The 195,343-nt window shown below is 71.2% G+C and carries 163 protein-coding genes, 5 tRNA genes and 1 pseudogene (1 of these 169 running past the window's edge); 50 read left to right on the top strand and 119 right to left on the bottom strand.

Features of this window, described 5'->3' with window-relative positions:
- From ACZ66S_RS33355 to rimP, 5 genes are all read right to left on the bottom strand, one after another.
- A protein-coding gene (locus tag ACZ66S_RS33355; protein ID WP_031052658.1) for a DUF503 domain-containing protein crosses the window boundary here: on the bottom strand, positions 1 to 282 show its 5' portion. The gene continues 12 nt to the left of window position 1, outside the view; 282 of the gene's 294 nt are visible here — the first part of the coding sequence; the start codon lies at positions 280 to 282; its stop codon lies off the left edge, out of view.
- A 136-nt stretch (positions 283 to 418) separates the two neighbouring features.
- Complete coding sequence (infB, locus tag ACZ66S_RS33360) at positions 419 to 3,553, bottom strand: translation initiation factor IF-2 (protein ID WP_469905305.1); 3,135 nt, start codon at positions 3,551 to 3,553, stop codon at positions 419 to 421.
- Positions 3,554 to 3,716: 163 nt separating this feature from the next.
- A complete protein-coding gene (locus ACZ66S_RS33365; RefSeq protein WP_469905306.1) occupies positions 3,717 to 3,998 on the bottom strand; it encodes a YlxR family protein in 282 nt (93 codons plus the stop codon).
- Positions 3,999 to 4,088: 90 nt separating this feature from the next.
- Positions 4,089 to 5,087, bottom strand: a complete 999-nt coding sequence (gene nusA, locus ACZ66S_RS33370) for a transcription termination factor NusA (RefSeq protein ID WP_469905307.1) — start codon at positions 5,085 to 5,087, stop codon at positions 4,089 to 4,091.
- 2 nt (positions 5,088 to 5,089) lie between these two features.
- Positions 5,090 to 5,587: a ribosome maturation factor RimP gene (gene rimP / locus ACZ66S_RS33375; protein WP_053848424.1), complete on the bottom strand. Its 498-nt coding sequence runs from the start codon at positions 5,585 to 5,587 to the stop codon at positions 5,090 to 5,092.
- A gap of 176 nt (positions 5,588 to 5,763) precedes the next feature.
- Between rimP and ACZ66S_RS33380 the strand changes: the two genes are divergently transcribed.
- From ACZ66S_RS33380 to ACZ66S_RS33390, 3 genes are read left to right on the top strand one after another with little or no spacing between them, the layout of a single operon-like run.
- Positions 5,764 to 6,297, top strand: a complete 534-nt coding sequence (locus ACZ66S_RS33380; RefSeq protein WP_469905308.1) for a hypothetical protein — start codon at positions 5,764 to 5,766, stop codon at positions 6,295 to 6,297.
- Entirely contained in the window at positions 6,294 to 6,773 is a 480-nt protein-coding gene (locus ACZ66S_RS33385; protein WP_469905309.1) for a ferritin-like domain-containing protein, read from the top strand. Before ACZ66S_RS33380 ends, ACZ66S_RS33385 begins: the two co-directional genes overlap by 4 nt.
- 28 nt (positions 6,774 to 6,801) lie before the next feature.
- A complete protein-coding gene (locus tag ACZ66S_RS33390) occupies positions 6,802 to 7,698 on the top strand; it encodes an aminoglycoside phosphotransferase family protein (RefSeq protein ID WP_469905310.1) in 897 nt (298 codons plus the stop codon).
- Positions 7,699 to 7,740: 42 nt separating this feature from the next.
- Here the strand turns inward: ACZ66S_RS33390 and ACZ66S_RS33395 are convergent, their stop codons facing one another.
- The 7 genes from ACZ66S_RS33395 to ACZ66S_RS33425 all read right to left on the bottom strand — a co-directional run bounded on the left by ACZ66S_RS33395 (position 7,741) and on the right by ACZ66S_RS33425 (position 17,033).
- Positions 7,741 to 9,444, bottom strand: coding sequence for a proline--tRNA ligase (locus ACZ66S_RS33395; RefSeq protein WP_469905311.1), 1,704 nt, complete (start codon positions 9,442 to 9,444; stop codon positions 7,741 to 7,743).
- A 73-nt stretch (positions 9,445 to 9,517) separates the two neighbouring features.
- On the bottom strand, positions 9,518 to 10,048 hold the full coding sequence (locus tag ACZ66S_RS33400) for a GNAT family N-acetyltransferase (protein ID WP_469905312.1): 531 nt from the start codon (positions 10,046 to 10,048) through the stop codon (positions 9,518 to 9,520).
- A gap of 25 nt (positions 10,049 to 10,073) precedes the next feature.
- On the bottom strand, positions 10,074 to 10,922 hold the full coding sequence (locus tag ACZ66S_RS33405; protein ID WP_469905313.1) for a GNAT family N-acetyltransferase: 849 nt from the start codon (positions 10,920 to 10,922) through the stop codon (positions 10,074 to 10,076).
- A gap of 218 nt (positions 10,923 to 11,140) precedes the next feature.
- Entirely contained in the window at positions 11,141 to 12,298 is a 1,158-nt protein-coding gene (ispG, locus tag ACZ66S_RS33410) for a flavodoxin-dependent (E)-4-hydroxy-3-methylbut-2-enyl-diphosphate synthase (protein WP_469905314.1), read from the bottom strand.
- 170 nt (positions 12,299 to 12,468) lie between these two features.
- Positions 12,469 to 13,761: a M50 family metallopeptidase gene (locus tag ACZ66S_RS33415; protein ID WP_469905433.1), complete on the bottom strand. Its 1,293-nt coding sequence runs from the start codon at positions 13,759 to 13,761 to the stop codon at positions 12,469 to 12,471.
- 8 nt (positions 13,762 to 13,769) lie between these two features.
- Positions 13,770 to 15,026 carry a 1-deoxy-D-xylulose-5-phosphate reductoisomerase gene (gene dxr / locus ACZ66S_RS33420; RefSeq protein ID WP_469905315.1) on the bottom strand — a complete coding sequence of 419 codons (1,257 nt, stop codon included), beginning with the start codon at positions 15,024 to 15,026 and terminating at the stop codon, positions 13,770 to 13,772.
- Positions 15,027 to 15,101: 75 nt separating this feature from the next.
- Positions 15,102 to 17,033 (bottom strand): acyl-CoA dehydrogenase family protein, encoded by a 1,932-nt coding sequence (locus tag ACZ66S_RS33425; RefSeq protein ID WP_469905316.1) that lies wholly within the window; start codon positions 17,031 to 17,033, stop codon positions 15,102 to 15,104.
- A 451-nt stretch (positions 17,034 to 17,484) separates the two neighbouring features.
- Between ACZ66S_RS33425 and ACZ66S_RS33430 the strand changes: the two genes are divergently transcribed.
- Both ACZ66S_RS33430 and ACZ66S_RS33435 read left to right on the top strand, forming a co-directional pair.
- The gene (locus ACZ66S_RS33430) at positions 17,485 to 18,498 is read left to right on the top strand and encodes a LacI family DNA-binding transcriptional regulator (RefSeq protein WP_424877807.1); all 1,014 of its coding nucleotides are present in this window, start codon (positions 17,485 to 17,487) and stop codon (positions 18,496 to 18,498) included.
- Positions 18,499 to 18,589: 91 nt separating this feature from the next.
- Entirely contained in the window at positions 18,590 to 20,638 is a 2,049-nt protein-coding gene (locus ACZ66S_RS33435; protein ID WP_469905317.1) for a glycoside hydrolase family 31 protein, read from the top strand.
- A 104-nt stretch (positions 20,639 to 20,742) separates the two neighbouring features.
- On the opposite strand, the gene ACZ66S_RS33440 is transcribed toward ACZ66S_RS33435, so the two are convergent.
- The 7 genes from ACZ66S_RS33440 to ACZ66S_RS33470 form a co-directional block, all read right to left on the bottom strand.
- On the bottom strand, positions 20,743 to 21,456 hold the full coding sequence (locus tag ACZ66S_RS33440; RefSeq protein WP_469905318.1) for a glycoside hydrolase family 12 protein: 714 nt from the start codon (positions 21,454 to 21,456) through the stop codon (positions 20,743 to 20,745).
- A gap of 39 nt (positions 21,457 to 21,495) precedes the next feature.
- Positions 21,496 to 23,718 (bottom strand): glycosyl hydrolase family 95 catalytic domain-containing protein, encoded by a 2,223-nt coding sequence (locus ACZ66S_RS33445; protein WP_469905319.1) that lies wholly within the window; start codon positions 23,716 to 23,718, stop codon positions 21,496 to 21,498.
- On the bottom strand, positions 23,715 to 25,697 hold the full coding sequence (locus ACZ66S_RS33450) for a beta-galactosidase (protein WP_469905320.1): 1,983 nt from the start codon (positions 25,695 to 25,697) through the stop codon (positions 23,715 to 23,717). Before ACZ66S_RS33450 ends, ACZ66S_RS33445 begins: the two co-directional genes overlap by 4 nt.
- The gene (locus tag ACZ66S_RS33455; RefSeq protein ID WP_469905321.1) at positions 25,694 to 27,895 is read right to left on the bottom strand and encodes a WD40/YVTN/BNR-like repeat-containing protein; all 2,202 of its coding nucleotides are present in this window, start codon (positions 27,893 to 27,895) and stop codon (positions 25,694 to 25,696) included. Before ACZ66S_RS33455 ends, ACZ66S_RS33450 begins: the two co-directional genes overlap by 4 nt.
- A 121-nt stretch (positions 27,896 to 28,016) precedes the next feature.
- On the bottom strand, positions 28,017 to 28,943 hold the full coding sequence (locus ACZ66S_RS33460) for a carbohydrate ABC transporter permease (RefSeq protein ID WP_469905322.1): 927 nt from the start codon (positions 28,941 to 28,943) through the stop codon (positions 28,017 to 28,019).
- Positions 28,940 to 30,001 carry an ABC transporter permease gene (locus tag ACZ66S_RS33465; RefSeq protein WP_469905323.1) on the bottom strand — a complete coding sequence of 354 codons (1,062 nt, stop codon included), beginning with the start codon at positions 29,999 to 30,001 and terminating at the stop codon, positions 28,940 to 28,942. Before ACZ66S_RS33465 ends, ACZ66S_RS33460 begins: the two co-directional genes overlap by 4 nt.
- A complete protein-coding gene (locus tag ACZ66S_RS33470) occupies positions 30,001 to 31,680 on the bottom strand; it encodes an extracellular solute-binding protein (RefSeq protein WP_469905324.1) in 1,680 nt (559 codons plus the stop codon). Before ACZ66S_RS33470 ends, ACZ66S_RS33465 begins: the two co-directional genes overlap by 1 nt.
- A 327-nt stretch (positions 31,681 to 32,007) precedes the next feature.
- Here ACZ66S_RS33470 and ACZ66S_RS33475 point away from each other — a divergent pair, with 327 nt between their 5' ends.
- Positions 32,008 to 34,845, top strand: a complete 2,838-nt coding sequence (locus tag ACZ66S_RS33475) for a glycoside hydrolase family 3 C-terminal domain-containing protein (RefSeq protein ID WP_469905325.1) — start codon at positions 32,008 to 32,010, stop codon at positions 34,843 to 34,845.
- 97 nt (positions 34,846 to 34,942) lie between these two features.
- On the opposite strand, the gene ACZ66S_RS33480 is transcribed toward ACZ66S_RS33475, so the two are convergent.
- From ACZ66S_RS33480 to ACZ66S_RS33490, 3 genes are all read right to left on the bottom strand, one after another.
- Positions 34,943 to 36,388, bottom strand: coding sequence for an aldehyde dehydrogenase family protein (locus ACZ66S_RS33480; RefSeq protein ID WP_469905326.1), 1,446 nt, complete (start codon positions 36,386 to 36,388; stop codon positions 34,943 to 34,945).
- A 94-nt stretch (positions 36,389 to 36,482) separates the two neighbouring features.
- Entirely contained in the window at positions 36,483 to 38,135 is a 1,653-nt protein-coding gene (locus ACZ66S_RS33485; protein WP_469905327.1) for a PucR family transcriptional regulator, read from the bottom strand.
- 141 nt (positions 38,136 to 38,276) lie between these two features.
- The gene (locus tag ACZ66S_RS33490) at positions 38,277 to 40,412 is read right to left on the bottom strand and encodes an ATP-binding protein (protein ID WP_469905328.1); all 2,136 of its coding nucleotides are present in this window, start codon (positions 40,410 to 40,412) and stop codon (positions 38,277 to 38,279) included.
- 253 nt (positions 40,413 to 40,665) lie between these two features.
- On the opposite strand from ACZ66S_RS33490, the gene gabT reads away from it, so the two are divergent.
- Together gabT and ACZ66S_RS33500 are read left to right on the top strand one after the other, a co-directional pair.
- A complete protein-coding gene (gene gabT / locus ACZ66S_RS33495) occupies positions 40,666 to 42,000 on the top strand; it encodes a 4-aminobutyrate--2-oxoglutarate transaminase (RefSeq protein WP_469905329.1) in 1,335 nt (444 codons plus the stop codon).
- Between the two features lie 153 nt (positions 42,001 to 42,153).
- Complete coding sequence (locus ACZ66S_RS33500; RefSeq protein WP_469905330.1) at positions 42,154 to 42,969, top strand: phosphatase PAP2 family protein; 816 nt, start codon at positions 42,154 to 42,156, stop codon at positions 42,967 to 42,969.
- Between the two features lie 56 nt (positions 42,970 to 43,025).
- Here the strand turns inward: ACZ66S_RS33500 and ACZ66S_RS33505 are convergent, their stop codons facing one another.
- The 8 genes from ACZ66S_RS33505 to ACZ66S_RS33540 form a co-directional block, all read right to left on the bottom strand.
- Positions 43,026 to 44,831, bottom strand: coding sequence for a chitinase (locus ACZ66S_RS33505; protein WP_469905331.1), 1,806 nt, complete (start codon positions 44,829 to 44,831; stop codon positions 43,026 to 43,028).
- Positions 44,832 to 44,934: 103 nt separating this feature from the next.
- The gene (locus ACZ66S_RS33510; protein WP_280849043.1) at positions 44,935 to 45,390 is read right to left on the bottom strand and encodes a hypothetical protein; all 456 of its coding nucleotides are present in this window, start codon (positions 45,388 to 45,390) and stop codon (positions 44,935 to 44,937) included.
- A gap of 119 nt (positions 45,391 to 45,509) precedes the next feature.
- Positions 45,510 to 46,928 (bottom strand): NAD(P)/FAD-dependent oxidoreductase, encoded by a 1,419-nt coding sequence (locus tag ACZ66S_RS33515; RefSeq protein ID WP_469905332.1) that lies wholly within the window; start codon positions 46,926 to 46,928, stop codon positions 45,510 to 45,512.
- A gap of 36 nt (positions 46,929 to 46,964) precedes the next feature.
- Complete coding sequence (locus ACZ66S_RS33520; RefSeq protein ID WP_469905333.1) at positions 46,965 to 47,765, bottom strand: ABC transporter permease; 801 nt, start codon at positions 47,763 to 47,765, stop codon at positions 46,965 to 46,967.
- Positions 47,766 to 48,695: an ABC transporter permease gene (locus tag ACZ66S_RS33525; protein WP_469905334.1), complete on the bottom strand. Its 930-nt coding sequence runs from the start codon at positions 48,693 to 48,695 to the stop codon at positions 47,766 to 47,768.
- Positions 48,695 to 49,861: an ABC transporter ATP-binding protein gene (locus ACZ66S_RS33530; RefSeq protein WP_469905335.1), complete on the bottom strand. Its 1,167-nt coding sequence runs from the start codon at positions 49,859 to 49,861 to the stop codon at positions 48,695 to 48,697. The genes ACZ66S_RS33525 and ACZ66S_RS33530 overlap by 1 nt, the downstream gene beginning before the upstream one ends.
- On the bottom strand, positions 49,858 to 51,105 hold the full coding sequence (locus ACZ66S_RS33535) for a polyamine ABC transporter substrate-binding protein (protein ID WP_469905336.1): 1,248 nt from the start codon (positions 51,103 to 51,105) through the stop codon (positions 49,858 to 49,860). Before ACZ66S_RS33535 ends, ACZ66S_RS33530 begins: the two co-directional genes overlap by 4 nt.
- Before the next feature lie 54 nt (positions 51,106 to 51,159).
- Positions 51,160 to 52,695: a gamma-aminobutyraldehyde dehydrogenase gene (locus ACZ66S_RS33540; protein ID WP_469905337.1), complete on the bottom strand. Its 1,536-nt coding sequence runs from the start codon at positions 52,693 to 52,695 to the stop codon at positions 51,160 to 51,162.
- A gap of 211 nt (positions 52,696 to 52,906) precedes the next feature.
- On the opposite strand from ACZ66S_RS33540, the gene ACZ66S_RS33545 reads away from it, so the two are divergent.
- A complete protein-coding gene (locus ACZ66S_RS33545) occupies positions 52,907 to 53,476 on the top strand; it encodes an NADAR family protein (protein ID WP_469905338.1) in 570 nt (189 codons plus the stop codon).
- A gap of 43 nt (positions 53,477 to 53,519) precedes the next feature.
- On the opposite strand, the gene ACZ66S_RS33550 is transcribed toward ACZ66S_RS33545, so the two are convergent.
- The gene (locus tag ACZ66S_RS33550; RefSeq protein WP_469905339.1) at positions 53,520 to 54,158 is read right to left on the bottom strand and encodes a DUF4190 domain-containing protein; all 639 of its coding nucleotides are present in this window, start codon (positions 54,156 to 54,158) and stop codon (positions 53,520 to 53,522) included.
- A gap of 730 nt (positions 54,159 to 54,888) precedes the next feature.
- Here ACZ66S_RS33550 and ACZ66S_RS33555 point away from each other — a divergent pair.
- The 3 genes from ACZ66S_RS33555 (at position 54,889) to ACZ66S_RS33565 (ending at position 58,109) form a co-directional block, all read left to right on the top strand.
- The gene (locus tag ACZ66S_RS33555; RefSeq protein ID WP_469905340.1) at positions 54,889 to 55,941 is read left to right on the top strand and encodes an adenosine deaminase; all 1,053 of its coding nucleotides are present in this window, start codon (positions 54,889 to 54,891) and stop codon (positions 55,939 to 55,941) included.
- A gap of 142 nt (positions 55,942 to 56,083) precedes the next feature.
- Positions 56,084 to 56,779 carry a glycerophosphodiester phosphodiesterase gene (locus ACZ66S_RS33560; protein WP_469905341.1) on the top strand — a complete coding sequence of 232 codons (696 nt, stop codon included), beginning with the start codon at positions 56,084 to 56,086 and terminating at the stop codon, positions 56,777 to 56,779.
- A 184-nt stretch (positions 56,780 to 56,963) separates the two neighbouring features.
- The gene (locus tag ACZ66S_RS33565; protein ID WP_469905342.1) at positions 56,964 to 58,109 is read left to right on the top strand and encodes a serine hydrolase domain-containing protein; all 1,146 of its coding nucleotides are present in this window, start codon (positions 56,964 to 56,966) and stop codon (positions 58,107 to 58,109) included.
- On the opposite strand, the gene ACZ66S_RS33570 is transcribed toward ACZ66S_RS33565, so the two are convergent.
- The 4 genes from ACZ66S_RS33570 to ACZ66S_RS33585 all read right to left on the bottom strand — a co-directional run bounded on the left by ACZ66S_RS33570 (position 58,102) and on the right by ACZ66S_RS33585 (position 62,148).
- Entirely contained in the window at positions 58,102 to 58,638 is a 537-nt protein-coding gene (locus ACZ66S_RS33570; RefSeq protein ID WP_469905343.1) for a hypothetical protein, read from the bottom strand. The two genes, ACZ66S_RS33565 and ACZ66S_RS33570, sit on opposite strands and share 8 nt — an antisense overlap.
- Positions 58,639 to 58,696: 58 nt before the next feature.
- Positions 58,697 to 59,122, bottom strand: a complete 426-nt coding sequence (locus ACZ66S_RS33575) for an SRPBCC family protein (RefSeq protein WP_469905344.1) — start codon at positions 59,120 to 59,122, stop codon at positions 58,697 to 58,699.
- Between the two features lie 140 nt (positions 59,123 to 59,262).
- Positions 59,263 to 60,456, bottom strand: coding sequence for a polyamine ABC transporter substrate-binding protein (locus ACZ66S_RS33580; RefSeq protein WP_469905345.1), 1,194 nt, complete (start codon positions 60,454 to 60,456; stop codon positions 59,263 to 59,265).
- Positions 60,457 to 60,708: 252 nt separating this feature from the next.
- Positions 60,709 to 62,148 carry a gamma-aminobutyraldehyde dehydrogenase gene (locus ACZ66S_RS33585; protein WP_469905346.1) on the bottom strand — a complete coding sequence of 480 codons (1,440 nt, stop codon included), beginning with the start codon at positions 62,146 to 62,148 and terminating at the stop codon, positions 60,709 to 60,711.
- A gap of 169 nt (positions 62,149 to 62,317) precedes the next feature.
- On the opposite strand from ACZ66S_RS33585, the gene ACZ66S_RS33590 reads away from it, so the two are divergent.
- From ACZ66S_RS33590 to ACZ66S_RS33620, 7 genes are all read left to right on the top strand, one after another.
- Entirely contained in the window at positions 62,318 to 62,848 is a 531-nt protein-coding gene (locus ACZ66S_RS33590; protein WP_123991894.1) for an Lrp/AsnC family transcriptional regulator, read from the top strand.
- A gap of 19 nt (positions 62,849 to 62,867) precedes the next feature.
- Complete coding sequence (locus ACZ66S_RS33595) at positions 62,868 to 64,232, top strand: aspartate aminotransferase family protein (protein ID WP_469905347.1); 1,365 nt, start codon at positions 62,868 to 62,870, stop codon at positions 64,230 to 64,232.
- 199 nt (positions 64,233 to 64,431) lie between these two features.
- Positions 64,432 to 65,172, top strand: coding sequence for an ABC transporter ATP-binding protein (locus tag ACZ66S_RS33600; RefSeq protein WP_469905348.1), 741 nt, complete (start codon positions 64,432 to 64,434; stop codon positions 65,170 to 65,172).
- The gene (locus ACZ66S_RS33605) at positions 65,154 to 66,512 is read left to right on the top strand and encodes a hypothetical protein (RefSeq protein WP_469905349.1); all 1,359 of its coding nucleotides are present in this window, start codon (positions 65,154 to 65,156) and stop codon (positions 66,510 to 66,512) included. Before ACZ66S_RS33600 ends, ACZ66S_RS33605 begins: the two co-directional genes overlap by 19 nt.
- Before the next feature lie 85 nt (positions 66,513 to 66,597).
- Entirely contained in the window at positions 66,598 to 67,017 is a 420-nt protein-coding gene (locus ACZ66S_RS33610) for a VOC family protein (RefSeq protein ID WP_469905350.1), read from the top strand.
- A gap of 37 nt (positions 67,018 to 67,054) precedes the next feature.
- The gene (locus ACZ66S_RS33615) at positions 67,055 to 68,176 is read left to right on the top strand and encodes an LOG family protein (protein WP_469905351.1); all 1,122 of its coding nucleotides are present in this window, start codon (positions 67,055 to 67,057) and stop codon (positions 68,174 to 68,176) included.
- Positions 68,177 to 68,317: 141 nt separating this feature from the next.
- The gene (locus ACZ66S_RS33620) at positions 68,318 to 69,016 is read left to right on the top strand and encodes an LAETG motif-containing sortase-dependent surface protein (RefSeq protein ID WP_469905352.1); all 699 of its coding nucleotides are present in this window, start codon (positions 68,318 to 68,320) and stop codon (positions 69,014 to 69,016) included.
- Between the two features lie 88 nt (positions 69,017 to 69,104).
- On the opposite strand, the gene ACZ66S_RS33625 is transcribed toward ACZ66S_RS33620, so the two are convergent.
- From ACZ66S_RS33625 to rpsB, 9 genes are all read right to left on the bottom strand, one after another.
- Entirely contained in the window at positions 69,105 to 70,130 is a 1,026-nt protein-coding gene (locus tag ACZ66S_RS33625) for an ABC transporter ATP-binding protein (RefSeq protein ID WP_469905353.1), read from the bottom strand.
- Positions 70,130 to 71,731 (bottom strand): ABC transporter permease, encoded by a 1,602-nt coding sequence (locus tag ACZ66S_RS33630; protein WP_469905354.1) that lies wholly within the window; start codon positions 71,729 to 71,731, stop codon positions 70,130 to 70,132. Before ACZ66S_RS33630 ends, ACZ66S_RS33625 begins: the two co-directional genes overlap by 1 nt.
- Before the next feature lie 44 nt (positions 71,732 to 71,775).
- Positions 71,776 to 72,852, bottom strand: coding sequence for a thiamine ABC transporter substrate-binding protein (locus ACZ66S_RS33635; RefSeq protein ID WP_469905355.1), 1,077 nt, complete (start codon positions 72,850 to 72,852; stop codon positions 71,776 to 71,778).
- A gap of 126 nt (positions 72,853 to 72,978) precedes the next feature.
- On the bottom strand, positions 72,979 to 74,085 hold the full coding sequence (gene rlmN / locus ACZ66S_RS33640) for a dual-specificity RNA methyltransferase RlmN (RefSeq protein WP_469905356.1): 1,107 nt from the start codon (positions 74,083 to 74,085) through the stop codon (positions 72,979 to 72,981).
- 260 nt (positions 74,086 to 74,345) lie between these two features.
- Positions 74,346 to 75,515 (bottom strand): phosphatidate cytidylyltransferase, encoded by a 1,170-nt coding sequence (locus tag ACZ66S_RS33645; RefSeq protein WP_469905357.1) that lies wholly within the window; start codon positions 75,513 to 75,515, stop codon positions 74,346 to 74,348.
- Positions 75,515 to 76,072 (bottom strand): ribosome recycling factor, encoded by a 558-nt coding sequence (gene frr / locus ACZ66S_RS33650; protein WP_469905358.1) that lies wholly within the window; start codon positions 76,070 to 76,072, stop codon positions 75,515 to 75,517. Before frr ends, ACZ66S_RS33645 begins: the two co-directional genes overlap by 1 nt.
- A gap of 148 nt (positions 76,073 to 76,220) precedes the next feature.
- Complete coding sequence (pyrH, locus tag ACZ66S_RS33655; protein ID WP_020120963.1) at positions 76,221 to 76,979, bottom strand: UMP kinase; 759 nt, start codon at positions 76,977 to 76,979, stop codon at positions 76,221 to 76,223.
- 188 nt (positions 76,980 to 77,167) lie between these two features.
- A complete protein-coding gene (gene tsf / locus ACZ66S_RS33660; RefSeq protein ID WP_123991877.1) occupies positions 77,168 to 78,004 on the bottom strand; it encodes a translation elongation factor Ts in 837 nt (278 codons plus the stop codon).
- Between the two features lie 134 nt (positions 78,005 to 78,138).
- Positions 78,139 to 79,068: a 30S ribosomal protein S2 gene (rpsB, locus tag ACZ66S_RS33665; RefSeq protein WP_469905359.1), complete on the bottom strand. Its 930-nt coding sequence runs from the start codon at positions 79,066 to 79,068 to the stop codon at positions 78,139 to 78,141.
- A 272-nt stretch (positions 79,069 to 79,340) separates the two neighbouring features.
- Here rpsB and ACZ66S_RS33670 point away from each other — a divergent pair, with 272 nt between their 5' ends.
- The gene (locus ACZ66S_RS33670; RefSeq protein WP_469905360.1) at positions 79,341 to 79,913 is read left to right on the top strand and encodes a M23 family metallopeptidase; all 573 of its coding nucleotides are present in this window, start codon (positions 79,341 to 79,343) and stop codon (positions 79,911 to 79,913) included.
- A 145-nt stretch (positions 79,914 to 80,058) separates the two neighbouring features.
- Here the strand turns inward: ACZ66S_RS33670 and ACZ66S_RS33675 are convergent, their stop codons facing one another.
- From ACZ66S_RS33675 to proS, 18 genes are all read right to left on the bottom strand, one after another.
- Positions 80,059 to 80,616, bottom strand: coding sequence for a TetR/AcrR family transcriptional regulator (locus tag ACZ66S_RS33675; protein ID WP_469905434.1), 558 nt, complete (start codon positions 80,614 to 80,616; stop codon positions 80,059 to 80,061).
- A 105-nt stretch (positions 80,617 to 80,721) separates the two neighbouring features.
- Complete coding sequence (gene whiG, locus ACZ66S_RS33680) at positions 80,722 to 81,564, bottom strand: RNA polymerase sigma factor WhiG (RefSeq protein ID WP_053848449.1); 843 nt, start codon at positions 81,562 to 81,564, stop codon at positions 80,722 to 80,724.
- A gap of 243 nt (positions 81,565 to 81,807) precedes the next feature.
- Positions 81,808 to 82,965 (bottom strand): DNA-processing protein DprA, encoded by a 1,158-nt coding sequence (dprA, locus tag ACZ66S_RS33685; protein WP_469905361.1) that lies wholly within the window; start codon positions 82,963 to 82,965, stop codon positions 81,808 to 81,810.
- Positions 82,962 to 84,587: a YifB family Mg chelatase-like AAA ATPase gene (locus ACZ66S_RS33690; protein ID WP_469905362.1), complete on the bottom strand. Its 1,626-nt coding sequence runs from the start codon at positions 84,585 to 84,587 to the stop codon at positions 82,962 to 82,964. Before ACZ66S_RS33690 ends, dprA begins: the two co-directional genes overlap by 4 nt.
- A gap of 1 nt (position 84,588) precedes the next feature.
- Positions 84,589 to 84,951 (bottom strand): YraN family protein, encoded by a 363-nt coding sequence (locus ACZ66S_RS33695; protein WP_383547143.1) that lies wholly within the window; start codon positions 84,949 to 84,951, stop codon positions 84,589 to 84,591.
- Positions 84,952 to 85,063: 112 nt separating this feature from the next.
- Positions 85,064 to 85,372 (bottom strand): DUF2469 domain-containing protein, encoded by a 309-nt coding sequence (locus tag ACZ66S_RS33700; RefSeq protein ID WP_003965949.1) that lies wholly within the window; start codon positions 85,370 to 85,372, stop codon positions 85,064 to 85,066.
- Between the two features lie 56 nt (positions 85,373 to 85,428).
- A complete protein-coding gene (locus tag ACZ66S_RS33705; protein WP_469905363.1) occupies positions 85,429 to 85,935 on the bottom strand; it encodes an NUDIX hydrolase in 507 nt (168 codons plus the stop codon).
- The gene (gene lepB, locus ACZ66S_RS33710) at positions 85,925 to 86,698 is read right to left on the bottom strand and encodes a signal peptidase I (RefSeq protein ID WP_469905364.1); all 774 of its coding nucleotides are present in this window, start codon (positions 86,696 to 86,698) and stop codon (positions 85,925 to 85,927) included. Before lepB (ACZ66S_RS33710) ends, ACZ66S_RS33705 begins: the two co-directional genes overlap by 11 nt.
- Positions 86,699 to 86,820: 122 nt before the next feature.
- Positions 86,821 to 87,792 (bottom strand): signal peptidase I, encoded by a 972-nt coding sequence (gene lepB / locus ACZ66S_RS33715; RefSeq protein ID WP_469905365.1) that lies wholly within the window; start codon positions 87,790 to 87,792, stop codon positions 86,821 to 86,823.
- Positions 87,680 to 88,774 (bottom strand): signal peptidase I, encoded by a 1,095-nt coding sequence (gene lepB, locus ACZ66S_RS33720; protein ID WP_469905366.1) that lies wholly within the window; start codon positions 88,772 to 88,774, stop codon positions 87,680 to 87,682. Before lepB (ACZ66S_RS33720) ends, lepB (ACZ66S_RS33715) begins: the two co-directional genes overlap by 113 nt.
- Entirely contained in the window at positions 88,767 to 89,462 is a 696-nt protein-coding gene (gene lepB, locus ACZ66S_RS33725; protein WP_469905367.1) for a signal peptidase I, read from the bottom strand. Before lepB (ACZ66S_RS33725) ends, lepB (ACZ66S_RS33720) begins: the two co-directional genes overlap by 8 nt.
- A 45-nt stretch (positions 89,463 to 89,507) precedes the next feature.
- Positions 89,508 to 89,858, bottom strand: a complete 351-nt coding sequence (gene rplS, locus ACZ66S_RS33730; protein WP_053848457.1) for a 50S ribosomal protein L19 — start codon at positions 89,856 to 89,858, stop codon at positions 89,508 to 89,510.
- Between the two features lie 132 nt (positions 89,859 to 89,990).
- Complete coding sequence (trmD, locus tag ACZ66S_RS33735) at positions 89,991 to 90,824, bottom strand: tRNA (guanosine(37)-N1)-methyltransferase TrmD (protein ID WP_469905368.1); 834 nt, start codon at positions 90,822 to 90,824, stop codon at positions 89,991 to 89,993.
- A gap of 3 nt (positions 90,825 to 90,827) precedes the next feature.
- Positions 90,828 to 91,370, bottom strand: coding sequence for a ribosome maturation factor RimM (rimM, locus tag ACZ66S_RS33740; protein ID WP_469905369.1), 543 nt, complete (start codon positions 91,368 to 91,370; stop codon positions 90,828 to 90,830).
- Between the two features lie 93 nt (positions 91,371 to 91,463).
- On the bottom strand, positions 91,464 to 91,703 hold the full coding sequence (locus ACZ66S_RS33745; protein WP_007384965.1) for an RNA-binding protein: 240 nt from the start codon (positions 91,701 to 91,703) through the stop codon (positions 91,464 to 91,466).
- Positions 91,704 to 91,705: 2 nt separating this feature from the next.
- Positions 91,706 to 92,134 (bottom strand): 30S ribosomal protein S16, encoded by a 429-nt coding sequence (rpsP, locus tag ACZ66S_RS33750; RefSeq protein WP_469905370.1) that lies wholly within the window; start codon positions 92,132 to 92,134, stop codon positions 91,706 to 91,708.
- A gap of 254 nt (positions 92,135 to 92,388) precedes the next feature.
- Positions 92,389 to 92,991, bottom strand: coding sequence for a hypothetical protein (locus ACZ66S_RS33755; RefSeq protein ID WP_020138752.1), 603 nt, complete (start codon positions 92,989 to 92,991; stop codon positions 92,389 to 92,391).
- Between the two features lie 261 nt (positions 92,992 to 93,252).
- Complete coding sequence (gene proS, locus ACZ66S_RS33760) at positions 93,253 to 94,668, bottom strand: proline--tRNA ligase (protein ID WP_469905371.1); 1,416 nt, start codon at positions 94,666 to 94,668, stop codon at positions 93,253 to 93,255.
- 200 nt (positions 94,669 to 94,868) lie between these two features.
- Here proS and ACZ66S_RS33765 point away from each other — a divergent pair, with 200 nt between their 5' ends.
- Positions 94,869 to 95,726 (top strand): SAM-dependent methyltransferase, encoded by an 858-nt coding sequence (locus ACZ66S_RS33765; protein ID WP_469905372.1) that lies wholly within the window; start codon positions 94,869 to 94,871, stop codon positions 95,724 to 95,726.
- 129 nt (positions 95,727 to 95,855) lie between these two features.
- Here ACZ66S_RS33765 and ffh read toward each other — a convergent pair whose 3' ends face one another.
- The 5 genes from ffh to nsdA form a co-directional block, all read right to left on the bottom strand.
- The gene (gene ffh / locus ACZ66S_RS33770) at positions 95,856 to 97,409 is read right to left on the bottom strand and encodes a signal recognition particle protein (protein WP_469905373.1); all 1,554 of its coding nucleotides are present in this window, start codon (positions 97,407 to 97,409) and stop codon (positions 95,856 to 95,858) included.
- 84 nt (positions 97,410 to 97,493) lie between these two features.
- On the bottom strand, positions 97,494 to 99,941 hold the full coding sequence (locus ACZ66S_RS33775) for a [protein-PII] uridylyltransferase (protein ID WP_469905374.1): 2,448 nt from the start codon (positions 99,939 to 99,941) through the stop codon (positions 97,494 to 97,496).
- Positions 99,942 to 99,967: 26 nt separating this feature from the next.
- The gene (locus ACZ66S_RS33780) at positions 99,968 to 100,306 is read right to left on the bottom strand and encodes a P-II family nitrogen regulator (RefSeq protein ID WP_289940149.1); all 339 of its coding nucleotides are present in this window, start codon (positions 100,304 to 100,306) and stop codon (positions 99,968 to 99,970) included.
- Complete coding sequence (locus tag ACZ66S_RS33785) at positions 100,303 to 101,634, bottom strand: ammonium transporter (protein WP_469905375.1); 1,332 nt, start codon at positions 101,632 to 101,634, stop codon at positions 100,303 to 100,305. The genes ACZ66S_RS33780 and ACZ66S_RS33785 overlap by 4 nt, the downstream gene beginning before the upstream one ends.
- Positions 101,635 to 101,946: 312 nt before the next feature.
- Positions 101,947 to 103,452, bottom strand: a complete 1,506-nt coding sequence (gene nsdA / locus ACZ66S_RS33790) for a transcriptional repressor NsdA (protein ID WP_469905376.1) — start codon at positions 103,450 to 103,452, stop codon at positions 101,947 to 101,949.
- A 433-nt stretch (positions 103,453 to 103,885) separates the two neighbouring features.
- Here nsdA and ACZ66S_RS33795 point away from each other — a divergent pair, with 433 nt between their 5' ends.
- A complete protein-coding gene (locus tag ACZ66S_RS33795) occupies positions 103,886 to 104,542 on the top strand; it encodes a bifunctional DNA primase/polymerase (protein WP_469905377.1) in 657 nt (218 codons plus the stop codon).
- Positions 104,543 to 104,625: 83 nt separating this feature from the next.
- Here the strand turns inward: ACZ66S_RS33795 and ftsY are convergent, their stop codons facing one another.
- Positions 104,626 to 105,822: a signal recognition particle-docking protein FtsY gene (gene ftsY / locus ACZ66S_RS33800; protein ID WP_469905378.1), complete on the bottom strand. Its 1,197-nt coding sequence runs from the start codon at positions 105,820 to 105,822 to the stop codon at positions 104,626 to 104,628.
- A 221-nt stretch (positions 105,823 to 106,043) separates the two neighbouring features.
- On the opposite strand from ftsY, the gene ACZ66S_RS33805 reads away from it, so the two are divergent.
- Both ACZ66S_RS33805 and ACZ66S_RS33810 read left to right on the top strand, forming a co-directional pair.
- On the top strand, positions 106,044 to 107,015 hold the full coding sequence (locus tag ACZ66S_RS33805; RefSeq protein WP_469905379.1) for an LLM class flavin-dependent oxidoreductase: 972 nt from the start codon (positions 106,044 to 106,046) through the stop codon (positions 107,013 to 107,015).
- 9 nt (positions 107,016 to 107,024) lie between these two features.
- The gene (locus ACZ66S_RS33810; RefSeq protein WP_469905380.1) at positions 107,025 to 107,309 is read left to right on the top strand and encodes a hypothetical protein; all 285 of its coding nucleotides are present in this window, start codon (positions 107,025 to 107,027) and stop codon (positions 107,307 to 107,309) included.
- A gap of 117 nt (positions 107,310 to 107,426) precedes the next feature.
- Here ACZ66S_RS33810 and ACZ66S_RS33815 read toward each other — a convergent pair whose 3' ends face one another.
- The 4 genes from ACZ66S_RS33815 to ACZ66S_RS33830 form a co-directional block, all read right to left on the bottom strand.
- Positions 107,427 to 108,845, bottom strand: a complete 1,419-nt coding sequence (locus ACZ66S_RS33815; RefSeq protein ID WP_469905381.1) for a sugar porter family MFS transporter — start codon at positions 108,843 to 108,845, stop codon at positions 107,427 to 107,429.
- 168 nt (positions 108,846 to 109,013) lie between these two features.
- A complete protein-coding gene (gene smc / locus ACZ66S_RS33820) occupies positions 109,014 to 112,583 on the bottom strand; it encodes a chromosome segregation protein SMC (protein WP_469905382.1) in 3,570 nt (1,189 codons plus the stop codon).
- A 220-nt stretch (positions 112,584 to 112,803) separates the two neighbouring features.
- Positions 112,804 to 113,007 carry a hypothetical protein gene (locus tag ACZ66S_RS33825; protein ID WP_016432419.1) on the bottom strand — a complete coding sequence of 68 codons (204 nt, stop codon included), beginning with the start codon at positions 113,005 to 113,007 and terminating at the stop codon, positions 112,804 to 112,806.
- Between the two features lie 382 nt (positions 113,008 to 113,389).
- A complete protein-coding gene (locus ACZ66S_RS33830; protein ID WP_469905383.1) occupies positions 113,390 to 113,671 on the bottom strand; it encodes an acylphosphatase in 282 nt (93 codons plus the stop codon).
- Positions 113,672 to 113,843: 172 nt separating this feature from the next.
- Between ACZ66S_RS33830 and ACZ66S_RS33835 the strand changes: the two genes are divergently transcribed.
- Both ACZ66S_RS33835 and ACZ66S_RS33840 read left to right on the top strand, forming a co-directional pair.
- Complete coding sequence (locus tag ACZ66S_RS33835; RefSeq protein WP_469905384.1) at positions 113,844 to 114,923, top strand: CAP domain-containing protein; 1,080 nt, start codon at positions 113,844 to 113,846, stop codon at positions 114,921 to 114,923.
- An 87-nt stretch (positions 114,924 to 115,010) separates the two neighbouring features.
- Complete coding sequence (locus ACZ66S_RS33840) at positions 115,011 to 115,412, top strand: winged helix-turn-helix transcriptional regulator (protein ID WP_469905385.1); 402 nt, start codon at positions 115,011 to 115,013, stop codon at positions 115,410 to 115,412.
- Here the strand turns inward: ACZ66S_RS33840 and mutM are convergent.
- The 8 genes from mutM to ACZ66S_RS33880 all read right to left on the bottom strand — a co-directional run bounded on the left by mutM (position 115,385) and on the right by ACZ66S_RS33880 (position 123,742).
- Positions 115,385 to 116,245: a bifunctional DNA-formamidopyrimidine glycosylase/DNA-(apurinic or apyrimidinic site) lyase gene (mutM, locus tag ACZ66S_RS33845; RefSeq protein ID WP_469905386.1), complete on the bottom strand. Its 861-nt coding sequence runs from the start codon at positions 116,243 to 116,245 to the stop codon at positions 115,385 to 115,387. The genes ACZ66S_RS33840 and mutM overlap by 28 nt on opposite strands.
- Before the next feature lie 108 nt (positions 116,246 to 116,353).
- A complete protein-coding gene (gene rnc / locus ACZ66S_RS33850; RefSeq protein WP_469905435.1) occupies positions 116,354 to 117,166 on the bottom strand; it encodes a ribonuclease III in 813 nt (270 codons plus the stop codon).
- Between the two features lie 19 nt (positions 117,167 to 117,185).
- The gene (gene rpmF / locus ACZ66S_RS33855) at positions 117,186 to 117,359 is read right to left on the bottom strand and encodes a 50S ribosomal protein L32 (protein WP_006139588.1); all 174 of its coding nucleotides are present in this window, start codon (positions 117,357 to 117,359) and stop codon (positions 117,186 to 117,188) included.
- Positions 117,360 to 117,361: 2 nt separating this feature from the next.
- Positions 117,362 to 118,024, bottom strand: coding sequence for a YceD family protein (locus ACZ66S_RS33860; RefSeq protein ID WP_469905387.1), 663 nt, complete (start codon positions 118,022 to 118,024; stop codon positions 117,362 to 117,364).
- Between the two features lie 132 nt (positions 118,025 to 118,156).
- Entirely contained in the window at positions 118,157 to 119,251 is a 1,095-nt protein-coding gene (locus ACZ66S_RS33865) for an ATP synthase F0 subunit B (RefSeq protein WP_469905388.1), read from the bottom strand.
- Between the two features lie 57 nt (positions 119,252 to 119,308).
- The gene (gene coaD, locus ACZ66S_RS33870) at positions 119,309 to 119,788 is read right to left on the bottom strand and encodes a pantetheine-phosphate adenylyltransferase (protein ID WP_020138732.1); all 480 of its coding nucleotides are present in this window, start codon (positions 119,786 to 119,788) and stop codon (positions 119,309 to 119,311) included.
- Positions 119,789 to 119,814: 26 nt separating this feature from the next.
- Complete coding sequence (gene rsmD / locus ACZ66S_RS33875; protein WP_469905389.1) at positions 119,815 to 120,417, bottom strand: 16S rRNA (guanine(966)-N(2))-methyltransferase RsmD; 603 nt, start codon at positions 120,415 to 120,417, stop codon at positions 119,815 to 119,817.
- A 94-nt stretch (positions 120,418 to 120,511) separates the two neighbouring features.
- Complete coding sequence (locus ACZ66S_RS33880; protein WP_469905390.1) at positions 120,512 to 123,742, bottom strand: helicase-related protein; 3,231 nt, start codon at positions 123,740 to 123,742, stop codon at positions 120,512 to 120,514.
- Positions 123,743 to 123,910: 168 nt separating this feature from the next.
- On the opposite strand from ACZ66S_RS33880, the gene ACZ66S_RS33885 reads away from it, so the two are divergent.
- Both ACZ66S_RS33885 and ACZ66S_RS33890 read left to right on the top strand, forming a co-directional pair.
- Positions 123,911 to 125,746, top strand: coding sequence for an HSP90 family protein (locus ACZ66S_RS33885; protein WP_469905391.1), 1,836 nt, complete (start codon positions 123,911 to 123,913; stop codon positions 125,744 to 125,746).
- On the top strand, positions 125,746 to 128,679 hold the full coding sequence (locus tag ACZ66S_RS33890) for a tetratricopeptide repeat protein (RefSeq protein ID WP_469905392.1): 2,934 nt from the start codon (positions 125,746 to 125,748) through the stop codon (positions 128,677 to 128,679). Before ACZ66S_RS33885 ends, ACZ66S_RS33890 begins: the two co-directional genes overlap by 1 nt.
- A 44-nt stretch (positions 128,680 to 128,723) precedes the next feature.
- Here the strand turns inward: ACZ66S_RS33890 and ACZ66S_RS33895 are convergent, their stop codons facing one another.
- The gene (locus ACZ66S_RS33895; protein ID WP_469905436.1) at positions 128,724 to 130,430 is read right to left on the bottom strand and encodes a DAK2 domain-containing protein; all 1,707 of its coding nucleotides are present in this window, start codon (positions 130,428 to 130,430) and stop codon (positions 128,724 to 128,726) included.
- A gap of 257 nt (positions 130,431 to 130,687) precedes the next feature.
- Between ACZ66S_RS33895 and rpmB the strand changes: the two genes are divergently transcribed.
- From rpmB to ACZ66S_RS33910, 3 genes are all read left to right on the top strand, one after another.
- Positions 130,688 to 130,873, top strand: a complete 186-nt coding sequence (gene rpmB / locus ACZ66S_RS33900) for a 50S ribosomal protein L28 (RefSeq protein WP_003993230.1) — start codon at positions 130,688 to 130,690, stop codon at positions 130,871 to 130,873.
- 228 nt (positions 130,874 to 131,101) lie between these two features.
- Positions 131,102 to 134,101, top strand: coding sequence for an AfsR/SARP family transcriptional regulator (locus ACZ66S_RS33905; protein ID WP_469905393.1), 3,000 nt, complete (start codon positions 131,102 to 131,104; stop codon positions 134,099 to 134,101).
- Positions 134,102 to 134,136: 35 nt separating this feature from the next.
- Complete coding sequence (locus tag ACZ66S_RS33910) at positions 134,137 to 135,342, top strand: FAD-dependent monooxygenase (RefSeq protein ID WP_469905394.1); 1,206 nt, start codon at positions 134,137 to 134,139, stop codon at positions 135,340 to 135,342.
- On the opposite strand, the gene thiD is transcribed toward ACZ66S_RS33910, so the two are convergent.
- On the bottom strand, positions 135,317 to 136,129 hold the full coding sequence (gene thiD, locus ACZ66S_RS33915) for a bifunctional hydroxymethylpyrimidine kinase/phosphomethylpyrimidine kinase (RefSeq protein WP_469905395.1): 813 nt from the start codon (positions 136,127 to 136,129) through the stop codon (positions 135,317 to 135,319). The genes ACZ66S_RS33910 and thiD overlap by 26 nt on opposite strands.
- Complete coding sequence (locus tag ACZ66S_RS33920; RefSeq protein WP_469905396.1) at positions 136,126 to 137,094, bottom strand: thiamine-phosphate kinase; 969 nt, start codon at positions 137,092 to 137,094, stop codon at positions 136,126 to 136,128. Before ACZ66S_RS33920 ends, thiD begins: the two co-directional genes overlap by 4 nt.
- Positions 137,095 to 137,300: 206 nt before the next feature.
- Here ACZ66S_RS33920 and ACZ66S_RS33925 point away from each other — a divergent pair, with 206 nt between their 5' ends.
- On the top strand, positions 137,301 to 137,534 hold the full coding sequence (locus ACZ66S_RS33925; RefSeq protein ID WP_003997603.1) for an Lrp/AsnC family transcriptional regulator: 234 nt from the start codon (positions 137,301 to 137,303) through the stop codon (positions 137,532 to 137,534).
- Positions 137,535 to 137,554: 20 nt separating this feature from the next.
- Positions 137,555 to 138,037 carry a DUF3515 domain-containing protein gene (locus ACZ66S_RS33930; RefSeq protein WP_469905397.1) on the top strand — a complete coding sequence of 161 codons (483 nt, stop codon included), beginning with the start codon at positions 137,555 to 137,557 and terminating at the stop codon, positions 138,035 to 138,037.
- Between the two features lie 33 nt (positions 138,038 to 138,070).
- Here ACZ66S_RS33930 and ACZ66S_RS33935 read toward each other — a convergent pair whose 3' ends face one another.
- The 3 genes from ACZ66S_RS33935 to ACZ66S_RS33945 form a co-directional block, all read right to left on the bottom strand.
- Positions 138,071 to 139,228 carry a D-alanine--D-alanine ligase family protein gene (locus ACZ66S_RS33935; RefSeq protein ID WP_469905398.1) on the bottom strand — a complete coding sequence of 386 codons (1,158 nt, stop codon included), beginning with the start codon at positions 139,226 to 139,228 and terminating at the stop codon, positions 138,071 to 138,073.
- Between the two features lie 82 nt (positions 139,229 to 139,310).
- Entirely contained in the window at positions 139,311 to 140,321 is a 1,011-nt protein-coding gene (locus ACZ66S_RS33940) for an NAD(P)H-dependent glycerol-3-phosphate dehydrogenase (RefSeq protein WP_469905399.1), read from the bottom strand.
- Complete coding sequence (locus ACZ66S_RS33945; protein WP_469905400.1) at positions 140,318 to 141,082, bottom strand: lysophospholipid acyltransferase family protein; 765 nt, start codon at positions 141,080 to 141,082, stop codon at positions 140,318 to 140,320. The genes ACZ66S_RS33940 and ACZ66S_RS33945 overlap by 4 nt, the downstream gene beginning before the upstream one ends.
- 154 nt (positions 141,083 to 141,236) lie before the next feature.
- On the opposite strand from ACZ66S_RS33945, the gene cofC reads away from it, so the two are divergent.
- Both cofC and ACZ66S_RS33955 read left to right on the top strand, forming a co-directional pair.
- The gene (gene cofC, locus ACZ66S_RS33950) at positions 141,237 to 141,875 is read left to right on the top strand and encodes a 2-phospho-L-lactate guanylyltransferase (protein ID WP_469905437.1); all 639 of its coding nucleotides are present in this window, start codon (positions 141,237 to 141,239) and stop codon (positions 141,873 to 141,875) included.
- A 9-nt stretch (positions 141,876 to 141,884) separates the two neighbouring features.
- Complete coding sequence (locus tag ACZ66S_RS33955) at positions 141,885 to 142,076, top strand: hypothetical protein (RefSeq protein WP_053850552.1); 192 nt, start codon at positions 141,885 to 141,887, stop codon at positions 142,074 to 142,076.
- 73 nt (positions 142,077 to 142,149) lie between these two features.
- Here ACZ66S_RS33955 and ACZ66S_RS33960 read toward each other — a convergent pair whose 3' ends face one another.
- From ACZ66S_RS33960 to leuC, 4 genes are all read right to left on the bottom strand, one after another.
- Positions 142,150 to 142,797, bottom strand: a complete 648-nt coding sequence (locus tag ACZ66S_RS33960; RefSeq protein WP_123763305.1) for an HU family DNA-binding protein — start codon at positions 142,795 to 142,797, stop codon at positions 142,150 to 142,152.
- 137 nt (positions 142,798 to 142,934) lie between these two features.
- Positions 142,935 to 143,165, bottom strand: a complete 231-nt coding sequence (locus ACZ66S_RS33965) for an SCO5555 family protein (protein ID WP_469905401.1) — start codon at positions 143,163 to 143,165, stop codon at positions 142,935 to 142,937.
- Between the two features lie 265 nt (positions 143,166 to 143,430).
- Positions 143,431 to 144,024, bottom strand: coding sequence for a 3-isopropylmalate dehydratase small subunit (gene leuD, locus ACZ66S_RS33970; protein WP_469905402.1), 594 nt, complete (start codon positions 144,022 to 144,024; stop codon positions 143,431 to 143,433).
- A gap of 5 nt (positions 144,025 to 144,029) precedes the next feature.
- A complete protein-coding gene (gene leuC / locus ACZ66S_RS33975; protein WP_469905403.1) occupies positions 144,030 to 145,454 on the bottom strand; it encodes a 3-isopropylmalate dehydratase large subunit in 1,425 nt (474 codons plus the stop codon).
- Between the two features lie 191 nt (positions 145,455 to 145,645).
- Between leuC and ndgR the strand changes: the two genes are divergently transcribed.
- On the top strand, positions 145,646 to 146,362 hold the full coding sequence (gene ndgR / locus ACZ66S_RS33980) for an IclR family transcriptional regulator NdgR (RefSeq protein WP_007384919.1): 717 nt from the start codon (positions 145,646 to 145,648) through the stop codon (positions 146,360 to 146,362).
- Between the two features lie 287 nt (positions 146,363 to 146,649).
- Here the strand turns inward: ndgR and ACZ66S_RS33985 are convergent.
- From ACZ66S_RS33985 to ACZ66S_RS34030, 10 genes are all read right to left on the bottom strand, one after another.
- Positions 146,650 to 146,722, bottom strand: a tRNA-Glu gene (locus ACZ66S_RS33985).
- A gap of 39 nt (positions 146,723 to 146,761) precedes the next feature.
- A tRNA-Gln gene (locus ACZ66S_RS33990) sits at positions 146,762 to 146,833 on the bottom strand.
- 21 nt (positions 146,834 to 146,854) lie between these two features.
- Positions 146,855 to 146,927, bottom strand: a tRNA-Glu gene (locus ACZ66S_RS33995).
- A gap of 62 nt (positions 146,928 to 146,989) precedes the next feature.
- A tRNA-Glu gene (locus ACZ66S_RS34000) sits at positions 146,990 to 147,062 on the bottom strand.
- A gap of 40 nt (positions 147,063 to 147,102) precedes the next feature.
- Positions 147,103 to 147,174 (bottom strand) — tRNA-Gln (locus ACZ66S_RS34005).
- A 91-nt stretch (positions 147,175 to 147,265) separates the two neighbouring features.
- Positions 147,266 to 148,000, bottom strand: coding sequence for an HAD family hydrolase (locus ACZ66S_RS34010; protein WP_469905404.1), 735 nt, complete (start codon positions 147,998 to 148,000; stop codon positions 147,266 to 147,268).
- Positions 148,001 to 148,050: 50 nt separating this feature from the next.
- Positions 148,051 to 148,713: a DUF4241 domain-containing protein gene (locus ACZ66S_RS34015; protein WP_469905405.1), complete on the bottom strand. Its 663-nt coding sequence runs from the start codon at positions 148,711 to 148,713 to the stop codon at positions 148,051 to 148,053.
- 117 nt (positions 148,714 to 148,830) lie between these two features.
- Positions 148,831 to 150,345: a glutamate--tRNA ligase gene (gene gltX, locus ACZ66S_RS34020; RefSeq protein ID WP_469905406.1), complete on the bottom strand. Its 1,515-nt coding sequence runs from the start codon at positions 150,343 to 150,345 to the stop codon at positions 148,831 to 148,833.
- Positions 150,338 to 151,123: a fumarylacetoacetate hydrolase family protein gene (locus ACZ66S_RS34025; protein ID WP_469905407.1), complete on the bottom strand. Its 786-nt coding sequence runs from the start codon at positions 151,121 to 151,123 to the stop codon at positions 150,338 to 150,340. Before ACZ66S_RS34025 ends, gltX begins: the two co-directional genes overlap by 8 nt.
- A 129-nt stretch (positions 151,124 to 151,252) precedes the next feature.
- Complete coding sequence (locus ACZ66S_RS34030) at positions 151,253 to 151,435, bottom strand: hypothetical protein (protein ID WP_469905408.1); 183 nt, start codon at positions 151,433 to 151,435, stop codon at positions 151,253 to 151,255.
- Positions 151,436 to 152,001: 566 nt separating this feature from the next.
- On the opposite strand from ACZ66S_RS34030, the gene ACZ66S_RS34035 reads away from it, so the two are divergent.
- The 8 genes from ACZ66S_RS34035 to ACZ66S_RS34070 all read left to right on the top strand — a co-directional run bounded on the left by ACZ66S_RS34035 (position 152,002) and on the right by ACZ66S_RS34070 (position 162,714).
- Positions 152,002 to 155,868, top strand: coding sequence for a sensor histidine kinase (locus ACZ66S_RS34035; protein ID WP_469905409.1), 3,867 nt, complete (start codon positions 152,002 to 152,004; stop codon positions 155,866 to 155,868).
- A gap of 9 nt (positions 155,869 to 155,877) precedes the next feature.
- Positions 155,878 to 156,291 carry a roadblock/LC7 domain-containing protein gene (locus tag ACZ66S_RS34040; RefSeq protein WP_003993189.1) on the top strand — a complete coding sequence of 138 codons (414 nt, stop codon included), beginning with the start codon at positions 155,878 to 155,880 and terminating at the stop codon, positions 156,289 to 156,291.
- A gap of 110 nt (positions 156,292 to 156,401) precedes the next feature.
- Positions 156,402 to 156,800, top strand: coding sequence for a DUF742 domain-containing protein (locus ACZ66S_RS34045; protein WP_003973454.1), 399 nt, complete (start codon positions 156,402 to 156,404; stop codon positions 156,798 to 156,800).
- The gene (locus ACZ66S_RS34050; RefSeq protein ID WP_007384912.1) at positions 156,781 to 157,356 is read left to right on the top strand and encodes a GTP-binding protein; all 576 of its coding nucleotides are present in this window, start codon (positions 156,781 to 156,783) and stop codon (positions 157,354 to 157,356) included. Before ACZ66S_RS34045 ends, ACZ66S_RS34050 begins: the two co-directional genes overlap by 20 nt.
- 402 nt (positions 157,357 to 157,758) lie before the next feature.
- Positions 157,759 to 161,049: a sensor histidine kinase gene (locus ACZ66S_RS34055; protein WP_469905410.1), complete on the top strand. Its 3,291-nt coding sequence runs from the start codon at positions 157,759 to 157,761 to the stop codon at positions 161,047 to 161,049.
- Positions 161,050 to 161,059: 10 nt separating this feature from the next.
- On the top strand, positions 161,060 to 161,473 hold the full coding sequence (locus tag ACZ66S_RS34060) for a roadblock/LC7 domain-containing protein (RefSeq protein ID WP_004983065.1): 414 nt from the start codon (positions 161,060 to 161,062) through the stop codon (positions 161,471 to 161,473).
- Positions 161,474 to 161,573: 100 nt separating this feature from the next.
- Positions 161,574 to 162,152, top strand: coding sequence for a DUF742 domain-containing protein (locus ACZ66S_RS34065; protein ID WP_469905411.1), 579 nt, complete (start codon positions 161,574 to 161,576; stop codon positions 162,150 to 162,152).
- Entirely contained in the window at positions 162,133 to 162,714 is a 582-nt protein-coding gene (locus ACZ66S_RS34070; protein WP_009314218.1) for a GTP-binding protein, read from the top strand. Before ACZ66S_RS34065 ends, ACZ66S_RS34070 begins: the two co-directional genes overlap by 20 nt.
- A gap of 151 nt (positions 162,715 to 162,865) precedes the next feature.
- Here the strand turns inward: ACZ66S_RS34070 and ACZ66S_RS34075 are convergent, their stop codons facing one another.
- The 3 genes from ACZ66S_RS34075 to ACZ66S_RS34085 all read right to left on the bottom strand — a co-directional run bounded on the left by ACZ66S_RS34075 (position 162,866) and on the right by ACZ66S_RS34085 (position 167,198).
- Positions 162,866 to 163,057 carry an acyl-CoA carboxylase subunit epsilon gene (locus ACZ66S_RS34075; protein ID WP_037712356.1) on the bottom strand — a complete coding sequence of 64 codons (192 nt, stop codon included), beginning with the start codon at positions 163,055 to 163,057 and terminating at the stop codon, positions 162,866 to 162,868.
- 57 nt (positions 163,058 to 163,114) lie between these two features.
- Positions 163,115 to 164,710 (bottom strand): acyl-CoA carboxylase subunit beta, encoded by a 1,596-nt coding sequence (locus ACZ66S_RS34080; RefSeq protein ID WP_469905412.1) that lies wholly within the window; start codon positions 164,708 to 164,710, stop codon positions 163,115 to 163,117.
- 151 nt (positions 164,711 to 164,861) lie between these two features.
- Positions 164,862 to 167,198, bottom strand: a complete 2,337-nt coding sequence (locus ACZ66S_RS34085; protein ID WP_469905413.1) for a polysaccharide lyase 8 family protein — start codon at positions 167,196 to 167,198, stop codon at positions 164,862 to 164,864.
- Positions 167,199 to 167,332: 134 nt separating this feature from the next.
- On the opposite strand from ACZ66S_RS34085, the gene ACZ66S_RS34090 reads away from it, so the two are divergent.
- On the top strand, positions 167,333 to 167,887 hold the full coding sequence (locus tag ACZ66S_RS34090) for a YceI family protein (RefSeq protein WP_469905414.1): 555 nt from the start codon (positions 167,333 to 167,335) through the stop codon (positions 167,885 to 167,887).
- Between the two features lie 15 nt (positions 167,888 to 167,902).
- Here ACZ66S_RS34090 and ACZ66S_RS34095 read toward each other — a convergent pair whose 3' ends face one another.
- On the bottom strand, positions 167,903 to 168,028 hold the full coding sequence (locus tag ACZ66S_RS34095; RefSeq protein ID WP_469905415.1) for a hypothetical protein: 126 nt from the start codon (positions 168,026 to 168,028) through the stop codon (positions 167,903 to 167,905).
- A 1,471-nt stretch (positions 168,029 to 169,499) separates the two neighbouring features.
- Here ACZ66S_RS34095 and ACZ66S_RS34100 point away from each other — a divergent pair.
- Positions 169,500 to 170,282, top strand: coding sequence for a serine protease (locus tag ACZ66S_RS34100; RefSeq protein WP_469905416.1), 783 nt, complete (start codon positions 169,500 to 169,502; stop codon positions 170,280 to 170,282).
- Positions 170,283 to 170,354: 72 nt separating this feature from the next.
- Here ACZ66S_RS34100 and ACZ66S_RS34105 read toward each other — a convergent pair whose 3' ends face one another.
- The 9 genes from ACZ66S_RS34105 to ACZ66S_RS34145 form a co-directional block, all read right to left on the bottom strand.
- Positions 170,355 to 171,758, bottom strand: a complete 1,404-nt coding sequence (locus tag ACZ66S_RS34105; protein ID WP_469905417.1) for a hypothetical protein — start codon at positions 171,756 to 171,758, stop codon at positions 170,355 to 170,357.
- A gap of 49 nt (positions 171,759 to 171,807) precedes the next feature.
- The gene (locus ACZ66S_RS34110; RefSeq protein WP_469905418.1) at positions 171,808 to 174,819 is read right to left on the bottom strand and encodes a glycoside hydrolase family 3 protein; all 3,012 of its coding nucleotides are present in this window, start codon (positions 174,817 to 174,819) and stop codon (positions 171,808 to 171,810) included.
- 216 nt (positions 174,820 to 175,035) lie between these two features.
- Positions 175,036 to 176,640, bottom strand: a complete 1,605-nt coding sequence (gene cimA, locus ACZ66S_RS34115) for a citramalate synthase (RefSeq protein WP_469905419.1) — start codon at positions 176,638 to 176,640, stop codon at positions 175,036 to 175,038.
- A 331-nt stretch (positions 176,641 to 176,971) separates the two neighbouring features.
- Complete coding sequence (locus ACZ66S_RS34120) at positions 176,972 to 177,577, bottom strand: TetR/AcrR family transcriptional regulator (RefSeq protein WP_469905420.1); 606 nt, start codon at positions 177,575 to 177,577, stop codon at positions 176,972 to 176,974.
- 15 nt (positions 177,578 to 177,592) lie between these two features.
- The gene (locus tag ACZ66S_RS34125; RefSeq protein WP_469905421.1) at positions 177,593 to 178,609 is read right to left on the bottom strand and encodes an agmatine deiminase family protein; all 1,017 of its coding nucleotides are present in this window, start codon (positions 178,607 to 178,609) and stop codon (positions 177,593 to 177,595) included.
- 17 nt (positions 178,610 to 178,626) lie between these two features.
- Positions 178,627 to 180,336: an urease subunit alpha gene (locus tag ACZ66S_RS34130; protein WP_469905422.1), complete on the bottom strand. Its 1,710-nt coding sequence runs from the start codon at positions 180,334 to 180,336 to the stop codon at positions 178,627 to 178,629.
- Between the two features lie 319 nt (positions 180,337 to 180,655).
- On the bottom strand, positions 180,656 to 181,351 hold the full coding sequence (ureA, locus tag ACZ66S_RS34135; RefSeq protein ID WP_469905423.1) for an urease subunit gamma: 696 nt from the start codon (positions 181,349 to 181,351) through the stop codon (positions 180,656 to 180,658).
- Positions 181,352 to 181,507: 156 nt separating this feature from the next.
- Positions 181,508 to 182,596, bottom strand: a complete 1,089-nt coding sequence (locus ACZ66S_RS34140) for a branched-chain amino acid aminotransferase (protein ID WP_469905424.1) — start codon at positions 182,594 to 182,596, stop codon at positions 181,508 to 181,510.
- Positions 182,597 to 182,852: 256 nt separating this feature from the next.
- On the bottom strand, positions 182,853 to 183,896 hold the full coding sequence (locus ACZ66S_RS34145; RefSeq protein WP_356594191.1) for a 3-isopropylmalate dehydrogenase: 1,044 nt from the start codon (positions 183,894 to 183,896) through the stop codon (positions 182,853 to 182,855).
- Positions 183,897 to 184,038: 142 nt separating this feature from the next.
- Here ACZ66S_RS34145 and ACZ66S_RS34150 point away from each other — a divergent pair, with 142 nt between their 5' ends.
- The gene (locus ACZ66S_RS34150; RefSeq protein WP_469905425.1) at positions 184,039 to 185,595 is read left to right on the top strand and encodes a purple acid phosphatase family protein; all 1,557 of its coding nucleotides are present in this window, start codon (positions 184,039 to 184,041) and stop codon (positions 185,593 to 185,595) included.
- A gap of 51 nt (positions 185,596 to 185,646) precedes the next feature.
- Here the strand turns inward: ACZ66S_RS34150 and ACZ66S_RS34155 are convergent, their stop codons facing one another.
- Entirely contained in the window at positions 185,647 to 185,778 is a 132-nt protein-coding gene (locus ACZ66S_RS34155; protein ID WP_020121043.1) for a hypothetical protein, read from the bottom strand.
- Between the two features lie 362 nt (positions 185,779 to 186,140).
- Between ACZ66S_RS34155 and ACZ66S_RS34160 the strand changes: the two genes are divergently transcribed.
- Complete coding sequence (locus tag ACZ66S_RS34160) at positions 186,141 to 186,914, top strand: maleylpyruvate isomerase family mycothiol-dependent enzyme (protein ID WP_469905426.1); 774 nt, start codon at positions 186,141 to 186,143, stop codon at positions 186,912 to 186,914.
- Positions 186,915 to 186,968: 54 nt separating this feature from the next.
- Here ACZ66S_RS34160 and pruA read toward each other — a convergent pair whose 3' ends face one another.
- Positions 186,969 to 188,600: an L-glutamate gamma-semialdehyde dehydrogenase gene (gene pruA / locus ACZ66S_RS34165; RefSeq protein ID WP_469905427.1), complete on the bottom strand. Its 1,632-nt coding sequence runs from the start codon at positions 188,598 to 188,600 to the stop codon at positions 186,969 to 186,971.
- 39 nt (positions 188,601 to 188,639) lie between these two features.
- The gene (locus ACZ66S_RS34170; protein WP_469905428.1) at positions 188,640 to 189,566 is read right to left on the bottom strand and encodes a proline dehydrogenase family protein; all 927 of its coding nucleotides are present in this window, start codon (positions 189,564 to 189,566) and stop codon (positions 188,640 to 188,642) included.
- 145 nt (positions 189,567 to 189,711) lie between these two features.
- Here ACZ66S_RS34170 and ACZ66S_RS34175 point away from each other — a divergent pair, with 145 nt between their 5' ends.
- Positions 189,712 to 191,055: a PucR family transcriptional regulator gene (locus tag ACZ66S_RS34175; RefSeq protein ID WP_469905429.1), complete on the top strand. Its 1,344-nt coding sequence runs from the start codon at positions 189,712 to 189,714 to the stop codon at positions 191,053 to 191,055.
- A gap of 116 nt (positions 191,056 to 191,171) precedes the next feature.
- Here the strand turns inward: ACZ66S_RS34175 and ACZ66S_RS34180 are convergent, their stop codons facing one another.
- Positions 191,172 to 191,744: a TetR/AcrR family transcriptional regulator gene (locus ACZ66S_RS34180; protein WP_469905430.1), complete on the bottom strand. Its 573-nt coding sequence runs from the start codon at positions 191,742 to 191,744 to the stop codon at positions 191,172 to 191,174.
- 76 nt (positions 191,745 to 191,820) lie between these two features.
- On the opposite strand from ACZ66S_RS34180, the gene ACZ66S_RS34185 reads away from it, so the two are divergent.
- Positions 191,821 to 193,344, top strand: a complete 1,524-nt coding sequence (locus ACZ66S_RS34185; RefSeq protein WP_469905431.1) for an MFS transporter — start codon at positions 191,821 to 191,823, stop codon at positions 193,342 to 193,344.
- A gap of 62 nt (positions 193,345 to 193,406) precedes the next feature.
- Here the strand turns inward: ACZ66S_RS34185 and serA are convergent, their stop codons facing one another.
- Positions 193,407 to 194,996, bottom strand: a complete 1,590-nt coding sequence (serA, locus tag ACZ66S_RS34190) for a phosphoglycerate dehydrogenase (RefSeq protein WP_069766168.1) — start codon at positions 194,994 to 194,996, stop codon at positions 193,407 to 193,409.
- A 230-nt stretch (positions 194,997 to 195,226) separates the two neighbouring features.
- A pseudogene (locus tag ACZ66S_RS34195) lies at positions 195,227 to 195,343 on the bottom strand (ketol-acid reductoisomerase); the annotation flags it as partial.

Here is a 195,343-nt window from a genome sequence, read left to right on the forward strand (position 1 = left end):
GCTGTGGAGCCTGCGTCGAACCGAGAGCAGTTCCACCTCGGGCCGCGCGGCGACCAGCCGCTCGCAGCGGTCCAGTACGTCGGTGAGGTGTCCCGTGTCCCCGGACACCACCGCCAGCCCGATCTCGGCCCTGCGGTGGAGGTTCTGGTTGCCCGTCTCCGCCGCGCTCACCGCGTACTTGCGCTGGAGCTCGGCCACGATCGGACGGACGAGAGAGCGTTTCTCCTTCAGCGAGTGCACGTCACCGAGGAGCAGGTCGAAGGACAGAGTCCCCACATACATGTGTGTCCGGATGTCCCGCCGGTTCGGGGTACGGGCGCCACGCTTCGACGCCGATACGGGAACCGTACACGCAACGGCCGGGGCCGATCGACGGATATTACGTCCGCCGACCGGCCCCGATCGCGTGCTGTGCAGGTCAGCCGCGCGGCTTCTCGCGCATCTCGTACGTCGCGATGACGTCGTCGACCTTGATGTCGTTGAAGTTTCCGAGGTTGATACCGCCCTCGAAGCCTTCGCGGATCTCGGTGACGTCGTCCTTGAAGCGACGCAGACCCTCGATGTTGAGGTTCTCCGCGACCACCTTGCCGTCGCGGATGAGGCGCGCCTTGGTGTTGCGCTTGACCTCGCCGGAGCGGATGAGAACACCCGCGATGTTGCCCAGCTTGGACGACTTGAAGACCTCGCGGATCTCCGCCGTACCGAGCTCGACCTCTTCGTACTCCGGCTTGAGCATGCCCTTGAGGGCCGCCTCGATCTCCTCGATCGCCTGGTAGATGACCGAGTAGTACCGGACGTCCACGCCCTCGCGCTCGGCCATCTGCTGCGCACGCCCGGCGGCGCGCACGTTGAAGCCGATCACGATGGCGTCCGAGCCCATCGCCAGGTCGATGTCCGACTCCGTGACCGCACCGACGCCGCGGTGCAGGACGCGGATGTCGACCTCTTCGCCGACGTCGAGCTGGAGCAGGGAGGACTCGAGGGCCTCGACGGAACCAGAAGCGTCACCCTTGATGATGAGGTTGAGCTGCTGGACCTCGCCGGCCTTGAGCACCTTGTCCAGGTCCTCGAGCGAGACGCGGCGCGTGCGCTTGGCGAAGGCCGCGTTGCGCTCGCGGGCGGCGCGCTTCTCGGCGATCTGGCGGGCCGTACGGTCCTCCTCGACCACGAGGAAGTTGTCGCCGGCACCCGGGACGTTGGTCAGACCCAGCACCTGGACCGGCGTGGACGGACCCGCCTCGGCGACGTTGTTGCCGTTGTCGTCGAGCATGGCGCGGACGCGACCGTAGGCGTCGCCCACGACCATCGTGTCGCCGACCCGCAGGGTGCCTCGCTGGACGAGGACCGTCGCCACGGCACCGCGGCCGCGGTCGAGACGGGACTCGATCGAGATGCCCTGCGCGTCCTGGTTCGGGTTGGCCCGCAGGTCGAGCGAGGCGTCCGCGGTCAGGACGACCGCTTCCAGCAGGGAGTCGATGTGCAGACCCTGCTTGGCGGAGATGTCGACGAACATGGTGTCGCCGCCGTACTCCTCGGCCACCAGCCCGTACTCGGTGAGCTGACCGCGCACCTTGGTCGGGTCGGCGCCCTCGACGTCGATCTTGTTGACCGCGACGACGATCGGGACGTCGGCCGCCTTGGCGTGGTTGAGCGCCTCGACCGTCTGCGGCATGACGCCGTCGTTGGCCGCGACGACCAGGATCGCGATGTCCGTCGACCGGGCGCCACGGGCACGCATGGCGGTGAACGCCTCGTGACCCGGGGTGTCGATGAAGGTGATCGCGCGGTCCTCGTCGTTGACCTGGGTCGAGACCTGGTAGGCACCGATGTGCTGGGTGATGCCGCCGGCCTCGCCCGCGATGACGTTCGTCTTGCGGATGGCGTCGAGGAGTCGGGTCTTTCCGTGGTCGACGTGACCCATGACGGTCACGACCGGCGGACGGACCACCAGGTCCTCGTCGTCGCCCTCGTCCTCGCCGAACTCGATGTCGAAGGACTCGAGCAGCTCGCGGTCCTCCTCCTCGGGGCTGACGATCTGAACCGAGTAGTTCATCTCGCCGGCGAGGAGCTGCAGCGTCTCGTCGGAGACGGACTGCGTGGCCGTGACCATCTCGCCGAGGTTCATCATGACCGCGACGAGCGACGCCGGGTTGGCGTTGATCTTCTCCGCGAAGTCGGTGAGGGACGCACCGCGCGACAGGCGAATGGTCTCGCCGTTGCCGCGAGGCAGCATCACGCCGCCGACCGACGGGGCCTGCATGGCCTCGTACTCCTGGCGCCTCTGCCGCTTCGACTTGCGACCGCGACGCGCGGGACCGCCGGGACGACCGAAGGCGCCCTGCGTGCCACCACGGCCACCGGGACCACCGGGACGACCGCCGAAGCCGGGACGACCGCCGCCGCCACCGCCGGGACCACCCGGACGGCCGGCGAAGCCGCCGCCACCGCCACCGGGACCACCCGGACGGCCGGCGAAGCCGCCGCCACCGGGACCGGCCGGACGACCGGCGAAGCCGCCGCCACCCGGGCGACCGCCGCCGCCACCGGGACGACCGCCGCCACCGGGACCACGGCCACCGGGGCCACCGCCGCCGGGACGCGGGCCGGCAGCCGGACGCTGCGGCATCATGCCGGGGTTGGGACGCGGGCCGCCGGGGCCGCCGCCGGGACGGGGACCGCCCTGCGGACGGGGCATGCCGCCCGGGGTGGGACGGGCGCCGCCCGGAGCCTGCGGACGGGGACCGCCCGCCGCGCCCTGGGGACGGGGACCGCCCTGGCCCTGACCCTGCGGACGCGGGGCGCCGCCGGGACGCTCACCGGGGCCACCCGGGCCGCCGGGGCGAGGGGCGCCGCCCGGACGGGGCGCCTGCGGGCGCGCCATGCCGGTGGAGCCACCAGAGGTGAAGGGGTTGTTGCCCGGACGGGGACCGGCCGGACGGGCACCGGGGCGTGCGCCCTGGCCCTGCGGACGCGGGGCGCCGGGGCGGTCGCCGCGGTCACCACGACCCTGGCCGCCACCCTGACCGGGAGCACCGGCCGGACGCGGGGCGCCCGGACGCGGGGCCTGACCGGCCGGACGCGGAGCACCGGGACGCGGGCCGGAGCCCTGTCCCTGGCCCTGCGAGGCCGGGGCGGCGGGAGCCGACGGCGGTGCCGTGAACTCGGGCGTGGTCGGAGCCGGGGACGCCGGGGCGGGCCGCGGCGCGGGCTTCGGGCCCGGAGTGGGACGGGGGCCGGGAGCAGCCGGGGCGGCGGGAGCCGCGGGCGTCTCGGCGGCGGCCGGCTTGGGGGCCGGCGGGCGCGGGGCGGCCGGACGGGCGGCCTGCGCGGGAGAGGGGGCTGCCGGACGAGCCGGGGCAGCCTTGCGTGCGGGGGCGGGCTTGCCGCCTCCGTTGCCCTGCTGGAGGGCGTCCGTCAGTTTGCGGACGACGGGCGCTTCGATGGTCGAAGACGCCGAACGGACGAATTCACCGAGTTCCTGGAGCTTGGCCATGACGACCTTGCTCTCAACCCCGAACTCCTTGGCGAGTTCGTATACCCGGACCTTAGCCACTTCGCTCCTTTTAGGTCCGGGTTGCGTCCGGACCGTCGCTACTTCATGGGCGTACTCATCGCGTGCTCATCGAGTGCTCATCGCAATCTCGACCTACTTCCAACTCGCGGGGTACCTGGGCCGCGCGGGGGCTCCGCGCGACGCTTCTTACGGTGTTGCCTGCTCAGCAACTGTCTGTCTGCTCGACGTGCCGGCGCAACGCCTTTGTGTCGAGCGCTCCCGGGGCGCGCAACGCCCGCGTGAACGCCCGGCGGCGTACCGCCTGGTCGAGACAGACCAGGGCGGGGTGGATGTACGCACCCCGGCCGGGCAGCGTACCGCGAGGATCAGGGACGCATGCGTCCTTGATCGCCACGATGCGCAGCAGATCGGTCTTGGCCGCTCGCTGCCTGCATCCCACACAGGTGCGTTCAGGGCATGCGCGGGCGTGCGTCCGGCCAGACACTCTTAAGTCTACCTCCCCGCAGCGACCTCACCCCTTGGGGGCAGTGATCGAACGGTTGTTGTCGTGATCTAAGCCACGGACGGCTTGGATCTATTCCCCCGCGCCGTCGGCGGTCTGCTCGGTGTCCGGACGGATGTCGATCCGCCAGCCGGTCAGCCGGGCCGCGAGCCGGGCGTTCTGCCCTTCCTTGCCGATGGCGAGGGAGAGCTGGTAGTCGGGGACGGTCACCCGCGCGGAGCGGGCCGCCATGTCCACGACCTCGACCTTGGAGACCCGGGCCGGCGAGAGGGCGTTCGCCACCATCTCGGCCGGGTCGTCCGACCAGTCGACGATGTCGATCTTCTCACCGTTGAGCTCGCCCATGACATTGCGCACGCGGCCGCCCATGGGGCCGATGCAGGCGCCCTTGGCGTTCAGGCCGGAACGAGTGGAGCGTACGGCGATCTTGGTGCGGTGGCCGGCCTCGCGGGCGATCGCGGCGATCTCGACGGAACCGTCGGCGATCTCCGGCACCTCCAGTGCGAAGAGCTTCTTCACCAGGTTGGGGTGCGTGCGGGAGAGGGTGACGGACGGACCGCGCACCCCCCTCGCCACCCGGACGACGTACGACCGGAGCCGCATCCCGTGCGGGTAGGTCTCGCCGGGGACCTGCTCCTGCACCGGCAGGATGGCCTCCAGCTTGCCGATGTCCACCAGGACGTTCTTCGGGTCGCGGCCCTGCTGCACCACGCCCATGACGATGTCGCCCTCGCGCCCGGCGTACTCGCCGAGCGTCGCGTCGTCCTCGGCGTCGCGCAGCCGCTGCAGGATGACCTGCTTGGCGGTGGTGGCGGCGATACGGCCGAAGTCGGACGGGGTGTCGTCGAACTCCCGGGGCTCCTGGCCCTCTTCGAGGTCCTCGGGGTCTTCCTTCGCCCACACGACCACGTGCCCGGAGTCCCGGTCGAGTTTCACGCGCGCGTGGCGGTGGCTTCCCTCGGTGCGGTGGTAGGCGATGAGGAGGGCCGACTCGATCGCCTCGACCAACAGGTCGAAGGAGATCTCCTTCTCCCGTACCAAGCCCCGCAGGGCACTCATGTCGATGTCCACGGCTACGCCTCCTCTTCGTTCTTGTCCTTGCGGCTGAACTCGACCTGCACGCGCGCCTTGTCGAAGTCGGAGAAGGCGAGTCTGCGGGCGGTGGCCTTGCGGCCCTTCACACCGGGCACCTCCAGGTCGAGACCCTCGTCGTCGACCTTCAGGATCCTGGCGACCAGTTCCCCGCCCTCGGTGAGCTGGAACTTCACCAGCCGGTCCACGGCCCGCTCGAAGTGGCGGTGCTCCTTGAGGAGGCGTTCCGCGCCCGGGGTGCCGACCTCGAGGGTGTACTCCCCCGCGCCCATCGCGTCGGTCTCGTCGAGCTTCGCCGAGAGCGCGCGGCTCACATCGGCGATCTGGTCCAGATCGGCTCCGGTGTCGGAGTCGACGACCACGCGCAGCACCCGCTTCCGTCCGACGGAGTCCACTGCGATCTCTTCGAGATCCAGGCCCTGGGAGGTGACGAGCGGTTCCAGGAGCTCTCGCAGCCTCTCGCTCTGGGTGGTGCTCATCCGGGTGACTCCTCGGCCGCGTGTGCTGTTGTGGGTAGGTCGCGTGTCTGGTCAAAGGGTATCCGGTCGCGGAGGGTGTTGCCGTCCAGGTGACCGCGGATGCGCGGGTACCGTGATCGCCGGCGGGCCCGACCTCCCGCCCGTGTGTTCGTACGAGCTTCCTGAGGACGTCTGCCGTGCCGTACCCGCCTCCGTCGCGCGTCCCCTCGGGGCCGCGGAGAAGATCCCTGCTCGCCTCGGTCGCCGGGGGCGCCCTCCTCGTGGGGTGCTCCGACGGGACCGGAAGCGGTGAGGAGGGCACCTCCGGCAGCCCGTCCCTCGCCCAGCGGGTCCGCGTCCAGGCGGCCCGGGACAGCCGGGGGCTCGTCGGACGGTACGACGCCGTCCTGGCCGCCCATCCGGCGCTCGCGGAGCGGGTGGGGCCGTTGCGGGCGGAGGCCCTGCGGCATGTGGAGGCGTTCGGGGAGGGAGTCTCCGCGACCTCCTCACCGAGTGCTTCGAGCAGCGCCTCGCCCGCGCCCTCGCCCTCGACCGTCGTGCCCGCGGCCGAGGGGGACGCCCTCGCCCGGCTGGCCGCCGCCGAGCGCGAGCTCGCCGACCGTCGGGCCAAGCTCCTCCTGGAGGTGCCGGGTGAACTGGCCCGGCTGCTGGCCTCGGTGGCGGCGGCCGGCGCCGCGCACGCCTATCTGCTGACGGAGGGTGCCCGATGAGCGAGAAGCAGGAGCTGGAGGCCCTCCAGAAGGCGCTGGCCGCCGAGCACGCCGCCGTCTACGGCTACGGCGTCGTCGGCGGCCGGATCCGGGAGGAGCGGCGCGCGGAGGCCAGGGCCGCCTACGACGCCCACCGGGCCCGCCGGGACGGTCTGGAGCGCGCGGTGCGGGACCTGGGCGGGAGGCCGGTGGCGGCCGCCGCGGCGTACGCGCTGCCCTTCCCGGTGCCGGACTCGGCCGCGGCGGTACGGCTCGCCGCCGAACTGGAGGACCGGCTGGCCGGGGTGTACTCCGACGTGGTGCGGGCAACCGGGGGCGGGCGGCGGAGCACGGCCGCCGGGGCGCTGCGGGAGGCCGCGGTGCGAGCCGTGCGCTGGCGCGGCGGGAGCGTAGCCTTCCCTGGGCTCGCCGAGCGGGCGACCACGGGGTCGTCCTCGTCCCCGGCCGCTGTTTCCACGGCGGCCCCGTCGGCGTAACGCGGTATGGGAAGGGAACGACTCGCGCATGGCTTTGGAACCGCCTCAGCGGCTGGTGCGGGCGCTCGGCGAGAGCGTGCCGGACGCCGACGACTGGGTGGGCCGGCTGCCCGGGACCGCCGAACAGGCCGTCGCGCTGCGCGAGTTGACCGTGGAGCGGGTCCAGGTGCCCGGCGGCCGCAGCAGCCTGGTCGTGCTCGTGCGGCGGCCCGACGGGACGCCGGCCGTGCTCAAGCTGGCCCCGCCCCGGGCCCGGCCGGAGAGCGAGCGGGCGGCTCTCGCGCACTGGGACGGGCGGGGGGCCGTACAGCTCGTGGAGCCGTTCGTCGCCGAGGGGGTGCTGCTCCTCGAACGGCTGCATCCCGATGTCTCCGTGCGGTCGCTGCCGGAGGCGAAGGCCCTGCTGGAGGCGGCCGGGACCTTGCGGCGGCTGTGGGTGGAGCCGCCCGACGACGACGCCCATGTCTTCGAGACGGTGGCCGAGCGGACCGGGCGGCAGGCCGCGGCGATGAGGAGTGCTTCCGCCGAGGTGGCGAGTCTGGTGAGCGCGGCTCTCGACGCGCGGGAGTCGCTGCTGGCCGCGCCGCCGGAGGAGCGGTTGCTGCACGGCACGTTCCGGCAGAGCAAGGTGCTGGCGGGCACCCGGTCCCCCTGGCTGGCCGTGGGGCCCGACCCCGTGGTCGGCGAGTGCGCGTTCGACCTCGCCCGGCTGGTGCGGGACCGGGTCGAGGACCTGATCGCCTCGCCCTCGGGAGCGGCGACGACCCGTCGGCGGATCAAGCGGCTCGCGGAGTCGCTGGAGGTCGACCAGGAACGGCTGCGGGGCTGGACGCTGTTCCGGGCCGTGGAGTCGGGGGTGCGGGCGCTGCGGGTGGGGCGGCCCCGGGACGCCGAGCTGCTGCTGGAGTTCGCCGGGTGGCTGTGAGGCGGCGCCGGGTACGCCGCCCCACCCTGTGACGCTGCTTCCCTAGGCGGTCAGGCGGGCGATCGCCTCGTCCACCGTCAGCTCCTCGCGCTCACCGGTGCGGCGGTCCTTGAGCTCCAGGACCCCCTCGGCCGAACGGCGGCCGGCGACCAGGATCTTCGGTACGCCGATCAGCTCGGAGTCCGTGAACTTCACGCCCGGGGAGACGCCGGCCCGGTCGTCGACGAGGACCCGAAGGCCCGCCTCGCGCAGCTTCTCGGAGACGTCGAGGGCGAGTTCGATCTGAAGGGCCTTGCCGGCGGCGACGACGTGCACGTCGGCCGGGGCGACCTCGGCGGGCCAGCACAGGCCCTTGTCGTCGGCGGACTGCTCGGCGAGGGCGGCGACCGCGCGGGAGACGCCGATGCCGTAGGAGCCCATGGTCACGCGGACCGGTTTGCCGTTCTGGCCGAGGACGTCGAGCTTGAGGGCGTCGGCGTACTTGCGGCCGAGCTGGAAGATGTGGCCGATCTCGATGGCGCGGTCCAGCTTGAGGCCGGTGCCGCACTTCGGGCACGGGTCGCCCTCCTGCACGACCACGACGTCGACGTACTCGTCGACCTCGAAGTCACGGCCGGCGACGACGTTCCTCGCGTGCGTGTGCTCCTTGTTGGCGCCGGTGATCCAGGCGGTGCCGGGGGCCACGCGCGGATCGGCGATGTACTTCAGCTTCTCCTGACGGCCCTGGGGACCGACGTAACCGCGCACGAGGTCGGGGCGACCGGTGAAGTCCTCCGCCGTCACCAGCTCCACGGCGGCGGGCGCGAAGTGCGCCTCGACCTTGCCGAGGTCGACCTCGCGGTCGCCGGGGACGCCGACGGCCACGATCTCGCCGTCGACCTTCACGAGGAGGTTCTTGAGGGTGGCGGAGGCCTCGACGCCGAGCTGGGCGGCGAGGGTCTCGATGGTGGGGGTGTCCGGGGTCGGGATCTCCTCGAGGGCCGGGACCGAGGAGCCGTCCACCGGCTTCAACTCGTACGTGATCGCCTCGGTGTTGGCCGCGAAGTCGCAGTTCGGGCAGTCGGCGAAGGTGTCCTCGCCGGCCTCGGCGGGGGCGAGGAACTCCTCCGACTTGGAGCCGCCCATGGCGCCGGCGGTGGCGGCGCAGATGCGGTAGTCGAGGCCCAGGCGCTCGAAGACCTTCTGGTAGGCCTGGCGGTGCAGGGCGTAGGACCGGGCGAGGCCCTCGTCCTCGGTGTCGAAGGAGTAGGAGTCCTTCATCAGGAACTCGCGGCCGCGCAGGATGCCGGCCCGCGGGCGGGCCTCGTCACGGTACTTGTGCTGGATCTGGTAGAGGATGACCGGCAGGTCCTTGTAGGAGGACGCCTGGTCCTTCACCAGCAGGGTGAAGATCTCCTCGTGGGTCGGGCCGAGGAGGTAGTCGCCGCCCTTGCGGTCCTGGAGGCGGAACAGCTCGGCGCCGTACTCCTCCCAGCGGCCGGTCGCCTCGTACGGCTCACGCGGCAGCAGGGCGGGGAGCAGCACCTCCTGGGCGCCGATCGCGTCCATCTCCTCGCGGACGATCCGCTCGACGTTGGCCAGCACCTTCTTGCCGAGCGGCAGCCAGGACCAGATGCCGGCGGCGGTACGGCGGACGTACCCCGCGCGCACGAGCAGCTTGTGACTGAGGACCTCGGCGTCCGCCGGGTCGTCGCGCAGCGTCTTCGCCATCAACTGGGACATGCGCTGGACCGGTGCGTTGGCCATGATTCTCGTACTCCTGCCGGAAAAGGGTGATGGCTAGGAGGTTAGCCGGGGGGCCTGTGCCGGTGGAAATCGGTCAGCGGCGGCGCAGCGGCAGGGGGGCGCCCATCACGGCGTACGGCTTCGGGGCGCTCGGGAAGAGGACCTGGCGGGCCAGGTCCTGGTAACCGAGGGAGTGGTAGAGGCCGCGGGCCGGGCTGTCGGTGTCGATCGCGGAGAGGATCGAACGGGGCTGGCCGGCGCCGTCGGTGATGGTGGTGATCAGGGACCGGCCGATGCCGCGGTTCTGGTGGTGCGGGTGGACGTGCAGCTCGGTGATGACGAAGGAGTCGTCGAGCCACATGTCGTTGTGCCGGGCGCGGAGGTAGGGCTCGACGACGGTGGACCACCAGTGGGTGCGGTCGTTGGGCATGCCGTACACGAAGCCGACGAGGGCGCCGCCGACGGTCGCGCCGAGGGCTCGCGCGCCCGGGTAGGTCATGTGGCGCAGCACGATCTGGCGGCGGACCGCCACCTCGTCGGCACCGAGGCCGAAGGCGATGGCCTGGACCGCGAGGGCCTCGTCCACGTGGGCGGACAGGTCCAGGGGGCCGATGACGAGGTCCATGCGGGGAGCGTACAGGCAGGTGCGCTCAGAAGAGGACGCTCATGAAGGCGCCCACCTCGTTGAAGCCGACCCTGGTGTACGTCCTTCTCGCCGCCGTGTTGAAGTCGTTGACGTACAGGCTGACCACCGGGGCCACGTCCGCGAGGGCGTAGCGCAGCACCGCGGCCATGCCCGGGGCCGCCACTCCCCTGCCCCGGTACTCGGGGGCCACCCAGACGCCCTGGATCTGGCAGGCGCGGTCCGTCGCGGCGCCGATCTCCGCCTTGAAGACGACCTTGCCGTGTTCGTCGAGGCGGGCGAAGGAGCGTCCGGAGCCGACCAGTTCGGCGACACGGGCCTGGTAGAGGAGGCCGCCGTCGCCGGCCAGCGGGGAGACCCCGACCTCCTCCGTGAACATCGCCACGCAGGCCGGCATGATCGTCTCCATCTCGTCCTTGCGGACGCGGCGGACGTACGGGTCCGGGGCGACGTCGGTGGGCATGCGGTCGGTGACCATGAGGGGCTGGTGGGCGCGGACGTCGCGGGCCGGGCCCCAGCTCGGTTCCAGCAGGCGCCAGAGCTGGGCGGTGGGTTCGGCGGGGCCGACGATGGAGGAGCAGCGGCGGCCGGCCCTGCGCGCCCTGTCGGCGAAGGCCCGGACGGCTCGCGGGGTCGCGCAGATCGGGACGAGGTTGGCGCCGGCGTAGCAGAGGGACGTGAGCATGCCGTCCTCGTACCAGCCCCACATCTCGCCGCCGAGCCGCCACGGGTCGAGGCCGGCGACCTGGACCCTCGACGTCACGAAGGCGTTCGCGACCGGCTCGCGGTCGAGGACGGCGAGCGCGGCGTCCAGGTCGCTCGGTTCGAGGACCCGGGAGGTCGTCTGGGTCAACACGGGCGGGGCCTCACACTGGGGTCTGCTGATCTCCGCACTGTACCTGCGGAAGCTGAGCCGTGCCGACCTGTGTTCGGGTGCCGTTTCTCTTCCGGTGACTGTCGACTGGGGTTGCCGTGCCTGGGGGCTGCGCCCCCAGACCCCCATCGGCCCGAAGGGCCTCGTCCTCAAACGCCGGACGGGCTGAAATGCCTGGACCGGCGTGCGAAGACCGCCCGTCAGCCCGCCACCGACACTGACGGCTCGCCCGACTCGACGCCCGCGTCCTGCATCTGTTCGGCCAGCTTCAGGGCCTCTTCGATGAGGGTCTCCACGATCTTGGACTCGGGGACGGTCTTGATGACCTCGCCCTTGACGAAGATCTGGCCCTTGCCGTTGCCGGAGGCGACGCCGAGGTCGGCCTCGCGGGCCTCGCCCGGGCCGTTCACCACGCAGCCCATGACGGCGACGCGGAGGGGGACCTCCATGCCGGTCAGGCCCGCGGTGACCTCCTCGGCCAGCTTGTAGACGTCGACCTGGGCGCGACCGCAGGACGGGCAGGAGACGATCTCCAGACCGCGCTGCTTGAGGTTCAGGGACTCCAGGATCTGGTTGCCGACCTTGACCTCCTCGACCGGCGGGGCCGAGAGGGAGACGCGGATGGTGTCGCCGATGCCCTGGGACAGCAGGGCTCCGAAGGCCACCGCGCTCTTGATCGTGCCCTGGAACGCCGGGCCCGCCTCCGTGACGCCGAGGTGCAGCGGGTAGTCGCACTGCGCGGCGAGCTGCTTGTACGCCTCGATCATGACGACCGGGTCGTTGTGCTTGACGGAGATCTTGATGTCCCGGAAGTCGTGCTCCTCGAAGAGGGAGGCTTCCCACAGGGCGCTCTCGACCAGGGCCTCGGGGGTCGCCTTGCCGTATTTCTGGAGCAGGCGACGGTCCAGGGAGCCCGCGTTCACGCCGATGCGGATCGGGGTGCCGTGGTCGCGCGCGGCCTTGGCGATCTCCTTGACCTTGTCGTCGAACTGCTTGATGTTGCCGGGGTTGACGCGGACCGCGGCGCAGCCGGCCTCGATGGCGGCGAAGACGTACTTGGGCTGGAAGTGGATGTCGGCGATGACCGGGATCTGGGACTTCCGGGCGATCGTCGCGAGGGCGTCGGCGTCGTCCTGCGTGGGGCAGGCCACGCGCACGATCTGGCAGCCGGAGGCGGTGAGCTCGGCGATCTGCTGGAGGGTGGCGCCGATGTCGGACGTACGCGTCGTCGTCATCGACTGCACGGAGACGGGGGCGTCGCCGCCGACCGCCACAGACCCGACCTGGATCTGCCGGCTCTTGCGGCGCTCGGCAACCCTGGTCGGAACGGACGGCATGCCGAGAGAAATCGCAGTCATCTGCTGTGCAACCCCAAGTCGTGGATCAAGGTCCAGGTCCCGTCAGCGGCGGGCTCCAGGCTTCGAGATTACGGCACGGGCGCGGGCACGAGCACATCGCCGAGGTCAAACCCACTCAATCGAAGGCGGCCCGGCGTGAAGCACACCGGGCCGCCCGCAACGCCGCATGACTAGGAGATTCTCACCGGGTTAACGACGTCGGCGATCAGGACGAGGATCGTGAAGCAGATGAAGATCCCCGCCACCACGTAGGCGACCGGCATCAGCTTCGCCACGTCGAACGGGCCCGGGTCCGGGCGCTTGAGCACCTTCGCCAGGTTGCGGCGCAGCGACTCCCACAGGGCGCCCGCGATGTGGCCGCCGTCCAGGGGCAGCAGCGGGAGCATGTTGAACAGGAACAGGGAGAGGTTGAAGCCGGCCACCAGCATCAGCGCCATGGCGAGTTGCTGGGTGGGCGGGATGTCCAGGGTGAAGATCTCGCCGCCGACCCGCGCCGCGCCGACCACGCCCATCGGGGAGTCCGGCTCGCGCGGGGCGTCGCCGAAGGCCGCGTTCCACAGGGCGGGGATCTTGCCGGGCAGGGCGGCGAGGGAGTCGACGGCGTCGCCGACGCGGTCGCCCATCCAGACCACGGAGTCGCCGAAGTCCTGCTTGACGATGCCGGTGGCGGCGCTGAAGCCGAGGAAGCCGGCGGTGACGTACTCGCCCTGGACGTACTGGCCGCTGGAGTCCTTCTTGGCGACCTGGTTGCTGGCGATCTTCGCCGTGAGGGTGACGTCCTTGCCGTCGCGCTCGACGACGATCGGGACGGTCTTGTCGGGGTTGGCCCGGATGAGGTCGGAGAGCTTGTTCCAGTCGTCGGTGCGCACGCCGTCGAAGGCGACGATCCTGTCGCCCGCCTTGAGGCCGGCGGCCGCGGCCGGGGAGGCCGGGTCGGAGGCCTTGCAGTTCTCGCGGTTCTGGCTCTGGGCGATGACGCACTTGGAGACCGAGCTGACCGTGTTGGTCTGCTGGGAGATGCCGAAGCCCATGAGGACGGTGAGGAACAGGGCGACCGCGAGGACGAGGTTCGCGAAGGGGCCCGCGAACATCACGATGACGCGTTTCCAGGGCTTGCGGGTGTAGAAGAGGCGCTTCTCGTCGCCGGGCTGGAGCTCCTCGAAGGCGGCCGAGCGGGCGTCCTCGATCATGCCCCGCCAGGGCGAGGTGGAGCGGGCGCTTATCCGGCCGTCGTCGCCGGGCGGGAACATGCCGATCATGCGGATGTAGCCGCCGAAGGGGACGGCCTTGATGCCGTACTCCGTCTCACCCTTCTTCCGCGACCAGACGGTCGGGCCGAAGCCGACCATGTACTGCGGCACGCGGATGCCGAAGAGCTTGGCGAAGGACAGGTGCCCCAGCTCGTGCCACGCGATCGACACCAGGAGGCCGAAGGCGAAGAGCACTATGCCGAGGATGAACATCAGGGTCGTCATGCACGGGCCTCCGCCGTCTGTGCCGTCAGTTCCCGGGCCCGGGTCCGCGCCCAGGTCTCCGCTTCGAGGACGTCCGCGACGGTGAGCGAGGTTCCCCCGCGCGGGGTGCCGTGCTCGTCCACCACCCGGGTCACGGTCTCCATGATCCCGTTGAACGGCAGTGCGCCGGCCCGGAAGGCCTCCACGCACTCCTCGTTGGCGGCATTGAACACCGCCGGGGCCGTGCCCGCGAGCTGTCCGACGTGTCTCGCAAGGTTGACCGAGGGGAACGCGTCGTTGTCGAGCGGGAAGAACTCCCACGTCGACGCCTTGCTCCAGTCGAAGGCGGGCGCCGCGTCGGGGACCCGCTCGGGCCAGCCGAGGCCGATGGCGATCGGCCCGCGCATGTCGGGGGGCGTCGCCTGGGCGATCGTGGATCCGTCCGTGAACTCAACCATCGAGTGGACATACGACTGGGGATGCACGACCACCTCAATGCGGTCGAAGGGAATGTCGTAGAGGAGGTGCGCCTCGATGACCTCCAGGCCCTTGTTGACGAGGGTCGCGGAGTTGATCGTGATGACCGGGCCCATGGCCCAGGTGGGGTGGGCGAGGGCGTCCTCGACGGTGACGTTCGCGAGTTCTTCCTTCGTACGGCCGCGGAAGGGGCCGCCGGACGCGGTCACGACCAGTTTGCGCACGTCGGCGCGGGTCCCGGAGGCCAGGGCCTGGAAGAGGGCCGCGTGCTCGGAGTCGACGGGGATGATCTGCCCGGGCTTGGCGAGGGCCTTGACCAGCGGGCCGCCCACGATGAGCGACTCCTTGTTGGCGAGCGCGAGGGTGCGGCCCGCCTCCAGGGCGGCGAGGGTGGGGGCGAGTCCGATGGAGCCGGTGATGCCGTTGAGCACGGTGTGCGCGTCGGAGGCGGCGACCTGTGTGGCCGCGTCCGGTCCCGCGAGGATCTCGGGGAGCGGTTCGCCGGTGCCGTAGCGCGCCTTCAGGGCTTCCGTCAGCTCCGGTACGACGTCCTCGCGGGCCACGGCGACGGTCCGCGCCCTCAGCCGGTGCGCCTGCTCGGCGAGGAGCGCGACCCGGCCGCCGTTGGCGGACAGCGCGGTGACCCGGAACCGGTCGGGGTTGCGCAGCACGAGATCGATGGCCTGGGTGCCGATCGAGCCGGTGGAGCCGAGGATCACCACGTCCTTGGGGCCGTCGCCCGCGAGAGGGTCGTAGACCAGGTGCGGATCGGCGAGAGGGGCTGGACTGTCGCTCATTCCTCCATTGTGGCCGTAAGGGCGGTGTAGGAGGACAGCGCGTCCCCCTCTCGGGGGGCGCGCTGTCGTGCGGGGTCAGCGGACGGGGCGGTGGACGTTCTCCTTCTCGGAGGGGCCGGGGGTCGCGTCCGCGATCCAGACGCCCTCGCCCGAGGGGTCGACGATGCCGTCCTCCAGCCAGGCGTAGGTGCCGGAGAGCACGCCCTTGACGACCTTGCGGTCCTGGTCGTCGGTGTTGTGCCACAGGCGGCCGAAGAGTTCCTCGACGCGCAGGCGGGACTGCTCGCAGAAGGCGTCGGCGAGCTGGTAGGCCTCGCGGCCGTGGGGTTCGGTGGTGTAGAGGAGTTCGGCGCGCACGCAGGCCGCGCTCATCGCGAAGAGCTCGGCGCCGATGTCGACGATCCGGCCCAGGAAGCCCTGCTTGCTCTCCATGCGGCCCTGCCAGCGGGACATGGCGTAGAAGGTGGAGCGGGCGAGTTTGCGGGCCGTGCGTTCGACGTAGCGCAGGTGCGTCGAGAGGTCGACCTCGCGTTTGAACTCGGCGTAGGAGTTCGGCAGTTGGCCCGGGCCCGCGACCAGTTTCGGGAGCCACTTGGCGTAGAAGACACCCGCGTTCGCGCCGGCCCTGGCCTTGTCGCCGAGGGACTTCTCCGGGTCGATGAGGTCGCCGGCGACGGACAGGTGGGCGTCGACGGCCTCGCGGGCGATCAGCAGGTGCATGATCTCGGTCGAGCCCTCGAAGATGCGGTTGATGCGCAGGTCGCGCAGGACCTGTTCGGCGGGGACCGCCTTCTCGCCGCGGGCCCGCAGGGACTCGGCGGTCTCGAAGCCGCGGCCGCCGCGGATCTGGACGAGTTCGTCGGCGACGAGCCAGGCCATCTCGGAGGCGTAGAGCTTGGCGAGGGCGCCCTCGATGCGGATGTCGTTGCGGTTCTCGTCGGCCATCTGGGAGGACAGGTCGAGGACGGCCTCCAGGGCGAAGGTGGTCGCCGCGATGAAGGAGATCTTGGAGCCGACCGCTTCGTGGTGGGCGATGGGCTTGCCCCACTGCTCGCGGGCCGCGGACCACTCACGGGCGATCTTCAGGCACCACTTGCCGGCCGCCACGCAGGAGGCGGGCAGCGAGAGGCGGCCGGTGTTGAGGGTGGTCAGGGCGATCTTGAGACCCTGGCCCTCCTTGCCGATGAGGTTCGCGGCCGGGACCCTGACCTGGTGGAAGCGGGTGACGCCGTTCTCGATGCCGCGCAGGCCCATGAAGGCGTTGCGGTTCTCGACGGTGACACCGGGTGAGTCGGTCTCCACGACGAAGGCGGTGATGCCGCCCTTGTGGCCCTCGGACCTCGGCACACGGGCCATGACGACGAGGAGGTCGGCGACCACGCCGTTGGTGGTCCACAGCTTCACTCCGTCGAGGACGTAGTCGTCCCCGTCGGGCACGGCCGTGGTGGCGAGGCGTGCCGGGTCGGAGCCGACGTCCGGTTCGGTCAGGAGGAAGGCGCTGATGTCGGTGCGGGCGCACCGGGGCAGGAACTTCTCCTTCTGCTCCTGGGTGCCGAACAGCTTGAGCGGCTGCGGTACGCCGATCGACTGATGGGCCGAGAGCAGCACGCCGATCGCGGGGCTCGCGGAGCCCGCGAGGGCCAGCGCCTTGTTGTAGTACACCTGGGTGAGGCCGAGGCCGCCGTACTTGGTGTCGATCTTCATGCCGAACGCGCCGAGCTCCTTGAGGCCGGCCACGACGTCGTCGGGGATGCGGGCCTCGCGTTCGATGAGGGCGCCGTCCACCTTGGTCTCGCAGAAGTCGCGGAGCGCGGCCAGGAACTCCTCGCCGCGCCGGGCGTCCTCCTCGGGGGGCATGGGGTGGGGGTGGATGAGGTCGAGCCGGAACCGGCCGAGGAACAGTTCCTTGGCGAAGCTGGGCTTGCGCCAGTCCTGCTCACGGGCGGCCTCCGCCACCTCGCGGGCCTCGCGCTCGGTGACGACGGGCTGGGTGGACGGTGCGGACATCGGGCTCACCTCGTCGTGAATCGGGATCTTGGGGGCCGTATGGTTACCGACGGGTGCTACCCGATCGTATGTACCTGATCCGGGGCGAGGTCACCACCCCTCGCGCGGCCGTTCGGCCCATGTCGACGAAATGCGGTCAGGTGTCCAGCGGGTCGCCCGCCGGGTTGTCGGATGGCTGCGGGTGCGTCGTGGCCGGTCGCGCAGTTCCCCGCGCCCCTGGGGGGTTGCAGTCGCCGTTGCCCCGAAGGGCCGTCGGCGGAACAGGGGCCCGGCCTGGAGGTACGGTGCCCATCTCGTCGGCGGCCGTCTGCGGTGCGCTCCGGAGTGTCTGTCGAAGCGCTTCGACAACCTATGGACACCTACTCGCGGGGAAGCTACTGTCGAACCACCCCCACCCGCCCTTGTTCGTACTGCGCACTGTCGAAGCGCTTCACAAAGCTTGGAGAGCTGGATGGTCACCCTCGCCGAGGTCGCCCAGCACGCCGGAGTCTCGGCGAGCACGGTGAGCTATGTCCTCAGTGGCAAGCGGTCCATCTCGACGAGCACCCGGCAGCGGGTCGAGGAGAGCATCCGCGAGCTCGGCTACCACCCGAACGCCGGCGCCCGCGCCCTCGCCAGCAGCAGGTCGAACATCATCGCGCTGATGATCCCGCTCCGCACCGACATGTACGTGCCGGTGATGATGGAGATCGCCATCGCGGTGGCCACCACCGCCCGGACCCACGGGTACGACGTCCTGCTGCTCACCGGCGAGGAGGGCCCCGACGCGGTCCGACGGGTCACCGGCAGCGGGCTCGCCGACGCGATGATCCTGATGGACGTCGAACTCGACGACGAGCGGCTGCCGTTGCTGCGCGGCACCGACCAGCCGTCCGTGCTCATCGGCCTCCCCGCCGACACCTCCGGACTGACCTGCGTCGACCTCGACTTCCGGGCCACCGGCGCGCTGTGCGTCGAGCACCTCGCGAAGCTGGGGCACCGCGACATCGCTGTCATCGGTGAGGCGCCCGCGGTCTACGAACGGCACACCGGTTTCGCCGAGCGCACCCTGGACGGACTCCGGTCGCGCGCGCAGGAGTTGGGCGTACGCCTGCTGCACCGGCCGTGCGAGGGCGGGTACGACGCGATGGCCGTGACCCTCGCCCGCATCCTCGACGAGCGCCCGTCCACCACGGGCTTCGTCGTGCAGAACGAACAGGCCGTGGAGCCGCTGCTCGCGCTGCTGCGCCAGCAGGGCCGGGCCATCCCCGAGGACGTCTCCGTGGTCGCGATCTGCCCCGAACAGGTCGCCGTCCAGGCCTCGGTGCGGCTGACCTCGGTCGCCATCCCCGCCCAGGAGATGGGCCGGCACGCCCTGGAGCGTCTTGTAGCCAAGCTGGAGGGTCGCGGTGAGGACGAAGTCGTCCTGATCGAGCCCGAGTTGACGGTCCGGGCGAGCACCGGCCCGGCCCCTTCGGCGTCCTGACGCCTCACCCACCGGACCCCACACACCTCACACCCCGCGTCCCGTTCCTGTGCGGCACGCCCCTGTCTGCATTCCTTCAGGAGCACTCCTCGTGAATCAGCCTGCCGAAATCCAGCCCAAGGTCAGCCTCGCGCAGTCCTCCCCCACCGTCGGCACGTTCCGGGAGCGGGACGGCGCGCTGGAGTGGAGCGGGCGCCAGGAGACCGTGCGCGTCGAGCCGTGGGGCCCGGACGCGGTGCGGGTGCGGGCCCGGCTCGGCGGACCCGTCCTGGAGGGACTGCCGGGCGCCCTGCTCGACGAACCGCCGGCCACCGAGAGCACGGTCAAGATCGGTGACGGGGAGGCCCAGTTGACCGTGGGCGCGCTGACCGTCCACGTCGACGCCGAGGGACAGCTCCGCTTCCTGCGCACCGAGGACTCCGCCGAGCTGCTCGCCGAGGCCCGCGCCCACTTCTGGTGGCCCGGCTCGCGCCTGTACACCGCGGTCGGCAACGGCCACCACCGCCTGGAGCAGCGCTTCGCCGCCTACGACGACGAGAAGCTGTACGGGCTCGGCCAGCACCAGCACGGCAGGCTGGACCAAAAGGGCCTGGTCCTGGACCTGATCCAGCGCAACGCCGAGGTCGGCATCCCGGTCCTCGCCTCCAGCCGCGGCTACACCCTGCTGTGGAACAACCCGGCGATCGGCCGCGTGGAACTCGCCCGCAACGGCACCCGCTGGGTGGCCGACTCGGCCCGCCAGATCGACTACTGGATCACCGCGGGCACCCCGGCCGACGGTCAGCGCCGCTACAGCGCGGTGACCGGCCGTACCCCGATGCTGCCGGAGTGGGCGGCCGGCTTCTGGCAGTGCAAGCTGCGCTACCGCACCCAGGACGAACTCCTCTCCGTGGCACGGGAGTACAAGCGCCGCGGGCTGCCGATCTCCGCGATCGTCTGCGACTTCTTCCACTGGACGCACCTCGGCGAGTGGAAGTTCGACCCGGCGGAGTGGCCCGACCCGGCGGCCATGGTCCGTGAACTGGAGGAGCTGGGCATCAAGCTGGTGGTGAGCGTCTGGCCGTCGGTGTCGCCGCTCAGCGAGAACCACTCCCTGATGGAGCAGCGCGGGTGGTTCATCGGCACCCAGTACGGCCCGATGGCGCACGCCGACTGGCCCGACAAGGGGGTCGCCTCGACCGTCCAGGTCGCCTTCTACGACGCGACGAACCCGGAGGCCCGGGAGTTCATGTGGTCGCGTGTGAAGGAGAACTACCTGGAGCCGTACGGCATCACGGCGTTCTGGCTGGACGCCTGCGAGCCGGAGCTCAAGCCGGGCTTCCAGGAGAACCTGCGCTACTGGGCGGGGCCCGGCCTGGAGGTCGGCAACATGTACCCGGCCGAGAACTCCCGCGCCTTCCACGAGGGCCTGAGCGCCGCCGGCGAGGAGGTCGTCACCCTCAACCGCTCGGCCTGGGCGGGCAGTCAGCGCTACGGGGCCGCCCTGTGGTCCGGTGACATCGGCACCGACTTCCCGACCCTGCGGCACCAGATCGCGGCCGGCCTCAACACCGCGATGTCCGGCATCCCCTGGTGGAACACCGACATCGGCGGCTTCCACGGCGGCGACCCGGACGACCCGGCGTACCGGGAGGTCATGGTCCGCTGGTTCCAGTTCGGCACGCTGTCCCCGCTGATGCGGCTGCACGGCTTCCGTGACCCGGGCATGCCGCTGGGCCCGGACATGACCGGCGGCCCGAACGAGGTGTGGTCGTACGGCGAGGAGGCCGGCGCGATCCTGGAGAAGTACCTGCGGCTGCGCGAGCGGCTGAAGCCGTACGTCCTGCGGGTGATGAGGGAGGCCCATGAGGAGGGGCTGACCCCGATGCGGCCGCTGTTCCTGGAGTTCCCGGAGGACCAGGCGACGTGGACGGTCGACGACGCCTACCTGTTCGGCCCGGATCTCCTGGTCGCGCCGGTGCTCACCGCCGGTGCGACGGCTCGTACCGCGTACCTTCCGGCGGGGGCCGTCTGGACCGACGCGTGGACCGGGGAGACGTACGGGGGCGGCAGGACGGTGACGGTTGCCGCGCCGCTGGACCGGATTCCGCTGTTCCTGCGGGACGGGGCGCGGTTGCCGATTCAGGACGAGCCGCGCTAGGTCGTTCGTCGGGTGCGGCGCCGTGGGGGCCGGTCGCGCAGTTCCCGGCGCCCCTGAAGGGGGTGGGGTCGCGCGGGGATTCCGCGCGACCCCACCCCGCGCCGTCAACTGCTGCTGACGGTCAGGTTGTTGGTGGTGAAGTTCAGTCCGCCGGACGAACTGGTGATCTCGAAGCCGAACTGCACGTCCCCGATGGTCTCGTTGCCGAACCAGCCCTTGGTGTCCTTGATCCACTTCAGGATCGGGAGGATGTTGACACTGCCGGAGCTGGAGTTGGAGGTGCGGATGAAGGAGAAGACCTCGTTCGCGCCGTTGCTGCCCTTGTAGACGGTCCAGGTGTGGCCGCCGAGCGTCACGTTGCCCTGCGAGGTGCCGAGCGGGCCGACGGCTCCGGTCTTGTTGACCCAGAGCATGATCTCGTAGTCGTAGTCGGTGTCCCAGATGTCGTACGACGTGTTGTACGCGCCGGACGAGGGGACCGTGACGTTGTAGTTGCTGGAGAGCGATCCGAGCGAGGTGATCGACTTGTTGATCACCTTCTTGGAGTCGGGGTAGGACTTGATGCCGCCGGTGTTGGGGTGGTTGGCGTTGACGCCCCAGTTGGTGCCGGAGTTGGCCCAGATGCACTGGCTGCCGGCGCCCGAGCCCCAGATGTTGTTGTAGAGCGTGTAGCCGTTCAGGGTCGTGTTGCCCCACTGGTCGCAGGTGCTCCAGACGGCGGCGGACGCGGGGGCGGAGGCGAGACCGACGAGGGCGCCGACGGCCATCGCCGGGGCCAGCACCGCCGTGGTGATCTTGCTCAGGGTGCTCTTTGCCATGGTGTCCCTTTCCATGGGTGGGGGGATGTGCGGGGGTGGTTACCACGCCTCCAGACGGAGGACGTGGTCCTCCCCGGCGACGAGTTCGAAGGGCTCGGCGCCGGAGGAAGTCCGGAGTTCGACGCGGTGGGTGCGGGTGGGGCGCAGCACCGCGGTCGCTTCGGTGGGGCTCCAGGTGAGGTCGAGGTCGGCCCCGAACCTGGTGCGGACGCCCCGCAGTTCACCGCGGGGGCAGTCGGCGGGAACCGCCGGGAGCAGTACCAGCCGGTCCGGTGTCGACTGCACCAGCATCTCGACGACGACGGCGGGCAGGGTGTGGGCGGCGTCCGCGTTGTAGACGTCCCGGCCGGGGTAGTGCGCGCTCATCAGCGAGTCGTGGAAGAAGTCGCCTCCGAGGACCTGGCCGAGGGCGTGCGCGACCCGTTCGCCGTCGCGCAGCCGGGCCGCGACGAGGGCGTGGTGCAGGTGTCCGTGGGCCGAGTCGTTCTCGGAGCCCCGGAGTTCGAGGGCGCGGTGCGCCGCCTCGGCGAGTTCGGGGGTGTCGTACGGGGTGATCTCGTCGAGCGGCCAGACGCCGTACAGGTGGCTGAGGTGGCGGTGGTCGTAGGTGTCGTCGAGGCCGGGCCAGGCCCATTCGGCGAGGGCTCCGTCGGCGTTGACGCGGTGCGGGGGGAGCCGGTCGGCGAGGGCCCGCCAGGCCTGCGCCTTCCCGGGGTGGTAGGCGGCGGCCGTGCGCAGGGCGTGCCGGGCGGCGGAGAGGTCCATGGCCGCGTTGACGGCGCCCCAACTGCCGTTCGCCGGGCGGTTCTCGGGTGAGTAGGAGGGCACGACGACGACATGGCCCCCGGCGTCCGTGCGGGTGAGGAAGTCCTCGTAGAACAGGGCGGCCTCGGCGAGTGCGCGAGCGGTGCGCGGGTCCTGCTCGCCACGGGTCTCGTCGTGGTCGACGAGCGGCTTGAGCAGCCAGTCGGCGCCCGCGGTCCACAGGTGAAGCGGGTACTCCCGGCTGAAGTGGTACGTCAGCCCGGACTCGCCGTCGGAGTGCGGCGGGGCCACGATGCCCCGGGTGCCGAAGATCTCGCGGGCGTTGTCCTGCCAGTCGGGTATCTGCCGGTCGACCAGGGCGGCGAGGGCTTCGGTGACCTCGGGGAGGGCGGCGCTCGCGGCGGAGGCGGTCTGGAGGTTGAGGTTAGCGTCGTGGGTGAACGCCCCCGACCAGGCCGTGTTCCAGTCGCCGGTCCACAGGCCGGTGAGGCGGGGCGGGAGGAGGCCGCTCGCGGAGAGCAGGTGGTAGCGGCCGGCGGCGAAGAGGCGTTCCAGCAGCGCCGGGCTCTCCGGCTTCACCAGCAACTGCGAGCCGGGAAGGGCGCGTTCGGCGGGGTCGGCGCCGAGGTCGAGGGTGACGCGCGCGTAGGCGGGCCGGTGCACGCAGACGTGCCGGTCGAGGAGCCGGGCGTAGGCGTCGGACGCGGACTCCGCCTCGGACGGCACCTCGGGCTCGGGGACCAGCTCGCGCAGGGCCTCGACATGGGGTGCCGTGTCCAGCTCGCCGGTGTGGCGTACGACGCGGGTCAGCAGCAGGACGGACTCGGCGCCGGTGATGTGGACGCCGGGCGTGACGAGCGCGGTACGGGCGCCGCCCGTGGGGACGACCAGGGTGATGCCGGTGTAGCGGCGGTCGCTGCCGGGGTGGCGGACGCGCAGGGTGAGCAGGGCCCCGTCGGCGGCGCGGACGATGCTCTGGCCGACCAGCAGGGTGTGGGGGGCGCCCGGGAGCCGGTGGTCGAGCGAGACGACCAGGTCGGCCGCCTCGACGTGCTGGACGATGACGTCGTCCGCGCGGGAGACGAAGACCCGGCCGTGCCCCTCCCCGCACTCGGTGTCCAGGACGCCGGTGGTGAAGTCGACGGACCGGCGGTAGCCGCCGGTGGCCGTGCGCGGGCGGCGCAGCCGGATCTGGAAGGCGGGGTGGAAGGGCTGCACCCACTGGAGTGGGCGGCCGTCGGTGAAGTCCTCGGCCGCGTCGAGCTCGCCCGCGAGCAACCGGTCCTGGAGTGCGGGGAGTTCGGCGGCCAGGCGGGGCGGGCGGGCATGCTCGGCACCGTTGGGGCGGACGAGGGTGTGGTGGGTGACGACGACCCGCTCGTCGCCCGGGCCGCCGAAGAGGAGGGCGCCGTGGTGGCCGTTGCCGCTGAGGAAGCCGTCCTCCCAGCGCGCGGCCGGCCGGGGTTCCCAGGTGCCGTGGACGGGTCCGTCGGTCATGGCCGGAGCACCGCCGCTCCGTGGCGGCCCAGGACCACCTCGTCGGTGACGGTCCTCCCGGTCAGCAGGTCGAGGTGGGTGCCCGGCACGGTGACGGTCACCGTGCCGCGTCCGTGGTGGAGGAGGAACAGCAGGTCGCCGCGGCGGACGGCTTCGACCTGGTCTGGCAGGGCGTCCAGGACCGGCCGGACCCCGGCGTCGGCGGCGATCCCGGCGAGCAGACCGCGCAGCGCGTCCGGTTCGGGGAGCGTGGAGAGGTACCAGGCGCGGCCCCTGCGCAGCACGGCGGGCAGCCCGTCGAGCTCACCGCCCTGGTAGGCGGCCTCCGTGGTCCCGTCCGCGCTCTTCTCGATCTCCTCCGACCACAGCGTGCCGCGGAACGCGCCGGAGGGGCCGTCGCACTCGGCGTGCTCCCCCGCGTCCAGCGGCCACCACTCGTGCAGGACGCGGATGCCGAACAGCTCGCGCAGCCTGGCGTCCATGCCGCCGGGGCGTACCCGGTCGTCCTCGTCGGCGACGCCGGTGAGGAAGCCGGAGACGAGGGTGCCGCCCTGGCGGACGTACGCGAGGAGGTTGTCGATCGTCTGGTCGGTGAGGGCGTAGAGCTGGGGGACGACGACCAGCCTGTAGGCGGTGAGGTCGTGTCCGGGGTGGGCGAAGTCGGTGGTGAGGTGGGCCTCCCACAGGGCGCGGTGCCAGGCCCGGAGCACGTCCGGGTAGTCGACCTCGCGGGAGAGCCGGCCCTCCTGGGCGCCGGCCCACCAGGCGTCCCAGTCGTGCAGGACGGCGATGTCGTTGTCGGTGTGACTGCCCGTCACATGCGGGGACAGTGCGGCCAGTTCGGCGCCGAGCTGCTTGACCTCCTGGTAGGTGCGGCCCTCCTCCCCCGCGTGACTGACCATCCCCGAGTGGAACTTCTCGGCACCCTGCCGGGACTGGCGCCACTGGAAGTAGCAGACGGCGTCGGCGCCGCGGGCGACGGCCTGGAGGGACCAGAGCCGGTTCAGGCCCCGGGGCTTGGGATGGTTCACACCCCGCCAGTTGACCGGCCCCGCGGCCTGCTCCATCAGCATCCAGGGGCCGCGCGCCTGCGAGCGGGTCATGTCCTGCACGAGGGCGCCCTGCTGGGCGCCCAGCGGATCACGCGGGTCGGGGTAGAGGTCGACGGAGACGACGTCCTCCTCCGCGGCCCAGCGCCAGGCGTCCTGGCCGACCCACAGCGGCATGAAGTTGCTGGTCACGGGGATGTGCGGAGTGGCCCGGCGCACGATGTCCCGCTCGGCGACGCAGCACTCCAGGAGCATGTCGGAGGTGAACCGCTTGAAGTCCAGCACCTGGGTGGGGTTCTTCATGTAGTGGGCCTGGCGGGGCGTGTGGATCTCGGCCCAGTCGCCGTAGCCCTGGCTCCAGAAGGCGGTGCCCCAGGCGGAGTTGAGGGCGTCGAGGGTGCCGTAGCGGCCCTGGAGCCAGGTGCGGAAGCGGGCGGCGGCCTGGTCGCTCCAGTCGTAGGTGCAGTACTCGTTGTTGATGTGCCACATGGTGAGGGCCGGGTGGCCGCCGTAGCGGGCGGCGAGGTCCTCGGTGACGGCGGCGGCGTACCGCCGGTAGGTGGCGCTGGAGTGGGAGAAGTGCTGGCGGCCGCCCCAGTGCTCGGTGCGGCCGTCCTCGGTGACGGGCAGGGTGTCGGGGTGGAGGTGGCCCATCCACGGCGGCGGCGAGGCGGTCGGGGTGGCGAGGACGACTCCGACGCCGTTCTCGTGCAGGAGGTCCATCAGCCGGTCCAGCCAGCCGAAGTCCCGCTCTCCCGGCCGCGGTTCGAGCTTCGCCCAGGAGAACACGCCGAGGGTGACGGAGTTGACGCCGGCGGCCCGCATCAGCCGGACGTCCTCGTGCCAGGTCTCCTCGGGCCACTGCTCGGGGTTGTAGTCGCCGCCGAAGAGGATGCGGCCGCGGGTGGCGTCCTGGAGGCCCGGGCTCACGCCGGCTCCCCGTACTGGATGCCCCGCCCGTTGGTGGCGATGTAGACGCGGCCGTACAGCCGCGGGTCGGCGGCGATGGTCGCGCCGATCCAGCCCCACTGGTGCCGGTCGTCGTTGACCCGCACCCAGGTCCTCGCGGCGTCGTCGGAGCGGTACACGGCGGTGATCGTCTCCGTGGAGCCGACCTGGTAGACCGCCGGGTAGTCGGCACCGTCGGCGGCCTTGCCGAAGGCCAGGGTGTACGAGGCCCAGCAGCTCGGCACCTTGGTGAAGGTCGCCCCGCCGTCGGTGGACCGGTACAGGCCGTTCCCCTTGGTGCTCAGCCACAGGTCGCCGGAGCGCCCCGGGGCCGCGGCGAGCTGGAACTGGCTGTCGCCGGAGGGCAGTCCGCCCGCGCGCCCGGCGAAGGTGAGCCCGCCGTCCGTACTGGCGAACAGGGTCCCGGTGTCGGTGTCGTACGCGTAGAAGCGCGCCGGGTCGGCCGGGTCCGCGAGCGGGGTGGCGCCCTTGGGGAAGGTGGCGACCTCGGACCAGGTCGCGCCGTTGTCCGTGGAGCGCTGGGCCGGGTACTTGGTGCCGTCCCAGTGCACGAAGGTCCACAGCAGCACGCTGCCGTCGGCGTTGGTGGCGATCGGCCCCGGCGCGTCCTTGGCGAGGGCGGGCTGGGCCGGGAAGGGGGCCCAGGTCCTGCCGCCGTCGTTCGAGAAGGCGCCGTTGCCGTGGTCGCCGAAGCCGGTGCGCACGACGTACGACGGCTCGGCCGCGGCCTGCGCGAGTCCGGTCGCCGACCCGAACACCGGGTTGGAGGCCATCCCGCGCGAGGGCGAGGCGGTGAGCCGCTCGTGGTACATGACCCCGACGTCCCCGAGCCCGCTGAGCAGGTGCGCCTCGCCGGTCGGGGGCGAGAGGAGGTGCCGTACCGAGGTCTCCTCCAGGCCGCGGATCTGCGGGGCCCAGTGCCTCAGGTCCCGGGTGCCGTAGAGGGTGGCGCCGGTGCCGTGGACGATGTGCCGGGAGTCGTACGGGTCGACGGCGAGGGCCTGGATCCACCAGCCGAACTTGGGCTTGTCGGCGCCGAAGGTGAGGAACGGGGTCTCGGACACGTCGAGCACCGCGGTGTCCTTGAGGGAGGTCCAGGTGCGGCCGCCGTCCGTGGTCCGGTACAGGGTGTCGACGGCGGCCCAGCGGTTGTTGGTGGAGACGACGACCGTGCCGGGGCGGCGGGCGTCCACGGCGGCCCCGCCGTACCCGAAGGTGTCGGGGGAACCGTCGCTCGTGGTCCCGCCCGGCTGCACCGGGGTGACGTCCGTCCATCTGCCGCTCGTGGTGGCCAACTTGTGCACACTGCCGTCGGACTGACCGTTGGGGCCGGGGGCGTCGGCGTAGGTGACGTACAGCTCGCGGGTGTGGCAGTCGTACGCGGCCCGGATCGGTACCTTGGCGCTCCTGCCGGAGGGCTGTCCGGGGACGGCCTCCCAGGTGGAGCCGTCGAGGGTGCGGTAGAGGGTGGCGGTGGTGCCGTCGGAGTCGCCCCAGCCGGCGTACAGCGTGCGTCCGGCGGCGACGAGCAGGGTGACGCCCTGGCCGCCGCCGGTGGGAGTCCCGGGGAAGCCGGTCGCGGCGGCCCAGGTGGCGCCCCGGTCGGTGGACCTGAGGAGCCCGTCATGGCGGGTCCCGAGCCACAGGGTGTCGCTGTCCCGGGGATCGACGAGCAGCCGCTCCCCCGTCCCGCGTCCGTCCTCGTTCCCGCCGAGCTTCACGGAGAGGTCGGTCCGCGCCCAGGTGGCGCCCCGGTCCTCGGAGCGCAGCACGGCCCCGTTGCCGGCCCAGGACTGCGCGTAGGTGCCGAGCGCGAGGTAGACCCGGTCGGGGTGGGCGGGGTCGACGGCCATGGCCTCGACCCCGAGCAGGTTCCAGTCGTCCCACCCGAGGTCGTCGTTGAGCGGGGTCCAGCGCGCGCTCCGGTCGTCCCACCGGTAGGCGCCGCCGATGTCGGTACGGGCGTAGGCGAGCCCGCGGACGGACGGGTGGAAGAGGACGCCGGTGACGAATCCGGTGCCGCCGATGACGACCTGGCGCCAGCGGTAGGAGGGGGTGGCGGCCTCGGCGGTCCCCGAGAGGGACGGAAGAGCGGTGATCGCGGCGGCGGCCGCGGTCCCGGCAAGAACAGCACGCCGGCCAAGTCTGGACGCAAGCATGACAAACCTCGCTCTGAACTAGGGGAGAGTGAGCCCACCAGGGGCGCGGGGAACTGCGCGACAAGCCACAACGAACCAGCGGCCGCCGACCGATCGACGCCCCCGGTCGGTCAAGCGCAGGTCACCCCTTTACCGCGCCCGTCAACATGCCCTTCTTGAAATGCCGTTGCACGAACGGAGAGGCCACCGCGACGGGGATCAACGCCAGCACCATCACGGCCATCTGCAGCCCGAGCGACGACAACTGCCCCGTACGCACCGCCTGTTGCAGCCCGGTCGGTGCTTCCGTGTTCTTCTGCACGAGCTGGATGAGCACGTTCTGCAGCGGCATCATCGACTGGTCGCTCAGGTAGATCGACGCGTTGAACCAGGCACTCCAGTAACCCACCGCGTAGAACAGCGAGATCACGGCCAGCACCGCCCGGGACAGCGGCATGATGATGGTCAGCAGGATCCGCAGGTCCCCGGCCCCGTCGAGCCGCGCGGACTCGGTGAGTTCGGGCGAGATCCCCATGAAGAAGGCCCGCAGCACCAGGATGTTGAAGACACTGACCGCGCTCGGCAGGATCAGCGACAGATAGGTGTCCGTGAGCCCCAGCGACTGCACCAGCAGATACGTCGGGATCAGGCCGGCCCCGAAGAACATCGTCGCCATCATGGTCACCAGGAAGAAGCGGTGCCCGAGACTTCCCGGCCGGGACAGCCCGTACGCCGCCAGCACCGACACCGCCATCGAGAACAGCGTGCCGACGAGGGTGACCCCGACCGACACCATGATGGCCCGGCTGACCTGCCCTCCGCTGAGCAGTTCCCGGTAGTTGACGAACGTGATGCCCTGCGGGATCACGACGAGGCCGCCGACCCGGTCGATCACCGGCTTGGGAGAGAGGCTGGTGACGATGACGATCCACAGCGGACCGAGCACGCCCAGGCAGCACAGGAGCAGCAGACCGCTCTTGGCGGTGACTCCGGCCCTGCTCGGCTCCTCCTCCCACACCGGGCGGGCGGGAGCCCTGAGACTGCGGACGAGCTGCGTGTTGAGGCTCACTTCTGGTACACCCCCTGCTCGCCCAGCAGGTGCGCGAACTTGTTCGCGGCCAGGACGAGACACACTCCGATGACTCCCTTGACGAGGCCGACCGCGGCCGCGTAGCTGAAGTCGCCGTTCTGGATACCCATGTTCCACACGTAGGTGTCGAGGACCTCGCTGGCCCCGGCCCCGACCGCGTACCGCTGGAGCAGGAACTGCTCGAAGCCGACGCTGAGCGCGTCACCGACCCTGAGGACCAGCAGCAGGGCGATCACCGGGCGCAGCGCGGGCAGCGTCACGTGCCACATCCGGCGCCAGCGCCCGGCGCCGTCCATGGCGGCGGCCTCGTACAGGTCGGTGCTGACGGCGGCCAGCGCGGCGAGGAAGACGATGATCCCCCAGCCGGCGTCCTTCCACACGGCCTGCGCGGTGACCAGGTACTTGAAGAAGCTCGCGTTCGTCATCAGGTCGAAGCCGCTCCAGCCGTGGTTCTCCAGGGTCTGGGCGATGATGCCCGCGCCGCCGAAGATCTGCTGGAAGACGGTGACGACGAGGACCCACGAGAAGAAGTGCGGGAGGTACATGATCGCCTGGGCCACCGCCCGGACCCGGGGCCGGACCACGCTGTTGATGAGCAGCGCGAGGGCGACGGGGACCGGGAAGAACAGCACCAGTTGGAGCACGAACAGCACGATGGTGTTCTTCGCGGCGCCCCAGAACAGCGGGTCGTCGACCATCCGCGAGAACTGCTCGACGCCGACCCAGGGGCTGTGGAAGATCGCGGTGACGCCGTTGCTGGAGACGTAGGGGTCGTAGTCCTGGAAGGCGACGACGTTGCCGAGCAGCGGGACGTAGTTGAAGAGCAGGAGCAGGGCCATGACCGGCAGCGTCATCAGGATGAGCGTGCGGTCCCGGCGCAGCCGGACCCGGAAGGGGATCCTGCCCGCCTTGGCCTGCTTGCGCGGCGCCCGCTCCGTCGCCGAGGCGGCGACCGCGGCGCCGACCGCGGCCGTCGGTTCCTCGACGGCCGCGGGGGGTCGGGTCCCGTCGGGCCGGCTCCCGGCCGTGAGAGACATCAGTTGGCGCTGCCGTTCTTGTCGATGAGCTGCTTGTACCAGTCGCGCAGTCGGTCGCCGCCGGAGGACTTCCAGGTGGAGATGGCGGCCTGGACGTCCGACAGCTTGCGGTTGCCGCGCACGTAGTCGATCTCGAGCTGCTCGAACTGGCTGGAGAGGCTGGCGTAGCGGGTCGGCTCGACGATGTTCATGCCGAAGGTGGACGTCTTCTTCATGAAGGCGCCCATCCGCTGCTGCCACTCGACCTGCTTGCGGGCGACCTCGGGGAAGTCGGGGTGGGCGAAGTAGGCGGCCGGCGCGGCCAGCATCACCCAGGCGTTGAGCACCTCGGAGTTGCCGAGGTCGTTCTTGACCGGGACGCCGTCCTTGACCGTGTAGTGGGTGCCCTCGACGCCGTAGTCGACGAGCATCCGCTCCTTGGTGCCGTAGGGCGCGGCCGAGAAGTCGGCGGCGGCCAGGGCGTTCTCGATGGTGGTCTTCGAGGCGCCCTTGCGGATCATCGACCAGATGGTGGCGGGCTGTGAGGCCCACAGGGTCGGGTCGCCGCCGTCGGCGCCGTAGATGTCGATGACGTCGATCTCCAGGTCCGGGTTGGACTGGGCCTGCTCGGAGACCTTCCCGTACCAGTCGGCGACGTTGGTGTTCCAGACCAGGATCTGTCCGGCGGTGAAGCGCTGGCCGGCATCGCCGGTGCGCGCCTTGTCGTCGGGGTGGACCACCCCCGCGTCGAACAGCTTGCGGACCCACTCCAACGCCTCGAGGTACTCGGGCTGTTCGATGCGGTACGTCAGTTTGCCGTCGTCGCCGGTGTTCCAGCCGAGCGTCCCGGAGGGGCGGACGCCGAAGTTGTTCCACGCGGACCAGGTCATGTCACCGCAGGCCCACACCTTGGCCCTGGCGCTGGTGGCCTCCTTGGCCCAGCTCAGGAACTCGTCGGGCGACTTGGGCACCGCGTACCCCTTCTTGTCGAAGAGGTCCTTGCGGTACAGGGGCGCGATCCAGTTCGCGGTGGCGGCCGGCATCGGAATGCCGCGCAGCGCACCGCCGAAGATGCCCATGCGCCAGGCATCGGTGGGGATCGCGGCCAGGTTCGGGTACTTCTTGACCTTGTCGCCCGCCAGATAGGGGCTGAGGTCCATGAACTTCGCGGTGACGGCGTTGGAGATCTTGCCGACCAGCTCCCAGCTCGGCACGACCACCATGTCCGGTATGGAGCTGGAGGCGAGGACCGCGCCGAGCTTCTCGCCGTAGGTGTTGCCGTCCTGGTTCTGCCAGGTGATCTTGGTGCCCGCGGCGGTGTCGAGGGCCTTGTAGTAGGCGCAGCCGGCCTTGGGCGGGGAGCCCCAGAAGGGGGACATGATCCTGATGGAGGCGCCGGTGCCGAGCTTCTTCGGGACCGAGGTCCGCAGGGCCGCGAGGTCGACCTTGCCGGTGTAGCCGGCGGCCGAGCCGTTCTTCGACGGGAGGTCGGGGCTGGCGACCGAGCTGGACACGAACGCCGGGAGCAGCTTGTCCGCGGCCTTGCCCGATGTGGTTCCCTCGCGCGATTCGCTGTCCGAACCGCCGCAGGCGGCAAGCAGCGGCATCCCTCCGGCCACCGCGGCGGTGGCGACCGCCGTCGAGGCGAGGAAGCTTCTCCGGCTCGGCCCGGAGGAGGCGGAAGCGGCGTTCGGCGTCATTGCGTCAACCCTTCATGGCGCACCAGGACACCCGGCGGTGGAGCCGTCGGCTGCGGTGTCTTGAGTGGAACTGGCTGAGCTGAAGCGATGCCTCGACCTGTGCGACGGAATCCGTAGTCGAAGCGCTTCGATGTTGCTGCGAGGTTAAGTGAACACCCGGGGGTGCACAAGGGTCGATCCCAAGATTCCTCCGCGGTGCAGGAGGTGACCTTTTCTTATGCACCGCTTGAAGTGGCGGTGCTGATCCCTTGACACCCACCCCGGTGTCGAATGAGCATCGAAGCGCTTCGAAAGCATCGCACCGATCCATCGCAAGGGGATCCCCACGTGACCGCACACCCGCCGCACACTCCGCCGTTTCGCGATCCGCACCTGCCCTTCGCGAAGCGCATCGACGACCTGCTGTCGCGGCTGACCCTCGACGAGCGGATCGGTTTCCTGCACCAGTTCGCGCCCCCCGTCGAACGGCTCGGCATCGCCGCGTTCCGCACCGGCCAGGAGGCACTGCACGGCGTCGCGTGGATGGGCCCGGCGACGGTGTTCCCGCAGGCCGTCGGCCTCGGCGCGACCTGGAACACCGAACTCGTACGGCGGATCGGCGAGGCGGTGTCCAAGGAGGTCCGGGCCATGCGTGCCCGGGACGACCGGGTCGGCCTCAACATCTGGGCGCCGACGGTCAATCTGCTCCGCCATCCGCTGTGGGGCCGCAACGAGGAGGGCTACTCGGAGGACCCGAAGCTCACCTCGGCCATCGCCACCGCCTACACCCACGGGCTGCGCGGCGACCACCCCACGTACTGGCGCACGGCCCCGGTGCTCAAGCACTGGCTGGCCCACAACAACGAGACGGACCGGGCCACTTCGTCGAGCTCGGTGCGGCCGCGCGTGCTCCACGAGTACGACCTGCGCGCCTTCCGCGAGGCGGTCGAGGCCGGCGCGGTGGCCGGTGTGATGCCGGCGTACAACCTGGTCAACGGCCGCCCCAACCACGTCTCGCCGTATCTGCGCGAGCACCTGCGCGCCTGGACCGACCAGGAGCTGCTGGTCTGCTCGGACGCGGGCGCGCCCTCCAACCTGGTCGACCACGAGCACTACTTCGACACCCACGAGGAGGCCACCGCCGCCTCCCTGCGGGCCGGCGTCGACAGCTTCACCGACCACGGCACGGACAGCTCGCAAATGATCGCGCGCATCCAAGGGGCCCTCGACCAGGGCCTGTTGACGGAGGCCGAGATCGACATCGCGGTCCGCCGGCAGCTCTCGGTCCGCTTCCGGCTCGGCGAGTTCGACCCGGAGCACGACCCGCACGCCGGCGTCCGCGACTTCGACACCCCGGCGCACCGGGCGCTGGCCCAGGAGGCCGCCGAGCAGGCGATCGTGCTGCTCAGGAACGACGGGGTGCTCCCGCTCGCCCCGGACACCCGGCTCGCCGTGGTCGGTCTGCTCGCCGACGAGTGCAAGCTCGACTGGTACAGCGGCACCCTCATGCACCGCTCCACCCCGCTGGAGGGGCTGTACGAGCGGTTCGGCGCGCAGCGGGTGGAGTTCGCCGAGGGCGTGGACCGGGTCCGGCTCAGGACCTCCGCCGGGACGTTTCTGCACGTCCTGACCGGCGAGAACGGCGAGGACGAGGTGCGCGGCGCCGAGGGCGCCCTGGACCCGGCGCTCCTCGCGGGCCGCACGGACCTGCCCCCGCTGACGACGGACGCGACGGGCACCGAGTTCGCGCTGATCGACTGGGACGAGGGCGTCCTCACGCTCCGCGCCCCCGACGGCCGCTACCTCTCCGTCGCCGAGGACGGGTACCTGCGCGCTTCGGCCGACCAGCCCGGGGGCTGGGTCGTCCAGGAGACCTTCCGCCTGGAGCAGCACGGCAGCGGTCACCTCCTCAGGCACATCGGCACAGGCCGCCACGTCGCAGTCGCCGCGGACGGGGTGAAGGTTGCCGACGAGAACCCGGAGACCTTCGAGCTGATCCTCGTCGAACGTGGTGAGGACGCGGTGACCCGTGTTACCTCCGACGCCGACGTCGTCCTGGTCGTCGCGGGCAACGACCCCCACATCAACGGCCGCGAGACCGAGGACCGCGCCTCCCTGCGGCTCCCCGCCCACCAGGAGCGCCTGCTGCGGGCGGCGCGCGCCGCGAACCCGCGGACCGTGCTGGCCCTGGTCTCGGCCTACCCGTACGCGGTCGACACGGCCGGCCTGGCCGCGGCCCTGTGGACGGCCCACGGCGGCCAGGCGGCCGGCACCGCCCTGGCCCGCGTCCTGGCCGGTGACGTCTCCCCCGCCGGCCGCCTCCCGCAGACCTGGTACGAGAGCGACGCCGACCTGCCCGGGCTCCTCGACTACGACGTCATCGGCAGCCGCCAGACCTACCTGTACTTCGAGGGCACGCCCCTGTTCCCGTTCGGCCACGGGCTGTCGTACACGACCTTCTCGTACGGCGACCTCGTCTCCCGTACGACGGAGAGGGCGCTGCACGTCTCGTTCACGGTCACCAACACCGGTGACGTCACGGCCGACGAGGTCGCCCAGCTCTACACCCGTGCGATCGACCCGGCGCTGCCCCGCCCGCGCCGCGAGCTGCTGGCCCACCGGCGGGTGACGCTCGCCCCGGGCGCCGAGGTGGAACTGTCCTTCGAAGTCCCGCTGCGCGCCTTCGAGTTCTGGGACGTGGCGCAGGGCAGGTGGCGGCTGGAGCCGGGTCCGTACGAGCTGCTGGCCGGTGCCTCCAGCGATGACGTCCGGCTGCGGACCACGGTGACCCTCGACGGTGAGCCCGGCGCGCCGCGGCCCGTGCTCCGACGGGGCCTGGCGGGCGCCGACTTCGACGAGCACAGCGGGGTCGAGATCGTCGACCGGACGCGGACGGCGGGTGACGCGGTGACGGCCGCCGAGAGCCTTACCGGTGAACTCGTCTACCGGGACTGCGACTTCGGCACCGGCGTCACCCAGGTGACGGTGACGGTGTCCGGCGCGGGCGCGGCCGAACTGTCGCTGGACGGCGGTGCGGTGCTCGCCTCGTGGGAGGTGACGGAGTCCGAGTCGGGACCGTACGACTACAGCATCCTCGGCGCCGGGCTCGTCGCCGAGGGCGTGCACGACGTGCGTCTCAGGCTGCGCGGCCCGTTGCGACTCGCGCACGTCGGCTTCTCCGGTTGAGGGTCCGGAGCGGCCGACACCCAAGAAGGGGCCCGGCACCGGAAGGCATCGGTGCCGGGCCCCTTCGAGGAGCCTATATGAAAATGGTTCCCATGAGCTAGAGCGCGAGCCCGGTCAGCACCAGCACCCGCTCGTACGTGTAGTCGTCCATCGCGAACTTCACGCCCTCGCGGCCCACACCGGACTGCTTGACGCCGCCGTACGGCATCTGGTCGGCTCGGTAGGAGGGCACGTCGCCGATGACGACACCGCCGACCTCGAGGGCGCGGTGGGCGCGGAAGGCGGCCTGGAGGTCGTGGGTGAACACGCCCGCCTGGAGGCCGTACTTGGAGTCGTTGACCGCGGCGAACGCCTCGGTCTCGCCGTCCACCTTCTGCACGGTCAGGACGGGGCCGAAGACCTCCTCGCAGGAGATCGTCGTGTCGGCCGGGACGTCGGCGAGGACGGTCGGCGCGTAGGAGGCGCCGTCGCGGTCTCCGCCGGTGAGCAGGGTGGCGCCCGCCTCGACGGCCTGTTTCACCCAGGCCTCGACGCGCACCGCCGCGTCCTCGCTGACCAGCGGGCCGACGTCGGTCTTGTCGTCGGCCGGGTCACCGGTGACCTGGGCCTCGACGGCGGCGACGATCCGCGGGAGCAGCCGGTCGTACACCGACGCCTCGGCGATCACCCGCTGCACGGAGATGCAGGACTGGCCGCCCTGGTAGTTGGAGAAGGTCGCGATGCGGGTCGCGGCCCAGTCGAGGTCGGCGTCGGAGGCGAAGTCGCCGAGCACGACCGCGGCGCCGTTGCCGCCCAGCTCAAGCGTGCAGTGCTTGCGCGGCACCGAGTCCATGATCGCGTAGCCGACCTTCTCGGAGCCGGTGAAGGAGATGACGGGCAGCCGCTCGTCCTGGACGAGGGCCGGCATCCGGTCGTTCGGGACGGGCAGGATGCTCCACGCGCCGGCGGGCAGCTCGGTCTCCGCGAGCAGCTCGCCGATGACCAGCCCGGAGAGCGGGGTCGCCGGGGCCGGCTTCAGGATGATCGGCGCGCCGGCCGCGATCGCCGGGGCGATCTTGTGGGCGCACAGGTTGAGCGGGAAGTTGAAGGGCGCGATCCCGAGCACGACCCCCTTGGGGAAACGGCGGGTCAGCGCGAGACGACCCTGGCCGCCGGCGTCGGTGTCGAGGCGCTGGGCCTCACCGCCGTTGAAGCGCCGGGCCTCCTCCGCGGCGAACCGGAACACGGACACGGCTCGGCCGACCTCGCCCCGGGCCCACTTGATCGGCTTGCCGTTCTCGGCGGAGATCAGTTGCGCGATCTCCTCGGTGCGCTCGACGAGCCTGCGGCTGACGTGGTCGAGGGCGGCGGCGCGGACGTGGGCGGGCGTGGCGGCGAACTCGTCCCGTACGGCGTACGCGGCGGCCACGGCCTCCTCGATCTGCGCGTCGTCCGGCACGGCGACCTTGCCGACCAGCCGGCCGTCCCACGGGGAGGTGACGTCGAAGGTGTCCTCGCCGGTGACCTGGCGGCCGGCGAGCCAGAAGGCGTGGGTGGAAGTCATGTCCCCACGGTAGGGCCGGGAGGGCGGGATCGAATTTGTCCGGGGTGTACCAGTGGGGCACTCGGACACTCCGGTTCGGCGCTCCCGGCGGCGCCTACTCCGCCGCCGTCGCCTTCAGCGCGAGCCACAGCTCCATGCGCACGTCCGGATCGTCCAGGGAGCGGCCCAGGATCTCCTCGACGCGGCGCATCCGGTAGCGCAGGGTGTGCCGGTGGACGCCCAGGTCGGCGGCGGCCGCGTCCCACTGGCCGTGCCGGGAGAGCCAGGCCCGCAGCGAGGCGACCAGGTCGCCCCGGCCGGTCGCGTCGTGCTCGTACAGCGGTCGCAGCAGGCCGTCCGCGAAGGCCCGCACCGCGTCGTCGGCGAGCAGCGGCAGCACCGATCCGGAGGCGAGCTGTTCGTGCTCGACGTACACCCGGCCCCGCCGGCGGGCGACCGAGAGCGCCTGCTCGGCCTGCTTGTAGGCGGCCGCGGCGGTGATCGGTCCCGCGGGGGCCGAGACGCCGACGACCAGTTCGGCCTCGTCCGCGGCGCCCGCCTGGGCCCGCGTCCGCGCCGCCTCCCGCGCCAGCGCGTACTCCGCGCACGCGGTGACGGCGGCCCCGCCGTCCGCGGCCAGCACCACCAGCCGCTCCCCCTCCGGCACCGCGAGCACGCTCTCCCCGGCGCGGGCCGCCGCGGACTCCACCGTCTCGGTGAGCGTCCCGAGCGGATCGCCGTCGGTGCCGACGGCCGCGGCGAGCGCGGCGGCGGACGGGACCCGGGCGGGGCTGTCGGCGGCGATCCGCACCGACGACACGGCGACCGTCTCGGCCACGACCAGCCGGAAGGGCGCGTCCAGGAGCCCGCCGTACAGGTCGCCCGCCACCGTGCGCGCGTGCTCCGGCTCCCCCGCGAGCAGCATCCGCAGGACGGCCGTCCCGATCCGCTGCTCGGCGGCGTGCAGGGAGCGGGAGCGCTCGGTGGTGAGCGTCAGCAGGGCGATCGCCGAGTGCACCGCGTACCGCTCCGCCGTGCCGAGCGCGGCGGCCGTCCCCACCGCCAGGGCGGCCCGGGGGCGCCGGCCGGTGCCCAGGGAGTGCAGCTCGACGCGGTCGTCGTTGTCGACGGTGCCGCCGACCACGGAGGAGGCGGGCGCGGGCCGCTCCCGCAGCCGCTCCACGTCGGCGGTCAGCCGGGCGGCCCGGCGGCCGGCCCACTCCGGGGCGGCGGCGACGACGGCGCCCGAGGCGTCGTAGAGCGCCGCCCAGCCGTCCACCTGGGAGGCGAGCGCGGCGAGCAGCCCCTCGGGGCCGTCGGTCAGGGCCTGCCGGGTCAGTTCGCGCTGGGCGGCGAAGCCCGCGGTGACGGACCGGTACTGGTCGGCCGCGATCGCCGCGGACACGGCCTTGCTGATGGCGAGGAAGGGGGTGCGGCGCGGGACTTCGAGCAGCGGGAGCCCCTCGTCGCGGGCGGCCTCGACGAGGGCCGCGGGGATCTCGTCGTAGTTGACCCCGACGGCGAACCCGAGGCCCACCACCCCGGCCCCGGCCAGCCGCTTCACGTACCGGCGCATGGCGTCCGGGTCCTCCGCGTCCAGTTTCAGCGCGGTGATCAGCAGCAGCTCGCCGCCCTCCATGTAGGGGACGGGGTCGGCGAGCTCGCTGACGTGCGCCCAGCGCACGGGCACGTCCAGCCGGTCCTCGCCCGCGCGCACGGTCAGCTTGAGCGCGGAGTGGTGGACGAGCGAGGCGAGGGTGGGGGGCATGGGGCCTTCAGGGCTCGGGACTGCGCAGCTCGGGACTGCGGAGCTTTGGACTGCGGGGCGGAGCGATCGCAGCGATCTTTTGGCCGCCGTGTATGAACGGCCTGTGACGATTCTGCCTCACCGTACGGTCCTCGGGTCACGTCACCCGCGCAGATCCACCAGCAGCGGCGGCGCGTGCTCCCCCGTCACCGTGGTCAGCGACAGCACCGCGTGCCCGGGCGGCACCCCGTGCGCCAGCTCGGACGCGGACCAGCGCTCCCGCTCGACCTGCCGCACGGTCACCGCCCGCGCGGTCGGCGCCTTGCCGGTGATGACCCGGCGCACCGCGTGCAACGCCTTGCCGGCCGGGGTCTCGGCGATGATCTGCCGGTCGGTGACGTCCCGCGCCTCGATCCACTCCTTGCCCCACACCTCGGCGAAGTCCTGACCGTCCCACGGGGTGAGCCCGGACAGCGCCATCCGGCACCCGATGGCACCGAGCAGGGGCCCGCGCAACGGCCGCGGCACGTCGTCCAGGGTCCGCAGCGTCAGCACCACTCCCGCGTTGCCGGACCGCAGCCGCTGCACGCCCCGCACGGCCTCCGGGGTCACGACACCGGTGGCGTCGTCGACGACCAGGCAGGCGAACAGCGACCGGTCCTCGCGCACCGCGACACTCGCGGTGAACTGCGCGAGCACCAGCCGGGCCAGGATCCGGGAGGCGTCGGCGTGGCCGCGCTGGGGCAGGTCGATCCGGACCCGCACGGGATGGTCGAGGGCCTTCAGCGAGAACGGCCGCGACCCGCCGGCCGAGTCCTGGGCAGCGCTCTGGAAGAACGTCGCGAAGGCGGGCCGGTCCAGCAGCGCGACCCGGTCCGCGAGGATGCCCCCCACGTCCCCGGGATGCCCCATCTGCCGCTCCCGCGCGTCGAGTTCCCGCAGCAGCGACTCCTGCCCGGAGTCCTCCAGGCCCTTGCGCAGCGCGGCCAGCGGCCCGGGCGCGCCGTCGAGCAACTGCCGCAGCTCCGGTACGGAGGGGAAGCGGCCGTGAACCGCCCGGAACGGCCCGAGAAGCTGGGCGAGCACGGTGGTCGACCGGCGCGTGTCGCCCCCCTGATGCGGCTCGGCGAGGTCCCCGACGAGCGCCTCGGCGAGCACGGCCGCGGCTTCGTCCGGATCGGTCGTCCCGCCGTACAGGTCGAGGTCGTACACCGACTCAGGATTCCCGATCTGTACGACGACGTCGTAGGCGTCGGCCGGCCCGAGCCCCGCGCCCGCGGCACCGACCACCACGACGGCGGCCCGCCCGGCGAGCGCGTGCAGGCACAGCGACTCGGCGATCGGCCTGACGACGGTCCCGGTCTTCCCGGACCCGGCCGGGCCGACGGCCAGCAGCGAGGTCCCGAGCAGCTCGGGCCCGAGCCCCAGCCCGGCCCCCCGGTAGGCGTACGGGTTGCGGGCGTCGTCGGCGGTGGTGCCCAGCCGCACCTGGCCCGTGAGGAGATCGTGCCGGGCTAGCCGCGCGGGCAGGTCCCGCTCCCCGGACGGGTGCACACAGGCGGCGGCGCCCTCCTGGAGCACGGCGCTGGTGAAGGTGGCCAGGCTGAACCGGCCGCCGCGCACGCCCTGCCAGGCCCGCTCGATCCGTGCGTGGTCGACGTCCCGCATCGACCCGGCCCTGGCCTCGGCGGCCAGCCGCTCCGCGGCGGCCACGGCACCGGCGGCACGGAGCTCGGGGTACTCGGCGGGGTCCTGCTCGGGGGTGGGGGGCGGCTCGTGGGCCGGGGCGGCTCGTCGCCAGGCGGGGGGTCCGAACCGGCGCCAGACCTCGCCCCAGCGGCCGAGCTTGCCCACGACGACCATGATGATCAACGCGACGAGCACCTCGTAGCCCTTGTAGAGCACGGCGGTGCCCGTCCGGCCCAGGTCACCGTCGGCACCGCGCCAGGAGTCGGGCGTGAACAGGGTGAGCGGGACCCACCACCAGCCGCCGACATAGCCGTTCTGGAGCAGCGACCAGACGAGCCAGCCGACGAGGAACGCGATCAGGGCACCACTGATCAGTTGCCGGCCGGGGATGAATTCCGGTTCCGCCTCCGGCCGGGGCCGGTGTCCGAACCGCCACACCCCGGGCAGGGTCTCGGGCCGCGGCGCCCGCAGCCAGGTCAGAAACGCCGAGTCGGCGGACTGCGGCGGCACCCCGGGCGCCCGGGACGGCATCGGCGGCATCGCCCCCCGTGCCCGCGGCACAGGATTCGCATGCGTGCCCCGCGCGTCCTGCGTCCCGTCGCTGTCCATCGCCCCTGCTCCCTGACCAGCCGTTCCGTCCACCGTCAGCGGCCAATCTAACGCGCCCGCAAGGGGAGTTCACCGATTGCGGGGCCGAGCCGTCACCCCGTCCCCGAAACCGGCTATGTCCACCACGGACAACCCGTTCCCGCGACAACGCCCACATGGAGCATGCCCACCCCCCGCCCCCCGTCCTAGCCTGCGAGAAAAGACTGGACACAGTCCGCGAAAATCTCCGCCCGCAACACCCCAGGAGCCCCTCATGACCGCACTTCCGCAGGAGCGCCGCGTCGTCACCGCCATCCCCGGACCCAAGTCGCAGGAGCTGCAGGCCCGCCGGGTCGCCGCGGTCGCGCAGGGTGTGGGGTCCGTGCTGCCCGTCTTCACGGCGCGCGCGGGCGGCGGGATCATCGAGGACGTCGACGGGAACCGGCTGATCGACTTCGGTTCGGGCATCGCCGTGACCTCGGTCGGCGCCTCCGCCGAGGCCGTCGTGCGCCGGGCCTCCGCCCAGCTCGCCGACTTCACCCACACCTGTTTCATGGTCACCCCGTACGAGGGCTACGTGGAGGTCGCCGAGGCCCTCGCCGAGCTCACCCCGGGTGACCACGAGAAGAAGAGCGCCCTGTTCAACTCCGGCGCCGAGGCCGTCGAGAACGCCGTCAAGATCGCGCGGGCGTACACCAAGCGCCAGGCCGTCGTCGTGTTCGACCACGGCTACCACGGCCGCACCAACCTCACCATGGCGCTGACCGCGAAGAACATGCCGTACAAGCACGGCTTCGGCCCCTTCGCGCCCGAGGTCTACCGCGTCCCGGTCGCCTACGGCTACCGCTGGCCCACCGGCCCCGAGAACGCCGGCCCCGAGGCCGCCGCCCAGGCCATCGACCAGATCACCAAGCAGGTCGGCGCGGAGAACGTGGCCGCGATCATCATCGAGCCGGTGCTCGGCGAGGGCGGCTTCATCGAGCCGGCGAAGGGCTTCCTGCCGGCGATCAGCCGGTTCGCCCAGGACAACGGCATCGTCTTCGTCGCCGACGAGATCCAGTCCGGCTTCTGCCGCACCGGCCAGTGGTTCGCCTGCGAGGACGAGGGCATCGTCCCGGACCTGATCACCACCGCCAAGGGCATCGCCGGCGGTCTGCCGCTCGCCGCCGTCACCGGCCGCGCGGAGATCATGGACGCGGCGCACGCGGGCGGCCTCGGCGGCACCTACGGCGGCAACCCGGTCGCCTGCGCCGGTGCGCTCGGCGCCATCGAGACGATGAAGCAGCTCGACCTCAACGCGCGGGCGAAGGCGATCGAGGCCACGATGAAGGCCCGGCTGACCGCCATGCAGGACAAGTTCGACATCATCGGCGACGTCCGGGGCCGCGGCGCCATGATCGCCATCGAGCTCGTCAAGGACCGCGCGACCAAGGAGCCGAACCCGGAGGCCACCGCCGCGCTCGCCAAGGCCTGCCACCAGGAGGGCCTGCTGGTCCTGACCTGTGGCACCTACGGCAACGTCCTGCGCTTCCTGCCGCCGCTCGTCATCGGCGAGGACCTTCTCGACGAGGGCCTCGACATCATCGAGCAGGCCTTCGCCCGCATCTGACGTCACCGGGATTCCGGGGCTGCGGTGGCCGGTGGCAGAGGGTGTGAAGAAGGTGTGCGAGGTGGTGGTGAGGTTGGGATTCCGCCTGTCGTACGCCGTCGCCCTGCCGTAGGTTCTACCCAGATGAGAGATACACCCCGCCCACAGGGGACTGTGGGTGACATCAGGCCGGGGCCTCCCCAGCTTCGACCTGGTCGTGCCCTCGCGCACACACATGGAGCCTCTGGCTCCGGATCTCCTCACCGATCGGACAGTCGCCCGCCCCAAACCCCCCGGGGCGGCCGACGAACCGATCTGATCGGCCGCCCCGGAACCACCCCCCCTGTTCCGGGGCGGCCGGCCTTCCTCACCCTCCTTCTCGGAGTCCCGGCCCTCCTCTTCGCCCTGATCACCTGGCAGGTCGTCGAGGACGGGCCGTTTCTGCGTGTGGACGAACGGGTCAGCGCCGCCCTGCGGCACCCGGACCGCCTCGGCAGCGGCCTCTCCGACCTGGGCAACATCCAGGTCGCCGTACCCCTGCTGGTCGTGGCACTGGCGTACGTGACCTGGCGGCACCGGCGCGCGGGGACGGACCGCTGGTGGCTGCCGGCCACCGCGGGCGCCCTTCTGATGGCCCTGGTCCCGGCGGTCGTGGTCCCCCTCAAGATCTGGACCGACCGCTCCGGCACCCCCGTGGTCCCCCCGGGCACCGGCTACTTCCCCTCCGGCCACACCGCCACCGCGGCCGTCGCCTACGGCACCGCGACCCTCTTCCTCCTCCCCCTCCTCCGGGCCGCCCGCGCCCGCCGGGCCCTGGCCCTCCTCTGCGCGCTGCTCGTCCTGGCCGTCTCGTACGGCCTGGTCCGCCGCGGCTACCACTGGCCCCTGGACGTCCTGGCCGGCTGGTGCCTGTCGGCCCTGCTCCTCGGACTGCTGGTCACGGTCGTCAGGCGGTACGGCACGAAGCCGGCGCAGGACGAGACGACGTAACCGGCGGCCGGTACCCGCGGGAAGCACCGTGCCCGACGAGCAGGACCGGGTGACCGTCAGCCGAAGTAGCCGTCGAAGGTCTTCTGGAACTCCCCGCCGGAGAAGCGGTCCCAGTTGATCGACCAGGTCATCAGGCCGCGCAGGGCGGGCCAGGTGCCGTGCGTGGTGTACGAGCCGCAGTTCGTCCCGCGGGTCAGGCAGTCGAGGGTCTTGGTGACCTCCGCCGGGGAGACGTAGCCGTTGCCCGCGTTCACCGAGGCGGGCATGCCGATGGCGATCTGGTCGGGGCGCAGCGCCGGGAAGACGTTCGCGGGGTCGCCGGCGACCGGGAAGCCGGTGAGGAGCATGTCGGTCATGGCGATGTGGAAGTCCGCGCCGCCCATCGAGTGGTACTGGTTGTCGAGGCCCATGATCGGGCCCGAGTTGTAGTCCTGGACGTGCAGCAGGGTCAGGTCGTCGCGCAGGGCGTGGATCACCGGGAGGTAGGCGCCGCAGCGGGGGTCCTGGCCGCCCCACTTGCCGGTGCCGTAGTACTGGTGGCCCATCTGCACGAAGAAGGTCTCCGGGGCCATCGACAGCACGAAGCGGGACCCGTACTTCGCCTTGAGCGTCTTCAGGGCCGAGATCAGGTTCACGATCACCGGCGTCTTCGGGTTCCTGAAGTCCGTGTCGTCGGCGTTCAGCGAGAGGGAGTGGCCCTCGAAGTCGACGTCCAGGCCGTCGAGGCCGTAGGTGTCGATGATCGAGGAGACCGAGGAGACGAAGGCGTCCCGGGCCGCTGTCGTCGTGAGCTGGACCTGGCCGTTCTGGCCGCCGATCGAGATGAGCACCTTCTTGCCCGCCGCCTGCTTCGCCCTGATCGCCGCCTTGAAGTCGGCGTCGGACTCGACGTTCGGGCACTCCGTGACCGGGCAGCGGGTGAAGCGGATGTCGCCGGAGGTGACCGAGGTGGGTTCGCCGAAGGCCAGGTCGATGACGTCCCAGCTCTCCGGGACGTCGGCCAGGCGCGTGTAGCCGGCGCCGTTGGCGAAGCTCGCGTGGAGGTAGCCGACGAGGGCGTGGGTAGGCAGGCCGGTGGAACTGCCCGCTGCCGTGGTCGCGTTGACGGTGGTCGATCTCGCCGACTCCCCCGCGTCGTTGACCGCCGCGACCTGGAAGCCGTACGCCGTCGAGGGCGCGAGGCCGCTCACGGTGACCGAGGTCCCGCTCGCCGTCTGGACCCTGACGCCGTCCCGGTAGACGGCGTAGCCGGTGGCGCCCGTGACCGCCGTCCAGGACAGGGCCACGCTGGAGGACGTGACCGTTCCCGTCCGCAGGCCCGTGGGGGTGGCGGGCGGCTGCCCCACGTCGACGCCGGGACCGATGAGGGACACGTCGTCCGCCTGGTACGCGCCCGTCCCGTACCAGCCGTGCGTGTAGAGCGTGACCTTGGTGGTGGCCGGCCCGGTGCGGAAGGTCGTGGTGAGCCGCTGCCAGTCAGGGGCCGACTGGGTCCAGGTGGAGACGTCCGTGGTGCCGGTGCCGCTCGCGCCGAGGTAGACGTAGGAGCCCCGGACGTGTCCGGCGAGCGTGTACTGCGCGTCGGGCCGCACGGTCACCGTCTGGGCGCACTGGGCGTAGTCGCTGCCGGCCGGGGTCGCCTGCAGCGCCGAACTCCCACTGTGCACAGGGGTGTTGACGGTCGTACCCGCGGAGCAGCTCCAGCCGTCGAGGCCCGCTTCGAAGCCGCCGTTGCGCACTAGGTCCGCGTCGGCCGCACGGGCGGCCGACGAGAGCGCGGTGACACCGGACAGCGCCAGCAGAGCGGCGGTCAGGGCGGCGAGGACGGGCCTGATGAGCGTGTTGGGTCCGGTGCGTTCCACAAGGGCCTCCGGGCATGGGGGAATTGGAGGGTGGAGCGCGCCCAACTTGGTCCAGACCAATACGGGTTGTCAAGACCCTTCACCACGGCTCGCGGCCGTTCCCTCAGCCGTCGCCCTCCGTCGCCAGACCCGCCGCCGCCTCGTGCATCGCCAGTTCGAGCAGTGCCGGGTCGACGAGCACGCCGGAGCCGTCCGGTGGGACCAGCCAGCGCACCCCTCCGCCGGCCACCCGGCCCGGGTACGGCACGACGATCCACGTACCGGCGCCGGCCGTGCGGATGCCGGTGCCGAGCCAGCGGGCCGCGGTGCCCGGCGGCACGAAGAACCCCATGCGGGCGTCGCCGAAGTCCACCAGCACCGGGCCGAGCTGGTCGAGGATGCGGGTGAGGACGTCGAGCGTCGGATAGCCGAGCTCGCCCGGCAGGATCAGTACGTCCCAGGCCTTGCCGGCCGGGAGCAGCGCCACCCCGAGGGGATTGCGCTCCCACTCCCAGCGGCAGGCCTCGGGATCCGGTGCGACGGATGCCAGCCACTCGACCGCCGTCTTCGCCCCTGTCATGAGAAGACCTCCCTCTCTCTCGTCGACGCTGTTCGCGTCACGAGGGAGAGAGGGTTTCCCGGCGGGCATTACGCGGGTTCTGACCACCCGTTGGGGTGAATCAGATCACATACGATCGTTCAGCTATCGAATCCCAGACCGAGCTTGTCCATGGTGCGCAGCCACAGGTTGCGCCGCCCGCCGTGCGCGTCGGCGCGCGCCAGCGACCACTTGGTGAGGGCGATGCCGGTCCAGGCGAAGGGTTCCGGCGGGAACGGCAGCGGCTTCCTGCGGACCATCTCCAGCGAGGTCCGCTCGGTGCGCTCCCCGGCCAGCAGGTCCAGCATCACGTCCGCGCCGAACCGGGTGGCCCCGACGCCGAGGCCCGTGTAGCCGGCCGCGTACGCCACCTTGCCCTGGTGGGCGGTGCCGTAGAACGCGGAGAACCGCGAGCAGGTGTCGATCGCACCGCCCCACGCGTGCGTGAAGCGAATCCCCTCCAACTGCGGGAAGCAGGTGAAGAAGTGCCCGGCGAGCTTGGCGTAGGTCTCCGGGCGGTCGTCGTACTCGGCCCGCACCCGGCCGCCGTACGGGTAGACCGCGTCGTAGCCGCCCCACAGGATGCGGTTGTCCGCGGAGAGCCGGAAGTAGTGGAACTGGTTCGCGGAGTCCCCGAGCCCCTGCCGGTTCTTCCAGCCGATCGCGGCGAGCTGCTCCTCGCTCAGCGGTTCGGTCATCAGCGCGTAGTCGTAGACCGGCACGGTGTACGCCCGGACCCGCTTGACCAGGTTGGGGAAGATGTTGGTGCCGAGCGCCACCTTCCGGGCGCGCACGGAACCGTAGGGCGTGCGTACGGCCATGCCGGCGCCGTACGGCTTCAGATCCAGGGCGGGCGTGTGCTCGTGAACCCGCACACCGAGCCTCAGGCACGCCCGCTTCAGGCCCCAGACCAGCTTGGCCGGGTTGAGCATGGCCACGCCCCGGCGGTCCCACAGCCCCGCCTCGAAGGTCGGCGAGGCGACCTGTTCGCGCACCGCGTCGGCGTCGAGGAACTCGACCCCCTCGGCGAGACCCTTCCCCTGGAGCTCCTCGTACCAGTCGCGCAGCTCCCAGGCCTGGTAGGTCTCGGTCGCCACGTCGATCTCACCGGTGCGCTCGAAATCGCAGTCGAGGTCGTGCCGGGCGACCGCCTTCTCGATCTCGTCGAGGTTGCGGGCGCCCAGCTCCTGAAGCTTGTGGATCTCGTCGGGCCAGCGGGTCAGCCCGTTCGGCAGACCGTGGGTGAGGGACGCGGCGCAGAAGCCGCCGTTGCGGCCGGAGGCGGCCCAGCCCACCTCACGGCCTTCCAGCAGGACGACATCCCGCTCGGGGTCGCGCTCCTTGGCGTTGAGCGCGGTCCACAGCCCGCTGTAACCACCGCCGACGACCAGCAGGTCGCAGGTCTCGGCGCCGGTGAGGGCGGGCTCGGGGTGGGGCCTGCCGGGGTCGTCCAGCCAGTACGGGACCGGCCGGGCTTCGGAAAGTGCCTTCGTCCAACGGCTCATGGCGCTCGGGGCCATGATTTCAACTCCCTACAGGGGATTCTGCGAAAAGGCCTATGCCTTTTGCTTGTTGCGGCGGTTGCTGACGACCATCGAGGTCAGCACCAGAAGGACGGCGACGAGGAACATGGTCGTGCCGATGACGTTGATCTGCACGGGCGTTCCGCGCTGTGCCGAACCCCAGACGAACATGGGGAAGGTGACGGTCGAGCCGGCGTTGAAGTTGGTGATGATGAAGTCGTCGAAGGAGAGCGCGAAGGCGAGCAGCGCGCCCGCGGCGATCCCGGGTGCGGCGATCGGCAGGGTGACCCGGACGAAGGTCTGGAAAGGACCGGCGTACAGGTCCTGCGCGGCCTGCTCCAGCCGTGGATCCATCGACATCACGCGCGCCTTGACCGCCGTCACGACGAAGCTCAGGCAGAACATGATGTGGGCGATGAGGATGGTCCAGAAGCCCAACTGCGCGCCCATGTTGAGGAACAGGGTGAGCAGCGAGGCCGCCATGACCACCTCGGGCATCGCCATCGGCAGGAAGATCAGCGAGTTCACCGCGCCGCGGGCCCGGAAGCGGTAGCGCACCAGGGCGAAGGCGATCATCGTGCCGAGGACGGTGGCGCCGATCGTCGCCCAGAACGCGATCTGGAGGCTGATCGACAGCGAGCCGCACATGTCGGCGACCCCGCAGGGGTCCTTCCAGGCGTCCGTGGAGAACTGCTGCCACTCGTAGTTGAAACGCCCCTTCGGCTTGTTGAAGGAGAACACCGTGACGACGACGTTCGGCAGCAGGAGATATCCGAGCGTGATCAGTCCCGCGATGACGACGAGATGACGCTTGAGCCAGTTGACGAAGGCCATTTAAACCAGATCCTCCGTGCCGGACCTACGGATGTAGAAGGTGACCATGAAGAGAATCGCGGCCATCAGGATGAAGGAAAGGGCCGCGGCCGTCGGATAGTCCAGGATCCGCAGGAACTGCGTCTGGATGACGTTGCCGACCATGCGGGTGTCCGTGGAGCCGAGCAGGTCGGCGTTCACGTAGTCGCCGGCCGCGGGGATGAACGTCAGCAGCGTCCCGGAGACCACACCCGGCATCGACAGCGGGAAGGTGACCCTGCGGAAGGTGGTGACCGGCTTGGCGTACAGGTCGCCCGCCGCCTCGTGCAGCCGCCCGTCGATGCGCTCCAGCGAGGTGTACAGCGGCAGGATCATGAACGGCAGGAAGTTGTACGTCAGACCGCAGACCACCGCGAGCGGGGTGGCCAGGACCCGGTCGCCGGTGGTCCAGCCGAGCCAGTTGGTGACGTCCAGGACGTGCAGCGTGTTGAGGGCACCGACGACCGGACCGCCGTCCGCGAGGATCGTCTTCCAGGCGAGGGTGCGGATCAGGAAGCTGGTGAAGAACGGCGCGATCACCAGGATCATGATCAGGTTCCGCCAGCGGCCCGCGCGGAAGGCGATCAGGTACGCCAGCGGGTACCCCAGCACCAGACAGAGGATCGTCGCGGCACCGGCGTACAGGATCGAGCGCAGGAACTGCGGCCAGTAGTCGGCCAGCGCGTCCCAGTAGGTGGCGAAGTGCCAGGTGACCGTGTAGCCGGTCTCCAGGGAGCCCGTCTGCACGGACGTGGAGGCCTGGTAGATCATCGGCAGCGCGAAGAAGACCAGCAGCCACAGGATGCCGGGGAGCAGCAGCCAGTACGGGGTGAAGCGGCCCCTTCTGCGCGGGGGCTTCTTCTCGGGCGCGGTCGGGGAGAGCGGCGGGGGCGCCTCGGTGAGCGTCGCCATCAGACCGTCGCCTCTTCCTGGATGCCGGCGTCGATGTCCTGGGCGGCGTCCAGTCCGAAGGTGTGCGCCGGGTTCCAGTGCAGGACGACCTCGGCGCCGGGCACGAGCCGGTCGTCGCGGTCGATGTTCTGGGCGTAGACCTCGAACTCGGGGCAGACGGGGCTGTCGATGACGTACTGGGTCGAGACGCCGATGAAGGAGGAGTCGGCGATCTTCCCGGTGATCCGGTTGCGGCCGTCGGGGATCTCGCCGGCCTCGTCGGCATGGGTGAGGGAGATCTTCTCGGGCCGGACGCCGACCAGCACCTTGCCGCCGGTCGTGGTCGGACCGGAGTAGCGCGCCTCGGGCAGCACCAGCTTTCCGCCGCCCGCCCTCAGCACGATCTCGCCGCCGCTCCTGGTGTCGACCTCGGCCTCGATGAGGTTGGAGGTGCCGAGGAAGTTGGCGACGAAGGTGGTCTGCGGGTTCTCGTACAGGTCGGTGGGCGAGCCGAGCTGCTCGACGCGGCCCGCGTTCATCACGGCGACCGTGTCGGCCATGGTCATGGCCTCCTCCTGGTCGTGCGTGACGTGCACGAAGGTGATGCCGACCTCGGTCTGGATGCGCTTGAGCTCGAGCTGCATCTGACGGCGCAGCTTCAGGTCGAGGGCACCGAGCGGCTCGTCGAGGAGGAGCACCTTCGGGGTGTTGATCAGCGCCCGGGCCACGGCGACGCGCTGCTGCTGGCCGCCGGAGAGCTGGTGCGGCTTCTTCCGCGCCTGCTCCCCGAGCTGGACGAGCTCCAGCATGTCCTCGACCTGCTTCTTCACCGACTTGATGCCACGGCGGCGCAGGCCGAAGGCGACGTTCTCGAAGATGTCGAGGTGCGGGAAGAGGGCGTACGACTGGAAGACGGTGTTCACCGGCCGCTTGTAGGGGGGCAGCCGGGTGACCTCCTGGTCGCCGAGGTGCACGGTGCCCGTGGTGGGCTCCTCCAGGCCGGCGATCATGCGCAGGGTGGTCGTCTTGCCGCAGCCGGAGGCGCCGAGCAGGGCGAAGAAGGAGCCCTGGGGCACGGTCAGGTCCAGCGGCTGCACGGCGGTGAAGCCGTTGTCGTACGTCTTGCTGATGCCGGCGAGGCGGACGTCGCCGCTGCCCTCGGTGTTCTTGTTCGTCACGGTGATCACGCCCCAGTCAGCTTCGCGAACTTCTCTTCAAAGGCCGTCTCTTCCTTCGCGCTCAGGGAGCGGAAGGCGTGGGACTTCGCGGCCATGGCCTTGTCGGGGATGATCAGCGGGTTGTTCGCCGCATCCGCGTCGATCTTCTCCAGCTCGGGCTTCACACCGTCGACGGGAGACACGTAGTTGATGTACGCGGCGAGCTCGGCGGCCTGCCGGGGCTGGTAGTAGAAGTCGATGAGCCGCTCGGCGTTCGTCTTGTGACGCGCCTTGTTGGGGATCAGCATGTTGTCGGTCGACGTCATGTAGCCGCTGTCCGGGATGACGAAGTCGATGTCCGGGCTGTCCGCCTTGAGTTGGACGACGTCACCGGCCCAGGCGACACAGGCCGCGAAGTCGCCGCTGGTCAGGTCGGAGGTGTAGTCGTTGCCGGTGAAGCGGCGGATCTGCCCCTTGTCGACGGCCTTCTGCAGGCGCGCGACGGCCGCGTCGTAGTCGTCGGTGGTGAAGTTCGCCGGGTCCTTGCCCATGTCGAGCAGGGTCATCCCGATGCTGTCGCGCATCTCCGACAGGAAGCCGACCCGGCCCTTGAGCTTGGCGTTGTCGAGCAGGTCGGAGATCGACTTCACCTCCTGGCCGTCGAGCGCCTTCTTGTTGTAGGCGATGACGGTCGAGATGCCCTGCCACACATAGGAGTACGCCCGTCCCGGGTCCCAGTCGGGATCGCGGAACTGCGCGGACAGGTTGGCGTAGGCGTGGGGCAGGTTGGAGGCGTCCAGTTTCTGGACCCAGCCCAGCCGGATGAGCCGCGCGGCGAGCCAGTCCGTCAGCACGATGATGTCGCGCCCGGTGTCCTGCCCGGCCGCCAACTGCGGCTTGATCTTCCCGAAGAACTCGACGTTGTCGTTGATGTCCTCGGTGTACTTGACCGAGATGCCGGTCTGCTTCTTGAACTGGTCGAGCGTGGGGTGGTGCTTCTCGCTCTCGTCCACGTCGATGTACTCGGTCCAGTTGGAGAAGTTGACGGTCTTCTCCTTGGCCGAGTGGTCTTCCGCGGAGACGCCGCCCTGGGTGTTGCCGGCCGCGGGGATGCCGCAGGCGCTCAGCGTCCCGAGGCCGCCGACCGCGAGCGCGCCGCCCGCGGAGGCGCGCAACAGGGATCGCCGGGTCATGGCGGCCCGGCCGTTGCGGAAGCTGCGCCGCATGGCGGCCACTTGGGCCGGCGACAGGCGGTCGGGCTCGTACTGCTCCATGCGCTGGTGCCCTTTCGGGAAAGTGGGCGGCCGCGGGTCGGGCGGCCTGTACGGCTATCGGTCCCCGAAGATCGTGCGGTGCCAGTCCTTCCTGACGACCGCCGTATTGTCGAACATAACGTGCTTGAGCTGGGTGTACTCCTCGAACGAGTACGCTGACATGTCCTTGCCGAAGCCGGACGCCTTGTATCCGCCGTGCGGCATCTCGCTGATGATCGGGATGTGGTCGTTGACCCACACGCACCCGGCCTTGATCTCCCGCGTGGCCCGGTTCGCCCGGTAGACGTCCCGGCTCCAGGCGGAGGCGGCGAGCCCGTAGGGGGTGTCGTTGGCGAGCCGGATGCCCTCGTCGTCGCTGTCGAACGGCAGGACCACGAGGACCGGTCCGAAGATCTCGGACTGGACGATCTCGCTGTCCTGGGCGGCATCGGCGACGAGCGTGGGCCGGTAGTAGGCGCCCTTGGCGAGTTCGCCCTCGGGCACCTCACCACCGGTCACCACGCGCGCGTAGCCGCGCGCACGGTCGACGAACCCGGCGACCCGGTCCCGCTGGACGTGCGAGATCAGCGGCCCGAGATCGGTGCCGGCGGCGAAGGGATCGCCCAGCCGGACGCTCTCCATGAGGGCGGCGGTCCGCTCGACGAACGCCTCGTACAGCGGCCGCTGCACGTACGCGCGCGTGGCGGCCGTGCAGTCCTGCCCGGTGTTGATGAGGGCGCCCGCGACGGCCCCGTTGGCGGCGGCCTCCAGATCGGCGTCGTCGAAGACGACGAAGGGGGCCTTGCCGCCGAGCTCCAGGTGCAGCCGCTTGACGGTGGCGGTGGCGATCTCGGCGACCCGCTTGCCCACAGCGGTCGATCCGGTGAACGAGGTCATGGCCACGTCGGGATGCCCGACCAGCCGCTCCCCCGCCTCCTTGCCGGTCCCGGTGACGATGTTGACGACACCGTCGGGGATCCCCGCGTCGGTGGCGGCCTGGGCGAAGAGAAGCGAGGTCAGCGGAGTGATCTCGGCGGGCTTCAGCACGATGGTGTTGCCCGCGCCGATCGCCGGGAGGATCTTCCAGGCGGCCATCTGGAGCGGGTAGTTCCAGGGCGCGATGGACCCGACGACACCGATGGGTTCACGCCGCACGTACGACGTGTGGTCCGCGGAGTACTCACCGGCGGACTGCCCCTGAAGATGACGGGCGGCTCCGGCGAAGAACGCGGTGTTGTCGATGGTGCCCGGAACGTCGAACTCCCGGGTCAGCTTCAGCGGCTTGCCGCACTGGAGCGACTCCGCGCGGGCGAAGTCCTCGGCACGGTCGGCGAGCACGGCGGCGAACCGGTGCAGGGCGTCGGACCGCTCGCCCGGAGTGCTGCCCGCCCACCCGGGGAAGGCCGCCCGGGCCGCTGCGACGGCGGCGTCCACGTCCTCGACGCCCGCCAGCTCATAGGTGAAGACCTCCTCACCGCTCGCGGGGTCCACGACCGCGTGCGTACGACCGGAGGTCCCCCTGGTGAGACGTCCTCCGATGAACTGCGCGCCCTCGGCGAACCGCTCTTGGGCCGCGAACCGGTCCGGGATGGCACTGCCCGGGTTGTGCATGTCGCTCTCCTCCGCCGTCATCCCGCGGTTGCCGCGGACGGGTGGCGTAGCTCCAGCTCGATTTGAGTGCCGATCCTGACAGAGCAATGACACTCCTACAAGTGATTCCGTTGTTGCCTTTCGGTTACGCGACGGAATCTGTCGACCAGGTGTCGAGTCGCCCCGGAAAAGGAAGGACGGAGTGTCAGTGGTTCCTGCCAGACTCGCGTGCATGGGGAGAGTCACGGGGAAGATCGATTCACAGGATGCCCTGGTCAGGCAGGTCCGGGCCGGAGCCACCATCAAGTATCTGTACTTCTGGGGCCACCGCCCGCGTCCGGACGGCCGGGTCGGCGCGAGCTGTCTGAGCCAGTGGTGGCCGTCACCGTTCGTGGTGGACGGGGTGAGCTACGCGACCGCCGAGCACTGGATGATGGCGGGCAAGGCGCGCCTCTTCGACGACCCGGAGGCCGAGCGCCGGATCCTGGCGGCCGGCTCGCCGGCTCAGGCCAAGAACATGGGGCGTCTGGTCAAGGGCTTCGACGAGCAGGTCTGGCGGCGCGAGCGGTTCGGGATCGTCGTCGAGGGCAGCGTCCACAAGTTCGCGGCCCACGAGGACCTGCGGGGGTTTCTGCTGAACACCGGCGACCGGGTGCTGGTGGAGGCCAGCCCGGTGGACCGTGTGTGGGGCATCGGGCTCGCCGCGGACGACGAGGCGGCGGGCAACCCGGAGCGCTGGCGGGGCCCGAACCTCCTGGGCTTCGCCCTCATGGAGGCCAGGGACCGCCTCAGAAACGCATGAAGGGGACCACCTATCCGGTGGCCCCCTCATCCGCGCTCCGGCACTACCCGACCTGAACGGCCGCCACCGTGCCGAGGGAGCCCTCGTAGTAGTCGGGGTCGTCGTCCTCCGAGTTGATGGCGGCGGTGAATGCGATGGCAAGCAGCACGATCACCGCGATCCCGAGGATCGTCCCGATGATCCCCATGATGAACCCGGCCTGCGCCTGCCCGTGGTTGGTGGCCTCACCCCGCTCGGCCCGCTTGCGCCCCTTGACCCCGAACACGATGGCGAGCACCCCGAGCACCAGCGAGAGGACGCCGTACATGCAGAACAGGGCGCAGGACAGGATGCCCAGCACCATCGCGGCGACGCCCATGCCGTTCTGCGGCGGCACCGGCGGCGCCCAGCCGCCGTACCCCTGCGGGCCCGCCGGATAGGTGGGGTAGCCGTAGCCCACGGGAGCGCCGGGACCCTCGGGCCCGATCGGCGGGGGCGGCACCGGGGCGGGCCCGGCGGGGTAGCCGTACCCGGGAGTCGGGGCGGCGGGAGGCGGGAACCCGTATCCGTCCGGCACGGACGTCACAGTGGCCTGATCATGCACGGAGGGCGACGGCGGCGAGGGGTTCTTCTCCAACGAGGGCCCACCCTCCGGGGGCGCCCACGGATCCCTCTCCCCACCCGACTGCGTTCCGTCCGCCATGTCCACGTCCCCCTAGATCGTTGCTGCGGCCATGTTACGCGGCCGCTGCGTTGGGCTTGGGCGGGGCGCCTACGGAAGTGCCGGGGCGGGTCGTCGGGGCGAGTGCGGGTCCGTCGCGGCTTGTCGCGCAGTTCCCCGCGCCCCTGAGGGGTTGCAGTCACCTGCGCTACGACGGACCGCACACCACGACCGGCCGTCGGGTGCGGGTCCGGTGGGGGCTTGTCGCGCAGTTCCCCGCGCCCCTGGGGGGTTGCGGTCACCGGCGCCACGACGGACCGCACACCACGACCGGCCGCCGGATGCGGGTCCGTCGTGGCTGGTCGCGCAGTTCCCCGCGCCCCTGGGTGGGGCATGTGGACGCTCGTGCAGACGCGTACGGCGGTGAGGGGACGGGGTGGGGGGTGTCCGCCCGCAGCGGCCGGCGTCCGTTACAGAGCACCACTCAAGGGACCGAGGCGCCGGACCGAGGACGGATACCCCCCACCCCGGCACCGACCCCCAACACAACCGCACGCGCTACACACGCCCTCACCGGGCCGAAACGGGCCGCCGCAGGCATTCAGGGGCGCGGGGAACTGCGCAGAACGCCCGCCCCCACCCAGCCGCACACGACCGACAACCCACCCCCCTAACATGTTCCGCATCGATCAGCCGATCACCGCGCCGCACAGCACAACCCAGCACAGCCAGACAGACCCCCGTGCCCGGCGCCCAGCCAGGGGAGGCCCCCATGACAACCACCGACCGCGAGCACAACCACCTGCACACCTTCATCGCCGGCCTGCCCAAGGCCGAACTCCACGTCCACCACGTCGGCTCCGCCTCCCCCCGCATCGTGTCCGAACTGGCCGCCCGCCACCCCGACTCCAAGGTCCCCACGGACCCCGAGGCGCTCGTCGACTACTTCACCTTCACGGACTTCGCCCACTTCATCGACGTGTACCTCAGCGTCGTGGACCTGATCCGCACCCCCGAGGACGTACGGCTGCTCACCTACGAGGTGGCGAGGGACCTGGCCCGCCAGCAGGTCCGCTACGCGGAGCTGACGATCACCCCGTTCTCCTCCACCCGCCGCGGCATCGACGAGCGCGCGTTCATGGAGGCGATCGAGGACGCCCGCAAGGCGGCGGAGTCGGAGTTCGGCACGGTCCTGCGCTGGTGCTTCGACATCCCCGGCGAGGCCGGTCTGGAGGCCGCCGAGGAGACGACCCGCCTCGCCACCGACGACCGCCTGCGCCCGGAGGGCCTCGTGAGCTTCGGTCTCGGCGGACCCGAGATCGGCGTCCCGCGCCCCCAGTTCAAGCCGTACTTCGACCGGGCGATCGCCGCCGGCCTGCGCTCGGTCCCGCACGCCGGCGAGACGACCGGCCCGGAGACGGTGTGGGACGCCCTCACCCACCTGCACGCCGAGCGCATCGGGCACGGCACGAGCTCCGCCCAGGACCCGGCGCTCCTCGCGCACCTCGCCGAGCACTGGATCCCGCTGGAGGTGTGCCCCACCTCCAACATCGCGACCCGGGCCGTCCGCACCCTCGACGAGCACCCGATCAAGGAGTTCGTGAAGGCGGGTGTGGTCGTCACGATCAACTCCGACGACCCGCCGATGTTCGGCACGGACCTGAACAGCGAGTACGCGGTGGCCGCGAGGCTGCTGGACCTCGACGAGACGGGCCTGGCCGCACTCGCGAAGAACGCGGTCGACGTGTCGTTCCTCGACGAGCCCGGCAAGACGAGGATCAGGGAAGAGATCGACACCTACACCACCACCTGGCTCACCCCCTGACCGCACGACCCCACCGACCCCGCACGACCACACCGACCCCGCACGATCCACCGACCCCACTGACCCCGCACCGCTCCCATGGCTCCCGCCGGGGCCCCGCACCCCGTCACGCCCCGCCTTCCGCCCGCCCCACAATGGGCGCATGCAGAAGCTGACGGCCGTGGCACACCGCGGCGACCCCTACCGCGTCCGTGAGAACACGATCGACTCCCTGCGTGCCGCGCTCGACCGGGGCGCGGACGCGGTGGAGGTCGACGTACGGCTCACCAGGGACGGCGTACCGGTCCTGCTCCACGACGACACGCTGAAGCGGCTGTGGGAGCACGACCGCCCCCTCCGGTCCCTCTCCGCGGACGAGGTGCGGGGCCTCACGGGCGGGCGGGTGCCGACCCTCGCGGAGGCCCTGGAAGCCACGGACGGCCACCGCCTGATGCTCGACCTGCCCGGCACGCGGGAGGTACGGGTCGCCCGCCGCGTGATCGACGTGGTGCGCGAGTGCGGTGCCGGGGACCGCGTCTACTACTGCGCCGACGCCACCGCGATGCTCGCCGTCCGCGCGGCCGACCCGGCCGCGGAGATCGCACTCACCTGGACGTCCTCGGCGCCCCCGCGCCCCGTCCTGCTGGACGCGGTCGGGCCCCGCTGGCTCAACTACCGCTTCGGCCTGCTCGACCGGGACCTCGCGGACCGCGTGCACGCCGACGGCTACCTGATCTCCGTGTGGACGCCGGACACCCGCCGTTCGATGCGCCGCCTGGCCGCCCTGGGCGTCGACTCGATCACGACGAACCGGGTGGACGTCCTGTGCGCGCTGAGAGCACAGGCGAACGGCGGCTAGCGCCCCCACACTTTTTCGCCCCCTAGGGGCAGCCCCCTTACAACTCCCCTGATTGCAGCCGGAGTTGCTCAGGGCTCGACCAGGGGCCGGGCCCTTCTCGGTGACGATCCCGCCCCCTCGGCGGCCCCGCAGGATGATCACGCACATCCCACATCCCACATCCCCCATCCCCAGGAGCCGACCCATGCGTGACATCCGTCGCAGAAGCATCCTCGCCGGTGCCCTCGCCGTGCCCCTGACCGCCGGCCTTCCGACCGCGTCCGCGACGGCGACCACGGCCACGCAGCAACCCTCCGCGCCGGACGCCGACGCCCTGGGCGCGGCGCTCGCGGGGCTCCCGGACGCGAACGCCACCGCGGCCCTGGTCCGGGTCGGCGGCGCCGACGGCCGCTGGCGCGGCAGCGCGGGCGTGCACGACCTGGAGAGCGGGCGGCCCGCCGATCCGCACGCCCGCTTCCGGGCCGGTTCGACGACGAAGGTGGTCACGGCGGCGGCCGTACTGCGACTGGCGGCCGAAGGGCGGATCGGCCTGCACGCGCCGGTCCGGCACCTCTTGCCCGGTCTCCTCGGCAGGCAGTTCCGGTCGGTGACCGTGCGGCACCTGCTCAACCACACCAGCGGCATCCCGGCGGGCGAAGGGCTCGGCACCACCTTCGAGGAGGTGTACGCCCACCGCTTCGACACGCTCAGCCCCCAGCGGGTCGCCGCGTCCGCGGGTGCGAAGGAGCCGGAGTTCAGCCCGGGAAGGCAACAGCACTACCTCAACATCAACTACACCTTCCTGGGCCTGCTGATCGAGAGGGTGACCGGGCGGTCGTACGCCTCCGAGGTCAACCGGCTGGTGCTCGCTCCGGCCGGGATGCGGGACACGTACTTCCCCGGCACCGACCCGCGCATCCTCGGCCCGCACAACCGGGGTTACCAGGCGGTGACGAGGGCCGACGGGACGACGGAGTTCCTGGACGTCACGGAGTGGAACCAGACGGACCGGTTCGCGGCCGGGGACATGATCTCCACGACCGCGGACCTGGAGCGGCTGCTCACCGGGCTCCTCCGGGGGCGGATCGTCCCACGGCCCCACCTGCGGGAGGTGTTCTCCGTCCCGTCGGACATCCCCGGAGCGAGCTACAGCGCGGGCGGCCTCCAGCGCTTCGAGTCCGGCGGCCAGGTCTACTGGGTCAAGTCCGGCGGCCGGTACGGCTACAACTCGGCGATCGCCGGCACCCGCGACCTGAGCCGCACGCTCGTGTACTCGGTCAACTCCACCGACGCGAAGAGCGAGGACGCGAACCCGGTCGTGGTCAGGATCATCACGGCGGCGCTCAAGTAGCGGGCACGGCGGGGGCGTCGGGGGCGTCAGGCACCGAACCGTACGGCGCCAGCGCCTCCAGCCGCTTGATCCTGCGCCGCACGACGTACAGCGGGAGCACGCCGAGCACCCCGAACGACATGTCGATCACGCTCCACCAGAACGGGATGCCCCGGATCGGCCCGCAGATCAGGGCGAGCGGGATGATCCCGGCGCAGGCGATCATCCCGAACTCGACGACCCAGACGTTGCGGACCGGGTCGCGGTAGGGGCCGTAGAACGCGACCGCGATGACCAGGTGGGCGAAGGCCAGCCAGTCCGTGCCGTAGAGGAGGAAGGGGTAGTCGGAGTCGGCGGTGTCGAGCCCCCGCCGGACGCGCGAGATCCAGTCCATGAGCGCGTCCGGCGCGGGGAGGTGCCGCAGCACGGCCTCGGTCCAGCGCAGTTCGTGGACCAGCGGGAAGGCCGTGGCACCGCTGAGCACCAGGCAGACGACGAAGAAGGCCAGCCATGCGCGGATGCCCCTGAGTTGGGCGGCTCTGTCGCTCATGGCAGCAGCGTACGCCTGGAATTGAACATGTTCAAAACATGGTGCGCGGGGTCCGGTGTCAGCTCGCCGCCGCCGTCTCGGCCAGCTTCTGGAACTCGCCGAGGTCGTAGTTGGCGAGCGCCGAGTCGAGGTTGGTCAGCGCGCCGAGGTGCTCGATGAACCCCTTCGGGTCGTACTCGATCTGCAGGGTCACCCGGCTCGTGGTGTCGGTGAGCCGGTGGAAGGTGACCACGCCCGCGTGGTGCACCCCCTCCACCGTGCGCCAGGCGATGCGCTCCTCCGGGACGACCTCGGTGAGCTCGGCGACGAAGTTCTTGTCGGCGCCGGGGAGTTGGAGCTGCCAGGCGAAGCGGCGCTCGTCCATGCGCTCCACCAGGCGTACGTGGCTCAGAAACGCCGGCCACCGGGTCACATCGCTCCACAGTGCCCAGGCGACAGCGACGGGAGCCTCGATGTCGACCGTTTCCACGAGGGACGCGGACATGCGGCACCTCTCCTTCCGATCAGCCGGGAAACGGCCCGGCGGTTGGGGGTGCGAAGCGGATACCCCCGTCGGAACGGCACACACGGCGCAAGGACGGTCGGCCCGCGCACCGGAGCCGCCGCCCTCGACCCGCCCGGCGCTCACAACCCCACGATCGCGTTCCACCGCTTGGCGTACTCGCCGCGCTCCGCGGACGTGATGTCCCGTGCGATCACGAGCCGTTCGCGCATGTCGCCGTCCGGGAAGATCAGCGGGTTCTCGGCGAGGGCCGCGGTCTCCGCGTCCTTCGAGGCGGCCAGGACGTCCCGGGCGGCGGGGACGGGACAGACGTAGTTGACCCAGGTGGCGAGTTCCGCGGCGACCTCGGGGGCGTAGTAGTGGTCGACGAGGCGCTCCGCGTTGGCCTTGTGCAGGGCGCGGTCGGGGATCATCAGGGAGTCCGACCAGAGCTCCGCGCCCTCCTCGGGTACGACGAAGCGGATGTCGGGGTTGTCGGCCTGGAGCTGGATCACGTCCCCGGAGTAGGCCTGGCAGGCCAGGACGTCACCGGTGACGAGGTCCTTGGTGTAGTCGTTGCCGGTGAAGCGGCGGATCTGGCCGTTGCGCACGTGCCGCTCGACCTGGTCGCAGACCTCGTCGAAGTCGTCCGCCGTCCACTTCCTGATGTCGACGCCGTTGCCCTGCATCAGCAGCGCGAACGCCTCGTCGAGACCGGAGAGCAGGGTGACCCGGCCCTTGAGGTCGTCCGCCCAGAGGTCCTTCACGTGCCGGATCTCGCGGCCCAGTCTCCTGCGGTCGTACGCGATGCCGGTGATCCCCGACTGCCAGGGCACGGTGGACCTGCGGCCCGGGTCGAAGGCGGGCGAACGCAGCAGCGGGTCCAGGTACTCGGTGACGTTCGGCTGGTTCGCCCGGTCCATCTCCTGGACCCAGCCGAGCCGTACGAACCGCGCGCACATCCAGTCGCTGACGACGATGAGGTCGCGGCCGGTCTGCTGGTGGTTCATCAGCGCGGGGCTGATCTTGCCGAAGAACTCGTCGTTGTCGTTGATCTCCTCGACGTAGTCGACGGATATGCCGGTCCGCTTCCGGAAGGCGTCCAGCGTCGGCCGCCGCGTCGAGTCCTCGTCGTCCGTGTCGATGTACAGCGGCCAGTTCGCCCAGCTCAGCCGCTTGTCGGTGGCGGAGCGATCGGCGACGGCCCGGTCCCCCGCGGCCACGTACGCGGCGGGCACCCCGCACCCGGCGAGCCCGCCCAGCACCGCCCCACCGCCGAGCGCGCGCAGCAGGTTCCTACGGGAGAGCGGGGCCGATGTCCTCGATGTGAGTGGCATGGCCGCAGCATGTCGCCCCGCCCCACACCCCCACAATCGACGCAGCGTCAAGCGACCCGCAACACGCCAGACACCCTGTCGACCGAACCAAGACGGGACGCACCTCAGGGGCGCGAGGAACTGCGCGACCAGCCCCCACGCACCCGCAGCCGAAAGAAGCGGGACCCACCCCAGGGGCGCGGGGAACTGCGCGACAAGCCCCCACTCACCCGCGGCCCACAACCCACCGCAGCTCCCCGCACCCCAAAAGACCTACGCGTCCAACGAAGTCATCACGTGCTTGATCCGCGTGTAGTCCTCGAACCCGTACCCCGACAGATCCTTGCCGTAGCCCGACTTCTTGAACCCGCCGTGCGGCATCTCCGCGACCAGCGGAATGTGCGTGTTGATCCACACGCACCCGAAGTCCAGCTTCTTCGACATCCGCATCGCACGGCCGTGGTCCTTGGTCCACACCGAGGACGCGAGGGCGTACTCGACCCCGTTGGCCCACGAGACGGCCTGCTCCTCGTCCGTGAAGGACTGGACCGTGATGACGGGCCCGAAGACCTCGTTCTGGATGATCTCGTCGTCCTGCTTGAGCCCGGACACGACGGTCGGGGCGTAGAAGTACCCCTTCTCACCGACCTGGTGACCGCCGGCCTCGACCTTGGCGTGCGCCGGCAGCCGCTCGATGAACCGGGAGACCTGCTTGAGCTGGTTGGGGTTGTTGAGGGGACCGAAGAGCACGTCCTCGTCGTCCGGCTGCCCGGTCTTCGTGTCGGCGGCGGCCTTGGCCAGCGCCGCGACGAACTCGTCGTGGATCGACGACTGCACCAGCACGCGCGTGGCCGCCGTGCAGTCCTGCCCGGCGTTGAAGAAACCGGCCACGGAGATGTCCTCGACGGCCTTGGCGATGTCGGTGTCCTCGAAGACGACGACCGGCGCCTTGCCGCCCAGCTCCAGGTGCACCCGCTTGAGGTCCTTGGCCGCGGTCTCGGCGACCGACATGCCGGCCCGCACCGACCCGGTGATGGACGCCATGGCCGGCGTCGGGTGCTCGACCATCAGCCGACCGGTCTCGCGGTCACCGGTGACGACGTTGAAGACGCCCTTCGGCAGGATCCCGCCGATGATCTCCGCGATCAGCACGGTCGACGCGGGGGTCGTGTCCGACGGCTTCAGCACCACCGTGTTGCCGGCCGCGATGGCCGGCGCGAACTTCCACACGGCCATCATCATCGGGTAGTTCCACGGCGCGACCTGCGCGCAGACACCCACCGGCTCACGCCGGACGATGGAGGTCAGGCCCTCCATGTACTCACCGGCCGAGCGGCCCTCCAGCATCCGCGCCGCACCGGCGAAGAAGCGGATCTGGTCGACCATCGGCGGGATCTCCTCGGACCGCGTGAGCCCGATCGGCTTGCCGGTGTTCTCCACCTCGGCCGCGATGAGTTCCTCGGCCCGCTCCTCGAACGCGTCCGCGATCTTCAGCAGGGCCTTCTGCCGCTCGGCGGGGGTCGCGTCGCGCCAGCCGGGGAAGGCGGCGGCAGCGGCGGCCATCGCCGCGTCCACGTCCGCCTGCCCGGACAGCGGCGCGGTCGCGTACGCCTCACCGGTCGCGGGGTTGACCACCTCGGTGGTCCGCCCGTCGGCGGCGTCCCGGAACTCACCGTCGATGTAGTTGCGCAGACGACGCAGCTCGGTGCTCACTGCCGACCTCCTGGGGGGTTGAAACTGTCCACTCACTGAGACACCCACCCTAATCGCCAGCCCCACGTTTTCAACACCCCCGATCCCGCCAAGGCTGCGAAATCCGCAGGTCTCAGTCACGTAAACAACGAATTTCATCGCCTCGACCTTGCGAAACCGACGAGACGTCGTGCACAGTGAGCTCGTGGCCAGTCGAAGCGCAGACCCCAGGGACTCCCGCGAGTCCAGGAGCGAGTCCAGGAACGGCAGCAGCCCGAACCTGGACGCCGTCTCCCTCGCCATCATCGAGCAGCTCCAGGAGGACGGCCGCCGTCCGTACGCCGCGATCGGCAAGGCCGTGGGCCTGTCCGAGGCGGCCGTGCGCCAGCGCGTCCAGAAGCTGCTCGACCAGGGCGTGATGCAGATCGTCGCCGTCACGGACCCGCTCACCGTGGGCTTCCGGCGCCAGGCGATGGTGGGCATCCACGTCGAGGGCGATGTCGAGTCCGTGGCCGACGCGCTGACCTCCATGTCCGAGTGCGAGTACGTCGTGATGACCGCCGGCTCCTTCGACCTGATGGTGGAGATCGTCTGCGAGGACGACGACCACCTGCTGGAGGTCATCAACCGCCGCATCCGGGCCATCCCCGGAGTGCGCTCCACCGAGAGCTTCGTCTATCTGAAGCTCAAGAAGCAGACCTACATGTGGGGAACCCGATAACCGTGAGGACCCGATAACCGTGAGCTCCAAGGACCTCAGCCGCACCGCGTACGACCACCTGTGGATGCACTTCACCCGCATGTCCTCGTACGAGAACTCCCCGGTCCCGACCATCGTCCGGGGCGAGGGCACCTACATCTACGACGACAAGGGCAGGCGCTACCTCGACGGTCTCGCGGGCCTGTTCGTGGTCCAGGCCGGCCACGGCCGCACGGAACTCGCCGAGACCGCGTTCAAGCAGGCGCAGGAGCTGGCGTTCTTCCCGGTGTGGTCCTACGCCCACCCGAAGGCCGTCGAACTCGCGGAGCGCCTCGCGCAGCACGCGCCCGGCGACCTGAACAAGGTCTTCTTCACCACCGGTGGCGGTGAGGCCGTCGAGACCGCCTGGAAGCTCGCCAAGCAGTACTTCAAGCTCACCGGCAAGCCGACCAAGTACAAGGTCATCTCCCGTGCGGTCGCCTACCACGGCACCCCGCAGGGCGCCCTGTCCATCACCGGTCTGCCGGCCCTGAAGGCCCCCTTCGAGCCGCTGGTCCCGGGCGCCCACAAGGTCCCGAACACCAACATCTACCGCGCCCCGATCCACGGCGACGACCCCGAGGCCTACGGCCGCTGGGCCGCCGACCAGATCGAGCAGCAGATCCTCTTCGAGGGCCCGGACACCGTCGCCGCCGTCTTCCTGGAGCCGGTGCAGAACGCGGGCGGCTGCTTCCCGCCCCCGCCCGGCTACTTCCAGCGGGTGCGCGAGATCTGCGACCAGTACGACGTGCTGCTCGTCTCCGACGAGGTCATCTGCGCCTTCGGCCGCCTCGGCACCATGTTCGCCTGCGACAAGTTCGACTACGTCCCGGACATGATCACCTGCGCCAAGGGCATGACCTCGGGCTACTCCCCGATCGGCGCCTGCATCATCTCCGACCGCCTGGCCGAGCCGTTCTACAAGGGCGACAACACCTTCCTGCACGGCTACACCTTCGGCGGCCACCCCGTGTCGGCCGCGGTGGGCCTCGCCAACCTCGACCTGTTCGAGCGCGAGAACCTCAACCAGCACGTCCTCGACAACGAGGGCGCCTTCCGCTCGACGCTGGAGAAGCTGCACGACCTGCCGATCGTCGGCGACGTCCGCGGCAACGGCTTCTTCTACGGCATCGAGCTCGTCAAGGACAAGGCGACGAAGGAGTCGTTCAACGACGAGGAGACCGAGCGCGTCCTGTACGGCTTCCTCTCCAAGGCCCTCTTCGACAACGGCCTGTACTGCCGTGCCGACGACCGCGGCGACCCGGTCGTCCAGCTCGCCCCGCCGCTGATCTCCAACCAGGAGACCTTCGACGAGATCGAGCAGATCCTGCGCGCGACCCTCACCGAGGCCTGGACCAAGCTGTAGTCCTCGACGCCCCCGGCGATTCAGCGGCTTATACGGCCCGGAGTGCACCCGTCCGAGTGACTGGCACGCACCCCGGGCCGTGTGCTGTACGGCGTCCCGCCCCCGCCTCCTTAGCGTGCCTGGTAACCGATCGGCCCTGCTTTCGTTCCCCCGCTCGGGGGATTGCAAGGCACAACGGACCAGAACGAGGTGTACGCCCATGGAGGCCCCGCCGGACAACGATGTGCTCTGGGCACGCTCCCTGCACTTCACCCACCGCGACGGCTCGCCCGCGCTCCAGGGCGTCTCCCTGGGCGTGCGCGAGGGCGAGATCCTCGCCGTCAGCGGGCCGCGCGGCAGCGGCAAGACCGCACTGCTCAGATGTCTGTCGGGGCTCACCCCGGCCCAGCGCGGCGAGGTCTGGTTCAACAGCGTGCCGGTGCACACCATGGGTCCGATGACCCGTGAGCGCCTGCGCCGCGACCGCTTCGGCTGGATCGACCCGGCCCCGGCGCTCGTCCCCGAGCTCAACGCCTGGGAGAACGCCGCCCTCCCCCTCATGCTGCGCGGCACCGGCCGCCGGCGTGCCCGCACGGCCGCCCTGGAGTGGCTGGAGCGCCTCGACATCGGCGACCGGACCCGCTGCCGCCCGCACGAGCTGACCCAGTCCGAACGCCAGCGGGTCTGCGTCGCCCGCGCCCTGGCCCCGGCCCCGTCGGTGCTGTTCGCGGACGAACCGACGGCCCCGCTGCACCGGGCGGACCGCGCGCACGTCCTGCGCACGCTCACCACGGCCGCCCGCTCCCACGGCATCACCGTGGTCCTGGCGACGCACGACCCCGACACCGCAGCCCTGGCGGACCGCACGGTCACCCTCCTGGACGGACGCCGGGTGAAGACCGTGCACCTGCCCCCGATGGCCGACTCGGAAGGCCGTACCGCGTGCTCGCTCTCCGTCTGACCCGGGGCGCCCGTCCCGCCGTGCACCTGCGCCGCCTTCTGGTGGCGCTCGCCTCGGCGGGCACGGGCTTCCTCCTCCTGTGCACCCTCGGCCACGCGATGAGCCACCCCGAGGACCCCTCGGGCTCCGTGCTGCGTCTGGCGTGGTGCCTGACCCCGCTGGCCGCGACCGTCCACTTCGCCCTGGCGGTCGCCCGGACCGACCCGGGCACCCGGCCCCGCCCCGGTCTCTCGGCGATCGGCCTCGGCCCGGGCCGCCTGATGGCCGTCACCGCCACCACGACGGCCCTGTCCTGCACCCTCGGCTCGATGCTGGCGCTGCTCTTCTTCCTGCATCTGCGGGGCGACCTCACCGGCATGCCCTTCGACGGGGCGGCCGCCGACTTCCTGGCGGCGGACGCCCCCCTGCCCCTGCCCGCCGCCCTGACCCTGCTGGGCCTGGTCCCGGTGATCGCGTCGGTGACGGTGGGACTCGTCCTGCGGCCACGGGACGACAGGCCGGCCCCGGCGAGGCGGGAGGCACGGTCGTACGGACGCTTCGGGGCGTACGGCAGGACGACGGCGAGGGAGCCCTTCGGGGCGTACGGCCGTCTCCGCGCGCGCCGGGCCGCGGGTGAGCCCGCCACCCGTGAGGCGGCTCCCACGGCCACCGGGGCGGGCGGGAACACCGCCGTGGCGGCACCCGCCGAGGACGACCGGACCGAGAATCCCGGCCCGGCGGTCCTGCCCCCGCCCCGGGAAGCGCCCAAGGGCCTGCCCTGGGGCATCGCGGTCCTCGCCGCGGGCCTGGCCGTGGAGGCGTACGCCAACCGGCAGGGCGGCACCCCCGACGCCCCTCTCCCCGGCGGTCTCGCGGGCACCCCCTCGGTCCTCGTCGGCTGGCTGCTCACCGCCGTGGGCCTGGCCGTCGCCGGCCCCGGGCTCACCCACCTGTGCGGCCGTCTCCTCCAGTCCACCCGGCCCGGCGCCCTCCGCCTGCTCGCCGGACGCGTCCTCATGGCCGAAGCCACCCGTATCGGCCGCCCCTTGGGCATCGTCTGCGCGGTGGCCTCCGGCGCCTACGCCATGACGACGCTGTACGACCCGACGGGCCCCGAGGTGGGGCCCCTCACCACGCTCGGCCTGCTCCTCGTGACGAGCTGCACGCTCGCCACCCTGCTCACCGCCGCCGTGGAGGCGAAGCAGGCGAGGTCGGACACCACGGCCGCGCTCGTCCGGCTCGGCGCCCCGGCGACGATGCTCCGCAGCGCGGCGGCCCTGCGCGCCGGCGCCCTGCTCGCCCTGTTCGGCCCGCTGACCCTGGTCGTCGCCGAGCTGGCGGCCCTGCCGCTGACCGGCTGAAGAAAAGTCCCGCGGCGGCGATGAGTTGTGCCGCCCCCACCCGTCTACCCCTGCGTACCGCACGCACCCGATGGGAGAGACTCCGATGACCGCGCCCGCCTACCAGCAGATGATCTTCATCAACCTGCCCGTGAACGACCTCGACGCCTCGAAGAAGTTCTACACGGAGCTCGGCTACCCGCTCAACGAACAGTTCAGCGACGACAAGGCCGCCTCCGTCGTGATCAGCGAGACGATCGTCGCGATGCTGCTCACGAAGCCCTTCTACGCGACCTTCACCAAGAAGGAGATCGCGGACGCGACCAAGACCAGCCAGGTGCTGCTCTGCCTGAGCGCCGAGAGCCGCGCGAAGGTGGACGAGCTGGTCGAGAGGGCCGTCGCCGCGGGCGGCACGGCCAACGACGACGTGCAGGACCAGGGCTTCATGTACGGCCGTTCCTTCAACGACCTGGACGGCCACGGCTGGGAGGTCGTCTGGATGGACCCGGCGGCGATCCAGGGCTGATCCCCGGGGCCGGGATCCGGCGTGCGAGCATGGGCGGGTGCAGACGAGCCCCGCCCACGCGGCACACCACGACGACCGTGAGATCGAGACGCTCGAGGAGTTCGACGCGGTCGTGCCGGCCCGCGGCACCCTGGCCGGTTTCCGCGTCCAGTCCGTCGATCTGACGGACCGGACAAGGGAGTTGCTGGCCACCGACACCGCCGGCGCCGTCTTCCTCGGCTGCCCGATGCGGGAGAGCGCGGCGGAGAAGCTCCGCACGGACGGCGCACTGGTCTTCCCGCCCGTCCCGCACCTGCCCTTCGACCCGTACCGCGGACTGCTCTACGCCCCGGACGAGTTGTTCGACGGGCTGGAGAAGGGCTACGAACAGACGCCCGACGCCCTCGCCTACGCCTGGTTCCAGCGGACCAAGGCCGACGGCGACATATACGCGTCGATGCTCCGCTCGATCCACGACGACGCCGTCTCCGACGCCCTGGACGAACTCCTGCGCGGCACCAGGGTCGTGGGGGTGATGGGCGGCCACGCGATGGCCCGCGGCACTAAGGAGTACGCCGGTGCCGCGCGCCTCGGCCGCGAACTGACCCGCGCCGGGCTCACCGTGGCCACCGGCGGCGGACCGGGCGCGATGGAGGCCGCCAACCTCGGCGCCTACGCGGCCCCCTTCGAGGACGACATGCTCGACGAGGCGTGCCGACTGCTCGCCCTGGCCCCGTCGTTCACGCCGTCGATCAGCGACTGGGCGCGGGCCGCCTTCGAGGTCCGCACCCGCTGGCCCCGGGGCGGGTGTTCCGTCGGCATCCCGACCTGGTTCTACGGCCACGAGCCGCCGAACGCCTTCGCCTCGCACATCGCCAAGTACTTCGCCAACGCCACCCGCGAGGACGGCCTGCTCGCCCGCTCCAACGCGGGTGTGGTGTTCCTGCCGGGCGCCGCCGGCACCGTGCAGGAGATCTTCGACAACGCGACGCCCAACTACTACGAGTCGCGCGGCGAACCGACTCCGATGGTGCTCGTGAACCGCGCGCACTGGACGGAGAGGCTGCCCACCTGGCCGCTGCTCCAGGCGCTCGCGCGGGAGCGGTCAATGGAGGCCCGAATCGCCCTTGTTGACCGGATCGAGGACGCTCCGGGGGCGCTGAAACGTCTCGCTGAGTAATAAGAAGGCAAAGCCAACGGTTGTAAGGCGCCTACACGTTGACACTTCTTATGCAGCGCTTATAGACCTGTGAGACTCCTGGGGATGGTGATGTCACATCACCACCTCGTCAACCCCCCGCATTTGCGCACCCCGTGAAGGATGAACGTGGCATTCACGCCCATATCCCGCCGCACCTCCCGCGCCGCGCGCTTCCTCGGCGTCGCCGCCGCCTCGACCGCGATCGCGCTCGGCGCCTCCGGCAACGCGTTTGCCTGCAACATCAATGAGTTCTCCGCCGAAGCCAAGTGCGACGGCGACAAGGGTGTCATCACCGTCACCGACGTGGACAGGGCCGGTGTCGAGGCCACTGTCTCCGTGTACCTGCAGAACAACGGCGCCGACGCCAAGAAGGTCGGCGAGCAGACGGTGAAGGGCTCGAAGAACGGCACCACCATCACCTTCGAGGAGGACTGGGCGCCCAACGCCGAGTACCGCATCCACGTCGAAGCCCTGCCGTACATCAAGGGCGAGGACATCAAGCCCAACCTGACCACCCCGGCGACCGCCTGCAAGACCGAGGACACGCCGACCCCGACGCCCACGCCCACCCCGTCGGACTCCGCCAGCACCCCGGCCGAGGAGTCCCCGACCCCGACCCCGTCGGCCTCCGAGAGCACCACCGCTCCGGCGCCCGCCGAGAGCAACGCCCCGTCGCCCGCGGCCGGCGACTCCAACCTCGCCGAGACCGGTGCGAACTCCAACACCGGCATGATCGCGGGCATCGCCATCGCCCTCGTCGCCCTCGGCGGCGGCGCGGTGTTCTTCGGCCTCCGCCGCCGCGGCGCCGGCAGCCGCTGACCCCGCACCCGAACACCGTCGTGGCCCGTCCCGGACTCCGGGGCGGGCCACGGCCGTTCCGTACGGGGTGCTCGGTGCAGGCCCGCCGTCAGCCCAGCACGACGATGTCGTCGGCGTCGAACTCCACCCCGACCACGTCGCCCACCCCCGGTGCCGTGCGCAGCGGGCACGCGGCCTCCAGGCGGGGGCCGTCGCCTTCCGTGGGGTGCAGGTGGACGGCGACGTGCGTGCCCTTGAAGGTGCGTGCGGTGACCGTGCAGCGCAGCCCCTCGTCGGCGGCCACGAGCCGTACGCCCGCGGGCCGCACCAGTACGCTCCGGGCCCCCTGGGCGGCTCCGGAGGGCACCGGCACCTTGCCCCACGCCGTGTCCGCCGTCTCGCCCGTCACCGTCCCCTCGACCACGTTCTCGAAGCCGAGGAAGCGGGCCACGAACTCGTCCGCCGGCCGCTGCCACACCTCCAGAGGCGTGCCGGACTGGGCGATCCGCCCGTCCCGCATCACCACGACCCGGTCGGCCAGCGCGAAGGCCTCCCCCTGGTCGTGGGTGACCGCGAGCACGGTGGTGCCCAACCGCCCGAACAGCTCCCGCAGTTCGACGACCAGCCGCTCCCGCAGCGACCGGTCCAACTGACCGAGCGGCTCGTCGAGCATCAGCAGCCGGGGCCGCGGGGCGAGCGCCCGGGCCAGCGCGACCCGCTGCTGCTCACCACCGGAGAGCGAGGCGACGGCCCGTCGAGGGGCGCCCGGAAGGCCGACGAGGTCGAGCAACTCCCGCACCCGCTCGTCCTGTTGCGTCCGTGAGACCCCGTGCATGCGCAGTCCGAAGGCCACGTTGGCGCCCACGTCCCGCTGCGGGAACAGTTGGTGGTCCTGGAACATCAGCCCGACCCCGCGCTTGTGCGCGGGCACCCCGCCCTGGTCACGCCCGTCGAGCAGCACCCGCCCGGCGTCCAGCGCCTGGAGCCCGGCCACGACCCGCAGCAGGGTCGACTTGCCGCTCCCGCTCGGTCCGAGCACGCACACGATCTCGTGCTCGGCGACATCGAGACCGACCCCGTCGAGCACGGCCCGCCCGCCGAACCGGACCGTCGCGTCCGCAAGGCTCAGCAGCATCAGAACTCCCCGGTCCGGTCGGTCCGCAGCCGTTCGAGGACCAGCAGCGCCACCGCGCACACCACCATCAGGATCGTCGAAAGGGCCATCGCCTGGCCGTAGTTGAGCTCCCCGGCCCGCCCGAGCAGGCGGGCCACGGCGACCGGCAGCGTCGGGTTGTCCGGCCGCGCGATGAACACGGTCGCGCCGAACTCGCCCAGCGACACGGCGAAGGCGAAGCCCGCCGCGACCAGCAGCGCCCGCCGCACCATCGGCAGGTCGACCTCCCGCCACACCCGCCACGGCGAGGCCCCGAGCACGGCCGCGGCCTCCCGCAGCCGGTGGTCCACGGCCCGCAGCACGGGCAGCATGGTGCGCACCACGAACGGCACCCCGACCAGCGCCTGCGCGAGCGGCACCAGGATCCAGGACTGCCTGAGGTCCAGCGGCGGCTCGTCGAGGGAGATCAGGAACCCGAACCCGACGGTCACCGCGGACACCCCGAGCGGCAGCATCAGCAGCGCGTCGAAGCCCCGTACGAACCGACCCGCGTCCCGCCGCGTCAACGCGGCCGCCGCGAGCCCCCCGACCAGCACCGCGATGCCGGTCGCGGCGAGGGCGTACTCCAGCGAGTTCCCGACCGCCTCGATCGGGGCGACGAGGAAGACCCCGCCGTCGCTGTGGGTCAGCGCCCGGTAGTAGCCGAACCCGGGGGCGTCGAGGGACCGCTGGACGAGTACCGCGAGCGGCATCACGAGGAGTACGGCCGCGCAGCCCACGACCCCGGCCAGCAGCCCCCACTCCCCCGCCCCCCGCGGCCGCCGGGCGGTGACGGACGCGTCCACGAGCCGCAGCGCGGTCTCCCGGCGCCGTACGGTCCACGCGTGCAGGGCGAGGACCGCGCCGACCGCGACGAACTGGACCAACGTCAGCACGGCGGCCGTGGACAGGTCGAAGATCTCGGAGGTCTGCCGGTAGATCTCCACTTCCAGGGTCGAGAAGGTCGGCCCGCCGAGGATCTGCACGACACCGAAGGAGGTGAAGGTGAACAGGAAGACCATCAGCGCGGCGGCGGCCACGGCGGGCGCGAGCGCGGGCAGGGTGACCGACCGCCAGGCCCTGAGCCGGGACGCGCCCAGCATCCGCGCGGCCTCCTCCTGACGCGGGTCCAGTTGGGCCCACAGGCCGCCCACGGTCCGTACGACGACCGCGTAGTTGAAGAAGACGTGCGCGAGCAGGATCGCCCACACCGTGGTGTCCAGCCGTACGCCCCACAGGTCGTCCGTGAGGCCGCCCCGTCCGACGAGTGCCAGGAAGGCCGTACCGACGACGACCGTCGGCAGCACGAAGGGGACGGTGACCACGGCCCGCAGGACCTGCTTGCCGGGGAAGTCGAAGCGCGCGAAGACGTACGCGCCGGGGAGCGCGATCAGGAGCGTGAGCGCCGTGGAGGCGAGCGCCTGCCAGGTGGTGAACCACAGCACGTGCCGGATGTCCGGCTGGGCGAGGACGTCGGTGATCCGGCCGACCTGCCAGGTCCCGCCGGCCTTGAGCCCCCGGGTGACGATCGCGGCGACCGGATAGGCGAAGAAGACGGCGAAGAACGCGACGGGCACGGCCACGAGCCCGAGCCGGACCGCCGCGTTCGTGAAGCCCCGGCGGGGCCTTACCTCAGTACGAGCGAGGTCCACGACTTGACCCAGTCGTCACGGTTGTCGGCGATCCTCGCCGGGTCCATGGTCTCGGGGTCCTTGGCCTGCGGACCGTACTGCGTGAACTCGGCGGGCACCTGGGCGCCCTCGACGACCGGGTACACGAACATGTTGAGCGGCATGTCCTGCTGGAACTCCTTGGTGAGCAGGAAGTCCAGGAACGCCTTGCCGCCCTCGCCGTTCTCGGCGTTGCTCAGCAGCCCGGCGTACTCGGTCTGCCGGAAGCAGGTGCCGTCGGCGACGCCGGTGGGCGCGGTCTTCGGCTTCGGGTCGGCGTAGATCACCTCGGCGGGCGGCGAGGAGGCGTACGAGACGACGAGCGGCCGGTCGGCCTTGGCCTTCCTGCCTCCGGCCGACCCGGAGAACTCCTCGTTGTAGGCCTGCTCCCAGCCGTCGACGACCTTCACGCCGTTGGCCTTGAGCTTCTTCCAGTAGTCCTGCCAGCCCCCGTCCCCGTACTTCGCGGCGCTCCCGAGCAGGAAGCCGAGGCCCGGCGAGGAGGTGGAGGCGTTCTCGGTGACGAGGAGGTTCCTGTAGGCGGGCTTGACCAGGTCGTCGTACGACGTCGGCGGCTGGAGCTTGTGCTCGGTGAACCAGGCCTTGTCGTAGTTGACGCAGATGTCGCCGGTGTCGACGGGCGTGACCCGGTGCTTGTCCTGGACGACCCGGTACTCGGCCTTGATCCGGTCGGCGCCCTTCGCCTCGTACGACTGGAAGAGCCCGTTGTCGAGCGCGCGGGAGAGCAGGGTGTTGTCGACGCCGAAGAAGACGTCGCCCTGCGGGTTGTCCTTGGTGAGGATGGCCTTGTTGACGGCCTGCCCGGCGTCGCCGTCCTCCAGGACCTTGACCTTGTAGCCGGACTTCTTCTCGAAGTCGGCGAGGACGTTCTTGGAGACGGCCCACGAGTCGTGGCTGACCAGGGTGACCGTCTTGGAGTCGGAGCCGCCGCTGTCGTCGGACGAGGATCCGCACGCGGACAGCGTGACCAGGCCGAGGCCGACGACGGCAGCGAAGAACTTCTTGTTGTTCACGGTGATGACCGAACTTCCTACCCAGAATGACCTGGGCGAGGTTCAGAGGGTCTGCGGCCCGATCGCCGCACTCTCAGCGCTGTCGCGCTCCCCTGTCGGATATGAAGATGTACGTACAGGCAAAGATTACCGCTCGGTGGCCGCGAGCTGACCACAGGCCCCGTCGATCTCCTGACCACGGGTGTCCCGGACCGTCACCGGCACACCATGGGCGGCGATGGCCTCGACGAACGCCTTCTCGTCCTCGGGGCGGGAGGCGGTCCACTTGGACCCGGGGGTCGGGTTCAGCGGGATGAGGTTGACGTGCACGGGCTTGCCCCTGAGGAGCCGCCCGAGCCGGTCACCGCGCCACGCCTGATCGTTGATGTCGCGGATGAGCGCGTACTCGATGCTGAGCCGCCGCCCGGACTTCTCGACGTACTCGAACCCGGCGTCGAGGACCTCGCGCACCTTCCACCGTGTGTTCACGGGGACAAGGGTGTCGCGCAGCTCGTCGTCGGGGGCGTGCAGGGAGATCGCCAGCCGGCACTTGAAGCCCTCGTCGGAGAACCGCTGGATGGCGGGGACGAGGCCGACGGTCGACACGGTGATGCCGCGCTGGGAGAGCCCGAGCCCGTCGGGGGCGGGGTCGGTGAGGGCGCGGATGGCTCCGACGACCCGCTTGTAGTTGGCGAGCGGCTCGCCCATGCCCATGAAGACGATGTTGGACAGCCGGGCCGGCCCGCCCGGAACCTCTCCGTCCCGCAGCGCCCGCATCCCGTCGACGATCTGGTGCACGATCTCGGCGGTGGACAGGTTGCGGTCGAGCCCGGCCTGCCCGGTGGCGCAGAACGGGCAGTTCATCCCGCATCCGGCCTGCGAGCTGATGCACATGGTCACCCGGTCCGGGTACCGCATGAGCACCGACTCCACGAGCGTCCCGTCGAACAGCCGCCACAGCGTCTTGCGCGTGGTCCCCTGGTCGGTCGACAGATGCCGTACGACGGTCATGAGCTCGGGAAGCAGCGCCTCCTGAAGCTTGCCGCGCGCGCCGGCCGGGATGTCCGTCCACTCCGCCGGGTCGTGCGCGTACCGCGCGAAGTAGTGCTGCGAGAGCTGCTTGGCGCGAAACGGCTTCTCCCCGATCCCGGCCACGACCTCCTTGCGCTCGGCAGGAGTGAGATCAGCGAGATGCCGCGGCGGCTTCTTGGCTCCGCGGGGGGCGACGAAAGTGAGTTCTCCGGGTGCAGGCATAACCCTTCCAGTGTGGCAGATCATCGCCGGGAGCCCAGGCCGGAGCGGGGTGGGGGTGGTCACCTGGGGGTGCGGACTGTCGCTTTGGTCGGCTTCGGACGCGTATCAGGGGCTGAGCAGTGCCTCGCACCACACGGCAGATCACCGCAGTAGCTGCGGTCTCCCTCCCAGCGCGCTCTCCCCATGCACCGCACCCCAACGACACGGCCCCCGCCCCGAGAGCAGGGCGAGGGCCTTGAAGCCGTACAGGCGGAGGGAGGTCAGCTCGAGCCCACGAACAGGACCAGGAGCAGCCATACCACCGGTGCCGTCGGCAGGAGGGAGTCCAGGCGGTCCATGATGCCGCCGTGGCCCGGCAGGAGGGTGCCCATGTCCTTGATGCCGAGGTCCCGCTTGATCATCGACTCGCCGAGGTCACCCAGCGTCGCGCTGGCCGCGACCGCCAGACCGAGCAGCAGACCCTGCCACCACGCGCCGTCGTCGATCAGGAACTCCATGCACAGCGCACCCGCGGCCATCGCGAAGGCCACCGCCCCGACCAGGCCCTCCCGGGTCTTGCCGGGGCTGATGCGCGGCGCGAGCTTGTGGGTGCCGAAGCGCCAGCCGACCGCGTACGCGCCGGTGTCGCTGACGACGGTCAGCAGCAGGAAGGTCAGGACGCGCGCGGCCCCGTCCTCGGCCGTCAGCATCATCGCGACGAACGTGGCCAGGAACGGGACGTAGAACGCGGCGAAGACGCCCGCCGTGACGTCCCTGAGGTAGCCCTCCGGCGGTTCCGTCATCCGCCAGACCAGGACCGCGAGTGCCGTGAGCGCCATGGCGACCCAGGCACCCTCCGCGCCCCGGACGTACCCCGAGACGACCATCGCGGCCCCGCCGAGCGCCAGCGGCACGAGCGGCGCCCTGATGCCCTTGCGCTCCTCCAGCCGCTTCGTCAGCTCCCACAGCCCGACCACGACGGCGACCGCTATCACGCCGACGAACGCGGCCTTGACGAAGAACAGCGACGCGATGATCACGACACCGAGTCCGACGCCGACCCCTATGGCCGCACCCAGGTCCCGCCCCGCGCTCTTCTTCTGCGGCGCGGGCGCCGGCTGCGAGGAGTCGGGCATGGGCTCCGGATTCTGCGTCTGCGGTGCCGCCGCGTAGGGCTGCGCCGATGCGGTGTGGTCACGGAACGCCCCGTGGTGGGACGCCTCGTCGCGGAACAAGGGACCGCTCAGCCGAGCGGCCCCCCGGTCGTCATCCTGGTCGTCGCCGTACCGGGGTTCGGCGGGTCCGTCGGGCACGATGGGCATGGGCCGAGTGTGCTGCGCGTCATGCGCGTCGTACGCGGGACCCGCCGGGGCAGCCCCCTGGACAGGCCCCTGGTCGGACGGCCCCCAGTACCCGGCGTGGGGCGGCGTCGCCCAGGAAGAGTCGTTCATCAGACCTCGAGAAGCTCCGCTTCCTTGTGCTTGAGGAGCTCGTCCACCTGAGCGACGTACTTGTGCGTCGCGTCGTCGAGCTCCTTCTCCGCACGGCGGCCCTCGTCCTCGCCGACCTCGCCGTCCTTGACGAGCTTGTCGATCGCGTCCTTGGCCTTGCGGCGGACCGCGCGGATGGACACGCGCGAGTCCTCTGCCTTGCCCCGGGCCACCTTGATGTAGTCGCGGCGGCGCTCCTCGGTGAGCTCGGGGAACACCACTCGGATGATGTTGCCGTCGTTGCTGGGGTTGACGCCCAGGTCGGAGTCGCGGATCGCCTGTTCGATGTTGCGCAGCGCGGACTTGTCGAACGGGGTCACCACGGCCATGCGCGGCTCCGGCACGGAGAACGAGGCCAACTGGTTGATCGGCGTCGGCGCGCCGTAGTAGTCGGCCACGATCTTGTTGAACATCGCCGGGTGCGCACGCCCGGTGCGGATCGCGGCGAAGTCCTCCTTGGCGACCACGACGGCCTTCTCCATCTTCTCCTCGGCCTCGAGGAGGGTCTCTTCGATCACCACTTGCTCCTGCGTGTCTTGAGTAGGCCCGGCTGCTGTTCCATGTGCGTGGGGGCGGCGGCCGGCTGCGTCGCGTCTTCTTCCTGCACGGTTCCCGACCGTCAGGACATTGTCCATCCCCCGGTCAGGGACCGGGCACATCCCCGGGTCAGTCCCGGCTGCCCTGCTCACCCACAAGCGTGCCGATCTTCTCACCCTTGACGGCTCGCGCGATATTTCCCTCCGCCAGGAGCTCGAACACCAGGATCGGGAGCTTGTTGTCGCGGCACAGCGTGACGGCCGTCGCGTCGGCGACCTTCAGGTCCCGGGTGATGACCTCGCCGTATCCGAGGGAGTCGAACTTGACCGCGTCGGGGTTGGTCTTCGGGTCGGAGTCGTAGACCCCGTCCACGCCGTTCTTGCCCATGAGCAGCGCCTCGGCGTCGATCTCCAGGGCGCGCTGGGCGGCGGTGGTGTCGGTGGAGAAGTACGGCATGCCCATACCGGCGCCGAAGATGACCACGCGGCCCTTCTCCAGGTGGCGCACGGCGCGCAGCGGGATGTACGGCTCGGCGACCTGGCCCATGGTGATGGCGGTCTGCACCCGGCTGTCGATGCCCTCCTTCTCCAGGAAGTCCTGGAGGGCGAGGCAGTTCATCACGGTGCCGAGCATGCCCATGTAGTCCGAGCGGGCGCGGTCCATGCCGCGCTGCTGGAGTTCGGCACCGCGGAAGAAGTTGCCGCCGCCGATGACGACGGCGATCTCGGCGCCGTCCCGGACGACGGCGGCGATCTCACGGGCGATCTTGTGCACCACATCGGGGTCCACACCCAGGCCCCCGCCACCGGCGAACGCCTCTCCGGACAGCTTCAGCAGAAACCGGCCGCGTACTTTGCCGTCGTCGCTCTTCTGGGCCTTGGTGGTCATGGGGATCCCGCCTCTTTCACCTGTTGCACATACGAAGAAGGCCACTGCCGATGGGAACTGGTTCGCATCCCATGCGCGGCAATGGCCTCCTCGTCAGATCTGCTGTCGTCCGCCACGCGCGTGCGTGGCGGCGTACCGGACGACTGCTGACGACCCTATCGGGCCCGCGCGTCGCTCGCGGTACGGACTCAGATGCCGACCTTGATACGCGTGAAGCGCTTCAGGGTGACACCGGCCTCGTCCAGGACCTTCTGGACGGACTTCTTGTTGTCGAGCGCGTACGGCTGACCGAGCAGCGTGGCGTCCTTGAAGAAGCCGTTGAGGCGACCCTCGACGATCTTCGGCAGGGCGGCCTCGGGCTTGCCCTCGGCGCGGGTGGTCTCCTCGGCGACGCGACGCTCGGACTCGACGACCTCGGCCGGCACGTCCTCCTTGGAGAGGTACTTCGGCGCGAAGGCGGCGATGTGCTGGGCAACACCGCGGGCGACCTCGGCGTTCGGCTTGTCCAGCTCGACGAGGACACCGATCTGCGGGGGCAGGTCGGGCATCGTGCGGTGCATGTACGCGGTCACGAAGCCGTCGGCGAACTGCGCGAAGCGGTCCAGGACGATCTTCTCGCCGAGGTTGGCGTTGGCCTCGTCCACGAACGCCTGGACGGTCTTGCCGGCCTCGATCTCGGAGGCGAGCAGGGCCTCCAGGTCGGCCGGGGAGGTCGCGGCGACGTGCTGCGCGATCTGGTTGGCCACGGCCTGGAACTTCTCGCCCTTGGCGACGAAGTCCGTCTCGCACTTCAGCTCGACCAGGACACCGGAGGAGTTGTCGTCGGCGATGATCGAGACCACGGCGCCGTTCTCGGCGGAGCGGCCCTCGCGCTTGGCGACGCCCTTCTGGCCCTTGATCCGGAGCGCCTCGACGGCCTTCTCGACGTCGCCCTCGGCCTCGTCCAGCGCCTTCTTGCAGTCCATCATGCCGGCGCCCGTGAGCTCACGGAGCTTCTTGACGTCGGCGGCGGTGTAGTTCGCCATGAGTCTGTGAATCTTTCTCGAAGTCGGGAGATCTGCCCGATCCACGATCCACAGGAAGATGTGGATCGCGAACCTATGGGTGAACGGCGGGAGCGAACCGGATGTCGGCCGCTCCCGCCGTCAACGCTGACTGATCAGGCCTGCTCGGCCTCGGCGGCGGGAGCCTCGGCAGCGGCCTCGGCCGGAGCCTCGGCGGCCGGAGCCTCAGCAGCAGCCGGAGCCTCAGCAGCCGGGGCCTCAGCGGCGGGCGCCTCGGCAGCAGCCTCGGCGGGAGCCTCCTCGGCCTTCTTCTCGCCGCCCTCGAGCAGGTCGCGCTCCCACTCGGCGAGCGGCTCGCCCGCGGCCTTCTCGCCCTTGTCACCGGTGGCGACGCGCGAGCGGCTGATGAGGCCCTCGGCGACGGCGTCGGCGATCACACGGGTGAGCAGGGTGACGGAGCGGATCGCGTCGTCGTTGCCCGGGATCTTGTAGTCGACCTCGTCGGGGTCGCAGTTGGTGTCGAGGATGGCGACGACCGGGATGTTAAGCTTCCGGGCCTCGCCGACCGCGATGTGCTCCTTCTTGGTGTCCACGATCCAGACGGCGCTGGGCACCTTCTGCATCTCGCGGATACCACCGAGGGTCTTCTCGAGCTTGGCCTTCTCACGCGAGAGGACCAGGAGCTCCTTCTTGGTCAGACCCGAGGCGGCGACGTCCTCGAAGTCGATCTGCTCGAGCTCCTTGAGGCGCTGCAGACGCTTGTAGACGGTCGAGAAGTTGGTGAGCATGCCGCCCAGCCAGCGCTGGTTGACGTAGGGCATGCCGACGCGGGTGGCCTGCTCGGCGATGGCCTCCTGCGCCTGCTTCTTCGTGCCGACGAACATGACCGTGCCGCCGTGGGCGACGGTCTCCTTGACGAACTCGTAGGCGCGGTCGATGTACGACAGCGACTGGAGCAGGTCGATGATGTAGATGCCGTTGCGCTCCGTGAAGATGAAGCGCTTCATCTTCGGGTTCCAACGACGGGTCTGGTGACCGAAGTGGACGCCGCTTTCCAGCAGCTCCCGCATCGTGACGACGGCCATGGCCGTTCTCCTTGGTTTTCTCGGTTGTACCGCGGGAACCGGAGGGCTCCCGCGCCTGACGCCCGCGACGCGCCTTGCCGCAAAGGACCGAGAGGCGCTGACACCGACCGCGTGACGGCCTGATGTCGGGGCGTGCGAAGTCGACCCGGTGACCCGGATCGCCAGAAGAAGTGTACGGGACCGGCGGGGCACCGGGTGACGCCGCTGTCCACAACCCGGGAGTACTCCACAGGGCCCGGCCGTTCCGTGTCCGGTTGCGGCACGGTTCGGGGATGCGAGCGAAACGATGTGCGGGTCCGGTGCTGGGGTTGCTGCTGCTGGTCCTGGCGGTGCTGCCGCCGCGTCCGCCGACCCCGGCGACCCCGCTGGAGCCGGCGGGCACGGACGCCTCGGTGCCGGTGGTGGGGCGTACCTGGCCGGTGGGCGCCCGCCCCGCGGTTTTGCGCGGCTGGGAGCCCCCGGCGACGGTGTACGCCCGCGGCCACCGGGGCGTGGACCTGGCGGCACCCGCCGGCACCCCGGTAAGGGCGGTGGCGGCGGGCCGGGTGTCCTTCGCGGGTCGGGTGGCGGGCAAGGGAGTGGTCTCCGTGGAACTGACGGGCACAGGCCTTCGAACAACCTACGAGCCGGTGACGGCGTCGGTGAAGAAGGGCGACGAGGTGGAGGCGGGTGAGGTGGTAGCAACGGTGGACCCGACGGGTTCCCACTGCTCGACGACGTGCGTCCACTGGGGCCTGCTGAGAGGCGAGACCTACCTGGACCCGCTGTCGCTGCTGCCGCCGTGGCTCCTGCGCAGGGGCCCTTCCAGGCTGCTGCCGGTACTGGGGGTGCCCTTGCCGGCCTGAGCTCCGGGCTCTCGGCGAGACGGCTCGGCGGCAGGCACCTCAGGGGCGCGGGGAACTGCGCGACCAGCCACGACGGACGCGCACCCGGCAGACTCCCTCAGCGCCCCGTCTCCCTCAGCCCGTCTCCCTCAGCGCCCCGTCTCCCTCAGCCCCGCACGCCCCGCAGCGCCATCGAGACCGCGGCCTCGGTGATCACGCCCGGCTCCTCCGCGGCTCCCAGCTCGATCCGCCGCACCGCCGCGTCCACAACCCCCTGCACCAGCATCGCCGCCAGCCGGGGCTGCTCGTGCCCCATCTCGGCGAGCGCCTCGACGATCATCGCGACCAGCCCGCCGTGCGCCGCCCGGATCTTCTCCCGAGCCCCCGCGTCCAGCTCGCTCGCGGAGATGGCGACGACGGCCCGGTGCCGCCGGTCCCCCACCAGCGCGAGCTGCTGCCGCACATACGCCTCGACCTTCGCCTCCGCACTCCCCGCCGCGGCCATCGCCGCCGACACCTCCGCGGCCCACACCGGGAAGTCGACCGCGCACAGCTCCTCGACCACGGCGGCCCGCGAGCGGAAGTACTCGTACACGGACGACCGCGCGAGTCCCGTCCGCTCGGCGAGAGCCGGGAAGGTCAGCGCCTCCGTCCCGCCCTCGGACAGCAGAGAGCGAGCCGCGTCCAGCAGGGCGGCTCGCTGCATCGACCGGTGCTCGGCCACGGAGGCCGCTCGAATCCTTGGCACGTCAACCACTGTACGGACGGACCACTGCCGACGGGAGTCACTCCCTCCGACCGACCCCGGCCGGAAAGCTGTCCGGCCAGGTCAGCGCCCGAAACTGGCCAGCTTCGCCCGCAACTGGAGCACGGACTTGGTGTGGATCTGGCTGACCCTGCTCTCGGTCACTCCCAGGACGTTCCCGATCTCGGCGAGCGTGAGGCCCTCGTAGTAGTAGAGGGTCACGACGGTCTTCTCCCGCTCGGGCAGTGTGTTGATGGCCCGCGCCAGGAACCGTCTGAGCTCGCGGTCCTCGGCGACCTCCACGGGGTTGTCCGCGGCGGTGTCCTCCAGCGTGTCCATGAGGCTGAGCCGGTCGCCGCCCTCGCCCCCGACATGCAGCAGCTCCTCCAGCGCCACCACGTTGGCGAGCGACAACTGGCTGAAGACCGCGTGGAGATCGTCGACCGCGATGCCCAGCTCGCCGGCGACCTCCCCCTCCGTCGGCGTCCGCCGCAGCCGCGCCTCCAGGGTCGCGTACGCCCGCTCGACGTTGCGCGCCTTCTGCCGCACGGACCGCGGGATCCAGTCCAGCGCCCGCAGTTCGTCGATCATCGCGCCCCGGATGCGGGTGATCGCGTACGTCTCGAACTTGATCTCCCGGTCGACGTCGAACTTCTCGATCGCGTCGATCAGCCCGAAGACCCCCGAGGAGACGAAGTCCGCCTGCTCGACATTGGGCGGCAGACCGACGCTCACCCGCCCGGCGACGTACTTCACCAGCGGTGAGTAGTGCAGGATGAGCTGCTCGCGCAGCCGCTCGTCTCCCGTGGCCTTGTACGACCGCCACAGTTCCTCGAGCGTCGAGGGAGCGGGCGGCCGCACGCTGCCACCGTCACGGGCGGCCGCGGGGATCGCCGCCCGGTCGGACCCGGAAGTGTGCTGGGGCATTCGTCGCCTTGTGCCGTTCTGCTGTGAAGTACGCGTTGTACGTGGAGTGCGTCGGAATCCCCGTGAGCGTAGCGTGACTGAAGAGTCGCAGTGCGCAAACAGCGTGCCGGGACGCACCCGCGGACACGTGCCGCGGACCCCTTCCGCGCGACACGACCGTCGCGCTGTGTGATCAACGGAACACCCCAACTGCGGTAATTCCCAAGGGCTTCGGGGTTAGCCCGGACGGCCGAACACGCACGGTCAACACAGCCCACGACCGCCCCGGACCGAGATCATCGCCTGGCGTGTCAACTTCCAGCCGTCGCCGTGTCGTTCGACGTAACCAAGTGCACGGAGTTCGTACAGTCTCGCGACGGCGTCGTCCCGTGTCGTCTGCGCACCGCGCGCGATCTCGTCCGCTCCGGCCTCCCGTCGTCCGGGCAGCGCGGACAGGACCCTGCGGGCCGCCGGCTCCAGCAGGTCGCGCGGCAGCACGGGGCCGCGCCGGTCGGGGGCCAGCTCCCCCATGTCGCCGACCAGTTCCACGACTTCCGCGGCGTCCGTGACCAGTGTGGCGTCCCCGCGCAGCAGCTCGTGCACCCCGCCGGACAGGCTGCTGGTGGCCGGCCCTGGCACCCCCATCGTGTGACGGCCCAGCCGCTGGGCCGCCCGGGCGGTGACCAGGGAACCGCTGCGGTGGGCGGCCTCGACGACCACGGTGCCCCGGGTGAGGGCGGCGATCACCCTGTTGCGCAGCACGAATCTGCTGGGCGTCGGATGATCGCCGGGCGGCAACTCCCCGACCACCAGGCCCTGTTCCGCGATCCTGGTGATCAACTGGGTGTGTCCGCGCGGATAGGGCCGGTCGACCCCGCAGGCCAGGACGGCGACGGTGGCCCCGCCCGCGCCGAGCGCCCCGCGGTGGGCGGCGCCGTCGACCCCGTAGGCCCCGCCGGACACGACGACCCACCCCAGCTCGGCGAGGCCGGTGGCGAGGGTGGCCGCCATGTGGGCGCCGTACTCGGTGCAGGCCCGGGCCCCGACGAGGGCGACGGATCTGAGCGCCCACATCCGCAGGCTGGGCCGCCCCCGTACCCACAGCCCGAGCGGCCGGGCGTCCCCGAGGTCGTCGAGCTGTCCCGGCCACTCGGCGGCGCCGGGGACGACGAACCGCGCGCCTGCCTCGTACGCGACGGCGAGGTCCCGGCGCGGTTCGGCCACCCCGGCTCTCGCCCTCAGTCCGCTCCACCGCCTCTCGCTCACCCCGGGCAGCGGATCCCCGCACCCGCGGAGCCGCCGGGCCACCTCCCGCACGCCCCGCTCCCGGATCCACCGCCCCGCGGCCTCGTCGCCGGGCTCGACGACCCGGGAGAGGAGGACGCGGTCGAGGAGTTCGCCGTCGGGTTCGTCGCCGGTCATGTCAGCGCCCCGATGGCCATGGGCACGCCCCGGGGCACCCCGGTGCGCAGTTGCAGCGCCAGGGCGACGTCCGTCGCGTCCGGGCGGTCGTGTCCGACGAGGTCCGCGACGGTCCAGGCGACGCGCAGGACCCGGTCGAGACCGCGGGCGGTCAGCACGCCCCGTTCCAGATTGCGCTCGGCCTCGTCCATCGCCCCGGACACGGCGTGCCAGCGGCTGCGCAGCTCGCGTCCGGGCACCTCGCTGTTGGATCGCCACGGGGTGCCGGCGAAGCGCACGGCCGCGCGTTCCCTCGCGGCTCGCACCCGGTCCGCGACCACGGCGGTGGACTCGCCCCGGGAGCCACGTCCGGCCAACTGGTCCCGCGTGACACGGTCCACCTGCACCCGCAGGTCGACCCGGTCGAGCAGCGGACCGGAGAGCCGGGCCTGGTAGCGCCGGACCGCCGAGGGCGGGCACTCGCAGAAGTCGTCGGTCTGCGAGAAGCGGCCGCAGGGGCACGGGTTGGCCGCGAGCACCATCAGGAACTTCGCCGGGAACCGCACCACCCCGGCACTGCGTGCGATCACCACGTGCCCCGCCTCCAGCGGCTGCCGCAGCGCGTCGAGGGCCTGCGTGCTGAACTCGGGTGTCTCGTCCAGGAAGAGGACGCCCCGGTGGGACAGGGACACCGCCCCGGGGCGGGCGATGCCGGGTCCGCCGCCGACGAGGGCCTGCATGGTGGCCGAGTGGTGCGGGGCGCAGTAGGGGGCGAGGTCGATCAGCGGCTTGCCCGGCGGCAGCAGACCGGCCACCGAGTGCACCGCGGTCACCTCGAGCGACTCCTCCCGGGCGAGGCGGGGCAGCACCGCGGGCAGTCGTTCGGCGAGCATCGTCTTGCCCGCGCCGGGCGGTCCCTCCAGGAACAGGTGGTGGCCACCGGCGGCCGCGACCTCCACGGCCGTGCGCGCCGAGGTCTGACCGACGACGTCGGCCAGGTCGTGGCCGTGGTCCTGCTGGGCGGCTCCGGCGCTGTGCATGCCGGTGGCGGCCCCTGTGCCCGGCACCCGCAGGCCGGCCAGCAGCGGATCGGGACGGCCGGGCTCGTGCGGTTCCTCGTCGGGCACGGGTTCGTCGGCGAGGACCGCGATCAGTTGCCGGAGGCTGCGGACGCCCAGCACGGAGATCCCCGGCACCAGCGAGGCCTCGGCCGCGGCGCACTCCGGCACGACGACCTGGACGTAGCCCGCGTCCGCGGCGGCCAGCACCGCGGGCAGGATGCCCCGGACGGGACGCACCCGGCCGTCCAGGCCGAGTTCCCCGATCATCACGATGTCGGCGAGGACGCGCGGGTCGATCCGCTCGGAGGCGCCCAGCACCGCGCACGCGACGGCGAGGTCGAACCCCGAGCCCGCCTTCGGCACCGACGCCGGGCTGAGCCCCACCGTCAGCTTCTTCTGGGGCCATTCACCGCCCGAGTTCACGACGGCCGCCCGCACCCGGTCGCGGCTCTCCGTGAGGCTCTTGTCCGGCAGACCCACCAGCGTGAAGGCCGCCACCCCGGGCTCCAGGTCGGCCTGGACCTCGACCACGACCCCCTCGACGCCCACCAGCGCCACCGAGCACGTACGAGCGAACCCCATCTCAGGCCACCCCCCGCGCGTGCTCGACCACGGGTGCGCCGCGCTGTGGCAGGACGACGCCGACCAGGTCGATGCGGACGCCTCCCGGTGGCGCCCCTCCGTGGGCGTGGATCCAGCAGGCGGCGAGGCCCCGCAGGCGTTCCGCCTTCTCGGGGGTGACCGCGGCCATCGGGTGCTCGAAGGCACCGGACCGGCGTGTCTTGACCTCGCAGACGACGAGGACCTCGCCGTCCCGCGCCACGATGTCGATCTCGCCGGTCCTGCCGCAGCGCCAGTTGCGCTCCAGGACCGTCATCCCGGCCTCGGTCAGCCGCCGTGCGGCCAGACTCTCGCCGTACTTGCCGAGTGCACTGCGTGCGTTCATGTCGGCACCACCTCCGGCACCGACGATCACGCAATCCCGCCCACCGAGTTGATCTTGGTGGATTACTCAGCGGTTGTGGAAAACCCCGTCACTCACACGGGCGACCCACCCGTCACCCGCCCGGCAGCTCCAGATCGCTCTTGTTCAGCTCCTCGATGTTCACGTCCTTGAACGTCAACACTCGCACCTGCTTCACGAAGCGAGCCGGCCGATACATGTCCCACACCCACGCATCCGCCATGGACACCTCGAAGAACACCTCACCCTGGACCGAGTGCACCTGCATCTCGTAGTCGTTGGTCAGGTAGAAACGCCGCTCGGTCTCGATCACGTATTTGAACAGACCGACGACATCGCGGTACTCCCGGTAGAGCTTCAGCTCCATCTCGGTCTCGTACTTCTCGAGGTCCTCGGCGCTCATGGCATGTTCCCCTTCAGCCGTGCGATCCCACCATTGTGCGCCAGTCCCGTCGGCACCTAGACGATTTCGGTGTCGAGGGTCACGGGCCCGGCCGGGGGACCTTCGTCGAGCAGCCTGCGCAGCAACTCGGCGAGTCTGGTCGGATACACCGTCTCATGTGCCCGGGCAAGTTCCTGACACGTCCACCAGCGCGCTCCGGCGACGCTGCGTCGCTCCAGCTCGGTCAGGGCCGTGGCCCGGGTGGCCGTGACCGTCGTACGGGCCAGGTAGTACCACTCGTCCTGGTCCCAGCGGCGGCCCGCGAACGGGAACGAGCACATCCGCCGCCAGAGCACCGGCCCGAGGTCCACCTCGGTGATGCCGGTCTCCTCGGCGAGTTCCCGCAGAGCGGCCTCTTCACGGGTCTCGTCGCCCTCCAGTCCGCCGCCGGGCGTGAACCACCAGTCGTCGGCCGGGTCGTCCGGCTCGTGCCCGTGCAGCAGCAGGATGCGGTCCTGGGGGTCGAGCAGCACCACCCGGGACACCTTGCGCAGGGCGCCCTCGCCCGGCACGTCAGCGGGCACCGACGGGCTCCCTCCGGACCTGGGAGCGCCTGCCGAACCGCTTGGCCACGGGCCCGTACGCCCCGCCGCCCAGCACCAGCACCGCGCCGGCGACGATCAGCACGACGATCGTGCGCAGCGGGCCGGGCGAGGAGAGCGCGCCGAGCGTCTGGAAGGAGGCGGGGCGTTCCAGCATGCCCTTCATGGGCCAGACGACGGCGTCCACGCGCGCGGTCACGGCCGAGCGGGCGACGGTGCCCTGGGCGGCGTCCGTGAGGTGGGCGGAGGAGTCCAGCGAGCCCTGGCGCTCGTCGCCGAGCAGGAACAGGCGGCCCTTGGGCACCTTCACGGTGGGGATGGACTTGTCCTCCACCACGTTGCCCTTGAGGTACGTCTCGTCGATCTGCTTGCCGTTGACGGTCAGCTTCCCGTCGGTGCAGCAGGAGACCGTGTCGCCGCCGACCGCGACGACCCGCTTGACCACGGGCGCGTTGGTCACCCAGGTCTTGTCGGTGAAGACGACGACGTCACCCCGGCGTATCTCGTCGCTGTCGACGCGCTGCGCCATCACCCGGTCGCCGGCGTCGATGGTGGGTGTCATCGAACTGGTGGGCACGGTGTACGGCCGGTAGACCACCGCTCCCCAGGCGAATCCCCCGAGGAACAGCACCAGGCCCAGTGCGACGGCCAGTCCGGACAGTCGCTGTCCGGTCCGGCCACCCACCGGGCCCGTGTTGGTGCCACCGCTGTGCGGGGCCGTACGCGTAGTGCTCTCGCCACCCATGGACCCGCACCCTACCCGGCGGTACCTGAGCGGGTCAGCCCCTCCCGCCCGGCCGGAGCGACAAGCTCCGCAAAGCTTTCACCAGGTCCGTGGGGCCGATGACGACCGGCGGCCGGGCCCGCTCAGCGGGTCCGCTCGACGGTGGCCTTCCTGCGCCGCCACAGCGCCACCGGCACCGCGCCGAGGAGGGCGATCCCCTGCGGGGCGACCGTGAGGGCGGCGGAGGCCGACGCCTTGTCGTTGATGCCGGCCTGGCTGAAGGTGTCCGGCTTGGGCAGCGTGCCCCAGCGGTTGATCGGCCAGGCCTTCACGATGGCGCGGCCCACGACGTCGTCGACCGGGACCATGCCGTGGTGCTTGTCGGACTGGTTGTAGCGCGAGTCACGGGAGTTCTGCCGGTGGTCGCCCATCACCCAGATGTAGCCCTTGGGGACCTTCACGGTGAACTGGCCGCCCTGGTCGTCCTGGCTGCACGGGGTGTTGCCGGCGTAGACGTACGACGCCTCGTCCAGTGCCTTGCCGTTGACCTTGAGCGGGCCCGTGCCCTGGCAGGAGACGGTGTCACCGCCCACGCCGACGACGCGCTTGATGAGGTCCTTCTCCTCGGCGGAGGGCATCAGACCGATCCAGGACAGGAAGGTCTGCACGGCGTTCGGGTCCGCCGTGGGCTCGCCCGCCAGCCAGTTGTCGGGGTCGTGGAAGACGACGACCTCGCCGCGCTCCGGCTCGGAGCCGAACCACGGGGTCAGCTTGTCGACCAGCACCCGGTCGCCCTGCTGAAGGGTGTTCTGCATCGAGTCGGACGGGATCGAGAAGGCCTGCACCAGGAACGTCTTGATCAGCAGCGCCAGCACCAGCGCGATGCCGATCAGGATGGGCAGCTCCTTCCAGAAGGAGCGCTGCTTCCTCACCTGGGGGGCCGAATCGCCGGGCCCGCCTCCCCGGACCTCCGTCGTCGTCCCGTCCTCGGTCGCCCCGGAGTCACTCCCGGAGGTCACGGCGCTGTCCGCGGCCGGGTCGGCTGCTTCCACGGGGCGTCCGCGGTGCTCCTCGCCGTCGTGCCCGGATCGTGCGCCAACCGCCACATCCCCCACGCCAACTCCTTACTCTGTGCCGCCGCCTGCCCCAGATACGGCGCAGGCCCACCACTCCCATAACGAGCGGGAGTTCCGCAGGGCTCGGGAGTTGGATCGCTTCGTTCGGATCGTCGGGAGCAACCCTAAGCGACGCCCGGGAGGCTGAGGTCGCGACGGACGCCGAGTCGGCAATGGAAGAGTAAGTTTTCGGTTCTTTCAGCGTGGTCCAGTGCCCGAAGGGCCAGGCGATGACCATGGCCCGTCCCACCACCGAGTCCTCGGAGACGGTGCCGCCGTAGTCGGTGTCCTGGTGCGAGCGGGAGTCCGCGGAGTTGGCGCGGTGGTCCCCCATCACCCACAGCCGCCCCTGCGGGACGGTGATGTCGAACTGCTGGGTGGACGGGGCGTTCCCGGGATACAGGTAGTCCGTCTCGCTCAGGGGGACGCCGTTGACGGTGACCCGGCCTTGCGTGTCACAGCACTTGACGCGGTCGCCGCCGACCCCGACGACCCGCTTGATCAGGTCCTTCTCGTTGTCCGACGGCAGCAGGCCGATGAAGGTGAGCCCTTCCTTGACCTGCTTGACGACCACGGGGTCGTTCTTCTTGGTCGTGGTCTGCTCGTCCTGGAGCCAGCCGCCGGGGTCCTTGAAGACGACGACGTCCCCGCGTTCGGGCTTGGAGCCGAACCACGGGGTGAACTTGTCGACCAGGACGCGGTCGCCGATCCGGATCGTCTGCTCCATCGAGCCGGACGGGATCACGAACGCCTGGACGAGGAAGGTCTTCAGGACCAGCGCTATCAGGACGGCCACTCCGACCAGGAGAGGTATCTCCTTGACCGCGCCGCGCCTCCTGCGCCGCTTCACCTTGCGCTGGAGCTTGCGCCGCTCCGCGCGCGAGCGGCCGCCCCCGGGGCTCGCGGAGCGCCGGACGCCGGTGGGCAGCAGGTTGTCGGCGGCGGTGCTCGCCACACCGCGCGGTTTGCCCCGGTTACCCATGCGCGCCCTCCACGGCGGGCACGCGCGCGTAGGCGGCGGAACGGTGCAGGCGGGTGGCGTGACCGGCGGGCCAGATGATCCAGTCGGCCCGGCCGAGGACGTCGTCGACGGGGATCATGCCGCCGCCGGGTGAGCCGAGGTGGTCCCGGGAGTCGCTGGAGACGCTGCGGTGGTCACCGAGGACGAACAGGGTGCCCTCGGGCACCCGGACGTCGAAGGGCACCGAGGACGGGCTGTCACCGGGGTACAGGAAGCCCGACTCGTCGACCGACCGGCCGTTCACCTCGACCCTCCCCTTCTTGTCGCAGCAGACCACGTGGTCTCCCCCCACACCCACAACGCGCTTGATGTAGTCCCCGTCCCCGAAGTACCCGGTTCCGTCGAACACGACTACATCTCCCCGCCGCGGCTCGGCACCGAAACGGTACGCCAACCTATTTACGAGAACGCGGTCCCCGATCCTCAATCCGTTCTCCATGGATCCGCTGGGGATCTGGAAGGGCCTGACCACGAACGTGCTGACGAGCAGGAGAAGGACCAGGCAGAGCAGCAGGAGCAGGGAGATCCGGCCGCCCGGCAGCCACTGGGTGATCCTCGACACCAACGCGAAACGCGACCGTCCCTCCGCGGCCCCTGGTTCGGGGTGGGAGGAGCGGTCGCGCTCCGTCGGCTGTGCTTCGGTGTCCATCGGGGCCAGATGCTATCCGGCCGCGCTGTGACGTCCGAAAAGCGCTCAGTTCTCGCGCTTCTCCTTGATCTTCGCGGCCTTGCCGCGCAGCTCGCGCAGGTAGTACAGCTTGGCGCGACGCACGTCACCGCGGGTGACCAGCTCGATCTTCTCGACGATCGGGGTGTGCACCGGGAAGGTGCGCTCGACGCCGACGGAGAACGAGACCTTGCGGACCGTGAAGGTCTCGCGGACACCGGCGCCCTGGCGGCGGATGACCACGCCCTTGAACTGCTGCACACGGGAGCGGTTGCCCTCGATGACGCGGACGTGGACGTTGACGGTGTCACCCGGGCGGAAGGCCGGGATGTCGCTGCGCAGCGACGCGGAGTCGACGGAGTCGAGCAGGTGAGACATTTCGTCTGCTTTCTTCGCCCATGCCACAGGTCATCGGCGGTAGATAGGGTTCGTGAGGAGGCTGTCCGTGTCGGGGCGGGCGTCGTGTCCCCCTGTGGCAGGGGCGCACGCCGGACGACGCACAACAGCGGCCTATTCTTCCACGCCTTCCGGCCTGCGCCAAAATCGGCCGTACGGCTCCCCCGCCGGGTCCGGCGCCCAGCCCAGGATGGAGAGCATCTCGCGGTCCTTCTTGTCGAAGGCGGCCGGCTCGCAGCGCTCGATGAGGTCGGGCCGGTTGGCCGCCGTACGCCTGAGGGCCTCGTCGCGGCGCCAGCGGGCGATCTTGCCGTGGTGCCCGCTGAGCAGGACGTCCGGGATGCCGCGGCCGCGCCACTCGGGCGGCTTGGTGTAGACGGGCCCCTCCAGCAGGTTCGCCATGGCACCGGGCGCGAAGGAGTCGTCCCGGTGCGACTCGGCGTTGCCGAGGACACCGGGCAGCAGCCGGGCCACCGCCTCGGTGATCACCAGGACGGCCGCCTCGCCGCCGGCGAGGACGTAGTCGCCGATGGACACCTCGTGGACCGGCATCCGCGTGGCGTACTCGTCGATCACCCGGCGGTCGATGCCCTCGTAGCGCGCCGGCGTGAAGATCAGCCAGGGGCTCTCGGAGAGCTCCACGGCGAGTTCCTGGGTGAAGGGGCGGCCGCTCGGGGTGGGGACGACGAGGGCGGGCGCGTGCGAGCCCGTCTCGTAGCCGTCCGCCAGCACGGAGTCCAGCGCGTCCCCCCAGGGATCGGTCTTCATGACCATGCCCGGACCGCCGCCGTACGGGGTGTCGTCGACGGTGTTGTGGCGGTCGTACGTCCACCCGCGCAGATCGTGGACGCGCACGTCGAGCTGCCCCCGCGCGCGTGCCTTGCCGACCAGGGAGACGTTCAGGGGGTCGAGGTACTCGGGGAAGATCGTGACGACGTCGAGGCGCATCTTCTACGACTCTTCCCGCGAGGAGGCGATCTCGGCGTTGTCGTCGATGAGCCCGGGCGGCGGGTCGATGACGGCCTTCTGCTCCTCGAGGTCGATCTCGGTGACGATCTCCTCGACGAACGGGATCATCACCTCGGTGCCGTCGGGCCGCTCCACGATGAAGAGGTCCTGGGAGGGCAGGTGCGAGATCTCGGTGATCCGGCCCACCTCCACGCCGTCCTTGGTCACGACGTCGAGGTCCATGAGCTGGTGGTCGTAGTACTCGTCCTCCTCCTCGGGCAGCTCGTCGGGATCGATCTCGGCGATCAGGAGGGTGTTGCGCAGCGCCTCGGCGGCGGTCCGGTCACGGACGCCCTCGAAGCGCAGCAGGAGACGGCCGCTGTGGACACGGCCCGTCTCGATGGTGAGCGGGCCGGTGGCGGCCGGGTCGGTCGCCAGTACGGCGCCGGGTGCGAGCCGGAGTTCCGGCTCGTCGGTACGGACCTCGACGGTGACCTCGCCCTTGATGCCGTGGGCGCGGCCGATCCGTGCGACTACGAGCTGCACTTCCGAAGATCTCCTGTCGTAGGGCCCGGGACGACTACGGGCCGGGGACGGCCCGATGGCCCTCCCCGGCCCGAGCCGGTGCTGCGTTTGACGTCAGCGGACGTGGTCCACGTCGACGAGGTCGACGCGGACACCGCGGCCGCCGATGGCGCCCACGACGGTGCGCAGGGCACGCGCGGTGCGGCCGTTGCGGCCGATCACCTTGCCGAGGTCGTCGGGGTGGACCCGGACCTCCAGCACGCGCCCGCGGCGCAGGGTGCGCGAGGCCACCTGCACGTCGTCAGGGTTGTCGACGATGCCCTTCACGAGGTGCTCGAGAGCCTCCTCGAGCATGCTCAGGCCTCGGTCGACTCAGACGAAGACGACTCAGCCGCGGCCTCGTCCTTCTTCTCAGCCTTCTTCTTCTGGGTGATGGCCTCACCCTTGCCCGTGTCGTCGCCGCCCAGGGCCTCGAACGACGGGCGCGCGGCCTTCTCGGCCGGCTGGAGCAGCGGAGCCGGGGCGGGCTCGCCCTTGAACTTCTGCCAGTCGCCGGTCTTCTTCAGGATGGCGAGCACGGGCTCGGTCGGCTGCGCGCCGACACCCAGCCAGTACTGCGCGCGCTCCGAGTCGACCTCGATGCGCGAGGGGTTCTGCACCGGGTGGTACAGGCCGATCTCCTCGATCGCACGGCCGTCACGACGGGTGCGGGAGTCGGCGACGACGATGCGGTAGTGAGGCGAACGGATCTTGCCCAGACGCTTCAGCTTGATCTTGACTGCCACGGGAGTGGGTTCTCCTGGATTTGACGTGGTTGGGCACGGCGAGACTGCCGCGTGGGGTTGCGGTACCCGAGTGCCCGATGGACGCGTCAGCCGGAGGCGAGAGGGTTCCTGTGCGGCTGTCGAGTACAGCTAGCCATTGTGCCATACCCTGCGGCTCCGCTCGGACCGAGGCCGCGCACGAGCATGCCTGAGGGGCACCCGGCACTCCGGGTGCCCCCGGGCAGGATCGCGGCTGCCACGAGCAGTCGCGGTCCTCAGCTCGCCGCTGCGCCCACGATCTCGGGGATGCGGAACGGCTTCCCGCAGCCCCCGCAGACGATCGGCGCCTGGGCCAGGACGGAGGGGACGACCCTCACATTGCGGCCGCAGTCGCAGACCGCCTTGACCCGGACCCCGCCTCCGGAGGAGCCGTGCCGCGCCGCCGGACCCCGGAAGGAGCGGGCGGTGTCGGCGGAGGTCGCCGCCGTGTGGGCCTTGAGGGCGCGCTGCAACCGCTCGATGGTCGGGCGGTAGCGGCGCTTTGCCTCGGGGGTGAGCGTGACCAGGGAGAAACCGCTGCTCGGGTGCGGCTCCTCGGGGTGGTCCAGGCCCATCTCCTCGGCGATCGCGAGGAATCTGCGGTTGTGGTAGCGGCCGGCGCGGGAGGTGTCGCGGATGCCTCGCGCGGCGGCGATGCCGTGGACTGCCTCGTGAAGCAGTCGCTCGAAGGAGAGCTCGTGACCGCAAGCGGACGACGACTCCCCGATCAGGGACTCTGGCGCGGCAAGGTCGGGCAGTTCGGGGTGGTACCGCTGAATGTCGGCCCACGCCTCTGCCAGCTCTGCGGCGAGAACAGGTGGTGTCTGTGTCGTGCTCACGTAATGACAACGAGCCAGGGTGCCCCTGTGTTCCTATTCCGGGGCATCCCAAATAATTTGCACGTACCCGTCAGTTGCCGCTGATGCGTGGAGACGAGGGCGGGTGCGCTGATCTGCGGAGAACCCTCACAGCTCGTAACAAGCCGGTACGTAGTGTGAGGTACGCCCCGGCGCGTAGATCGTGTCCACGCGCCGGTGCGGTTGGGATCCGCAGGTGCGCAAGAGGCGTTTCGGTCGCTCTCGCACCGGAAGGGCGCTGTCTCAGTAAGCGCGGGCAACGACTGCGACGTTACCGGGGGCGTCGTCGGTTCCCGGCACCGACCCGTCCTCCGCGACCAGACAGCGTACGGTCACCGCGTGCTCGGCCAGCCTGGCCTCGCCCTCCGCGCCGAGGACGGCCCACGGGATCCGCGCCCAGCCGCCCGAGACGGCGGCCTCGACGGCCTCGTCGAAGGTCGACACCTCGGCGGTGCGGGACTCGCGGCGCGCACGGGACTGGGCCAGCAGCAGCGCCTGGTCCTCCTCCAGGAACCCGGGGAGCAGTGCCGCCAGGGAGTCCAGGGCGACGGCTTCCTTGCCTCCCGGGATGCGGCGGGCCACCATCGCCGTGCCGCCCTCCAGGTCACGGGGCCCGATCTCGACGCGGACCGGCACTCCCTTGAGCTCCCAGTCGACCGCGCGGCGCCCGAACGGGGTGTCGGTGCGGTCGTCGACGTGGACGCGCAGCCCCGCCGCCGTCAGCCGGTCGCCGATCTCGCGGACCTTGGCCAGAACCGGTTCGTCCCCCTTGATGGCGAGCACGACGACCTGGGTCTGCGCGAGCCGCGGCGGTACCCGCAGACCGCTGTCGTCGCCGTGCATCATCACCAGGGCGCCGATCATGCGGGTGGTGGAGCCCCAGGAGGTCTGCCAGACGAGTTCCTGGGTGCCGTCCTTCGACAGGTAGGAGGTGTTGAAGGCCCTGGCGAAGTTCTGGCCCAGCTCGTGGCTGGTGGCCATCTGGAGGGCCTTGCCGTCGCCCATCATCCCTTCGAGCGTGAGGGTGTTGATCGCGCCGGCGAAGCGCTCCCTGACGGTCTTGCGGCCGGGGACGACGTCCATGGCGAGGACGTTCGTCATGAAGTCCTCGTAGACCTGCCGGTGGATGTGCGAGGCGAACACGCGCGCGTCCTGTTCGGTCGCGTGCGCGGTGTGGCCCTCCTGCCACAGGAACTCCGTCGTGCGCAGGAAGAGGCGCGGCCGCAGTTCCCAACGCACCACGTTGGCCCACTGGTTGATCAGCAGGGGCAGGTCGCGGTAGCTCTGCACCCACTTCGAGAAGTAGTCGTTGATGATCATCTCGGAGGTGGGGCGGACGACCGCGGGCTCCTCCAGCTCCTTGCCGCCGCCGTGGGTGACGACCGCGAGCTCGGGCGCGAAGCCCTCCACGTGGTCGGCCTCGCGGGTGAGGTAGGACTGCGGGATCAGCAGCGGGAAGTACGCGTTCTGCGTGCCGGTCGCCTTGATCCGGGCGTCCATCTCGGCCTGCATCCGCTCCCACAGCCCGTACCCGTACGGTCGGATGACCATGGTGCCGCGCACCGGACCGTTGTCGGCCAGTTCGGCCTTGCTGACCAGATCCTGGTACCAGCGCGGGAAGTCGTCCGCCCGGGGTGTGAGAACAGGTGCCTTTGCCATGGCGCGATGTTACGGGCGCGGATTGCCGGGACGTGAATTCTTTTCCCCGGCACATGCCAACCCGCAAGCAGGACCCTTCTGCCTCTGGACGAGCGGTCGAGTGCGGAGTTACCTGGCATACGGGGGAACTGCGAGCGCACGTCACGGGGGCTAAGGAAACGGGCACAGAGTCAACTCTCGGCGGATTGGGGCGCTTATCCATGACACCCACGCTCGTGCGGCAACACCTGTCTTCGACGAGAGAGGCGTCCCGCGCGGACCTCGGTGCACGCGCGCGTGACTGGTCCGAGATCCAGGAGCGGATGCTGGTTCCGCTGTACGAGACCGTCTACGAGCGTCTGGAAGTGGGCCCGGCGACACGGCTGTTGGGCCTCGGCTGCGGCAGCGGGCTGGCCCTGCTGATGGCCGCCTCCCGGGGTGCGGCGGTGGCCGGGGTCGAGCCTTCCTCGCCCGAGCGGCTGGCGCTCGCCCGGGAGCGGCTGCTGCCGGAGGCGTCGGGCACGCGCGCGCGGGCCGGCATCAGCCTGGTCGAGCAGGTGCCGGCGGAGATCCCCCACGCCGGGACCGCCCCGTACACCCTCGTGACCGCCTTCGAGCCGATCGGGTGTCTCGCGGGGGACTCGGAGGGGCTCGGCGATCTGCTCGCCTCGGCGACACCGCTCGCCCGGCGGGGAGCCCCCGTGGTGCTCGCCGGCTGGGGTCCGCCGGAGCGGTGCGCCACGTCGTCCGTGCTGCGGGTGGCCACCAGGCTGGCCGATCCACTGCGCGGCACGGGCAGTTGGCGCCCGGCCCTGCGCGACGACCTGGAGGAGGTCGCCCAGCGGGCCGGCCTCAGGCCGGACGGCTCGGGGCGGGTGTCCTGCCCCTTCGGGTACGCCGGCCTCGACAGCGCGCTCAAGGGGCTGCTGTCGACCGGGCTCTTCGACGCGGCCATCGAGGCGACCGACCAGGCGCAGGTCGACAAGGAGGTGACGGAGGCCCTGCATCCGTACCAGCGCCGGGACGGCACGGTGTGGATGCCGAACGTCTTCCGGTACCTGGTCGCGCGCGTGCCCTAGCCGTCGGCCTCCTTCGTCAGCCGCGCGAACCGCGCGACGGGCTGCTAGGGAGACCTGCGCGGCGGGGCGGGGTTGGTCATGACCGGACGTTACGACACACCCCCGTCCCCGGCACGCGCGGAGAGGGACTCAGCCCATGAACTTCTTGAACTCGTCGGGCAGTTCGAAGTCCTGCGGGGCCTGCTGTCCGGGCACCCCGAAGGCGCCGCCGCCCTGGGGCCCCGCGGCCTTGCGCGCGGCCTCCTCGGCCTCCTGCTGCTTGCGCTTCATCGGGTTACCGGAGCGCTGCTTGCCCTTGGCCTTCTTCGGCTGCTTCTTGGAGCGGCCGGGACCGCCGCCCATGCCCGGGATCCCGGGCATCCCCGGCATGCCGCCGCCCTGAGCCATGCGGGACATCATCTTGCGGGCCTCGAAGAACCGCTCGACGAGGCTCTTGACCGCGCTGACCTCGACACCGGAACCCTTGGCGATACGGGCGCGGCGCGAGCCGTTGATGATCGTCGGCTCCTGGCGCTCGGCCGGGGTCATCGACTTGATGATCGCGGCGGTGCGGTCGACGTCCCGCTCGTCCAGGTTGTTGATCTGGTCCTTGATCTGGCCCATGCCCGGGAGCATGCCGAGCAGCTTGGAGATGCTGCCCATCTTGCGGACCTGCTCCATCTGGGCCAGGAAGTCGTCCAGGGTGAAGTCCTGGCCCTTCTTGGACGCCAGCTTGGAGGCCATCTTCTCGGCCTCTTCCTGACTGAACGTCTTCTCCGCCTGCTCGATCAGGGTGAGCAGGTCACCCATGTCGAGGATGCGGGAGGCCATCCGGTCGGGGTGGAAGGCGTCGAAGTCCTCCAGCTTCTCGCCGTTGGAGGCGAACATGATCGGCTTGCCGGTGATCTGCCGGATCGACAGGGCGGCACCACCGCGGGCGTCGCCGTCGAGCTTGGAGAGCACCACGCCGTCGAAGCCGACGCCGTCGCGGAAGGCCTCGGCGGTGTTGACGGCGTCCTGGCCGATCATCGCGTCGACGACGAAGAGGATCTCGTCGGGGCTGACGGCGTCGCGGATGTCCGCGGCCTGCCGCATCAGCTCGGCGTCGATACCGAGACGGCCGGCGGTGTCCACGATCACGATGTCGTGGACCTTCGCCTTGGCGTGCTCGATGGAGTCCTTGGCGACCTTGACCGGGTCACCGACGCCGTTGCCCGGCTCGGGGGCGTAGACGGCGACTCCGGCGCGCTCGGCGACGACGCTCAACTGGTTGACGGCGTTGGGGCGCTGGAGGTCGGCGGCGACGAGCAGCGGCGAGTGGCCCTGCTCCTTCAGCCAGCGGCCGAGCTTGCCCGCGAGGGTGGTCTTACCGGCACCCTGGAGACCCGCCAGCATGATCACGGTGGGCGGGTTCTTGGCGAACCTGAGGCGCCGGGTCTCGCCGCCGAGGATCGTGACGAGTTCCTCGTTCACGATCTTCAGGACCTGCTGGGCGGGGTTCAGCGCCCGGGAGACATCGGCACCGAGGGCGCGCTCCTTGACGTTCTTGATGAACGACCGGACGACCGGCAGGGCCACGTCCGCCTCGAGAAGCGCGATACGGATCTCACGCGCGGTGGCGTCGATGTCCGCCTCGGAGAGCCGTCCCTTGCCGCGCAGGTTCTTGAAAGTCGCTGAGAGGCGATCGGAAAGAGTATCGAACACGGCGCTCGCGGTCCTCGGGGTCGGTGGCTGCTGGGAATCGCCCTCCAGGGTATCCCGGCGGCACGCGTAGCCGGGATCCCCCGGTCAGCCCCGCAGGGTCTCCTCCAGCTTCCGGGCCACGGAAGCCGCTTCTCCGGCCCCGAGCGGGGCGCCCTTGCCGTCGGTGACGTAGAAGGCGTCCACCGCGTTGGCGCCCAGCGTCGACACGTGGGCGCTGCGCATCCGCACCCCGGCGTCCTCCAGGGCCCGCCCGATGCGGAACAGCAGTCCGGGGGCGTCCTGGGCGCGCACCTCGATCACCGTGGCGTGCCGGGAGGCGGCCGGGGCGACCGTCACGCGCGCGGGGGGCGCGACCACCCCCCGACGCCTCGGGTAGGCGGCGTCCCGCTCGGCGAGGCGCCCGGCGACGTCCAGCGAGCCGTCCAGGGCCCGTACGAGATCGGCGCGCAGCCGGGCCGCCTGGGGCAGCGAGCCGTACTGGGCGGCGACCCGCCAGTTCAGCAGGAGGACGGAGCCCTCGACGCCGTCGGGCAGGTCCTGGGCGCTCAGCTCGGCGGTGCGGACGGTGAGCCGGTGCATGGCCAGCACGCCGGCGACCGCGGGCAGCACACCGGGCTGGTCCGGCACGGCGATCACGAGCTCGACGCCGAGCGGTTCCGGGTCGTCCGAGGGCTCGGCGTCCACGGGCGGCTCGGTCTGGGCGCGCAGGGACAGTACCGGGCCGCCGGTCGCGACCGCCTCGATGGCGAGCCGTTCCTGCTCGGCGGTGGGCGCGGCCGCCTCGGGCTCGTCGAGGTCGTCCCCGGCGAGCACCGCGGCCACCCGCTTGACCAGGTCGGCGACGAGCGAGCCCCGCCAGGACGACCAGGCGGCCGGTCCGGTGGCGAGGGCGTCGGCCTCGGTCAGCGCGTGCAGCAGCTCCAGCGTGCCCTGCGACCCGACCGCCTCGGCGACGGACTGCACGGTGGCGGGATCCTCCAGGTCGCGCCGGGTCGCGGTGTCCACGAGCAGCAGGTGGTGCCGTACGAGTGCCGAGAGGACGGCGACGTCGTCGCGGTCGAAGCCGATGCGCGCGGCGACGTCCTTCGCGATGATCTCGCCGGCCACGGAGTGGTCGCCGGGCCACCCCTTGCCGATGTCGTGCAGCAGTGCGGCGACGAGCAGCAGGTCGGGGCGGTGGACGCGCCGGGTGAACTCCGAGGCGCGGACGGCCGTCTCGATCAGGTGCCGGTCGACGGTCCAGATGTGCACGGCGTTGCGCTGCGGGCGGCAGCGGACCCGCTCCCAGTCGGGCAGCAGGCGGGTGATCAGGCCCTCGGCCTCCAGCGCCTCCCAGACGTCGACGGTCGGGCGGCCGGAGCCGAGCAGGGTGACCAGTTGTTCGCGGGCCTCGGCGGGCCAGGGCGTGGGCAGCGGGCGCGCGCCCACCGCCATGCGCCGCACGGCGTGCAGGGAGAGCGGGAGTCCGGCCTGGGCGGCGGCGGCCGCGGCCCGCAGCGGGAGCACGGGGTCCCGGTCGGGGCGGGCGGCACGGGCGAGGACCACCTCGCCGTCCTGTTCGACGACCCCCTCCGCCAGGGGTGACCTCTCGGCGACCGGCTTGCCGCCGCCGAGCATGGCGCGCAGCCGTGGCCGCACGGCACGCGACTTGAGCACGCGTCCCACCTCGCGCCAGGTGACGTCACTGGCGTACGAGACGACCCGGGCGGCCTCGTAGACCTGGCGCAGCAGGGTGTCGGCGTCCAGGAGGCCGAGTTCGGCGGCGACCTGGTCCTGTTCCTGGAGCGCGAGCCGGTCGGTGGCGCGGCCGGTCGCCAGGTGCAGGGCGTCCCGGACGTCGAGCAGCCGGCGCCGGGCGTCGTCGAGGCCCTCGCGCGGGGCGTCGGCCAGCCAGGAGGCGGCGACGGCACGCAGGGCGGTGGCGTCCCGGAGTCCGCCGCGGGCCTCTTTGAGGTCGGGTTCGAGGAGGTACTGGAGTTCGCCCTGGCGCTCGGCGCGCTCGGCGCACAGTTCCTGGAGCTCGGGCAGGCGCTTGGGGGCCTGGTTGCGCCAGTCGGCGAGGACCGCCGTCCGCAGGCCCGCCGTCAGCCCCAGGTCACCGGCGAGGTGACGGGCGTCCAGGAGGCCGAGCTGGACCTTCAGGTCCTCCCCGGCCGTCTTGCGGGCCTCCGCGGGCGTGCGCACGGAGTGGTCGAGGGCGAGGCCCAGGTCCCACACGGGGTACCAGATGCGGTCGGCCAGGGCGGCGACCGCGCCCGGGTCGCTGCCGTCGTGCAACAGCACCAGGTCCAGGTCGCTGCGGGGCGACAGCTCGCCGCGGCCGTAGCCGCCGACGGCGATCAGGGACACCCCGCGCACCTGCTCGGCGCCCGCGGCGAACAGGCCCGAGAGCCAGTCGTCGGTCAGGTCGGCGAGGGCGGAACGGCGCGGCGGCCCGGACCGCGCCCCCTCGGAGAGGAGGCGCAGCCGGGCCGCCGCGTAGCCGCTGGGTCCCGAGTCCTCTGCATCCTTGCGCACGTTCGTGCTCGTCACCCAGCAGCTCCTGTTCTGTTCTCCGGTCAGAGCGCGTCCGGGCCGCGCTCGCCCGTCCGGACCCGTACGGCGGTCTCGACCGGCAGGGACCAGACCTTGCCGTCACCGATCTTGCCGGTACGGGCCGCCTTGACGATGACGTCGATCAGTTGCTCGGCGTCGTCGTCCTCGACGAGGACCTCGATGCGGATCTTCGGCACCAGGTCCACGGTGTACTCGGCACCGCGGTAGACCTCGGTGTGGCCCCGCTGACGACCGTAACCGCTCGCCTCGGTGACCGTCAGGCCGTGCACCCCGAACGCCTGGAGGGCTTCCTTGATCTCGTCGAGCCGGTGCGGCTTGACGACGGCGGTGATGAGCTTCATGCGTCCACCTTCTTGCCCGCGTCGGCGACAGCGGCCGTGACGGAGGTCCGGGCGGCGCCGCCACCGGCACCGCTGAAGTCGTATGCGGTCTCGGCGTGCTCGGCCTGGTCGATGCCCGAGATCTCCTCGTCCTCGTCGACCCGCATCCCGATCGTCTTGTCGAGCAGGAAGGCGAGGATCGCGGAGGCGATCAGGGAGTAGGCGAGGACCGCGAAGACACCGGCGCACTGCTTCCAGAGCTGGTCCGCGTTGCCGCCGTAGAAGAGGCCCTTGACGTCCGACTGGCCGGTGCCGCTGGCGAAGAAGCCGATCAGCAGGGAGCCGGCGATACCGCCGACCATGTGGACGCCGACGACGTCGAGCGAGTCGTCGTAGCCGAACTTGTACTTGAGGCCGACCGCCATGGCGCACAGGACACCGGCGATGGCGCCGACGCAGATCGCGCCGACCGGGGTGACCGCACCGCCGGAGGGGGTGATGGCGACCAGACCGGCGACCGCGCCGGAGGCGGCGCCCAGCGTGGTGAACGCGCCGTGGCGGATCTTCTCGTAGCCGAGCCAGGCGAGCATCGCGGCGGCGGTGGCGATCTGCGTGTTGACGAACATCAGGGAGCCGACGCCGTCGTCGTTGCCGAGCCACGAGCCGGCGTTGAAGCCGAACCAGCCGAACCACAGGAGACCGGCGCCGAGCATGACCAGCGGGAGGCTGTGCGGGCGCATGGGGTCCCGCTTGAAGCCGACGCGCTTGCCGATGACCAGGATCACGCCGAGCGCCGCGGCACCCGCGTTGATGTGGACCGCGGTACCACCGGCGAAGTCGATCACACCGAGCTCGAAGGCCCAGCCGCCGGTGCCCCACACCCAGTGGGCGACCGGGAAGTAGACGACCGTGGCCCACAGCGCGACGAAGAGCGCCCAGGCGGAGAACTTCACGCGATCGGCGATCGCACCGCTTATCAGGGCGGGCGTGATGATCGCGAACATCATCTGGAAGACGGCGAAGGCGAGGACCGGGATCGTGTATCCGGACCAGATGTCGCCCTTGTCGATGCCGGTCCATCCGAAGAAGTCGGATTCCCAGCCGATGAGCGAGCCGTGGTCCGTACCGAACGCCATGGAGAAGCCGTACAGCACCCACAGGATGGTGACGATACCCATGCTGATGAAGCTCATCATCAGCATGTTGAGGGTGCTTTTGACGCGGACCATGCCTCCGTAGAAGAAGGCGAGGCCGGGGGTCATGATCAGCACCAGGGCGGAACAGATCAACATGAAGCCTGTGTTGGCCACAGACAGCTTGTCTGCGGCGAGCGTGATGGCTGGTGCCATCGGCGTCTCCTCGTCGTAGGTACGGCCCCGTGCGGGCGAAGCCAGAGCGGATTGAGGGGTGGGCCGGTTATGCGCCATGAGATTGGCGCAGCGCGGTTTCGGTGGAAGCCCCTCGTTGTTTCGCCGCCGTGACGAAGACGCCGTGCGTGTTACGCGTCGATGAACTGGCAGATTCGGGCCGCGCCGATCGTTATGGTGGCGCAACCTTCTCAGAAGGAGAGAACCGGCCGCGGTCGGCCTTCCGATGACCTGGCATGGGGGAGCCGAGTCGGGCAGTTCGGGAGGGCCGGCCGCGGCCGGGGTTCAGGGGATTCAGACGGCTTCCGCGGTCTCCGGGAGTTCCACGGCGAGCTTGTCGGTGAGATCCACGACCTCGGCGAGATCACCGAAATCGCGTACGGCCGTGTCGACCGTCTTTCGAATACGAGTGTTGACGCGCTCGGAGCGGACCTTCTTGGCGATGTGCATGGCCTGTTCCACCAGGACGGTGCTCTGCTCGGGCTCACGCCGCAGCAGGTGCACGGTGGCCATGCCGACGAGGTTGAGCGCGTACGACCGCTGGTGCTCGCCGTCGTCGGAGAACAGCTCCACCGCCCGCTGCATGAGGGGCTCGGCCAGGGAGGCGTAGGTGGGGCTGCGGCCGGCGACGTAGGCGAGGTCGCGGTAGGAGTGGGAGTTCTCGCCGTACAGCTCGGCCTCGGAGAAGAAGCGGATCCAGTCGGGGTCCGGCTCGTCCCACTCGTCGGCGTCGGCGAAGGTGTCCTCGGCCATCCGGACGGCCCGCTTGCACTTGCCGGGCTGGCCCATGTTGGCGTACGCGCGGGCCTCCATCGCATACAGCATCGACTGGGTGCGCGGGCTCGCGCAGTCCCGGCTGCCGTACTGCGCGAGGTGGATCAGCTCCAGGGCGTCCTCGGGCCGTCCCAGGTGGATCATCTGGCGGCTCATGCTGGACAGGACGTAGGAGCCGAGCGGCTTGTCGCCGGCCTCCTTGGCGGCGTGCAGGGCGAGCACGAAGTACTTCTGGGCGGTGGGCTGGAGCCCCACGTCGTACGACATCCAGCCCGCGAGCTCGGCCAGTTCGGCGGCGACCTTGAACAGCTTGCGGGTGGTGGTCTCGGGCTGCGGTTCCTGGAGGAGGTCCGTCACCTCGTGCAGTTGCCCGACGACGGCCTTGCGGCGCAGGCCGCCGCCGCACTGGGCGTCCCACTGGCGGAACATCACGGTCGTCGACTCGAGGAGGTCGAGCTCGGGCTTGGAGAGCCGGCCGACGCGGCGCGAGGCGGCCGGGTCGGGCTCCCGGTGCGGGGTGGCGGCGGGCCCGGGGACCAGCCAGCGCTGCATGGGCTCGATGAGGGACGGGCCCGCGGACAGGGCCAGCGAGGTCCCGAGGAAGCCGCGCCGCGCCAGCATGAGGTCGCTGCGCGAGAACTCGCTGAGCAGGGCCACGGTCTGCGGGCCCGTCCAGGGCAGGTCGACCCCGGTCGTGGACGGCGACTGGCGGGCGGTGCGCAGTCCGAGGTCCTCGACGGAGACGACGCATCCGAACCGCTCGGAGAACAGCTCGGACAGGATCCTGGGGATGGGCTCGCGGGGGTTCTCGCCGTCCAGCCAGCGGCGCACCCGCGAGGTGTCGGTGGAGATGTGGTTGGCCCCCAACTGCCGGGCCCTGCGGTTGACCTGACGGGCGAGCTCGCCCTTCGACCAGCCGCTGCGCACGAACCAGGAGGTGAGCAGCTCGTTGGGGCGTTTGTCGGCCGGGGAGGAGCTCTGCGCGGCACTCCCGGTGCCCGTCCCGCTTCCGCTGTTGCCGCCCACTGGAACGCCCCCATCCCTGAGACCACTTGTCGCCGAGTGCGCCAAGCCTTATCAGAATGCCGGTAAATACCGCCGTTCGTCCGGCAGTTGTCAGCCTTCGAACGGGGAACCGACTTGCCTCCGGCATACCCACAAGTGCATGTGCCCCCAGGACTCGTGCACTCAAAGTAATCCTACGATCACGCGTCCAGCCATGGCGATCCCGGAAACGCCACCATTCGCCACCCCTTCGAATGAACTCACCACCGCCTCCACACGATTCACTTGACATAGACCGAGCGGGGTGGGCGGAGCGGTGCACTCAGGGGCGCACGAGCCCCGGCACACGACCCCGGACGCTTCCGGGCGCCACCATCGCCCGGAAGGGGAAACGGAGAGTGACCGGCCGGGTCCGCCGCGTAACCACCGGCGCGCTGGACCCGTTGGAGGGGGCATGGGCTTCACGATCGGCGGCATTCGGGAGATCCGTTCCGGTACGCGCAGGCGCGGCCGCACCTCGGAGTGCACCGCCGTCGCCGAGTTCACCGGACTCTGGGGCTGGGACGTCGTCCCGGGCGCGCGGGCCTCGGCCGGCGCCTGCTCCTGCGGCCGTGCCGACTGCCCCCGACCCGGCGCCCACCCCCTCGACTTCGCGTCCGCGGTTCCGGCCGGGGCCACGCTCGACGACGTGACCAAGGCGTGGTCCGAGTTCCCCGGCGCCGCGGTGATGCTGCCGGTCGGCCGCGCCTTCGACGTCATCGAGGTCGCCGAGCCCGCCGGGCGGCGCGCCCTGGTCCGCCTTGAGCGCATGGGCCTGCCCCTCGGCCCGGTGACCGCGACCCCGGAGGGCCGCGCCCAGTTCTTCGTCGCCCCCGGCGCCGCGGTCGACCTGGCCGAACTCCTCTACCGCATGGGCTGGGACGACGCCGCCTCCCTGGACCTGCGTGGCCTGGGCGCCGGCGCGCACATCACGGCCCCGCCGTCGGACCGGGGCGGCCTGGGCCCGGTGCGGTGGCTGCGGCCGCCCTCCCTGGACACGGCGACGAAGCCGCCGGCGGCCCGCCTGCTGCTGGGGACGCTGGCGTACGTGGCGCACCGGTCGCGCGCATAGCCGTACACAGCGAAGCGCCCGCTCCCGACTGCACCTCGGGGGCGGGCGCTTCTTCGCGTGCGCTGACGGCGGCGACCGGTGGACTAGTCCCCGATCAGGGCGTCCACGAACGCCTCCGGCTCGAACGGCGCCAGGTCGTCGGCGCCCTCGCCGAGACCGATCAGCTTGACCGGTACGCCCAGTTCACGCTGGACCGCGACCACGATGCCGCCCTTGGCCGTGCCGTCCAGCTTGGTCAGGACGATGCCGGTGATGTCGACGACCTCGGCGAAGACGCGGGCCTGCACCAGGCCGTTCTGCCCGGTCGTGGCGTCCAGCACGAGGAGCACCTCGTCGAGCGGGGCGTGCTTCTCGACGACCCGCTTGACCTTGCCGAGCTCGTCCATGAGGCCGGTCTTGGTGTGCAGACGGCCGGCGGTGTCGATGAGGACCACGTCGACCCCCATCTCCTTGCCCTCCTTCACCGCGTCGAAGGCGACGGAGGCGGGGTCGCCGGCCTCGGGCCCGCGCACGGTGTGGGCGCCCACCCGCTCGCCCCAGGTCTGGAGCTGGTCGGCGGCGGCGGCCCGGAAGGTGTCGGCGGCGCCCAGGACGACGGTCCGCCCGTCGGCCACGAGCACGCGCGCGAGCTTGCCGGTGGTGGTGGTCTTGCCGGTGCCGTTGACCCCGACGACCATCACGATGCCGGGCTTGCGGTCGTCCGGCTCGGTGCGCACCGTGCGGTCGACCTCGGTGCCGACCAGCTTGAGCAGTTCCTCGCGCAGCAGCCCGCGCAGTTCGTCGGGGGTCCGGGTGCCGAGCACCTTCACCCGCTCGCGCAGGCCGTCGACCAGTTCCTGGGTGGGTGCGACGCCGACGTCGGCGGTGAGGAGGATGTCCTCGATCTCCTCCCAGGTGTCGTCGTCGAGGTGCTCGCGCGACAGGAGCGTGAGCAGCCCCTTGCCGAGGGCGTTCTGCGAGCGGGAGAGCCGGGTGCGCAGCCGGACCAGGCGGCCGGCGGTGGGTTCCGGGATCTCGATCCCGGCCGCCGCCGGGAGCTCTTCGGTGACGGGCGGCGCGGAGCCGTCCGGGAGATCCACCTCCTCAATGGTCCGGCGCGCTTCGTCGCGCGGCGTCTCGGCCTCGTCGCCGACGTGCGGCTCGGCCGGAGGGGCGGTGATGTCGGGCGCGGCGGGGGGCGGCGGGGGCAGCGGCTTCTTGCGCCGGCTGCCGACCACGAGCCCGCCGAGCACACCGAGCACGACCACGGCGATGACTACAGCAAGGATGACGGTTTCCATAACCCGTCCAGTATCCATCCCGCCCTCCCGGGCGCGACCGCGCCGCCGCACCGGGAGAACCGATCCGCTTCACGCCCTTTTCGGCGCATGCGCCGCACTGGCCGGGAATGCGGGTGGCCGACGTCACGCACCTCCTCCGCCCGGGTGTGCCGCCCCATGGAAATCTGACGCGGTGTCAGCTACCGTCCCCGCCACCACCCGCCCGGTGAAGGGGGACCCCCATGCCCGTCACGGTCGTGCGTTTCAACCTCGTCGAGCCCGGTGCGACGCCCGCCTCGCTCGGCGCCCGCTACCGGGCCGCCCTGGACATGGCCGCGTACGCCGACGAGCACGGGATCACCACCGTGCAGACCGAGGAGCACCACGGCGTCGACAACAACTGGCTGCCCTCGCCGTTCGCCTTCGCGGGCGCGGTGTTCGGCGCGACGCGCAGGATCGCGGTGACCGTCTCCGCCGTGATCGGCCCGCTGCACGACCCGCTCCGCCTGGCCGAGGAGATCGCCGTACTGGACCTGCTGAGCGGAGGCAGGCTGGTGACGGTCGCGGGGATCGGCTACCGGCCCGAGGAGTACGCCCTGTTCGACGTGGAGTGGCGGCGCCGGGGCCGGATCCAGGACGAGCTCCTGGAGACCCTCCTCAAGGCCTGGACCGGCGAGGAGTTCGAGTACCGAGGTCGTACGGTACGGATCACCCCGCGCCCGCTGACCGACCCGCACCCCCTCCTCCTGGTCGGCGGCTCCTCCAAGGCCGCCGCCCGCCGGGCCGCCCGCCTGGGCCTGCCCTTCTTCCCCAGCGCGCACCTGCCGGAACTGGAGGCCTACTACAAGGAGCGGCTGGTGGAGTACGGCACCGAGGGCTGGACCATGATGCCGACGGCCGAGACACCACTGCTGCACATCGCCGAGGACCCGGACCGCACCTGGGCGGCGTACGGCGACCACTTCCTGCACGAGGCCCGGACGTACGCCTCCTGGCAGTCCGGCGACATCCGCTCCGCGGTCCGCTCGGCGGCCACCTCGGTGGACGAACTGCGCGCGGAGGGCGTGTACCGGATCCTCACGCCCGAGCAGTGCGTGGAGCTGGGCCTCGACAACCTCGTCCTGCATCCGCTGGCGGGCGGGATGCCGGTGGAGGAGGGCTGGCGGAGCCTGCGACTGTTCGCGGAACGGGTACTTCCGGCGTTGGACGGCTGAGCCGGGCCCATGAGTCTGCCGGTGGAGGTCTGCGTCCGCGAGCCGGACGGCAGTCTGCGAATCCTCGACGTGCCCGACGACGTGGACCGGTCCGGCGGGTTCGAGTCGTGGCGTACGACGGCGCAGGAATCGGAGTTCGTACGCTCGCTCGGCGCGCGCTCCCTGCCCGTGCTCGCTCAGGAGGACCTGTATGTCGAGGCCGAGCTCCGGCGCGAGGTGGCGCTGCTGCGCCGGATCATCGGGGAGAGCTGCCGCGAGGCCCTGGAGATCGGCGGTGGCGTCCTCGTCCGGTGACCCCGCACACGGCTCCGCCGTCCCCGGCCGGGCGGTTGCCCGGCCGGGGACGGCGGAAGGTTCGGGGAGAAGGGCAGCGGGGTGTTGGCCCCTCCCCCCGGGCTCGTGGGCGGGCCGTCAGCCCATGTCCTCCAGCTTCTTGCCCTTCGTCTCCTTGACGTACCGGAGGACGAACGGGATGGAGAGCGCGGCGAAGACCGTGTAGATCACGTAGGTCGCGGAGAGGTTCCAGTCGGCCAGCGACGGGAAGCTCGCGGTGATGGCCCAGTTGGCGATCCACTGCGCGGACGCGGCTACACCGAGCGCGGCGGCGCGGATCCGGTTCGGGAACATCTCGCCGAGGAAGACCCAGACGACCACACCCCAGGACAGGGCGAAGAAGAGGACGAACACGTGGGCGGCGATCAGGGCGGTCCAGCCCTGCGCGGCCGGCAGCTTGCCGTCGACGAGGTCGAAGGAGAACGCCCAGGCCTCCAGCGCCAGACCGACCACCATGCCAACCGAGCCGATCAGGGCGAGCGGGCGGCGGCCGACGCGGTCCACGAAGATCATCGCGATCACGGTGCCGACGATGTTGATGATCGACGTCGTGAAGGAGTAGAAGAACGAGTCCGTCGGGTCGACACCGACCGACTGCCACAGCGTCGAGGAGTAGTAGAACGCGACGTTGATGCCGACGAACTGCTGGAAGACCGAGAGGCCGATGCCGACCCAGACGATCGGCTTGAAGAAGAAGGAGCCGCCGAGCAGGTCCTTGAAGGTCGACTTGTGCTCGCTCTTCATGGCCTGCTCGATCTCGGCCACGCGGGCGTCCAGATCGATCTTGTCGCCCTCGACCTCGGCGAGGATCTCCCGGGCCCGCTCGTGCTTGCCGACGGAGATCAGGAAGCGCGGGGACTCGGGGATGGCGAAGGAGAGCAGACCGTAGAGGACGGCCGGGATCACCATGACGCCGAGCATGACCTGCCAGGCTTCCAGGCCCATCAGCTTGCCGCGCTGGTCGCCGCCGGCGGCGTTCAGCAGGCCCCAGTTGACGAGCTGCGAGATGGCGATGCCGATGACGATCGCGGCCTGCTGAAAGGAGCCGAGCCGGCCCCGGTAGGCCGGCGGGGCGACCTCGGCGATGTAGGCGGGGCCGATGACCGAGGCCATGCCGATGGCGAAGCCGCCGACGATCCGCCAGAACGCCAGGTCGTACAGCGCGAAGGGCAGTGCCGAACCGACCGCGCTGACCGTGAAGAGGACGGCCGAGATCTGCATGCAGCGGATGCGGCCGATACGGTCCGCGATGCGTCCGGCGGTCGCCGCGCCGATCGCACAGCCGATCAGGGCGATGGCGATGACCTGCGCCAGGGCCGCGGAGCCGATGTCGTAGCGGCCCCGGATGGCCTCGACCGCGCCGTTGATCACGGAGCTGTCGTAACCGAAGAGGAAACCGCCCATCGCGGCCGCCGCCGCGATGAAGATGACATGCCCGAGATGATCGGGGTGAGCCCGCCCGGCTCCTGACGTCTGCGCCTGCGCTGTGCTGGTCACGTTCAACTCCTAAGGCCATCGGCAACGCTGCCTGAAGGCAAGAACAACGATGCAGACCCTATGCCTTCAAGTTCCGAAAGCAACAGCTAGAGCCGTGTGAGAAAACAGGCACTGTTGAGGACATTGAGTTCAAGGAATGAACAAAGTGAAACGGGGTAGCCGGGTGGACTAGCGCAGCCGCTGGCTGATCACCTTGGAGACGCCGTCGCCCTGCATGGACACGCCGTACAGCGCGTCGGCGACCTCCATCGTGCGCTTCTGGTGCGTGATCACGATGAGCTGCGAGGCCTCTTGCAGCTCCTGCATGATGCGGATCAGCCGCTGGAGGTTGGTGTCGTCGAGGGCGGCCTCGACCTCGTCCATCACGTAGAACGGGCTGGGCCGCGCCTTGAAGATCGACACCAGCAACGCTACGGCCGTGAGCGACCGCTCGCCACCGGAGAGCAGGCTGAGCCGCTTGACCTTCTTGCCCGGCGGCCGCGCCTCGACGTCCACACCGGTGGTGAGCATGTTGTCGGGGTCGGTGAGGATCAGCCGCCCCTCGCCGCCCGGGAAGAGCCGGCTGAAGACGCCCTCGAACTCCCGGGCGGTGTCCCGGTAGGCCTCGGTGAAGACCTGCTCCACCCGCTCGTCGACCTCCCTGACCACCTGGAGCAGGTCGGCGCGGGTCTTCTTCAGGTCCTCGAGCTGCTCGCTGAGGAACTTGTGCCGCTCCTCCAGCGCCGCGAACTCCTCCAGCGCGAGCGGATTGACCTTGCCGAGCTGCTGGTAGGCCCGCTCCGCCGACCTGAGCCGCTTCTCCTGCTCGGCGCGGTGGAACTGCTTCGGCTGGTTGCGCGGATGCTCCGGGTCCTCGGGCAGCTCCTCGCCCTCGGCCGGCGGGGAGGGGGGCACGAGCTGGTGGGGGCCGTACTCCTCGACCAGTCCGGCCGGCTCGACGCCGAGCTCCTCCAGCGCCTTGGTCTCCAGTTGCTCGATCCGCATCCGCTTCTCGGCACCGAGCACCTCGCCCCGGTGGACGGAGTCGGTCAGCTTGTCGAGCTCGGCCTTGAGATCGCGGCCGGTGCCCCGCGCGGCGGTCAGCTCCCGTTCCCGCAGCGCCTTGGCGGCCTCGGCGGCGGTGCGCTCGGCGTCCGCGCGCCCGAGGGACACCTCGACGTGGGCGAGCAGTTGCCGCGCTCCGGAGGCGACCGCCTCGGCGACGGCGGCCTCGTGGCGCAGTCGGGCCCGCCGCTGTTCGGCACGCGCGCGTGCCTCCCGTTCCGCGCGGGCGGCCCGGTCGAGGGAGTCGGCACGGCCGGCGAGCCCCTTGACCCGCTCCTCGTGGGTACGGACCTGGAGGCGGGCCTCCATCTCGGTCTGGCGGGCGTTGGCGCCGTCGGCGGCGAGACGGTCCCGCACCGAGGTGTCGGGCTCCTCCTCGACCGGCATCTCCTCGGCGACGGCGAGGCGTTCGGCGAGTTCCTCGACCTCTTCGAGGGCCTTCTCCAGGGCGTCCTGCGCGCGTGCGGCCGCCGCGGTGGAGCGCTCGGCCTCGCCCGCCGCGCCCTTCGCCTGCCCGGCGAGGCGGCCGAGCTGCTGGGCGACGGCCGACTTCTCGCGGTCGGCGGCGCGGCGGCACTCCCCCAGCTCCTCGACCTGCGCGGCCGCCGCCCCGCGCTGCTCGACGGCGGTGTGCTGGGCCTCGGTGAGCTCCTCGCAGCGGACCGCCAGCTCCTCGAGCTCGGCGGCGGCCTCGTCCACGGAGGCCTGCACCTCCAGGAGGCTCGGGGCGCCCGCGGAGCCGCCGTGGGCGAAGTGGGCGCCGAGGAGGTCGCCTTCGGCGGTGACGGCGGTGAGGTGGGGGTGGGCGTAGACGAGGTCCTCGGCGTCCTCGAGGGTGCCGACGACGACGATGCCGTGCAGGAGGCGGCGGACGGCGGGCATGAGGTCCTGCGGGGCCCGGACAAGGTCCGCCGCGTGCTGGTGACCGGTGTCCGCGCGCCCGCCGGGGCCGGTCGCGGGGGGCGCGTCCGCGGGGCCGCCCGCCAGGAGGAGCGACGCTCTTCCCCCGTCCTGCTTGCGCAGCAGGCGGATCGCTTCCGCCGCTGCCGACGGGGACGTCACCGCCAGCGCGTCCGCCGCCGCTCCGAAGGCCGCCGCCAGCGCCACCTCGTGGCCGGGGGCGACCGTCAGGAGTTCCGCCGCCGGGCCCAGCAGACCGGTGAGGCGCTCCTTCGCCCCCAGCAGGGTGCCCGTGCCGTCCTTCCGCCTGAGCCCCATCGCCAACGCCTCGTGGCGGGCCTGGGTCGCCGCGCGCCGGCGTTCCGCCGCCGTGGTCGCCTCCCGGGCCTCGGTCAGGGCGGCCTCCGCCTCCCCCAGCCGCCGCTTCGCCGCCTCGTGCTTCTCGGCGAGTTCCGCGTCGCCCGCGTCGAGGCCGTCGACCTCGGCCTTCAGCGCCTCGTACTCCTCCTGTGCAGCGAAGGCCCGCTCCTGGGCCTCGTCCCGGGCCGCGGCCAAGCGGTCGATCTCGGCCTGCGCGGAGGCGGCACGGGAACGGGCCGCGTTGACCTGGCCGCTGAGCCGGGCGAGCCCTTCCCGGCGGTCGGCAATGGCCCGGGCCACGTCCTTCAGTCGCCGCTCCTCCTGGGCAAGCTCGCGCTCCAGTTCGGCGCGGTGCGCGACCGTGTCCTCCAGAGCCCGCTCGGCGGCCTCCAGGGCTGCCTCCAGCTCGGCCTCCTGCTCGCGGATGCGGGCGGCCTCGCGCTCCATGTCCTCGGGGTCACGGCCCCGCCGTTCCTCGGCCGGCGCCGAGGTGGCGCTCTTCACGCGCGCGTCGGCCAGCGAGATCGTGCCGCGGACCCGCTCGGCGAGCTGGGAGAGTTCGTACCAGGTCTGCTGGGCGCGCTGGAGCCGGGGCGTGAGCTGCCGTACCTCGTCCTCCAGCAGTGCCTCGCGCTGGAGAGCCTTCTTCAGCTCCAGCTCGGCGGCCTCCTTGCGCTCCTTCAGCGCGGCCTCGTCCGCGACCTCGGTCTGCAGCGCCTGCCGCAGTCGTACGAGATCGTCGGCGAGCAGCCGCAGGCGGGCGTCCCGCAGGTCGGCCTGGATGACGGCGGCCCGCCGGGCGACCGCGGCCTGCCGGCCGAGCGGCTTGAGCTGGCGGCGGAGTTCGTCGGTGAGGTCCTGCACGCGCGCGAGGTTGGCCTGCATCGCGTCCAGCTTGCGCAGCGCCTTCTCCTTGCGCTTGCGGTGCTTGAGGACGCCGGCGGCCTCCTCGATGAAGGCGCGGCGGCCGGTCGGATCGGCGTGCAGGACAGAGTCGAGCTGGCCCTGGCCGACGATGACGTGCATCTCGCGGCCGATGCCGGAGTCGGACAGGAGTTCCTGGATGTCCAGGAGACGGCAGGTGTCGCCGTTGATCTGGTACTCGCTGCCGCCGTTGCGGAACATGATCCGCGTGATGGTGACCTCGGCGTACTCGATGGGCAGGGCCCCGTCGGAGTTGTCGATGGTCAGGGACACCTCGGCGCGGCCCAGCGGCGGGCGGCCGGTGGTGCCGGCGAAGATGACGTCCTCCATCTTGCCGCCGCGCAGCGACTTGGCGCCCTGCTCGCCCATGACCCAGCTCAGGGCGTCCACCACATTGGACTTGCCCGAGCCGTTCGGACCGACCACGCACGTGATCCCCGGCTCGAACCGGAGCGTGGTCGCCGAGGCGAACGACTTGAACCCTCGGAGGGTCAGGGCCTTGAGGTGCACGGCGCTGGACTCTACCTTCCGGGGGTGTCTCACTCCATGAACGCGCTGTCGCCCGCGGTTTCACCCTTGAACGTGGAGGGCACACCAAACGTTAAGAGAGTGAAAGGGTGCGGGGGCAAGAAAGAAGGGACGCCGAAGCGTCCCTTGCAAACTCTGACAACTTAGCGGTTGATACAGGCCGCCCGACCACTGCGTGAGCTGTCGTGGAGCGATGCAGTGATCAGGTGAGCGCAGGCTCCGCCTGGTGTGCGTCGATGCTCTCCATGATCCTGTCGTGAGAAGCGGCAGCCGCGAGCGCGTCGTTCTCCGCCTGGATCCGTACGAGCTCGGATTCCAGGTCCTGGACGCGCTGCTGGAGCCGTCGCATCTCGGCGAGGAGTCGAGGGTCCGAGCCGCCGACGTAACCGAGAAGCGCCTTTGCCATGATGGATGGTCCTCCACACTGAGTGACCGACCGATGCGGTGTGGGTCGTGAGGGATTCGCACCCGCGGTGCTTGACACTCTTGAGTTCGTGCTGCCGTTCATCCATGCCAAACAGCTAAGGTGCGCGGGGTGCTTTCAGCGTCTCACCAAAAAGTTTGACGGTCAACACGATCACGCCCCGTATTGGTGGCAACCCGCACCGGCGCGGCCTCAGAACGGCGGCGCTGCGACTCCCTCGGGACCCCGGGGGCGTGACGATCATTCTTAGCCCGGGAGCCTGCCACGGCCCGGGCTTCTTGGCAACCACCAGCGTCTTTCTGCTTCCGGCAGGTGCCCGTGGCATGTCCGCGCGCCCCCACCCGGGCCGCTTCGCAGAAAGCACTCAGCGGATGGCGAAGCCGTCGTAACCCCCGCGGGGTGTGTCCCAGATCTCGGTGACACCGTCGACCCGGCCGGGCGTGTCGTCGCCCAGGAGCCAGTCGAGGAGTCCCTGGCAGCCCTGGCGCGGTCCTTCTGCGACCACTTGCACGCGTCCGTCGTCCAGATTGAGAGCAAAACCACTCAGGCTGCCGATCTCCAGGGCCTTGGCACGCGTGAACCAGCGGAAACCCCCACCTTGGACGCGTCCACGCACCCAGGCGACCAGTCGTACATCCTCGCTCATGGGTGCAACCTAACCGGCCAATGTCTCTCCCGACACTCCTTCATCTGGCGGCATGCGGTACTGTCCGCTGCCAATGAATCTCATACGAAACTCACTCGATGGTGTGGGTTTTGTGACTTTGGTTGACCGGGGGGACGCGTCGACCTCAAGAACAGACGAGGAAGGCAAGGACATGGGACGCCACCGACGCTCCGCCGCCGGCCGCGCCGCCACGGGCCGCGCCACGGGGTTCACACAGACACACAGTTTCTACGGGAGCGCCCACGACCCGCAGGACTCGTACGACTTCACCTCGGCGGCCACCACCACGTTCCCGGGCTCCGAGGCCCCGGACCCCTACGCGCGCAGTGACGCCTACCTGTTCGCGTCGGAGGAGGACTACGCGCTGTACCGGGGCGAGGGCTACACGCCCGCCGACGGTTCGCGCCGCAGCGGCTCGCACCGCCGCCGCAAGAAGAACCTCGTGACGCCGGTGAAGACCGGTCTGCTCGGGGTCTCGGCCGCCGTCGCGATCGGCACGGTCGCGGTCGCCACGGGTGTGGTGCCGGGCCTGGACAACTACCGGATCGGCGGCGGCAGCACCACCGGCGGTGACGTGCAGGCGGCCGGTTCGCCGACCAACTCCCCCGCCGAGCAGGGCGGCACCTCCGGCAGCGCCGACAGCCGCGAGGACGGTTCGTCGACGAGCCGGGACTCCGAGCGCGCCTCCTCGCCCTCCCCGGCCCCCTCGACCTCGGCCTCGACGGCCGCACCGACCGAGAAGCCGACCGAGAAGCCGCAGGCCACGCCGAGCGAGAAGCCGGAGACGCCCTCCTCGCAGAAGGAGCGGGAGCCGGCCAAGAAGGAGACCACAGCGCCGGTGGAGGTCTCCACGGAGGCCGCCGCAGGGGCCGAGGTGCTCCGGCTCGTCAACGTCGAGCGGGCCAAGGTCGGGTGCAGCCCGGTCGCCGCGAACAGCGCGCTGAGCGAGCTCGCCGAGGACTTCAGCAAGGCCATGGCCGCCCAGGGCTTCTTCGATCACACCGACCCGAGCGGCGCCTCCCCGTGGGACCGGGCCGCGAAGGCCGGGATCACCAGCCTCGGCGGCGAGAACATCGCCCGCGGCCAGGCCGACGCGGCCTCGGTCATGGAGGCCTGGATGAACAGCCCCGGCCACAAGGCCAACATCCTGAACTGCGACTTCAAGACGCTGGGCGTCGGTGTGCAGTTCGGTGCCGGCGGCCCCTGGTGGACGCAGGACTTCGGGTACTAGGCACCCGCCGACGACGACCGACAGATCGCACTAACTTCTAGTTAGTGCGATCTGTCGGATAGCGCTGCTTTCCAGTACGCTCGATGCATGGACACCATGCAGCAGCCCCCGGAGGCGCGGGACCTCCCGTACGACGTGTTCGCCAAGGCCTGCCCCTCGCGCGGCACCCTGGAGCACGTGACGGGCCGCTGGGGCGCACTGACCCTGGGCGCCCTGTACGAGGGCTCGCTGCGCTTCAACGAACTGCGCCGCCGGGTCGACGGCGTGAGCGAGAAGATGCTCTCCCAGACCCTCCAGGGGCTGGAGCGCGACGGCCTGGTGCACCGCGAGGCCCAGCCCACCAACCCGCCCCGGGTCGACTACGAACTGACCCCGCTGGGCCACGAGGTCGCCGAGCGCCTGCTGGGCCTCATCCGCTTCGTCGAGGGCCGCATGGACGACGTCCTGGCCGCCCGCGAGCGTTACGACGTGACGCGCGGCGCCCGCTGACACCTCGGGCAGAAGTAGCTCGACCGGTTCATCCAGGGCCGCCGGCGCATCGGCGTACCGCACCGCTTGCAGGGCAGCCCCTCGCGGCCATAGGCGTCGAGGGACCGGTCGAAGTACCCCGACTCACCGTTGACGTTGACGTACAGGCTGTCGAAGCTGGTGCCGCCGACCGCGAGGGCCGCGTTCATCACATCCCTTACGTGGCCCAGGAGTTCGGCCGTGCGCGGGCGCGTGAAAACGGCGGTGGGGCGCTCGTAGTGGATGCGGGAGCGCCAAAGAGCCTCGTCCGCGTAGATGTTGCCGACCCCGCTGATCAACGACTGGTCCAGCAGGGCCCGTTTGATGGTGCTGCGCTTGCGGCGCAGGGCCTGGTGGAAGGCGTCGTCGTCGAACAGCGGGTCGAGGGGATCGCGGGCGATGTGCGCGATGACGTCGGGCAGTCCGTCCGGGGTGTTGTCGTGCAACGACAGCCCGCCGAAGGTGCGTTGATCGACGAAGCGCAGCTCGGTGTCGACGTCGTCCGCGAACCGCACCCGGATCCTGAGGTGCTTCTCGTCGGGCGCCGCGTGCGGCTGCACCAGCAGTTGGCCGCTCATCCCGAGGTGGGCCAGGACCGACTGGTCCGTGTCCTCCAGGGGCAGCCACAGGTACTTCCCACGGCGGCTCGGAGTGCCGACGCGGTGGCCCTTGAGGCGGTGCGCGAAGTCCTCGGCGCCGGCGAGGTGACGGCGGACCGCGCGCGGGTGCAGCACCTCGGCCTCGGCGACCGTACGGTGGGCGACCCACCGCTCAAGACCACGCCGTACGACCTCGACCTCGGGCAACTCGGGCATGGGGCTCCCCCGTCATGGACCGGTGCATGAGCCGAGCGCCCGCCCCGGTGTTCAGGGGCAGGCGCTCGACTGCGCTGTTCTTCCAGACGCGCTGGGTGCTTCCAGGCGTCAGGCGGAGACGGACGACGGACCTTCGTCGTCGTCCTCGGCGGCTTCGACGACTGCTTCCACAGCCTTCGCGGCCGCCGCCTCGGCACGCTCGTCCGCGGCGGCCCGGATGGACCTCCAGGCGGACTCCGCGGCCTGCTGCTCCGCCTCCTTCTTGCTGCGGCCGGTGCCGGTGCCGTACGAGACGCCTCCGACGCGGGCGGCAGCAGTGAAGGTCTTCTCGTGGTCGGGGCCGGTCTCCGTGACCAGGTACTCGGGGACACCGAGTCCTTCGGTCGCGGTGAGCTCCTGGAGACTGGTCTTCCAGTCCAGGCCGGCACCGAGGTTGGAGGACTTCTCGATCAGGGGGTCGAAGAGCCGGTGAACGAGTTCGCTCGCCGCCTCGAGACCCTGGTCGAGATAGACCGCGCCGATCACCGCTTCCAGGGTGTCGGCAAGGATGGACGCCTTGTCCCGGCCGCCCGTGCCCTCTTCACCACGGCCGAGCCGGATGAAGGAACCCAGGTCGAGCCCGCGGCCGACCTCCGCCAACGCACGCGAGTTGACCACCGCGGCCCGCAACTTGGCCAGTTGGCCTTCGGGCAGGTCGGGGTGGGTGGTGTACAGCGTGTCCGTGACCACGAGGCCGAGCACGGAGTCCCCGAGGAACTCCAGCCGCTCGTTGGTCGGCAGACCGCCGTTCTCGTATGCGTAGGACCGGTGGGTCAGCGCACGCACCAGAAGGGCGGACTCGAGCTTGTACCCGAGCCGCCCTTCAAGCAGCGTGTGGGACGAGGCCTGGTTGTCGCCCGCGTTCTTCTTCGGCGTGGACACAGTGCCTCTCACCAGCCGCTCAGACCTCGAGGACCTGGCGCTTGTTGTAGGTGCCACAAGCGGGGCACGCGATGTGCTGCAGCTTGGGCTCGTGGCAGCGCTCGCACGCAACCAGGGTGGGGACCGCAGCCTTCCACTGCGACCGGCGGTGGCGCGTGTTGCTGCGCGACATCTTCCGCTTCGGAACAGCCACGGCTACTTCTCCTGCTTCTCGTTGGCGGGCGCCGATCGAGGCGCTTCGCCACTCATCTCGTCCTTCTCGCCGTCTTCGAGTGAACCGGCGAGTCCCTGCAGTGCCGCCCAACGGATGTCGACGGCGTCATGGTGGTGGTCCGGGTCGTCCGCCAGCCGGGCTCCGCACTCGGAGCACAGGCCGGGGCAGTCGTCCTGGCACACCGGCTGCATCGGCAGTGCGAGCACCACCGCATCACGCAGCACGGGTTCGAGGTCGAACAGGCCGTCCTCGATGAAGAGCCTGTCCTCGTTTTCCGCGGATTCCTCGGCGTCGTCGGCCGGTTCCGCTTTCACGCGGCCACGGTCGTCGGCGTCGGGGTACGAGAACATCTCCTGGAAGTCCGCTTCGAGCGCCAGCTCAAGCGGCTCCAGACACCTTACGCACTCCCCCTCGGCCTGTGCACGGGCGGTGCCTGTGACAAGCACCCCTTCCATGACCGACTCGAGCCGGAGTTCGAGCACGACCGGGGCGCCTTCCGGCACTCCGATCACTCCCTGGATGCCGAGATCCTTGGGAGCGTCGATCTCGCGGGTCAGGCGCTGCAGCGCGCCAGGACGCCGACCCAGCTCGTGTGTGTCGAACACGAGAGGGCTGCGGTGGTCGAGGCGCGCGTTGGGAGCCATTCCTGCTTTCGATCTTCGAGCTCAGAGGGACGCCGCCCTTCGGTGTTCCCGGGCAGCGGTGATCGCGGACGTACACGCGACCGAAGAGCCAGGATACTGGACCTTTCGCTCACGGCCCAATCCGGTGGTCCCTTACTGGCCGCGACCCTGCTCGTACGCCCTCAACTGCTCCGGCGTGATCATGCCGGTGTCGAAGAGGCTGGTCTCGTCCAAGGCGTAGTCCTGCTGCGGCTGGTGGGCCTGCTGCACCTGGTGCTGCTGGTCGTACGCGGCCTGCTGCTGGTCGTAGCCCTGGAAGGGGGCACCTCCCGCCGGAGCGTAGCCGGAGGTGGGGGAATAGGGGTCGGCCTGCTGGTAGCCGTACGGGTCCTGCTGGGCGTAGGGGTCGGGCTGCTGCTGGTAACCGGCGTAGGCGTCGGTCTGCTGCTGGTAGCCGTACGCCGGCTGCTGGGCGTAGTCCGGCTGCTCGGCCGGGACCGGCGCCTGGGCCGCGGCCCGGCTGTCCTGCTCGGCGAGGGCGGCGAGGTCGGCCAGGTAGTCGGCGTCGCTGGAGTGCTGGACGGTGGCGGTGTGGTCGCCGAGGGCGCCGAGGTCGTCGCTGGCGATACGGCCGTGCAGCTTCTGGCGGCCGCGGCCGACGGCCTCCAGGGTCTTGGCGAGGACCGCCTCGAAGGCGCCGAGCTTGGCGTCGACGTAGGAGTCGGCGTCCTTGCGCAGGGTCTCGGGGTCGTGGCTGCGCTCGGGGGCGTCCTCGTCCTCGTAGCCGTTCTCGTCGAGGCCCGGGCCGGTGCCGAGGAGCTTCTCGCGGCCGCGGCCCACCGAGCCGAGGGTCTTGGTGAGGACGACCTCGAAGTTGGCGAGCTTGGAGTCGACGTAGTCGTCGGCCTCCGCGCGGACCTCCTCGGCCTCCTGGCGGGCCTCGTTGAGGATCCGGTCGGCCTCGGCCTGCGAACGGCGGGCGATCTCGGTGTCGGAGATCAGGGAGCCGCGCTCGGCGTGGGCCGTGGAGATGATCCGCTCGGCCTCCTGGCGGGCCTGCTCGACCATCTGCTCACGGTCGCCGATCAGCTCCTGCGCCTGCGCGAGGGAACCGGGCAGGGCCTGGCGCAGCTCTTCGAGCATCGCGAGCAGGTCGGCGCGGTTGACCATCACCGACGCCGACATGGGCATCGACCGGGCGCCGGAGACCGCGGCGACGATCTCGTCGAGCTTCTTCTGCACGTCCACCTGTGCTCGCCACTCTCTACAGCCGTGTTGGAGACGGACGGGACGACTGTAGCCCCATCAGCCCTTCCGGAGGCGCTCGTTCAGGGCTTCGAGGACCCTCGGGGGCACCAGGTGGGAGACGTCCCCGCCCCAGGTGGCGACCTCCTTGACGAGCGAGGAGGACAGGAAGCTGTAGGTGGGGTTGGTCGGCACGAAGAGGGTCTCGACACCGCTCAGGCCGTTGTTCATCTGGGCCATCTGCAGCTCGTAGTCGAAGTCGCTGACCGCGCGCAGGCCCTTGACGATGGCCGGGATGTCGCGTTCCTTGCAGTAGTCGACGAGCAGGCCGTGGAAGGCCTCGACGATCACGTTGCCGTACTCGGCGGTGACCTCGCGGATCAGGTCGATCCGTTCGTCGATCTCGAACAGGCCCTTCTTGGACTTGTTGATCATCACCGCGACATAGACCTCGTCGTACAGACGGGAGGCGCGGGAGATGATGTCGAGGTGTCCGTTGGTGATCGGGTCGAACGACCCGGGACAGACGGCGCGGCGCACTTGAGATCCCTCGCTCTCCGGTCCGGTCATCGTGCGTCTTCGCACGTAGAGGCGTTGTCGCCCATGGCGGCGCGACCGTACCAAAACGTTCCCTCGCCGTAGCGACGGGCCTTGACCGCCTCGAAACCGGGCGGCCAGGCGAACTCACCGCCTCTGGTGCTGCGCTCCACGGTGACCAGGGCCTCCGGCGCTAGCCAGTGTTCCGAGCGGAGTGTGAGGAGAATCTCCCGAAGATCGTGATCTGTGACTCGGTACGGAGGGTCCAGGAAGACGAGGTCGTACGGCGCTGTCGGCGCCCCGGCCCGGATGATCTGTTCCGCCTTGCCCGCGCGGACCTCGGCGCCGGGCAGCCCGAGGTTTTTGACGTTCTCGCGGATCGTGCGGGCCGCCCGGGCGTCGGCCTCCACGAGGAGGGTGTGGCCCGCGCCCCGGGAGAGGGCTTCGAGGCCGACCGCGCCCGAGCCGGCGTACAGGTCGAGGACCCGTTCGCCCCGGAGGGGGCCGCCGAGCAGGGACTGCCAGGTGGAGAAGAGGCCTTCGCGCGCGCGGTCCGAGGTGGGACGGGTGCCGTTCCCTGGCGGGACGGCCAGGCGGCGGCCGCCGGCCCTGCCCGCGATCACGCGAGTCATCTTCGGTCCTTGCTCGGGGGGTGGTGTCGGGGGTTCGGTTGCGGAGGCTTCAGGGGATTCAGCGGATTCGGAGGATGGTGACGCATCCAGTTTCTCAGCCCTTCTCCAGGTACTGCTCCCGCTCCTCGTCCAGGAGGGCGTCCAGGGCCGTGCGCAGGCCGGGCAGGGCCGTCAGTTCCGGGTCCGCCTCCACCACCGCCGTCGCCTCCTCCCGGGCCTCCGCGATGATCTCCTCGTCCTCGATGACCGCGAGGACCCGCAGGGAGGTCCGGGCGCCGGACTGGGCCTGCCCCAGGACGTCGCCCTCCCTTCGCTGTTCCAGGTCGATGCGGGAGAGTTCGAAGCCGTCCAGCGTCGACGCCACCGCGTTCAGCCGCTGGCGGGCCGGGCTGGCCTCCGGCATCTCCGAGACCAGGAGGCACAGGCCGGGTGCCGAGCCCCGGCCCACGCGGCCGCGCAACTGGTGGAGCTGGGAGACGCCGAAGCGGTCGGCGTCCATGATGACCATCGCCGTGGCGTTCGGGACGTTGACGCCGACCTCGATGACCGTGGTGGCGACCAGGACGTGGGTCTCGCCGGCGGCGAAGCGGCGCATGACCGCGTCCTTGTCGTCGGGGTGCATGCGGCCGTGCAGCACCTCGACCCGGAGGCCGCTGAGCGGGCCCTTGGCGAGCTGGTCGGCGACGTCCAGGACGGCGAGCGGCGGCCGCTTCTCGGCCTCGTCCTCCGGGGACTTCTTCTTGGCGGACTTCTTGGGATCCTCCTCCTCGTCGCCGATGCGGGGGCAGACGACGTAGGCCTGGTGGCCGTTCTCCACCTCCTCGCGGACGCGCTCCCAGGCGCGGCTGAGGAAGTGCGGCTTGTCGGCGGCGGGCACGACATGGCTGGCGATCGGGGAACGGCCGGCCGGGAGCTGGTCGAGGACGGAGGTCTCCAGGTCGCCGAAGACCGTCATCGCGACCGTGCGCGGGATGGGGGTGGCCGTCATGACGAGGAGGTGGGGCGGCTGTTTTCCCTTGCCGCGCAGGGCGTCCCGCTGCTCGACCCCGAACCGGTGCTGTTCGTCGACGACGACCAGGCCCAGGTCGTGGAACTGCACCTTGTCCTCGATCAGCGCGTGGGTGCCGATCACGATCCCGGCCTCGCCGGTGACCAGGTCCAGCATGGCCTGTCTGCGCGCGGCCGTCCCCATCGACCCGGTGAGCAGCACGACCTTGGTGGCGTGCTCGGACCCGCCCAGCATCCCGCCCTCGGCGAGCTCCCCCATCATCTCGACGACCGACCGGTGATGCTGCTGCGCGAGCACCTCGGTAGGAGCCAACATGGCGGCCTGCCCACCCGCGTCGACGACGGCGAGCATGGCGCGCAGGGCGACCATGGTGTTGTGAGTCACTGTGAAGTTGTCGGTGACGTAGGCGCGGCTGGGGTGCGCGACGCTGATGCACTGGACGGGCTTGCGTCCCACGTACTCGACCGCCCGGATGCCCCGTCGGAACGTGTTGTACTTCGGGCGCGGGCCCACTCGTTCGGCCTTGCGCCTGAGCCTGAACGGGGCGTACTCGTCGGGCAGGGAGAGGAAGACGTTGAACGCCGCTCGCCTCGGCCGGACTCGCGCCCTGCCGCCCAGTGAACGGACCAGCCACGCGACGTCCTCCGCGAGCCTGAGGGAAGCGGAGCAGAAGGAGATGCTGAGGCCGGCCTTGTCGACAGTGCCGTCTGTGTCCATGAGCCCTTGCAGCACGGCGAGACGATTCTTGATCGACGTGTTCTTGTACTCGTCGGGAATGAACTTGCCGTGTGACGACACCCCCCAGAGGTTCAGGTCCCGCACGGCCTGGATCACCGGATTGCGCACGCCGCCCGCGCGCTGCGTCGACTGGATCGTGTAGTCGCAGCGGGAACCGCTCACCGGAACCAGTCGGCAGTCCGGTGCCACGGCGGCCTCGACCGCGTCACGGATCTCGGGGTCGACCGTAGACAACCGCAGGTTGTGCCGGAAGGAGCCGTCTCCCAGAAGAAGGCCGAACAGGTACGGATCGAGAGGCAGACCGCAGTCGTCTCCGAGATCGACCGGGGTGGCGGCCGGGAGGTACCACTTCGACGATCCGTTGGCCTTGAAGGTGTCGAGCCGAATCTCGCGAGTCGTCATGACCTTGGGAGCCTGGCCACGGTGCCAGCCACAACTCGTCCCGACGATCCACAGATGTTCGTCGTCGCACTCGACGGAGCTGCCGTCCGAGAGGACCAGGCGCCAGACATCGCGCTCGCCCTGCGGGAAGACGCCGTCGAGCAGCGCGATCTCCCCGTCGGGCACGACGATCTCGTCACCCACCCTCATGTCCCCCATACGGCGGAAACCGGCGGGCGTGAGGACGAGCGAGTCGAGAGGCTGGGCCTTGCCCGAGCCCACCTCCCCCTGCAGCAACCGGTGCATCGGATGGTCCGTGGCCAGGTCGTCGAAGATTTCCTTCGAGACCTTCTGCTGGCCTTCCGTGAGGGTGAAGGGGAGGCGGTCGTCGAAGGCGGTGAGGAGGCCGTCCGGGGCGGGTTTCCTGGGGACTGCCGGGAGTTGGGCGTCCGCGTGGCGGCGGCGGGCGAGGGCGACCTGGAGGACGAAGGCCTCGTCCCACTTGAGGCGGGCGTGGGCGTCGGCGATGTCGGCCTTGGTGTGCGGGCGGTGGATCTTGAGGAGGGCCTCGGGGAGGGTGACCAGGCCGCGGCCCTCGCGCAGCGACTCCGGGAGGGGGTCGACGGCCTCCTGGGCGCTCGGCAGGACCGTCTGGACGGCCTTGCCGATCTTCCAGGACTCGAGTTTGGCGGTGGCGGGGTAGATGGGGATGAGGGCGCCCGCCCAGGTCTCGACGGTCTCCACTGCCTCGTCGTCGGCGCCGCGCAGCAACTCGTAGGCCGGGTGTGCCAGTTGGAGGCGGCGGTTGAAGAGGGAGACCTTGCCGGCGAACATCGCGCGGGTGCCCGGCAGGAGTTCCTTGTGGGGCTTGTGCACGCCGTTGCCGAAGAAGACCAGTTGGAGGCGGCCGCTGCCGTCCGTGATGGTGACCTCCAGCCGCTGCCCCTTGCCGCGCGGCGCCCTTGCGGAGGCGAAGGTGTGCAGGCGGGCGTCGGCGACCTGGGCGACCACGGTGACGTGCTCGTCCATGGGCAGGTCGGCGAGGTGGGTGAGCTGGCCCCGCTCCTCGTATCGGCGCGGGTAGTGGTGCAGGAGGTCGCCTACCGAGTGCAGGCCGAGGTGCTCGGCCATCACCTTCGCGGTGGCGGGGCCGAGCACCTTCTTCAGTGGTTCTTCCAGCGCGGGCACGAGATCCATTGCACACCACCGCACTGACATTGCCGTATACATACCGGGAAACCCCTGGTCAGACGGCTGGTTGGGGACTTAGGATGGCGCGCTCCGGCCATCCCCGCGGACTCCCGCCCCAACCGGGACCGCCCGACCCCGCGCCGCGCGAACGTTCCCCCCACCGGCGCTGCGACGATGGATTCCCAGACCTCACAGTCATCACAGACACCCCAGGTACCTCAGCAACCTCATACGTTCCAGGTCGACCTGCGCGGTCTGGTGGACCTCCTCTCCCATCACCTCTACTCCAGCCCCAAGGTCTATCTCCGCGAGCTGCTGCAGAACGCGGTGGACGCGATCACGGCCCGGCGGGCCGAGCAGCCGGACGCCCCGGCCCGCGTGCGGCTGTACGCGGAGGAGGGCACCCTGCGGGTCGAGGACTCCGGGGTCGGGCTCACCGAGGCGGACGTGCACGACCTGCTGGCCACCATCGGGCGCAGCTCCAAGCGGGCCGAGGGGCTTCAGGAGGTCCGCTCGGACTTCCTCGGGCAGTTCGGGATCGGGCTGCTCGCGTGCTTCGTGGTCGCCGAGCGGATCCGCGTGGTCAGCCGCAGTGCCCGTACGCCGGACGCGCCGCCCGTGGAGTGGACGGCGAGCGACGACGGTTCGTACCGGGTGCGGACGTTGGCGCCCGAGGCCCGTCCGGAGCCGGGGACGACGGTGCATCTGGTGGCCCGCGCGGGGGCGGGTGAGTGGCTGACGCCCGAACGGGTGCTCCAGCTCGCCCGGGACTTCGGCTCCCTGCTGCCGTACGACGTCCGGGTCGGCGACGAGGCGGTCACCGATCTGCCCGCGCCCTGGGACCGGCCGTACCCCTCCCCCGCGACCCGCAGGGTGGCGCTGGCCCGGCACTGCCACGAGCTGTTCGGCTTCACACCGCTGGACTCGATCGAGCTGAACGTGCCGCTGGCCGGGATCCGGGGCATGGCGTACGTCCTTCCCTCGGCGGTGAGTCCGGCCCAGCGGGCGACCCATCGGGTGCACCTGAAGGGCATGCTGCTGACCGAGCGGGCCGAACAGCTCCTGCCGGACTGGGCGTTCTTCGTGCGCTGTGTCCTGGACACCGACAGCCTGCGGCCCACGGCGTCGCGCGAGTCGCTGTACGAGGACGAGACGCTGGCCGGTGTGCGGGAGGCGCTCGGGGAGCGGATCCGGTCCTGGCTGACGGGGCTCGCCGCCGGGGACCCGGAGCGGCTCGCGGCCTTCCTGTCCGTGCACCACCTGGGCGTGAAGTCGCTCGCGCGGCACGACAAGGACATGCTGCGCACGATGCTGCCCTGGCTGCCGTTCGAGACGACCGACGGGCGGCTGTCGCTGGAGGAGTTCGCGCAGCGGCACGCGGTGGTGCACTTCACGCGGACGGTCGAGGAGTACCGGCAGGTCGCGCCGATCGCGTCCGCGCAGGGCGTCGGGGTGGTCAACGGCGGTTACACCTACGACAGCGACCTGGTCGAGGCGCTGCCGTCGGTGCGGCCGGGGACGGTCGTCACGGAGCTGGACGCTGACACCGTCACCGCCCACATGGACCTGGTCGATCCGGCCGAGGAGCTCGCCCTGGCTGGTTTCCTCGCCGCCGCGCGGGCCAGGCTCGACCCGCTGGGCTGTGACGTCGTCCTGCGTGCCTTCCGGCCGCTGTCCCTGCCCGCGCTGCACCTGGACGACCGGGACGCCCGGCACGAGCAGGCGCGGGCGGAGGCCGAGGACCGGGCGGACGACCTGTGGGCGGGCATCCTCGGCTCGCTGCGCGGCAGCGCCCCCCGCGCGCGTCTGGTGCTGAACCATCTCAACCCGCTGGTACGGCGGATCGGTGCGCTGGGCGATCCGGAGCTGATCGGCACGGCGACCGAGTCCCTGTACGGGCAGGCGCTGCTGATGGCCCAGCGTCCGCTGCGGCCCGCGGACTCGGCGCTGCTGAACCGGGCCTTCATGGGCCTGCTGGAGTGGGCCACGAACGGCGAGGAGGGCCGCTGATGAGCACAGGGGACGGGAGCGCGGCCTTCGACGCGCTGCGCCGGGCGATGGCGGAGAACGCCGAGGAGCCGGAGGGGCCCGCCCGCAACGCGCGCGCGGAGCAGTTGCTCGCCGAGGCCGAGAAGCTGAACGTCCCGCTGGCGGTCATCGAGGCGCTCGGGCACCAGTTGAAGGTCTACAACTACAGCTCCGAGAAGGCCAAGATGTTCGTCCCCTTCGCGCGGCTGCTGCGCATGTGGGACGAGCGCCCGGAGGACTTCGACGAGTACGAGACGCACTCACTGCACTGGGTCTTCAAGTGGATGACGACCGGCATGCTGGACCAGCCGCACATCCCGCTCGCCGCCATGGAGAAGTGGCTCGGCGAGATGGAGCACCGCTACCGGCTGGCCGGGCACTCCGAGCGGGCCGTGCGCAGCGCCGAGTACAGCGTGGCCGCGCACGTCGGGGACCTGGGGCGGGCCGAGCGGGCGTACGCCGCGTGGCTGGCCGCCGACCGGGACAGCATGGCCGACTGCCATGCCTGCGAGCTGCACGAGCAGGGCTGGTGGCAGTCGCAGCGCGGGCGGGACGAGGAGGCGCTCGCCCTGTGGGCGCCGGTCCTGGAGGGCGAGTTCTCGTGCGCCCACGAGCCGCACGCGGTCCTCGCGTCCTCGTTGCAGCCGCTGCTGCGCATGGGCCGCCTCGACGAGGCGCGCGCCAACCATCTGCGGGGCTTGCGGCTGGTGCGGGCCATGGAGAGCATGCGCGGGGCGTACGCGGACCATGTCGAGTTCTGCGCGCTCAGCGGCAACGAGGCGCGGGCGCTGGAGCTGCTCGCGGAGCGTCCCGCGTACTTCACGGACGACGGCCATCCGCGCAGCCTGCTGGAGTTCACGGCCGTGGTGGCCCTGCTGATGGACCGGCTGACCGGGCTGGGGCTGGGCGAGCGGCCGGTGCCGGGCCCGGCGGGCCGGTCCTGGACCGCGGCCGGACTCGCCGTCCACGCGCGCGGGCAGGCTCTCGCGCTGGCCGCGCGCTTCGACGAGCGCAACGGCACGGCTCACGTCAGCGAGCGGACGCGCGCGCGGATGGGGCAGCGCCCGTTGGTGGAGCGGCTGCCGCTGGGGGTGCGGGCGGTGCGGACGGTCGCCGCTCCGGTGCCGGCTCCGGCGGCGCCCGTGACCGCGCGGGAGCCCGATCTGCCCGCGCTGGTCGCCGAGGCCCGCCGGTTGTCGGACGGCCTGCGGCCGAACGCCGTGGAGGCGTGGGCGGCGGTCGCGCGGGCGGCGGAGGGCGTGCGGCTGGACCCGCGCGACCGGGCGGAGATCGCCGACCACGAGGCGATGGATCTGGGCCCGGCGGGCCTCGAACTGTTCGAGCGGGCCGCCGAGTTGTACGCGGAGGCGGGCGACCCGGGCGAGGCGCTGGCCGCACGCGCGCGTGCCGCGTACGTCCGCGCGCTGGCGGGTGAGGTGGACGCGGCGCTCGCTGCGGTCGCCGGGCCGTACGACGAGGTCCTCGCGCTGTACTCCGCGGACGGCACCGGCGTACGGCAGACGGCGTCCGTGCTGATGTCCCGGGCGCGGATCCTGATGCGGCGGGTGCACGAGGGCGAGGAGGAGGCGTTCCTGGCCGACGCCGAGTCGGCCGTACGGGAGGTGCTCGCGCTCGTCGAGGGGCGGACCGGGGACGACGTGCGGCTCGCCGCGCGGGTCGCGGAGTCGCAGGCGATGCTGGCGGAGCTGGCCGCGCGGACCGGGGACCTCCCGGCGGCGGCCGAGCTGTTCACCGCGGCCGCGGACGGGTTCGTGGCGGCGGGGCTGCCGTGGTTCGCGGTGGAGTACGAGGCCAGGCTCGCGGGGCTCCTGCACCACCTGGGCGACCTGGACGGCACGGAACGCTCGCTGCGGGCGGCCCTGGAGCACGGCGGGGCGCACCTGGAGGCGGTGGGGCGGGCCCAGCTCCATCTCCAGCTCGCCGAGGTCGTCGGCGGGCGGGGGCTCGACGAGGAGGCCGCGGAGCACGCCTTGGAGGCCGCTCACTGGGCCGACGAGGCCGGGGAGGGCCCGACGCTGGGCGCCCTGGCCCGGCACCAGCTCGGCGGGTTCCTGCTGCGGCTGGGCCGGTGGGCGGAGGCCGCGGAGGTGCTGGAGTCGGCGCTGCCCGACCTGAGCGCGGAGCGGCACGGCGAGGGGGCGGTCGTACAGACGCAGTGGTGGCTCGGCGACTGCCTGGCCGAGCTGGGCGAGCACCGGGAGGCGGCCGAACGGCGTCTGCAGGCCGCCGAGATCGCCCGGCACTGGCCCGAGCAGCACGACCACGCCACGCTCGCGCACCTCGCCGCGGAGTCCCTGGGGGCCGCGGGGCTGCCCGCCGAGGCCGACCGGGCGTACGCGCGCGCGGGCGCTCTGTGGGACGAGCTCGGCAATGTGCACGGTCTCGTCCGCTCCCTGCGGGCCCGCGCCTGGCTCGCGCTGCGCGCGGAGGACGGGGCGGACGCGGCACGGGAGTTGATGGCGGACGCGGTCCGCGCGTGCGAGGCGGCGCTGGGCGACGCACGGGCCGAGGAGGCGGCGCGGCAGCGGCTGGTCGGTGAACTGGGGCACACGCACCGGCAGTTCGGGGACCTGCTGGCCCGTTCCGTGCCCGAGGACGCCGAGGACGACTCGATCCGGGCGGTGCTGGAGGAGGCCCTGGCCGAGGTGGTGGAGGCGGTCGTCGTGTTCGCCTCGCTCGGGGACGACGGCCTGGACGCGCGGACCGGTGCGGAACTCGCGGCGGGCTGGCTGGCGGCCGATCTGAGCCGGCCGGCGGAGGCGGCGGCACGCGCGCGTGCGGTGCTCGACGCCTACGGCGACGCGGACGGGGCCGATGCCACGGCACGGGCGCGGCGGGCCGAGGCGGGGCAGATGCTGGGCCTGATGGAGGAGGCGGAGGGGCAGGGCGGCTGATCGGTCCCGCGGGGAGGCCGCGGCGCGGGTGCTGCTCGACGGTGCTACTCGACGCCGATGAGCAGCACGGCCCCCTGCCGGCCGCCCCGGTACACCACCGTGTCCACGGCGAGGTACGACTCCCGGACCCGCGTCTCCAGGTGCTCGACGACGGCCTCGGGGGCCTCGTCGCCGAGGACCAGGGTGACCAGTTCGCCGCCGGCCGAGAGCATGCGGTCGAGGACGGCCTCGGCGGTGCCGGTGACGTCCGAGCCGATCACCGCCACGTCCCCGTCGATGAGCCCGAGGACGTCACCGGCCTGGCAGATGCCGGCCATGGTCCAGGACTGGCGTTCGGCGACGGCGACCTCGGCGTAGCGGGTGGCGCCGGCCGCCGAGGTCATCTGGACGACGTCCTCGTCGAACCGGCGCTCCGGCTCGTGCACGGCGAGCGCGGCGATGCCCTGGACCGCGGAGCGGGTCGGGATCAGCGCGACCCGGATGCCCTCGGTGCGGGCCTGCTCGGCCGCGGCGGCCGCGGTGTGGCGCAGGTCGGCGTCGTTGGGCAGCAGCACGACCTCGCGCGCGTGGGCCCGTCGTACGGCCTCCACGAGCTCCCCGCTCGCGGGCGGCTCCCCCGGGCGGGCGAGCACGATGGTCGCCCCGGCCTCGGCGTACAGCCCGGCCAGGCCCTCACCGGGGACGACGGCGACGACGGCCCGCTGGGCGCGCTCGCGGGGCGGCCGCTCGGCACCGGTGGTGTGCACGTCACCCAGGCCGAAGTGCGTGATGCGGATCCGGTACGGCCGGCCGGCCTCGACGCCCGCCTCCACGGCTTCGCCGGCGTCGTCGACGTGCACATGGACGTTCCACAGGCCGTCGCCGCCGACCACCACGAGGGAGTCCCCGAGCCGGTCGAGCCGTTGCCGCAGCCGCGCGACGGCGGTGTCGTCGGCCTCCAGAAGGTAGATCACCTCGAAGGCGGGGCCGTGGGCGTCCGGGGCGTCGGCGCACTCCTCGAGAACCTCCGCGGCGGTCTCGGCGGAGGTCGTGTCCGGGTCGGCGCCCGCCACGCGCGCGTGCCCGAGGCCGCTCACCACCGGCACCGCCCGGGGCATCTCCCCCGTGAACGTCTCCACCAGCGCTCCCAGCACCGCCACCAGCCCCCGGCCGCCGGCGTCCACCACGCCTGCCCGCTCCAGGACGGCGAGCTGGCCGGGGGTCTCGGCGAGGGCGGCGCGCGCCCCTTCGTAGGCGGCCCGGGCCACCGTCCCGCAGTCGCCCTCCGCTCCCCCGGCCGCGTCGGCGGCGGCCGAGGCGACCGTGAGGACCGTGCCCTCGACCGGGTGGGCCACGGCCTGGCGGGCGGAGTCGGCGGCGTGCCGCAGGGCGAGCCGCAGCCCCTCGCCGTCCGTGTGAGTCGTCTCACCGTCGGCGGCCAGCACCTGGGCCATGCCGCGCAGCAGTTGGGCGAGGATGGTGCCGGAGTTGCCGCGGGCGCCTATGAGGGCTCCGTGCGCCATCGCGCGGGCGGCCTCGGCGAGGGCCGGTTTCCCCGAGTCGTGGGCGTCGTGGGCCTCGAAGACGGCCTCCACGGCGGCGGCCGCGGACTCCGCGGTCAGATACAGGTTGGTGCCGGTGTCCCCGTCGGCGACGGGGTAGACGTTGATCGCGTCGATCTCCTCGCGCGCCCGACCCAGCGCCCGCAGCGCGAGACCGCACCAGGTGCGCACCGCGAGAGCATCGAAGAATGTCTGCGGCACCTGCGCCACCTGCGCCTCCTCGGGCTGCTGGACTGGACGCAGCGTAGACCCCGGGCGGGCGTCCGCCGGAAGAGGGCCGGGAGCGAGTGCCTGATCAGCCATGGTAGTTTCGTTCTACTGGCGCAGTCGTTGTATGCTGCTCCGGTTGCCCGATCCTGATCGGGCCATTCCCCCTGGCAGTGCCACTCAGATCTCTGATCCTACGATCTCGATCCCGGCCCGCCGGGATCCGACCGTAAGTGCATCTGAAGTCTTTGGAGTGACCCGTGGCTGCCAACTGCGACGTCTGCGGCAAGGGGCCGGGCTTCGGCAACAACATCTCGCACTCGCACCGCCGTACGTCCCGTCGCTGGAACCCCAACATCCAGCGCGTCCGTACCGTGGTGGGCGGGACGCCGAAGCGCGTGAACGCTTGCACCTCGTGCATCAAGGCCGGCAAGGTCTCGCGCTGACGCACAGCTAAAGCGCGCGGCCACTGCTGGTTCGCTGCAGAGCCGGTCCACCTCAGGGTGGGCCGGCTTTTTGCGGTGCCCTCTCCCCAGCCGGCCCGCTCTCCAGCCGGCCCTCTCCCCAGCCGGCCCTCTCCCCAGCCGGCCCGCTCTCCAGCCGGCCCTCTCCCCTGGCCGCGCCCCCTTTTTTCTGCGTGCCCCGGATGTCATCGGCCTGCCAGAATCCCGTGAATGCGCTTCGGCATCCTGGGCCCCCTCGACCTCCGCACCGACGACGGCACCCCGATCGACCCCGGCGGCCCCCGCCCCCGCGCCCTGCTCACCCTGCTGCTCCTCGACGCGGGCCGCACGGTCTCCGTGGAGCGCCTCACGGACGGCCTGTACGGCGCCGAGCCGCCCGCCGGTGCCGCCAACGCCCTCCAGTCGCAGATCTCCCGGCTGCGCAGGCGGCTGGCCCCGCACACGGAGATCGAGGCGACACCGGCCGGCTACCGCCTCGCGGTCACGGCCGACGCCACGGACGCACACCGGTTCGAGACCCTCGTCACGGCCGGGCGGTCCGCTCTGGCCGCCGGGGACCACCGGCAGGCCGCGGCCGCGCTGCGGGACGCGCTCGCCCTGTGGCGCGGCCCGGCCCTCCCCGACCTCCCGGACGCGCACGCCGAGCGGGCCCGCCTGACGGAGTTGCGGCTGGCCGCCCGCCAGGACCGCATCGACGCGGACCTGGCGCTCGGCGGCGGCCCCGGCCTCGTACCGGAGCTGCGGACGCTGCTGTCCGCGCACCCGCTGAGCGAGCGGCTGTACGGCCAGCTCATGCGCGCCCTGCACGCGGACGGCCGGCCCGCGGAGGCGCTGACGGTGTTCGAGGAGGCCCGGCGGACGCTCGCCGACGAGCTGGGCGCCGATCCCTCGGCCGAGCTGTCGGCGCTGCATCTGGAGCTGCTGCGTGGGCGGTCCGGCGAGCGGCGGACCAATGTCCCCGCCCAGCTCACCCGGTTCGTCGGGCGCGAGAGCGAACTGGACCGGATCGCCCGGGCCCTGTCCGAGGCACGGCTGGTCACCCTCACCGGTCCCGGCGGCGCGGGCAAGACCCGGCTGGGCATCGAAGCCGTGCGGGCCCACACGCGCGCGTGCTTCGTCGAGCTCGCCCCGCTCACCGACCCCGCCCGGATCCCGTACGCCGTCCTGACGGCGCTCGGGGTGCGGGACGGCTTCCGCACCCCGGCGAGCGACGGCACGGACCGGCTGCTGGCCGCCCTGGAGGACGGTGAGCGGCTCCTCGTGCTCGACAACTGCGAGCACCTGGTCGAGGCGGCGGCCGGGCTCACCGCGCGGCTCCTCGCGTCCTGCCCCGGGGTGCGGGTGCTCGCCACCAGCCGGGAGTCCCTCGGCATCACCGGCGAGGTCGTGGTGCCCGTGCCGCCGCTGCCGCCGGAGCCCGCCGTGCGGCTCTTCCTGGACCGTGCACGGGCCGTCCGCCCCGGGTTCGAGGGCCACGCACGCGTTGCCGACATCTGCGCGGCCCTCGACGGACTGCCGCTGGCGATCGAGCTCGCGGCGGCCCGGCTGCGCACCCTGACCCCGGACGAGGTGGCGGACCGCCTGGACGACCGGTTCCGGCTGCTGTCCCGCGGGGACCGCTCCAAGGCGCCCCGGCACCGCACCCTGCGGGCCGTCGTGGAGTGGAGCTGGGAGCTGCTGGACGAGGAGGAGCGGGAGCTGGCGAGCCGGCTGACGGTCTTCCGGGGCGGGGCCGTCCTGGAGGCGGTCGAGGCGGTGTGCGCGACCCCGTACCCGGAGGACCTGCTGGCCTCACTGGTGGAGAAGTCGTTCCTGGAGGTGTCCGAGGGCCGCTACCGGATGCTGGAGACGATCAGGGCGTTCGCCGCCGAGCACGGCTCCCGGTCCCTGCGGGACGCCCACGCGGCGTACTTCCGCGACCTGGCCGAGCGGGCGGAGCCGGCCCTGCGCGGCGGCGGCCAGCTCCCCTGGCTGGCCCGCCTGGACGCCGAGCGGGACAACCTGGACGCGGCCCTGCGCCACCTCGTCGACACGGCGCCCGTGGACGCCCTGCGGCTCATGGCGGCCCTGTCCTGGTTCCGGCGGCTGCGCGCCCCGCACGGCGAGCACGTGCCGCTGTCCCGGGCCCTGTTGGCGGCGGTCGGTGACACCCCTCCCCCGGGCCTCGCCGAGGAGTACGCGCTGTGCCTGATGCACACCGTCACCGGCCGCGGCGACGACCCCGGCGAACCCGGGCGCCTCGCGCGCGTGTCCGCGCTCATGCGCACCCTGGACGGGCCGCTGCGGCTGCCGTCCACCATGGTCCTGTGGGCGCTGGCGAGCGGCCCGCTGCACGCCGTCGGCGAGGACCTGCTGGCCGTGCAGGTGGGCGAGGAGCCGTGGGGCCGCGCCCTGCTGGACCTGGGCCGCGCCTACCAGGCGCAGTTCAGCGGCGACCCCGTGACCTCCGAGGCGACCTTCGAGCGTGCCCTGGCCGGCTTCCGTACCACCGGCGACCGCTGGGGCATGGCCAACTGCCTGGACCCGCTGGGCGGTTTCGCGGGCCGGCGCGGCGCCTACGACCGGGCCCTGGAGCTGTTCGACGAGGGGCTGGTCCACGTGCGGGAGCTGGACGCCCCCGAGGAGACCTCGGACCTGCTGCGCTCCCGGGCCACCGTGCTGCTGCACCGCGGCGACGCCGAGGAGGCGGCGGAGCACTTCACGCGCGCGGCCGGCCTGGCCCGGGCGGCGGGCGCCGGCGACAAGGTGGCCGCCGCCTGGCGCGGCCTCGGCGACACGGCCAGGCTCACCGGGGACCCGCACCACGCACGCGTGCACTACGAGAACGCCCTGGAGGCGTGCGCGGCGAACTGGTTCAGCGTCGGCGAGACCGTCCTGATCCTCATCGGCCTCGGGCGCACGGCCGCCGCCGAGGGCGACCCCGACCAGGCCCGTGAGTGGTTCGAGCAGGCCCGCGCGCACGCCCGGGACACCCCCGACGTCCACGTCCTGGCGGCGGTGGCGGAAGCCCTGGCGGGTGTCGCCCCGCGCCCCGGGCGCGCGGCCGAACTGCTGGGCGCCGCCGAGGGTCTGCGGGGCGCGTCGGCCGACGGCGACCCCGATGTCGTACGGACCACGCGGGACGTACGGCTGAAGCTGTCGCCCGAGGCCTACGGCACGGCCTTCGAGCAGGGGCGCGCCCTTCGGTCGGCGGCGGTCAGCGGACGGTAGGAGGACGGTCAGCGCTGCCCTCCAGGCTGCCGTGCATGACGAACAAGACGCACGACCTCGGCCACCTCTCCGTCCTGATCTCCGGCGCCAGCGTCGCCGGTCCCGCGCTCGCCCTGAACCTCCGGCGGTACGGCGCCCGGGTCACCGTCGTCGAGAAGGCGCCGGAGCTGCGCCGCGGCGGCTTCGCGGTCGACTTCCGGGGGCACGTCCACCGCAGGGTGCTCCAGGAGATGGGCGTCTGGGACGAGATCCACGCCCGCCGGACCCGCATGGGCCGCCAGATCGTCGTCGACGCGGACGGCAGCCCCAAGGTGGACCTGCCGTCGGACATGATGAGCGGAGACGTGGAGATCTTCCGCGGCGAGCTCGCGCACCTCATGTACGAGCGCACCAGGGACAGCGTCGAGTACGTGTTCGGCGACTCGGTCGCCACGCTCACCGACACACCGCGGGGCGTCGACGTCACCTTCGAGAAGGGGCCGGCCCGCCGCTTCGACCTGGTGATCGGCGCCGACGGCCTGCACTCGCGCACCCGCTCCCTCGTCTTCGGCGACACCTCCCGCCACCTGCGGTTCCTCGACCACTACGTGGCCGGCTTCGAGGTCCCCAACCACCTGGGCCTGGACCGCACCGGCCGCGTCTACAGCGAGCCCGGCCGCGCGATCGCCCTCGGCAACTACGACGGCGACCCGGACCGCGCGAGCGCGCTGCTCGTCTTCCGGTCCGAGCGGCTGTCGTACGACCGCCGGGACCTCGCCGCGCAGAAGCGGATCCTCGCCGAGCGGTTCGCGGGGATGCGCTGGGAGGGGCCGAACGTCCTGAAGGCCCTGGAGGCGGCCGACGACCTGTACTTCGACGCGATCGCGCAGATCCACGTCGACCGGCTCACCCGGGGCCGGGTGGCGCTGCTCGGGGACGCCGGGTACGGGGCCACGATGGGCGGCATGGGAACCGGGGTGGCGGTCGTCGGCGCATACGTCCTCGCCGGTGAACTCGCCCTGGCGGGCGGCGACCACCGTACGGCGTTCGCGGCCTACGAGGCGCGGATCACCGACTTCGCCAAGGGCTGCCAGAAGACCTCGGGCAACGCCGGTCCGTTCTTCGCGCCGGCCACCGAGCGGCGGATCCGCAGCCGGGACCGGATGTACCGGCTGCTCGCCTCCCGTCCGCTCGCGGCCTTCTTCAAGCGGCTCACCGAGAAGTCGGCGACCGACATCAGGCTGCCGGAGTACCCGGTGTGAAGTCGCTGCGCAGCGCCCAGCCGTGGTTCACGGGCCCGATCCCGCCGCCGAGGGCGAACCCGGCGGCGATCGCGCCGGTGACGTACTCCTTGGCGGCCGTCACCGCCTCCGGCACGGACCGCCCCTTGGCGAGGTGTGCGGCGATCGCGGAGGCGAGGGTGCAGCCGGTGCCGTGGGTGTGCCGGTTGTCGTGGCGGGGCGCGCGCAGCCAGTGCTCCGCGGATCCGTCGGTGAGCAGGTCCACGGCGTCGCCCGGGAGGTGGCCGCCCTTGATCAGCACCCACTTCGGGCCGTACGCCAGGACGGCCCGGGCCGCCTCGCGCAGGTGGTCCTCCGACTCGACCCGCACACCGGTGAGTTGGGCCACCTCGTCGAGGTTGGGGGTGGCCACGGTGGCGACCGGGAGCAGCCGCCGCCGGACGGAATCCAGGGCGGACGTGGCCAGCAGCGAGTCACCGTGCTTGGAGACGCCGACCGGGTCGACGACGGCCGGGGCGTCCGTGGCGCCGATCAACTCGGCGACCGCTTCGACGAGTTCGGCCGAGGCGAGCATCCCGGTCTTGACGGCCCGGACGCCGATGTCGTCCACGACACTGCGGTACTGGGCCCGCACCGCCTCCACCGGAAGCTCCCAAGCCCCCTGCACACCAAGGGAGTTCTGCGCGGTGACGGCGGTCACGACGCTCATGCCGTGCACACCGAGCGCGAGCATCGTCTTCAGGTCGGCCTGGATTCCGGCGCCGCCGCCGGAGTCGGAGCCGGCCACCGTGAGCACCAGGGGCTTCACGACTCGATGTCCCCGCCGAAGTGGTCCCAGCCGCCCTGGCTGGTCCAGGGCGCCCCGTCGACCGTCACCTGGGGCAGCGCCGAGGGGTTGAGGACCTCGCCGATCACCTTCCAGCGGGCCGGGAGCTTCACGTCCGGCGGGAAGGTCGCCACGATCGCGTGGTCCTCGCCCCCGGAGAGCACCCACTGCACGGGGTCCACACCGACGGCCTGACCGATGTCGACCATCTGGGTGGGGATGTCGATCGCGCCCGAGCTGATGTCGATGCGGACCTTGCTGGACTCGGCGATGTGTCCGAGGTCGGCGATCAGCCCGTCGCTCACGTCGCACATCGCGGTCGCGCCGAGCGCCGCGGCCGCGGGGCCCGCGTGGTAGGGCGGTTCGGGGCGCCGGTGCGCCTCGACGAAGGCGCGCGGCGAGCGGAACCCGCGGGAGAGCACCGCGTATCCGGCCGCCGACCAGCCGAGCCAGCCGGTCACCGCCACCAGGTCGCCGGGCTGGGCGCCGGCCCGGGTCACCGGCTCCTGGCCCCGCAGATCGCCGAGGGCGGTGATGGAGACCATGATCGTATCCCCGCGTACGACGTCCCCGCCGACCACCGAGGCGCCCGCGACCTGGCACTCGTCGCGCAGGCCGTCCATGAGCTCCGAGGGCCAGGTCACCGGGAGTTCGGCGGGCACGACCAGGCCGAGCAGCAGGGCGGTCGGCACGGCTCCCATGGCGGCGATGTCCGCGAGGTTCTGCGCGGCCGCCTTGCGTCCGACGTCGTAGGCCGTGGACCAGTCGCGGCGGAAGTGCCGGCCCTCCAGAAGGATGTCGGTGCTCGCCACGACCCTGCGATCGGGCGCGGCGACCACCGCGGCGTCGTCGCCGGGACCCACCCGGACCGCCGGGGTGGTGGTGAGACGGGAGGTGAGCTCCCTGATGAGCCCGAACTCGCCGAGCTCACCAACAGTGCCCTTCATGGCCCTTACGCCCCTTCTGTGCCGTGCCGTGCCCGGTCGCGCGTCATCAGTGTCCTCGATACGGTCGAGGGGACCGTGAACTTCTGTCGTGTCCGCACCCCGGCACGGGTGTCCGCGTCCCCGCGGGTCTCCCCGCAGCGAGCGGCGACGCGATACCGTGGCGTTCCTTTTCCCCACATGATCCTCGTGGCCGCCCTGGAGGTTCCGTGGTACAGGCGTACATCCTGATCCAGACGGAGGTCGGCAAGGCGTCGACCGTCGCCGAGACGATCAGCAAGATCCCTGGAGTGATCCAGGCCGAGGACGTGACAGGACCGTATGACGTGATCGTCCGCGCACAGGCCGACACCGTGGACGACCTGGGCCGGATGGTGGTCGCCAAGGTCCAGCAGGTGGACGGCATCACCCGCACCCTGACCTGCCCGGTCGTGCATCTGTAGCCCCCGTCTACCCTTGGCCGGTGAACTTCTTCCGTCACCGGCCACTCGGTCTGTCCGCGCTCGCCCTGCTGATCACGGTCGCGGGCTGCTCCTCCGCAGACGACAGCGAGTCGGCTGCGGTTCCCTCGCCGGGGGCGGGCGTCACGAAGCTGTGCCGAGAACTGGACCGGGTCCTGCCGTCCAAGGTCGACGACCAGGACCGTCGGGATCCCGAGCCCGCGTCCGCGCTGACCGCGGGCTGGGGTGACCCGGCGATCATACTGCGGTGCGGTGTCGAGCGGCCCTCCGAGATGGACGATCCGGAGGCGGACGGGGTCGAGGCGAACGGGGTGGGCTGGCTGCTGCAGAAGCGGGACGACGGGTCGTTCCGCTTCACCACGACCCTGCGCAAGGCGTACGTCGAGGTCACGATCCCCGAGGCCCGCACGGCGGACGGCATGGCGCCGCTGGTGGACCTGGCGTCCGGCATAAAGAAGGCGATCCCCGAAGGGATCGCCGACTAGTCGCCGACCCGCTCGCCCGGGCCGTCCCGACGGTTACCGCAGCCCCGTCGACCTGCGCAGAGCCGCCCCGATGAGCCGGTCCACCAGCTCCGGGTAGCTGATCCCGCTCTTCTCCCACATCTGCGGGTACATCGAGATCGGCGTGAAGCCGGGGAGCGTGTTGATCTCGTTGATCACGAACTCGCCGTCCTCGGTGAGGAAGAAGTCCGCGCGGACCAGGCCCTCGCAGGAGGCCGCCTCGAAGGCGTCGACCGCGAGCCGCTGGACCTCGGCCGTCTCCTCCGGCGTGAGCGGCGCCGGCACGATCCCCGGGGTCGAGTCGATGTACTTCGCCTCGAAGTCGTAGTACGCGTGCTCCTGCGGCGGCGGGATCTCCGCGGGGACCGACGCGCGCGGGCCGTCCTCGAACTCCAGGACACCGCACTCGATCTCGCGGCCCCGCAGCGCGGCCTCCACGAGGATCTTCGGGTCGTGGGCCTGCGCCTCGGCGATCGCCTCGTCCAGGCCGGACAGGTCGTCGACCTTGGTGATGCCGATCGACGAACCCGCGCGCGCGGGCTTCACGAAGAGCGGCCAGCCGTGCTCGCCCGCGAAGTCGACGATCTTCCTGCGGGCGGCGGACTCGTCCCGCTCCCACTCGCGCGGCCGGATCACCACGTACGGGCCGACCTTGAGCCCGAACGAGGTGAACACCCGCTTCATGTACTCCTTGTCCTGGCCGACGGCCGAGGCGAGCACGCCCGAGCCGACGTACGGGACACCGGAGAGCTCCAGGAGGCCCTGGAGGGTGCCGTCCTCGCCGTAGGGGCCGTGCAGGACGGGGAAGACGACGTCGACCTCGCCGAGCGCCTTGGGCACCGATCCCGGCTCGCTGTAGACCACTTCGCGGTTCGCGGGGTCCACGGGGAGGACCACACCGCCCTCGCTGGACTCGGCGAGCTCCTCGACGTCCGGTGTGCGGCGCTCGGTGATCGCCATGCGTTCCGGTTCGTCGGCGGTGAGCGCCCAGCGGCCGTCCTTGGTGATGCCGATCGGCAGGACGTCGTACTTCGTCCGGTCGATGGCCCGCAGTACGGCGCCGGCGGTGACCACGGAGATCCCGTGTTCGGAGCTGCGCCCGCCGAACACGACGGCCACGCGCGGCTTGCGAGGCGGCTGCTCAGGGCTCTGGGGGAGGTTCTCGGTGCTCATATCGCGTTGAGAGTACCCGTTGGTAGTGCCCTGAGACAGCGCCCACCCCTGCGGCGAACGAGGCAAAAAACGCCGTCGTGGCTCAGCGTCGCTCGGGCTTCGCGCTGCGCGACATCAGCTCCTTGACGGCGACCACCGGGGACTTGCCCTCGTGCACGATGCCGACGACCGTCTCGGTGATCGGCATGTCGACGCCGTGCCGGCGGGCGAGGTCCAGCACCGACTCACAGGACTTGACGCCCTCCGCGGTCTGCCTGGTGACCGCGATGGTCTCCTGGAGGGTCATGCCCTTGCCGAGGTTGGTGCCGAAGGTGTGATTGCGCGAGAGCGGCGAGGAGCAGGTCGCCACCAGGTCGCCGAGACCGGCGAGTCCGGAGAAGGTGAGGGGGTCCGCGCCCATCGCGAGGCCCAGGCGGGTCGTCTCCGCCAGACCGCGCGTGATGAGCGAGCCCTTGGCGTTGTCACCGAGTCCCATGCCGTCCGCGATGCCGACGGCGAGGCCGATGACGTTCTTGACGGCACCGCCCAGTTCGCAGCCCACCACGTCCGTGTTGGTGTACGGGCGGAAGTACGGCGTGTGGCACACGGCCTGCAGGCGCCGGGCGACCGCCTCGTCGGTGCAGGCGACCACGGCGGCGGCCGGCATCCGGGCGGCGATCTCCCGCGCGAGGTTGGGTCCGGTGACCACGGCGATGCGGTCGGCGCCGACCTTGGCGACGTCCTCGATCACCTCGCTCATCCGCATGGCGGAGCCGAGCTCGACGCCCTTCATGAGGGAGACGAGGACGGTGTCCGGCGCGAGCAGCGGGGTCCACTCGGCGAGGTTGGCGCGCAGGGTCTGCGAGGGGATCGACAGGACGGTGAAGTCGGCGCCCGCGGCGGCCTCGGCGGGGTCCGTGGTCGCCCTGACCCCCTGCGGGAGTTCCACGCCGGGGAGGTAGTCGGGGTTCGTCCGGCCGGAGTTGACGGCCTCGGCGACCTCCGGACGGCGTGCCCAGAGGGTGACCTCGCAGCCCGCGTCGGCGAGTACGACACCGAACGCCGTACCCCATGAACCGGCGCTGAGGACCGCCGCCTTGACGGGTTTGCTCACTTGCTCTTCTCCCCCTCGTGCCCGCTCTGGGCCTGGGTCCGGCGCCGCTGCTCGATCCGCTCGCGGCGCGGGTCGTACGCCGTGGCGGGTGCCTTCTCGCCCCGGATGATCTCGAGCTGGGCGGTGACCGCGGCCATGATGACCTCGGTGGCCTCCTTCAGGAGGTCCGGGGTCATCTCCTTGTCGTAGAACGGCGACAGGTCCACGGGCGGCCCGGCGAGGACGTGCGAGGTCTTGCGCGGCAGGAAGTGGAGCTTCTTGGCGTACGGCGGCAGCAGTTCGTTGGCGCCCCACTGCGCGACCGGGACCACCGGGCACTTGGTCTGCAGGGCCACCCGCGCGGCGCCGGTCTTGCCGGTCATGGGCCACTGGGCGGGGTCCCGGGTGATGGTGCCCTCGGGGTAGAACGCGACGCATTCGCCGCGCTCCACGGCGTCGATGGCGGCCCGGAAGGCGCTGAGCGCGTCCGTGGTCTCGCGGTAGACGGGAATCTGTCCCGTGCCGCGCATCATGGCGCCGACGAATCCCTTGTTGAAAAGTCCACTCTTCGCGAGGAATCGCGGAACGCGCCCGGTGTTGTACTGGAAGTGCGCGTACGCGAAGGGATCGATGTGCGAATTGTGGTTGACCGCGGTGATAAATCCGCCGTCCACCGGAATGTTCTCCATTCCACGCCAGTCCCGCTTGAGCAGAACCACGAGCGGCGGTTTGGCGATCACCGCTGCCAGGCGGTACCAGAAGCCGATTCTGCGGCGGGGCACGCGGACACCTTCCTCTAGGGCCTGGGGGGCCGCACAAGTGTCGCCCCAGGCCGTCTGTCTGTCGAGAACACCGTACGCCCCGCCACCGGCACCGCCAGATGGGGCGCGTGACGACTGAGTGACAATGGCCGCGACAGAGAAGGACGGAACCCTCGTGCAGTGGACGTTGGTCATCCCGCTGAAGCCCCTGGCGCGGGCCAAGAGCAGGCTCTCGGACACCGCCGACGACGGGGTGCGGCCCGCTCTGGCCCTCGCGTTCGCCCAGGACACCGTGGCGGCCGCGCTGGCCTGCCCGGCGGTCGGGGATGTGGCGGTCGTCACGGACGACACCCTGGCCGGCCGCGAGCTGGCGGCCCTGGGCGCCCGGATCGTCCCCGACGAACCGCGCGGGGGCCTCAACGCGGCCCTGGCGCACGCGGCGGCCGTCGTGCGCTCGACCCGGCCCGAAAGCGCCCTCGCGGCCCTGAACGCCGATCTCCCGGCATTGCGGCCCTTGGAATTGAGGCGGGTCCTCGATGCCGCCGCCGAATTCCCGCGCGCTTTTCTCGCGGACGCCGCGGCGATCGGCACCACCCTGCTGGCGGCGCGGCCGGACGCGGAATTGCGCCCCGTCTTCGGCCCCGACTCGCGCGCACGGCACCGCGCCTCGGGAGCGGCGGAACTCCCCCTCGCCGACGTGGATTCGGTACGACAGGACGTGGACACCGGCGAGGACCTGCGGGCCGCGCTCGCGCTCGGGGTGGGCCCCCGGACGGCCGCCGCCGCGGCGCGGTTGCTGATACCCGGGCAGTAGGCTGCGGCCATGCAGGCGACCGCGTACACGTACGACCCCGAAAGCCGCAGCGGGCAGGTGCTCCTCGACGACGGCACCCCCGTGCCCTTCGACGCGCCGGCGTTCGACGCGGGCGGTCTGCGGCTGCTGCGTCCCGGGCAGCGCGTGCGCGTCGAGATGACCGGGGACAAGATCACGCTGGTGACCCTGCAGACCTTCTGAACCCCGCTCGCAACACGCCGCGGGCCGGACTCCGATGCGGAGTCCGGCCCGGCGCGTGAGTGCCCCTGTGCCCTTACCTCTTGCGGGCCGTGGCCTTCTTGGCGGTGGTGGTGCGCGCGGCCGACTTCTTGGCGGGCGCCTTCTTGGCGGTCGCCTTCTTCGCCGGGGCCTTCTTGGCCGTGGTCTTCTTCGCGGCGGTCTTGTTCGCGGCGGTGGTCTTGGCGGCGGTGCCGGTCGCCTTCTTGGCGGGGGCCTTCTTCGCCGTCGTCTTCTTGGCGGTGGCCGTGGTCTTCTTGGCCGTCGTCTTCTTCGCGGTGGTCTTCTTGGCCGTGGCGGTCTTGGCGGTGGCCTTCTTGGCGGCCGCCTTCTTGACCGTGGCCGAAGCCCCGCCGGTCAGGCTGCCCTTGGGCGCCTTCTTGACCGCGACGTCGTTCTTCGGGAGCTTCTTCGTGCCGCTCACCAGGTCCTTGAAGCCCTGGCCCGCGCGGAAGCGCGGAACGGACGTCTTCTTGACCCGAACCCGCTCGCCCGTCTGGGGGTTGCGGGCGTAACGGGCCGGCCGGTCGACCTTCTCGAACGAACCGAAGCCGGTGACCGAGACCCGGTCGCCCGCGACCGTCGCGCGGACGATGGCGTCCAGGACCGCGTCGACCGCGTCGGCGGCCTGCTGGCGGCCGCCCACCTTGTCGGCAATCGCTTCTACGAGCTGCGCCTTGTTCACGTCTTCCCCTTCGGAGACATCGCCAGAACGAAAGTGTTCAAGCTTTTTCGCACGTTAGGCAGATATATACCGCAAATCAAACACGAAACGGGCTTATCACCCTTGTGCCGCAACGAACTCGGCTGCTCTGGACTTGTTCAGCGTTCCTCTTCCGGGATTCGACCCGCGTCGAGGTCGGCCATGAACCCCTCCAGACGCCTTGTCGCTTCGACGACGTCGTGCTTGGCCGCGGCCGTAATGACCAGCAGCTTCCGGGTCAGCGCCATCCGTACGCCCTCCGGGACTTGCAGTGCGCGCACTCTTGCGTGCGCTTCCTTGAGTTGGTCCGCGACTGCCGCATAGAGCTTGAGTTGGCCGTCGTGTTCCATGCACAGATTGTGCCATCTGGGGCGAGTTGTCGCCTGCTAGGGGTGCAACTGCCGCCTCAAACGGCCTTCCGGGCACATCCGGGAGTCACGGCTACAAGGGTCGCGTACCCCGACAACACCCGTCGTAACGTGGGAAGTTGAGCGGGCGTGTCGCGCCGCGCGAGGGCGTTCGGGCGCAGACACGGCCGTACCCCCGATCGGGCTGATCGGGGGTACGGCGGGGGTGTTGCGGTGGCCGGAATTCGACCTGTTGGACGGCTCCGGGTCAGACCTCGATCGTCCGCGGCTTGTACGAGGGCCGCTTGGCCTCGTACGTGGCGATGTCCGCCTCGTTCTGGAGGGTGATGGAGATGTCGTCCAGGCCGTTCAGCAGCCGCCAACGGGAGTTCTCGTCCAGCTCGAAGCTCGCCGTGATGCCCTCGGCGCGCACCTCGCGGGCCTCCAGGTCGACGGTGATCTCGGTCGTGGGGTCCTGCTCCGTGAGCTCCTGGAGCGCGTCCACGATCTTCTGGTCCAGAACCACCGTGAGCAGGCCGTTCTTCAGCGAGTTGCCGCGGAAGATGTCGGCGAAGCGGGAGGAGATCACGGCCTTGAAGCCGTAGTTCTGCAGCGCCCACACCGCGTGCTCACGGGAGGAGCCGGTGCCGAAGTCGGGGCCGGCGACCAGGACGGTCGCGCCCTTGCGCTCGGGCTGGTTGAGGATGAACGTCCCGTCCTTGCGCCAGGCCTCGAACAGTCCGTCCTCGAACCCGTCCCTGGTCACCTTCTTGAGCCAGTGAGCAGGGATGATCTGGTCGGTGTCGACGTTCGAGCGGCGCAGCGGGACGGCCCGGCCGGTGTGCGTGGTGAATGCTTCCATGACTCTCAGACTCCAGCGGCGACAGGGGCGTCGGACAGGTCGGCGGGCGAGGCCAGGTGGCCCAGCACGGCGGTCGCGGCCGCGACCTGCGGCGACACCAGGTGCGTACGACCGCCCTTGCCCTGCCGGCCCTCGAAGTTGCGGTTGGAGGTGGACGCGGAGCGCTCACCGGGGGCGAGCTGGTCCGGGTTCATGCCCAGACACATCGAGCAGCCCGCGTGCCGCCATTCGGCGCCGGCCTCCTTGAAGACCACGTCCAGGCCCTCGGAGACGGCCTGCAGACCGACCCGCGCGGAGCCGGGGACGACCAGCATCCGTACGCCGTCGGCGACTTTGCGGCCCTTGACGAGCTCGGCGGCCGCGCGCAGGTCCTCGATGCGACCGTTGGTGCACGAACCTACGAAGACGGTGTCCACCTTGATGGAGCGCAGCGGCTGGCCGGCCTCCAACCCCATGTATTCCAGGGCCTTTTCGGCGGCCAGGCGCTCCGAAGCGTCTTCGTACGAAGCGGGATCGGGGACGTGCGCCGAAAGCGGGGCGCCCTGGCCCGGGTTGGTGCCCCAGGTGACGAACGGCGACAGCTCGGCGGCCTCGATGACGACCTCGGCGTCGAACTCGGCGTCCTCATCCGTCCTCAGGGTCTTCCAGTACGCGACGGCCGCGTCCCAGTCCTCGCCCTTGGGGGCGTGCGGACGGCCCTCCAGGTAGTCGAACGTGGTCTGGTCGGGGGCGATCATGCCCGCGCGGGCACCGGCCTCGATCGACATGTTGCAGATGGTCATGCGGGCCTCCATCGAGAGCTTCTCGATGGCGGAGCCGCGGTACTCCAGGACGTAGCCCTGGCCGCCGCCGGTGCCGATCCTGGCGATGATCGCCAGGATCAGGTCCTTGGCGGTGACGCCGTCGGGCAGTTCGCCGTTGACCGTGATGGCCATGGTCTTCGGGCGGACCAGCGGCAGCGTCTGGGTGGCCAGCACGTGCTCGACCTGGGAGGTGCCGATGCCGAAGGCCAGACCACCGAAGGCGCCGTGCGTGGAGGTGTGGGAGTCGCCGCAGACCACGGTCATGCCGGGCTGGGTCAGACCGAGCTGCGGGCCGACGACGTGCACGACACCCTGCTCGACATCGCCCAGCGGGTGCAGACGGACACCGAAGTCGGCGGCGTTCTTGCGCAGCGTCTCCAACTGGATGCGCGAGACCGGGTCGGCGATCGGCTTGTCGATGTCGAGGGTCGGGGTGTTGTGGTCCTCGGTGGCGATGGTCAGGTCGAGCCGGCGCACCTGGCGACCGCTCTTGCGCAGACCGTCGAAGGCCTGCGGGCTGGTCACCTCGTGCAGCAGGTGCAGATCGATGAAGAGGAGGTCGGGCTCGCCCTCGGCGCGCCGGACGACATGGTCGTCCCAGACCTTCTCCGCGAGTGTCCTACCCATCGCTTTCCCTCCGGTCGGCCATAGCCGCGCCGACCCAACTAGAAGATCTTGTGGAGGCGACGCCCTGGGCCCCTGTTCCCGGGCACCCGCCGCCAGGCCCGGTGGTCCGCGGGCCGCTGTGCCTACAAGGGTTGCGCGTCTCACGAAAAAAGGAACTTGCGTTTCACAGAGTGAGACGTGAGTATCGTTTCATGGACAACAGTAGCGGCGTCGGCGTTCTGGACAAGGCAGCCCTTGTTCTGAGCGCTCTGGAGTCCGGACCCGCCACCCTCGCAGGACTGGTCGCGGCAACCGGACTGGCACGACCCACGGCCCACCGGCTGGCCGTGGCTCTGGAACACCACCGCATGGTGGCACGTGACATGCAGGGCCGTTTCATTCTCGGCCCGCGCCTCGCCGAGCTGGCCGCGGCCGCCGGCGAGGACCGTCTCCTCGCGACGGCCGGCCCGGTGCTCACGCACCTGCGGGACATCACCGGCGAGAGCGCCCAGCTCTACCGCCGCCAGGGCGACATGCGCATCTGCGTCGCCGCGGCGGAGCGCCTGTCCGGCCTCAGGGACACGGTCCCGGTCGGCTCGACGCTCACCATGAAGGCGGGCTCCTCGGCGCAGATCCTGATGGCCTGGGAGGAGCCGGAGCGCCTGCACCGCGGCCTCCAGGGCGCCCGCTTCACGGCGACGGCCCTGTCGGGCGTACGACGCCGTGGCTGGGCCCAGTCCATCGGCGAGCGCGAGCCGGGCGTCGCGTCCGTCTCCGCGCCCGTGCGCGGCCCCTCCAACCGCGTGGTGGCCGCCGTGTCGGTCTCCGGTCCCATCGAGCGCCTGACCCGTCACCCGGGCCGCATGCACGCCCAGGCGGTCATCGACGCCGCCGCCCGCCTCTCCGAGGCACTGCGCCGCACGGGCTGAGGCCCACAGGTTCGTCGTACGCCCACCGGAAAAGAGCCGGCCTCAACGCCGCGGCAGGCTCTGGACCGACGGGCGGGTGCCGCCGGCCCGAACGCCGGCAGGTCCGCTGCTCGCACGTCCGCTGCTTGCATGTCCGCGTAGATCGACTTGTACGACCTCTCGGGCCCGAGGCGGCCGCCGTCCGAAGTCCTCGTGCCCTCCGCGCGGTTGACGCGGGAGATGGGCGAGCTGGACATGACCCCGGACACGACGAAGGCCCTCCGCCGAAGCGAAGGGCCTTCATGATGTACCCCCGACCGGATTCGAACCGGCGCTACCGCCTTGAGAGGGCGGCGTGCTAGGCCGCTACACAACGGGGGCGTGGACCCTGCAGGCGGTTGGTACCGCCGCAGGTCCGAGCTGGTCTACCTGGACTCGAACCAAGACTAACTGAACCAGAATCAGTCGTGCTGCCAATTACACCATAGACCAATGTGGTTTAGACCAGTTCCGTACCCCCGACCGGATTCGAACCGGCGCTACCGCCTTGAGAGGGCGGCGTGCTAGGCCGCTACACAACGGGGGCCCTAGCGATCCTGCATGAGAGTCAGCGGGTGCGACCCTGACTGACCCTCCGGGAAGGATCTGTACCCCCGACCGGATTCGAACCGGCGCTACTGCCTTGAGAGGGCAGCGTGCTAGGCCGCTACACAACGGGGGCTTCGCGGAGTTGATCTCCGCCTGCAGATGAGCTCTGCGAGCTGGCCTACCTGGACTCGAACCAAGACTAACTGAACCAGAATCAGTCGTGCTGCCAATTACACCATAGGCCACTGGAACGCAAGCCCCGAAGGGGATCTTGTTCTAGTTCGCTCCCCCGGTTTCCGGCCTTTCGGCCCGCTCCCCGGCGGCGCAGGAAGAACATTACCCGAAGGTGGACGGGGCTCCAAAACGGGTATCGGCGCCGAGGATCGCGGGGAGTTCGGCGAGTGAGGCGATGCGACGCGGTCCGGCGGGCGTGGGGACCTGGGCGTGCACACCGCCGTCGCGGTCGATCCACACCGACAGCAGTCCGGCCTCCGCGGCGCCCCGGCCGTCGATCTCCGGGTGGTCGCCGACGTACGCCACCTGGTGCGGGGCCAGCTCCAGGGCGTCGCAGGCCGCGAGGAAGGCGCCGGCCTCGGGTTTGGAGATCCCCAGCTCGGCGGCGCACAGGATGACCTCGAAGCGGTCGTGGACACCGAGGACGCGCAGTTTGTGGTCCTGGACACGGATGCTGGAGTTGGACAGCACCGCGTGCCGGTGGCTGGCGGCGAGGGCGTCCAGGACGGGCAGCACGTCCGGGAAGAGGGCCCAGGCGGTCTCGTAGTGCGCGACGTACCGCTGGAACCAGGCGTCGGCCTCCGCGTCGGTCAGCTCCGCGCCGAGGAACGCCCGTACCCGGTCCCGCCGCTGTCCCTGGAAGTCGACCTCGCCCGCCGAGAAGCGGGCCCACTGGGTGTCGGTGATCGCCCGCCACCGCGTGATGGCCTGCTCGACGCTCTCGTACGCCGCCAGCAGCCCCTCGGCCGTCAGATGCAGGCGCATTCCGATGCGGTCGGCCCCCGAGTAGTCGAAGAGGGTGTCGTCCACGTCCCAGACCACGGCCCGAATGCTCATGATCCGACGGTAACCCGGCGCCCTCGGGCCCGTCCGGCGATCGCGGTGCCTCAGGAGGGGTCGGGCGCCACGAAGAAGTCCGTCAGGAAGCAGGTGACCTCTCCGGACGCGGACCGCCCGATCCAGGTGGGGTAGAAGCCGTCGCCCCAGCCGGAGGTGAAGGCGGCCAGGGTGTGGCCGGTGGACGGGGAGGTGACCAGGTGGGGGCCGCCCGACCAGTCGCTGTCCTCGAAGGCGTCCCAGAGCGGGCCCTCGTCCTCCTGCGCCTCCGGGAAGGCCTCCTCCGCCGCGGCGTCGTAGAAGCAGCCGGTGCCGGCGTCCACGCCGTAGCCGAAGAACTCGTCCTCCTTGAGCTCCGCCGGGTCCTGCTCGGGGAGCAGCGCCAACTCCCAGGCCGTGGTGGGCTCGTCGCTGATGACGAGGCGGGCGGCGGCCACCCTCAGGTGGGGCTTGTCGGCCGGGGGCTCGTCGGGCCGGGCGAGGGTGGCGACGGCCGCCTCCACGCGGTAGCGGCCGGGGGTCACGGAGACAGTGAACGGCTCGACGTCCCCGGAGCCGAGGTAGACGAACGGATCGCAGGCGACGACCCGTCCGGTGGGCAGGTCCAGCTCCCCTCCGCGGACCACGTGGATCACGCCGGTGGTCCCGGACTCGTGGGCGAAGGTGCTGCCCGGCGTGAACAGCCAGGTGTAGTCGCGGGGGGACATCGGCATGTCAGGCGCCTTTCCGGATCTTGTGCGAACGAGCCGGAACACTAGTGCGCGGCACTGACAGCGACGCGTGAGGGGCGGCACCCGGAGTCCGGGTGCCGCCCCTCACGCGGGTGTGCCCTACGCGGTCAGCTTCGCCAGGGCCGCGTCGATCCTCGCCAGCGTCGTCTCCTTGCCCAGGATCTCCAGGGACTCGAAGAGGGGCAGGCCGACCGTGCGGCCGGTGACGGCGACGCGGACCGGGGCCTGGGCCTTGCCGAGCTTGAGGCCGTGGGTCTCACCGGCGGCCAGGACGGCCTCCTTGAGCGACTCCGGCGAGCTCCAGTCCGCCGACTCCAGCTTCTCGCGGGCCGTGCGCAGAAGAGCGTCGGAGCCCTCTTTCATCGCCTTCGTCCACGAGGGCTCGTCGAAGACGGGCTCGGGGAGGAACAGGAAGTCGACGTTGTCGGTGATCTCCGAGAGGACCTTGAGGCGGGTCTGGGCGTGCGGGGCGATCGCCTGCCACTTCGTCTCGTCGAAGTCCTCCGGCGCCCAGGGGGCGAAGGGGGCCTTCAGCCACGGGGCGCAGCGCTCCGTGAAGTCCTTCACGTCCAGCATCCGGATGTGGTCGGCGTTGATCGCCTCGCACTTCTTCAGGTCGAAGCGGGCCGGGTTGGGGTTCACGTCCGCGATGTCGAAGGCCGCGACCAGCTCGTCGGTGCCGAAGATGTCCTGGTCGGCGGAGAGCGACCAGCCGAGCAAGGAGAGGTAGTTGAGCAGGCCCTCAGGCAGGAAGCCGCGCTCGCGGTAGAGGTTGAGCGAGGCCTGCGGGTCGCGCTTGGAGAGCTTCTTGTTGCCCTCGCCCATCACGTACGGCAGGTGGCCGAAGGCGGGCACGGTCTGGGCGACACCGAGCTCGATCAGCGCCTTGTAGAGGGCGATCTGGCGGGGGGTGGAGGACAGCAGGTCCTCGCCGCGCAGGACGTGCGTGATCTCCATCAGCGCGTCGTCGACCGGGTTCACGAGCGTGTAGAGGGGCGCTCCGTTCGCTCGCACGATCCCGTAGTCCGGGACGTTCTCCGGGGTGAAGGTCAGCTCACCGCGGACCAGGTCCGTGAAGGTGATCGTCTCGTCGGGCATGCGGAAGCGGACGATGGGCGTACGGCCCTGGGCCTTGTACTCCGCCACCTGCTCGTCGGTGAGGTCGCGGCAGTGGCCGTCGTAGCCGGACGGCTTGCCGGCGGCGCGGGCGGCCTCGCGGCGGGTGTCCAGCTCCTCCTGGGAGCAGTAGCAGTGGTAGGCGTGCCCGGCGTCCAGGAGCTTCGCGGCGACGTCCTTGTAGAGGTCCATGCGCTGCGACTGGCGGTACGGCGCGTGCGGGCCGCCGACCTCGGGGCCCTCGTCCCAGTCGAAGCCCAGCCAGCGCATCGAGTCGAGGAGCTGCTGGTACGACTCCTCGGAGTCGCGGGCCGCGTCGGTGTCCTCGATGCGGAAGACGAGGGTGCCCTGGTGGTGCCGGGCGAAGGCCCAGTTGAACAGGGCGGTGCGGACCAGGCCCACGTGGGGGTTACCGGTGGGCGAGGGGCAGAAACGTACGCGTGGGGTTACCCCCGGCGCGGGCGAAGTCGAGGGCCTGGGGGAGGGTGCGCTAGCCACGCTTGACAACCTTGTTGGTGAGAGTGCCGATGCCTTCGATGGTGACGGCGACCTCGTCGCCGACGGTGAGCGGCCCGACGCCTGCCGGGGTGCCCGTGAGGATCACGTCGCCGGGGAGCAGCGTCATGGCCTCGGAGATGTTGACGATCAGATCCTCGATCGGGTGGATCATCTCGCTGGTGCGGCCGAGCTGGCGTTGTTCGCCGTTGACCGTGAGCTGGACGGTCAGGTCGGCGGCCGTCTCCAGGTCCATGCCGGTCTCCACCCAGGGGCCCAGCGGGCAGGAGGTGTCGAAGCCCTTGGCCCGCGCCCACTGCTTCTCGCGCTTCTGGACGTCCCGGGCGGTGATGTCGTTCGCGCAGGTGAAGCCGAAGATCACGTCCTTGACGCGGTCGCGCGGGACCTCGCGGCACATGCGGCCGATGACGACGGCCAGTTCCGCCTCGTGGTGGACGTCCGCGGAGAAGGACGGGTACTGGATCTCGTCGCCGTGCCCGATCACCGAGGTGGAGGGCTTGAAGAAGGCGAAGGGGGCGTCCGGGACCTCGTTGCCCAGTTCCTTCGCGTGGTCGGCGTAGTTGCGGCCGTACGCCACGACCTTGTTGGGGAGCACCGGCGGCAGCAGCCTGACCTTGCTCAGCGGGACCTTCGTACCGGAGAGCTCGAAGTCCGCGAACGGGATGCCCTTGATGATGTCGAGGACGAGCTCGTCCGGCCTGTCGCCCTCGACCGCGCCGAAGGCGACGTTCCCGTCGATGGAGAATCTGGCGATGCGCACGGGATCTGGGCGCCCCTCTACTCGACCGGCTGGAGTCTGACGCTCCAGGCTAACGCGGGGAGGGGTCCGTGCCTCGCGCAATACGCCCGGGTCACCTGCCCGAAGGGCGGTGATCCGGGCGCGATACGGTTACTTGGCCGCGGAGACCGGGATGTCCATCAGGACCGTGCGCCGGGGGTTGGCGGTCTGGGCGGGGAGGTCGAGCGGGTGCTCCGGCTGCTCCGGGATCTGCAGGGCGTCGGCGTCCTCGAGGTGCGCCAGCGTCGTGCGCCGCGGGTTGGCAATGTTGCGGAACATCATCGTCGTCTTCACGGTTGTACTCGACCTCGGCTGTGGTGGGTTGGGCAGATGGAGCCTTCTTGTAAAGCGTCAGGCTAAACATGCCATTCCCCTCCGAACTCGCGAAGACCCCATGATCCGCGTGTGAGTTTGCTCACTCACGTAGGGTCAAAACGGACAATCCGCGGTCACAACCCACCGCAACGAAACGGACATTGACTCCCTGAAGCCATCATTCCGCTCCTGATCATGGCGACTGGGACACCCACCCCGGTGGGGAGACTCGCGGGGTTATGCCCGATATTGGCGAGAACGCATTCCACGCCCGGTGACCTGGCCCTCACGTGGTGTCACGTAGGTCACGGTCTGACCCACGGACCTTGTTGGAGATCCTGCACTGTGCTGGAATTCCACGGACCGCCGCGGGATCGAGCCGGCGCACAGGGGGCGCAGAGAAGCGCCGAGTGGCGGTGAGAAGGGGGAGCCAGCGCCGGTCACTCACGACCATCCGGGGTGCGTATTCAGGGCGCTCCCCACAACGCCGACACCGTGCTCCGCCGTCCTGCGGAGGAGCGCCTGGTCCAGAGGTTGCGACGCTAGTGCAGGGACGTTTCAAGAGGGATGGCAGCGCTTCGGCCGAGCCGGAGCGGCACGGCGGGACTGGCCCCAATGTCGGCAGTTCCTCCGCCCAGCACGCCCAGAACCAGGGCCCGTCGGGCGACGGTGGTTCCGGCACCGCGCGCCTCGGCACGTCGGCGTCCCCGGGCCCGGCGACCGCGCCGACGGTGAAGCCCCCGAAGGGCCCGACCGGTCCGGGCTCGCGCATAGCCCTGCGCAACTGGCGCATCTCCACGCGCCTGGTGTCGCTGCTCGCGCTCCCCGTCGTGGCGGCCACCTCGCTGGGTGCGCTGCGCATCAACGACTCCATGGACGACATCCAGCAGCTCGACAACATGAAGCTGCTGACGGAGATGACCAAGCAGGCCACCGAGCTGGCCGCCGCCCTCCAGGAGGAGCGCGACCAGTCGGCCGGACCGCTGGCGCACAACTCCACGGCGAGCAACATCACGGTCAAGGGCTACCGGAACAAGACGGACCGGGCCGCGACCAACTTCATCGCCGCCGCGGAGGACATCGACACCTCCAGCAAGGACGGCAACCTCCAGGGCGTCCGCGACAGCCTCGTCGGCCTGGTCCGCGACCTGGACACGCTCAGCAAGATCCGCAGCGACGCCTACGAGACCAAGGGCAACGCCACCCAGACGGTGGAGTCCTACCACCGCCTGATCACCCACCTGCTGGACCTCTCCCAGGACATGGCCGAGGCCACCAGCAACCCGGACATGATCCAGCGCACCCGCGCCCTGGCGGCCTTCTCCTCCGCCAAGGAGTACGCGTCGGTCCAGCGCGCGATCCTCGCCGCGGCCCTGCCGGCCAACAAGACGACCCTCGGCGACCTCAGCGAGAACGACCGGCTGTACGCCCAGGGCGCCCTGGAGAGCGAGGAGTCCGACCTCAACAGCTTCCGGAGCATCTACGGCGACGACGGCGCCGAGGAGCTCCTCAAGCCCGTCGAGAACGGCAGCTCGACCATCGAGGCCGCGGACCAGTACGCGGGCCGTGCCTTCGGCCGCCCGGAGGGCCTCGCGGACCTCGACCGCCGCTCCTACAAGGACTGGGTCGACGACAGCTCGACCAAGATCCAGGAGATGGGCCGCATCGAGCACACGCTGCTCGAGGACATGGAGCAGAAGGCCCGCGAGCTGCGCAGCGCCACCGAGCGCGACGCGATCATCGCCGGTGCGCTGATCCTGATCGTGCTGGGTGTCTCCCTGGTCGGCGCCTTCGTCGTGGCCCGGTCCATGATCCGCTCGCTGCGCCGCCTGCAGGAGACCGCCACCAAGGTCGCCCAGGACCGCCTGCCCGAGCTGGTCAAGCAGCTCTCCGAGTCCGACCCGCAGGACGTCGACACGTCCGTGGAGTCGGTCGGTGTGCACTCCCGGGACGAGATCGGCCGCGTGGCCGCGGCCTTCGACGACGTGCACCGCGAGGCCGTCCGCCTCGCCGCCGAGCAGGCCCTCCTGCGGGGCAACGTCAACGCGATGTTCACCAACCTCTCGCGCCGCTCCCAGGGCCTCATCCAGCGTCAGCTCTCGCTCATCTCCGAACTGGAGTCCCGCGAGGCCGACCCGGACCAGCTCTCCTCGCTCTTCAAGCTCGACCACCTCGCGACCCGTATGCGCCGGAACGGTGAAAACCTTCTGGTCCTCGCGGGTGAGGAGCCCGGCCGCCGCTGGACCCGCCCGGTCCCGCTGGTCGACGTGCTCCGCGCCGCCGCCTCCGAGGTGGAGCAGTACGAGCGCATCGAGCTGGCCGCCGTGCCGACCACCGAAGTGGCCGGCCGTGTGGTCAACGACCTCGTGCACCTGCTCGCCGAGCTGCTGGAGAACGCGACCTCGTTCTCCTCGCCGCAGACCAAGGTCAAGGTCACCGGTCACGCGCTGCCCGACGGCCGCGTCCTGATCGAGATCCACGACACCGGCATCGGCCTCTCCCCCGAGGACCTCGCCGCGATCAACGAGCGGCTCGCCTCGCCGCCCACCGTGGACGTCTCCGTCTCCCGCCGCATGGGTCTGTTCGTGGTCGGCCGGCTGTCCCAGCGGCACGGCATCCGCATCCAGCTCCGCCCGTCCGACTCCGGTGGTACGACCGCGCTGGTCATGCTGCCCGTCGATGTCGCCCAGGGCGGCAAGAAGCCCCAGCCCAAGCCCGGTCAGGGTGCCCCCGGCGCCCCCGCCGCGGCCCAGGCGGCCGCCGGTGTGGCCGCGGCCCGCCGGGGCGGCGGCAACGGCCAGGGCGGCGCTCTCGGCGCCGGTGCCCCCTCGGGCGGACGTCTCAACGCCGGTCAGGGACCGCGGGCCGCGCTGCCCGGCAGCGGTGGCCAGGGCGGTCGCCCCGGTGCGCCGGGCGGGCCGCGTGGACCGCAGGGTCCGGGCATGCCCCCGCAGGGCCGGCCCGCTCCGGCCGGTGCCGGCTTCGGCGGCCAGGCGCCGGGTGCCCCGCAGGGCCTCCAGGCCGCGGGCACGGGCGGTCCGGGCCAGGACGCCTTCAGCGCTCAGGACGCCTTCGGTGGCGGCCAGGACGCGTTCGGCGGCGGTCAGGACGCCTTCGGCGGCCGGGCACCCGTGCCCCCGCAGTCGCAAGCCCCGAACCAGGGTCAGGCCCCCGAGCAGCCGCAGGGCCGGCGCCGTCGGCCGCAGCTCCCGGGCCGCGGTGGTGCGCGGGCCGAGCTGCCCGGTGGCAACCAGCAGCCCCGCACGCCGAGCTGGAGCGACGAGAACGCGCAGCCGCCGGTGCCGCGCGCCTCGCTCGACGTCCCGCGCGGCCACGACGAGCAGGACCCGGCCGCCACGTCCCGCATGCCGCGGATCGAGGACCACCAGGGCCCGGCGAGCACCTCCGAGTTCCCCCGCCCGGACTTCGACGCCCCGCAGAACACCGGTCAGTACCCGCGCCCGGGTGCAAACGGTCCGCAGGGTGACTTCCCCCGTCCGGGTGCGGTCGGCCCGCAGAACACCGGCCAGTTCCCGCGGCCGGGCTCCAACGGCCCCCAGGACACCGGCGAGTTCCCGCGGCCGGGCTCCAACGGCCCCCAGGACACCGGCGAGTTCCCGCGGCCGGGCTCCAACGACCAGCAGAACACGGGCCAGTTCGTCCGCTCGGACATCTTCGGCGCGCAGCCCGCGAACGGCGGCTCGCAGACCGGGCAGTTCCCGGCCCAGCAGGCGTACGACAACGGCTCGACGGGCCAGTTCCCGGCGCCGGGTTACGACGGATCCACCGGGCAGCACTCCCTGCCGGGCCGTCAGGACCCGTCGTCCACGGGCCAGTTCGAGCGCCCCCAGACCAACGGCGCCGACTTCGGTGCCCCGCGGCCGCCCATGCCGCCGCGGCCCCAGCAGCGGCAGGTCCGCCCGGAGCCGGAGGCCTTGCCGCCCGCGGGTCCCGGAGACGGCCGTACGCCGCTGTACGACACGTTGGAGACCAACTGGTTCCACGGCAGCCAGCAGCAGGGACAGGGGCAGCCGGCCAACGGCAACGGCTCCTCCCCCGCGCAGGCCCCGCGGCAGCAGCAGGCTCCGGCGGCCCCCCAGCGACCCGCGACCTCCGCGGCCTGGCGCAGCTCGCCGAACGACGACCTCGTCCGGCAGGCGGAGCGTGTCCGGCAGCCGGCCGCGGGCGGTGTCACCACCTCCGGTCTGCCGCGCCGGGTGCCCCGGGCGAACCTCGTCCCGGGCACGGCTCAGCAGCAACAGCACCAAAGCGGTCCTGCTGTCTCGCGTGCGCCTGACGACGTGCGCGGCCGGCTGACCAATCTCCGTCGGGGTATCGCGCAAGGTCGTCAGGTCGGCGGCAACGGCCAGACGGGCAGTTTCCCGAACCCCACTCACCAGCAGGAGCGTTAGTTGAGCCCGATGAGCCAGGCGGCACAGAACCTCAACTGGTTGATCACCAACTTCGTGGACAACACCCCAGGGGTGTCCCACACCGTCGTCGTGTCCGCCGACGGCCTTCTGCTGGCGATGTCCGAGGGCTTCCCGCGCGACCGTGCCGACCAGTTGGCCGCCGTCGCGTCCGGGCTGACCTCGCTCACGGCGGGCGCCTCCCGGATCTTCGAAGGCGGCAGCGTGGCCCAGACCGTCGTGGAGATGGAGCGGGGATTCCTCTTCCTCATGTCCGTCTCGGACGGTTCCTCGCTTGCCGTCCTCGCGCACCCGGAATGCGACATCGGCCTCGTCGGCTACGAGATGGCACTGCTCGTCGACCGCGCGGGAGCAGTTCTCACGCCGGACCTGCGAGCCGAGCTGCAAGGCAGTCTGCTCCACTGACCGACCCGGATCCACCCGTCTCACCAAATCACCGTCCGGCCGCCACAATCCCCCCACCGGCCCCACCAGACGGCTAGCCAGATCGACTTGCTGTCCCGCCCGGAGGATTCATGACCCCGCCCACCGCCTCTCATGATCCGTACGCGGAGCCGTACGAGGATGAGGGCGACCAGCCGCTGGTACGTCCGTACGCGATGACCGGCGGCCGGACCCGGCCGCGCTACCAGCTCGCCATCGAGGCCCTGATCAGCACCACGGCCGACCCGGCGGCTCTGATGGGGCTCCTGCCCGAGCACCAGCGCATCTGCCACCTGTGCCGTGAGGTGAAGTCGGTCGCCGAGGTCTCGGCCCTGCTCGCCATGCCGCTCGGGGTGGCCAGGATCCTCGTCGCGGACCTCGCCGAGGCCGGTCTGGTGGCCATCCACCAGCCGGGCGGCGACGAGAACAACGGCGGCGCTCCCGATGTGACGCTGCTCGAAAGGGTGCTCAGTGGACTTCGCAAGCTCTGACGCGGGGCGGGCCACCACCTCCGCGAAGATCGTGGTGGCGGGCGGCTTCGGCGTGGGCAAGACCACGTTCGTCGGCGCGGTCTCCGAGATCAACCCGCTGCGCACGGAGGCCGTCATGACGTCCGCGAGCGCGGGCATCGACGACCTGACCCACACCGGGGACAAGACGACCACCACGGTCGCCATGGACTTCGGCCGCATCACGCTCGACCAGGACCTGATCCTGTACCTCTTCGGTACGCCCGGACAGGACCGCTTCTGGTTCATGTGGGACGACCTGGTCCGCGGCGCCATCGGCGCCGTCGTCCTGGTCGACACCCGGCGGCTGGCCGACTGCTTCCCCGCGGTCGACTACTTCGAGAACAGCGGCCTGCCCTTCGTCGTGGCCCTCAACGGCTTCGACGGGCACCAGCCGTACGCTCCCGAGGAGGTGCGCGAGGCCCTGCAGATCGGACCGGACGCACCGATCATCACGACGGACGCCCGGCACCGCTCGGACGCCAAGAGTGCCCTGATCACACTGGTCGAGCACGCCCTCATGGCACGTCTGCGGTAACGCCCTCAGGACATGTCGACCAGCTCCCAAATCAACAGCGTCATACGGCAGTTGTCGTAGATGTCCCGGAGCCGGCTGTGGCCTTGGACACGGTCGGCCCCGGTGTTCATAACGTTTCGGCAGAGGAATCGGGTGGTACGGCCACGCGTGGTTGCCAACCGGTCTCGCTGCGCTCACAACAGCCCCGTCATTTGACGGGGCTCGCTCTTTATGACCGTTTTATCTGGGGCTTACATCACGCGGAATCCGCGCGTACCACTGTTTGGTGGTGCGCTGGCCGTCGTGCTGGAATGCCTGAACTGCCCAATGGTCAACGACGTACTCACCAGTCGAAGACGTACTGGGCTCTGAGAGACTGCGGCACAACGTAGGTGCCGACCCCTCCGAGAGGTTGTTGGTCGAGTGAGGCGAAGCAAGAACGGTCCCGAGCCGTCGGCCCGGGGCAACTTCACCCCGCCGCCGCGCGGAGCGGCGCCCGCCCCTGTGCCCGGTCCCGAGCCGTCGGCCGCGCCGCCGTCCAGCGGCGGCCGGTTCTCCCCGCGCAACTGGCGGGTGCCCACCCGGCTGAACGCGATCCTGCTCATACCCGTGATCGTCGGCCTCGTCATGGGCGGCTTCCAGGTCAAGAGCTCGATCGACACCTGGCGGGAGGCCGAGGACGCGGAGAGCACCGCGCGTCTGGTGCGGGCCGCCCTCAGCTACGCCGACGCCCTCTACAACGAGCGTGACATCTCCGCCGCCCCGCTCCTCAGCGGCCAGGGCCAGGACAACGCCACGGTCGTCGCCGCCCGCAAGAAGACCGACCAGGCCGCGGACACCTTCGACGAGGCCGCCCAGAACATGCCGCAGAAGGCGGGCCTGGAGCGCCGCCTCAAGCTGTTCAGGGACGGCGAGGGAAGCCTCCAGACACTGCGCGCCGGCGCCTACACCTCCTCCAAGCTCACCGGTGTGAAGACCGAGGAGGGCTACACCCAGGTCGCGCACCCGCTGACCGAGTTCGCCAACGAGCTCGGTCTCGGCACCGGAAACATCACCAGCTACGGCCGTACCGTCTACGCCATCGAGCTCACCAAGGCGGCCCTGTCGCTGCAGCGCTCCATCGGCATGCACCTGCTGATCAAGCCGGGCCCCGGGCTGAGCAGCTTCGCCAGCCAGAAGGTCGCCCTGTCCTCGTACGCGTACCTGGAGGGCATCGCCGTCGAGGAGTACGTCGGCGGCGGCACCGAGGCCGACGCGGCCAAGCTCGACACCGCGAAGAAGCAGATCCAGACGGAGGGCGCGGCGCTGGCCAAGGAGGCCGCCGCCAAGAACCCCGACTACGTCCCGCCGCCGTCCAACCCGACGGAGATGGTCGCGAGCATCGCCCAGCTCCCGTCGATGGACGAGAGCGCCCGTCAGGCGCTCGGCAAGGACGGCGTCACCGCCGAGAACTGGTGGGCGGTCAACACCCTCAAGTACAACGCCTACCGCCAGATCGAGACCGACCTCGCCGACACCGCGGTGGACGAGGCCGCGAGCATCGCCGACAGCGCCAAGCGGGACGCGTTCATCGTGGGTGCCGCCGTCGTGGTGGCCCTGCTCCTCGCGTTCATCCTGGCCGGAGCGGTCGCCCGGCAGATGTCCCGCTCGATGCGCCAGCTCCGCAACGCCGCCTTCGGCATCGCCGAGCAGCGTCTGCCGATGCTGGTCGACCAGCTCTCGCGCACCGACCCCGGCCGCGTCGACACCCGGGTCGCCCCGATCCCGATCAACACCAAGGACGAGATCGGCGAGGTCGCCCGCGCCTTCGACCAGGTCCACCGCGAGGCCGTCCGGCTCGCCTCCGAGCAGGCCCTGCTGCGGGGCAACATCAACGCGATCTTCACCAACCTGTCCCGCCGCAACCAGTCGCTGATCGAGGGCCAGCTCACCCTGATCACCGACCTGGAGAACAACGAGGCGGACCCGGACCAGTTGGAGAACCTCTTCCGACTGGACCACCTCGCGACCCGTATGCGCCGCAACGGCGAGAACCTCCTGGTCCTCGCCGGCGAGGAGCCCGGCCGCCGCTGGGACCAGCCGGTCCCGCTGGTCGACGTGCTGCGCGCCGCCTCCTCCGAGGTGGAGCAGTACGAGCGCATCGAGCTGTCCGGCGTCCCGGAGGCCGAGATCCACGGCCGCGCGGTCACCGACCTCGTGCACCTGCTCGCCGAGCTGCTGGAGAACGCCACGACGTTCTCCTCGCCGCAGACCAAGGTCCGCGTCACCGCGACCCGGCTGCCCGACGGCCGCATCATGATCGAGATCCACGACAAGGGCATCGGCCTGACCGCCGAGGACTTCGCGGACATCAACCACAAGCTGGCCAACCCGCCGACCGTGGACGCCGCGATCTCGCAGCGCATGGGCCTGTTCGTGGTCGGCCGGCTGTCCGACCGGCACGGCATCCGCGTCCAGCTCCGCCCCTCGGGCGAGCAGGCCGGCACCACCTCGCTGGTCATGCTGCCCGACGCGATCACCCACGGTGGCGGCGGCGAGCAGCAGCCGGCCGCGGACGAGTTCACGGTCTCGCAGATCATCCCGGAGCAGCAGTTCCAGGGCGAGAACTTCAACGCCAACGGCCTGCCGATGCGCACGGCCGCGGAGCTCGGCTTCGACGACAGCCGCTACTCCGAGGTCCCGGACGACATACGCGAGCTGGACCCGGTCGGCCGCTCCCTGATGCGCGAGGAGCGCCGCGCGGCCCTGGAGGCCCAGAACCCGGACCAGCCGACCGCCCTGCGGGGCCCGGACCCGTCGTACACCGACGCGTTCGACGCCTCCCCCGGCGCCCAGCAGACCGGTTACGACAACGGCCGCAACGGCTACGCCGAGCAGCAGCAGGCCACGTACGACCAGCAGACGTCGTACGAGGAGGCGCAGCAGGCGCCGTACGAGGAGCAGCGGCAGACGGCGTACGAGGAGCCGAACCGTCCTGCGTACGAGGAGCCGTACTTCGCGCAGAACGGCGGCCTGCCGCAGAACGACACCTTCTCCCCGGGCGGCGGTTACCCCGAGCCCTCCTATCCGGAGCCGGTCCAGGAGGAGCCCGCGGCGGTGCACGCCACTGCCCCGGAGACCTTCTCGGGCTTCGAGGAGCGCCGCTACCAGGATGACTGGCCGCAGTCGGACGGTTACCAGGGCGGCTACCCGGACCAGTACGCTCCGGAAGCGGAATCCGTGCAGGCCGCTGACGTGAGTGAGCGGGACCGCGTAGGCTTCGACCGTCCGGGGCCGGCCCCCGCCTCCGTGGGTCACGAGCTGACCGACGCCGGGCTCCCCCGCCGTGGCTCCACCGGGAGCGGCGCCAACGGCTCGAACGGCACGCGGAACGCCAACCCGGAGCCGTCGGCCTCAGCGCCGGAGAGCAACGGCGGCGGCGACATCTGGCGCTCGGCCAACGACGCGCGGTGGCAGCAGGCCTCCCAGCTCCGGAAGCCCAAGGCGGGCGGGGTCACCTCCTCCGGTCTGCCGCGGCGGGTCCCCAAGGCCAACCTGGTCGAGGGAGCCGCCGAAGCCACCCAACAGGGAGGCCCACAGGTCTCCCGCGCCCCCGAGGACGTCCGGGGCAGGCTGAGCAACCTGCGCCGCGGTGTCCAGCGGGGCCGCAACGCAGGCAGTGAAACGAACGGCCAGGGCTTCGGTCCTGACAGCACCTACAACCAGGAGCGTTAGTGTGAGCCCGATGAGCCAGGCGGCGCAGAACCTGAACTGGTTGATCACCAACTTCGTGGACAACACCCCGGGGGTGTCCCACACGGTGGTGGTCTCCGCCGACGGACTCCTTCTGGCGATGTCCGAAGGCTTTCCGCGCGACCGAGCCGACCAGTTGGCGGCCGTCGCCTCCGGTCTGACCTCGCTGACCGCGGGTGCCTCGCGGATCTTCGAGGGCGGCAGCGTGAACCAGACCGTTGTGGAGATGGAGCGGGGATTCCTGTTCATCATGTCCATCTCCGACGGTTCCTCGCTCGCGGTTCTCGCACATCCGGAGGCGGACATCGGCCTCATCGGGTACGAGATGGCTCTTCTGGTGGACCGTGCCGGTACGGTTCTGACGCCCGATCTGCGTGCGGAGCTCCAGGGCAGCCTGCTCAACTGACAGACAGACGGTGCGTTTTGGCGTCCCGGGGCCGTAAGGTTTCGGGACGCGGCTCCACACAGAGTGATGGGTGCCTGGCACAGTCGGAGGAGGAGAGAAAGTGGCAACACCCCCAGGTGGTTCATCTGGCAATTGGTCGTACGGTCCTGGCCAGGGCCGGCACGACGGTTCCCAGAACCCGAACCGCTACAACTTCCCCTCCGCACCGAGCCAGCGGCCCCAGCAGCCGTACGCGCCCCAGGGCCCCGGACCGTCGCCGTACGACCAGCCGCCGGCCCCGCGCATCCAGCCCGTGCAGCCGCAGCGACGCTCTGAGCCGGCGCCCGCAGGGGCGTCGAACAACCCTCTGGTGCGTCCGTACGCCATGACCGGCGGCCGGACTCGCCCGCGCTACCAGCTCGCCATCGAGGCGCTGGTGCACACCACCGCGCAGCCGCACCAGATGCAGGGCCAGTTGCCCGAGCATCAGCGGATCTGCAACCTCTGCCGTGAGATCAAGTCGGTGGCCGAGATCTCGGCGCTCCTGACGATCCCTCTCGGCGTGGCCAGGATCCTCGTCGCCGACTTGGCGGAGGCGGGCCTGGTCGCCATCCATCAGCCCGGCGGCGACGAGAACGCCGGCGGCCAGCCAGACGTGACACTGCTCGAAAGGGTGCTCAGTGGACTTCGCAAGCTCTAGCGGCGGTCCTTCCCGCTCCACCACCTCGGCGAAGATCGTGGTGGCGGGTGGCTTCGGCGTGGGCAAGACCACGTTCGTCGGGGCCGTTTCGGAGATCAACCCGCTGCGCACAGAGGCCGTGATGACGTCCGCGTCGGCCGGCATCGACGACCTCACCCACACCGGGGACAAGACGACCACCACGGTCGCCATGGACTTCGGCCGCATCACCCTGGACCAGGACCTGATCCTGTACCTCTTCGGTACGCCCGGACAGGACCGCTTCTGGTTCATGTGGGACGACCTCGTCCGCGGCGCCATCGGCGCGATCGTCCTGGTCGACACCCGGCGTCTCGCCGACTGTTTTCCGGCTGTCGACTACTTCGAGAACTCGGGCCTTCCCTTTGTGATCGCCCTGAACGGCTTCGACGGTCAGCAGCCGTACAACCCGGACGAGGTCCGGGAGGCGCTGCAGATCGGACCGGACACGCCGATCATCACGACGGACGCGCGGCACCGGGCGGACGCGAAGTCTGCTCTTATCACGCTGGTCGAGCACGCTTTGATGGCTCGACTGCGGTAGGTGGTTCTTGCGGCTACTGGGCTGCCACGGACGGTTGTGTGCCGTCTGCGGCAGCCCTTTGGTTGTTCGCGCAGTTCCCCGCGCCCCTGAAGACACAAAAACGCCTGAGGGCCCCTCTCTTTCGAGAGGGGCCCTCAGGCGTCGTACAGGCTCAGTGCCAACTGTGCGGGGCGCGGAAGCCGCCCTCGCGCTCCAGGCGGCGCCAGCCGGCCCTGGGGCGGCCTCGGTGGGCCGGGGTCTCGGAGGGCTGGGCCGCGGCGCGAGCCAGCAGGATCGCCGTGATGGCGGCGACTTCCTCGGGCTCGGCGTGGCCCTTCTCGACGCGGATGTCAGGGGTGCTCATAGGTCACAGTCTCCGTGAGAGAGGTTTCCGCGAGGGTGTCGCGGAGGGTCCGCGGGGTTACTGCGGGGGGTTGCCGTGCTTGCGGGAGGGCAGGTCGGCGTGCTTCGACTGGAGCATCGCCAGGGACCGGATCAGCACCTCGCGGGTCTCCGCGGGGTCGATCACGTCGTCCACGAGGCCACGCTCCGCCGCGTAGTACGGGTGCATGAGCTCGGACTTGTACTCCTTGACCATGCGGGCCCGCATGGCCTCGGGGTCCTCGGCCTCGGCGATCTGACGCCGGAAGATGACGTTGGCGGCGCCTTCGGCACCCATCACCGCGATCTCGTTCGTCGGCCAGGCATAGGTGAGGTCCGCGCCGATGGACTGGCTGTCCATGACGATGTAGGCACCGCCGTAGGCCTTGCGCAGGATCAGGGAGATCCTCGGCACGGTCGCGTTGCAGTAGGCGTACAGCAGCTTCGCGCCGTGCCGGATGATCCCGCCGTGCTCCTGGTCGACGCCCGGGAGGAACCCGGGGACGTCCAGGAAGGTGACGATCGGGATGTTGAAGGCGTCACACATCTGGACGAAGCGCGCAGCCTTTTCCGATGCCTCGATGTCGAGGACACCGGCGAGCGTCGACGGCTGGTTGGCCACGATGCCGACGACCTGGCCGTCGAGGCGGGCCAGCGCGCAGATGATGTTGCGGGCCCAGCGCTCGTGGACCTCCAGGTAGTCGCCGTCGTCGACGATCTCCTCGATGACCTTGGCCATGTCGTACGGGCGGTTGCCGTCCGCGGGGACCAGGTCGAGGAGCACCTCGCCGCGCCGGTCGGCCGCGTCGGAGGCCTCCACCCGCGGCGGGTTCTCCCGGTTGTTCTGCGGGAGCATCGACAGCAGGTAGCGCACCTCGGCGAGGCACGTCTCCTCGTCGTCGTAGGCGAAGTGGCAGACGCCGGAGGTCTCGGCGTGCACGTCCGCGCCGCCGAGGCCGTTCTGGGTGATCTCCTCGCCGGTGACCGCCTTCACGACGTCCGGTCCCGTGATGAACATCTGGGACGTCTCGCGGACCATGAAGACGAAGTCGGTGAGGGCGGGGCTGTAGGCCGCGCCGCCGGCGCACGGGCCGAGCATCACCGAGATCTGCGGGATGACACCCGACGCCTTGGTGTTGCGCTGGAAGATGCCGCCGTAGCCGGCGAGGGCGCTGACGCCCTCCTGGATACGGGCGCCCGCGCCGTCGTTCAACGACACCAGGGGCGCGCCGGCCGCGATGGCCATGTCCATGATCTTGTGGATCTTCGTGGCGTGGGCCTCGCCCAGCGCGCCGCCGAAGATGCGGAAGTCGTGGGCGTAGACGAAGACCGTCCGGCCCTCCACCGTGCCCCAGCCGGTGATGACACCGTCGGTGTACGGCTTCTTGGCCTCCAGGCCGAAGCCGGTCGCCCGGTGCCGGCGGAGCTGCTCGACCTCCTGGAAGGAACCCGCGTCGAGGAGCAGCTCGATGCGCTCCCGTGCGGTCAGCTTGCCCTTGGCGTGCTGCGCCTCGGTCGCCTTCTCGCTGGGGCCGGCCAGGGCCGTGGCACGGATCTCGTGCAGCTCGGCGACCCGCCCGCGCGCGTCCGTCGGCTCGCCCGTCGACTCACTCGGCGCCTCATCCAAAACGGTCATGTAGCGACCTTACGAAGCCCCGCGAGAAAAGCGAGCCGTCGACTCCTCACAGTCTCCGGCCCGTTTTCCTGGTGCGACCGAACAGAACCCTGGAAGCATGCAGGCGTTCCGACTGCTCAGGGGGCCTGCCGCTTGTAGGGGTCGAACAAAGTCAGAGCGTGAGAGCCACCTCACATCGGTGGGAGGCGCATGCCATCCCCGGAGTGACACGCAGGTGCAGCAGGCGGCCGGTGGCGAGCACCTCGACCGTGTCGTCGGCCCGCAGGACCGAGCGGACGGGCCGGTTCCAGACGATCTCCAGTGGTTCGCCCGAACGGGTGGGTTCGCTGACGCAGAGGGTAGCGGTACGGCCGGTGCGGCGGACCAGCACGCTCGCCCCCGCCGACGCGGTGAGCGGACCCGCGGTGCCGGCCCGCCAGAAGTTCGCGGCGGTCAGGCCGAGGCCGTCGACGCGGACCGCCTGGCAGTCGCCGTCGTTGGCGAGGACCGACAGCCAGTGCCGGTCGGCCGCGCGGGCGGCGACGGTACGGCGGGAGGCCCCGGGCATCAGGACATAGGTATACGAGGCGTCCACGGGGTCGGTGCCGTGGCCGAGCCAGAGGGTCTGCCAGCGCCGGGTGCGCCGCTCGGTGGTGCCGGAGGTGTTGATGTCGGCCCAGGCACCGGTACGGTCCTCGCGCAGGGCCCGCAGGCCATCGGGGACGAGCCAGCCGCCGTGCCCCTCCAGATGCGCCCAGCCCCGTCCCCGTACGAAGGTCTGGGTGCCGCCCTCCCCCAGGTTGCGGTTGTCGACGACCGTCTCGACCGGGACGCCGTCGGCACAGGTGATGCCGGCGCCGAGGCAGATCACCGCGTCCGCGACGCAGAACCACGACTTGCGGGCCTGGAGCGTCGACTCCAGCCCCTTCAGGTGCTGGCCGATCGCCGCGTACTCGCCGTCGGTCGTGCCGCCGACCCAGCGGACGTCCGGTTTGGGCTCGCCCCACTCACCGCCGGCCCGGTCGGGAAGGCGCCGGGTGGAGACGGTCGTGCCCGGGAGGCGGTACCAGTCGACGGTGGGCCAGTACCAGTCGGTGTACTGATCGGACCGGCCGCCGTGGCCCGTGGCCCACCAGGAGAGCATTCCGGCGCCGGTGTGCCAGCCGCGCGGGTTCTCGCCGTTGCCGCACTCGTAGGCGGCGATCCGGTCGCTCGCCATGGCGATGTTCGCGACGAACCCCGGGCGGCGGTGGACGGCCCTGTCCATCGCGGCGAAGAGCGTGTGCCCGACGGGCTCGGGGGCGGCCGGGACCGGGGACGCGGCCACGGCGTGCAGCCGGGCGAGGTCGGCCACCCCGAACTGGCGTGCCGTCAGGATCGGCGCCACGGTGTCCCGTTCGATCCAGCCCTTGACCAGGCCGTGCCAGCGGGTGCGCTGCGCCTCGCCCGCCCCGCCCGCGAGCAGTGCGACGGCGGCGATGATCCCCTGGCCGTGGTAGTGGTCGCCGCGCAGGACCTGGCGCTCGTCGCCCTTGAGGTGACCGCGGCTGATGGCCCGGCCGTTGACGCTGTCCATCACCAGCCCGTCGTGGATCAGCGGGGCGTAGGCGCGCTCGACGCTGTCGAGGACGGTCTGCCGGTTCGGGTCGGTCACCTCCCACGCGGAGCCGGCGAGCAGGGCGAAGAGGCGCCCGAGACCGTCGAGCATGACTTGGCCGTAGGTGCCCGAGTAGGCGACCCAGGTGTGCTGGACGAACGAGCCGTCGGCGTAGAGGCCGTCGCCCTTCGTGACGTACGGGAAGACCGGGGAGAGGGCGTCGCGGGCGAGGGCGATCCGGTCGGGGGCCCGGCCGAGGATGCCGCGCAGGGCGACGGAGCGGCACAGGTCGACGCGGTTGGCGCCGGTGGAGGTGCCGGAGTAGTCGGTGAGCATGGTGTCGGGGATGAAGTGGTCGACGGCGGCGCAGGCCGCGGCCCGCTGGGCGTCCGTGAGGTGGTCGTGGAGGGCGGCCGTGACGTCCATGAGGAGCCGGGGGCTGCCGATCTGCCATTCCCACCAGTTGCCGTAGCGGGCGGTGGTGGGGTTGTAGACGGTGGCGGAGAGGTGGTCGAGGCCGCGCAGGACGTCCGCGAGGAGGCTCTCGTCGCCGGTCGAACCGGTCCCCTGCTGGACGTACGCCTGGGTCATGGTCCACAGGCGACTGTAGCTGCGGGTGATGCCGGCCGGGGGGTCGTAGGGCACGCCGGGCCAGAGGGAGGCGGGCGCCGGGGCCATGGAGGCGCGGTGACCGCGGGCGAGTTCGCCGGTCTCGGCGAGGCGGGAGGCGTACGGCTCGGCCGTCGGGTCGTAGCCGGTGCCGAGGGCGATGTCGAGCCAGCGCCGGCGGAGGGTGTCGTAGGGGTCGGCCGTCGTGGCGCGGGCGGGCGGCGCGGCGGTGGCCAGGAGTGCCGCCGCGAGTAAGACGGCTCTGCGGGTGGGTCGGACGGGGGCTCTGCGCTGCGGGTTCATACAGGGGCGTCTACCACCGCGGGGGGTTCACGCCAACACTCTGCGGATGATGTTGAAACTTGTATGGAATAGGTCTACGGTCATTCCCGTTGAGTAGTTCAACGTTCAACATCCTCACTTCAAGGAGCTCCGCCATGACGAACACCGACCTGACCGCACTGACCGGCGACTACACGATCGACACCGCCCACTCCACCATCGGCTTCACCGTGCGGCACGCCATGGTCACCAACGTCAAGGGCAAGTTCAACGACTTCAGCGGCTCGCTGCACCTGGACGGCGGCGACCCGTCCGCGTCGACGGCCTCCATCGACGTCAAGATGGACAGCATCGACACCGGTTCCGAGGACCGTGACGGGCACCTCAAGAGCGCGGACTTCTTCAAGATCGAGGAGTTCCCGACGATGACCTTCCGCTCCACCAAGGCGGAGGCGCTCGGCGACGAGGACTACCGCATCACCGGTGAGCTGACCATCCTCGGCACCACCAAGCCGCTCACCATCGACCTGGAGTTCAACGGCGCCGCGAAGGACCCCTTCGGCAACGAGCGCGTGGGCTTCGAGGGCAAGGCCGAGATCAAGCGCTCCGACTGGGGCCTGACCTGGAACGCGGCCCTGGAGACCGGTGGTGTCCTGATCTCCGACAAGATCAAGCTCAACTTCGACATCTCCGCGATCCGCAACGCGTGACCTTGTCGCCGCGGCTCAGCAGGTGCGCCGGTACGGGAGATCCGGGAGGTACGTCTTCTGGACGGCCTCGGACAGGCCCGAACCGGCGCGCTCGCAGACCTCGGTGAGCAGATGCCGCGGGCGCCGGTCGTACCGCAGCACGGGGACATGGGTGCCGGAGGCGTGGAGCGTGCCGTCGGCGCCGAACGCCAGGGCGCGTGGCCCGTCGCCCGGGGTGGGCAGGGTGGTCCCGAGGAGCCGCTGGGACGCCGGCTCCCACAGGTGCAGGCTGCCGGCCGATCCCGCGACCGCGAGCGTACGACCGTCGGGGGGGGAACGCGAGCGCGGTCACCGCGCCGGTGACGTCGGCCGTCGGGTCGGACGTGGTGCCGTCGAGCACCCCGCGCCGCCCCCTCCCAGAGGGTGACCCGGCCCAGGACGTCCCCCACGGCCCTACGAGAGCCGTCGGGGCCGAAGGCCGCGGTGGTCATCAGGTCCTCGCCGAGCACGCGCGGCTCCCTCCGCCCGAACCGCAGGTCCGCGACCAGGCTCTCCCGGATGACCAGGCCGGTCCCGTCGGACCGCAGAGCGAGACCCACGCCGTCGGAGCCTGAGGTGACGACACCGGGTCGGCCGCGTCTGGTTGTGACTCGCCTTCCTGGTCAGCCCGTCGGGGATGCCGGTCCGAGGCCGGTGGGCGCGGTGGCGCTGCTCGCCGCATTCCCCGCGGTCGCGCTGCCGCTGGAGGTCAGCGGGGTCGACCTGCCGGTGGTCGGGCTGATGTGCCTGAGCCCGGCGCCGGCGGGCCGGGGCGGCTCGGGTTCTCCCAGGCCCTGTACGCGGCGGCACCCGGCGCCCCCACCCCGGCCGGCGGATTCGCTATCGCGGCCTTCAACATCGGTGCCCCGTCGGGGCCTTGGCTCAGCGGCACGGTGATCGAGGCCGCCTTTACCGGTCACCGGTGTGGGTGAGCGCGGGGCTGGTCGCGGTGGCTCTGGCTGCCGCGGCGCTGAACAGGCGCGCGCTGCGGGGCCGTGGTCCCGCGTCATGGACCGCATGACCCGCACCTGCGACTGGAACACCGTCGCGTCGTACGAGAACGTCCCCGGCCGTCCGACCCCCTGGCCGCCGTGCGGGCTTGACTGCGGGAGCGCGGGATCGACTGGATGCCCTTCGCCGTCGAGCACGAGGTGCGGTTCGCTCTTGCCTGCGGGCCCGGGGAGGACGGGCGGTGGCGGGGTGGTTCCGGGTGGAGGTGGCCGGGGAGGCGTTGTGGCGGCTCGGGCTGCATCCGGATCAGCCGTCCTCCGTGGTCTACGGACCCTCGCCGCCGGGGTGGTGGCACGCGGCCGGGGAGCGGTACGCCTTGAGCTGTCAGCGCCACCCCTGAGCCGTCAGCGCCCCTGAGCCGACCGACGCCCAGCGCTGTCAGGTGCGCCTGAGCCGTCAGGCGCACCTGCGCGGCACCGCGGCCGGTGTGGCCGAATCGCGCCCCTTGTGCGGGAGTTCACAGGATTCCCATAATCCATCAACAGATTTGACCAGCCCATGTCAGGAACTTGGGCGGATCTTTTGATGCCCAGACTTGGCATGAACTTGTCATGGCCACCCCCCACCTGGAAGAGGCATCCCCTTGAAGAATCTCCTCACGGCCGTCAAGAGATGTCTGGCGGTCGCGGCCGCCGCGCTCGCGATCGCCAGCCTCCAGCCCGTGTCGGCCGCACAGGCCGCGCCCGCGCCCGTCGTCGGCGGCACCCGTGCCGCACAGGGCGAGTTCCCGTTCATGGTGCGGCTGTCCATGGGGTGCGGCGGGGCGCTGTACACCCAGCAGATCGTGCTCACCGCCGCGCACTGCGTGAGCGGGACCGGGGCGAACACCGGCATCACCGCGACCGCGGGTGTCGTGGACCTTCAGTCCAGCGCCGGGCGGGTGCAGGTCCGGTCCACGTACGTCTACCGGGCGCCCGGGTACAACGGGGACGGCAAGGACTGGGCGCTCATCAAGCTCGCCGCGCCGATCAATCTCCCCACCCTGAAGATCGCCACGACGACGCAGTACAACACCGGGACCTTCACGGTCGCCGGCTGGGGCGCGGCCCGCGAGGGCGGGGCCCAGCAGCGGTACCTGCTCAAGGCCACCGTGCCGTTCGTGAGCGACGCGACCTGCCGGGGATACAGCGGGTACAGCGGGCTCATCGCCAACGAGGAGATCTGCGCGGGGTTCACCTCGGGCGGGGTCGACACCTGCCAGGGCGACTCCGGCGGCCCGATGTTCCGGCGGGACTCGGCGAACGCCTGGGTGCAGGTGGGCATCGTGAGCTGGGGCATAGGCTGCGCCCGGCCCAACGCGCCCGGTGTGTACACGGAGGTGTCCACGTTCGCCTCCGCGATCGCCTCGGCGGCCGCGTCGCTGTGAGGTGAGTGAGCGGGTCCGGTGCCCCTGGGGTGCCGGACCCCCCGTTCCCGTCCGTCCCGCTTCCGGGAGGTGTCAGAACCCGCCTCCGCCGAAGTCCCCGCCGCCGCCGAAGTCCCCGCCGCCGCCGAAATCGCCGCCTCCGCCGAAGTCGCCGCCGCCCCCGAAGTCGCCGAAGTCCCCGGAGTCGAAGTCCGAGCCGGACAGGTCGCCGCCTTCGTAACCGCCGCCGAAGTCGCCGTAGCCGGAGCCGTAGTCGGCCGCGTAGGCGGGCGTGGCCATCATGCTGCCGAGGACCGTGCCGACCAGCAGGCCGGGCAGCAGGCCGCCGCCGAAGTAACCGCCGGCCCAGGGGCCGTAGGCCGGGCCCGCGTCCCAGTAGGGGCGGCGGCCCTGGTCGGTGTCGACCTCGCGCATCACCGGTTCGCGGCCGTCGGCCAGCCGGGTGGCGTCCGCGGCGCACACCGGGACCTCGCGCGGGGCACCGCCGGGCGGCGTCCAGGTGGCGTCGGTGACGGAGGGGCCGTGGCGCGGGTCGAAGAAGCAGGGGACCCGGCGCTCGGGCAGCGGCCGGCCCTCGCGGCGCGCGGCGAGCTGGGCCAGAGAGAAGCGGCCGTCCTCGACGGCCTGGGTGACCGCACGCACGTCCTCGGGTCTGGCGGCCGCGGCCATCAGCGACTTCGCCTGCTCGTAGGCGTCCAGCGCCCGTTCGTAGTCCGCGCGCATGGCGTCGTCGGCGCCCGCCTCGGCGGGATGGAAGTCCAGCCGGTCCAGTTCCTCGCCGAAGGCTGTGATGTCCTCGTCCACGACGACCCGCAGCTTCTCCAGGGCGGCCCGCTGCTCCTCCGCGTGCCGGCGCCGGTTGCGCCGCACCAGCGTGTACGCGCCCGCGCCACCGGCCACCAGCACCGCGCCGACCGTGATCAGGGCCGTGCTCGACACCCCGCCGCCGTCGTCCGCGGACCCCCAGGTCGACGGGGCCGAGCCGCCCATGTTGGTGACCGCGGCGGCCGTGAAGTCGGTCAACTGGGTGCGGGTGTCCTCGCCCCCGACGGTGGTCACCAGGTTCCGTACGGCCGCGGCCGGCAGGACCGAGGAGTCGGCGCGGGCGTCGAAGGCGTCGCCGAGCCGGACCGCGTAGACGCCGGTGATGCCGGTCGCCGTGCGCAGCTTGGTGAACAGGTCCTGCTTCGGGTAGTCGGCGGGCAGCACCGCGACGAACAGCGGTTTGTCCGCGCTCCTGATCCGGTCCGCCAGGGCGTCCGCGTCCCGGGCGGAGAGCTGGGCCGCGGCGTCCGGATCGACGTAGACCGGGTTCTTGCGGAGGGCCTGGCCGATCTCCGAGACGCCGGTGGCGGCCGTGGTGGCCGACGCGGGCGGGGCGACCCCCGCCAGGGCGGCCAGCGCCATGAGCACCAGGGCGAACAGCAGCCCCGGAAGGCTTCGGGTCGGTACTACGGCCTGCGCGGTGGCCTTCATACCTCGACGCTACCCGAAGCCTCCCGGAAGAGACCTGCCCGGCCGCCCCTCAGGCCGCCCGGTACGCCTCCGTCAGTTGCCGCACCGCCTCCGCGTAGCGCCCGGTCGCGAGGAGGTGGTCGGCGTCGGCGAAGGGCGCGGCGAAGGCGGCCGTGATCCGCCCGTCGGCCTTCCGCTGGACGATCAGCCGGGCCTTGTCCACGAGGGCGCGGCCCCGGTCGTCGGCGCCGGCCCGCTCGGCCGCCCTGGCCGCGACCCCGAGCGCCTGGAGCGTGGCCGCCCCGCCGTGCGGGACCTCGGTGCGGGTCGTCAGGCCCCAGCCGTACGGGAACTGCGGGTCGTACGTCGGGTCGCCGACGTTGATCGGCAACTGGGCCTCCGACCGCGGCCAGGTGACGGGCAGCCTGCCGGTGAAGGCGCGCCTGCCGTACAGGACGTCCGCGACGCCGTCGCCCTCGGTCCCCGGCAGCCAGGAGGCGACCAGGGCGTCGATGTCGCCGAGCCGGTCGCCGACGAGCTGCGGCCGCCCGGAGACGATCAGCACCGCGCACTTCATGGCCGCGCACACCTTGTCGACGGCCGCCCGGTCGGCGGCGGACAGCTCCAGGTCGTGACCGTTGCCGACGTCCCCGACGCCCTCGGCGTACGGGGTCTCGCCGACGACGACCACACCGACGTCGTAGCCGCCGGTCGGGGCGGAGGCGTCCTTGGAGTACGTGAGCGCGGTCGAGTTCCGGCGCATCGCCTCCAGGATCGTGGTGCCGGGGGTGATGTCACCGGAGGAGCCCTGCCAGGTGACGGTCCAGCCACCGCTCTGATTGCCGATGTCGTCGGCGTTCGATCCGGCGACGTACACCTTCTGGGACTTCTTCAGGGGCAGCACGCCCCCGGCGTTCTTCAGCAGCACCTGCGACTCGGCAGCCGCCTCCCGCGCCACGGCCCGGTGCCCGGCGGAACCGATCCTCGCGGCGCCGCTCGTGTCGGCGTACGGCTTCTCGAAGAGCCCCAGTCTGAACTTCTGCGTGAGGATGCGGGACACGGCGTCGTCGATCCGCCGCTCGCTGACCCGCCCGGCCCGCACCTCCGCGACGAGCGCGGTGCGGAAGTCCTTGTAGGCGTAGGGGGCCATGACCATGTCGACGCCGGCGTTGACGGAGGTCCGGACGTCCGAGGTGTAGTCACCGGGGATCTGGTCGATGCCGTTCCAGTCGCTGATGACGAACCCGTCGAAGCCGAGCCTGTCCTTCAGGACTCCGTTGATCATGTCGGCGCGGGCGTGCATCTTCACCGGGCCCAGACCGTCGCCGACGATGTCGAGCGAGGAGTACGACGGCATGACCGTGCCGACTCCCCGGTCCACGGCCGACCGGTAGGGGGCGAGGTGGACCGCCTCCAACTGCTTGCGGGTGACGGTGGTGACGCCCTGGTCGATGGTGTAGGTGCCGGTGGTGGAGGAGCCGTACGCGGTGCCGCCGTCGCCGAGGAAGTGCTTGGCGGTGGCGAGGACCTTGTCGTCGTCCTTCAGGTCCCGTCCGTCGCGGGCGCCCTGGAGGCCCTGGATGACGGTCTCCATGGACTCGACGAGGGCCGGGTCCTCGCCGAAGGACTCGTAGGAGCGACCCCAGCGTTCGTCACGGGTGACGCAGAGGCAGGGCGCGAAGTCCCAGGGGACGCCGGTGGCGCGGACCTCGGCGGCGGTCACGGCCCCGGTCCGCTCGGCGAGCCGGGGATCGCGGGTCGCCCCGATGCCGATGTTGTGCGGCATGACCGTGGCGCCGACGAGGTTGTTGTGGCCGTGGACGGCGTCGACGCCGTAGATGAGCGGGATCTGCAACCGGGTTGCCTGTGCCCGGAGTTGGAAGGAGTCGATCATCCTCGCCCACGCCTCGGCGGTGTTGGGCGTGGGGGTCGAGCCGCCGCCGGAGAGCAGCGAGCCGAGGCCCTCGGCGGTGATGTCGGCCCCGGTCCCGACGGCCCCGCGCTCGGCCTGGGTCATCTGGCCGGCCTTCTCCGCGAGGGACATCCGGGACAGGAGGTCCGCGACCCGCTTGCGCACCGGGAGCCTGGTGTTCAGATACGGCAGCCCGTGCGCGTCGATCACGACCTGCGGGGTCTCGGCGGGGGCCTTGGCGCCGGTGACGGTGAGCCTGAGGGGGACGGTCTCGGCGGTCTCGGCGGCCGTCTTGTCCTTGCGGGTGTGGACGTGGAGGGTCCGGGTGGTGCCGGAGGCGGTGCCCGCCGGGAAGGTGAACTCGCCCTTGAGCGCGGTGTAGTCGGAGGTCGAGGCGGTGCCGCCGGCCGTCTCGTAGGCGACGGTGACGGGCTCGTCGATCGGCGCGGAGCCGGTGGTGGCGACGGTGACCTTCACGGTGGCCGTGCCGCCCTCGTGGACCGGGTACACGGCGGAGTCGGTGAGCACCGAGGCGCGCAGCGACTGGTCGGCCCTTCCGTACAACTCGACGCCGTCCATGGCGAACTGGCCGGGAGCGCCGACGGGCAGAGTGAGCGCGTACCCCCACATCTGGGTCAGTCCGAGGACGTGGTCGATGCCGCCGACGGGCTGGTAGTCGGTGCGGTACGCGAAGTCCGTGAAGGGGATCTCGATCTGCTTCCAGCCGGTGAAGTCGTCGGTGAAGGACGTCGTCCACAGCTCGGAGGCCTCGCCGTTGGCGCCGCCGTCCTTGAGTTCGAGGGCGATCTTCTTGCCGTTGTCCTGTCCCTCCCACCAGAAGCGGATGCCCTTGCGGGCGGACCAGTCGTGGGCGGGCTCGGCGAAGGCGAAGTCGTGCGTGAAGCCGCCGTAGCCGCTGATGTCGTAGGTGCCGGAGAGGACCTGGTCCCCCTCGGGGGCGTCGTCCCGGCTGCTCAGCCGCAGAGTTGGCGGGTCGTCGGTGTCACTGCCCCAGGTGAAGAGGCCGCCTGCCGGCGGGTCCGCGAAGGGGACTTCGCCCTCGAAGCGGTCGACGGGGACCGGGGGTGGATCGTCGGCGGCCCGGGCGACGGCCAGGGGCAGCAGGGAGGTGAGCAGGGCGGCGGAGACGAGCAGGGCGGTTCTTCGCATGGACCTTCCCTTGGCTCTCAGGGTTCACTCAGGACTTACCTCACGGCGTGAGTGAACTCAGACCACGCGGTTCCGTCAAGACGCCCTGCCGGCCGTCGCGTCCCGCGCGGGCCCGCCCAACCGGTCGTACGGCAGCGGTCCGTGCCGTCGTTCACCGGTGAACACCGAGGAATCCTCGGCGAGTTGAAAGGGCTCGCCGAGGACTCCTGCCGGGGGCTACTCGGCCGGCTCGACGCCCGCGCGCAGCAGGCCGTACGTGTAGGCGTCCTCCAGGGCCTGCCAGGAGGCCGCGATCACGTTCTCCGCGACGCCCACCGTGGACCACTCGCCCGAGCCGTCGGACGTGGAGATCAGGACGCGGGTGGTGGACTGGGTGCCGTGGACGCCTTCGAGGATGCGGACCTTGTAGTCGACGAGGTCGAGCTTGGCGAGCTGGGGGTAGATCTTCTCCAGGGCCACGCGCAGGGCGCGGTCGAGGGCGTTGACGGGGCCGTTGCCCTCGGCGGTGGCGACGATGCGCTCGCCCTTGGCGAAGAGCTTGACCGTGGCCTCGTTGGCGTGGGAGCCGTCGGGGCGGTCCTCGACGATCGCGCGCCAGGACTCGACGGAGAAGTACCGCAGCGGGCCGCCCTGGACCTCGGCGCGCAGGAGCAGTTCGAAGGAGGCGTCCGCCGCCTCGTACGTGTAGCCCTTGAGCTCGCGCTCCTTGACCCGCTCGACGACCCGGCCGACCAGCTCGCGGTCGCCGCCGAGGTCGACGCCGAGCTCCTTGCCCTTGAGCTCGATCGAGGCGCGGCCCGCCATGTCGGAGACCAGCATCCGCATGGTGTTGCCGACCTGCTCGGGGTCGATGTGCTGGTAGAGGTCCGGGTCGACCTTGATCGCGGAGGCGTGCAGGCCGGCCTTGTGGGCGAAGGCCGAGACGCCGACGTAGGGCTGGTGGGTGGAGGGGGTGAGGTTGACGACCTCGGCGATGGCGTGCGAGATGCGGGTCATCTCGCGCAGCCTGCCGTCGGGGAGGACCTTCTTGCCGTACTTGAGCTCCAGGGCGGCGACGACCGGGAAGAGGTTGGCGTTGCCGACCCGCTCGCCGTAGCCGTTCGCCGTGCACTGGACGTGGGTGGCGCCCGCGTCCACGGCGGCGAGGGTGTTGGCGACCGCGCAGCCGGTGTCGTCCTGGGTGTGGATGCCGAGCCGGGCGCCGGTGTCGGCGAGGACGGTCGAGACCACGGCCTGGATCTGTGCCGGGAGCATGCCGCCGTTGGTGTCGCAGAGGATGACGACGGAGGCGCCGGCCTCCGAGGCCGCGCGTACGACGGCCTTCGCGTACTCCGGGTTCGCGCGGTAGCCGTCGAAGAAGTGCTCGCAGTCGACGAAGACGCGGCGGCCCTGCTCCTTGAGGAAGGAGACCGTGTCGCGGACCATCTCCAGGTTCTCGTCCAGGGTGGTCCGCAGGGCCAGCTCGACGTGCCGGTCGTGCGATTTGGCGACCAGGGTGATCACCTCGGCGCCGGCGTCCAGGAGGGCCTTGACCTGCGGGTCCTCCGAGGCCTTGGCACCCGCGCGGCGGGTGGCGCCGAAGGCCACGAGCTGGGCGTGCCGGAAGTCGATCTCCTGACGGGCGCGGGCGAAGAACTCGGTGTCCCGCGGGTTGGCGCCGGGCCAGCCGCCCTCGATGAAGCCCACGCCGAAGTCGTCCAGGTGCCGTGCGATGGCCAGCTTGTCCGCGACGGTGAGGTTGATGCCCTCCCGCTGGGCGCCGTCACGCAGGGTGGTGTCGAAGACGTGGAACTGATCGTCGAGCTCGCTGGTTTCGGTCATGGTCTCAAGGCTCCTGAGGATTGGATCTCGGTCGTACCGGAATGACCGGCTCCACCGCCCCCACATACTCCCTCGCGCTCTCGCCTCCGGCTGCGGGTGGGCCAGAAAAGCGAAAAACCCCTCGCGGGTGCGAGAGGTCTGCGCGCGGGTCGAGGACGACGGTGTCCACCCGTACCTGGTCGTACGTGGTGGTCACTGCGGACCGGCGCGCCTGCTGCCAATAATCATGGCGAACGAGAGCACGGGGGCAGTCTGGCACAGACCGCCCCCCTGCTCACCCTCCGTCTCAGGATGCGAGCACTGTGCTGTTCATCGCAGGTGTCGTGGAAGGTCACGCGTCCGTGCGGAGGCTCTCGTCGAGGAACTCCCGTACGTGTCCGAGAACCATCCCCCGGTCCGTCCCGCGCAGCCCGATCGCCACATGGATGGAGAAGCCGTCCAGGAGGGCCCGCAGCCGGGCCGCGAAACGGTCCGGGTCGGTCACGCGGAACTCGCCCCGCGAGACGCCCTCCGCGAGCAGCGCGACCAGGTCGCGGTGCCAGGCGCCCTCGATCGCGGCCTGCCGGTCCCGGGCGGCCGCGTCGGCGGCGGCGCTCTGCGAGCGGTTCCAGACCTCCAGCCAGAGGGTCCAGTGCGGGTCCCGGTGGCCGTCGGGGACGTACAGGTCGACATACGCGTCGAGCCGTTCGCGGGCGCTCGCCGTGCGGGTGAGCAGCCGGGCGCGCTCGGCGCCGAGCCGCCCCTCACTCCACTCCAGGGTCTGGAGCAGCAGTTCGTCCTTGGAGCGGAAGTAGTAGAGCAGGTGCCCGCTGCTCATCCCGACCTCACGCCCGAGCCCGGCCATGGTGAGCTTCTCCAGCCCGCGCTCGGCGATCATCTCCATGGCGGCGGCGAGGACCTCCTCGCGGGGCGGGGCCTGCCTGCGCCCACCGGCCATGTGCCACTCCTCGTCCTAGATCCTCGGCTGCTGCTGGGTGATGCAGTGGATGCCGCCGCCGCCCGCGAAGATCGTACGGGCGTCGACCAGTGTCACCGTGCGCTGCGGGAACAGCCGTCGGAAGATGCCCGCGGCGAGCTCGTCGCGGGGGTCGTCGAAGCCGCACAGGACGACTCCGCCGTTGCAGAGGTAGTGGTTGATGTAGGAGTAGTCGACCCAGTGGCCGTCGGCCTCCAGGACGGTCGGGGCGGGCACCTCGACGACCTCCAGGGGGCGACCGCGGGCGTCGGTACGGCTCCTGAGGATCCCTACGACCTCCTTGGTCACCTCGTGGTCCGGGTGCGCCGGGTCCGGCTGGACGTGGGCCACGACCACGCCCGGGCGGGCGAAGGCGGCGACGATGTCGACATGGCCCTGGGTGCCGTACACGCCGTAGTCGCCGGTCAGGCCGCGCGGGAGCCAGATGGCGGTGGTGGTGCCCAGTTGGGCGTGGATCTCCGCCTCGACCTGTTCCCGGGTCCAGCCGGGGTTGCGGCCGGCGCCGAGCTGGACGGTGTCGGTGAGCAGGACGGTGCCCTCGCCGTCGACGTGGATCGCGCCGCCCTCGTTGACGAGCGGGCTGCCGAGCACCGGGACCCCGGCGAGGTCGGCGACCTGGCGGGCGATCTTCGCGTCGTGCTCCCAGCGGGCCCAGTCCTGGCCGCCCCAGCCGTTGAACACCCAGTCCACGGCGGCCAGTCGGCCCTCCTCGTCCGTGACGAAGGTCGGCCCGATGTCGCGCATCCAGGCGTCGTCGAGCTCGCGCTCCACGAGTTCCACGTCCGGGCCGAGCAGTGCGCGCGCGGACTCGGCGTGGCCGGGGCCGTGCACCATCGTCACCGGTTCGAAGCGGCGCACCGCGCGGGCGACGGACGCCCAGGCGGCGCGCGCCTCGGCCAGCTCGCCGTCGTCGGCGAAGGTCGGGTTGGGGGAAGGCCAGGCCATCCAGGTGCGTTCGTGCGGGGCCCACTCGGGCGGCATGCGGTAGGTCATCAGGGGTCCTGGGTGTCCTAGAGGAAGTACAGGCGGTTGAGGGAGACCGAGTCGGCCGGTGCGGAGGAGAGCGGCTCCCCGTCCAGCGTCACCAGGCCGGTGCGCCCGTCCACGTCCACTGCTCCGGTACGGGAGTTGAGGCGCAGGTCGGCCGGTCCGATGCCGCGGGTGCCGTGCACGGCGACCCTTCTCCTGCGGGTGGGCATCCGGTCGTTGCCCTGGTCGAGGGCGGCCCGGGCGACGAAGGCGACGGAGATCTCGGCGGGGGTGGCGCCGTGCGCCCCGAACTGCGGTCCGAGGACGAGGGGTTCGCAGGTGTCGGTGGCCGCGCCGGGGTCACCGACCACGCCGTAGGCCGGGAACCCGGACTTCAGGACGAGTTGCGGCTTGGCACCGAAGTACTCCGGCCGCCACAGCACGAGGTCGGCCAGTTTTCCGACCTCGATCGAGCCGACCTCGTGCGAGAGGCCGTGCGCGATGGCCGGGTTGACGGTCAGCTTGGCGATGTAGCGCAGCACGCGCTCGTTGTCGTGCTCCTCGGGCGCCCCGAACTCGGCCTTCATCTTCCCGGCCATCGCGAAGGTCCGGCGGACCGTCTCCCCGGCCCGGCCCATGCCCTGCGCGTCCGACGAGGTGATGCCGATGGCGCCCAGGTCGTGCAGCACGTCCTCGGCGCCCATGGTCCCGGCGCGGATGCGGTCGCGGGCCATGGCGGCGTCGCCGGGCAGGTCGGTCTTGAGGTCGTGGACGGAGACGATCATGCCGTAGTGCTCGGCGACGGCGTCCCGGCCGAAGGGCAGGGTGGGGTTGGTGGAGGAGCCGATGACGTTCGGGACCCCGGCCATCTTCAGCACGTTCGGTACGTGTCCGCCGCCGCAGCCCTCGATGTGGAAGGCGTGGATCGTGCGGCCCTCCAGCACCCTCAGGGTGTCCTCGACGGACAGGCACTCGTTCAACCCGTCGCTGTGCAGGGCGACTTGGACGTCGTGCTCCTCGGCGACCCGCAGCGCGGTGTCCAGCGCGCGGGTGTGCGCGCCCATGTCCTCGTGCACCTTGAAGCCGGAGGCGCCGCCCTCGGCGAGGGCCTCGACGAGGGGCGCGTCGTGGGAGGACGAACCCCGGCCCAGGAAGCCGATGTTGACGGGCCAGGCGTCGAAGGCGCTGAACGCGTGCCGCAGCGCCCAGGGGGAGTTGACGCCGACGCCCCACACCGGCCCGAACTCCTGGCCGATGATCGTGGTCACCCCGGACGCCAGCGAGGCCTCCATGATCCGCGGCGACAGCAGGTGGACATGGGTGTCGACGGCCCCCGCGGTGGCGATCAGGCCCTCGCCCGACACGATGGAGGTGCCGGTGCCGACGACGACGTCCACCCCGTCCAGGGTGTCGGGGTTGCCGGCCCGCCCGATCGAGCAGATCCGCCCCTCGCGGATGCCGATCGAGACCTTCCGGATGCCCTGCACGGCGTCGATCACGACGACGTTGCTGACGACGACGTCACAGGTCTCCCGCACGGCGGCGGCCTTGAGATGCAGGCCGTCCCGCGCGGTCTTGCCGAACCCCGCGAGGAACTCGTCGCCGTAGCGCTGCGAGTCCTCCTCGACGCGGATCACCAGCCCCGAGTCGCCGAGGCGCACACGGTCGCCGGCGCGGGGGCCGTGGGTGGCGGCGTACTCGTACGGGGTGAGGCGGCGCGCCTCGGCCGGATGACCTCCGGGACGACTCATCGGACGACCTCCCCTTCGACGGCTCCCCTGCCACCACGGACCCCGACCGACACCACGCCCACACGAGCAGGACGCCTCACCGGACCCCCTCCCCACCGAGCCCTCCCGGACCGGACACCGGGCGCGTCCGGCGCCCCGGCCACAAAACCCGCGGCCACCCGAGCACCACATCCCGACCCCACCGACACCACACCCAGGCAGGCAGGACGCCTCACCGGACCCCCTCCCCACCGAGCCCTACCGGACCGGACACCCGGCGCGTCCGGCGACCCGGCGACCAGCTCCACGGCCACCCGGGCGTCACCCACCGAAAAGCGGCTCATCGCACGTCCTCCCCGGGCGTCGCGCCCAGATAGCCGCACGCCGCGGCTCTCCGCAGCGCCTCCTCGCGCGCTCCGGGCGCGTCCAGCGGTCCGTCGACCAGGCCCGCGAAGCCCACGGCCACGCGGGCGCCGCCGATCGGCAGCAGGCCGACCTCGGCCGACTCCCCCGGCCCGAAGCGCACGGAGGAGCCGGCGGGCACCGCGAGGCGCATGCCGTAGGCCTCGGCCCGCGGGAAGTCCAGGCGCGGGTTGGCCTCGAAGAAATGGAAGTGGGAGGTGACGGAGACGGGCACGGCGGCGGTGTTGGTGACCGTCAGCCGGACGACCGGTTCGGGCTCGGCGTGCTCGGGTCCCGGCAGCAGCGCGCCGGGCGCCCGCTCGCCGAGCCCGCCGCCGATCGGGTCGCTGACGACCGCCAGCCGCGAACCGTCGTCGAAGACCGCCTCGACGTGCACCTCGGTGACGACGTCGGCGACACCGGGCAGGACGTCGTCGGGTCCGAGCACCGACCGGGCGCGCTCGACGGCCTCGGCCAGCCGCGCCCCGTCCCGGGCGGCCTCGCACACGGTGTCCGCGATGAGCGCCGTCGCCTCCGGGACGTTCAGCCGCAGCCCGCGGGCCCGGCGTGCCCGCGCCAGCTCGGCGGCCCCGAAGAGCAGCAGCCGGTCGCGTTCGGTGGGGGTCAGCCGCATGTCGTTCCCTCCTTTAGAGCAGCACTCTAAACGAGGTGGGCAAGCCAGCAAAAGGCAAGGGTCACGTCGGCCGGATCACATCGAGCGGCGCTCGAACAGCAGACGGGCCCGCGCGGACGTCGTCCGAGCGGGCCCGTGGGTACGAGCGTGGGCGGGTCAGCCCAGCTTGTGCATCCAGCCGTGCTTGTCCTCGACGACCCCGCGCTGGATGCCGAGCAGCGCCTCGCGGAGCTTCGTGGTGACCTCGCCGGGCGTGCCGTCGCCGTGGCTCCAGGCGTCCTTCTTCGTCTTGACGTGCCCGATCGGCGTGACGACCGCCGCGGTGCCGCAGGCGAAGACCTCGGTGAGGGCGCCGGAGGCCGCGTCGGCGCGCCACTGGTCGAGGGTGATCACACCCTCCTCGGCGGTGTAGCCGAGGTCGCGGGCGACCTGGAGGAGGGAGTCGCGGGTGATGCCCTCCAGGATCGAGCCCGTGAGGGCCGGGGTGACGATCCGGTCGCCGTAGACGAAGGCGATGTTCATGCTGCCGGACTCCTCGACCTTGGTGCGGGTCACCGCGTCGAGGTAGACGACCTGGTCGCAGCCGTTGGCGGCGGCCTCGGCCTGCGGGAGGAGGGAGGCCGCGTAGTTGCCGCCGGTCTTGGCGTCGCCGGTGCCGCCCGGGACCGCGCGGACGTGGTCCTCGGAGACCCAGATGGTGACCGGCTTGACGCCCCCGGCGAAGTACGCGCCGGACGGGGAGGCGATCAGCATGAAGAGGTACTCGTTGGCCGGGTGGACGCCGAGCGCGGCCTCCGTGGCGAACATGAACGGGCGCAGGTAGAGGGCCTCCTCACCGCCGTGCGGCGGGACCCAGTCGGCGTCCTGGCCGATCAGCGCGTCGAGGGCCTCGATGAACAGCTCCTCGGGCAGCTCGGCCATCGCCATCCGGCGGGCGGAGTTGCGGAAGCGCCGGGCGTTGGCCTCGGGACGGAACACCGCGACCGAGCCGTCGGACTGGCGGTAGGCCTTCAGGCCCTCGAAGATCTCCTGGCCGTAGTGGAGCACGTGCGTGGAGGGGTCGAGGGAGATCGGGCCGTACGGGACGAGCTGCGCGTCGTGCCAGCCACGGCCCTCGGTCCACTTGATCGTCACCATGTGGTCGGTGAAGTGGCGGCCGAACCCGGGGTTGACCAGGATCGCCTCGCGCTCGGCGGCGGAGAGCGGGCTGGCGGAGGGCTTGAGCTCGATCGTGGGCGTCGTCATGAGTGGTTGTCCTTCACCGGTTGTGTAGTGACGGGCCGCGCTCACGCCCTTTTACTGTCAGTGACCAGTGCTAGGACGTCCGAGCATTCCCTCATTCCGCGGCTCCGCGTTCGATTATCGCAAGCGGGGGGCCGGGGAAGAAACGGCGTGAAATGCGACCCAGGGGATGATGGTGACACCCGGCGGGGGACATGCGAAAGCCGCCGGGTGTGAGTGACCCGGCGGCTTCGAATGCTTTTTCGAGTAGTCCGCCCGGTCAGCCGGCTACTCGTACGGCCAGCGCGTCGCCGATCTCCGACGTGGAACGGGCGGGCTTGCCGGTGCGCTCGGCGAGGTCGGCGGAGACCGCCTCCTCGATGCGGGCGGCCTCGGCCTCGTAGCCGAGGTGGCGCAGGAGCAGGGCGACGGACAGGACCGTGGCGGTGGGGTCGGCCTTGCCCTGGCCGGCGATGTCCGGGGCCGAGCCGTGGACGGGCTCGAACATGGACGGGAACTCGCCGCTCGGGTTGATGTTCCCGGAGGCGGCGACGCCGATGCCGCCGGAGACGGCCGCGGCGAGGTCGGTGATGATGTCGCCGAAGAGGTTGTCGGTGACGATCACGTCGAAGCGCGCGGGGTCGGTGACCAGGTAGATGGTCGCCGCGTCCACGTGGATGTAGTCGGTGGTGACCTCGGGGAACTCCGCGGCCACCTTGTTGAAGATGTTCGTCCACAGGTGGCCCGCGAAGGTGAGCACGTTGTTCTTGTGGACCAGCGTGAGCTTCTTGCGGGGGCGGGCCTGGGCGCGGGCGAAGGCGTCGCGGACCACGCGCTCGACACCGAAGGCCGTGTTCACGGAGACCTCGGTGGCGACCTCGTGCTCGGTGCCCTTGCGGATGGTGCCGCCGTTGCCGGTGTAGGGGCCCTCGGTGCCCTCGCGGACGACCACGAAGTCGATGGCGGGCTCACCCTTGAGGGGCGTGTCGACACCCGGGAGCAGCTTCGACGGACGCAGGTTCACGTGGTGGTCGAAGGCGAAGCGGAGCTTGAGGAGGAAGCCGCGCTCCAGCACGCCGGACGGGACCGACGGGTCGCCGATGGCGCCGAGCAGGATCGCGTCGTGCTTCTTCAGCGCGTCGAGGTCGGCGTCGGTGAGGGTCTCACCGGTGGCGTGGTAGCGCTTGGCGCCGAAGTCGAAGTCCTTGGTCTCCAGCTTCACATCCTGCGGAAGGACGGCGGAGAGGACCTTCAGACCTTCGGCCACGACCTCCTGGCCGATGCCGTCACCGGGAATCACTGCGAGATTGATGCTGCGAGACATGCGGGAACCCTACTCCTCGTCCCATGGGATGACACCGTCTGTCCGCGATGCGGACATGGGCGCGGGCCCCGGCGCCTGCCCTTCGACCGGCGTTCACCCGCAGGAGTGGCAGCCGTTGGGATCCGCTGGGAACTTCACCGGCATGGACCTTCCCGACTTCGGCATCCCGCCCCGGCTCGCCCGGCGGATGAGCATGGCCGAGCAGCACGAGTGCCTGCGGACCAGGCTGTCCCGGCGCCGCACGCTGGTGACGGCGGGCGCGGTGGCCGGCGGCCTGCTGACGGGCTGTTCCACGGCGGGGACGTCCACCACGCTCCCCTCCCCCACGAGCACGACCACTGTGCACGGTTCCGCCGTCGCCCCCTTCGGCCGCCACCTCGCCTTCGGCGCCGATCCGCGGACGCAGATGCGCATCTCGTGGCAGGTCCCGCTGGCGGTACGGAAGCCGTACGTCCGCGTCGGCCTGCGCCCCGACGACCTGGGCCGCAGGATCGAGGCCGAGCTGCGCGACCTGCACACACCGGGGCAGACCGGCGTCCGCCTCGCCCTCGACCAGTACTACCTGCACGCGGCCCTGGACGGACTGCTCCCCGGCACGACGTACTACTACGGCGTCGGCCACGAGGGCTTCGACCCGGCGGACGCGGCACACCGCGCCACCGTCACCAGCTTCCGCACGGCCCCGGCGAGCCCGGAGCGGTTCGTCTTCACCGCCTTCGGCGACCAGGGGGTCGGCACCGCCGCGGCCGCCAACGACAACCTCCTGCTGCGCCAGAAGCCCGCTTTCCACCTGCACGCCGGCGACATCTGCTACGCGGACGGCAACGGCCACGGTCTGACCTCGGACGGCTACGACCCGGGCTTCTGGGACCTGTTCCTCCGGCAGAACGAGGAGGTCGCGCGGAGCGTGCCGTGGATGGTGACGACCGGCAACCACGACATGGAGGCGTGGTACTCCCCCGAGGGCTACGGCGGCCAGCTCGCCCGCTGGTCCCTCCCGGAGAGCGGCTTCGATCCGCGCTCGACGCCGGGCGCGTACTCCTTCGTCTACGGCAACGTCGGGGTCGTGGCGCTGGACGCGAACGACGTGTCGTACGAGATCCCCGCCAACCTCGGCCACACGGGCGGGAGGCAGACGAGGTGGCTGGAGCGGAGGCTGGGTGAGCTGCGCAGGACCGAGGGCGTCGACTTCGTCGTCGTCTGCTTCCACCACTGCGCGTACTCGACGTCCTCGCACGCCTCGGACGGCGGGGTGCGCGCCGAGTGGCTGCCGCTGTTCGACAGGCACCAGGTCGATCTGGTGATCAACGGGCACAACCACGTGTACGAGCGCACGGACGCGATCCGCGACGGCGAGGTCGGCCGTCCGGTGCCGGTCGGCGGCTCGACGGACCCGACGCGGGACGGGATCGTGTACGTCACGGCGGGCGGGGGCGGCCGGGATCTGTACGGCTTCCCCGCGGGCGTGAAGGAGAGCTACGAGGGGCGCGTGCACGACCACGAGGCGGTCGAGACGTTTCAGTGGACCAGGTCGCAGCAGCCACGCAAGGAGACCGTGGAGTGGTCGCGGGTGCGCTACCGCGGGTTCTCGCTGCTCTCGGTGACGGCGGAGAGCGGGCCCCGGCCGCGGCTGACGGTGTCGGCGCTCGCGCAGAACGGGGAGCGGATCGACCACTTCGAGGTGCGGCGCGGGGCCTGACGGGCCCGCGCCCCACCTCGTACGGGTGCGGCTCCCGGCTCGGGGGTCCGGTCAGTGACCGGTCGAGCCGCCGTTGTCACGGCGGTCGAGGGCGCGCTGCAGGGCTGCGGCGGCGTTCTTGCGGTCGGACTCGCTCGTACGGGAGGTGTGACGGACTCGACGGCGGGCGGTCGTCTCGGCCATGAGAAATCGACTCCTTCGAAAACCGGGGAAGGGGACTACGAGACTCCCCGCTGCCTCGAGGGCGCGGGGGGACCCCCAGAAGGGGCGGGAAGCGACGGGCCGCAGGGATTGCCTGCGCGGGGCCCGGCTCACGACCGCCATTCGCTTGATCGAGCGAGACGTTCGGCTCCTACAAAGCTAAGGGAGGAGGGCCGGTCTGTCTCCACAATTACTCGGACTTCCTACTATCTGAGACGGCGAAGTGGATCACACGGTCCTGACCTGCGGTTTCGTCGAGAGCGGGGGTCCGGGTCGGGCCCGGCCGGGAGACCGGGGAGAAAACCGCGTGCCGAGGGGCTGATCACGGTGATAGACAGCGCGACGTGGACAACACTCTGGACTTCCCCGTACTGCTGGACCTGATCGAGGAACGGTCGGCCGCCTTCCGGGCCGCGATAGCCTCCGCTCCCGACCTCGACGTGCCGGTGCCGACCTGTCCCGAGTGGACGCTGTTCGACCTGGCGCACCATCTGAGCGGGGTGCACCGGCGCTGGGCGGCCAACGTCGCCGCGGGACCCGCCGACGGTCCGAGCGGGACCGCTCCGAAGGACAGCCCGGTGCCGCCCCGGGAACGCGAGGCCCTGCTGGCCTGGTCGGCCGAGTCCACGCGGCAGTTGCTCGACGCGCTGCGGGAGGCCGGCCCGGACCGCGGCTGCTGGACGTGGTGGGGTGCGTCCCAGGCGCCGCAGACCTCCGGCGCGGTGGCCCGGCACCAGGTCCAGGAGGCCACGGTCCACACCTACGACGCCCAGCGCGCCCTGGGCACCCCGCAGCCGCTGCCGGTCAGGAACGCGCTCGACGGTGTCGAGGAGTTCCTGTTCACCTGCGTCGCGAACACGAGCCCCTGGCCGCACGAGCCGGCCACCCTCGACTTCCACGCCACGGAAGGCCGCTCCTGGCGCGTCACCTTCTCCGCCGAGGGCGCCCGGACCACCCGCCTCGCGGAACCCCCCGCCACCGCGCCCACCACCTCCGCCCTGGCCACGGCCGGCGAACTGGTCCTCACCCTGTACAACCGGATCCCGCTGGACTCCCCGAAGGTCGAAGGCGACCCGAACGTCCTCCTCCAGCTCAAGGAGTGGGAGCCGGAGGACTAGAACACGCACGAAGGGGCCGGGCGAGAGCCCGGCCCCTTGTGTCGACCGACCTGGTCAGCCCATGTGCGGGTAGCCGTAGTCGGTCGGCGGGACCAGGGTCTCCTTGATCGCGCGGGTCAGGGTCCAGCGCTGGAGGTTCTGCGGGGCGCCGGCCTTGTCGTTGGTGCCGGAGGCGCGGCCGCCGCCGAAGGGCTGCTGGCCGACGACGGCACCGGTCGACTTGTCGTTGATGTAGAAGTTGCCGGCCGCGTAGCGCAGCTTCTCCATCGTGTACGCCGCCGCCGCGCGGTCGGACGCGATCACCGAGCCCGTCAGGGCGTAGTCGGAGGCCGACTCCATCTGGGTCAGCATCTCCTCGTAGGTGTCGTCCTCGTAGACGTGCACCGCGAGGAAGGGGCCGAAGTACTCGGTGGTGAAGACCTCGTTCTCCGGGTCCGTGCACTCGACGACGGTCGGGCGGACGAAATAGCCGACCGAGTCGTCGTAGGAGCCGCCCGCGACGATCGTGCAGGTGGGGTCCGACTTGGCGCGGTCGATCGCCGCCTTGTTCTTGGCGAAGGCCCGCTCGTCGATGACCGCGCCGATGAAGTTCGAGAGGTCGGTGACGTCACCCATGGCGATGCCGTCGACCTCGGCCGCGAACTCCTCGCGGAAGCCGCTGTTCCAGATCGACGCCGGGATGTACGCCCGGGAGGTCGCCGAGCACTTCTGGCCCTGGTACTCGAAGGCACCCCGGGTGAGGGCGGTCTTGAGGATCGCGCGGTCGGCGCTCGGGTGGGCGACGACGAAGTCCTTGCCGCCGGTCTCGCCGACCAGGCGCGGGTAGGTGCGGTACTTCTCGATGTTCGCGCCGACCGTCTTCCACAGGTGCTGGAAGGTCTTCGTCGAACCGGTGAAGTGGATGCCCGCGAGGTCCCGGTGCTCCAGGGCGACCTCGGAGACCGCGATGCCGTCGCCGGTGACGAGGTTGATGACGCCCTTGGGCAGGCCCGCCTCCTCCAGGAGCTGCATGAGGAGGACGGCCGCGTGGGTCTGCGTCGGGGACGGCTTCCACACCACGACGTTGCCCATGAGCGCGGGCGCGGTCGGCAGGTTGCCCGCGATCGCCGTGAAGTTGAACGGCGTGATCGCGTAGACGAAGCCCTCGAGCGGGCGGTGGTCGAGGCGGTTCCAGACGCCGGGGGCGTTCGCCGGGGGCTGCTCGGCGAGCAGGTCACGCGCGTACTTGACGTTGAAGCGCCAGAAGTCGACGAGCTCGCAGGGCGTGTCGATCTCGGCCTGCTGCGCGGTCTTGGACTGGCCGAGCATGGTGGAGGCGGCCAGCGTCTCGCGCCAGGGGCCGGCGAGCAGTTCGGCGGCGCGCAGGATGATCGCGGCACGGTCGTCGAAGGACATCGCGCGCCAGGCGGGGGCGGCGGCGAGGGCCGCGTCGATGGCGTCCCGGGCGTCCTGCTGGGTGGCGTTGCGCAGGGTGCCGAGGACGGCCTTGTGGTTGTGCGGCTGCACGACCTGGAAGGGCTCGCCACCGCCCATCCGCTTCTCGCCGCCGATGGTCATCGGCAGGTCGACCGGGTTGTCGGCCAGCTCCTTGAGCTTCGCCTCCAGCCTGGCCCGCTCGGGCGAACCGGGGGCGTAGCCGTGCACCGGCTCGTTGACGGGGGTGGGGACCTGGGTCACAGCGTCCATGGGATCCGTAACTCCTTGAACTTGAGCGGGTGTTCGGGCTCAGCCCTTGCTGATCATGCTGCGGACGAAGAAGCGCAGGTTCGCCGGCTTCTCCGCCAGGCGCCGCATGAAGTAGCCGTACCAGTCGGTGCCGTAGGCGGTGTAGACGCGCATGCGGTGGCCCTCGGCGGCCAGGCGCAGGTGCTCGTCGCCGCGGATGCCGTACAGCATCTGGAACTCGTACTCGTCCGGCTTGCGGCCCGCCTGGCGGGCGAGTTCCTGCGCGATGGAGATCAGGCGCGGGTCGTGGGAGCCGACCATGGGGTACCCCTCGCCCTCCATGAGGACGCGCAGGACCCGGACGTACGCCTTGTCGATCTCGTGCTTCTGCTGGTAGGCGACCTCCGCGGGCTCCTTGTAGGCGCCCTTGACCAGCCGCACCCGGCTGCCGGCCGCGGCGAGCCTGCGGGCGTCGGCCTCGGTGCGGAAGAGGTAGGCCTGGATCACACAGCCGGTCTGCGGGAAGTCCTTCCGCAGCTCCTCGTGGATGGCGAACATCGAGTCGAGGGTGGTGTGGTCCTCGGCGTCCAGCGTGACGGTCGTACCGATGGCGGCGGCCGCCTCGACGACGGGCCGCACGTTGGCGAGGGCCAGCTCGTGTCCGCCGGGCAGCGCCTGGCCGAACATCGACAGCTTCACGGACATCTCGGCCCTGGTGCCCAGGTCGAGGGTCCTGAGCCGGTCGATGAGCGCGAGGTAGGCGTCCCGCGCGGCCTCCGCCTGCTCGGGGGTGGTGATGTCCTCGCCGACCACGTCCATGGTCAGCTCCAGGCCCCTGGAGGTGAGCTCCTGGACGATCGGCACGATCTCGTCGACCGTCTCCCCCGGGATGAAGCGGTCGACGACCCGCTTGGTCACCGGGGCCGCCGAGATCAGACGTCGCATCCGGTCGCTGCGCGACGCGGCAAGAATCACGGGACCCAGCACGGGGCACCTCCACAAACCAGCAGATAGAACCACCGTGAAACCTAAGGATCCCTCCGATCCTGGGCCATCGACACCTGTCACGCATCCGTGCCGCAGATCTCAGACAGATGTATGAAGCGCGGTGTTTTTGCGCGAGAATGCCCGAGTGACAGGGGACTACAAAGGTGACTACCAGGAGCTGGTCGACGAGATCTCGGAGCTCCTGGGCGTCCCGGCGACCCTGGAGAACCGCGACTTCGAGCTGATCGCCTTCGGTGTGTACGACAGTGAGGGCGACCTCGATCCGTCGGCGCTGGACCCCGTCCGCACCCGCTCGATCCTGACCCGGCGCTCCACGGCCGCGGTCCGGACGTGGTTCGAGGGCTTCGGCATCACGCGGGCGAGCGCCCCGGTGCGCATCCCGCCGACCCCGGAGGCGGGGGTGTACCGGGGACGGATCTGCCTGCCCGTACGCCATCGGGGGGTCGTGCTCGGGTACGTCTGGCTCCTGGAATCCGAACCCGGCCCGACCGACCGGCAACTGGACGCGGCCATGCGGGTGACCGCCCGGATCGGCGCGCTGCTCGCGGACGAGGCGCAGCACGGGGCCGACCTGAGCCGGGAGCTGCGGGCGGTGCTGACCGCCGAGCGCGGCTGGCAGGCCGACATGGCGGTGGCGGCCCTGCGCACGGAGCTGGGCTCCCGCGGCGACGGCCCGTACGCCGTGGTGTGCGTCGCCCCCTGGCCGTCCGCCGACCCGGACGACGCCCCCTCGGCCCGTACGGTCCCGCACACGACGGCCCTGTGCACGGTGCCGTGGGGCACCTCGGCCCAGTCCCTCGCCGTGCTGGTGCGCCTGCGGGCGACGGACACCCTGACACCGGCGACCTCGGCGGCGGCCCGGCTGCTGGAACGGGCTCGGGGGGCGGAGACGGGGGGCGGGGGCGGTCGCGGCGGTGAGCCGGGTACGGCCAGGCCGGGCGGTGCCGATGCCGGCCGGTCCGCGGCGGCCGAGGGCAAGGGGGGCGGCAGCGGACCGGCACCAGGTGGCGCGCGGGACACGGGGGTGACCCACGGCGCCGCGCCCGTCGGTGTCGCCGCCGGTGTCGCGGCCGCGCGCGTGGGCCTGACCGAGCTGTCCACCGCCTGGCAGGAGGCCTCGGCGGCGGCCCGGGCGGCGCTCGCGGAACCGGGGTTGGGGCCGGTCGCGGAGTGGTCCCACATCGGCCCGTACCGCCTCCTGACCGCACTCCCCCCGGAGACGGCACACGACCCCGCCGTACGTCCCCTGCTCGCCCCCGCCCACCGCGAGCTCGCCCGGACCGCCGAGGTCTACCTCGACTGCGCGGGCCAGGCCGGCCGGACCGCCGCCGAGCTGGGCATCCACCGGCAGACCCTCTACTACCGCCTCTCCCGCGTCGAACAGCTCACCGGCCTGGACCTGGACGACGGCGAGCACAGGCTGCTGCTGCACATGGCGTTGAAGGGGGCGCGGTTGCAGGACCCCTGAGGCCCCCGGCAGGCACAGTGCCGCCCAACAGCCACCCACGGCGACCCGCTTCGCCGAACTCCTCGACCGGGTCGGGCATTTCGCGGACCGGGTGCCGGAGATGCGGCAGGGGCGGGTCACGCGCGCGTGGCGGCCTCGATGACCTGGCGCAGGCCCTCGGTGAGGGTGTCGGCGTCGGGCGCGCTCTTCGGGTCGAAGGACCACTGGCCGATCAGGCCGGTCATCAGCGCCAGATAGAACCGGCCGAGGGTGTCGGCGGTCTCGTCCGTCACCTCCGCCTCCGGCACGCCCATGAGCATGGAGACCAGTCCGCGCCCGCCCTCGCGCTGGGCGCGGACCAACTGGTCGCGGACCTCGGGCAGTTGGTCGCCCATGCCCATGATCTCCAGGCTGAGCCGCCACATCGAGCCCGGCGCCCGCATGGTGTCGACGATGTTCGCCCACACCTCCCGGAAGCGCTCCAGCGAGCCGGGCGGGGTGGTGAACCCGGTGCCGCCCTCGAAGGAGAGCTCCTCCACCAGCGCGATGTACGCCTGTCCCAGGAGCGCGTCCTTCGACCCGTAGTGGTAGCCGATGGACGCCAGGTTGGTCCCCGACTCCTTGACGACGTCCCGTGCGGTCGTCCGCAGGAACCCCTTCTCCAGCAGGCAGCGCTTGGCGCCTTCGAGCAGATCCTCGCGATGTCCCATGCGCCCACCCTATCTAGACAAGCGATTTATACAACCGTCATAGACAACCGTTTAAGACGCTTGTACAGTCACCGGCATGACGAACCCGACTTCCGCCGGTTCCCTGGCCGGCCGCCGCGAGTGGACCGCCCTCGGCGTCCTCATGCTTCCGCTGCTCCTGGTCTCGATGGACGTCTCCGTCCTCTACTTCGCGATCCCGGCGATCAGCGCGGACCTCGAACCGAGCGGCACCCAGCAGCTCTGGATCTTCGACATCTACGCCTTCGTCCTGGCCGGCCTGCTGATGACCATGGGCTCCCTGGGCGACCGCATCGGCCGCCGCAGGCTGCTGCTGATCGGCGCGGTCGCCTTCGGCGCGGCCTCCCTCGCGGCGGCCTACGCGCACAGCGCCGAGATGCTGATCGCGGCCCGCGCGGTCCTCGGCATCGGCGGCGCGACCCTGATGCCGTCGACGATGGCGCTGATCCGCACGATGTTCACCGACCCCGGACAGCGCGCGAAGGCGATCGGCATGTGGTCCGGGGTGATGACGGCCGGCATCGCGCTCGGCTCGGTGATGAGCGGGGTGCTCGTCGAGTACTTCTGGTGGGGCTCGATCTTCCTGGTCAACCTGCCCGCGATGGCCCTGCTGCTGATCCTCGGCCCGTTCCTGCTCCCCGAGTCCAGGGACCCGCGCCCCGGCCGCTTCGACCGGCTGAGCGTGCCCCTGTCGATGGCCGCCGTGCTGCCCGTCGTCTACGGCCTGAAGGAGATCGCGTCCGAGGGCCTCACCGTCCGGTACGTCGTCTCGATCACCGTCGGCCTGCTCTTCGCGGCTCTCTTCGTGCACCGTCAGCGCACCGCGGCCGCACCGATGATCGACCCGGCACTGTTCCGCGGCCACGGCTTCGCCCCGTCCGTGGTGCTCAACCTGATCTCCTCGTTCGCCATGATGGGCTCGGCGTTCTTCACCACGCAGTACCTCCAGTCGGTGCTCGGCAAGAGCGCGCTGGAGGCGGCCCTGTGGGCGCTGCTGCCCTCCGTGCCGATCGGCGCGGCCGCCCCGACGGCCACCGCGCTCGTCCAGAAGGGCGTCCCCCGTGCCCATGTGGTCACCGCGGGCTTCGTGATCGGCGCGGCCGGCTACGCGCTGCTGTCCCTCGCGGGCACGGACTCCCTCTGGCTGGTCCTGGCCGCGTGCGGGGTCCTGGCCTGCGGGGTCGTCGTGGTCATCTCCCTGATCACGGATCTCGCCCTGAGCAGCGCGCCCGTGGAGCGGGCGGGCTCGGCGTCCTCGCTGATGGAGACCGCCGGGGAGTTCGGCGGCGCCCTCGGGATGGCGGTCCTCGGCTCCATCGGTACGGCGATCTACCGCCACGACATCCCGTCGTCGGCCCCGGAGCCGGCCCGCGAGACGCTGGGCGGGGCGCTGACGGTCGCGGACCGGGTACCGGGCCTGGCCGCGGCGGCCCGGGAGGCGTTCACCCACGGGATGCAGGGGGCGGCGATCACGGGGGCGGTGCTGCTGGTGGGGGCGGCGGGCCTGGCCGCGCTGACCCTGCGGGGAGTCGCGGTGCGCGAGGAGGCGCCGGAGCCGCAACCCGAGAAGGCGCTCGCCTGAGGCACGGGAAGAGGCTGGGCGGACCGGGATGTCCCGGTCCGCCCAGCCTCTGTCGTGAAACGTCAGACCAGGTTCACCGCACGGGCCGACGTCGCCCCGATCTCCTCGGCGACCTCGGTCAGCACACCCGCGGGGACGGTGTCGTCCACGGTCAGGACGGCGAGCGCCTCGCCACCGGCGATCGCCCGCGACACCTGCATACCGGCGATGTTGATCCCGGCCTCACCGAAGATCCGGCCCACCGTGCCGACGACACCGGGACGGTCCTCGTACTTGAGGACGACCATGTGGTCGGCGAGCGCCAGGTCCACGTCGTACTCGCCGACGGCGACGATCTTCTGGAGGTGCTTCGGACCGGCCAGCGTGCCGGAGACCGACACCTCCTCACCGCTGCCGAGCGTCCCGCGCACGGTGACGACATTGCGGTGGTCGGCCGACTCGGAGCTGGTCGTCAGCCGCACCTCGACACCGCGCTCCTGCGCGAACAGCGGGGCGTTGACGTACGACACGGTCTCGGCGACGACGTCCTCGAAGACACCCTTGAGGGCGCTGAGCTCCAGCACCTTCACGTCGTGCTGGGTGATCTCGCCGTACACCTCGACGTCGAGGCGGACCGCGACCTCACCGGCGAGCGCGGTGAAGATCCGGCCGAGGCGCTCGGCGAGCGGCAGGCCCGGCTTGACGTCCTCGGCGATGACACCGCCCTGGACGTTGACCGCGTCCGGCACGAGCTCACCGGCGAGGGCGAGGCGCACCGAGCGGGCGACGGCGATGCCGGCCTTCTCCTGGGCCTCGTCGGTGGAGGCGCCCAGGTGCGGGGTGGCAACGACCTGGTCGAACTCGAACAGCGGGGAGTCCGTGCAGGGCTCCTTCGCGTACACGTCGAGACCGGCACCGGCGACCCGGCCCTCCTTGAGGGCGGAGTACAGCGCCTCCTCGTCGACGATCCCGCCGCGGGCCGCGTTGACGATCCGCACGCTCGGCTTGACCTTGCGCAGCGCCTCGTCGCCGATCAGGCCGACGGTCTCGGGGGTCTTGGGCAGGTGCACGGTGATGAAGTCGGAGACCTCGAGCAGCTCGTCGAGGGAGAGCACCTTGACGCCCATCTGGGCGGCGCGGGCGGGCTGGATGTAGGGGTCGTAGGCGACGACCTTCATGCCGAACCCGGACATGCGCTGGGCGACCAGCGCGCCGATGCGGCCGAGACCGACGACACCGAGGGTCTTCTCGGCGAGCTCCACGCCCGTGTACTTGCTGCGCTTCCACTCGCCGTTCTTCAGCGCGGCGTTGGCCTGCGGGATGTGGCGGGCGGTGGCGACGAGGAGACCGCAGGCCAGCTCGGCGGCGGTCACGATGTTCGAGGTGGGGGCGTTGACGACCATCACGCCGGCCTTGGTGGCGGCGGACACGTCGACGTTGTCCAGGCCGACGCCGGCTCGTGCGACGACCTTCAGCTTGTTGGCAGCGGCGATGGCCTCGGCGTCCACCTTGGTGGCGGAGCGGATCAGGATCGCGTCGACGTCGGCGATGGCCGGGAGCAGTTCGGCTCGGTCCGCTCCGTTGCAGTGCCGGATCTCGAAGTCGGGGCCAAGCGCGTCCACAGTCGCGGGCGACAGCTCTTCAGCGATGAGTACGACGGGTTTCGAGCTCACGTGAGTCCTCACAAGTCCATTGCGGACGGCCGTCCCGACGGCCGCAGGCGGTGGAGGGGCTAGCCGCGTGGAAGACGCACGACGTTGTGGGCCTGACGCGTATGTTGTGCGCCAGTGTAGTGGCGCGGCAGGGGTCGTCTTACGCCTCTGCGGAAGGATCACCCGTCCGTGATGCGACGGGTTGGACAACGGGGCCGGGGCGGACACGCCCCGACCCCGTCATGCGAGGCTCACGCCTCCTCGTCGACCCAGCTCATCAGCTTGCGGAGCTGCTTGCCGGTGGTCTCCAGCAGGTGCTCGGAGTCCTGCTGCTTGTACTCGTTGTACTTCTTCAGACCGCCGTGGTA

The sequence above is a fragment of the Streptomyces sp. NPDC107471 genome, assembly GCF_055582845.1.

Bases quoted from the DNA above. Each gene is read 5' to 3' on its own strand.
- rimP (WP_053848424.1), bottom strand. From the start codon at position 5,587: ATGAGCACCACCCAGAGCGAGAGGCTGCGAGAGCTCCTGGAACCGCTC.
- ACZ66S_RS33385 (WP_469905309.1), top strand. From the start codon at position 6,294: ATGAGCGAGAAGCAGGAGCTGGAGGCCCTCCAGAAGGCGCTGGCCGCC.
- ACZ66S_RS33390 (WP_469905310.1), top strand. From the start codon at position 6,802: ATGGCTTTGGAACCGCCTCAGCGGCTGGTGCGGGCGCTCGGCGAGAGC.
- ACZ66S_RS33395 (WP_469905311.1), bottom strand. From the start codon at position 9,444: ATGGCCAACGCACCGGTCCAGCGCATGTCCCAGTTGATGGCGAAGACG.
- ACZ66S_RS33400 (WP_469905312.1), bottom strand. From the start codon at position 10,048: ATGGACCTCGTCATCGGCCCCCTGGACCTGTCCGCCCACGTGGACGAG.
- ispG (WP_469905314.1), bottom strand. From the start codon at position 12,298: ATGACTGCGATTTCTCTCGGCATGCCGTCCGTTCCGACCAGGGTTGCC.
- ACZ66S_RS33415 (WP_469905433.1), bottom strand. From the start codon at position 13,761: ATGTTCATCCTCGGCATAGTGCTCTTCGCCTTCGGCCTCCTGGTGTCG.
- dxr (WP_469905315.1), bottom strand. From the start codon at position 15,026: ATGAGCGACAGTCCAGCCCCTCTCGCCGATCCGCACCTGGTCTACGAC.
- ACZ66S_RS33425 (WP_469905316.1), bottom strand. From the start codon at position 17,033: ATGTCCGCACCGTCCACCCAGCCCGTCGTCACCGAGCGCGAGGCCCGC.
- ACZ66S_RS33430 (WP_424877807.1), top strand. From the start codon at position 17,485: ATGGTCACCCTCGCCGAGGTCGCCCAGCACGCCGGAGTCTCGGCGAGC.
- ACZ66S_RS33440 (WP_469905318.1), bottom strand. From the start codon at position 21,456: ATGGCAAAGAGCACCCTGAGCAAGATCACCACGGCGGTGCTGGCCCCG.
- ACZ66S_RS33445 (WP_469905319.1), bottom strand. From the start codon at position 23,718: ATGACCGACGGACCCGTCCACGGCACCTGGGAACCCCGGCCGGCCGCG.
- ACZ66S_RS33455 (WP_469905321.1), bottom strand. From the start codon at position 27,895: ATGCTTGCGTCCAGACTTGGCCGGCGTGCTGTTCTTGCCGGGACCGCG.
- ACZ66S_RS33465 (WP_469905323.1), bottom strand. From the start codon at position 30,001: ATGTCTCTCACGGCCGGGAGCCGGCCCGACGGGACCCGACCCCCCGCG.
- ACZ66S_RS33470 (WP_469905324.1), bottom strand. From the start codon at position 31,680: ATGACGCCGAACGCCGCTTCCGCCTCCTCCGGGCCGAGCCGGAGAAGC.
- ACZ66S_RS33480 (WP_469905326.1), bottom strand. From the start codon at position 36,388: ATGACTTCCACCCACGCCTTCTGGCTCGCCGGCCGCCAGGTCACCGGC.
- ACZ66S_RS33485 (WP_469905327.1), bottom strand. From the start codon at position 38,135: ATGCCCCCCACCCTCGCCTCGCTCGTCCACCACTCCGCGCTCAAGCTG.
- ACZ66S_RS33490 (WP_469905328.1), bottom strand. From the start codon at position 40,412: ATGGACAGCGACGGGACGCAGGACGCGCGGGGCACGCATGCGAATCCT.
- gabT (WP_469905329.1), top strand. From the start codon at position 40,666: ATGACCGCACTTCCGCAGGAGCGCCGCGTCGTCACCGCCATCCCCGGA.
- ACZ66S_RS33510 (WP_280849043.1), bottom strand. From the start codon at position 45,390: ATGACAGGGGCGAAGACGGCGGTCGAGTGGCTGGCATCCGTCGCACCG.
- ACZ66S_RS33515 (WP_469905332.1), bottom strand. From the start codon at position 46,928: ATGGCCCCGAGCGCCATGAGCCGTTGGACGAAGGCACTTTCCGAAGCC.
- ACZ66S_RS33520 (WP_469905333.1), bottom strand. From the start codon at position 47,765: ATGGCCTTCGTCAACTGGCTCAAGCGTCATCTCGTCGTCATCGCGGGA.
- ACZ66S_RS33525 (WP_469905334.1), bottom strand. From the start codon at position 48,695: ATGGCGACGCTCACCGAGGCGCCCCCGCCGCTCTCCCCGACCGCGCCC.
- ACZ66S_RS33535 (WP_469905336.1), bottom strand. From the start codon at position 51,105: ATGGAGCAGTACGAGCCCGACCGCCTGTCGCCGGCCCAAGTGGCCGCC.
- ACZ66S_RS33540 (WP_469905337.1), bottom strand. From the start codon at position 52,695: ATGCACAACCCGGGCAGTGCCATCCCGGACCGGTTCGCGGCCCAAGAG.
- ACZ66S_RS33545 (WP_469905338.1), top strand. From the start codon at position 52,907: ATGGGGAGAGTCACGGGGAAGATCGATTCACAGGATGCCCTGGTCAGG.
- ACZ66S_RS33550 (WP_469905339.1), bottom strand. From the start codon at position 54,158: ATGGCGGACGGAACGCAGTCGGGTGGGGAGAGGGATCCGTGGGCGCCC.
- ACZ66S_RS33555 (WP_469905340.1), top strand. From the start codon at position 54,889: ATGACAACCACCGACCGCGAGCACAACCACCTGCACACCTTCATCGCC.
- ACZ66S_RS33560 (WP_469905341.1), top strand. From the start codon at position 56,084: ATGCAGAAGCTGACGGCCGTGGCACACCGCGGCGACCCCTACCGCGTC.
- ACZ66S_RS33565 (WP_469905342.1), top strand. From the start codon at position 56,964: ATGCGTGACATCCGTCGCAGAAGCATCCTCGCCGGTGCCCTCGCCGTG.
- ACZ66S_RS33570 (WP_469905343.1), bottom strand. From the start codon at position 58,638: ATGAGCGACAGAGCCGCCCAACTCAGGGGCATCCGCGCATGGCTGGCC.
- ACZ66S_RS33575 (WP_469905344.1), bottom strand. From the start codon at position 59,122: ATGTCCGCGTCCCTCGTGGAAACGGTCGACATCGAGGCTCCCGTCGCT.
- ACZ66S_RS33580 (WP_469905345.1), bottom strand. From the start codon at position 60,456: ATGCCACTCACATCGAGGACATCGGCCCCGCTCTCCCGTAGGAACCTG.
- ACZ66S_RS33600 (WP_469905348.1), top strand. From the start codon at position 64,432: ATGGAGGCCCCGCCGGACAACGATGTGCTCTGGGCACGCTCCCTGCAC.
- ACZ66S_RS33610 (WP_469905350.1), top strand. From the start codon at position 66,598: ATGACCGCGCCCGCCTACCAGCAGATGATCTTCATCAACCTGCCCGTG.
- ACZ66S_RS33620 (WP_469905352.1), top strand. From the start codon at position 68,318: ATGAACGTGGCATTCACGCCCATATCCCGCCGCACCTCCCGCGCCGCG.
- ACZ66S_RS33625 (WP_469905353.1), bottom strand. From the start codon at position 70,130: ATGCTGCTGAGCCTTGCGGACGCGACGGTCCGGTTCGGCGGGCGGGCC.
- rlmN (WP_469905356.1), bottom strand. From the start codon at position 74,085: ATGCCTGCACCCGGAGAACTCACTTTCGTCGCCCCCCGCGGAGCCAAG.
- ACZ66S_RS33645 (WP_469905357.1), bottom strand. From the start codon at position 75,515: ATGAACGACTCTTCCTGGGCGACGCCGCCCCACGCCGGGTACTGGGGG.
- pyrH (WP_020120963.1), bottom strand. From the start codon at position 76,979: ATGACCACCAAGGCCCAGAAGAGCGACGACGGCAAAGTACGCGGCCGG.
- tsf (WP_123991877.1), bottom strand. From the start codon at position 78,004: ATGGCGAACTACACCGCCGCCGACGTCAAGAAGCTCCGTGAGCTCACG.
- rpsB (WP_469905359.1), bottom strand. From the start codon at position 79,068: ATGGCCGTCGTCACGATGCGGGAGCTGCTGGAAAGCGGCGTCCACTTC.
- ACZ66S_RS33670 (WP_469905360.1), top strand. From the start codon at position 79,341: ATGCGAGCGAAACGATGTGCGGGTCCGGTGCTGGGGTTGCTGCTGCTG.
- whiG (WP_053848449.1), bottom strand. From the start codon at position 81,564: ATGCCCCAGCACACTTCCGGGTCCGACCGGGCGGCGATCCCCGCGGCC.
- dprA (WP_469905361.1), bottom strand. From the start codon at position 82,965: ATGACCGGCGACGAACCCGACGGCGAACTCCTCGACCGCGTCCTCCTC.
- ACZ66S_RS33690 (WP_469905362.1), bottom strand. From the start codon at position 84,587: ATGGGGTTCGCTCGTACGTGCTCGGTGGCGCTGGTGGGCGTCGAGGGG.
- ACZ66S_RS33695 (WP_383547143.1), bottom strand. From the start codon at position 84,951: ATGAACGCACGCAGTGCACTCGGCAAGTACGGCGAGAGTCTGGCCGCA.
- ACZ66S_RS33700 (WP_003965949.1), bottom strand. From the start codon at position 85,372: ATGAGCGCCGAGGACCTCGAGAAGTACGAGACCGAGATGGAGCTGAAG.
- lepB (WP_469905364.1), bottom strand. From the start codon at position 86,698: ATGGGTGGCGAGAGCACTACGCGTACGGCCCCGCACAGCGGTGGCACC.
- lepB (WP_469905366.1), bottom strand. From the start codon at position 88,774: ATGGGTAACCGGGGCAAACCGCGCGGTGTGGCGAGCACCGCCGCCGAC.
- lepB (WP_469905367.1), bottom strand. From the start codon at position 89,462: ATGGACACCGAAGCACAGCCGACGGAGCGCGACCGCTCCTCCCACCCC.
- rplS (WP_053848457.1), bottom strand. From the start codon at position 89,858: ATGTCTCACCTGCTCGACTCCGTCGACTCCGCGTCGCTGCGCAGCGAC.
- trmD (WP_469905368.1), bottom strand. From the start codon at position 90,824: ATGCGCCTCGACGTCGTCACGATCTTCCCCGAGTACCTCGACCCCCTG.
- ACZ66S_RS33745 (WP_007384965.1), bottom strand. From the start codon at position 91,703: ATGCTCGAGGAGGCTCTCGAGCACCTCGTGAAGGGCATCGTCGACAAC.
- proS (WP_469905371.1), bottom strand. From the start codon at position 94,668: ATGGCAAAGGCACCTGTTCTCACACCCCGGGCGGACGACTTCCCGCGC.
- ACZ66S_RS33765 (WP_469905372.1), top strand. From the start codon at position 94,869: ATGACACCCACGCTCGTGCGGCAACACCTGTCTTCGACGAGAGAGGCG.
- ACZ66S_RS33780 (WP_289940149.1), bottom strand. From the start codon at position 100,306: ATGAAGCTCATCACCGCCGTCGTCAAGCCGCACCGGCTCGACGAGATC.
- ACZ66S_RS33785 (WP_469905375.1), bottom strand. From the start codon at position 101,634: ATGGCACCAGCCATCACGCTCGCCGCAGACAAGCTGTCTGTGGCCAAC.
- ACZ66S_RS33795 (WP_469905377.1), top strand. From the start codon at position 103,886: ATGGGCTTCACGATCGGCGGCATTCGGGAGATCCGTTCCGGTACGCGC.
- ftsY (WP_469905378.1), bottom strand. From the start codon at position 105,822: ATGGAAACCGTCATCCTTGCTGTAGTCATCGCCGTGGTCGTGCTCGGT.
- ACZ66S_RS33805 (WP_469905379.1), top strand. From the start codon at position 106,044: ATGCCCGTCACGGTCGTGCGTTTCAACCTCGTCGAGCCCGGTGCGACG.
- ACZ66S_RS33810 (WP_469905380.1), top strand. From the start codon at position 107,025: ATGAGTCTGCCGGTGGAGGTCTGCGTCCGCGAGCCGGACGGCAGTCTG.
- ACZ66S_RS33825 (WP_016432419.1), bottom strand. From the start codon at position 113,007: ATGGCAAAGGCGCTTCTCGGTTACGTCGGCGGCTCGGACCCTCGACTC.
- ACZ66S_RS33830 (WP_469905383.1), bottom strand. From the start codon at position 113,671: ATGAGCGAGGATGTACGACTGGTCGCCTGGGTGCGTGGACGCGTCCAA.
- ACZ66S_RS33835 (WP_469905384.1), top strand. From the start codon at position 113,844: ATGGGACGCCACCGACGCTCCGCCGCCGGCCGCGCCGCCACGGGCCGC.
- ACZ66S_RS33840 (WP_469905385.1), top strand. From the start codon at position 115,011: ATGGACACCATGCAGCAGCCCCCGGAGGCGCGGGACCTCCCGTACGAC.
- mutM (WP_469905386.1), bottom strand. From the start codon at position 116,245: ATGCCCGAGTTGCCCGAGGTCGAGGTCGTACGGCGTGGTCTTGAGCGG.
- ACZ66S_RS33860 (WP_469905387.1), bottom strand. From the start codon at position 118,024: ATGGCTCCCAACGCGCGCCTCGACCACCGCAGCCCTCTCGTGTTCGAC.
- rsmD (WP_469905389.1), bottom strand. From the start codon at position 120,417: ATGACTCGCGTGATCGCGGGCAGGGCCGGCGGCCGCCGCCTGGCCGTC.
- ACZ66S_RS33880 (WP_469905390.1), bottom strand. From the start codon at position 123,742: ATGGATCTCGTGCCCGCGCTGGAAGAACCACTGAAGAAGGTGCTCGGC.
- ACZ66S_RS33885 (WP_469905391.1), top strand. From the start codon at position 123,911: ATGGATTCCCAGACCTCACAGTCATCACAGACACCCCAGGTACCTCAG.
- ACZ66S_RS33890 (WP_469905392.1), top strand. From the start codon at position 125,746: ATGAGCACAGGGGACGGGAGCGCGGCCTTCGACGCGCTGCGCCGGGCG.
- ACZ66S_RS33905 (WP_469905393.1), top strand. From the start codon at position 131,102: ATGCGCTTCGGCATCCTGGGCCCCCTCGACCTCCGCACCGACGACGGC.
- ACZ66S_RS33910 (WP_469905394.1), top strand. From the start codon at position 134,137: ATGACGAACAAGACGCACGACCTCGGCCACCTCTCCGTCCTGATCTCC.
- ACZ66S_RS33920 (WP_469905396.1), bottom strand. From the start codon at position 137,094: ATGAAGGGCACTGTTGGTGAGCTCGGCGAGTTCGGGCTCATCAGGGAG.
- ACZ66S_RS33935 (WP_469905398.1), bottom strand. From the start codon at position 139,228: ATGAGCACCGAGAACCTCCCCCAGAGCCCTGAGCAGCCGCCTCGCAAG.
- ACZ66S_RS33955 (WP_053850552.1), top strand. From the start codon at position 141,885: ATGCAGGCGACCGCGTACACGTACGACCCCGAAAGCCGCAGCGGGCAG.
- ACZ66S_RS33965 (WP_469905401.1), bottom strand. From the start codon at position 143,165: ATGGAACACGACGGCCAACTCAAGCTCTATGCGGCAGTCGCGGACCAA.
- leuD (WP_469905402.1), bottom strand. From the start codon at position 144,024: ATGGAAGCATTCACCACGCACACCGGCCGGGCCGTCCCGCTGCGCCGC.
- leuC (WP_469905403.1), bottom strand. From the start codon at position 145,454: ATGGGTAGGACACTCGCGGAGAAGGTCTGGGACGACCATGTCGTCCGG.
- ndgR (WP_007384919.1), top strand. From the start codon at position 145,646: ATGGACAACAGTAGCGGCGTCGGCGTTCTGGACAAGGCAGCCCTTGTT.
- ACZ66S_RS34010 (WP_469905404.1), bottom strand. From the start codon at position 148,000: ATGAGCATTCGGGCCGTGGTCTGGGACGTGGACGACACCCTCTTCGAC.
- ACZ66S_RS34015 (WP_469905405.1), bottom strand. From the start codon at position 148,713: ATGCCGATGTCCCCCCGCGACTACACCTGGCTGTTCACGCCGGGCAGC.
- ACZ66S_RS34040 (WP_003993189.1), top strand. From the start codon at position 155,878: ATGAGCCAGGCGGCACAGAACCTCAACTGGTTGATCACCAACTTCGTG.
- ACZ66S_RS34045 (WP_003973454.1), top strand. From the start codon at position 156,402: ATGACCCCGCCCACCGCCTCTCATGATCCGTACGCGGAGCCGTACGAG.
- ACZ66S_RS34060 (WP_004983065.1), top strand. From the start codon at position 161,060: ATGAGCCAGGCGGCGCAGAACCTGAACTGGTTGATCACCAACTTCGTG.
- ACZ66S_RS34075 (WP_037712356.1), bottom strand. From the start codon at position 163,057: ATGAGCACCCCTGACATCCGCGTCGAGAAGGGCCACGCCGAGCCCGAG.
- ACZ66S_RS34080 (WP_469905412.1), bottom strand. From the start codon at position 164,710: ATGACCGTTTTGGATGAGGCGCCGAGTGAGTCGACGGGCGAGCCGACG.
- ACZ66S_RS34085 (WP_469905413.1), bottom strand. From the start codon at position 167,198: ATGAACCCGCAGCGCAGAGCCCCCGTCCGACCCACCCGCAGAGCCGTC.
- ACZ66S_RS34090 (WP_469905414.1), top strand. From the start codon at position 167,333: ATGACGAACACCGACCTGACCGCACTGACCGGCGACTACACGATCGAC.
- ACZ66S_RS34105 (WP_469905417.1), bottom strand. From the start codon at position 171,758: ATGAAGGCCACCGCGCAGGCCGTAGTACCGACCCGAAGCCTTCCGGGG.
- ACZ66S_RS34110 (WP_469905418.1), bottom strand. From the start codon at position 174,819: ATGCGAAGAACCGCCCTGCTCGTCTCCGCCGCCCTGCTCACCTCCCTG.
- cimA (WP_469905419.1), bottom strand. From the start codon at position 176,640: ATGACCGAAACCAGCGAGCTCGACGATCAGTTCCACGTCTTCGACACC.
- ACZ66S_RS34120 (WP_469905420.1), bottom strand. From the start codon at position 177,577: ATGGCCGGTGGGCGCAGGCAGGCCCCGCCCCGCGAGGAGGTCCTCGCC.
- ACZ66S_RS34125 (WP_469905421.1), bottom strand. From the start codon at position 178,609: ATGACCTACCGCATGCCGCCCGAGTGGGCCCCGCACGAACGCACCTGG.
- ACZ66S_RS34130 (WP_469905422.1), bottom strand. From the start codon at position 180,336: ATGAGTCGTCCCGGAGGTCATCCGGCCGAGGCGCGCCGCCTCACCCCG.
- ureA (WP_469905423.1), bottom strand. From the start codon at position 181,351: ATGCGGCTGACCCCCACCGAACGCGACCGGCTGCTGCTCTTCGGGGCC.
- ACZ66S_RS34140 (WP_469905424.1), bottom strand. From the start codon at position 182,596: ATGACGACGCCCACGATCGAGCTCAAGCCCTCCGCCAGCCCGCTCTCC.
- ACZ66S_RS34145 (WP_356594191.1), bottom strand. From the start codon at position 183,896: ATGTCTCGCAGCATCAATCTCGCAGTGATTCCCGGTGACGGCATCGGC.
- ACZ66S_RS34150 (WP_469905425.1), top strand. From the start codon at position 184,039: ATGGACCTTCCCGACTTCGGCATCCCGCCCCGGCTCGCCCGGCGGATG.
- ACZ66S_RS34155 (WP_020121043.1), bottom strand. From the start codon at position 185,778: ATGGCCGAGACGACCGCCCGCCGTCGAGTCCGTCACACCTCCCGTACG.
- pruA (WP_469905427.1), bottom strand. From the start codon at position 188,600: ATGGACGCTGTGACCCAGGTCCCCACCCCCGTCAACGAGCCGGTGCAC.
- ACZ66S_RS34180 (WP_469905430.1), bottom strand. From the start codon at position 191,744: ATGGGACATCGCGAGGATCTGCTCGAAGGCGCCAAGCGCTGCCTGCTG.
- ACZ66S_RS34185 (WP_469905431.1), top strand. From the start codon at position 191,821: ATGACGAACCCGACTTCCGCCGGTTCCCTGGCCGGCCGCCGCGAGTGG.